Origin of the sequence: Streptomyces sp. NPDC006691 (assembly GCF_042869955.1) — a bacterium.
In the GTDB taxonomy this organism is placed as follows: domain Bacteria; phylum Actinomycetota; class Actinomycetes; order Streptomycetales; family Streptomycetaceae; genus Streptomyces.
The window spans coordinates 57,672-288,357 of sequence record NZ_JBIAGW010000009.1; the positions used below are offsets into that span (position 1 = coordinate 57,672).

170 protein-coding genes, 2 pseudogenes and 1 riboswitch (1 of these 173 running past the window's edge) are annotated in these 230,686 nt (G+C 71.3%); of the genes and pseudogenes, 54 read left to right on the forward strand and 118 right to left on the reverse strand.

From position 1 onward, the window contains the following. Positions 1-158: 158 nt before the first annotated feature. From ACFYNP_RS20960 to ngcE, 5 genes are all read right to left on the reverse strand, one after another. Entirely contained in the window at positions 159-1,274 is a 1,116-nt protein-coding gene (locus ACFYNP_RS20960; protein ID WP_388417622.1) for a sugar ABC transporter substrate-binding protein, read from the reverse strand. Positions 1,275-1,395: 121 nt separating this feature from the next. Beyond that, the gene (locus ACFYNP_RS20965; RefSeq protein ID WP_388787117.1) at positions 1,396-2,595 is read right to left on the reverse strand and encodes an ROK family protein; all 1,200 of its coding nucleotides are present in this window, start codon (positions 2,593-2,595) and stop codon (positions 1,396-1,398) included. 228 nt (positions 2,596-2,823) lie between these two features. Next, positions 2,824-3,738 (reverse strand): carbohydrate ABC transporter permease, encoded by a 915-nt coding sequence (locus ACFYNP_RS20970; RefSeq protein ID WP_388787120.1) that lies wholly within the window; start codon positions 3,736-3,738, stop codon positions 2,824-2,826. 10 nt (positions 3,739-3,748) lie between these two features. Next, positions 3,749-4,675: a carbohydrate ABC transporter permease gene (locus tag ACFYNP_RS20975; RefSeq protein ID WP_388417614.1), complete on the reverse strand. Its 927-nt coding sequence runs from the start codon at positions 4,673-4,675 to the stop codon at positions 3,749-3,751. A 45-nt stretch (positions 4,676-4,720) separates the two neighbouring features. Continuing rightward, entirely contained in the window at positions 4,721-6,145 is a 1,425-nt protein-coding gene (gene ngcE, locus ACFYNP_RS20980; RefSeq protein WP_388417611.1) for an N-acetylglucosamine/diacetylchitobiose ABC transporter substrate-binding protein, read from the reverse strand. Between the two features lie 484 nt (positions 6,146-6,629). Between ngcE and ACFYNP_RS20985 the strand changes: the two genes are divergently transcribed. The 3 genes from ACFYNP_RS20985 (at position 6,630) to ACFYNP_RS20995 (ending at position 12,741) form a co-directional block, all read left to right on the forward strand. After that, positions 6,630-10,457, forward strand: coding sequence for a GH92 family glycosyl hydrolase (locus tag ACFYNP_RS20985; protein WP_388787123.1), 3,828 nt, complete (start codon positions 6,630-6,632; stop codon positions 10,455-10,457). A gap of 160 nt (positions 10,458-10,617) precedes the next feature. Continuing rightward, the gene (locus ACFYNP_RS20990; protein ID WP_388787126.1) at positions 10,618-11,559 is read left to right on the forward strand and encodes an FG-GAP repeat domain-containing protein; all 942 of its coding nucleotides are present in this window, start codon (positions 10,618-10,620) and stop codon (positions 11,557-11,559) included. Positions 11,560-11,811: 252 nt separating this feature from the next. Further along, complete coding sequence (locus ACFYNP_RS20995; protein ID WP_388787129.1) at positions 11,812-12,741, forward strand: FG-GAP repeat domain-containing protein; 930 nt, start codon at positions 11,812-11,814, stop codon at positions 12,739-12,741. Positions 12,742-12,819: 78 nt separating this feature from the next. On the opposite strand, the gene acnA is transcribed toward ACFYNP_RS20995, so the two are convergent. Continuing rightward, the gene (acnA, locus tag ACFYNP_RS21000) at positions 12,820-15,549 is read right to left on the reverse strand and encodes an aconitate hydratase AcnA (RefSeq protein WP_388417600.1); all 2,730 of its coding nucleotides are present in this window, start codon (positions 15,547-15,549) and stop codon (positions 12,820-12,822) included. A gap of 750 nt (positions 15,550-16,299) precedes the next feature. Here acnA and ACFYNP_RS21005 point away from each other — a divergent pair. The 7 genes from ACFYNP_RS21005 (at position 16,300) to ACFYNP_RS21035 (ending at position 24,651) form a co-directional block, all read left to right on the forward strand. Continuing rightward, complete coding sequence (locus ACFYNP_RS21005) at positions 16,300-17,286, forward strand: NAD-dependent epimerase/dehydratase family protein (protein ID WP_388787132.1); 987 nt, start codon at positions 16,300-16,302, stop codon at positions 17,284-17,286. A 276-nt stretch (positions 17,287-17,562) separates the two neighbouring features. Further along, the gene (locus ACFYNP_RS21010) at positions 17,563-19,089 is read left to right on the forward strand and encodes a helix-turn-helix domain-containing protein (protein WP_388787135.1); all 1,527 of its coding nucleotides are present in this window, start codon (positions 17,563-17,565) and stop codon (positions 19,087-19,089) included. A 431-nt stretch (positions 19,090-19,520) separates the two neighbouring features. Next, complete coding sequence (locus ACFYNP_RS21015; protein ID WP_388787138.1) at positions 19,521-20,135, forward strand: DUF2470 domain-containing protein; 615 nt, start codon at positions 19,521-19,523, stop codon at positions 20,133-20,135. 157 nt (positions 20,136-20,292) lie between these two features. Then, the gene (gene argC / locus ACFYNP_RS21020; RefSeq protein ID WP_388787141.1) at positions 20,293-21,333 is read left to right on the forward strand and encodes an N-acetyl-gamma-glutamyl-phosphate reductase; all 1,041 of its coding nucleotides are present in this window, start codon (positions 20,293-20,295) and stop codon (positions 21,331-21,333) included. Continuing rightward, the gene (gene argJ, locus ACFYNP_RS21025; protein WP_388787144.1) at positions 21,330-22,481 is read left to right on the forward strand and encodes a bifunctional glutamate N-acetyltransferase/amino-acid acetyltransferase ArgJ; all 1,152 of its coding nucleotides are present in this window, start codon (positions 21,330-21,332) and stop codon (positions 22,479-22,481) included. Before argC ends, argJ begins: the two co-directional genes overlap by 4 nt. A 98-nt stretch (positions 22,482-22,579) precedes the next feature. Continuing rightward, the gene (gene argB, locus ACFYNP_RS21030; RefSeq protein WP_388787377.1) at positions 22,580-23,452 is read left to right on the forward strand and encodes an acetylglutamate kinase; all 873 of its coding nucleotides are present in this window, start codon (positions 22,580-22,582) and stop codon (positions 23,450-23,452) included. A gap of 44 nt (positions 23,453-23,496) precedes the next feature. Beyond that, entirely contained in the window at positions 23,497-24,651 is a 1,155-nt protein-coding gene (locus ACFYNP_RS21035) for an acetylornithine transaminase (RefSeq protein WP_388787380.1), read from the forward strand. Positions 24,652-24,714: 63 nt separating this feature from the next. Here ACFYNP_RS21035 and ACFYNP_RS21040 read toward each other — a convergent pair whose 3' ends face one another. The 3 genes from ACFYNP_RS21040 to ACFYNP_RS21050 all read right to left on the reverse strand — a co-directional run bounded on the left by ACFYNP_RS21040 (position 24,715) and on the right by ACFYNP_RS21050 (position 26,088). Beyond that, positions 24,715-25,239, reverse strand: a complete 525-nt coding sequence (locus ACFYNP_RS21040) for a GNAT family N-acetyltransferase (RefSeq protein ID WP_388787147.1) — start codon at positions 25,237-25,239, stop codon at positions 24,715-24,717. Positions 25,240-25,523: 284 nt separating this feature from the next. Then, entirely contained in the window at positions 25,524-25,766 is a 243-nt protein-coding gene (locus ACFYNP_RS21045; protein WP_388787149.1) for a hypothetical protein, read from the reverse strand. A 109-nt stretch (positions 25,767-25,875) separates the two neighbouring features. Next, positions 25,876-26,088, reverse strand: a complete 213-nt coding sequence (locus ACFYNP_RS21050) for an MbtH family protein (protein ID WP_388787151.1) — start codon at positions 26,086-26,088, stop codon at positions 25,876-25,878. Between the two features lie 192 nt (positions 26,089-26,280). Here ACFYNP_RS21050 and ACFYNP_RS21055 point away from each other — a divergent pair, with 192 nt between their 5' ends. Then, positions 26,281-27,432, forward strand: a complete 1,152-nt coding sequence (locus ACFYNP_RS21055) for an alpha/beta fold hydrolase (RefSeq protein WP_388787154.1) — start codon at positions 26,281-26,283, stop codon at positions 27,430-27,432. A gap of 82 nt (positions 27,433-27,514) precedes the next feature. On the opposite strand, the gene ACFYNP_RS21060 is transcribed toward ACFYNP_RS21055, so the two are convergent. The 8 genes from ACFYNP_RS21060 to ACFYNP_RS21095 all read right to left on the reverse strand — a co-directional run bounded on the left by ACFYNP_RS21060 (position 27,515) and on the right by ACFYNP_RS21095 (position 47,739). After that, positions 27,515-29,215, reverse strand: a complete 1,701-nt coding sequence (locus ACFYNP_RS21060; RefSeq protein WP_388787157.1) for an ABC transporter ATP-binding protein — start codon at positions 29,213-29,215, stop codon at positions 27,515-27,517. Beyond that, positions 29,202-40,127 (reverse strand): amino acid adenylation domain-containing protein, encoded by a 10,926-nt coding sequence (locus ACFYNP_RS21065; protein ID WP_388787161.1) that lies wholly within the window; start codon positions 40,125-40,127, stop codon positions 29,202-29,204. The genes ACFYNP_RS21060 and ACFYNP_RS21065 overlap by 14 nt, the downstream gene beginning before the upstream one ends. 57 nt (positions 40,128-40,184) lie before the next feature. Then, positions 40,185-41,972, reverse strand: coding sequence for an ABC transporter ATP-binding protein (locus tag ACFYNP_RS21070; protein ID WP_388787164.1), 1,788 nt, complete (start codon positions 41,970-41,972; stop codon positions 40,185-40,187). Further along, positions 41,969-43,030 (reverse strand): iron-siderophore ABC transporter substrate-binding protein, encoded by a 1,062-nt coding sequence (locus ACFYNP_RS21075; protein WP_388417560.1) that lies wholly within the window; start codon positions 43,028-43,030, stop codon positions 41,969-41,971. Before ACFYNP_RS21075 ends, ACFYNP_RS21070 begins: the two co-directional genes overlap by 4 nt. Positions 43,031-43,139: 109 nt before the next feature. After that, a complete protein-coding gene (locus ACFYNP_RS21080) occupies positions 43,140-43,985 on the reverse strand; it encodes an ABC transporter ATP-binding protein (protein WP_388417557.1) in 846 nt (281 codons plus the stop codon). 40 nt (positions 43,986-44,025) lie between these two features. Next, positions 44,026-45,126, reverse strand: a complete 1,101-nt coding sequence (locus ACFYNP_RS21085) for a FecCD family ABC transporter permease (protein WP_388787167.1) — start codon at positions 45,124-45,126, stop codon at positions 44,026-44,028. Further along, positions 45,123-46,181 carry a FecCD family ABC transporter permease gene (locus tag ACFYNP_RS21090; RefSeq protein WP_388787383.1) on the reverse strand — a complete coding sequence of 353 codons (1,059 nt, stop codon included), beginning with the start codon at positions 46,179-46,181 and terminating at the stop codon, positions 45,123-45,125. The genes ACFYNP_RS21085 and ACFYNP_RS21090 overlap by 4 nt, the downstream gene beginning before the upstream one ends. A gap of 193 nt (positions 46,182-46,374) precedes the next feature. Further along, a complete protein-coding gene (locus ACFYNP_RS21095; protein ID WP_388417551.1) occupies positions 46,375-47,739 on the reverse strand; it encodes a lysine N(6)-hydroxylase/L-ornithine N(5)-oxygenase family protein in 1,365 nt (454 codons plus the stop codon). 262 nt (positions 47,740-48,001) lie between these two features. Between ACFYNP_RS21095 and ACFYNP_RS21100 the strand changes: the two genes are divergently transcribed. Beyond that, on the forward strand, positions 48,002-48,949 hold the full coding sequence (locus ACFYNP_RS21100; RefSeq protein WP_388417548.1) for a methionyl-tRNA formyltransferase: 948 nt from the start codon (positions 48,002-48,004) through the stop codon (positions 48,947-48,949). A gap of 24 nt (positions 48,950-48,973) precedes the next feature. Here the strand turns inward: ACFYNP_RS21100 and ACFYNP_RS21105 are convergent, their stop codons facing one another. Further along, a complete protein-coding gene (locus ACFYNP_RS21105; RefSeq protein WP_388787170.1) occupies positions 48,974-49,975 on the reverse strand; it encodes a proline racemase family protein in 1,002 nt (333 codons plus the stop codon). 20 nt (positions 49,976-49,995) lie between these two features. Then, positions 49,996-50,904, reverse strand: a complete 909-nt coding sequence (locus ACFYNP_RS21110; protein WP_388787173.1) for a dihydrodipicolinate synthase family protein — start codon at positions 50,902-50,904, stop codon at positions 49,996-49,998. 241 nt (positions 50,905-51,145) lie between these two features. Here ACFYNP_RS21110 and ACFYNP_RS21115 point away from each other — a divergent pair, with 241 nt between their 5' ends. Next, the gene (locus ACFYNP_RS21115; protein WP_388787176.1) at positions 51,146-52,534 is read left to right on the forward strand and encodes an aminopeptidase P family protein; all 1,389 of its coding nucleotides are present in this window, start codon (positions 51,146-51,148) and stop codon (positions 52,532-52,534) included. Positions 52,535-52,634: 100 nt separating this feature from the next. Here the strand turns inward: ACFYNP_RS21115 and ACFYNP_RS21120 are convergent, their stop codons facing one another. After that, entirely contained in the window at positions 52,635-53,033 is a 399-nt protein-coding gene (locus ACFYNP_RS21120) for a RidA family protein (protein ID WP_388787180.1), read from the reverse strand. After that, entirely contained in the window at positions 53,030-54,139 is a 1,110-nt protein-coding gene (locus ACFYNP_RS21125) for an acyl-CoA dehydrogenase family protein (protein ID WP_388417536.1), read from the reverse strand. The genes ACFYNP_RS21120 and ACFYNP_RS21125 overlap by 4 nt, the downstream gene beginning before the upstream one ends. Before the next feature lie 132 nt (positions 54,140-54,271). On the opposite strand from ACFYNP_RS21125, the gene ACFYNP_RS21130 reads away from it, so the two are divergent. Both ACFYNP_RS21130 and ACFYNP_RS21135 read left to right on the forward strand, forming a co-directional pair. Further along, the gene (locus ACFYNP_RS21130; protein ID WP_388787183.1) at positions 54,272-55,888 is read left to right on the forward strand and encodes an AMP-binding protein; all 1,617 of its coding nucleotides are present in this window, start codon (positions 54,272-54,274) and stop codon (positions 55,886-55,888) included. A 4-nt stretch (positions 55,889-55,892) separates the two neighbouring features. Further along, positions 55,893-56,726, forward strand: coding sequence for a PaaX family transcriptional regulator C-terminal domain-containing protein (locus ACFYNP_RS21135; RefSeq protein WP_388787186.1), 834 nt, complete (start codon positions 55,893-55,895; stop codon positions 56,724-56,726). Between the two features lie 24 nt (positions 56,727-56,750). Here ACFYNP_RS21135 and ACFYNP_RS21140 read toward each other — a convergent pair whose 3' ends face one another. Beyond that, entirely contained in the window at positions 56,751-59,048 is a 2,298-nt protein-coding gene (locus ACFYNP_RS21140; protein ID WP_388787188.1) for a bifunctional salicylyl-CoA 5-hydroxylase/oxidoreductase, read from the reverse strand. Positions 59,049-59,050: 2 nt separating this feature from the next. Continuing rightward, on the reverse strand, positions 59,051-59,878 hold the full coding sequence (locus ACFYNP_RS21145) for an enoyl-CoA hydratase family protein (RefSeq protein ID WP_388417524.1): 828 nt from the start codon (positions 59,876-59,878) through the stop codon (positions 59,051-59,053). A 285-nt stretch (positions 59,879-60,163) separates the two neighbouring features. Between ACFYNP_RS21145 and ACFYNP_RS21150 the strand changes: the two genes are divergently transcribed. Further along, positions 60,164-60,604, forward strand: a complete 441-nt coding sequence (locus ACFYNP_RS21150; RefSeq protein ID WP_388417521.1) for an ATP-binding protein — start codon at positions 60,164-60,166, stop codon at positions 60,602-60,604. A gap of 36 nt (positions 60,605-60,640) precedes the next feature. Here ACFYNP_RS21150 and ACFYNP_RS21155 read toward each other — a convergent pair whose 3' ends face one another. From ACFYNP_RS21155 to ACFYNP_RS21185, 7 genes are all read right to left on the reverse strand, one after another. Then, the gene (locus ACFYNP_RS21155; protein ID WP_388417517.1) at positions 60,641-62,083 is read right to left on the reverse strand and encodes an amino acid permease; all 1,443 of its coding nucleotides are present in this window, start codon (positions 62,081-62,083) and stop codon (positions 60,641-60,643) included. Positions 62,084-62,227: 144 nt separating this feature from the next. Next, positions 62,228-63,247: an ornithine carbamoyltransferase gene (gene argF / locus ACFYNP_RS21160; protein WP_388417514.1), complete on the reverse strand. Its 1,020-nt coding sequence runs from the start codon at positions 63,245-63,247 to the stop codon at positions 62,228-62,230. Between the two features lie 99 nt (positions 63,248-63,346). Next, positions 63,347-64,579, reverse strand: a complete 1,233-nt coding sequence (locus ACFYNP_RS21165; RefSeq protein WP_388417511.1) for an arginine deiminase — start codon at positions 64,577-64,579, stop codon at positions 63,347-63,349. 231 nt (positions 64,580-64,810) lie between these two features. Beyond that, complete coding sequence (locus tag ACFYNP_RS21170; RefSeq protein WP_388787190.1) at positions 64,811-67,438, reverse strand: polynucleotide kinase-phosphatase; 2,628 nt, start codon at positions 67,436-67,438, stop codon at positions 64,811-64,813. Further along, positions 67,435-69,060 (reverse strand): 3' terminal RNA ribose 2'-O-methyltransferase Hen1, encoded by a 1,626-nt coding sequence (locus ACFYNP_RS21175; RefSeq protein WP_388787193.1) that lies wholly within the window; start codon positions 69,058-69,060, stop codon positions 67,435-67,437. The genes ACFYNP_RS21170 and ACFYNP_RS21175 overlap by 4 nt, the downstream gene beginning before the upstream one ends. A gap of 318 nt (positions 69,061-69,378) precedes the next feature. Continuing rightward, complete coding sequence (gene mmuM, locus ACFYNP_RS21180; RefSeq protein WP_388787196.1) at positions 69,379-70,368, reverse strand: homocysteine S-methyltransferase; 990 nt, start codon at positions 70,366-70,368, stop codon at positions 69,379-69,381. Positions 70,369-70,370: 2 nt separating this feature from the next. Continuing rightward, complete coding sequence (locus tag ACFYNP_RS21185) at positions 70,371-71,300, reverse strand: LLM class F420-dependent oxidoreductase (RefSeq protein WP_100575993.1); 930 nt, start codon at positions 71,298-71,300, stop codon at positions 70,371-70,373. Positions 71,301-71,549: 249 nt separating this feature from the next. Between ACFYNP_RS21185 and ACFYNP_RS21190 the strand changes: the two genes are divergently transcribed. Continuing rightward, on the forward strand, positions 71,550-71,855 hold the full coding sequence (locus tag ACFYNP_RS21190; RefSeq protein WP_388417499.1) for a hypothetical protein: 306 nt from the start codon (positions 71,550-71,552) through the stop codon (positions 71,853-71,855). Between the two features lie 221 nt (positions 71,856-72,076). On the opposite strand, the gene ACFYNP_RS21195 is transcribed toward ACFYNP_RS21190, so the two are convergent. The 5 genes from ACFYNP_RS21195 to ACFYNP_RS21215 all read right to left on the reverse strand — a co-directional run bounded on the left by ACFYNP_RS21195 (position 72,077) and on the right by ACFYNP_RS21215 (position 75,300). Next, the gene (locus ACFYNP_RS21195; protein ID WP_388417497.1) at positions 72,077-72,568 is read right to left on the reverse strand and encodes a DUF6099 family protein; all 492 of its coding nucleotides are present in this window, start codon (positions 72,566-72,568) and stop codon (positions 72,077-72,079) included. Positions 72,569-72,693: 125 nt separating this feature from the next. After that, positions 72,694-73,089, reverse strand: coding sequence for a nucleotide pyrophosphohydrolase (locus ACFYNP_RS21200; RefSeq protein WP_388417494.1), 396 nt, complete (start codon positions 73,087-73,089; stop codon positions 72,694-72,696). Next, positions 73,086-74,252: an AAA family ATPase gene (locus ACFYNP_RS21205; RefSeq protein WP_388787199.1), complete on the reverse strand. Its 1,167-nt coding sequence runs from the start codon at positions 74,250-74,252 to the stop codon at positions 73,086-73,088. Before ACFYNP_RS21205 ends, ACFYNP_RS21200 begins: the two co-directional genes overlap by 4 nt. A 111-nt stretch (positions 74,253-74,363) precedes the next feature. Beyond that, positions 74,364-74,753: a cell division protein SepF gene (locus ACFYNP_RS21210; protein WP_100575988.1), complete on the reverse strand. Its 390-nt coding sequence runs from the start codon at positions 74,751-74,753 to the stop codon at positions 74,364-74,366. 94 nt (positions 74,754-74,847) lie between these two features. Beyond that, on the reverse strand, positions 74,848-75,300 hold the full coding sequence (locus tag ACFYNP_RS21215) for a Fur family transcriptional regulator (protein ID WP_388417487.1): 453 nt from the start codon (positions 75,298-75,300) through the stop codon (positions 74,848-74,850). A gap of 623 nt (positions 75,301-75,923) precedes the next feature. On the opposite strand from ACFYNP_RS21215, the gene katG reads away from it, so the two are divergent. Beyond that, positions 75,924-78,155, forward strand: a complete 2,232-nt coding sequence (katG, locus tag ACFYNP_RS21220; protein WP_388787202.1) for a catalase/peroxidase HPI — start codon at positions 75,924-75,926, stop codon at positions 78,153-78,155. Between the two features lie 88 nt (positions 78,156-78,243). Here katG and ACFYNP_RS21225 read toward each other — a convergent pair whose 3' ends face one another. Both ACFYNP_RS21225 and ACFYNP_RS21230 read right to left on the reverse strand, forming a co-directional pair. Then, complete coding sequence (locus ACFYNP_RS21225; protein WP_388787205.1) at positions 78,244-78,858, reverse strand: 4'-phosphopantetheinyl transferase superfamily protein; 615 nt, start codon at positions 78,856-78,858, stop codon at positions 78,244-78,246. Further along, on the reverse strand, positions 78,855-79,700 hold the full coding sequence (locus ACFYNP_RS21230) for a metallophosphoesterase family protein (protein WP_388787208.1): 846 nt from the start codon (positions 79,698-79,700) through the stop codon (positions 78,855-78,857). The genes ACFYNP_RS21225 and ACFYNP_RS21230 overlap by 4 nt, the downstream gene beginning before the upstream one ends. 445 nt (positions 79,701-80,145) lie before the next feature. Here ACFYNP_RS21230 and ACFYNP_RS21235 point away from each other — a divergent pair, with 445 nt between their 5' ends. Continuing rightward, positions 80,146-80,394 (forward strand): hypothetical protein, encoded by a 249-nt coding sequence (locus ACFYNP_RS21235; RefSeq protein WP_388787210.1) that lies wholly within the window; start codon positions 80,146-80,148, stop codon positions 80,392-80,394. Positions 80,395-80,531: 137 nt separating this feature from the next. Here ACFYNP_RS21235 and ACFYNP_RS21240 read toward each other — a convergent pair whose 3' ends face one another. Beyond that, positions 80,532-82,550, reverse strand: a complete 2,019-nt coding sequence (locus tag ACFYNP_RS21240; RefSeq protein ID WP_388787213.1) for a HelD family protein — start codon at positions 82,548-82,550, stop codon at positions 80,532-80,534. Between the two features lie 895 nt (positions 82,551-83,445). After that, positions 83,446-83,874, reverse strand: coding sequence for an Imm7 family immunity protein (locus ACFYNP_RS21245; RefSeq protein ID WP_388787386.1), 429 nt, complete (start codon positions 83,872-83,874; stop codon positions 83,446-83,448). 775 nt (positions 83,875-84,649) lie between these two features. Between ACFYNP_RS21245 and ACFYNP_RS21250 the strand changes: the two genes are divergently transcribed. After that, complete coding sequence (locus ACFYNP_RS21250; RefSeq protein ID WP_388787215.1) at positions 84,650-85,111, forward strand: hypothetical protein; 462 nt, start codon at positions 84,650-84,652, stop codon at positions 85,109-85,111. An 803-nt stretch (positions 85,112-85,914) separates the two neighbouring features. Here ACFYNP_RS21250 and ACFYNP_RS21255 read toward each other — a convergent pair. Together ACFYNP_RS21255 and ACFYNP_RS21260 are read right to left on the reverse strand one after the other, a co-directional pair. Further along, positions 85,915-86,871, reverse strand: a pseudogene (locus tag ACFYNP_RS21255) (DUF6177 family protein). Beyond that, complete coding sequence (locus ACFYNP_RS21260; protein ID WP_388787218.1) at positions 86,868-87,185, reverse strand: hypothetical protein; 318 nt, start codon at positions 87,183-87,185, stop codon at positions 86,868-86,870. The pseudogene ACFYNP_RS21255 and the gene ACFYNP_RS21260 overlap by 4 nt, the downstream one beginning before the upstream one ends. Positions 87,186-88,409: 1,224 nt before the next feature. Here ACFYNP_RS21260 and ACFYNP_RS21265 point away from each other — a divergent pair. Further along, the gene (locus ACFYNP_RS21265) at positions 88,410-92,912 is read left to right on the forward strand and encodes a ricin-type beta-trefoil lectin domain protein (RefSeq protein ID WP_388787220.1); all 4,503 of its coding nucleotides are present in this window, start codon (positions 88,410-88,412) and stop codon (positions 92,910-92,912) included. 94 nt (positions 92,913-93,006) lie between these two features. Then, positions 93,007-93,390, forward strand: coding sequence for a hypothetical protein (locus tag ACFYNP_RS21270; RefSeq protein ID WP_388787223.1), 384 nt, complete (start codon positions 93,007-93,009; stop codon positions 93,388-93,390). 1,566 nt (positions 93,391-94,956) lie between these two features. On the opposite strand, the gene ACFYNP_RS21275 is transcribed toward ACFYNP_RS21270, so the two are convergent. Both ACFYNP_RS21275 and ACFYNP_RS21280 read right to left on the reverse strand, forming a co-directional pair. Continuing rightward, a complete protein-coding gene (locus tag ACFYNP_RS21275) occupies positions 94,957-96,333 on the reverse strand; it encodes a class I SAM-dependent RNA methyltransferase (RefSeq protein WP_388787225.1) in 1,377 nt (458 codons plus the stop codon). Between the two features lie 270 nt (positions 96,334-96,603). Continuing rightward, positions 96,604-98,649 (reverse strand): APC family permease, encoded by a 2,046-nt coding sequence (locus tag ACFYNP_RS21280; RefSeq protein ID WP_388417463.1) that lies wholly within the window; start codon positions 98,647-98,649, stop codon positions 96,604-96,606. A 228-nt stretch (positions 98,650-98,877) separates the two neighbouring features. On the opposite strand from ACFYNP_RS21280, the gene ACFYNP_RS21285 reads away from it, so the two are divergent. Both ACFYNP_RS21285 and ACFYNP_RS21290 read left to right on the forward strand, forming a co-directional pair. Beyond that, entirely contained in the window at positions 98,878-99,546 is a 669-nt protein-coding gene (locus ACFYNP_RS21285) for a potassium channel family protein (RefSeq protein WP_388417460.1), read from the forward strand. Beyond that, a complete protein-coding gene (locus tag ACFYNP_RS21290; RefSeq protein WP_053725471.1) occupies positions 99,546-100,214 on the forward strand; it encodes a TrkA family potassium uptake protein in 669 nt (222 codons plus the stop codon). The genes ACFYNP_RS21285 and ACFYNP_RS21290 overlap by 1 nt, the downstream gene beginning before the upstream one ends. 69 nt (positions 100,215-100,283) lie before the next feature. Here ACFYNP_RS21290 and ACFYNP_RS21295 read toward each other — a convergent pair whose 3' ends face one another. The 7 genes from ACFYNP_RS21295 to ACFYNP_RS21325 all read right to left on the reverse strand — a co-directional run bounded on the left by ACFYNP_RS21295 (position 100,284) and on the right by ACFYNP_RS21325 (position 107,194). Then, entirely contained in the window at positions 100,284-101,030 is a 747-nt protein-coding gene (locus ACFYNP_RS21295; protein WP_388787228.1) for a DUF3159 domain-containing protein, read from the reverse strand. Between the two features lie 3 nt (positions 101,031-101,033). Continuing rightward, positions 101,034-101,432 carry an OB-fold nucleic acid binding domain-containing protein gene (locus tag ACFYNP_RS21300; protein WP_100575930.1) on the reverse strand — a complete coding sequence of 133 codons (399 nt, stop codon included), beginning with the start codon at positions 101,430-101,432 and terminating at the stop codon, positions 101,034-101,036. 108 nt (positions 101,433-101,540) lie between these two features. Then, the gene (locus ACFYNP_RS21305; protein WP_388787231.1) at positions 101,541-102,233 is read right to left on the reverse strand and encodes a response regulator; all 693 of its coding nucleotides are present in this window, start codon (positions 102,231-102,233) and stop codon (positions 101,541-101,543) included. Between the two features lie 88 nt (positions 102,234-102,321). Then, positions 102,322-104,865, reverse strand: a complete 2,544-nt coding sequence (locus ACFYNP_RS21310) for an ATP-binding protein (RefSeq protein WP_388417451.1) — start codon at positions 104,863-104,865, stop codon at positions 102,322-102,324. Between the two features lie 433 nt (positions 104,866-105,298). Next, the gene (locus ACFYNP_RS21315) at positions 105,299-106,078 is read right to left on the reverse strand and encodes a DUF3710 domain-containing protein (protein WP_388417448.1); all 780 of its coding nucleotides are present in this window, start codon (positions 106,076-106,078) and stop codon (positions 105,299-105,301) included. 1 nt (position 106,079) lies between these two features. Then, entirely contained in the window at positions 106,080-106,613 is a 534-nt protein-coding gene (gene dut, locus ACFYNP_RS21320; RefSeq protein ID WP_388417445.1) for a dUTP diphosphatase, read from the reverse strand. Further along, positions 106,610-107,194 carry a PaaI family thioesterase gene (locus tag ACFYNP_RS21325; protein ID WP_388417442.1) on the reverse strand — a complete coding sequence of 195 codons (585 nt, stop codon included), beginning with the start codon at positions 107,192-107,194 and terminating at the stop codon, positions 106,610-106,612. Before ACFYNP_RS21325 ends, dut begins: the two co-directional genes overlap by 4 nt. Before the next feature lie 57 nt (positions 107,195-107,251). On the opposite strand from ACFYNP_RS21325, the gene ACFYNP_RS21330 reads away from it, so the two are divergent. Further along, positions 107,252-107,710: a DUF3093 domain-containing protein gene (locus ACFYNP_RS21330; RefSeq protein ID WP_388417439.1), complete on the forward strand. Its 459-nt coding sequence runs from the start codon at positions 107,252-107,254 to the stop codon at positions 107,708-107,710. Between the two features lie 19 nt (positions 107,711-107,729). On the opposite strand, the gene ACFYNP_RS21335 is transcribed toward ACFYNP_RS21330, so the two are convergent. From ACFYNP_RS21335 to ACFYNP_RS21350, 4 genes are all read right to left on the reverse strand, one after another. Continuing rightward, on the reverse strand, positions 107,730-108,737 hold the full coding sequence (locus ACFYNP_RS21335; RefSeq protein ID WP_388417436.1) for a hypothetical protein: 1,008 nt from the start codon (positions 108,735-108,737) through the stop codon (positions 107,730-107,732). A gap of 11 nt (positions 108,738-108,748) precedes the next feature. Then, on the reverse strand, positions 108,749-109,045 hold the full coding sequence (locus ACFYNP_RS21340) for a DUF4193 domain-containing protein (protein WP_100575921.1): 297 nt from the start codon (positions 109,043-109,045) through the stop codon (positions 108,749-108,751). Positions 109,046-109,439: 394 nt separating this feature from the next. Next, positions 109,440-110,681 carry a sensor histidine kinase gene (locus ACFYNP_RS21345; RefSeq protein ID WP_388417432.1) on the reverse strand — a complete coding sequence of 414 codons (1,242 nt, stop codon included), beginning with the start codon at positions 110,679-110,681 and terminating at the stop codon, positions 109,440-109,442. Positions 110,682-110,686: 5 nt separating this feature from the next. Beyond that, complete coding sequence (locus ACFYNP_RS21350; protein ID WP_100575919.1) at positions 110,687-111,340, reverse strand: response regulator transcription factor; 654 nt, start codon at positions 111,338-111,340, stop codon at positions 110,687-110,689. A 344-nt stretch (positions 111,341-111,684) separates the two neighbouring features. Between ACFYNP_RS21350 and ACFYNP_RS21355 the strand changes: the two genes are divergently transcribed. Further along, positions 111,685-111,855 carry a hypothetical protein gene (locus ACFYNP_RS21355; protein WP_167152800.1) on the forward strand — a complete coding sequence of 57 codons (171 nt, stop codon included), beginning with the start codon at positions 111,685-111,687 and terminating at the stop codon, positions 111,853-111,855. Positions 111,856-111,960: 105 nt separating this feature from the next. On the opposite strand, the gene ACFYNP_RS21360 is transcribed toward ACFYNP_RS21355, so the two are convergent. Continuing rightward, positions 111,961-112,761, reverse strand: a complete 801-nt coding sequence (locus ACFYNP_RS21360; protein ID WP_388787236.1) for an inositol monophosphatase family protein — start codon at positions 112,759-112,761, stop codon at positions 111,961-111,963. A 10-nt stretch (positions 112,762-112,771) separates the two neighbouring features. Continuing rightward, positions 112,772-113,929, reverse strand: coding sequence for a ferrochelatase (locus ACFYNP_RS21365; protein WP_388787239.1), 1,158 nt, complete (start codon positions 113,927-113,929; stop codon positions 112,772-112,774). Between the two features lie 267 nt (positions 113,930-114,196). On the opposite strand from ACFYNP_RS21365, the gene ACFYNP_RS21370 reads away from it, so the two are divergent. Next, positions 114,197-115,435, forward strand: coding sequence for an MFS transporter (locus tag ACFYNP_RS21370; protein ID WP_388787241.1), 1,239 nt, complete (start codon positions 114,197-114,199; stop codon positions 115,433-115,435). Next, a complete protein-coding gene (locus ACFYNP_RS21375) occupies positions 115,404-116,714 on the forward strand; it encodes a D-arabinono-1,4-lactone oxidase (RefSeq protein ID WP_388417417.1) in 1,311 nt (436 codons plus the stop codon). The genes ACFYNP_RS21370 and ACFYNP_RS21375 overlap by 32 nt, the downstream gene beginning before the upstream one ends. A 48-nt stretch (positions 116,715-116,762) precedes the next feature. Here the strand turns inward: ACFYNP_RS21375 and ACFYNP_RS21380 are convergent, their stop codons facing one another. Further along, positions 116,763-117,878, reverse strand: a complete 1,116-nt coding sequence (locus ACFYNP_RS21380) for a hypothetical protein (RefSeq protein WP_388787244.1) — start codon at positions 117,876-117,878, stop codon at positions 116,763-116,765. 498 nt (positions 117,879-118,376) lie between these two features. On the opposite strand from ACFYNP_RS21380, the gene sepH reads away from it, so the two are divergent. Then, on the forward strand, positions 118,377-119,423 hold the full coding sequence (gene sepH / locus ACFYNP_RS21385) for a septation protein SepH (RefSeq protein WP_388417412.1): 1,047 nt from the start codon (positions 118,377-118,379) through the stop codon (positions 119,421-119,423). Between the two features lie 121 nt (positions 119,424-119,544). Here the strand turns inward: sepH and ACFYNP_RS21390 are convergent, their stop codons facing one another. After that, on the reverse strand, positions 119,545-120,393 hold the full coding sequence (locus ACFYNP_RS21390) for a sulfurtransferase (RefSeq protein ID WP_388787247.1): 849 nt from the start codon (positions 120,391-120,393) through the stop codon (positions 119,545-119,547). A gap of 212 nt (positions 120,394-120,605) precedes the next feature. Here ACFYNP_RS21390 and ACFYNP_RS21395 point away from each other — a divergent pair, with 212 nt between their 5' ends. Next, positions 120,606-121,379, forward strand: coding sequence for a VOC family protein (locus tag ACFYNP_RS21395; protein ID WP_388417406.1), 774 nt, complete (start codon positions 120,606-120,608; stop codon positions 121,377-121,379). 121 nt (positions 121,380-121,500) lie between these two features. Here ACFYNP_RS21395 and ACFYNP_RS21400 read toward each other — a convergent pair whose 3' ends face one another. The 4 genes from ACFYNP_RS21400 to ACFYNP_RS21415 all read right to left on the reverse strand — a co-directional run bounded on the left by ACFYNP_RS21400 (position 121,501) and on the right by ACFYNP_RS21415 (position 126,940). Further along, positions 121,501-122,184: a thymidine kinase gene (locus tag ACFYNP_RS21400; protein WP_388417404.1), complete on the reverse strand. Its 684-nt coding sequence runs from the start codon at positions 122,182-122,184 to the stop codon at positions 121,501-121,503. 37 nt (positions 122,185-122,221) lie between these two features. After that, entirely contained in the window at positions 122,222-123,409 is a 1,188-nt protein-coding gene (locus ACFYNP_RS21405; protein ID WP_388417401.1) for an alkaline phosphatase family protein, read from the reverse strand. Further along, on the reverse strand, positions 123,409-123,996 hold the full coding sequence (locus ACFYNP_RS21410; protein WP_100576078.1) for a DUF5998 family protein: 588 nt from the start codon (positions 123,994-123,996) through the stop codon (positions 123,409-123,411). The genes ACFYNP_RS21405 and ACFYNP_RS21410 overlap by 1 nt, the downstream gene beginning before the upstream one ends. Positions 123,997-124,057: 61 nt before the next feature. After that, the gene (locus ACFYNP_RS21415; protein WP_388787249.1) at positions 124,058-126,940 is read right to left on the reverse strand and encodes a GNAT family N-acetyltransferase; all 2,883 of its coding nucleotides are present in this window, start codon (positions 126,938-126,940) and stop codon (positions 124,058-124,060) included. Between the two features lie 152 nt (positions 126,941-127,092). Here ACFYNP_RS21415 and ACFYNP_RS21420 point away from each other — a divergent pair, with 152 nt between their 5' ends. Further along, positions 127,093-127,374, forward strand: a complete 282-nt coding sequence (locus ACFYNP_RS21420) for an HPr family phosphocarrier protein (RefSeq protein ID WP_100575907.1) — start codon at positions 127,093-127,095, stop codon at positions 127,372-127,374. Between the two features lie 265 nt (positions 127,375-127,639). Here the strand turns inward: ACFYNP_RS21420 and ACFYNP_RS21425 are convergent, their stop codons facing one another. The 4 genes from ACFYNP_RS21425 to ACFYNP_RS21440 all read right to left on the reverse strand — a co-directional run bounded on the left by ACFYNP_RS21425 (position 127,640) and on the right by ACFYNP_RS21440 (position 132,382). Beyond that, positions 127,640-128,317: a GntR family transcriptional regulator gene (locus tag ACFYNP_RS21425; protein WP_388417392.1), complete on the reverse strand. Its 678-nt coding sequence runs from the start codon at positions 128,315-128,317 to the stop codon at positions 127,640-127,642. A gap of 182 nt (positions 128,318-128,499) precedes the next feature. Next, the gene (locus ACFYNP_RS21430; RefSeq protein WP_388417389.1) at positions 128,500-129,264 is read right to left on the reverse strand and encodes a M23 family metallopeptidase; all 765 of its coding nucleotides are present in this window, start codon (positions 129,262-129,264) and stop codon (positions 128,500-128,502) included. Between the two features lie 13 nt (positions 129,265-129,277). Further along, a riboswitch (cyclic di-AMP (ydaO/yuaA leader) is annotated at positions 129,278-129,437 on the reverse strand. A 225-nt stretch (positions 129,438-129,662) separates the two neighbouring features. Continuing rightward, complete coding sequence (locus tag ACFYNP_RS21435; RefSeq protein WP_388787389.1) at positions 129,663-131,027, reverse strand: M16 family metallopeptidase; 1,365 nt, start codon at positions 131,025-131,027, stop codon at positions 129,663-129,665. A 17-nt stretch (positions 131,028-131,044) separates the two neighbouring features. Continuing rightward, the gene (locus tag ACFYNP_RS21440) at positions 131,045-132,382 is read right to left on the reverse strand and encodes a M16 family metallopeptidase (protein ID WP_388417758.1); all 1,338 of its coding nucleotides are present in this window, start codon (positions 132,380-132,382) and stop codon (positions 131,045-131,047) included. A gap of 208 nt (positions 132,383-132,590) precedes the next feature. On the opposite strand from ACFYNP_RS21440, the gene ACFYNP_RS21445 reads away from it, so the two are divergent. Beyond that, a complete protein-coding gene (locus tag ACFYNP_RS21445) occupies positions 132,591-135,053 on the forward strand; it encodes a DNA topoisomerase (ATP-hydrolyzing) subunit A (protein WP_388417386.1) in 2,463 nt (820 codons plus the stop codon). Positions 135,054-135,081: 28 nt separating this feature from the next. Here the strand turns inward: ACFYNP_RS21445 and ACFYNP_RS21450 are convergent, their stop codons facing one another. After that, entirely contained in the window at positions 135,082-136,266 is a 1,185-nt protein-coding gene (locus tag ACFYNP_RS21450) for a CobW family GTP-binding protein (RefSeq protein ID WP_388787252.1), read from the reverse strand. 12 nt (positions 136,267-136,278) lie between these two features. After that, positions 136,279-137,436: a citrate synthase/methylcitrate synthase gene (locus tag ACFYNP_RS21455; protein WP_388787255.1), complete on the reverse strand. Its 1,158-nt coding sequence runs from the start codon at positions 137,434-137,436 to the stop codon at positions 136,279-136,281. A gap of 119 nt (positions 137,437-137,555) precedes the next feature. Between ACFYNP_RS21455 and ACFYNP_RS21460 the strand changes: the two genes are divergently transcribed. Beyond that, positions 137,556-138,788 (forward strand): citrate/2-methylcitrate synthase, encoded by a 1,233-nt coding sequence (locus ACFYNP_RS21460; protein ID WP_388787258.1) that lies wholly within the window; start codon positions 137,556-137,558, stop codon positions 138,786-138,788. Positions 138,789-138,881: 93 nt separating this feature from the next. Here the strand turns inward: ACFYNP_RS21460 and ACFYNP_RS21465 are convergent, their stop codons facing one another. From ACFYNP_RS21465 to ACFYNP_RS21495, 7 genes are all read right to left on the reverse strand, one after another. Beyond that, positions 138,882-141,329 (reverse strand): discoidin domain-containing protein, encoded by a 2,448-nt coding sequence (locus tag ACFYNP_RS21465; RefSeq protein ID WP_388787260.1) that lies wholly within the window; start codon positions 141,327-141,329, stop codon positions 138,882-138,884. Between the two features lie 102 nt (positions 141,330-141,431). Next, entirely contained in the window at positions 141,432-143,003 is a 1,572-nt protein-coding gene (locus tag ACFYNP_RS21470) for an alpha-amylase family glycosyl hydrolase (protein ID WP_388787263.1), read from the reverse strand. A gap of 108 nt (positions 143,004-143,111) precedes the next feature. Continuing rightward, positions 143,112-143,987, reverse strand: coding sequence for a carbohydrate ABC transporter permease (locus ACFYNP_RS21475; protein ID WP_388787266.1), 876 nt, complete (start codon positions 143,985-143,987; stop codon positions 143,112-143,114). Between the two features lie 20 nt (positions 143,988-144,007). Next, complete coding sequence (locus ACFYNP_RS21480) at positions 144,008-144,952, reverse strand: carbohydrate ABC transporter permease (RefSeq protein WP_388787268.1); 945 nt, start codon at positions 144,950-144,952, stop codon at positions 144,008-144,010. 66 nt (positions 144,953-145,018) lie between these two features. Beyond that, entirely contained in the window at positions 145,019-146,443 is a 1,425-nt protein-coding gene (locus ACFYNP_RS21485; RefSeq protein ID WP_388787271.1) for an extracellular solute-binding protein, read from the reverse strand. 212 nt (positions 146,444-146,655) lie between these two features. Further along, entirely contained in the window at positions 146,656-147,663 is a 1,008-nt protein-coding gene (locus ACFYNP_RS21490) for a LacI family DNA-binding transcriptional regulator (protein WP_100575894.1), read from the reverse strand. A gap of 135 nt (positions 147,664-147,798) precedes the next feature. Beyond that, positions 147,799-152,073, reverse strand: a complete 4,275-nt coding sequence (locus tag ACFYNP_RS21495; protein ID WP_388787275.1) for a discoidin domain-containing protein — start codon at positions 152,071-152,073, stop codon at positions 147,799-147,801. Between the two features lie 344 nt (positions 152,074-152,417). On the opposite strand from ACFYNP_RS21495, the gene ACFYNP_RS21500 reads away from it, so the two are divergent. Then, positions 152,418-154,223 (forward strand): ATP-binding protein, encoded by a 1,806-nt coding sequence (locus tag ACFYNP_RS21500; RefSeq protein WP_388787278.1) that lies wholly within the window; start codon positions 152,418-152,420, stop codon positions 154,221-154,223. 11 nt (positions 154,224-154,234) lie between these two features. Beyond that, a complete protein-coding gene (locus tag ACFYNP_RS21505; RefSeq protein WP_388417755.1) occupies positions 154,235-154,912 on the forward strand; it encodes a response regulator in 678 nt (225 codons plus the stop codon). Positions 154,913-155,048: 136 nt separating this feature from the next. Here ACFYNP_RS21505 and ACFYNP_RS21510 read toward each other — a convergent pair whose 3' ends face one another. The 3 genes from ACFYNP_RS21510 to ACFYNP_RS21520 all read right to left on the reverse strand — a co-directional run bounded on the left by ACFYNP_RS21510 (position 155,049) and on the right by ACFYNP_RS21520 (position 157,904). Further along, positions 155,049-156,095 (reverse strand): ABC transporter substrate-binding protein, encoded by a 1,047-nt coding sequence (locus ACFYNP_RS21510; protein WP_388787392.1) that lies wholly within the window; start codon positions 156,093-156,095, stop codon positions 155,049-155,051. 143 nt (positions 156,096-156,238) lie between these two features. Further along, complete coding sequence (locus ACFYNP_RS21515) at positions 156,239-157,099, reverse strand: ABC transporter permease (protein WP_388787281.1); 861 nt, start codon at positions 157,097-157,099, stop codon at positions 156,239-156,241. After that, the gene (locus ACFYNP_RS21520) at positions 157,089-157,904 is read right to left on the reverse strand and encodes an ABC transporter ATP-binding protein (RefSeq protein ID WP_388787284.1); all 816 of its coding nucleotides are present in this window, start codon (positions 157,902-157,904) and stop codon (positions 157,089-157,091) included. Before ACFYNP_RS21520 ends, ACFYNP_RS21515 begins: the two co-directional genes overlap by 11 nt. A gap of 164 nt (positions 157,905-158,068) precedes the next feature. Here ACFYNP_RS21520 and ACFYNP_RS21525 point away from each other — a divergent pair, with 164 nt between their 5' ends. Continuing rightward, positions 158,069-158,749 (forward strand): response regulator, encoded by a 681-nt coding sequence (locus ACFYNP_RS21525; RefSeq protein WP_388417345.1) that lies wholly within the window; start codon positions 158,069-158,071, stop codon positions 158,747-158,749. A 1,047-nt stretch (positions 158,750-159,796) separates the two neighbouring features. On the opposite strand, the gene ACFYNP_RS21530 is transcribed toward ACFYNP_RS21525, so the two are convergent. From ACFYNP_RS21530 to ACFYNP_RS21555, 6 genes are all read right to left on the reverse strand, one after another. Beyond that, on the reverse strand, positions 159,797-161,392 hold the full coding sequence (locus tag ACFYNP_RS21530) for a cation acetate symporter (RefSeq protein WP_388787394.1): 1,596 nt from the start codon (positions 161,390-161,392) through the stop codon (positions 159,797-159,799). Further along, positions 161,392-162,102 (reverse strand): DUF485 domain-containing protein, encoded by a 711-nt coding sequence (locus ACFYNP_RS21535; RefSeq protein ID WP_388787286.1) that lies wholly within the window; start codon positions 162,100-162,102, stop codon positions 161,392-161,394. The genes ACFYNP_RS21530 and ACFYNP_RS21535 overlap by 1 nt, the downstream gene beginning before the upstream one ends. A 115-nt stretch (positions 162,103-162,217) precedes the next feature. Further along, positions 162,218-162,922, reverse strand: coding sequence for a response regulator (locus ACFYNP_RS21540; RefSeq protein WP_388787289.1), 705 nt, complete (start codon positions 162,920-162,922; stop codon positions 162,218-162,220). Continuing rightward, positions 162,919-164,109, reverse strand: coding sequence for a sensor histidine kinase (locus ACFYNP_RS21545; protein WP_388787292.1), 1,191 nt, complete (start codon positions 164,107-164,109; stop codon positions 162,919-162,921). Before ACFYNP_RS21545 ends, ACFYNP_RS21540 begins: the two co-directional genes overlap by 4 nt. Continuing rightward, positions 164,106-164,621 carry a DUF1453 domain-containing protein gene (locus ACFYNP_RS21550; RefSeq protein ID WP_388420043.1) on the reverse strand — a complete coding sequence of 172 codons (516 nt, stop codon included), beginning with the start codon at positions 164,619-164,621 and terminating at the stop codon, positions 164,106-164,108. The genes ACFYNP_RS21545 and ACFYNP_RS21550 overlap by 4 nt, the downstream gene beginning before the upstream one ends. Positions 164,622-164,833: 212 nt before the next feature. Further along, positions 164,834-166,951 carry a type IIA DNA topoisomerase subunit B gene (locus ACFYNP_RS21555; protein WP_161257489.1) on the reverse strand — a complete coding sequence of 706 codons (2,118 nt, stop codon included), beginning with the start codon at positions 166,949-166,951 and terminating at the stop codon, positions 164,834-164,836. A 433-nt stretch (positions 166,952-167,384) separates the two neighbouring features. On the opposite strand from ACFYNP_RS21555, the gene ACFYNP_RS21560 reads away from it, so the two are divergent. After that, entirely contained in the window at positions 167,385-167,615 is a 231-nt protein-coding gene (locus ACFYNP_RS21560; protein ID WP_100575885.1) for a hypothetical protein, read from the forward strand. 111 nt (positions 167,616-167,726) lie between these two features. Here ACFYNP_RS21560 and ACFYNP_RS21565 read toward each other — a convergent pair whose 3' ends face one another. The 7 genes from ACFYNP_RS21565 to ACFYNP_RS21595 all read right to left on the reverse strand — a co-directional run bounded on the left by ACFYNP_RS21565 (position 167,727) and on the right by ACFYNP_RS21595 (position 177,358). After that, complete coding sequence (locus ACFYNP_RS21565; protein WP_388787295.1) at positions 167,727-168,539, reverse strand: S1 family peptidase; 813 nt, start codon at positions 168,537-168,539, stop codon at positions 167,727-167,729. 133 nt (positions 168,540-168,672) lie between these two features. Further along, complete coding sequence (locus tag ACFYNP_RS21570; RefSeq protein ID WP_388787297.1) at positions 168,673-170,226, reverse strand: RNA polymerase sigma factor; 1,554 nt, start codon at positions 170,224-170,226, stop codon at positions 168,673-168,675. A gap of 319 nt (positions 170,227-170,545) precedes the next feature. After that, a complete protein-coding gene (locus tag ACFYNP_RS21575; protein ID WP_388420048.1) occupies positions 170,546-171,430 on the reverse strand; it encodes a FadR/GntR family transcriptional regulator in 885 nt (294 codons plus the stop codon). A gap of 160 nt (positions 171,431-171,590) precedes the next feature. Then, positions 171,591-173,315, reverse strand: a complete 1,725-nt coding sequence (locus ACFYNP_RS21580; protein WP_388787300.1) for an ATP-binding cassette domain-containing protein — start codon at positions 173,313-173,315, stop codon at positions 171,591-171,593. A gap of 286 nt (positions 173,316-173,601) precedes the next feature. Next, positions 173,602-174,366: an NUDIX domain-containing protein gene (locus tag ACFYNP_RS21585; RefSeq protein ID WP_345259010.1), complete on the reverse strand. Its 765-nt coding sequence runs from the start codon at positions 174,364-174,366 to the stop codon at positions 173,602-173,604. 95 nt (positions 174,367-174,461) lie between these two features. Then, the gene (locus tag ACFYNP_RS21590; protein WP_388787303.1) at positions 174,462-176,492 is read right to left on the reverse strand and encodes a glycogen debranching N-terminal domain-containing protein; all 2,031 of its coding nucleotides are present in this window, start codon (positions 176,490-176,492) and stop codon (positions 174,462-174,464) included. 191 nt (positions 176,493-176,683) lie between these two features. Further along, positions 176,684-177,358, reverse strand: coding sequence for a DUF4192 family protein (locus ACFYNP_RS21595; RefSeq protein WP_388787306.1), 675 nt, complete (start codon positions 177,356-177,358; stop codon positions 176,684-176,686). Between ACFYNP_RS21595 and ACFYNP_RS21600 the strand changes: the two genes are divergently transcribed. After that, the gene (locus ACFYNP_RS21600; RefSeq protein WP_388787406.1) at positions 177,275-177,748 is read left to right on the forward strand and encodes a hypothetical protein; all 474 of its coding nucleotides are present in this window, start codon (positions 177,275-177,277) and stop codon (positions 177,746-177,748) included. The genes ACFYNP_RS21595 and ACFYNP_RS21600 overlap by 84 nt on opposite strands. Here ACFYNP_RS21600 and ACFYNP_RS21605 read toward each other — a convergent pair. Genes ACFYNP_RS21605 through ACFYNP_RS21615 form a run of 3 tightly spaced genes read right to left on the reverse strand, consistent with a single transcriptional unit; the run spans position 177,735 to position 182,747 of the window. Beyond that, complete coding sequence (locus ACFYNP_RS21605) at positions 177,735-180,164, reverse strand: tyrosine-type recombinase/integrase (RefSeq protein WP_388787308.1); 2,430 nt, start codon at positions 180,162-180,164, stop codon at positions 177,735-177,737. The genes ACFYNP_RS21600 and ACFYNP_RS21605 overlap by 14 nt on opposite strands. A gap of 22 nt (positions 180,165-180,186) precedes the next feature. Further along, positions 180,187-181,368, reverse strand: a complete 1,182-nt coding sequence (locus ACFYNP_RS21610) for a tyrosine-type recombinase/integrase (protein ID WP_388787311.1) — start codon at positions 181,366-181,368, stop codon at positions 180,187-180,189. After that, positions 181,365-182,747 (reverse strand): DUF4192 domain-containing protein, encoded by a 1,383-nt coding sequence (locus ACFYNP_RS21615; protein ID WP_388787313.1) that lies wholly within the window; start codon positions 182,745-182,747, stop codon positions 181,365-181,367. The genes ACFYNP_RS21610 and ACFYNP_RS21615 overlap by 4 nt, the downstream gene beginning before the upstream one ends. Positions 182,748-182,917: 170 nt before the next feature. Between ACFYNP_RS21615 and ACFYNP_RS21620 the strand changes: the two genes are divergently transcribed. Beyond that, positions 182,918-185,089, forward strand: a complete 2,172-nt coding sequence (locus ACFYNP_RS21620; protein WP_388787317.1) for a RecQ family ATP-dependent DNA helicase — start codon at positions 182,918-182,920, stop codon at positions 185,087-185,089. 217 nt (positions 185,090-185,306) lie between these two features. Continuing rightward, positions 185,307-185,948 carry a hypothetical protein gene (locus ACFYNP_RS21625; RefSeq protein WP_388420058.1) on the forward strand — a complete coding sequence of 214 codons (642 nt, stop codon included), beginning with the start codon at positions 185,307-185,309 and terminating at the stop codon, positions 185,946-185,948. 180 nt (positions 185,949-186,128) lie between these two features. Here ACFYNP_RS21625 and ACFYNP_RS21630 read toward each other — a convergent pair whose 3' ends face one another. The 6 genes from ACFYNP_RS21630 to ACFYNP_RS21655 form a co-directional block, all read right to left on the reverse strand. Continuing rightward, the gene (locus ACFYNP_RS21630) at positions 186,129-186,752 is read right to left on the reverse strand and encodes a hypothetical protein (RefSeq protein ID WP_388420060.1); all 624 of its coding nucleotides are present in this window, start codon (positions 186,750-186,752) and stop codon (positions 186,129-186,131) included. Between the two features lie 223 nt (positions 186,753-186,975). Further along, on the reverse strand, positions 186,976-187,686 hold the full coding sequence (locus tag ACFYNP_RS21635; RefSeq protein WP_388420062.1) for a ribonuclease HII: 711 nt from the start codon (positions 187,684-187,686) through the stop codon (positions 186,976-186,978). A 149-nt stretch (positions 187,687-187,835) separates the two neighbouring features. Then, a complete protein-coding gene (locus ACFYNP_RS21640) occupies positions 187,836-188,753 on the reverse strand; it encodes an ADP-ribosylglycohydrolase family protein (RefSeq protein ID WP_388420063.1) in 918 nt (305 codons plus the stop codon). A 12-nt stretch (positions 188,754-188,765) separates the two neighbouring features. Then, positions 188,766-189,425 carry a histidine phosphatase family protein gene (locus ACFYNP_RS21645; RefSeq protein ID WP_388420065.1) on the reverse strand — a complete coding sequence of 220 codons (660 nt, stop codon included), beginning with the start codon at positions 189,423-189,425 and terminating at the stop codon, positions 188,766-188,768. Positions 189,426-189,587: 162 nt separating this feature from the next. Beyond that, complete coding sequence (locus ACFYNP_RS21650) at positions 189,588-190,193, reverse strand: YdbC family protein (RefSeq protein ID WP_388787320.1); 606 nt, start codon at positions 190,191-190,193, stop codon at positions 189,588-189,590. Between the two features lie 163 nt (positions 190,194-190,356). Then, the gene (locus ACFYNP_RS21655) at positions 190,357-190,521 is read right to left on the reverse strand and encodes a hypothetical protein (RefSeq protein WP_388787323.1); all 165 of its coding nucleotides are present in this window, start codon (positions 190,519-190,521) and stop codon (positions 190,357-190,359) included. 181 nt (positions 190,522-190,702) lie between these two features. Between ACFYNP_RS21655 and ACFYNP_RS21660 the strand changes: the two genes are divergently transcribed. Further along, positions 190,703-191,233 carry a TerD family protein gene (locus ACFYNP_RS21660; protein WP_388787326.1) on the forward strand — a complete coding sequence of 177 codons (531 nt, stop codon included), beginning with the start codon at positions 190,703-190,705 and terminating at the stop codon, positions 191,231-191,233. A 158-nt stretch (positions 191,234-191,391) separates the two neighbouring features. Here the strand turns inward: ACFYNP_RS21660 and ACFYNP_RS21665 are convergent, their stop codons facing one another. Then, positions 191,392-194,286 carry a vitamin B12-dependent ribonucleotide reductase gene (locus ACFYNP_RS21665; protein WP_388420071.1) on the reverse strand — a complete coding sequence of 965 codons (2,895 nt, stop codon included), beginning with the start codon at positions 194,284-194,286 and terminating at the stop codon, positions 191,392-191,394. Between the two features lie 153 nt (positions 194,287-194,439). After that, complete coding sequence (gene nrdR, locus ACFYNP_RS21670) at positions 194,440-194,961, reverse strand: transcriptional regulator NrdR (protein ID WP_388420073.1); 522 nt, start codon at positions 194,959-194,961, stop codon at positions 194,440-194,442. Positions 194,962-195,527: 566 nt separating this feature from the next. Here nrdR and lexA point away from each other — a divergent pair. Then, positions 195,528-196,319 (forward strand): transcriptional repressor LexA, encoded by a 792-nt coding sequence (gene lexA / locus ACFYNP_RS21675; RefSeq protein ID WP_100575869.1) that lies wholly within the window; start codon positions 195,528-195,530, stop codon positions 196,317-196,319. A 196-nt stretch (positions 196,320-196,515) separates the two neighbouring features. Here lexA and ACFYNP_RS21680 read toward each other — a convergent pair whose 3' ends face one another. From ACFYNP_RS21680 to ACFYNP_RS21700, 5 genes are all read right to left on the reverse strand, one after another. Further along, positions 196,516-198,486, reverse strand: a complete 1,971-nt coding sequence (locus ACFYNP_RS21680) for an ATP-dependent DNA helicase (protein WP_388787329.1) — start codon at positions 198,484-198,486, stop codon at positions 196,516-196,518. Positions 198,487-198,523: 37 nt separating this feature from the next. After that, positions 198,524-200,530 (reverse strand): IucA/IucC family protein, encoded by a 2,007-nt coding sequence (locus tag ACFYNP_RS21685; protein ID WP_388787331.1) that lies wholly within the window; start codon positions 200,528-200,530, stop codon positions 198,524-198,526. Between the two features lie 60 nt (positions 200,531-200,590). Continuing rightward, on the reverse strand, positions 200,591-201,232 hold the full coding sequence (locus tag ACFYNP_RS21690; RefSeq protein WP_388787333.1) for a GNAT family N-acetyltransferase: 642 nt from the start codon (positions 201,230-201,232) through the stop codon (positions 200,591-200,593). Between the two features lie 477 nt (positions 201,233-201,709). Next, a complete protein-coding gene (locus ACFYNP_RS21695) occupies positions 201,710-203,578 on the reverse strand; it encodes an IucA/IucC family protein (RefSeq protein ID WP_388787335.1) in 1,869 nt (622 codons plus the stop codon). A 77-nt stretch (positions 203,579-203,655) separates the two neighbouring features. Further along, on the reverse strand, positions 203,656-205,062 hold the full coding sequence (locus ACFYNP_RS21700; protein ID WP_388787338.1) for a diaminobutyrate--2-oxoglutarate transaminase family protein: 1,407 nt from the start codon (positions 205,060-205,062) through the stop codon (positions 203,656-203,658). A 443-nt stretch (positions 205,063-205,505) separates the two neighbouring features. Here ACFYNP_RS21700 and ACFYNP_RS21705 point away from each other — a divergent pair, with 443 nt between their 5' ends. Next, positions 205,506-206,729: a trypsin-like serine peptidase gene (locus tag ACFYNP_RS21705; RefSeq protein ID WP_388420084.1), complete on the forward strand. Its 1,224-nt coding sequence runs from the start codon at positions 205,506-205,508 to the stop codon at positions 206,727-206,729. Positions 206,730-206,898: 169 nt separating this feature from the next. Then, positions 206,899-208,068: a trypsin-like serine peptidase gene (locus ACFYNP_RS21710; protein ID WP_388420086.1), complete on the forward strand. Its 1,170-nt coding sequence runs from the start codon at positions 206,899-206,901 to the stop codon at positions 208,066-208,068. A gap of 91 nt (positions 208,069-208,159) precedes the next feature. Here ACFYNP_RS21710 and hflX read toward each other — a convergent pair whose 3' ends face one another. From hflX to miaA, 6 genes are all read right to left on the reverse strand, one after another. Then, entirely contained in the window at positions 208,160-209,662 is a 1,503-nt protein-coding gene (gene hflX / locus ACFYNP_RS21715; protein ID WP_388420088.1) for a GTPase HflX, read from the reverse strand. A gap of 233 nt (positions 209,663-209,895) precedes the next feature. Next, positions 209,896-211,359, reverse strand: coding sequence for a M1 family metallopeptidase (locus tag ACFYNP_RS21720; RefSeq protein ID WP_388787341.1), 1,464 nt, complete (start codon positions 211,357-211,359; stop codon positions 209,896-209,898). Between the two features lie 317 nt (positions 211,360-211,676). Then, complete coding sequence (locus ACFYNP_RS21725) at positions 211,677-213,764, reverse strand: RelA/SpoT family protein (RefSeq protein ID WP_388420092.1); 2,088 nt, start codon at positions 213,762-213,764, stop codon at positions 211,677-211,679. Between the two features lie 206 nt (positions 213,765-213,970). Beyond that, positions 213,971-214,834, reverse strand: a complete 864-nt coding sequence (dapF, locus tag ACFYNP_RS21730; protein ID WP_388420094.1) for a diaminopimelate epimerase — start codon at positions 214,832-214,834, stop codon at positions 213,971-213,973. Positions 214,835-214,897: 63 nt separating this feature from the next. Continuing rightward, entirely contained in the window at positions 214,898-215,476 is a 579-nt protein-coding gene (locus ACFYNP_RS21735) for a hypothetical protein (protein WP_388787397.1), read from the reverse strand. A gap of 107 nt (positions 215,477-215,583) precedes the next feature. Then, complete coding sequence (gene miaA / locus ACFYNP_RS21740; RefSeq protein WP_388420096.1) at positions 215,584-216,522, reverse strand: tRNA (adenosine(37)-N6)-dimethylallyltransferase MiaA; 939 nt, start codon at positions 216,520-216,522, stop codon at positions 215,584-215,586. Between the two features lie 182 nt (positions 216,523-216,704). On the opposite strand from miaA, the gene ACFYNP_RS21745 reads away from it, so the two are divergent. Further along, positions 216,705-216,974, forward strand: a complete 270-nt coding sequence (locus ACFYNP_RS21745) for a hypothetical protein (RefSeq protein ID WP_388420098.1) — start codon at positions 216,705-216,707, stop codon at positions 216,972-216,974. A 136-nt stretch (positions 216,975-217,110) separates the two neighbouring features. Here ACFYNP_RS21745 and ACFYNP_RS21750 read toward each other — a convergent pair whose 3' ends face one another. Then, entirely contained in the window at positions 217,111-217,815 is a 705-nt protein-coding gene (locus tag ACFYNP_RS21750; protein WP_388787344.1) for a class III extradiol dioxygenase subunit B-like domain-containing protein, read from the reverse strand. Between the two features lie 167 nt (positions 217,816-217,982). Then, a complete protein-coding gene (gene miaB / locus ACFYNP_RS21755; protein ID WP_388420157.1) occupies positions 217,983-219,476 on the reverse strand; it encodes a tRNA (N6-isopentenyl adenosine(37)-C2)-methylthiotransferase MiaB in 1,494 nt (497 codons plus the stop codon). Positions 219,477-219,651: 175 nt separating this feature from the next. Between miaB and ACFYNP_RS21760 the strand changes: the two genes are divergently transcribed. Next, a complete protein-coding gene (locus tag ACFYNP_RS21760) occupies positions 219,652-220,647 on the forward strand; it encodes a TAXI family TRAP transporter solute-binding subunit (RefSeq protein WP_388787346.1) in 996 nt (331 codons plus the stop codon). A 118-nt stretch (positions 220,648-220,765) separates the two neighbouring features. Here ACFYNP_RS21760 and ACFYNP_RS21765 read toward each other — a convergent pair whose 3' ends face one another. Both ACFYNP_RS21765 and ACFYNP_RS21770 read right to left on the reverse strand, forming a co-directional pair. Next, positions 220,766-222,169, reverse strand: a complete 1,404-nt coding sequence (locus ACFYNP_RS21765; RefSeq protein ID WP_388420104.1) for a sensor histidine kinase — start codon at positions 222,167-222,169, stop codon at positions 220,766-220,768. A 15-nt stretch (positions 222,170-222,184) separates the two neighbouring features. Further along, the gene (locus ACFYNP_RS21770; RefSeq protein WP_388420106.1) at positions 222,185-222,886 is read right to left on the reverse strand and encodes a response regulator transcription factor; all 702 of its coding nucleotides are present in this window, start codon (positions 222,884-222,886) and stop codon (positions 222,185-222,187) included. Positions 222,887-223,191: 305 nt separating this feature from the next. On the opposite strand from ACFYNP_RS21770, the gene ACFYNP_RS21775 reads away from it, so the two are divergent. The 8 genes from ACFYNP_RS21775 to ACFYNP_RS21810 all read left to right on the forward strand — a co-directional run bounded on the left by ACFYNP_RS21775 (position 223,192) and on the right by ACFYNP_RS21810 (position 230,149). Further along, positions 223,192-223,977 carry an amino acid ABC transporter ATP-binding protein gene (locus ACFYNP_RS21775; protein ID WP_388420108.1) on the forward strand — a complete coding sequence of 262 codons (786 nt, stop codon included), beginning with the start codon at positions 223,192-223,194 and terminating at the stop codon, positions 223,975-223,977. A 316-nt stretch (positions 223,978-224,293) separates the two neighbouring features. After that, a complete protein-coding gene (locus tag ACFYNP_RS21780) occupies positions 224,294-225,214 on the forward strand; it encodes a glutamate ABC transporter substrate-binding protein (protein ID WP_388787348.1) in 921 nt (306 codons plus the stop codon). A gap of 199 nt (positions 225,215-225,413) precedes the next feature. Continuing rightward, positions 225,414-226,061 (forward strand): amino acid ABC transporter permease, encoded by a 648-nt coding sequence (locus tag ACFYNP_RS21785; protein ID WP_388420111.1) that lies wholly within the window; start codon positions 225,414-225,416, stop codon positions 226,059-226,061. Continuing rightward, positions 226,058-226,969 carry an amino acid ABC transporter permease gene (locus tag ACFYNP_RS21790; protein WP_388420113.1) on the forward strand — a complete coding sequence of 304 codons (912 nt, stop codon included), beginning with the start codon at positions 226,058-226,060 and terminating at the stop codon, positions 226,967-226,969. The genes ACFYNP_RS21785 and ACFYNP_RS21790 overlap by 4 nt, the downstream gene beginning before the upstream one ends. Positions 226,970-227,112: 143 nt before the next feature. After that, a complete protein-coding gene (locus tag ACFYNP_RS21795) occupies positions 227,113-228,825 on the forward strand; it encodes an FAD-dependent monooxygenase (protein WP_388787351.1) in 1,713 nt (570 codons plus the stop codon). Positions 228,826-228,983: 158 nt separating this feature from the next. Next, positions 228,984-229,055: a putative leader peptide gene (locus tag ACFYNP_RS21800; protein ID WP_309544753.1), complete on the forward strand. Its 72-nt coding sequence runs from the start codon at positions 228,984-228,986 to the stop codon at positions 229,053-229,055. Positions 229,056-229,199: 144 nt separating this feature from the next. Further along, positions 229,200-229,739, forward strand: a complete 540-nt coding sequence (locus ACFYNP_RS21805; RefSeq protein WP_388420117.1) for a cysteine dioxygenase — start codon at positions 229,200-229,202, stop codon at positions 229,737-229,739. Continuing rightward, positions 229,736-230,149 (forward strand): rhodanese-like domain-containing protein, encoded by a 414-nt coding sequence (locus ACFYNP_RS21810; protein ID WP_388787354.1) that lies wholly within the window; start codon positions 229,736-229,738, stop codon positions 230,147-230,149. Before ACFYNP_RS21805 ends, ACFYNP_RS21810 begins: the two co-directional genes overlap by 4 nt. Before the next feature lie 213 nt (positions 230,150-230,362). Here the strand turns inward: ACFYNP_RS21810 and recX are convergent. Continuing rightward, positions 230,363-230,686 (reverse strand): annotated as a pseudogene (gene recX / locus ACFYNP_RS21815) (recombination regulator RecX) (its annotated part continues 393 nt past the right edge of the window); the annotation flags it as partial.

Here is a 230,686-nt window from a genome sequence, read left to right on the forward strand (position 1 = left end):
GAAGGGGTGGGGGCGCGGAGGTCGAGCAGAAGAGAACAGCAAGAGCCGAAACGTTCCGTCCGGCGCCCCCGCCGCGGCGGGGGCTGAGCGGGCGCGGGGCGCCGGAGGGTTTCGGAGGGCTCAAGTCCCTTGGATGGCAAGGGACTTGGCGAGAAGAACTACTTGAGGCCCGCCGCGTCGCAGGCGGCCTTGTAGTTGGCGGTGCAGATCTCGGCGACCGTGTAGATCTTGTCCTTGATCACGGTGTCGTTGATGTTGTCCTTGGTCAGCGAGACGACCGGGACGATGTTCGACGGGACGGCCTGGGTGGTCGGCGAGTCGATCTTCTTCGGGGCGAGCGAGCCGAGGTCCTGGCCCTTGGCGAGCTTGACCGCCATCTCGGCGGCGATCGCGTCCTCCTGCGGGTAGGACTTGTAGACGCTCATGTACTGCTCACCCGCGAGGATCCGCTGCACGCCCGCGAGTTCGGCGTCCTGGCCGGTGACCGGCGGGAGCTTGGCGAGACCGGCGGCCTTGAGGGCGGTGATGATGCCGCCCGCCATGCCGTCGTTGGCGGAGTAGACGCCGATGACCTTGTCCTTGCCCAGGGCGGAGAGCGCGCCCTCCATGTTGGCGTTGGCGTTCTCGGGCTTCCACTCCTTGGTGTCGTACTCCTTCCCGATGTTCACCTTGCCGTCGAGCTCGGCGTGGGCGCCCTTCTTGAAGAGCGCGGCGTTCGGGTCGGTGACGGCGCCGTTCATCATGACGATGTCGCCGGACTTGGCCTTGTCGCCCAGGGCCTGGAGGAGGGCCTTGCCCTGCACGTGGCCGACTTCCTCGTTGTCGAAGGACACGTAGGAGTCGATGGGGCCCTCGGCGAGGCGGTCGAAGGCGACGACCGGGATGCCGGCCTGCTTGGCCTTCTTGACCGAGGCCGCGATGGCCTTGGAGTCGACCGAGTCCACGATGAGCGCGTCCACCTTGTTGGTGATCATCGTGTCGGCCTGCTGGTTCTGCGTCGTCGCGTCCTGCTTGGCGTTCGCGTAGACGATCTGGCCCTTGCCGTTGGTCAGTTCCTTGACCTTGGCCTCGATCAGCGGCTTGTCGAACTTCTCGTAGCGCGCGGTCTGGTTCTCCGGGAGCAGCAGACCGATCTTGAGGTCGTCGCCCTTCTTGGCGCTGTCGGACGACTTGGTGCCGCCGCCCGACTCCTTGGCGCTGCCACAGGCGGCGAGTGTGACGGCCATCGCGGTGGCGGCAACGGCTACAGCGGCACGACGCATGTTCGTGTTCACTTCAGAAACCTCCCTGACGAGGCCGCGACGTTGCGGCCGAGGTGGCTGGAAGTCAACTCGGCGTTAAGCCCACCGTCAAGGAGTAAATCCTTAACGAGATGACAACGGTGCCATCCGTTATCTAAGTGAAGGCAGGCGCCGAGGCGGGGAGTGCACTGTCCAACAGGGTCGAATCCCCCATTTCACTCAGTACGAGGGCCAGCGCGCCGAGCACTTCGGCACGTCCTCCGAGGGCCCCCGGAAGGACCGACAACTGCCGCGCGGCGCTGGGGATCGCATACCGCGACACGGAGTCCCTGATGGGACCCAGAACCAGCTCCCCGGCCTCCGCCAGATCGCCTCCGAGGACCACCCGGCTGGGGTTGAGGAGGTTGCACAGGTTGGCGACGCCGCTGCCGATGTGGCGTCCGACATCGGCGATCACCCGGCGGCAGCCCGGGTCGCCCTCACGGGCCATCCGGACCACCCGCTCCATCGTCAAGTCTGCCCCGTGGCTGGATTGCAGCAAGGGGAGCACATAGCGGGCGGCGGTGAAGGTCTCCAGGCAGCCGCGGTTGCCGCAGCGGCACACCGGCCCCGACTCGTCCAGGGTGATGTGCCCGATCTCCCCCGCGGTGCCGCCGGGCCCCCGGTAGATCTGCCCGTCGATGACCAGGCCCGCGCCCACACCGCTGGCCACCTTGATGTACGCCAGGTCGCGCACCCCGCGCCCGGCGCCCCAGACCAGCTCGCCGAGCGCGCCCAGGTTGGCGTCGTTGTCGACGTACACCGGCACACCCAGGCGCCCGGCGAGCTCCTCGCTGGGGTTGATGCCGGTCCAGCCCGGCAGGATCGAGGTGGAGCCGAGCGTGCCGGACTCCACGTCGATGGGCCCCGGGACGCCCAGGCCCACCCCGATGACCTTGTCCTGGCCGATGCCGGTGGCCGCGATCAGCCGGTTGACCAGCTCTTCCGCCCGGCCGAAGCCCTGCGCGGAGGAGGCGTCGACGTCGAGCGGCTCGGACTCCTCGGCGAGTACCTGATGGGCCAGGTTGCCGACCGCGACCCGCAGGTGCGTATGGCCGAAATCGACGCCGATGACGATGCCGGCCGAGCCGCTGAGCGAGACGCTGCGGGCCCGCCGGCCGCCGGCCGAGGTGGGGGTGACCTCAACGGTCCCGCCGTCCTTCAGCTCGCGCACGATGTTGGAGACGGTGGCCGCGGACAGGCCCGTCGCTCTGGCGATCTCGGCCTGGGTGAGCGAGCCGGCCATGCGCACGGCCCGTACGACCCGCTCAAGGTTGGCCCGGTGCAATGACGTCTGCGACCCCGGAGTCTCCATCGACTCATCCACTCCCACCGTAGGCGGGCGGCACGACGGCCGCCCCCGCACGGAGCCGCAGCAATGAGGCCCCGTCTTTTCTCCAACATGTGAACCCTAAGCTCAGCCTTCAGGGTGGTCTCCCGTCAAGACCTGAGCAGACGCGGTACCGATCGGGGAACGCACGACCGCCCGTGGGCGCGGGGCCCATGGGCGGTCGGGGGGAAGAAGGCGGCTGCGAAGGGGCGGCTACTTGAGCGCTCCCGCGGTCAGGCCCGCCTGGACCTGCTTCTGGAAGACGATGTACACGGCGAGCACGGGCAGCATCGCGATCGACAGGCCCGCGAAGAGCGCGCCCCAGTCGCCCTGGTAGCCCTGCTGCACGGCGAGGTCGGCGAGGCCCTGGGTGAGCACCCAGTGGCTGGTGTCGCCCTGGTTGAGCACCAGGGGCAGCAGGTACTGGTTCCACTGGCCGAGGACGTTGAAGATGCCGATGCTGATGATGCCGGGCTTGGCCATCGGCAGCATGATCTGGAAGAACGTCCGGGTGTGCGAGGCCCCGTCGATCAGCGCGGCCTCGGCGACGGTGGTCGGCAGCGTACGGAAGAACGCCGTCATGAAGAACACCGTGAACGGCAGCGAGTACGCGATGTAGATGAGCACGAGCCCGGGCAGCGTGTTCAGGATGCCCAGGTTCTTGCTGACGAAGAACAGCGGGACGAGCACCATCACCACGGGGAACGCCATGCCGCCGACGAACAGGAAGTAGATGAACCTGTTGCCGGGGAACTCGAAGCGGGCCAGCACATAGGCCGCCATCGAGCCGAGCAGCATCGTGCCGAAGGTCGAAAGACCCACCACGAAGGCCGTGTTGAGGAAGTACTGCCCGATGTTGGCCTTGCTCCAGGCCCGCGACCAGTTGTCGAAGTGGAACTCCGTGGGCAGCGACCAGGGGTGGGTGAGGATGTCCCCGGAGGTCTTGAACGAGCTCCACAGCGCCCACAGCAGGGGTACGCCCACCATGAGCGCCCAGACCAGGAGGAACACGTGGGAGAAGGCGTTGAGCACGCCTCCCTCGCTGCTGCGCCACTTCCAGCGGGCGGCGCTGGCGGTGGGCGGTACGGCGGCCTTCTCGCCGTCCACCTGCATCGTTTCGGTCGTCATCGCGCCACCCCTAGAACTCGATCCGCTCGCGGCGCGAGAGCCGCATGCTGAGAATGGCGAACACCAGGGTCACGATCAGCATCGCGACACCCATGGCGGCGGCCATTCCGTACTGGCTGTTGTCCCGGAACGCCGTCTTGTAGAGGAGCAGCGGGACCACGTCGGTGGATTCGTCGGGGCCGCCGACGTTCACCGACATCAGCTGCACGTAGATGAACGCGTCCATCGCGATGATGCCCATGTAGACCCAGGCGGTGGCGACGGTGTCCCGCAGCAGCGGCAGGGTGATCCGGAAGAACGTCTTGACCCGGGAGGCGCCGTCCAGCAGGGCCGCCTCGTAGATCTCGCCCGGGATGGAGGCCATGCCGGCGGAGAACAGGACGACGTAGAAGCCGACGTTGGCCCACACCATCACGACCATGATGCAGATCAGCGCGATGCTGGAGTCGCCGAGCCAGGACTGCTGGAGCGAGCTCAGACCGACGCTGGAGAGCAGGGAGTTGAGCATCCCGTTCTCGGGGTCGGGGTTGTAGATCTGCTGCCACAGGATCGCGATGATCGTGATCGAGAGGACCTGCGGGAAGAAGAAGATCACCTTGTAGAGGCCGGAGCCCCGCACGCCGGCGACCCCCGCAGAACCTCTGCGACGGCCGCCGACATTCAGCATGAAGGCAAAGAAGAGACCGAAAGCCAGCGTGACGACCGGCACGCAGAGCAGCAGAAGGACGTTGTGCCACAACGCCTTCCAGAAAAGATCGTTGTGGATCAGCTTCTGATAGTTGTCCAGACCGATGAAGTTCTTCTCGGGGGTCAGTCCGCTCCAGCTCGTCAGCGAAATCTGGAAGTCCTGGAGGAAGGGCGAGATCACGAGGACCCCGTACAGCGCCAGGGGAATTGCCAGGAATCCGATGATGAACCGGTACTTGCCGTGTCGCATGTCGCCGGTCGCTCTCGTCTCAGCCAGTAGTGGTAAGCGACCTCGTCAGAGGTGCTTGAACTTCGGGACGGAGGAATCCTTCTTGGTGTCGTCCGAAGCCTTCTGGGCCTTGTCGATCCATTCGGCCGCCTTGATCTTGCCGGAGAGCAGGTCGAGGGTCAGGTTGCCGATGGTTTCGTTGTTGAGCTTCTTGTACCAGTCCTGGAGCCGGGAGTTGAGGACATTGGGTCCTGCCGCCTTCAACGCGGCGTTCGCCGAGGTCAGGCCCGGCGTCAGGGAGAGGCCGTCGGCGGCGCCCTGGACACAGGTCAGCGACTTGATGGCGTTGGTGAAGTTGGTGGTCTGCTTCTTGCTGAGCATGATGCGCAGCAGTTCCATGCCACCGGTGGGGTTCTTGCCGTCCTTGGCCACGATGAACGGCTCGCCGGCGGCCGCGTACAGGGCGCCGAAGGGCAGCTTGTCGTTCGGCCCGGAGCCGATGAGGGAGCCGACCGCGAGGTCGAAGTCCTTCGGCATGGTGGGCGCGGCCTCGTTCTCCACCCAGGAGCCGTCGGCCACCATCGCGGCGCGGCCCTGCGTCCAGGCGGTCTGCATCTGGATGTGCGTCATGCCCTCGGAGCCCTGGAGGAAGTAGCCCTGGCCCGCCAGCTCCTCGTAGTACGAGATGACTTCCTTGACCGCGTCGGTCTTGAAGGCACCGTCGTCGAGGTTGTCGATCGCGTTGAGCGCTTCCTTGCCGCCGACCTTGCCGATCTGGTGCAGCAGGTCGAAGTGCACGTAGTACGGGTACTTGCCCGGGTACGTGAACGGGGCGATGCCCGCGGCCTTGATCTTCTTGCAGAGCGCCAGCATGTCCGAGAAGGTCTGGGGGTAGGTCCAGCCCTTGTCCTTGAACAGCTTGTTGGAATAGAAGGTGCCGTAGACGGTGAACGCGTAGTTGAACGCGTACAACTCCGGTGATCCGAACTGGCCCTGCTCGATGGTGCCGGCGATCAGGACGTCGCGCACCTTCTTCGAGGGGTCGTCGATGGTCGGCGCGTCCAGGAGGGGGGTGAGGTCCTGGAGCTTGCCGGTCTTGGCGAGGGCCGCGGTGTCGAGGTTGTCGGCGCCGGAGTTGTCCATGAAGTCCGGCGGGGTGCCGCCGGCGAATCGCGGCTGGAGCTTCGGGCCGATGGCCTGCGTACCGGTGTGCTTGATCGTGATGCCGTACTTGGCGTTGTAGTCGGCCTCGGCGGACTTGATGTAGTCGTCGCCGAAGCCGCCCTTGAAGACGAACGCCTCAAGAGCCGTGCCCTTGTTGACACCCAGCGGGTTGTCCGCCGACTTGGTGCCCTGCGAGCTCGGCTTCTTGGTGGTGTCACCGCCGTCGGAACTGGCACATGCGCTCAGCAGCGACGTCGCCGGCACCGCCAGCAGGCCGATTGCCATGGCCCGCTTGAGTGCGTCACGGCGGTTGATCTCGGATCCCATGCTCAAGTCCTCGCCTTCTCCAGGACTCATGCGGTGCAGCGGAATCCGCCGACGCCCGCGAACAGTTGAAGCGTGAGTGATCTCGTACATCCATCGCGGAGGCTGCCCGGTCCCGGGCCGACCGGCCCGCACGCGTTCCCCCCGCCCGCGTTCAGCGGGTTGCCCGGACGCCGACAGGTATAGTCCACTTCCCGTCAACTGAGCAAGATCGAAAGCACGGTTGGCCGACAGTCTTTCCCGAGTTGAGACCTCGCGGATATATCTCTTGGTACGTACCAATGTGGATCAGGCTGTTCCTTTTGACGCGCATTACACACCTTGACGTCCGCATTGCCCCGCCGAATCCGGCCATCCATTCCTTCCCAACGCCCTTGACACCAACCGGCACTTGCCGCGCTACTGGATCCTGCGTTTCCGCTCTGACAACGTTGTCCACCTCGCACCTGCCGGTTGAACCCGGCACGCGCCGAAGGAAAGGGCCCGCATGCTGCCCAGATCCCGGTACCGACGAGCGCCGGCGGCCGCCCTGGCCGCCGCCTCGTTCCTGCTCGTAGTGACGGCCCCCTCGGCCGTCGGAGCGCCGTCCGCGACGGCCCAACCCCCGCTGTCCGGCGGCCGGTTCAGCACCTCGTTCGAAACCGGTCAGCCCCAGCCGGACTGGACCAATACCGTAGATACGGACCGCACGGGGACCAAGCGGGCCTCCGGGGTCGACGGCGCGTTCACCAGTGGGATACCGGGCAATGTGACCGACAGGGTCACCGACGTCCGGGCCAGCGCCGAGAACACCGACGGCGGCGAGGTGAAGGAGAACCTCGTCGACGGTCAGCCCAGCACGAAATGGCTGGCCTTCCAGCCGACGGCCTGGCTCGAATTCGACCTGTCCGAACCGGTGAAGACGCTCACCTATGCGTTGACGTCGGCCAACGACGCCCCCGAGCGCGACCCCAAGGACTGGACCCTGAAGGGCTCGGCGGACGGCAAGGACTGGAAGACCCTGGACAGCCGCTCCGGCGAGAGCTTCAAGGACCGCTTCCAGACCAAGACGTACGACTTCGCCAACACCACGGCCTACGCGCACTACCGCCTGGAGATCACCGCCAACGGCGGCGCCCCCCTCACCCAGCTCGGCGACATCCAGTTCTCCGACGGCGACACCAGCACCCCGGCCCCGCCCGACATGCTGACCGCGCCGGACCGCGGCCCGGGCGGCTCCCCCACCGCCAAGGCGAACGCGGGCTTCACCGGGAAGCGGGCGCTGCGCTACGCCGGTACGCACAAGGCGGAGGGGCGGGCCTACTCGTACAACAAGGTCTTCGACGTCGACCTGCCGGTCACCCGGGACACCGAGCTCGACTACAAGGTCTTCCCGTCGATGACGGAGACCGACCTCAGCTACCCGGCGACCAACGTGTCCGTGGACCTCGCCTTCACCGACGGCACCCGTCTGAGTGATCTGAAGGCCCTCGACTCGCACGGCGGGGTGCTCAGCCCGCAGGGCCAGGGCGCCGCCAAGACGCTCTACGTCAACCAGTGGAACCAGGTCTCCTCGGTGATCGGCACGGTCGCCGCCGGCAAGCGGGTCGACCGGATCCTGGTCGCCTACGACTCCCCCAAGGGCCCGGCCAAGTTCCAGGGCTGGATCGACGACCTCAGCATCGCGCCGAAGAAGCCCGCGAAGCCGCTGGCGCATCTGTCGGACTACGCGCAGACCACCCGCGGCACCAATTCCAGCGGCTCCTTCTCGCGCGGCAACAACTTCCCCGCGACCGCGGTGCCCAACGGGTTCAACTTCTGGACCCCGGTCACCAACGCCGGTTCGCAGGACTGGCTGTACGACTACGCCCGGCGCAACAACGCCGACAACCTGCCCACGCTCCAGGCCTTCAGTGCCAGCCACGAGCCGAGCCCCTGGATGGGCGACCGGCAGACCTTCCAGGTCATGCCCTCGGCGGCGGCCGGCACCCCGGACGCGTCCCGGACCGCCCGCGCGCTGCCCTTCCGGCACGAGAACGAGACCGCGAAGCCGTACTACTACGGCGTCACCTTCGAGAACGGCCTGCGGACGGAGATCACGCCGACCGACCACGCGGCGATGATGCGGTTCACCTATCCCGGTGACGACGCGAGCCTGATCCTCGACAACGTGACCAACCAGGGCGGCCTCACCCTGGATCCGGGGACGCGTTCCTTCACCGGCTTCTCGGACGTCAAGAGCGGTCTGTCCACCGGCGCCGGACGGCTCTTCGTGTACGGGGTCTTCGACACGGCGGTGACCGCGAGCGGCAAGCTGCCCGGCGGCGGAGGCGCCGACGTCACCGGCTACGCGCGGTTCAAGCCCGGCAAGAACCGCACCGTCACGCTGCGCCTCGCGACCTCCCTCATCAGCGTGGACCAGGCGAAGGCGAACCTGGCCGCCGAGATCCCCGCGCGCACCGGCTTCGACACGGTCAAGGACCGGGCCCGTGGGGCCTGGGACAAGATCATGGGCCGCATCGAGGTCGAGGGCGCCTCCCAGGACCAGCTGACCACCCTGTACTCCTCGCTCTACCGGCTGTACCTGTACCCCAACTCCGGCTTCGAGAAGGTCGGTTCGAAGAACCGGTACGCCAGCCCGTTCGCGCCGAAGGCCGGCGAGGACACCCCGACGCACACCGGGTCGAAGGTCGTCGACGGCACGGTCTACGTCAACAACGGGTTCTGGGACACCTACCGCACGACCTGGCCGGCCTACTCGCTGCTCACCCCGAAGAAGGCCGGCGAGATGGTCGACGGCTTCGTGCAGCAGTACAAGGACGGCGGCTGGATCTCGCGCTGGTCCTCGCCCGGCTACGCGGACCTGATGACCGGCACCAGCTCGGACGTGGCCTTCGCGGACGCCTATGTGAAGGGCGTGAAGTTCGACGCCGAGGCCGCCTACGAGGCCGCCCTGAAGAACGCCACGGTCGCCCCGCCCTCCTCCGGCGTCGGCCGCAAGGGCATGACCACCTCCCCCTTCCTCGGCTACGCCCCGACCTCCACCCCCGAGGGCCTGTCCTGGTCGATGGAGGGGTACGTCAACGACTACGGCCTGGCGAAGATGGGCCAGGCGCTGTACGAGAAGACGAAGAAGCCCCGCTACAAGGAGGAGTCGGCGTACTTCCTGGGCCGCGCCCAGAACTACGTGAAGCTCTTCGACTCCAAGGCCGGCTTCTTCCAGGGCAAGGACGCCAGCGGCCAATGGCGCGTGGACAGCGCCAAGTTCGACCCGCGCGTCTGGGGCTACGACTACACCGAGACCAACGGCTGGGGCTACGCCTTCACCGCCCCGCAGGACTCGCGGGGCCTCGCCAACCTGTACGGCGGCCGGTCCGGCCTCGCCCAGAAGCTGGACACCTACTTCTCGACCCCGGAGACGGCCTCGCCGGACTTCGCCGGCTCGTACGGCAGCGTCATCCACGAGATGACCGAGGCACGGGACGTGCGGATGGGCCAGTACGGGCACTCCAACCAGGTCGCGCACCACGTCACGTACATGTACGACGCGGCCGGCCAGCCCTACAAGGCGCAGGAGAAGATCCGCGAGGTGCTGCGGCGCCTCTACAACGGCAGCGAGATCGGGCAGGGCTACCACGGTGACGAGGACAACGGCGAGCAGTCGGCCTGGTACGTGTTCTCGGCGCTCGGCTTCTACCCGCTGGTGATGGGCAGCGGCGAGTACGCGATCGGCTCGCCCCTGTTCACCAAGGCGACCATCCACCTGGAGAACGGCCGCGACCTGGTCGTGAAGGCGCCGAAGAACAGCGCGTCCAACGTGTACGTGCAGTCCCTGAAGGTCGACGGGAGGGCGTGGAACTCCACGGCCCTGCCGCACGACCTGCTGGCGCGGGGCGGCACGCTCGACTTCACCATGGGCCCGCGGCCCTCGTCGTGGGGGACGGGCAAGAACGCGGCGCCGGTCTCCATCACCCGGGACGACAAGGTGCCCGCTCCCCCGAGCGACGCGATCACCGGGTCGGGCCCGCTGTTCGACAACTCCTCCGCCACATCCGGTGAGTTGACCACTGCGGAGCTGCCGGTGGCGGGGCCGACGCGGGCGCTCCAGTACACGCTCACCTCGGCGGACCGCGCCAAGGCGCCGACGTCCTGGACGCTCCAGGCCTCCACCGACGGCACGACGTGGAAGGACGTCGACCGGCGCACCGGCGAGCGGTTCTCCTGGGACCACCAGACCCGGGTCTTCTCGCTGCGCGCTCCCGGTTCGTACGCGCACTACCGGCTGGTGAGCGGCAGCGGGACGGCGACGCTCGCGGAGGTCGAGCTGCTCTCCTGACCGGTTTGGCACGGTATCGACCCGACAGGGTCCATCTCCGCGCCAAGTCATGCCAGTTGACATGTAAAGATGCGGTGGAACTATCACGGCGGGATGCCGGACGGCTCATGAGTCGCCCGGCATCCCGCTCGTGACCTCACCACCACAACAGGAGCACTACGTGGCCAACTTCAGTGGCCGTAAGACCGGCAAGGCGCTCTCCCGCCTCGCCGTGGCGGCGATAGCCGCCGCCCTCGTCGGCGTCAGCGCCGGCGCGGCCTCGGCCGACGGTGTCTACCCGGGCCACACGCCCGCGGCACCGAAGCACGCGCCCAAGGCCAGGAACTTCGCCGCCGCGGCCCCCGCGGCGACGCCCGGCAACGCCGCGAACCCGATCTTCGCGCTGTTCGCCGTCGACAACGCGAACCAGGGCTGGGTCTACGGCCCGAACGGCACCGGCGGCCTGAGCGCGCGCTCGTTCGTCGCCCCCTTCGCGTACCTCGCCAACGACACGTTCGTCGACGACAACGCCGACGGCGAGATCGACGGCGAGTGGCAGTGGAACGGCGCCGGAGACATGCGCTACTTCAGCGAGACCACCCCCGAATCCGGCAAGCCGATCGGTGGCGGCTGGAACATCTACGACAAGGTGCTCTCGCCGGGCAACCTCGCCGGCGCCCAGGGCTACGACATCATCGCGCGCGACAAGGCGGGCGTGCTCTGGCTGTACCTCGGCTACGGCAACGGCACCGTGGCCAGCCGCATCAAGGTCGGCGGCGGCTGGGACGCGTACACCCAGATCGCCGGCAAGGGCGACCTGGACGGTGACGGCAAGGCCGACATCGTGGCCCGCGACAAGGCCGGCGTGCTCTGGTTCTACAAGGGCACCGGCAGCTACAGCGCACCCTTCGCGGGGCGCACCAAGATCGGCGCCGGCTGGAACGCGTACAACACGCTGGTCTCCACCGGCGACGTGGACCTGGACGGGAAGACCGACCTCATCGCCCGCGAGCCCAACGGCAACCTCTGGCTGTACAAGGGCACCGGCAACGCGGCCGCCCCGTACCAGTCGCGCGTCAAGATCGGCTCCGGCTACCAGATCTACCGCCTGATGACGTCCTGACCCATCGGCACGCGGGCGGCAGGGCCGCACTTCCCGGAAGGGGGGTGCGGCCCTGCCGTCGTTCGAGATGCCGGTGCGGCCTCCTCGCGGAGAAAGTCCACTCGTTGGAGGGAGGGAAAATCCCATCTTCCGCCCATAGCTAACGAGTTGACATGTAAAGATGCGGTGGAGCTATCGCGGCGGGATGCCGGACGACTCGTGAGCCGTCCGGCATCCCGCCCGCGCCACTGTCACCGACATCAGGAGCGATACGTGGCCAGAATCAACAGCCGTAAGAGCGGCAAGTCGTTCTCCCGATGCGCCGTGGCGGTGATCGCCTCCGCCCTCGTCGGCGTGAGCGCCGGCGCGGCCTCGGCCGACAGCATCCACTGGCGCCACCTGCCCGCCACCACCAAGCACGCGCCGACCGCCCGGAACCTCACCGCGGCCGCCACGCCCACCAACGCCGCGAACCCGGTCTTCCCGCTGATCGGGGTGGACAGCGCCAACAAGGTCTGGGCGTACGGCCCGAACGGCACCGGCGGCCTGACCCCGCGCGAGGCGACCGAAGGCACCTTCCCGGACCTCTCCGCGGACGCGTTCGTCGACAACGACGCCGACGGCTACCTCGACGGCGAGTGGCAGTGGAGCGCGAACGGCCAGCTGGACTACTACGTCAACTCCGATGTCCCGAAGCCGATCGGCGGCGGCTGGAACATGTACGACAAGGTGCTCTCCCCCGGCAACCTCGGCGGCGCCCAGGGCTACGACATCGTCGCGCGCGACGCGACGGGCGTCCTGTGGCTGTACCTCGGCTACGGCGACGGCACCGTGACCAGCCGCATCAAGGTGGGCGGCGGCTGGGACGCGTATACGCAACTGGCCGGCAAGGGCGACCTGGACGGTGACGGCAAGGCCGACCTGGTGGCCCGTGACACGGCCGGTGTGCTGTGGTTCTACAAGGGCACCGGCAACTACAACGCGCCCTTCGCCCCCCGGACCAGGATCGGTTCGGGCTGGAACATGTTCGACACGCTGGTCTCCAGCGGCGATGTGGACCTGGACGGGAAGACCGACCTCATCGCCCGCGAACCCAACGGCAACCTCTGGCTGTACAAGGGCACCGGCAACGCGGCCGCCCCGTACCAGGCACGGGTGCAGATCGGCTACGGCTACGACGTCTACCGCCTGATGACGTCCTGACGCTCGGCACACGTGCGGCAGGGCCGCACCTCCGTGAGGGAGGTGCGGCCCTGCCGTCGTTCCTGGTGCCGGTGCTGCCTAGTTGCGGATCAGGCTGCGCAGCACGTACTGCATGATGCCGCCGTTGCGGTAGTAGTCCGCCTCGCCGGGGGTGTCGATGCGGACGACCGCGTCGAACTCGACGCCGGTGTCGGTGGTGACCTTCACCGTGCGCGGGGTGCTGCCGTCGTTCAGGACGGTCACGCCGGTGAAGGAGAAGGTCTCCTCGCCGGTGAGGCCGAGCGAGGCGGCGGTGGCGCCCTCCGGGAACTGGAGCGGCAGGACGCCCATGCCGATGAGGTTCGAGCGGTGGATGCGCTCGTACGACTCGGCGATGACGGCCTTGACGCCGAGCAGCGCGGTGCCCTTGGCGGCCCAGTCGCGGGACGAGCCCGAGCCGTACTCCTTGCCGGCCAGGATGACCAGCGGGATGCCGGCGGCCTGGTAGTTCTGCGAGGCGTCGTAGATGAAGGAGACCGGCGCGTCGGCCTGCGTGAAGTCACGCGTGAAGCCGCCCTCGGTGCCCTCCGCGATCTGGTTGCGCAGACGGATGTTGGCGAAGGTGCCGCGGATCATGACCTCGTGGTTGCCACGGCGCGAGCCGTAGGAGTTGAAGTCACGACGCTCGACGCCGTGCTCCGTGAGGTACTTGCCGGCCGGGGTGTCGGCCTTGATCGCGCCGGCCGGGGAGATGTGGTCGGTGGTGACCGAGTCGCCCAGCTTCGCGAGGACGCGGGCGCCCTCGATGTCGGAGACCGGGGTGGTCTCCATCGTCATGCCCTCGAAGTAGGGGGGCTTACGGACGTAGGTGGACTCGGCGTCCCACTCGAAGGTGTTGCCGGTCGGGATCGGCAGCGACTGCCACTGCGCGTCACCCGCGAAGACGTCCTGGTAGGACTTGTTGAACATGTCCTCGCCGATGGCGTTGGCCACGACGTCGTTGACCTCGGCCTCGGTGGGCCAGATGTCCTTGAGGAAGACCGGGTTGCCCTCGGTGTCGGTGCCGATCGCCTCGGTGGTGATGTCGACCTTCATCGAACCGGCGATGGCGTACGCGACGACCAGCGGCGGGGACGCCAGGTAGTTCATCTTGACGTCGGGGTTGATCCGGCCCTCGAAGTTGCGGTTGCCGGAGAGCACCGAGGTGACCGCGAGGTCGTGCTCGTTGATCGCCTTCGAGATCTCCTCGTCCAGCGGACCGGAGTTGCCGATGCAGGTGGTGCAGCCGTACCCGACGAGGTTGAAGCCCATCTTGTCGAGGTACGGGGTGAGACCGGCCTTGTCGAAGTAGTCGGTGACGACCTTCGAGCCCGGGGCGAGGGTGGTCTTGACCCACGGCTTGCGGGTCAGGCCCTTCTCCACGGCCTTCTTCGCGACGAGCGCCGCGGCGACCATCACGTACGGGTTCGAGGTGTTGGTGCACGAGGTGATCGCGGCGACGGTGACGGCGCCGTGGTCGATCTCGAAGGTGGTGCCGTCGGCGAGGGTGACCGGGGTGGGCCGGGTCGGCACGCCGTTGGTGGTGGCCGGGGCGTCGGAGGCCGGGAAGGACTCCTTGCCCGCCTCGTCGTCGTCCTCGACGTAGTTGCGCACGTCCTGGGCGAACCGCTCGGCGGCGTTGGCGAGGACGATGCGGTCCTGCGGGCGCTTGGGGCCGGCGATGGAGGGGACGACCGTGGAGAGGTCGAGCTCCAGCTTCTCGGAGAAGTCGGGCTCGGCGGCCGGGTCGAGCCAGAGGCCCTGCTCCTTGGCGTACGCCTCGACGAGGGCGACCTGCTGGGCGTCGCGGCCGGTCAGACGGAGGTACTTCAGCGTCTCGTCGTCGATCGGGAAGATCGCGGCGGTGGAACCGAACTCCGGCGACATGTTGCCGATGGTGGCGCGGTTGGCGAGGCTCGTGGCCGCCACACCCTCGCCGTAGAACTCGACGAACTTGCCGACGACGCCGTGCTTGCGCAGCATCTCGGTGATCGTGAGGACGAGGTCGGTGGCGGTGGTGCCCGGGTTCAGCTCACCGGTCAGCTTGAAGCCGACGACGCGCGGGATGAGCATCGAGACCGGCTGGCCCAGCATCGCGGCCTCGGCCTCGATGCCGCCGACGCCCCAGCCGAGCACACCGAGTCCGTTGACCATGGTGGTGTGCGAGTCGGTGCCGACCAGGGTGTCCGGGTAGGCCTGGCCGTTGCGGACCATGACCGTGCGGGCCAGGTGCTCGATGTTGACCTGGTGGACGATGCCGGTGCCCGGCGGGACGACCTTGAAGTCGTCGAAGGCGGTCTGGCCCCAGCGCAGGAACTGGTAGCGCTCCTTGTTGCGTCCGTACTCCAGCTCCACGTTCTGCGCGAACGCGTCCTTGGTGCCGAACTTGTCGGCGATGACGGAGTGGTCGATGACCAGCTCGGCCGGGGAGAGCGGGTTGACCTTCGCCGGGTCGCCGCCGAGCTCCTTGACGGCCTCACGCATGGTGGCGAGGTCCACGACGCAGGGCACGCCGGTGAAGTCCTGCATGATCACGCGGGCCGGCGTGAACTGGATCTCCTCGCTGGGCTGGGCCTGGGAGTCCCAGTTGCCGAGCGACCGGATGTGGTCGGCGGTGATGTTCGCGCCGTCCTCGGTGCGGAGCAGGTTCTCCAGGAGAACCTTCAGGCTGTAAGGGAGGCGCGCGGAGCCCTCGACCTTGTCCAGCTTGAAGATCTCGTACGACTCGTCGCCCACGCTCAGCGTGGTGCGGGCGTCGAAGCTGTTCGCCGACACGACAGTCTCCTTCATAAGTGTGCGCGTTCCACCACAATCCTGCCGCCACGACATGTTGTCGATTCGCTGAGGTAAGGCTAAGTTAGGTAACCCTTACCGAGCGTCGGCTGCGGTGCGCCCCGGTAGATATCTCGATGTCGAGATAACTCTAGTACATGGCCGCCGGTGGGTCATGCGCGGGCGCCGGTGATGTCTCGCGTCGGGTTGACGGCCGGCATGGCGTGGCGACGCGTACTCGGCATCCGCTCCGACGCCCGGCCGACCGCCCGAAGCCCGCCGCCCGGGGCGTCGGCGGGGCGGTTGCCGTTGGATCGCGAAGACGTGAGCGCCGCGAGATTCGCGAGGGCCCCGAGGGCCCCGAGGGCCCCGAGGGCCCCGAGGGCCGCGAGATTCGCTGCCGCTCACAGGGCGACCCGGTGATCTTCACGCTGGCACCTGTGCCGAAGAGCCGGCTCCGCAGGTGTTCCGGTTCGGGGCCGTCAACAGGCGCAGCGCCCGCACCGGCGGACGGCCGGCGGCAACTCGCATGCGTCGGCCGTCAAGCGAGCGGGCTCGTTCCGGCAGACGGCGTCGACAAGCGCCTCCCGGGCCCGCTTGGCCAACTTGAGCCGGACAGAGACCAACGATCCGCACCCCGCGTTCGACCGGCTTCTCCGCCGGCGGACGGCCGGTGCGGTGCACCCGCACGCGCATCCTTGGCGGGGGCCGCTCTGCCCACGGCCAAGCAAGCCCGCACAACCCCGCGGACCGTGTTTGGGTGGGCCGATGGAGATCCTGATATTGGGCGGAACGGCATGGGTGGGCCGCGAGTTCTCGCGGCAGGCGCTGGCACGTGGGCACCGGGTGACCTGCCTGGCCCGCGGCGAGAGCGGAGAGGTGGCCGAGGGGGCGGACCTCGTCGTCGCGGACCGGCGCGACCCGGCGGCGTACGACGGTTTGACCGGCCGGGACTGGGACGCGGTGGTCGAGCTGTCGTGGCAGCCCGGCTTCGCCCGGGCCGCACTCGCGGCGCTCGGCGGGCGGGCGGCCCACTGGACGTACGTGTCGTCGGTCAGCGCGTACGCCTCGCACGGGCCGCTCGACGCGGACGAGTCGGCGGAACTGCTCCCGGCGACCCAGCTGGACGAGGTCGGCCCCGCACAGTACGGGGAAGCCAAGGTGGCCTGCGAGGAGGCATCGGCGGCCGCGGTGGACGACCGGCTGCTCGTCGTGCGGCCGGGACTGATCGGCGGCCCCGGCGACCACACGGGCCGCTCGGGGGCCTGGGCCGCCCGCGCTGCCCGCGAGCCCGAGGCTCCGCTGCTCGTGCCGGCCTCCCAGGGCGTGGGGACCCAGTTCGTCGACGTGCGGGACCTCGCGGCCTGGCTGCTCGACTGTGCGGAGAGGCGAACTACCGGCACCTACAACGCGGTCGGCCCGGTCGTCCCGCTCGGGGAATGGATCGCGCTGTCGCGGGAGATCGGGGGCCACACCGGCCCGGTGGTGGAGGCCGACGACGACTGGCTGCTCGACCGGAAGGTGGTCCAGGCCATGGGCCCCGAGTCGCTCGCCCTGTGGGTGGCGGACCCGGACTGGGCCGGCTTCAGCGCCCGCAACGACGCCGCCGCGAGAGCGGCCGGCCTCGGGCACCGGCCCCGGGAGCGGCTCCTCGCGGACACCCTGCGCTGGGAGCGGGAAGAGGGCCTGTCCCGGCCCCGCCGAGCCGGCCTGAGCGGCGAGCGCGAACGCGAACTCCTGGAAGCGCTGGGCTGACGAGCACGCGGGGGAAGGGGGGCAGGGGGGCAGGGGTTGGCCGCCCCAGGAGACCGCCCGCACCGTGCGCGAGGTTCGCGTGCGAAGGCCGGCCGTGCGGCGCGGGCCGCCGTCCAACGCGCGACACGCCCGGCGGCCGGAACATCCCCATCCCCGGATGGACCCCTTCCGTTTGCGGCCCCGGTACGGAAATCGCAGGATCGTAATTGACGGTCCTTCACCCTGTTGGCCCACCCGGGCGCGAGCGTCATCTCATATCTGAGATAACCTGTCCCTATGGCAGACGACTACCTCGTACGCATCGGCAAGCTCATCCGTGACGCCCGGCAGCACCGGGGCTGGACACAGACGCAGTTGGCCGAGGCTCTGGGCACCAGCCAGAGCGCCGTGAACCGCATCGAGCGCGGGAACCAGAACATCAGCCTTGAGATGATCGCGCGCATCGGGGAAGCGCTCGACAGCGAAATCGTCTCGCTCGGGTACTCCGGCCCCATGCACCTGCGGGTCGTGGGCGGCCGCCGCCTCTCCGGCTCGATCGACGTCAAGACGAGCAAGAACGCCTGCGTCGCACTGCTCTGCGGCTCGCTGCTCAACAAGGGCCGCACCGTGCTGCGCCGGGTGGCCCGCATCGAAGAGGTCTACCGCCTCCTCGAAGTCCTCAACTCCATTGGCGTGCGCACCCGTTGGATCAACGAGGGCGTCGACCTGGAGATCGTGCCCCCGGCCGAGCTCGACCTGGACGCCATGGACGCGGCGGCCGCCCGCCGCACCCGCTCCATCATCATGTTCCTCGGCCCGCTGCTGCACCGCATGGACCGCTTCCGGCTGCCGTACGCCGGCGGCTGCGACCTCGGCACCCGCACCATCGAGCCGCACATGATCGCGCTGCGCCGGTTCGGCCTGGACATCACGGCCACCGAGGGGATCTACCACGCCGAGGTGTCCCGCACCGCGCCCGACCGCCCGATCGTGCTGACCGAACGCGGCGACACCGTCACCGAGAACGCGCTGCTCGCCGCCGCCCGCAACGACGGCATCACCGTCATCCGCAACGCCTCCTCCAACTACATGGTCCAGGACCTGTGCTTCTTCCTGGAGGCGCTCGGCGTCAAGGTCGAGGGCATCGGCACGACCACCCTGACCGTCCACGGCATGGCCGACATCGACGTCGACGTCGACTACTCGCCCTCCGAGGACCCGGTCGAGGCGATGAGCCTGCTCGCCGCCGCCGTCGTCACCGAGTCCGAGCTGACGATCCGTCGGGTGCCGGTGGAGTTCCTGGAGATCGAGCTCGCGGTCCTGGAGGAGATGGGCCTGGACCACGACCGCACCGCCGAGTACGCCGCCGACAACGGGCGCACCCGACTGGTCGACCTCACCGTGCGCCCCTCCAAGCTGGAGGCGCCCATCGACAAGATCCACCCGATGCCGTTCCCCGGCCTCAACATCGACAACGTGCCGTTCTTCGCGGCGATCGCGGCGGTCGCACAGGGCCAGACGCTCATCCACGACTGGGTGTACGACAACCGCGCGATCTACCTCACGGACCTCAACCGCCTCGGCGGCCGCCTCCAACTCCTCGACCCGCACCGGGTCCTGGTGGAGGGCCCGACCCGCTGGCGCGCCGCCGAGATGATGTGCCCCCCGGCGCTGCGCCCCGCGGTGGTGGTCCTCCTCGCCATGATGGCCGCCGAGGGCACGTCCGTCCTGCGCAATGTGTACGTCATCAACCGCGGCTACGAGGACCTGGCCGAGCGGCTCAACTCGGTGGGTGCGCAGATCGAGATCTTCCGGGACATCTAAGACACGGTCACGGCCGAACCGCGCCCCTCCCCGAACCGCCGTCAAGCGGAACGGGGAGGGGCGCGGCGGCGTTTCCCGGCCGCGGTGGCACCTCCCGCCCCTGTGGCACCTCCCCCTTCGGTGACGCGTTCCGGCCTCGGCGACCTATCCGGACCCTGTAAGCCCCCCGGGCTCCACCACCCCGGGCGCATCACTCCAGAAAAAGTTAGGTTAGCCTTACCTGAGTCGAGGGGCTTCGGTCCTGTGCCGTGAGGAGTTGCCTTATGAGTGCTGCCGCAGATGCCGGACCGACCGAGCCGACCGGGTCAACCGGGTCAACCGGGTCAACCGGGTCAACCGGGCCTGACGCCGCCGAGCGCGTTCGTTCCGTACTGGCCCAGGCCGCTTCCCTGTCCCTGATCACTCAGGCGCGGAGCTACGACCTGATCGGCATGCACGCGGTCGATTCGCGGGGCCGGATCTCCCTCCACCCCCCGGCGGACAGCCCGTTGGCCGCCCAGATCGCCACCGCGCCGCGCGGCAGTCTCGCGGCGCTGCTCGACTTCACCGATGTCGCCGCGACCGCGGTCCGCGACCGCGTACGGGCCCGGGTGACGGTGTCCGGCTGGCTGACGCCCCAGGAGCCGGGCCGCATCGACGGGCGGCTCCGCCTCGACACCGCGCGCGTCACGCTGCGGACCGCGGCGGGAGCGGCAGAGGTCGGGCTCGACGAGGTCGCCCTCGCCGAACCGGATCCGCTCGCCGTCGAGGAGGCCGCCATGCTGACCCATCTGGCCGACGCCCACGGGGAGTTGATGGCCGAGCTGGCCGTTCGGGCCGGGTCGCGACTGCCGCCGGGCGTCCTGCGCACGGCCCCCTTCGCCCTGGACCGCCGCGGCATCACCCTGCGCTGCGAGTACCGCCGGGGCCACTGCGATCTGCGCTTCCCCTTTCCGTCCGAGGTCCGCGACCCGATGGAGGCCGGCGAGCAGGTCCGGCGGCTCCTCACGGCGCCCCGGTGTGCCCACCCGCACGCGACCGAAGCCCGCAGCCGCGCCGCCAACTGAACCGGCGGCGACCGCCGGAGCAGCCGGCGCCGTTACGGTCGGGCGTCTCACCAAGGTGCCGATAGATTAGGTTAGGCTTGGCTAAGTAAGGCGGGTGGGAGCCGCTCGCCTCAGCGTCCGCGATCCAGAGATCCGCGCATCCAGAGAATGGAAGAACATGACCGTACGGGTCGCGGTGGTCGGCGCCAGCGGCTACGCGGGCGGCGAACTGCTCCGCCTGCTGGCTTCGCACCCCGGGGTGGAGGTCGGCGCGGTGACCGCGCACACCAGCGCGGGACGCCAACTCGGTTCCGTACAACCGCAGTTGACGGGGATGGCCGATCGTACTCTGCTGGCGACCTCCGCCGCGTCGCTGCGCGGGCACGACGTCGTGTTCCTCGCCCTCCCGCACGGTCAATCCGCCGCGCTGGCAGCGGAGTTGGAGCCCGGCGCGGTAGTGGTGGACTGCGGCGCCGACTTCCGGCTGCGCGACCCGGCTGCCTGGGAGCGGTTCTACGGCTCGCCCCACGCCGGCACCTGGCCGTACGGCCTGCCCGAACTTCCGGGCGCACGAGCCGAGTTGCAGAGTGCCACCCGCATCGCGGTGCCGGGCTGCTATCCCACCGCCGTCACCCTCGCCCTGTTCCCCGCCCACGCCGGCGCGCTGGTCGAACCGGAGGCCGTCGTCGTCGCCGCCAGCGGGACCTCCGGCGCCGGGCGCTCGCCCGCGCCCCACCTCCTCGGCTCCGAAGTGATGGGCTCCATGAGCCCGTACGGGGTCGGCGGCGGCCACCGGCACACCCCGGAGCTGGTGCAGAACCTGTCGCGGGCGGCCGGTGAGCACGTGACGGTGTCCTTCACCCCGACCCTGGCGCCCATGCCCCGCGGCATCCTCGCCACCTGCTCGGCCCGGCTGCGCCCGGGGATCGCGGCGGCCGGACGGGACGACGAGGTGCGCGCGGTGTTCGAAGCCGCGTACGCCGACGAGCCGTTCGTGCGGCTGCTGCCGCCGGGCCGGTGGCCGTCCACCGCCGCCGTCCTCGGCTCGAACAGCGCCCAGGTGCAGATCGCCGTGGACGGCGACGCCCGCAGGCTGATCTGCGTGAGCGCCATCGACAACCTGACGAAGGGCACCGCGGGCGGCGCGGTGCAGAGCATGAACATCGCCCTCGGCCTGCCGGAACGGCTCGGCCTGCCCACGAATGGAGTGGCCCCGTGAGTGTGACCGCCGCCCAGGGATTCCTCGCCGGCGCAGTGAGCGCCGGCCTCAAGGAGTCCGGTGACCTCGACCTCGCCCTGGTCGTGAACCGGGGGCCGTCCCGCGCCGCCGCCGGTGTCTTCACCGCCAACCGCGTGCAGGCCGCGCCCGTACGGTGGTCCCGCCGTGTGCTCGGCGACGGGCGGATATCCGCGGTCGTGCTCAACTCCGGTGGCGCCAACGCCTGCACGGGCCCCGGCGGCGCCGAGGACACCCGGCTGACGGCCGAGGAGACGGCACGGGCCGTGGGCACCGCCCCGGACGAGGTCGCGGTGTGCTCGACCGGCCTGATCGGGGTGCGGCTTCCGATGGACCGCGTGACGGCCGGCGTGACCGCCGTCGCCGAGCGGCTCTCGGCCGACGGCGGCGAGGAAGCGGCCGTCGCGATCAAGACGACGGACTCCGTCCACAAGACCGCTGTGGCCACGGCCGACGGCTGGACGGTGGGCGGCATGGCGAAGGGGGCGGGCATGCTCGCCCCCGGTCTGGCCACCATGCTCGTGGTGCTGACCACGGACGCCGAGGCGAGCGCCGAAGTGCTGGACGCGGCGCTGCGCGAGGCGGTGCGCACCACCTTCGACCGGGTGGACTCCGACGGCTGCATGTCCACCAACGACACCGTGCTGCTGCTCGCCTCCGGCTCCTCCGAAGTGGCGCCCGAGCCCGCCGCACTCACCTCGGCCGTGCACAGCGTGTGCCAGGACCTGGCCCGGCAGTTGGTCGCCGACGCGGAGGGCGCGTCCAAGGAGATCGAGGTGGTGGTCGTCGGCGCGGCCTCCGAGGCGGACGCCGTGGAAGTCGGCCGTTCGGTGGCCCGCAACAACCTCCTCAAGTGTGCGCTGCACGGCGAAGACCCCAACTGGGGACGGGTGTTGTCCGCGATCGGCACGACATCGGCCGCCTTCGACCCGGACCGTCTCGATGTGGCCATCAACGGCGTGTGGGTGTGCCGGGACGGCGCCGAGGGCGCGCCCCGCGACCAGGTCGACCTGACGGGCCGTCATATCGTGGTCACCGTGGACCTGCGCTCCGGCGACCGTTCGGCCGTGCTGTGGACCAACGACCTGACGGCCGAGTACGTCCACGAGAACAGCGCGTACAGCTCGTGAGCGGGGCGGGCACGGCCGAACCCAGGACACCGGACGCGGCGCCGGTACCGCACGCGGCGCCGCCGGCGGTCGCGGAGACGACACCGGACGCCCCCGATGTGCCGTGGCCGGAGGGACTTCAGGGGCGCACCGTCGTCGTCAAGTTCGGCGGCAACGCCATGGTGGACCCGGCGCTGCACCGGACGTTCGCCCAGGACGTGGTGGAGCTGTGGCACGCGGGTCTGCGGCCCGTCGTCGTGCACGGCGGCGGGCCGCAGATCAGCGCCCTGCTCGACCGGCTCGGCCTGGAGGTCCGCTTCGAGGCCGGACTGCGGGTGACCACACCCGAGACGATGGACGTCGTCCGCATGGTGCTCACCGGCCGGGTCCAGCGGGAACTGGTCGGGGCCATCAACGCCCACGGGCCGTTCGCCGTGGGCCTGTCGGGCGAGGACGCGCACACGATGACCGCCGTGCGCCGGGCCGCCCTGGTGGACGGCCGGCCGGTGGACATCGGCCTGGTCGGCGACATCGTGGCCGTGGACGCCTCCACGATCAGCGCGCTTCTGGAACGGGGCCGCATCCCCGTGGTCTCGCCCGTAGCGCGCGGCGAAGACGGCCAGATCTACAACGTCAACGCCGACCTCGCGGCCTCGGCCCTCGCCGTGGCCCTCGGCGCGGACCGGCTGATGGTCATGACCGACGTCGAGGGGCTCTACGCGGACTGGCCGCACAGCGGCGACGTCATCGACCGCCTCGACGCCGCCGAACTGGCCGCGATGCTGCCGGAGTTGACGAGCGGCATGCTGCCCAAGATGGAGGGCTGTCTGCGGGCGGTGCGGGGCGGGGTCAGCCGGGCGCAGGTGCTCGACGGCCGGGTGCCGCACGCGCTGCTGCGCGGCCTGTTCGCCGAGGACGCACCCGGCACCACGGTGGTGCCGGACGAGGAGCCCGGGCCCGCGGGACCGGGCGGCAAGGAGGACGGCGCGTGACCGCCGACAGCACGACCGGGCTCAGCGACCGCTGGCGCGCGGTGATGATGGACACCTACGGCACTCCCCCACTGGCCCTGGTCAGGGGCGAGGGCAGCACGGTGTGGGACGAGGCGGGCCGCGCCTACACGGACTTCACCGGCGGGATCGCCGTCAACGCCCTGGGGCACGCGCACCCGGGCCTGGTCGCGGCCGTCGCGGAGCAGGCCGCCCGGCTCGGGCATGTGTCGAACCTGTTCGTCGCGGAGCCCCCCGTCGCGCTGGCGGAGCGCCTGGTGGGGCTCCTCGGCAGGCCGGGCCGGGTCTTCTTCGCGAACTCGGGCGCCGAGGCCGTCGAGGCCGCCTTCAAGATCGCCCGCCGGACGGGGCGCCCGCACCTGGTCGCCGCCGAAGGCGGCTTCCACGGACGCACGATGGGGGCGCTCGCCCTCACCGGCCAGCCGGCCAAACAGACCCCCTTCGCGCCCCTGCCCCCACAGGTCACCCACGTTCCCTACGGCGACACGGACGCACTGCGCGCCGCCGTCACGGAACGCACCGCGGCGGTCGTCCTGGAACCCCTCCAGGGCGAGGCGGGGGTCGTCCCGGCTCCCGCGGGCTATCTGCGGGCCGCCCGCGAGATCACCCGGGCCACCGGCAGCCTGCTCGTGCTCGACGAGGTGCAGACCGGGATCGGCCGCACCGGCCACTGGTTCGCGCATCAGGCGGAGCCCGGCCTGGAACCCGATGTGGTCACCCTCGCGAAGGGCCTCGGCGGCGGTCTGCCGATCGGCGCCACGGTCGCCTTCGGTCGGGCCGCCGAGCTGCTGACCCCCGGTCAGCACGGCTCCACCTTCGGCGGCAACCCGATCGCCTGCGCGGCCGGGCTCGCCGTTCTGGAGGCCGTCGAGAAGGAGGCCCTGCTCTCCCATGTGACGCGGGTGGGCGCGCGCCTGAGCGACGGCATCGAAGAGTTGGCGCACCCGCTGGTCCGCGAAGTGCGGGGCACGGGGCTGCTGTTGGGCATCGTGCTCGGTGCGCCGCTCGCCGCACGGGTCCAACGGGCCGCGCAGGAGGCCGGGTTCCTCGTGAACGCCGCCGGGCCCGGAGTCGTCCGGCTGGCCCCCGCCCTGAACGTGCCCGAGGATCGCGCCGACGCCCTGGTGGCGGCGCTGCCCGCGATCCTCGACGCCGCGTACGGGATTGGCGGCGCGGCCTGAACCCCTGGTGACGCGTGGCTGGTTCAGGGGCGGGTCCCGCACGGGGCCCGCCCCTTCGGCGTTCTACAGCGTGCGGGCCAGTACGCGCGCGTCGCGGGCGGGGTCCAGGGTGCGAGCCCAGGCGGGCGGGGCCAGTTCCGGACCGCTGGGGACGAAGCCGTGGCCGAGGAAGAGCCGGCCGCTGCCGGTCGTCGCGGTGAACAGCATCGTCAGCGCGCGGCCGCGCGCCCGGGCGAGCGCCGCCTGCAGGAGGCGGCCGCCCATGCCCGAACCCTGCCGGTGGGCGGCGACGCAGAAGTTGTAGAGCACGCCGTCCGCGGCGTGTTCACTCAGCCCGAGGCCGCCTTCGAGCGTTCCGTCGAAGGCCTGGGCGACGAGGAAGTCGGACGCCCGGGAGAGGTACGCGGAAAGGGGACGCTCGCGGAGCGCGCCCGCACGGGCGAACGGACGGGAGAGGGCGGCGAGCGCGGGGCCGTCCCCCTCGTGGGCCGGCCGCACCAGGAACCCGGGGGCTCCGCGCCATCGGGCGGCGGGGGCTCGGGGCGGCAGCGCGGCGAGGGCGGCAGGGGGCAGCGTGGCCGTGGTCAAGGCGTTCCTTCCTCGGGTCACCGTTCGCGGGCACGGGGGTCTCCCGGACGGAGCCGGGGGCGGCAAGGCGCCCGGTGACCCCCGCGGAACGGTCCAACTAAGGTTAGCCTTACCTGACTTGCTGGACCAACTCGGCACCCTGGGAGGGTCCACCGGTCCGCTGACTCATGGGCGGACCGCCGGCCCGTGGACCCATGGGCGGACCGCCGGCCCGTGGACTTGATGGCGCGTCGGCCGATGTGCCGCCAGGTGGCGGGCCCCTCACTGGACGGCGGGGCCCGTGACTACCCGCACGGGCGGCCGGGGTAGGCGTCCGTCTCCGGCGCTCCGGCCGCGCGCATCCGGCGTATCACCTCTCCCAGGGTCGCCTCGTCCACATCGAGTTCCACATCGAGCGGCATGTTGGACTCCCGGTCGAAGACGAGGGATTCGGCCCCGCCCCGATGCCAGATCACCCAGCGCGGCGAGGCCGCCGGTTCCTCCCACAGCGGGGCGAGGCGTTCCAGGGCGTCCGTCCGACTGCGCACAGTTTTCCCGTCTCCGTTGCTTCTCGTCCGTCGACGAAGGTGGCAACGACCTCGATGCCGCCGACTCCGTGGAGCCGGCCACCCGGGTCGCCGCGCCGGGCTTTGCCGGTCAGGCGTCCACGGCCGCCGCGAGGGAACGGGGGCGCAGATCGGTCCAGTTCGACTCGATGTACTCCAGGCACGCGTCGCGGGACGACTCCCCCAGCGCGACCGTCCACCCGCCGGGCACCTCCACGAACGACGGCCAGAGCGAGTGCTGGCCTTCGTCGTTCACCAGGACCAGGAAACGGCCGTCGGCGTCGTCGAACGGGTTGGTGCTCATGCGGGGGTTCCTCCTGGCACCCGACGGACCGGCCCATGCGCCCGGACGCGGGAGCGTCACCGGACAGCAGGAGCCGCGCCCGTGGGGGTGGTTGGTCTGGATGGGATCGGCCACGAGGCGAGCCAGGCTTAGGTTAGGCTCACCTAATCATCGAGCTTAACGTTTCCCCTTCGTCCTCACAAGGAGACACCGATGCACGCATCCGGACCACGCCCGGGGAGCACGGACTCGACCGGCGTCCCCGCCGGTTCCCCGTCCGGCCCGGACGGTCCGTTCGGCCCCTTCGGCAGGTTCGGCCTGCCCGGCGCGCCCGGCACCGACGAGTTCTGGGCGGCGGCTCCGGTCAGCGTGCCGTCCGGCGACGGAGGTTGGGCCACCTTGTTCCGTTGGCGGGGCGCCCCGGCGGCCGTCGAGTTCGAGAGCTGGTCGGATCCGGTGCCGCTGGTGCGGTGGCGCGACACGGACTGCTGGTACGCCGAGGTGCGCATGCCCGCGCGACTGCGGGTGACCTACCGGTTCCGCACGGACGACGGGGCGTACGCCGATCCGTACAACCCGGCCGGGGCCGGCGGCGAGCGGTCCATCGCCGCCACCCCGGACGCCCCGCCCCAGCCGCACTGGCCGGCCGTCGCCGCGTCCGACGTACTGCCCCTGCCCCGCGCCCGTATCCGCTGGGCCAGTGAGCGCCTCGGCGGACGACGCACCGTGCGGGTCCATCCGGTGGGCGGCGGCGGGCCGGTGGTGCTGCTGCTCGACGGGGACGACTGGCTCCATCTGCACCCGGCGATGACCGCGTTCGACGCCGCGTTCGCGGCGGGCGAGATGCCCCCGGCCACGCTGGTCTTCGTGCCGGCCAAGGACCGGCTCGGCGAGTTCGGGTGCCGTCCGCAATGGTGGGAGGCGATCCGGGACGAGCTGCTTCCGCTGGTGGCGGGCGGTGAAGTGCCTGCCGATGTCGGCACGTTGGTGGTCGCCGGGCAGAGTCTGGGCGGTCTGAGCGCGCTGTACGCGGCGCTGGAGTTCCCGGAGCTGGTGTCCCGCGTCGCCTGCCAGTCGGGGTCGTTCTGGTGGGAGCCGGGGGCCGAGGACCTCCCCGATCCGCTGGGCGGTCCGGTCGGCGGGGCCATCGCGGCACGGCTGCGGGAGCGCCCCGCGCCGGCCGGGCTGAGGATCGCCTTCGACCTGGGCGAGCACGAGACACGCATGCGGCCGCACTGCGAGACGGTCGAGGCGCTCACCGAGAAGTCCGGCGCGACCGTGCGGATTTCGCGGTCGGCTGCGGGCCACGACCGGGCGGGCTGGCGGCAGGCCCTGCTCAGGGACGTGGCCTGGGCACTGTCCTGACGGGCGGGAGCCGGCCGACGGCAATGGCCCGGGGCCCGGCGCGATCGCGCCGGGCCCCGGGCCATTGCCGTGGTTCATCCGGTCACCTGGTCACGGCCAGGCTGTACGCCGGGTCGGTGGCCAGCAGCTTGCGGTGGGTGCCCTCGGCCGTCACGACTCCGTCGTCCACCACGAGGACCCGGTCGGCCGCGTCGAGCAGGGCCGGACTGCTGGTGATCACCAGGGTGGTGCGGCCCCGGCGCAGCTCGGCGATGTTGCGCGCGATGAGCTGCTCGGTGACGGCGTCCACCGCCGTCGTCGGGTCGCGCAGCACGAGCACGTCCGTGTCGGCGGCCAACGCCCTTGCCAGGGACAGCCGTTGGCGCTGGCCCCCGGACAGGTTCGCGCCCCGGTCGCGCACCTCGTAGTCGAGCCCTTCGCGGTGCAGGGCGACGACATCGGTCAGCAGGGACGCCTCGACCGCCTCGGACAGCGTCCGGCTCGTCCCCGACGGGTCGATGTTCGACCGCAGCGTCCCGGCGAAGATCTCCCCGTCGTACGGGTTCACCAGGAGGTGCTCGCGGACCGAGTCGACCGTGAGCCCGGCGAGCTCACGCCCGCCGACCCGGACCACTCCCCCGTAGGCCTCCGGCGGGACCTGGAGGGCGAGGACGGCGGCGAGTTCGGCCGCCGCACGCGGCTGGTAGGCGGCGATCGCCGTGAACTCCCCCACCGGCACCTGGAACTTCAGCCCCTGAAGGGACCCGTACCGCACGCAGTCGATCTCCAGGTCACCGCCCGGGACCGCACGCTCCGCGCCCGGGGCCGCCACCGGCGGGGCGGAGAGCACCAGGGCCATCCGCTCGGCCGAGGCGCGGGCCGTCATCACGTACTTGGGCATGTCCGAGAACTGCTTGAGCGGCTCCATGATGAACTGCGCGAGGCCCACGGCCATGACGAGCTGACCGATGTTGATCTGCCCGTCGAAGGCCAGCCAGCCGGCCGTCAGGGTGACCGAGACCGCGAGGATCGCGTTGAGGCCCAACGCGGTGCCCGCGTACACACCGTTGATCCGGGCGACGGTGACCGACTGTTCCCTGGCCTGCGTGCTGACCTTCCGGTAGGACCGGAACGCCGCGTGATTGCCGCCGAAGCCGTGCAGCGGGCGCAGGCCGGTGATCAGGTCGGCGACCTTCGCACCCGCCCGCGCCACCCGGGCCTGCTGCTCCTTGGTGCTGCTGCCGATGCGCCGGGACATCACGCTGAGGACCGAGAGGATCGCCACGGTTCCCACCATGACGAGCAGCCCGAGCCGGAGGCTCGCCATGCCGAGGGCGACCGCCGCGATCAGCAGCGAGATCGTCGAGCTGATCAGGATCGGCACCACTTCGACGATGTCGGCCGTCTGGTCGGCGTCCTCGGTGGCGATGGTCAGCACCTCGCCGGACTTCAGGCCCGTCCTGCGGGCCACCGGCTGGAGGCCGCAGGCCGCGACCCGCACCCTCCAGCGGTGGGCCTCGGTCGTGTTGGCCTTCTGCAGGATGCGCATCCCGAACCGCCACGACAGGGACACCGTCGTGATGATCACGGCGAGCGCCGCGACGGCCAGGGCGAGCGATCCGGCGCTGCGCTCCCGCAGCGTGTGCTGCACGATCTGGCCGAGCGCGATGGGGAAGGCGGTCTCACCGGCCTGGTAGAGGCCCATGAGAACGGTGCCCCAGACCATCGCGCCGGCGTTGCGGCGTATCGCCGTGCGAAGGATGTCGGATCCCGGGCGGGATCGCTGGACGTCAGGAGTGCTCATCGATGTGACGGGCCATCGCTTCCGGGGTTCGCAGGGTCAAGAGATCACGGATCGTGATCACCGGGCCGAACTCCCGGCGCAGGAGCCCGACCAGTCGTACGGCCAGCATGGAGTGTCCGCCGAGGGCCATGAAGTCACCCACGGCACTCACCTCGTCGTCGTCCAGGTCCAGGGTCTCCGCGAAGTACTCGCAGACCAGGATCTCGGTCCCGGTTTCCGGGCCGCGCTCACCCGAAGTGGTCAGCGCACCGAGCGGCTTCGGCTCGGGCAGGGCCTTGGTGTCGGCCTTCCCGTTCACCGTGAGCGGGATGCTGTCGACCTGGGCGTAGTGCGTGGGGCGCAGGAAGTCCGGAAGGCGCCGGCCCACCTCGGCGGCGACCGCCGACAGGTCGGCGCCGTCGTCGAGCACGAGGTAGGCGGCCAGCCGGTGGGCGCCGTCGACCTGCGGGTCGGGCTGTGCGACGGCGGCGGTGAAGGCCACCGCCGGGTGCGCGGTGAACGCGGCCTCGACCTCGCCCAGTTCGACCCGGTGACCGCGGATCTTGACCTGCTGGTCGGTGCGGCCGAGGTACATCAGGTTCCCGTCGGGGCGCCGGACCACCAGGTCCCCGGTGCGGTACATCCGCTCGCCGGGCGCGCCGAAGGGGGACGCGACGAACCGGTGCGCGGTCTGGGCCGGCCGGCCGAGGTAGCCCCGGGCGATGCCGACGCCCGCGACGTAGAGCTCGCCGGGGACGCCGTCGGGCAGCGGCCGCAGCCACGGGTCGAGGACGTACACGTCGGTGTTGTCGATGGCCACGCCCACCACCGGATCCTGGCACTCGAAGGTGCCGACGCCCAGGGTGTTGATGGTGTATTCGGTCGGGCCGTACAGGTTGTAGCCCACTGTCCCCTCGGTGTCGGCGAGCCGGCGCCACAGGGCCGGGGTGACCGCCTCGCCGCCGAGCAGCACCAGGGCGGGGCGCCGGCCGGGGTTGTCGAGCAGGCCCTCCGCCACCAGTTGCTGGGCGTACGTCGGGGTCACGTTGACGACGTCGATCCCGTGCTCGCCGCAGTACTCGACCAGGGCGGGCGCGTCCCGGCGCAGTTCCTCGTCGCAGATGTGCACCTCGTGGCCGTCGGCGAGCCACAGGAGCTCCTCCCACGACATGTCGAAGGCGAACGACACGGTGTGGGCGATCTTGAAGATCCGGTGGCCGTGCTCGGCAAGCACCGGCTCGAAGATGCGGCGCTGGTGGTTGATCAGCATGTTGGTGAGGCCGGCGTACTCGGTCACGACGCCCTTGGGCTTCCCGGTCGAGCCGGAGGTGTAGATCGTGTACGCCGGGTGGCGAAGGCGCCGCGGGTCGTCCGGCGCGAACGTCGTGAACGGCTCGGCCCCCGGCAGCGGGCGGTCCAGCTCGATCAGCTCGCCGGTCAGGCGCCGGGAGACGGCACTCACGGTGAGGACCACGTCGGGGCGGGCGTCCTCGACGATCGCGGCGATCCGCTCGTCCGGGTGGTCCAGCTCCAGCGGTACGTACGCGGCTCCGGTGCGCAGCACCGCGAACAGCGCCACGATCGAGTCCAGCGAGCGCGGGATCGCGAGGCCCACGGTCCGCTCGGGGCCGATGCCGCGCGCGGCGAGCACACCCGCCAACCGGCGGCTGCGGAGCTGGAGTTCGGCGAAGGTCATGCTCCGGCCGTGCGCGACGAGCGCGGTCCGCTCCGGGGCCTTGTCGGCCGCCAGGTCGAAGCGGTCGACCACGGTGTCCGTGCCGATGTCGGTGCGCTCGGCGGGCTCCGGCGCGGGAGCGAGGCCGCGCAGCGCTCCCACCGGTCCGGTGGAGCCCGCGAGGTCCGTGAGGACACGCACGTAGTCGTCGAGGAGGCGCTGGGCACCGGCGCTGTCGCCGTGGCGGTGCTCCAGCTTGACCGTGAGGCGGTCGCCGGGGGTGACGACCCAGGTGAAGGGGTAGTGCGTGGAGTCGTCGGACTTCACCGCGGTGATGCCGTGGCGGGCGTTCATCTCGGCGAACGCATCCATGTCCAGGAAGTTCTGGAGCACGAAGAGGTTGTCGAACAGCGCGTCGTGGCCGCCGGCCCGCTGGATCTCGCCGAGTCCGAGGTGCTCGTGCTCCATGGCCTCGACCCGTGCACTCTGCACGGCCGCCAGGTAGTCGCCGACGGTGTCGTCCGGCCGAGCCCTGGTCCACATCGGCACGGTGTTGAGCAGCACGCCGACGACATCGGACAGGCCCTCGCCCTCGCGTCCCGAGACGGTGACGCCGAACACCGCGTCACCGCGGCCCGTGCGGGCGCCGAGCAGCAGCCCGAACGCGGCGGTCAGGACGGAGTTCAGGGTGACGCCGTGGGCCCTGGCCGCCTCCCGCAGCAGGTGCGACCGCTCGTGGGAGAGCGTGTGGACGAGTGCGGGCGGCAGGTCGTCGGAGAGGGCGGGCGCCGGTCCGGCGAGCAGGGTCGGGCCCGGGAGCCCGGTCAGGTGCTCGGCCCAGAACCGCTCGGACGCGGCCTGGTCCTTGGCGGCGATCGCCCGGGCGCAGTCCTCGAACGCGGGGGTCGCCGGGCGGGTGTCGGGCTGTTCGCCCGCGAGGACGGCCTCGTACGCGGTGAACAGGTCGCGCAGCACGATCTCGCGGGACCAGCCGTCCCACAGCAGCAGGTGGTAGCTGAGGAGCAGGCCGTCGCGGCCGTCCGGCAGCCGGATCACGGTGAGCCGGATCAGGGGCGGCTCGGCCGGGTCGAACCCGGTGTTGCGGTCCCGTACGCGCAGGGCCTCGACCTCCGCGTCGGTGGACAGCTCGACCGTGTGGACGTCGATCCGCCGGCCGGCCTTGAGGACCTGGACCGGGTTGCCGTCGTCGTCGGTGGCGAAGCCCGCGCCGACCACCGGGTGCCGGGCGATCACCGAGGCCATGGCCTCGGCCAGCGCGTCGGTGTCCAGGCGCCGGTCGAAGGCGAAGTAGCTCTGCGCGACGTACTGCCCGGCCGAGCCCGCCATCTGTGCCTGGAAGTACAGGCCCCGCTGGAGCGGGGTGACCGGGGCGGTGCGCTCGGCCGTCACGGCCGCGTCCGCGATCCGCTCCAGGGCGCGCAGCCAGTGCCCGGTGATCTCGTCGGGGATCTCCTCGGTGAGGGTGAAGGTGGCGTGCAGACTGCCGGTGGCGGCGTCCGTCCAGGCGTTGACCTCGACGGCGTACGGGCTGCCCTGGTCGCCGCCGGCGATGTGCGGCACCTGGGATTCGCCGCTCCGGCCCAGGTAGTTGAACAGCACCTGCGGGCGGCCCGAAAGCAGCGGCGCCGTCTGCGGGTTGAGGTAGCGCAGTCGCCCGTAGGCGAGGTGTCCGACCTCGTCGGGCTGGCGCTCGGCGAGCTCGCGGGCCGCGGCGACGGGGTCGGTGTGCGCGGTGAGCCGGACGGGCGCGATGGCGGTGAACCAGCCGACCGTGCGGGTGTAGTCGTGGTGTCCGAGCACCGGGAAGCGGCCGTGCCGTTCCAGCTCGACGGCCAGATCGGTGGGCGATTCCTGGACCTCGGTCAGGGCGGTGCGCAGGGCTCCGCACAGCAGCTCCGTCAGCGCGATGCCGAGGGCGGCGGGCGCCGTCCGTGTCACGCGATCGCTGACGTCGGGGCCGAGCACCACCGTGGTCTCGCGCGGCACGCCGCTGAGCGCGGGCAGCAGCGGGGGCGCCTGGAGCGTGTCGATCCAGTGTCCGAGGCCGTCGGCGTCGACGGCGGAGCGCAGGGTCAGCGCCTGGGCGTACTGGGCGTAGGACGTGGTCGCCGGGGCGAGGGCCTCCCCGCGCAGCGCGGCCGCCAGGTCGTCGAGCAGGATCAGCCAGGACACCGCGTCGACCGCGAGGTGGTGCACGGTGAGCACCAGGGTGCGGGTGGAGGCGAGCCAGGAGAACGCGACGACGTTGCCCGACTCCGGGTCGAGCGATCCCGCGGCCTCGTTCGCGGCGGTCTCGGCGTCCGCCGTGTCCGGGCGCAGCAGGACGACCTCGCGGGCGGCTTCGGTCACCAGGGACCACACGCTGTGCTCGGTGGTCAGCCGCATCCGCAGGGCCGGGTGGGCGGCGAGCAGCGCCGAGGCGGCGCGCTCGATGGCGGCGGGCCGGGTGCCCTCGGGCACGTCCAGCGTCCGCGCCTGGGCGAACCGGTCGAGGGAGCCGCCCAGTTCGCGCTGGCGCAGGATGATCGGGGTGGGCGGCAGCGGGCCGTCCTCGCGGGGCGCGGGCCCGGAGGTGGCGGCGGTCGAAGGCGTCTGCGGGGCGCGGGTGGCGAGGAGTGCGGCGAGCGCCCGCGGGGTCTTGTGCAGGAACACGTCGCGGGGCGCGATCGGCAGGCCGAGCGCCCTGGCCCGGTTGACCACGGTGATGGCGACGATGCTGTCGCCGCCGGCACCGAAGAAGTCGGTGTCGGCGTCCGCGTCCGGGTGGCCGAGCGTCTCGGCGAAGACGGCGACGAGCGAGGACAGGGCGGAGTCGGTGACGGCGGCCGGGGCTTCGTCGTGTGCGGCCCGAGCGATCAGGGCCTTGCGGTCGAGCTTTCCGTTGACGGTCAGCGGCAGCGCGTCCACCGGCAGGACCCGGCCCGGCACCATGTGCACGGGCAGCTTGTCCGCGAGGAGGGCGGAGAGCTCGCCGGACACCTCGCCCACGATGTGCGCGACCAGGTGGTCGCCGCTGTCCGCGACGGTGACGGCCACGTCGGTGACGCCCGGCAGGTCACGGACGGCGGACTCGACCTCGCCGAGCTCGATGCGGAAACCCTTGAGCTGGACCTGGTCGTCGGCGCGGCCGGTGAACTCCAGCTCCCCGTCCAGGGTGCGGCGGGCGAGGTCGCCCGTGTGGTACATCCGCGTTCCGTCGTTCGTGAACGGGTTCGCGACGAACCGGCCGGCGGTCAGGCCGGGGCGGCCCAGGTAGCCGAGCGACACCTGGTCCCCGGCCACGTAGATGGCACCCTCGTGGCCCGGCGGCACCGGAGCGAGCCGGTCGTCGAGCAGATGGGTGACCAGGCCAGGCAGGGCGCCGCCGATGGGGCTGACGTCGTCGCCGGGCCCGAAGTCCGCGTCGGTCAGCACCCGGTGGGTCACGTGCACGGTGGTCTCGGTGATCCCGTACATGTTGACCAGCTCGGGCGAGCCGCTGCCGTAGCGCTCGACCCAGCCGTGCAGCCGCCCGAGGTCGAGGGCCTCGCCGCCGAAGACGACGCGGCGCAGGGCGGTGAGGGGTTCGGCCGCGAGCCGGTCGGCCTCGATGAACTGGTAGAAGGCGGAGGGGGTCTGGTTGAGGACGGTCACTCCGCGCTCGTGGACGAGCCGTCGGAAGTCCACCGGGGATCGCGTCAACCCGTAGTCGGGGACGAGGAGTTCACCTCCGTGGACCAGGGCGCCCCACAGCTCCCAGACCGCGAAGTCGAAGGAGTACGAGTGGAACTGCACCCACACGTCGGCCGGGCCGAAGTCCATGTCCGGCCGGGTGTTGGCGAGCAGGGTCACCACACTGGAGTGCGGGACGACGACGCCCTTGGGGCGGCCGGTCGAGCCGGAGGTGTAGATCACGTACGCGGGGTCGTGCCAGGTGACGGGGGGTGCCGGGGTCTCCGTCCCCTCGGTGTCCTGCGCCCGTTCGTCGCCCTGCACGAGGACCCGGGCCGGGACGCCGGCCCTGTCCAGGAGCGCGGTGAAGCGCTCCCGCTGCGCCGGGTCGACGAGGACGGCCTGGGGCGCGGCGTCCGCGAGGACGTAGGCGAGGCGCTCGTCCGGGTACGCCGTGTCGAGCGGTACGTACGCGCCGCCCGCGCTGACGATCGCGACCAGGGCGACGACCTGCTCGATGGTGCGCGGGACCGCGACGGCGACCCGCCGGCCCGGCCGGACTCCGGCCGCGCGCAAGGTGGCGGCCAACTCGTCCTTGGCCGCGGCCAGTTCACCGTAGGTCAGGGACCGGGTGGCGCCGTCGAGGGCGCACTGGGTGACGGCGGTGGCGGCCGGGTCGCGGCGCGCCGCCGCGTCGAACAGGGCGCCGAGGGTGACGGGGGTGACCGGCGCCGGGGTCTTGGCCGCCCCGGGCACCAGGGCGGCGACCGGGGCGTCGGGCCGGCCGAGGAGGGCGGTGAGGGTGTCCGAGAAGCGGCGCAGGATGCCCTGTGCGCTGCTCTCCCGCAGCAGTTCGGCGTCGTAGATCAGGTTGAAGCGGGGCCGCCCGTCGAGGCGGCGCTCCACGACCAGCGTCAGCGGGTAGTGCGGAGCCCCCTCGTTGACGAGTCCGGTGACGGCGAGGGTGTCGCCGGGGCTGCGCAGGGCGGTGACGTCGGTCGCCACGTCGAACACCACGAGGGTGTCGAAGAGGGGGCCGACGCCTGCCTGGCGGCCGATCCGGGCGAGCGAGACGTGCTGGTGCGGCAGGACCGCGCCCTGGTGTTCGCGCACCGAGGCGAGCAGCTCGCGCGCGGTGGTCCCGGCGCCCCAACGGGCGCGCAGGGGAACGGTGTTGATGAACAGGCCCACCATGTCACCGATGCCGGGCACGTCCGCGTCGCGGCCGGAGACGGTGGAGCCGAACACCACGTCCGCGGACTTCAGGAGGTCGCCCAGGGTCAGCGCCCAGGCGCTGTGCACGGCCACGCTCAGCGTCGCACCGGCCGCCCGGGCCGCCGCGTCCAGGTCGTCCGCCGGCTCCACGAGGGTGTCGGCGAAGTGACCGGAGGGGGTGTGATCCCGGGCGACGAGGGAGGGGCCGGCGAGTTTCGCCAGCTCGGCGGCCCACACCCGGTCGCTTTCGTCGGCGTCACGCCCGGCGAGCCAGCCGACGTAGTCCGCGAAGCCGCCGACCGGGTACACGGTCCCCGGCGCGTGGTACTCGGCGAGCAGGGCGCGCAGCATTGGCGGCACCGACCAGCCGTCGGCGATGAGGTGGTGCACGGTCTGCACCAGGACGGCGCGGCCCGATTCCGGGTCACGGAACAGCGTGAACCGCATCAGCGGGCCGGTGGCCAGGTCGAAGCCGGCCCGGCGGTCGCGCTCGGCGTGCTCGTGGATCTCCGCGTCGGTGATGCCGGGGCGCTCGACGGTGGTGAAGGGTGCCTCGACGCCGCCCTCCAGGACGGAGACGACCCGGCCGTCGTCCTGCGCGGTGAACCGCGCGGCCAGGTTCGGGTACAGGGTGAAGAGCCGGGTCGCCGCCGCCTTGAGCCGGTCGGCGTCCACCTCGCCCTCCAGCGTGAGGAGTTGCTGCTCGACGTAGCTGCCCGCGGAATCGTCGTCGAAGACCGAGTGGAAGTACAGGCCCTCCTGGAGCGGGGTCAGCGGCAGGATGTCGCGCAGCCCGGGGCCGTCCAGGGCGTCGACGTCGGCCTGGGTCAGGCGCACCAGGGGGAAGTCGCTGGGTGAGTGGCCGCCCTGGTCGAGCGCGGCGAGTCCGGCGAGGGCGCCGCGGAAGTACGCGCCGAGCGTCTCCACGTCCTCGTCGGTGAACATCCCGTCGGGCCAGGAGACGGTGGTGACGAGTTCGTAGGCGCCACTGGCCGCGGGTTCGGCGATCGCGTTGAACTCCAGGGCGCGCGGCAGCCGCATCCGCGGGTCGCGCTTCTCCCCCAACTGGCCTGTGGTGGAAGCCAGTTGCCAGTCCCCGGCGGCGCCCGCCTCGAAGCGGCCCAGGTAGTTGAAGAGGACCTGGGGTGCGGGGGCGGTGAAGGACGCGCCGGCGAGGTGGCGCAGGGCGCCGTAGGAGACGCCGTTGCTCGGTACGCGGGCGAGGTCCTCCTTGACGGCCTTGAGGGCTCCGGCGAGGTAGTGGGGGTCGGTGAAGTCGTCCGCCGTGCCGGGGTCCACGGTCACCGGGAACAGGGTGGTGAACCAGCCGACGGTACGTGAGAGGTCCGGCTCCACACCGGCGGCGCCCGCCACGTGACGGGCTTCGCGTCCGTGGCCCTCCAGTTCGATGTGCGCGAAGGTCTGGTCCTGGCCCCGGTCGCGGCGCAGACGGGCGAGGGTGACGGCGAGCGCGGTCAGCAGGACGTCGTTGACGCCCGCGTGGAACCTCGCCGGGACCTCACCGAGCAGCGCGGCCGTGAGCTCGGGGCCGACCGTGAAGGTCCGCTGCCGTTCCCGCGCGACGGTGTCGGCCCCGGACAGCGCGCGCCTGCCCAGCGGCGCGTCCGGCCCCGGCAGGGGGCGCTCGTAGTGGGCACGGTCCGCGGCGAAGTCCGTGCTCTCCAGGAGCTGGGTCCAGCGCCGGAACGACGTTCCCACGGGCGGCAGTTCGACCGCTTCGCCCGCGGACGCCTGGCGCCAGGCGGTGGCCAGGTCGTCCATCAGGACGCGCCAGGACACTCCGTCGATCACCACGTGGTGGACGACGACGACGAGTTGGCGGGCCTCGCGGCGCCAGACGGCCCGCAGCATCACGCCGCTGTCCGGGTCGAGCCCCTCGGTGGCGAGGGCCACGCAGGCGTCGAGCGGCAGGTCGGACTGCTGCCAGTCGGCCGTGCCCGGGCCGGCCTCGGGGATGTCGAAGCTCCAGCGGTCCCCGCGCACCAGCCGGGCGCGCAGCATGTCGTGGCGGCCCACGACGGCGGTGAGCACGGCGTCGAGGGTGTCGGCGGTGAGGTCGGCCGGGGTGTTCAGGACGACCGACTGGACGAAGCCGTCGATCGCGTCGGTGTTCTCGCCGAGCCACTGGACGATGGGCGAGCCGGTGACGGCGCCGGTGGCGATGTCGCCGTGGTCCACCCCGATCGTGTCCTCGCGGCTCGCGACCGCCGCCAGCGCGCCGAGCACACTGTTGGCGAAGATCTGGCCCGCGCTGACGTAGAGGCCCGCCTCGCGCAGCGCGCTCAGGAGGGAAATCGCGAGGATGCTGTCCCCGCCGAGCTGGAAGAAGTCCTGGTCGACACCGACTTCGTCGAGGCGCAGGACGGAGGCGACGGCCTGGCACACGGCCCGCTCGTCGTCGGTGGCGGGCCGTACGAAGGAGCCCGTCGCGATCTCGGGCTCGGGCAGCGCGCGCCGGTCCAGCTTGCCGTTGGCGGTGAGCGGGAACTCCCGCATCACGACGACATGCGCGGGCACCATGTACTCCACCAGGTGGCCGGTGGCCCAGTCCTTGACCTCGTCCGCCCGCAGGCCTTCGTGGCCGGCGGCCGGGATCACGTACCCGACGAGGTAGGTGCCGCCCGCGCTGTTCTTCTTGGCGACGACACAGGTGTGCCGCACCTCGGGGTGCTCGGCCAGACCGGCCTCGACGTCTTCGAGTTCGAGCCGCATGCCGCGGATCTTGACCTGGTTGTCGGCCCGGCCCAGGAAGTCGAGCGAGCCGTCGGGGGCGTAGCGGGCCAGGTCGCCGGTGCGGTAGAGCCGCGAACCGTCGTCCGCGAACGGGTTGGCCACGAACCGCGAGGCGGTCAGGCCCGGGGCGCCCGCATAGCCGCGCCCCAACAGGAAGCCGCCCACGTAGAGTTCGCCGCCGACGCCGGTGGGGACCGGGCGCAGCTCGTCGTCCAGGACGTAGAGCTGGGTGTTGGGGTTGGCCCGGCCGATCGAGGTGGACAGACGTTCCGCCTCGCCCCGGTAGATGACGTGGGAGACACCGATGGTCGTCTCGGCCGGGCCGTAGCCGTGGTACATGGGGATGCCGAGCCGGGTGCGGAACCGCTCGTACAGCTCGGGGGTGAGCACCTCGCCGCCGCACCACACGTGCCGCAGGCTGTCCAGGCGGCCGGAGTCGCCCGCGATCTCCAGGAGGACGTCGAGCATGGACGACACGAGATAGGTGAAGGTGACGCGCTGTTCGGCGATCACGCTCAGCATGTGGTGCGGGTCGCGCTCGCCGCCGGGGCGCAGGACCACCAGGCGGGCCCCGCACACCAGCGGCAGGAAGATCTCGTTGATGGATATGTCGAAGGACAGCGGCGCCTTGAAGAGGGAGGCGTCGTCGTGGCCGAAGCGCAGGATCTCGTCGACCTGCCACAGCAGGCGCTCGCTGATCGCCTCGTGCCGGATCATCGCGCCCTTGGGCCGGCCGGTCGAGCCGGACGTGAAGATCACATAGGCCAACGCGTCGCCCCGGAGGTCGACTTGGGGGGCGTCGGCGGGGTGGGCGCCGTACTGCCAGTGGTCGAGGTCGACGGCGACGGCGGCCGGTTCGGCCGGGTCGTGCTCGCCGGAGCCGTTGAGCTGGACCGCGACCCGGGCGTCGTCGATGACGACGGCGCGGCGCGCGGCCGGCCACTGGGGATCGAGCGGCACGAACGCGCAGCCGGACTGGAGCACACCGAGCAGGCCGATCACCATCTCGGCCGAGCGGCCGAGCGAGATGCCGACGACCTGCTCGGCCGAGAGCCCAAGTCCCCTGAGGTGATGGGCCAGTTGGGCCGACTTCTCGGCCGCCTCGCGGTAGGTCAGCGAGCGGTGTTCGTCCACGATGGCGACCGCGTCCGGCCTGAGTCGCGCCTGTTCGCGGAACATCTCCACGATGGTCGGGCGGACCCGGTCGGCCCCGGTGTCGTTCCACGCGGCCAGTGTCGCCAGCCGCTCCGGCGCACCGGAGGGGCCGATGGTGTCCAGGGGCCGGTCCGGGAAGTCGGCCAGATCGTCGAGCGCGCGCTGGGCGTCGGACACCTCGACACCCTCCGGCACGGCGATGCGAATGCCGTCCGCGGCGGCTTCGCCGACCCGCCAACCACCGTGTGCGGTACCGCCGTTGGCGACCCAGCCGAGGACGTCCGCGAACAGGGTGCCGGGAGTCAGATCGATGCCCTCCGGGCTCCGGCCCGACGCCCAGTGGGCGAGGCCGATGGCGGCCGCCTCGGCGACGGTCCGGTCGGAGTGGCCACCCAGGCGCCGGCGGGCATCGGCCAGCCGCGCGGGAGAGAACAGCACGAGACGAGCGCTCGGTTCCATCATCGAAGACTCAACACCCTTCCAAGGCACGAAGGTAACCCTAACCTAAATTAGGGTTACCTAACTACCCTCTCTCCAGGCCCTCCAGAGCCGCGCGTAACGGCCGCCCAGGGCCACCAACTCGTCGTGCGTGCCCTGCTCCACGACCTGTCCCGCGTCCAGGACGGCGATCCGGTCGGCGGCCATCGCCTGGGTCAGACGGTGGGCCACGAACAGCGTGGTGCGGCCGGCGCAGGCGGCCTGAACCGCACGCTCCAGCTCGGCGGCGCCCTCGCTGCCCGCCTCCGCCGTCGACTCGTCGAGCACCACCACCGGCGCCCGGCCCAGCACGAGCCGGGCGAGGGCCACATGGGCGACCTTCATGCCGTCGAGACGCTCACCGCCCTCGCCGACCGTCGTGTAGAGGCCGTCGGGGAGCGCCTCGACCCATCCGTCGGCGCCCACCGTGCGCAGCGCTTCGGTGAGTTCGGCGTCGGTCGCGGCCGGAGCGGCGAGCCTCAGGTCGTCGGCGAGCGGACCGGAGAAGACATGGGTCTCCTGGGTCAGGACGCTCACCAGCGCCCGCGCCCCGACCTCGTCCAGCCCGGCGAGATCGGCCGACCCGATGCGCACCGAGCCGGACTGCGGGGTCTCGATGCCGGCGATGAGCGCGGCCAGCGTCGTCTTGCCCGCGCCCGTCGCCCCCACCAGGGCCAGGGAGCCCCCGGCCGGGATCGTCAACCCGACGTCCCGCAGGACCGGTTCATCGGTGCCGGGGTAGGAGAACGTCAGACCCTCCACCGTCACCGCGTACGAAGTGCCGTGCCGTGGAACGGAGTCGGTCTCCCCCACGAGTCGCTCCGCCGCCGGCTCGGTCAGCACCCCGACGAGCCGGGTCAGGCTCGCGCCCGACTTCTGCGCCTCGTCGAAGGTGAACATGATCGCGCCGAGCGGAGTGAACAGGCGGTGGAACACCAGCGGGGCCGCCGATACGTCACCGAGGCTCGCGGAACCGGTCTCCAGGAGGACGAAGCCCACCACGAGGATCAGCACCAGGCCGATGAACTCGGCCCGGTTCTCCCGGCCGACGAACCGGCCGAAGAAGCGGAACACCTCGATCCCGTAGTCGCGTACCCGCTTCGAGTCGACGGCCACCTTCTCGCGGAACGCGCCCTCCAGGCGGTACGCCCGCACCGTGTCGATGCCGTTCAGACCGCTGATCAGCGCCTGGGCGCGATCGGCCTGGGCGAGCCGCTGTCTGCGGTAGAGCGGGGCGGAGCGCGGCAGGTACCAGCGCAGGGCCAGCGCGTAGGCGGGCAGGGCGCACGCCCCCGCGAGGCCGAGGCGCCAGTCGAGCCCGAACATGCCGAGGGTGGCGACGGCCACCAGGATGCCCGCCGAGAACACCGTGGGGATGGCCGAACGGATGCCCTTGGACAGGACCGCGACATCGTCGCCGACCCGGGACAGGACATCGCCGCGGCCCACCTGTTCGACCCGGGCGATGGGCATCCCGAGGACCGCCCGGACGGCGCCTTCGCGCAGCTGGGCGAGCAGATCGGCGCCGAGCCGTCCGATCAGGCAGGTGGACACGGCGGTGGCCGCCGCGCCGAGGAGCGCGGCGGCCACCATCACCACCCCTGTCGTGACCAGGGCCGAGCGCGGCTGCCCCCCGACCACTCCGTCGACCACCCGGCCGAGCAGGAGCACCGGGAGCATCTGGAGCGCCGCCCCCGCCACCGTACTGAACACGGTGGCGGCCGTCAGCCAGGGCTTGTCGCGGCACTTCGCCACGACCCACCGGGCCGCCTCCCGGCCGCCCGTGGTGCGCAAGGTGGCTGGGGCGGGGCGTGTGTCGGTGGCACTCACGCCTGGCCGACCGACTTGACGAGCTGGTCGATCGCGTACGGCAGGGAAAGCAGGGTGGCCTGCGACATCGCCGCGCCGGCCGCCGGGCCCTCGCTGTCGAGCAGGTAGGAGACCTTGTTGGCCTTGGCGACCTTCAGGTTGGAGAAGAGCTTGTCCTTCTTGAGGGCTTCGGTGTCGGCCTTGTCGTTGATGGCGAAGACGCGGTCGACGTCGACCAGGTCCATGCGCTCCGGCGAGAGCTGCGTGGAGAAGTCGGACCCGGCGATCTTGTCGATCCCGGTCTGGCCCTTGAAGCCCATACCGCTCAGGAGCTGGCCGCGTACGTCCTTGGTGGTGAACGGCGTGACCGCGTTCTTGTACCAGGACAGCGCGACGGCGGTCTGGCCGGCGAACTCGGGGTGCGCCTTCTTGACCCCGGCGAGCTTGTCCTGGATGCCCTGGACCAGCTGCTTGCCCTCGTCGGCCTTGCCGAGCGCCTTCGCGATGTGGAGGGCGTTGTCCTGCCACGGAGCGCTGAACGGCTCCTTCTCGGTCTTCGTGCGGGCGACCGTCGGGGCGATCTTGGAGAGCTTGTCGTAGGCGGTCTTGTCGATCTCGGAGTAGACCGCGACGATCAGGTCGGGCCGCAGGGCCGCGATCTTCTCGAAGTTGGGGCCCGCGTCGCCGTTGTTCATGATGACGTCGGGCTTGGCGCTGCCCCACTTGTCCTTCACCCAGGGCCACTGCGTGTTGATGTCGGGGCTCTGGCCGGCCGGGTTCGGGTACTGGTCGACCATGCCGACGGGCTTGACGCCGAGCGCGAGGACGTCCTGGTCGTCGGTGTAGCCGACGGTCACGACCCGCTTGGGCGCCTTGTCGACCTTGGTGGATCCGAACGCGTGCTCCACGGTGACCGGGAACGCACCCGAGGCGGCGGGGGCGTTGGTGCCGTCGCCCGCGCTCCCGTCCTTCGCGTCGGAACCGCAGCCCGCCAGCACCCCCACGCCGAGAGCCGCGACGGACACGGTCGCCGCCAGCCGCCGCCAGGACTTCATACGGGTCGTTCGGTCGAGGAGCATCCGGAATCCCTTGCTTTCGTACGGTCCACCGCGGCCCCACAGCGGGGCAGGGAGACCTTGACCTGCCTAAGTAAGGCAAGCCTAGCCTAAGTTCCAGAAGGGAGGGGAGTCAGTCGCCCAGACCCGGCACATGGGTGCGGCCGATCGGCACGATCAGCGGCCGGTCGCCCACCGGATCGGCGACCACCCGGGCCCGCAGGCCGAACGCCTCGTGGAGCAGCTCGGGGGTCACCACGTCCCGCGGGTGGCCCTGCGCGAGGACCGAACCCGCCTTCATCACGATGAGGTTGTCGCTGTAGCGCGTGGCCAGGTTCAGATCGTGCAGGACCATGACGACCGTGCAGCCCGACTCGTGCAGGTCGTCCACCAGGTCGAGTACGTCGATGGCGTGCGCCAGGTCCAGATAGGTGGTGGGCTCGTCAAGAAGCAGCAGGTCGGTGCCCTGAGCCAGCGTCATCGAGATCCAGGCGCGCTGGCGCTGGCCCCCGGAGAGCGAGTCGACCGGGCGGTCGGCCAGGTCGGAGACGCCGGTCAGGGCCAGCGCGCGCTCGACGACGGAGACGTCGTCGGAGGACCACTGGCGCAGCCAACTCTGGTGCGGGTGGCGGCCCCTGGCGACCAGGTCGGCCACGGTCAGGCCCTCCGGCGCGACCGGCGACTGCGGCAGCAGCCCGAGCTTCTTGGCCACGTCCCGGGTCCGGAGCCGGGCGATGTCCTCACCGTCCAGGACGACCGACCCCGACGTGGGCTTGAGCAGCCGCGTCAGCGTCCTCAACAGGGTTGACTTTCCACACCCGTTGGGCCCGATGATCGTGGTCACCACGCCCGGCGGGATCGTCACGTCGAGGTCGTCGATGACGGTCCGGTCGCCGTACCCGACCGTGACGCCCCTGGCCGCGAGACGCGGAACGGCGGCAACCCCGGGCTCGATCGCGGTGATGTACTCAACGGCCATGGCTCCCCCTCTAATTAGGCTTGCCTAACCTTTCTACCATCTAACGGCGGTTCGCCCGCACCAGGAGGTGGACGAGGAAGGGGCCGCCGATCGCGGCGGTGACCACGCCGACCGGCAGGGTGATCGGCAGGGCGGTGCGCGCGACGAGGTCCGAGCCGATCAGCAACAGCGCCCCGACCGTTCCCGAGGCCACCACCGGCGGTGTCGGATGCCTCGTCAGACGCATCGCCACCTGGGGGGCCACCATCGCCACGAACGGCACCGGACCCGCCGCGCTCACCGCGAACCCGGCGAGCAGCACCGCGCACAGCAGCAGGACGGCCCGCACCAGGGAGTACCGGACGCCGAGACCCGCGGCCACGTCGTCGCCGAAGTGCAGGGGCTTGAACTGGAAGGCGACGCACGCCACGACGGCCAGCACGGCGAGGGTCCCCCACAGGGCCACCCCCACCTCGTCCCAGGACCGGTTGTCCAGCGAGCCGACCAGCCACGCCTGGGCCCGCGCCACGTCCTTGATGTCGGCGGTGACCAGGAGCCAGGTCGTGACCGCCTGCGCCACGGCGCTCACCGAGATGCCGATGAGGATGAGCCGGAAGCCGTCGACTCCGCGCCGCCACGCCAGGAAGTACACCAGAAGTCCGGTGAGCAGACCGCCCGCGAGTGCCGCCCCGGACAGCCCGAGGGATCCGGTCACCGCGGTCGCGGCCCCGCCCGACACCGTCACCAGGAACACCGCGACCGCGCTCGCGCCGCCGGTGATGCCCAGGATGTCCGGACTGGCCAGCGGGTTGCGGGCGATGGACTGGGTGAGTGCTCCGGACACGCCGAGCGCGATCCCCACGACGAGCCCGGCCAGGGCCCTCGGCATCCGCAGGTCCATGATCACGAACCGGTCGACCTGCTCGCCCCCGCCGAAGAGCGAGGCGACGACCTTGGGCAGCCCGATGGGGAAGTCCCCCACAGCGATGGAGACGCAGAAGACCAGGAACGCCGCCGCCGTCAGGAGCAGCGTGACCAGCGCGACCCGGGGCCGCCAGACGAACGACACCCGGCCGAGCCGCACCCCCGGCGTCACCGCCGGCCGCACCACGGTTGTGTGCTGCACGCGCTGTCGTGTGTTCCTGCGCTGTCGTGTGTTCATGCGCTCTTGAACTTTCCTCGCAGGACCAGGGCCGCGAAGAAGGGGGCGCCCAGGAGGGCGACGAGGACACCGGCGTCCAGCTCGCCCGGGCGCACCACCACGCGTCCCACGATGTCGCAGACCAGCAGGACGACCGCGCCGAGCAGACCCGCGTACGGCACCAGCCAGCGGTAGTCGGGCCCCGCCAGGTACCGGGCCACGTGCGCCACCATGAGCCCGAGGAAGGCGATGGGTCCGCACGCCGCGGTGGCCGCGCCCGCGAGCAGGGTGACGGCGAGGATCCCGACGGTCCGGATGAGCGCGATGTTCACGCCGAGGCCGCGCGCCACGTCGTCGCCCAGGTTGAGCAGGTTCACGGAGGGCAGCACGGCCAGGGCCAGCACGAGACCGACGACGACGAACGCGGTCACCGGCCAGATGACGCGGAACGGGACACCGGCCACCGAGCCGGCGTTCCAGAACCGCAGGGCGTTCAGGGCCGCCTTGTCCGACAGGGCGACCGCGGTCGTCATCGCCGCCAGGAACACGGTGACCCCCTGCCCGGCCAGGGCGAGGGTGAGCGGATTGCCGGCGCCCCGGCCGATGCTGGAGAGCCCGAACACGACGACGCCGGCGAGTGCGGCCCCCAGGAAGGCGAACCAGAGGTACTGGAACGGGTCGGTGAGCCCGAGCAGGGAGATCGCCGTCACGACGGCGAACGAGGCGCCGGTGTTGACCCCCAACAGGCCGGTGTCGGCGATGGGGTTGCGGGTGAACCCCTGGATCAGCGCACCGCCGACGCCCAGTGCGATGCCCGCCACGACGGCGAGCACCGTGCGGGGTACCCGCACGGTCTGCACGATGAGCCGGATGTCGGTGGTCCTCTGGTCGGCGTCCGCTCCCGAGAACAGCCCGTGCCACACCTCGGCCGGGCTCAACGCGCGCGCGCCCACGGCGATGGAGACCACCGCGGCGACCACGAGGACCGCGACGACGACGGCCAGGCCCACGATCCGCCGGCGCCGGGCCCCGGCGATCCCGGCCGGCGACCGCCGTCCGACCGACGCGGAGCTCACGGGAGTTGCGGCCGCACCGGCCGGGACACCGGGCCGGTCGGGCACCTCGTCCCTGCCGGTGGCCGGGCCGGCGGCCCGGCGGCGCGTACGTGGGGGCACGGGCGTTCCTTTCTCATGCGGGGTGCGTACACACCGGTGCCGTGCCCGGCGGTACGGAGCACACCGCGGGCACGGCAACGGTCGGGAGGTCCGGTCAGCGGGCCGGCTGGGGCACACCGCCGGCCGCTCCCGCGACGGGCCGCGCCCCGCCGGCCGCTTCCGTGAGGCCGCGGTCGAGGATCGAGTCCAGGATCTCGCCGACACGTATCGCGGTGTTGGACAGCAGGGACGAGGTGATGCCGTGGGTGTGCTCGGTGCCGCCCTGGAGGTAGATGCCGCAGCGCAGTCCGGGGTCGGTCGCCACCCGGTAGTCGCGCTCGACGCGGACGCGCCCCTGCTCGTCGCGGTGGCACCGATCGGCCACCCCGCCGAGCAGGCCCAGGCCGTCGGCCTGGAGGTACCCGGTGGCGCAGACGACGACGTCGGCGTCCACCACGCTCTGCTCGCCGGTGACCAGGGACGTGACGGTGGCACGGACCCCGTCGGGGGTCTCCTCCACGCCGGTGAGGCGCGAGATGTTCAGGAAGCGCAGCCGCTCGGCCCCGAGGACCTTCTCCTGGTACGCCTGCCGGTACAGGTCGTCGATGAGGTCGATGTCCACCACGGAGTAGTTGGTGTTCCCGTGGTAGCCCATCAGCCGGCGCTTGACGTCCTCCGGCGCCGTGAAGTACTCGTCCACCGCCTGCGGGTCGAAGATGCGGTTGGCGAAGCTGCTGTCGTCCGCCGGGCTGTAGCCGTAGCGCGAGAAGACCGCGCAGATCTCGGCCTCGGGGAAGCGGCGGTGCAGATAGGCCACGTTCTCGGCGGCGCTCTGGCCGGCGCCGACGACGACGAAGCGCCGGGGGTCGGTGCCCTCCAGGGCGTCGATCTTCTTCAGGAGGTCCGAGTTGTGCCAGACGCGGTCGGTCCGCTCGATGCCCTCGGGCATGACCGGGCGCAGTCCGGTGCCGACGATGAGGTTGCGGGCGCGGTGCGTGACGACCTCGTCGCCGGACCGGGCCGTCACGTCGACGTACTCCACCACGCCGTCGCGCAGGACGGGTTCGACGGAGACGACCTGGTGGCCGTAGGAGACCAGGTCGTCGACCTTCGCCGCGGCCCACTCGAAGTAGTCGTGGAACTCGACCCGGAGCGGGAACAGGTTCTTGTGGTTGACGAAGTCGATCAGGCGTCCCCTGCTCTGCAAGTAGCAGAGGAAGCTGTACTCACTGGTCGGGTTCCGCAGCGTCACCAGGTCCTTCATGAAGGACACTTGCATCGTCGCGTCGTCGATGAGCATCCCCCGGTGCCATCCGAAGCCCGGCTGCTGCTCGAAGAAGTGAGCGGTGACCGCCTCCTGCCTCCCGACGCGCGCGTTGTGCTCGCTCAGCGCGATCGCCATGGCCACGTTCGACGGGCCGAAGCCGATGCCGATCAGATCGTGGATCACTGGTGCGTCGCCAGGAAGAGCCTGTGACATGTCACTCCCGTTCGTGCGGGACAGTCGCCGGTGGGGCGTCGTGTCGGAGGTGGGGAAAGGGGGAGTCCAGGCGCACCGGTGACCGGCAGCCGAGTGGAACTTAGGTGAGGCTAACCTGATCCTGGCAAGGCTGTCGACCGGACAAAAGCGACACAGAGCCCACCTCCGGGTCAATCGGCCCCGGAATCGGCCTCGTTGCGATGTTAGGTAAGCCTTGCTTTACTTGGCCCTGATTGTTTCGCTCTTCTGAGGAGGAACCCCGATGCGGGTCGTCATGTTCGGCTATCAGACCTGGGGCCATCGCACCCTGAAGGCGCTCCTGGACTCCGAGCACGACGTCGTGATGGTCGTGACCCACCCCAAGAGCGAGCACGCCTACGAGAAGATCTGGAGCGACTCGGTCGCCGAACTCGCCGAAGAACACGGCGTTCCGGTCGTCATCCGCAACCGCCCCGACGACGAGGAGCTCTTCCAGCTGCTCAAGGAGGCGGACCCGGACATCATCGTCGCCAACAACTGGCGCACCTGGATACCGCCGCGCATCTACACCCTGCCCCCGCACGGCACTCTCAACGTGCACGACTCGCTGCTGCCCAAGTACGCCGGCTTCTCGCCGCTGATCTGGGCGCTCATCAACGGCGAGTCCGAAGTCGGGGTGACGGCCCACCTGATGGACGAGGTGCTCGACGCCGGGGACATCGTGCGGCAGGAGTCGGTCGCCGTCGGCCCGAGGGACACCGCGACCGACCTGTTCCACAAGACGGTCGACCTCATCGCCCCGGTCACCATCGGCGCCCTCGACCTGATCGCCTCCGGCCGGACCGGGTTCACGCAGCAGGACCGGTCGCAGGCCACCTTCTTCCACAAGCGGGCCGAGGAGGACATCCGGATCAACTGGTCCTGGCCCGCCGAGGACTTGGAGCGCCTGGTACGCGCCCAGTCCGCCCCGTACCCGGCGGCCTTCACCTTCCACCGGGGCAAGCGCCTGGAGGTGCTCGCCGCCGTCGTGTCCGAGGGCCGGTACGGCGGCACCCCGGGCCGGATCTTCTACCGCGAGGGCGACGGCGTGGTGATCGTCGCCGGGGCCGACGCCCGCACCGGCCGCAACCACGGCCTGGCCGTCACCCGGGTACGGACCGAGGACGGCCGGGAGCTTCCCGCGGCCGAGTACTTCACCTCGATGGGCGGCTACCTCACCGAACGCCCCTGACCCCGCCCGCGGTTCTCTCCCCGGTCACAGCAGGAAACCGGCCGGGAACGGGTCGGACGGGTCCAGGAAGTACTGGGCCGTGCCCGTGATCCAGGCCCGGCCGGTGACCGTGGGTATCACCGCGGGGAGCCGGCCGACCGACGTTTCGGCGACGAGGCGGCCGGTGAACTCCGTCCCGATGAACGACTCGTTGGTGAAGTCCCGGTGCAGGGGCAGCTCACCGCGCGCGTGCAGCTGGGCCATGCGCGCGGAGGTGCCGGTGCCGCACGGCGAGCGGTCGAACCACCCGGGGTGGATGGCCATGGCGTGCCGCGAACGCGTCGCGTCCGAGCCCGGGGCCGCGAGGTAGACGTGCTTCACCCCGGCGATCTCCGGGTTCTCGGGGTGCACGGGCGGCTCGGCCGCGTTGATGGCGTCCATGATCGCGAGCCCGGCGGCGAGCAGTTCGTCCTTGCGCTCGCGCGCGAGGGGCAGCCCGAGCGCGTCGAGTTCGACGAAGGCGTAGAAGTTGCCGCCGTAGGCCAAGTCGTAGGTGACCGTGCCGAATCGGGGCACGGTCACCTTGCGGTCGAGCGCCGGGCAGAACGCCGGGACGTTGGTCAGGGTGACCGCGCGGGCCTCGCCGTCCTCGACCCGTACGTCCACGCTCACCAGGCCCGCCGGGGTGTCCAGACGCACGGTGGTGACGGGCTCGGTGACCTCGACCATGCCGGTCTCCACCAGCACCGTGGCCACGCCGATCGTGCCGTGCCCGCACATCGGGAGCACACCGGAGACCTCGATGTACAGGACGCCGTAGTCCGCGTCGGGGCGGGTCGGCGGCTGGAGGATCGCGCCGCTCATCGAGGCGTGGCCGCGCGGCTCGTACATCAGGAGGGTACGGACGTGGTCGAGGTGTTCCATGAAGTACCGCCGCCGCTCGGCCATGGTGGCGCCGGGAACGACGCCGAGACCGCCGGTGATGACGCGGGTCGGCATGCCCTCGGTGTGCGAGTCGACCGCGTGGTAGACGTGTCGGGTCCGCATGGACCTTCCTCCCTGGCAGGCTACTTGTGGCCTTCGGCGAGCGCCTTCTCGGTGGCGGCGCGCACCACGGCGTCCTGGTCCGCGGTGAGCGGCTGGCGGGGCGGACGCACGGGCCCGCCGGGGCGGCCCGCCAGGTCCATGGAGAGCTTGATGGCCTGGACGAACTCGGTCTTGGAGTCCCAGCGCAGCAGTGGGTGCAGCGCCCGGTAGAGGGGCCGGGCGGTGGCGAGGTCACCGGCGACGGCCGCGTGGTAGAGCTGGGCACAGGCGACGGGCAGCGCGTTGGGGTAACCGGCGATCCAGCCGGCCGCACCGGCCAGGGCCAGCTCCAGGAGGACATCGTCGGCGCCCGCCAACAGGTCCAGTTCCGGGGCGAGTTCGGCGATCTCGTAGGCCCGCCGGACATCGCCGCTGAACTCCTTGACGGCGACGATGCTGCCGTCGGCGTAGAGCTGGGCGAGCAGCACGGGGGTCAGGTCGACCTTGGTGTCGTACGGGTTGTTGTAGGCGACGACGGGCAGCCCCGCCTTGGCGACCTCGGCGTAGTGGGCGCGCACCGAGCGCTCGTCGGCGCGGTAGGCGTTCGGCGGGAGCAGCAGCACCGAGCCCGCGCCCGCGCCGGCCGCCTGCTCCGCCCAGCGGCGGGACTCCGCGCTGCCGTAGGCCGCGACGCCCGCCATCACGCGGTCGCCGTCGCCCGCCGCCTCGACGGCGGTGTGCACGACGCGGGCCCGCTCCTCGTCGGACAGGGTCTGGTATTCGCCGAGCGAGCCGTTCGGCACGACGCCGTCACAGCCGCTGTCGATCAGCCAACGCACGTGCTGGGCATAGGAGTTGAAGTCGACGGAGAGATCGGAGCGCAGGGGCAGCGCGGTGGCGACGAGCATTCCGTGCCAGGGGCGGATGCGCGGGGGTGCGGTGGACGTCATGGCAGGACTCCCTAGTGTGGTGTGTGACATTTTACTGAGGTGTCGTGCCGCCCCACAAGGGTTGCGACCAGGGCGCCCGCGACGTCAATGACCGTCCCGCCGGGCCCCGTTGGGGATCAGCGACCGCCCGGCGGGCTGGCGGAGCGTGACATAGTAATGTGAAATTGCACTGCCCTAGCCCCGATGCGCCCTCACCCACCCCCACTCGCCCGCCTTCACCGCACCCACCCCGGGAGACCCGATGGCCGAGCGCCCCGCACGACTCAACACCGGCAGTCATGATCTTCCCGTCGGCCCCGAGCTCGCCGCCTTCATGAGCGGCGGCTGGGCCCCGACGCCACGGCCCGAGGGCACCCGGGTGCCCGGGTTCGAGGCCATGGAGGCCCGTCGGGCGCGCCTTTCCGCGTGCTTCCCGGGCGAGCGGCTGATCGTGCCCGCAGGCGGGTTGCGGGTCCGCTCCAACGACTGCGACCACCGCTTCCGCCCGCACAGCGCCTACGCCTGGCTGACCGGCCTCACCGGCGAGGACCAGCCGGGGCACATCCTGGTCCTGGAGCCTTCGGGCTCCGGCCACGAGGCCGTCCTCCACGTACGGGCGCGCTCGCCGCGCGGCGAAGGCGACGAGGCGTTCTACCGCGACCGCCGCTACGGCGAGTTCTGGGTGGGCCGGCGCCCCGGACTCGCCGAGACCGAACGCCTCACGGGCATCCGCTGCGTCCCCCTGGACGAGCCGGCCGCCCTCCCGCCGGGCCGCGACGCCGCCGACGACCCCGAACTGGGCTCCGTGCTCAGCGAGTTGCGGCTCATCAAGGACGCCTGGGAAGTGGCGCAGCTCCAGCTCGCCGTCGACCACACCACGGCGGGCTTCGAGGACGTCGTACGCGCCCTGCCGCGCGCCCTTGCCCATGCGCGGGGCGAGCGGCTGCTCGAAGGCGTCTTCGGGACGCGGGCCCGCGCCGAGGGCAACGGCACCGGGTACGAGACGATCGCCGCGTCCGGGGCCCACGCCTGTGTGCTGCACTGGATCCGCAACGACGGACGACTCGACCCGCGCGAGCTGCTCCTGCTCGACGCGGGCGTGGAGACCGACACCCTCTACACGGCCGACATCACCCGCACCCTCCCGCTGTCCGGCCGCTTCTCCCCCGTCCAGCGCCAGGTGTACGAGCTGGTCCTGGCGGCGCAGGACGCGGGCATCGCGGCACTGCGGCCCGGTGCCGCCTTCCGCGACTTCCACCGGGCCGCGATGGCCGTGATCGCTGAGGGGCTCGCCGAGTGGGGCGTGCTGAAGAGCGCCTCGGGCGAGCTGCACCGGCGCTACACGCTGTGCGGCAGCGGGCACATGCTCGGCCTGGACGTGCACGACTGCGCGAAGGCCCGCGCCGGCACCTACCTCGACGGCGCGCTGGAGGCGGGCCAGGTCCTCACCGTCGAGCCCGGCCTCTACCTCCAGGCGGACGACGAGACCCTGCCGCCCGAACTGCGCGGTCTCGGCGTGCGCATCGAGGACGACCTCGTGATCACGCCGAGCGGGGCCCGGCTGATGTCGGGTGCGCTGCCGAGGTCGGTGGCGGGGATCGAGGAGTGGATGGGAGGCCTGCTGGAGGAGGGCGCGCCGGGGTCCGTGTGAGCGGCGCCCGCCACGGACCGGCACCCCCTCGAAACCGGCACCCCCTCGGAACCGGCACTCCCTCGGAACCGGCTCCCTCCTCCAGGGCCTACTCCAGGGCCTACTCCAGGACCGCGAACCCGTCCAGTTCGACCAGGGCCTCGCTGTCCCACAGGCGCACCGCGCCGATCACCGCCATCGCCGGATAGTCGCGGCCCGCCAACTCCCGCCAGATCGCGCCCAGTTCGCGGGCCCGCTCCCGGTAGTCACCGACATCCGTGGCGTACACGGTGACCCGGGCCAGATCGGCCGGCGTTCCCCCGGCCTCCGCCAGCGCCGCCAGGAGGTTGGTCAGCGCGGTACGGAACTGCTCGGGCAGCGTGGCGCCCACCACCTTGCCGGCCCCGTCCAGCGCGGTCTGTCCGGCGAGGAAGACCAGGCGCGAGCCCGTGGCGACGACGGCGTGGCTGAAGCCGGTCGCCGGGGACAGCCCGGCGGGGTTCACCCGCTCCAGGCTCACCGGTACAGCTCCTTCGCGATGATCGTGCGCTGCACTTCGCTGGCGCCCTCGTAGATGCGGGGCGCCCGGACCTCGCGGTAGAGGTGTTCGAGGAGGTGCCCGCGTCGCAGCGCGCGGGCACCGTGGAGCTGGACGGCCGCGTCCACGACGAACTGCGCCGCCTCGGTGGCGAAGAGCTTCGCCATGGCCGAGCCGCGCGCGATGCCCGCCTCCCCCCGGTCGTACGCCTCGGCCGCCGCGTACACCAGGAGCCGGGCGGCCTCGGTGCGGGTCGCCATGTCGGCGACCTGGTGGGCGACGGCCTGGAGGTCCTTGAGGGGGCCGCCGAACGCGGTGCGGTGCGCGGTGTGGGCGAGGGTGGCGTCGAGCGCCGCCTGCGCCATGCCGACGGCGAACGCCCCGACGCTGGGCCGGAAGAGGTTGAGCGTGTTCATGGCCACCGTGAAGCCCCGGTCCCGCTCCCCCAGGATGTCGTCCGGGCCCACCGGGACGCCGTCAAAGTCGAGGCTGCCGATGGCGTGCGGGGAGAGCAGGTCGAGCGGGGTGCCGCTCAGGCCGGGACGGTCGGCGGGGACCAGGAAGGCGGTGACGCCGCGCGCGCCCGCGTCCGGCGTGGTGCGGGCGAAGACGGTGTAGAAGTCGGCCTCGGGGGCGTTGGAGATCCAGCACTTCTCGCCGGTCAGCCGCCAACTCCCGCCTTCCTGGGCGGCGTTGAGGCTCAGCGCCGCCGCGTCCGAGCCCGCGTCCGGCTCGCTCAGCGCGAACGCGGCGACCGCGCGGCCCGCCGTCACCCCGGGCAGCCAGCGCTCGCGCTGCGCCGGCGTCCCGTACGCGGCGACCGGGTGCGCGCCGAGACCCTGGAGGGCGAGCGCGGTCTCCGCCTCGGTGCACGCGTACGCCAGCGACTCGCGCATCAGGCACAGATCGAGCGCGCCGGACGCGAAGAGCCGGGCGAGCAGCCCGTGCTCGCCGAGCGCCTCGACGAGTGGCCGGTTCACCCGGCCTGGCTCACCCTTGTCCGCAAGGGGGCGCAGCCGCGCCCCCGCGAGCACCCGCAGTTCCCCGCACCACTCCAGCTGGTCCGGCGCCAGCGCGAATCCGGGCATGGCCACCCCTTTCCGACTCGGGTTCCGACTCTCCCACTCGGCCGCGACAACCACCGGGACCGCCCTATCGCGAACTGTTGACTGTCGTCATCCAAACGATACGCTCCAGAGGCGACAAGGGGGCGATCCCGTATGGAGCTGAAGAACTCAGCGCACGCCGACACCTTTCCCCGCGACCACCTGCCGCCCGCCGACCAGTGGCCGCGCCTGGTCCTCGGGCCGCCGGGGCCGCACTACCCCGAGCGGCTCAACTGCGGCGCCGAACTCCTGGACACCACGATCGAGCGCTTCGGCCCCGACCGCCCCGCCTTCCGCACCGGCGCGGGTGAGGTCTGGACGTACCGGGAACTGCGCGACCGGGTCGACCGGATCGCCCACGTCCTGACCGGGGAGCTCGGCGTGGTGCCCGGCAACCGGGTGCTGCTGCGTGGGCCCACCACACCGTGGCTGGCCGCGTGCTGGCTCGCGGTGATGAAGGCGGGCGCGGTCGCCGTCACCGTGCTGGCCCAGCAGCGCGCCCACGAACTGGGCGTCATGTGCTCGATCGCGCGGATCAGCCACGCCTTGTGCGACGCCCGCGTCCTGGCCGACCTGGAGCGGGCCGAGGCACCGGGCCTGAGGATCACGGCGTACGGGGGCGACGGGCCCGGCGACCTCCTGAACCGGGTCAAGGACGCGCCCGCCGCGCGGTTCGCGGCGGTGGACACCTCGGCCGACGACGTCGCGCTGATCGCGTTCACCTCGGGCACCACCGGACGCCCCAAGGGCTGTATGCACTTCCACCGCGATGTCCTCGCCATCGCGGACACCTTCGCGGCACAGGTCCTCAAGTCCACGCCCGACGACCTCTTCGCGGGCAGCCCCCCGCTCGGCTTCACCTTCGGGCTCGGCGGTCTGGTCATCTTTCCCCTGCGGGCCGGCGCTTCGTCCCTGCTGCTCGAACAGGCGGGCCCCAAGCAGCTGTTGCCCGCCCTCGCTGAGCACCGGGTGTCCGTCCTGTTCACCGCGCCGACCGCCTACCGCACGATGCTGGACGAGCTCGACGCGTACGACCTGAGCGCCCTGCGCCGCTGTGTGTCCGCCGGTGAGAACCTCCCGGAGGCGACCTGGCGGGCCTGGGAGGAGCGCACCGGGCTGCGCGTCATCAACGGGATCGGCGCCACGGAACTGCTGCACATCTTCATCTCGGCGGCGGACGACGACATCCGGCCCGGCACCACCGGGCGTCCCGTTCCGGGCTGGCAGGCCCGTGTGGTCGACGCCCAGGGGCAGCCGGTGCCCGACGGCGAGCCCGGGCTGCTCGCCGTGCGCGGCCCGGTCGGCTGCCGCTACCTCGCCGACGAACGCCAGCGGGTCTACGTCCGCGACGGCTGGAACATCACCGGTGACACGTATGTGCGTGACGGCGACGGCTGGTTCCGGTACGTGGCCCGGGCCGACGACATGATCATTTCCGCCGGGTTCAACATCGCGGGCCCCGAGGTCGAGGACGCCCTGCTGCGCCACCCGCTCGTCACGGAGGCCGCCGTGGTCGGGCGCCCCGACGAGCGACGCGGTCAAGTGGCCGTCGCCTACTGCGTGTTGATGCCGGACGCGCCGCGCGACGAGGACACCGGGGAGCTGCTGCGCGACTTCGTCAAGCGGGAACTCGTGCCCTACAAGTGCCCGCGCGAGATCGTCTTCCTGGATGCCCTGCCGCGTACACCCACCGGCAAGCTCCAGCGCTTCCGGCTGCGGGAACTAGAGTGATCGCGTGGCCGAGCAGCACACTCCCCGATCTCTGATCGTGACCCTGTACGGCGCCTACGGGCGCGAGACCTCCGGCTCCCTCGCGGTGGCCGAACTGATCCGGCTGCTCGCGGTGGTCGGCGTCGACGCGCCCTCCGTGCGCTCGTCGGTGTCCCGGCTCAAACGGCGCGGGCTCCTGGAGGCCCGGCCCACCGCGGCGGGCGCGGCCGGCTACGCCCTGTCGGCCGACGCCCGCCAGCTCCTGGACGACGGCGACCGGCGCATCTACGCACGGCCGGCGACGGGGACCGCCGACGGCTGGGTGCTCGCGGTGTTCTCCGTCCCCGAATCCGAGCGCAGCAGGCGGCACGTCCTGCGCTCGCGCCTGGCGGGGCTCGGCTTCGGCACTGCGGCCCCGGGGGTGTGGCTCGCCCCGGCCAGGCTGTACGACGAGACCCGGCACACCCTGGAGCGGCTCCAACTCGCCCCCTACGTCGATCTGTTCAGGGGCGAGCACCTCGGCTTCGCGCCCACCGCCGAGGCCGTCGCCCGCTGGTGGGACCTGCCCGCGATCGCCAAACAGCACGAGGACTTCCTGGGCCGCCACGAACCGGTGCTGCGCACCTGGCAGTCGCGCCCGGCCGCCGGCGCGGCCGATGCCGAGGCCGCCTACCGGGACTACCTGCTCGCCCTCGACTCCTGGCGCCGGCTCCCCTACGCCGACCCGGGCCTGCCCGCCGAACTCCTGCCCCGCGACTGGCCGGGCGCCCGCTCCGCCGAGGTGTTCGGCGCGCTGCACGGGCTGCTGCGCGAGACGGGCGGCGCCTTCGTCCGCGGCGCCCTGCCCGGCCGGGGGTAGCGCGCACGGCCGCCGGCGGGGACGTCAGTTCAGGCTGAGGCGCGGCCGGGGGGCGTCCGTGCGGCCGGTCGGCGGGGTGCGGCTGCCCGCGCGGTAGGGCAGCGGCCAGCTCGCGCCGGGGCCGGTGTAGCCCTGCTCGGCGGCGGCGTGCAGGGTCCAGTGCGGGTCGTAGAGGTGCGGGCGGGCCAGCGCGCACAGGTCGGTCCGGCCCGCCAGGAGCAGGGAGTTGACGTCGTCCCACGACGAGATGGCGCCCACCGCGACGACGGGCACGGACAGCGCGTTGCGGATCCGGTCGGCGTACGGCGTCTGGTAGGAGCGGCCGAACTCGGGGCGCTCCTCGGCGACGACCTGGCCGGTGGAGACGTCGATGGCGTCGGCGCCGTGCGCGGCGAAGGCGCGGGCGATCTCGACGGCGTCCTCGGCGGTGGTACCGCCCTCGGCCCAGTCGGTGGCGGAGAGGCGGACGGTCAGGGGCCGCTCGGCGGGCCAGCTCTCGCGCACCGCGTCGAAGACTTCGAGCGGGAAGCGCAGGCGCGCCGCGAGGGAACCGCCGTACCCGTCCGTCCGTTGGTTGGTCAGGGGGGAGAGGAAACCGGAGAGCAAGTAGCCGTGGGCGCAGTGCAGTTCGAGGAGGTCGAAGCCGCAGTCGGCGGCCCGGCGGGCCGCGGCCGTGAACTGCGCGCGGATCCCGTCGAGTTCCGTGCGGTCGAGGGCGTGCGGGATCTGGCTGACGCCGGGCAGGTACGGGAGGGGCGAGGCGGCGGCGACGGGCCAGTTGCCGGTGTCGAGCGGCTGGTCCATGCCGTCCCACATCAGCCTGGTCGAGCCCTTGCGGCCGGAGTGGCCGAGCTGGACGCCGAAGGCGGTGCCGGGGGCCCGCGTGTGGACGAAGTCCACGATCCGCCGCCAGGAGGCGGCCTGTTCGGGGGTGTACAGGCCGGTGCAGCCCGGTGTGATGCGGCCTTCGGGGCTCACGCACACCATCTCGGTCATGACCAGGCCCGCGCCGCCGAGCGCGCGGGCGCCGAGGTGGACGAGGTGGAAGTCGCCGGGGACGCCGTCCACGGCGGAGTACATGTCCATGGGCGAGACCACGACGCGGTTCTTCAGTTCGAGGCCGCGCAGCCGGAAGGGGGTGAACATGGGCGGGGTGCCCGGCTCGCAGCCGAACTCGCGCTCCACGGCGTCGGTGAAGCCGGGGTCGCGCAGGCGCAGGTTGTCGTGGGTGACCCGGCGGCTGCGGGTGAGCAGGTTGAAGGCGAACTGCCGGGCGGGCTGGTCGAGATAGCGCGCGAGGTCCTCGAACCAGCGCAGGCTGGCGGCGGCCGCGCGCTGCGTGGAGGCGACGACGGGCCGGCGCTCGCTCTCGTACGCGCCGAGGGCCGCGGGCAGATCGGGCTGTTCCTCGATGCAGGCGGCGAGCGCCAGGGCGTCCTCGACGGCGAGCTTGGTGCCGGAACCGATCGAGAAGTGGGCGGTGTGCGCCGCGTCGCCGAGCAGCACCGTATTGCCGTACGACCAGCGCTCGTTGACGACCGTGCGGAAGGCGGTCCACGAGGAGTTGTTGCCGCGCAGGGGCCGTCCGCCGAGGGCGTCGGAGAAGATTTTGGCGCAGCTCTCGGCCGAGGCCCGTTCGTCGAGCGCGGCCAGTCCGGCCGCCTCCCAGACCTCCTCGCGCATCTCGACGATGACCGTGGAGGCGTCGGCGGCGTAGGGGTAGCCGTGCAGCTGCATCACGCCGTGCTCGGTCTCGGAGATCTCGAAGCGGAAGGCGTCGAACGCGAAGTCGGCGGCGAGCCAGATGTAGCGGCAGCGGTGCTGGGTGATCCGCGGTGCGAAGTGCGCGGCGTGCGCCTCGCGGGTCAGGCTGTGCACCCCGTCGGCGGCGATCACCAGGTCGTGGGCGGCGGCGAGTTCGGCGGCGGGCGGCGCCTCGGCGCGAAAGCGCAGATCGACGCCGAGCTCGTGGCAGCGCTCGTGCAGGATCTCCAGGAGCCGGCGCCGGCCGAGGGCGGCGAAGCCGTGCCCGCCGGAGGTGAGGGTGCGGCCCCGGTGCACGATGTCGATGTCGTCCCAGCGGACGAACTCGGCGCGCAGCGCCCGGTAGACGGCGGGGTCGGCGTGCTCGATACCGCCGAGGGTCTCGTCGGAGAGCACGACACCGAAGCCGAAGGTGTCGTCGGGTGCGTTGCGCTCCCACAGCGTGATCTCGCGGGCCGGGTCGAGCCGCTTGAGCAGGGCCGCCGCGTACAGGCCGCCGGGGCCGCCGCCGATCACGGCGATCCTGAGCGGGGCGCGTGTGGCGTCGCCGGCCGGCATCGCTAGCGCCCCTGCCACTTCGGGGGCCGCTTCTCGGTGAAGGCCGCGTGGAATTCCGCGTAGTCCTCGCCGTTCATCAGCAGGGCCTGGGTCGCCGCGTCCAGCTCCACCGAGGCCGCGAGCGGCATGTCCAGTTCGGCGGTGAGCAGCGCCTTGGTCTGGGCGTGGGCGAGGGCCGGGCCGTCCGCCAGGTGGCGGGCGAGTTCGGCGGCGCGCTCGCCGGCGCGGCCCTCGTCCGTCAACTCGCTGAGCAGACCGATCCGTTCGGCCTCGGGGGCGCGTACCGGCTCGCCGAGCATGAGCAGCCGGGTGGCGTGGCCGAGGCCGACGACGCGGGGCAGCAGATAGGCCGCTCCCATGTCGCCGCCCGACAGGCCCACCTTGGTGAACAGGAACGCGAAGCGGGCCGTGGGGTCGGCGATGCGGAAGTCGGCGGCAAGGGCGAGCACCGCGCCGGCGCCCGCGGCCACGCCGTGCAGCGCGGCGATCACGGGGAAGGGGCACTCGCGGATCGCCCGGACGACCTGGCCGGTCATCCGGTTGAAGTCGAGGAGTTCGGCGGTGTTCATCGCCAGGGTGGCGCCGATGATGGCGTCCACGTCGCCGCCCGAGCAGAACCCGCGCCCCTCGCCGCCCAGGACCAGGGCGCGCACCGAACGCTCCCGGGACAGCTCGGCGAGCAGATCGCGCAGGTCGGCATAGGCGCCGAAGGTCAGCGCGTTGAGTTTCTCGGGCCGGGCCAGGGTGACGGTGGCGACTGCGTCGGTCACCGTCAGGCGCAGATGGCGCCAGTTCTCGGTGGGCGACGCGGAGCTGGGAAAGGGGCTCATCCGGGCGGCCTCCTACGGCGGGGCGGCAGGTGCCGCCACTGCTTGCGCTGCCTGCCCGACGAAGGTATCACTCATACGTGACCGTCGTCACGAGTACGCGATAAGCGCTCCGGGCCCACCCGGGCCCTAGGTCCCGCGCACCCGTGGCCCCAGGGCCCGGCCGCCCCGGTCGGGGTCCCCTACTGGCCCGCGAGCCGACTTCGTAAGGTTGAAAGCAGGACGACCCCACGCAACCCGACGCCCTCTCGCGCCCCGAACTCTCGCGCCCCGAACGGAACAGTCCCCTTGCCGAAGCCCTCCGGCCCCGACCGGAAGACCACACCCTCCGTGTGGCGCATCCCGCTCCCCCACACCACGGCGGCGGTGCCCATCGCCCGCGCCCTGGTCCGTACCGCCCTCGCGGACATCGACGCGCCCGCCGACAGCGACACGGCCGAGCTGCTCACCGCCGAGCTGGTCGCCAACGCCGTCGAGCACACCACGGGCCGGGCGCCGATCGAGCTGGTGGTGGAGCTGCTCGCGTCCGGCTGCCAGGTGGAGGTGCACGACCGCTCGCCGCTGCCGCCGGGCGATCTCTCGGCCCCCGGGGCGGGCGGACCGCCCGACCCCTGGCAGGAGCACGGCCGGGGCCTGCTGCTCATCCGCACCCTGAGTTCGGCCTGCGGCCACCGCCCCACCGCCCACGGCAAGGCGGTCTGGTTCACCCTCCCGAGCCGGCCGAGCTGACGCGCTCGGGCCGGCCCGGCCGACGTGCTGTCCGGGTTACGCTCCCGGCGCCGCGGGAGCGGCCAGGCGCGAGCGGCCGCGGCCGTAGCAGGTGTACACCAGCGAGCCGACCAGCAGGAAGGCGGCGAACTGGAGCCAGGTCGCCCAGCCGGTCCCGTACATCAGATACAGGCAGAAGCCGACGCCCAGGATCGGGCTCGCCGGATACAGCGGCACCCGGAACGAGCGCTTCAGATCCGGTTCACCGCGGCGCAGGACGATGACCGCGATGTTGACCACGGCCATGACGGCGAGCGTGCCGATGGTGGTCAGGTTGACCACCGCGTCCAGGGAGGCGAACGCGGCCGGGACCGCGAAGACCAGCGCGACGATCCACGTGTTGGCGGCCGGCGTCGCGGTCTTCGGCGAGACCCGCTCGAAGACGCGGGGAACCAGGCCGTCGCGGGACATCGACATCAGGATCCGGGTCTGCCCGTACATCACGGCGAGCACCACGGACGCGATGGCGACGACCGCGCCGAACGCGATGACACCGCCGCCGACCGTGGAGTGGGTGACCTGGTTGACGATCAGCGAGAGGGCCGCGGGCTTGTCGCCCACCGCGTCCGCGCCGAGCCCGCCGATCGCGGCCACGGCGACCGCGCAGTACAGCAAGGTGACCAGTCCGATGCAGATCATGATCGCTATCGGCACGTTCTTGCGCGGGTCCTTCACTTCCTCGCCGGCCGTGGTGATCGCGTCGAAGCCGATGTACGAGAAGAAGGCCAGCGACGCGCCCGCGGTGACCCCGCCCGCGCCATGGGTCGCGAACGGCGAGAGGTGACCGGCCTCGAACGCCGTGAAGGCGATCGCCAGGAACAGCAGCAGGATCCCGATCTTGAGCACGGCCATCGCGGCGGTGGCCCGCGCGCTCTCCCGCACCCCGCGTACCAGCAGGGTCGCCGCGAGCAGGATGACGACGACGGCCGGCAGGTTCACCACACCGCCGTCGGCCGGTCCCGCCGACAGCGCGTGCGGAAGCTGCCATCCGACGAGGCTGTTCAGGAGCTCGTTGAGGTACTGGCTCCAGCCGACGGCGACCGCGGACACCGAGACGCCGTACTCCAGGAGCAGGCACCAGCCGACCAGGAACGCGGTGCGCTCGCCGAGCGTGGCGTACGCGAAGGAGTACGAGGAGCCGGAGACCGGGATCGCGCCGCCCAGCTCGGCGAAGGAGAACGCGGTGAAGACGCAGGTGACGGCGGCGAGGACGAAGGACAGGACCACGGCGGGCCCGGCCTTGGCGACGCTGTCGGAGAGCCCGACGAAGATGCCGGTGCCCACGATCGCGCCGACGCCGAAGCACACGAGCTGGAAGAGCCCCATGGTGCGGCGCAGGCCATGGCCTTCGAGGTCCGTGCCGGATTCGGCGATCAGCTGCCGCGGCGATTTGATCCGCAGGTGGGGGGCGGGGCGGGAGGCGAGGTGGGGGCGCCGCATGGGGTGGTTCTCATTCCTGCTGGTACCGCGCGGCCGGCAGCGGCCGCGCACAAAGAAAGCGGGGCCCGAGCGTGCGAGCTCGGACCCCACCAAGAAGCGACATAGTAGCCACCTCGCCGTATGTGCACCCAATCGGGCGCATTCCTATCCGGCGACCGCGGCGGCGTCCCCGAGCGTGGCGACCATGACCGCCTTGATCGTGTGCATCCGGTTCTCCGCCTCGTCGAAGACGACCGAGTGCGCCGACTCGAAGACCTCGTCGCTCACCTCCAGCTCGGTCAGGCCGTACCGCTCGTGGATCTCGCGGCCGACCTGGGTGCCCAGGTCGTGGAAGGCGGGCAGGCAGTGCAGGAACTTGACGCCCGGCTTGCCGGTGGCGCGCAGTACGTCCATGGTCACGGCGTACGGGGCGAGCGCCTTGATGCGCTCGGCCCAGATCTCCTGCGGCTCGCCCATCGAGACCCAGACATCGGTGGCGACGAAGTCGGCTCCCGCCACGCCCTCCTCGACGGACTCGGTGAGCGTGATGCGGGCGCCACTCGTCGCGGCCGCCTCGCGCGCCTGCGCCTGGATCTCCACGGACGGCCAGTACGCCCTGGGCGCCACGATCCGGATGTCCATCCCGAGTAGGGCGCCGGTGACCAGGTAGGAGTTGCCCATGTTGAAGCGGGCGTCCCCCAGATAGGCGAAAGAGACCTCGCCCAGCGGCTTGTCGCTGTGCTCGGTGACGGTCAGGACGTCGGCGAGCATCTGGGTGGGGTGCCAGTCGTCGGTCAGCCCGTTGTAGACCGGCACCCCGGCGTGCGCGGCGAGGGTCTCGACCGTCTCTTGGGCGTCGCCCCGGAACTCGATCGCGTCGAACATCCGGCCCAGGACCCGAGCCGTGTCGCGCGCGGACTCCTTCTTGCCGATGTGCGAACCGGCCGGGTCGATGTACGTCGTCGACGCGCCCTGGTCGGCGGCGGCCACCTCGAAGGAGCAGCGGGTGCGGGTCGACGACTTCTCGAAGATCAGCGCGACATTGCGCCCGCGCAGCCGCTGCACCTCGGCACCCGCCTTCTTGGCGGCCTTGAGTTCGGCGGCGAGCGAGACGAGCCCGAGGAACTCCTCGGCCGTGAAATCCAGCTCCTTGACGAAGTGGCGGCCTGCGAGGTCTATCGCCATGGTGGCTGCTCCTGGGGACGGATAGGGGACGGCGGGGACGGCGTCCGATGAGCGACGACGTCCAGTCACTACTGGAAGTCTATACGTATGAGCGCATCACTATACGGCATCGCGTTCCACCGGACAGCTCATGCAGCGCGGGCCTCCCCTCCCCCGGCCCAGCTCACTGCCCCGGATCTCGATCACCTCGATGCCCTCCTTGCGCAGATGTGTGTTGGTCGTGACATTGCGCTCGTAGGCCACCACCACGCCCGGCTCCACCGCCAGCACGTTGCAGCCGTCGTCCCACTGCTCGCGCTGCGCCGAGTGCACGTCCTGGGTCGCGGTCAGCACCCGGATCCGGTCCAGGCCGAGGGCCGCCGCGATCGCCCGGTGCATGTGCTCCGGCGGATGGTCGGTGACCTTGAGCTCCTGCTCTCCCGCGCCCGGCTCGATCGTGTACGAGCGCAGCATGCCGAGGCCCGCGTACTGGGTGAAGGTTTCGCCGTCGACCATCGTCATCACCGTGTCCAGGTGCATGAACGCCCGCCGCTTCGGCATGTCCAGCGCCACGATGGTCTTCGCCGAGCCCGCCGCGAACAGGCCGCGGGCCAGCATCTCCACGGCCTGCGGGGTGGTCCGCTCGCTCATCCCGATCAGCACGGCACCGTTCCCGATCACCAGGACGTCACCGCCCTCGATGGTCGAGGGATAGTCACTCTGCCCGCGCGACCAGATGTTGAACGGGCCCGCCTCCGGCCCCTTGAACAGCGGATGGTGGCGGTAGATCGCCTCGAAGTGCACGGTCTCGCGCTGCCGGGCCGGCCAGCGCATCGCATTGATCGAGACACCGTCGTAGATCCAGGCGGAGGTGTCCCGCGTGAACAGGTGGTTCGGCAGCGGGCCGAGCAGGAAGTCGTCCAGGTCCATCGCGTGGAAGCGCACCGACGTCGGCTCCGGATGGCTCTCCAGGAACTCCCGCTTGGTCATCCCGCCGACCAGCGCCTCCGCCAGCTCGGCGGCGGGCAGCTCCTCGAAGGCCGCCCGCAGATGGTCCGTGGCGAGCGGCCCGTACTCCTTCTCGTCGAAGACCCGGTCGAGCACGAGGGCCCGGGCCTGCGCGATCTCCAGCGACTCACGCAGCAGATCACCGAAGAGGTGCACCTCCACGCCCCGGTCGCGGAGCACGTCCGCGAAGCCGTCGTGCTCCTGTCTGGCCCGGCGCACCCACAGCACGTCGTCGAAGAGCAACGCGTCCTTGTTGCCGGGCGTGAGCCGCTTCAGCTCCAGATCTGGCCGGTGGAGTATGACGCGGCGCAGCCGCCCGGTCTCGGAATCGACATGGAATCCCATGTCCCCATCCTGTCCCGCGACGGCCCCCCTCACCCGGCGAACACAGCAGCCGCGCCGCACGGCGAACCGCCGAGGCGGGCCGCCGTGCCGACTGCCGCGCCGGCTGTCGCGCCGGCTGCCGCGCGGCGCGGGGCCGGGGCACGGGGTGAGCGGGACCAAGGCCGGGACCGAGGCCGGGACCGAGCCACAGGATGAGCGGCACCGAGACCGGGGCTCGGAGCCGAGGCGGACTCAGAGCCGGGGGTCGACCGGCTCCGACTCCAGGGCCAGGACGGCGAACACCGCCTCGTGCACCCGCCACAGCGGCTCCCCGTCGGCGAGCCGGGCGAGCGCCTCCAGGCCGAGCGCGTACTCGCGCAGGGCGAGCGAGCGCTTGTGCCCGAGGAAGCGCTGCCGCAGCCGCTCCAGGTTGTCCGGACGGGTGTACTCGGGACCGTAGATGATCCGCAGGTACTCCCGGCCGCGCACCTTGATACCGGGCTGCACCAGCCGCCCCTTGCCGTCCCGGACCAGCGCCTGGAGCGGCTTGACGACCATGCCCTCGCCACCTGCACCGGTCAGTTCCAGCCACCAGTCGACACCGGCCCGCACCGATGCCGCGTCGCCGGTGTCGACGACGAGGCGCCCGGTCCTTTGGAGCAGCCCCGACGGGTCGTGCTCCACCAGCCGGTCCAGCCAGGCCAGTTGCTCGTCGTGCGGCACGGCGGCCAGACTGCGCCCCTGCGCGGCGAGGATCTGGAACGGCGCGATGCGTACCCCGTCGAGACCGTCGGTCGTCCAGCAGTAGCGCCGGTAGGCCTCGGTGAACGCCGCCGCGTCCGCGGCCCGCTCCCGCTGCCGCTCCGCGAGCTCCGCCACGTCGACACCCCGGCCCGACGCCGCGTCGAGGGCGCGGACGGCGGCCGGAAGCGCGGCCCCGGACGACGCGCCCACCGCGGCGTACTGCGAGCGCAGAAGGCCCGAAGCCTTCACCGACCACGGCAACAGCTCGGCGTCCAACAGCAGCCAGTCCGTCGCGAGTTCGTCCCACAGCCCGGCCGCGGACACCGCCGACCGCAGCCGCCGGAGGACCTCCTCGGTCACCGCGGCATCGTCGAAGAACGGCCGCCCGGTGCGGGTGTGCAGAGCCCCCGTCGCGCCGGGCGCCCCGAACCGCTCCCGCGCCACGTCCGCGTCCCGGCACACCAGGGCCACCGCGCGCGAACCCATGTGCTTCTCCTCGCACACGACCTTCGCGACGCCGTCCTTCGCGTACTGCGCGAACGCCTCCGCCGGGTGCTCCAGATAGCCGTCCGCACCGGAGGCCGCGGTCGGCGACATCGTCGGCGGAAGGTAGGCGAGCAGCCTCGGGTCGACCGCGAACCGGCTCATGACCTCCAGGGCCGCCGCCGCGTTCTCCTCGCGCACCGCGACCTTGCCCATCAACCGGGTCTCGACGACCCGCCGCCCGTGCACATCGGCCAGGTCGAGCGGCCGGCCCTCGTGCCCGCCGGGCGCCTCGGTCGCCAGCGGCTTGACCGGCTCGTACCAGACCCGCTCCGCCGGCACGTCGACAAGCTCGCGCTCCGGCCAGCGCAACGCCGTCATCTTCCCGCCGAACACGGCACCCGTGTCCAGACAGATGGTGTTGTTGATCCACGAGGTGTTCGGCACGGGAGTGTGTCCGTACACGACCGCCGCGCGTCCGCGGTAGTCCTCCGCCCACGGGTAGCGCACCGGCAGGCCGAACGCGTCGGTCTCGCCGGTCGTGTCCCCGTACAGCGCGTGCGAGCGGACCCGGCCCGACGTACGCCCGTGATACTTCTCGGGCAGACCCGCGTGACACACGACGAGATTGCCGCCGTCGAGCACATAGTGGCTGACGAGCCCGTCGATGAACTCCCTGACCTGCCCCCTGAAGCCTTCGTCCTCCTTCTCCAACTGCTCGATGGTCTCCGCGAGACCGTGCGTGTGCTGGACGTTGCGTCCCTTCAGGTAACGCCCGAGCTTGTTCTCGTGGTTCCCCGGCACGCACAGCGCGTTGCCGTCGGCCACCATGCGCATCACCCGGCGCAGCACCCCCGGGCTGTCGGGCCCACGGTCGACGAGGTCTCCCACGAAGACCGCGGTGCGCCCCTCGGAGTGGACGCCGTCGACATACCCCAGCTTCCCGAGCAGCGTGTCCAGTTCGGACCGGCAGCCGTGGACGTCACCGATGATGTCGAAGGGACCCGTGAGGTGGGTGAGGTCGTTGTAGCGCCGCTCGATGGCGATCTCGACGCGCTCCACCTCCTCCACGCTCCGCAGCACGTGCACCTTGCGGAAGCCCTCGCGCTCCAACCCGCGCAATCCGCGCCGCAGTTCACGCCGGTGACGCCCGATCACATGCCGGGGCATACCGGCCCGGTCGGGGCGCCGCGCGTTACGCTCGGCGCAGACGTCCTCCGGCAGGTCCAGGACGATCGCTATCGGCAGCACGTCGTGCTCGCGTGCGAGCCGGACCAGGTGCTTGCGGCTCTCGGGCTGCACGTTCGTGGCGTCGACCACGGTGAGCCGGCCCGCCGCGAGCCGCTTCCCCGCGATGTAGTGGAGCACGTCGAAGGCGTCCCGGGTTGCGCCCTGGTCGTTCTCGTCATCCGCGACGAGGCCCCGGCAGAAGTCCGAGGAGATGACCTCGGTCGCCTTGAAGTGCCGCCGCGCGAAGGTCGACTTGCCCGAACCGGTGGCCCCGACCAGCACGACCAGGGAAAGGTCGGTGACGGCGAGGGTCCGCGAGGGGTGCGGGGGGTTCGGGGTGGGCTGGACCGCCGCGCCGCCGATCCGAGTCTCGGCCTCGCCCTTGGTCTCGGTCTCGGTCTCGGTCTCGGTCTCGGAGCTCATGCTGCGGTCGCCTCCTTCGGCTCGGTCGGGGTGGTCGTGGCGGTCGTGGAGATCGGGTTGGTCGGGGCGGATGCGGCGGGCGAGGTGGATGAGGTGGACGGGGTGGATGAGGTGGACCGTGCGGGTGGCGTGGCCGAGGTCCGGGTCGCCGCGCGGGCGGTGCCCGCTTCCTGGCGGCCCTCACCGATCAGGGTGAACACCGCCATCTGGGTGGGCGGGCCCACCTCCGGGTCATCAGGTCCGACAGGACCGAACTCGACTGCGTAGTCGTGCCGTTCGGCCACGCCACGCGCCCACGCCGCGAACTCGGCACGGCTCCATTCGAACCGGTGGTCCCCATGGCGCACATGCCCGGCGGGCAGCGACTCCCAGCGGACGTTGTACTCGACGTTCGGCGTCGTCACGACCACGGTGCGCGGCCGGGCCGACCCGAACACCGCGTACTCAAGGGCCGGCAGCCTCGGCAGGTCCAGGTGCTCGATCACCTCGCTGAGCACCGCCGCGTCGTACCCCCTGAGCCGCTTGTCCGTGTACGCCAACGAGCCCTGGAACAGGGTGACCCGCTTCGACTGACGCTCCGTCATCCGCTCGATACGGAGCCGTCGCGCGGCAACGGCCAGCGCGCGCATGGAGACGTCGACCCCGACGACCTCGGTGAAGCGCGCGTCCTTGAGGAGCTCCTGCACCAACTGACCCTGGCCGCAGCCGAGGTCGAGCACGCGGCTCGCACCGGCCGCCTCCAGGGCCGCGACGATCGCGGCCCGTCGCTGTACGGCTAGCGGCACCGGCTTCTCGGCCGTGTCGCTGCTCTCGTCGACGGCGTTGTCGACCTCCTCGACGTCCAGACCGTCCGCCTCCGCGAGCCGTACCAGCTCAAGCCGTTCCATCGCCTCACGGGCCAGGCCCCAACGGCGCGACAGGTACCGGCTGGTGATCAGCTTCTGCTCGGGGTGCTCGGCCAGCCAGCCGTCCCCCGCCCGCAACAGCTTGTCCACCTCGTCCGGCGCGACCCAGTAATGCTTGGCGTCGTCGAGCACGGGCAGCAGGACATACAACTGCCGCAGCGCATCGCCCAGTCGGAGCTCGCCTTCGAGTACGAGGCGTACGTAACGCGAGTCGCCCCACTCGGGGAACCGCTCGTCGAGCACGATCGGCTCGGCGCTCACCGAGCCCCAGCCGAGCGGCCCGAACAGCTTGTGCACCAGTTCCGCACCACCCCGGGCGGGCAGCGCGGGCACCTCGACGCGCAGCGGCAGAGGCGCCGCCGCCCGCTCCGGCAGCGCGGCGCACACCCCGCGCAGCGCACTCTTGAAGACGCTGGACAGCGCGACGGACATCAGCGAGGACGCCGCGTACGGGCGGTCGTTGACGTACTGCGCGAGCGCCGCGTCGGGCGCACCGCCCCGGCCCTTGCCCTGACCCCGTCGCACGAGAGCGACGGGATCCACCTCCAGGAGCAGCGCGGCCGTGCAGCGCTCGGCGGTCGCCTCCGGGTAGAAGACGTGCGCCGTGCCGTGAGAGGTGGAGAAGCGCTGCGCGTTGTCGGGATGCTTGTGCAGCAGGAAACCGAGGTCGGTCGCAGGGCTTTCAGGGGTGCCGGTGGTCGTTATTGTCAGGAACACCCCACGAGTATCACGTGGCATCCTCCCCGCTCACCAGCGGTTTTCCCCGAGCCGGACCGAGCGTGGATCTGGTTGAACTCGGGGAAAGGTACGACGCTCGGGCACCTGGCCGGGCTCGGGGAGGGGTGTTGACCTCGGGGCCTGGCCGGGCTCGGGGAAAGGTTTTGGGCTCGGGGCCTGGCCTGGCTCTGGGAGAGGACTTGGGCTCGGGGCCTGGCCTGGCTCGGGGAGAGGACTTGGGCTCGGGGCCTGGCCTGGCTCGGGGGACCGGTCGGACCCGGGGACCCCGGCGGGCTCTTGGTGCCGTACTGCGCAGTTCTACGCCGCCGGCCCGCGCACCTGGGTCGCCAACTGGGCGATCTCCGCAGGCCCCACCCGGCAGCACCCGCCGACGAGCCGCGCACCCGACGCCACCCACTCCCCCACACGCCCCGCATCGAACGTCGACCCGCCCGCCCAGCGCCGCCCCTCCGCATCCCACCGCTCGCCACTGTTCGGATAGACCACCACCGGCTTACCGGTGACCGATGCCGCGAGCGGCACCGCCCGGTCGGCGTCGGCGGGGGTGCAGCAGTTCACGCCGACCGCGATGACCTGATCGAGCCCCGCCACCAGCGCGAACGCCGCCGCCAGATCCTGCCCGGCCCGGGTGCGCCCGCCCTCGATGCTGTACGAGAGCCACACCGGCACCCCGCACCCGTCGATCACCCGCAACAACGCCTCCGCCTCGTCGGCGTCCGGCACCGTCTCCAGCGCCAGCACATCGGGCTCCGCCGCCACCAGCGTCTCGATGCGCGGCCGATGGAACCGCTCCAACTCCCGCACACTCAGCCCGTACCGCCCCCGGTACTCACTGCCGTCGGCGAGGTAGGCGCCGTAGGGGCCGATGGAGGCGGCTACCCAGAACTGGGGGGCTGGGGGGCCTCCCCCCTCCCCCCTCCCCCACCCCACCCCCGCCGCCGCCTCCGCCGCCTCCACCCCCGTCTCCATTCGGCCCAACTGCCCTACCCCGCGCGCCAGTTCAACGCTGCTGGCGAGAAGCCGCGCCGCATCGCCATGGCTCAGCCCTCGTCGGGCGAAGCCCTCGAAGGTGGCCTGGTAGCCGGCCGTGGTCAGGACCTGGGCGCCCGCCCGGACATAGGCCGCGTGCGCGGCCTGGATCTGCGCCGGGTCGTCCGCGAGCAGCCGGGCCGACCACAGCTCGTCACTCAAGTCACAGCCCTGGCTCTCCAGTTGGTTGGAGAGCCCGCCGTCCAGGACGACCGGCCCCTCGGCGAGGGCCGTCGCGAGCGTCCGGGCGGGTCGCACGATCAGGCCCTGGTCAGCTGGGGCAGTACCTGCGAGGAGATCAGTTCCAGCTGGTCCAGATCGTCGAGGTCGAGCAGCTGGAGGTAGATCCGGGACGAGCCGGTCGCCTCGTACTTGCCGATCTTCTCCACGACTTCGGCGGGCGAGCCCGCGAGTCCGTTGGCCTTGAGTTCCTCCACCTCCCGTCCGATGACCGCGGCCCGTCGGGCCACCTCCGCGTCGTTCCTTCCCACGCAGACGACCAGCGCGTTGGAGTACACGAGGTCGTCCGCCCGGCGGCCGGCGGCCTCGGCGGCCGCCCGCACCCTGGTGAACTGCCGTTCGCTGTCCTCGATGGAAGCGAACGGGATGTTGAACTCGTCCGCGTACTGCGCCGCGAGGCGCGGTGTACGGGTCGCCCCGTGTCCGCCGACCAGGACGGGCACCTTGGTCTGCGCGGGCTTGGGAAGCGCGGGCGAGTCGCTGAGCTGGTAGTAGGTACCGTTGAAGTCGAAGGTGTGGCCCACCTCGGTGGCCCAGAGTCCGGTGACGATGGCCAGCTGTTCCTCCAGCCTGGCGAACTTCTCCTTCGGGAAGGGGATGCCGTACGCCTTGTGCTCGTCCTCGAACCACCCTGCTCCCAGGCCGAGTTCGACCCGGCCGCCCGACATCTGGTCGACCTGGGCGACCTGGATGGCGAGCACGCCCGGCAGCCGGAAGGTGCCGGCCGTCATGAGGGTGCCGAGGCGGATCCGCTTGGTCTCGCGGGCGAGGCCGGCCAACGTGATCCACGCGTCGGTCGGGCCCGGGAGCCCGTCGGCGGAGCCCATGCGCAGGTAGTGGTCGGAGCGGAAGAAGGCGTCGAAGCCGAGGTCTTCGGTGGCCTTGGCGACGGTCAGGAGGGTGTCGTAGCCGGCACCCTGCTGGGGCTCGGTGAAGATGCGAAGATCCATGTCTCCATCCTGCACCGTCGGACCGCCGTCAACCCTGTCCGCGCCACCCGCCCAACGAAAGCCCGGTCGGGTGAATATTCGTTGCAATGGACCGCCGCGACCCCTCTGACCAGTGACGTTAGCGCCGAGCGGTCGTTGGCTCGGGCGGAGCCGGACCGCCCGGCCCGCGTGTCGGCGGCCTTGGCCGGTGCGTCGACCGATTCTCCGCCCCGCCCGCCCCGCGGGAGGGCTTGGGCCGAGGAGGCCGCCATGTCCCAGGAAGCCGTGCCCGAACAGTCTGTGCCGCAACAGTCGGCGCCGCAGTCCGCATCGGGGCAGGAGGGTGCGCCGAAGGGGCTGTTGCAGCAGATGGAAGAGCTGATGGCCGCACTGAGCGCCGATCTGACGCAGCTCGACGCGGATCTCCAGTCCACCGCCGACCGCACCGCGTCCGACAGCGGCCCGGCCGAGCCGCCGCAGACAGCAACGCGGGCAGAGGCTCCCACACAGGCCCAGGCGGAGGCTCCCCCACAGGCGCAGGTGCCGGCACCGACGGAGCCACGGCCACAGACGTAAACGCAGACACAGACGCAGACGCAGACGCAGCAGGCGTACAGGAACGACGACCCCGAGCAGTGCGAGAGCGAGAGTCGCTGGCAGAGCCGGGCCCCGGGTGACCCTCGGGCAAGCAGAGGTCCGGCGAGGGGGGTGGCGGATGAGCGGGGTTCGGGCCGGGGAGCCGGTGCTCCTTCGCCACCGCCGCAGGGCGACCCGGCAGCGCGCGCGGCCGCCCCGCGTCATGGTGGTCCCGTGGTCGAGTCGCGCAGCACCTCGGTAGGCCTGTCGCGGTCTCGTAAGGTGAGCCGGCGCAGCATTCCGCGAACCCTGTCGCTCGATTCGTCGGCGGCGTCGATGGCCTCTATGCACTGCCAGTACAGCCCCTCCTCGTCCGTCGCGCAGGCCACCGAGACGAGCGCCATCGCGACGTCTCCGAGCAGGACCCCCAGAGAGGTCAACGTGGCTGCCGCGTCCGTCACTTCGGACAGCTGGGCGGCGCGCATGCCGTCGCGGCGCAGCCCCGGGTGATCGAGGACGGCACAGCCCCGGCTGCCGGCCTCGCCGAGACCGCGGGCCTCACCCCTCAGTTCCGGCGGGCCGGTCGCCGCGAGGTGGCCGCCGATGGCCTGGGCCAGGGCCTGCGCCTGCCAGGCCTCGGCCACGATGTCGAGCACGGCCCGGCTCTGGGCCAGGGCGTGTTGGCTGACTTTCAGGAGCCGTACCGCGTCCATCCGCTTTCCCCGTTCGTCTGTGGGACCCGAGCTTCGCGTCCACTACCTAGCGTGAGCGTGAGCGGCCCGGAAAGCCAGAGGAAATCGGAAATCTGTGCACAGCAAGCCGATTGTGAGTATCTCGGTCACTCAGAAGAGTGACTCTCCGTGTCCGTCGGCGAGTTGTTCGGCGAGCTGTCCGGTGTCTTGGGCGATTTCGCTGCGGGGAACCGGAGTTCATTGCGGTCGATCTTGGCGGAGAGGGCGGCCAGGGCGTCGATGCCGAGCACCTCGCACAGCTGGAGCAGATAGGCCAGGACGTCGGCCACTTCGTCGGTGACGCGGTGGGCCGTGTCCGCGTCGGACATCACCCCGGACGACTGCTCCGGGGTCAGCCACTGGAAGATTTCGAGGAGTTCGGAGGCCTCGACGCTGAGGGCCGCGGCGAGGTTCTTCGGGGTGTGGTACGGCTGCCAGTCGCGGGCGGCGGCGAAGGCCGCGAGTCTGCGTTGCAGGGCCGGTACGTCGAGTTCCTGGTTCACGGCCCCAGGTCTACCACCGTCGTGCCGTCGGTCTTCGGGGCGCTCACGCCGTCACCCACGGCCGCGAGCAGACGGATGTGGCCGCGGGCGCACATCTCGGCGGCCAGCGCGATCAGTTCGCGGCTCTGCCGCGGGTCGAGCGCGCGGTCGAGGCCGTCGGCGACGACGGTCAGGGTCTGCATGGCGGGCGGTACTTCGGCGACGGTGTCGACGGCGAGGACGCCGGGTCCGGTGAGCAGCACGAGCGCGAGGGCGAGGTAGCGCAGTTCGCCCTCGCCGAGCCGGTCGACGGGGGTGCCGTGCCGGGCGGCGCCGCGGGCGAGGACGGCTCGCAGCGTGCCGTCGGCCAGTTCTTCGGTGGTGAGGCCCGTGACGGGGCCGACGCAGCCGGCCCGGGCCGCGGCGACGAGGCGGCCGTGCCGGATGCCGCATTCGATGCGGGTGCGCCGCAGGATTTCGGCGAGGTTGTCGCAGCCGCGCCGCAGCCGGCCGCCGCCGTCGCCCTGGCCGGGGACGACGGGTGCCCGCATCCGCTGCGGCTGGGGATCGCAGGGGAACACCGAGCGCAGGGCCACGACGACTTGTTCGGCGGCGGCCAGGACGCGCCGCTGCCCTTCGGTCTTGCCCGCGACGCGCAGCGGCAGCAGCGCGGTGCCGAGCCGGTCGTCGGGCAGCGGGGCGCGCGTGACGGGGACCGCGCCCGCGGTGTGCCAGGCCGCCTGGACGGTGGAGCGGCCCGGATCGCGCAGTGCGGTGCTGAGCAGGGTCTGGCCTTCGCTCGTCAAACGTTCGCCGACGACACGGAGTTCCGGTTCGGCCTGCACGGCGAGGTCGAGACGTACGGGTCCGGCCGGCCCGTCGACCGTGCAGCCGATCCGGAATCCGCGCCGGCCCTGCGCGTCGGCTTCGGCGCGTTCGGGTACGCAGCCGGCGGGGTCGCGGAAGACCTGGCCGAGGGCCGCGCCGGAGCCGAGTCTGGCGAGGGCCTCGAACGCTTCCAGGACGCTGGACTTGCCGCTGCCGCTGGGCCCGGTGATCAGCGTGAGCGGGCCGAGCGGGATGGCCGCGCCGCGGTGGGTCCGGAACGCGGAGAGCCGTAATTCGGTGACGGTGGGTCGATCGGGGCGGCCGATTCGGTCACTGTTGGTGGTCGCGAGGGTCATGACCGGGACCGTACGCAGCCCGAAATCTGACGAACCGTTCCGCCTCGTTGACCTTCCTACGAATGAGGGACGGCAGGGCGCTGCGGGACGGTCCTGGGCGGGCCGGGTCGGTCAGGGATGCGGGACGGCTGCGGCGGCGATGCCTTCCACTTCGGTGCCGGCCGGGGCGAGCAGGAAGACATTGCGGTCGACTCGGTGCATTCCGCTGCCGAGGCCGAAGACGACACCGGTGCTGAAGTCGAGGATCCGCTTGGCGACTTCGGGGTCGGCCCCGGTCAGGTCGAGCAGGACCGGGATCTGGGCGATGAGGTATTCGGCCACTTCACGGGCGTCCGCGAAGATCTGTACGCGCAGGACGATGAAGCGCCGCTGTTCGACGGTCGCGTAATCGCCGGGGATCGTGGTGTGATCCGCTCTGGACGGCCATTCGTTGCGGCCGCGCAGCGGCACGACCTGGGCGAGCCCCTCCCACTGTTCGTCGGTGACGTCGTACCTGCTCACCGGACCACCTCGCCCACGTGCTGTATCTGCATCCGGCCATGATGACGCCGCTCACCCGTTCAGCCCAACTTCGACACGGCTCGCGAGGTGTCGGCTAGGACTCATTTCCGGACGGGACCTGGCTGCGGGACACGTCCGGGGCGCAGGCCGGGCACAGTCCGCGGTAGGTGACCTCCGCCCGGGCGAGCGTGAAGCCGAAGCGTTCCCCGTCCGGGAGGTCGTCGAGCGGGTCGCCGACGGGGTGGACGTCGCGGATGGTGCCGCAGTGCGAGCAGACCAGGTGCTGGTGGGGGTGGTGGGCGTTGGGGTCGTAGCGCTTGGCCCGGCCGTCGGTGGAGACCTCCAGGACCTCCCCGAGGGAGACCAGTTCACCGAGGGTGTTGTAGACGGTCGCCCGGGAGATCTCGGGGAGCCGCTGGGACGCGCGGACGTGCACCTCGTCGGCGGTCAGGTGCACATGGTCGCCGGCCAGGACCTCCGCGACGACGCGCCGCTGGGACGTCATCCGCCAGCCGCGCCCTCGCAGCCGTTCGAGCAGGTCACTCATATCGGTTCACCTGTCCACGGTTCAGTTCAGGAGTGGATGGGGTCATGGGGTGGGGGTTATCGGGCCACAGGGCCTGTTGATCGGTCATCGGTCATCGGTCATGGAGTTCCCCCGGATCCCTACGAGATTCCCCCCGGCCCCGCGAGGGATTCCGGAGTTTCCTGAGCTTCCGGAGCCCCGAACGGATACGGGTTTGGTGTACTTCTTGACTTGGATTAGGTCCATCGTAGGATCGATGGCGCCGCTAGCCTAGGGATCGGGAGACTCCGGTCCCCTCCGCACCAGGACCCAGCCCACCAGGACCCACCCACCCGGGAGACAGAGACGTCATGGGGGATCGCCGCCGCGAAGACGCCGGGCGTCGGCCCGCGCCCGCGCGCCGGCCCGCCCGCGACCACGGTCACCCGGGTCGACGACCGTCCCGCCGCCATCGTGTCGCCTTCCGGGGCGTGTGATCGCGTGGGCCGTATTGTCCTGCCAAGTCGTCCGCGCGGCCCGCTACTTGACCGCCTCCGGCCCGTGACCGCAACGAGGCCGTGGACGTCCGGCGGGGCCCTCGTTCCGGCCGTTTCACCGCTCGCAGTTCCTCAGCACCGTGATCCACCGAGTCAAGAAGGATTGCCATGTCCGAGAATCCCGATGCAATCGTCACCGACCCCAAGACGGAGGGCACGGGCGGCTGCCCGGTCGCGCACGAGCGCGCGCCGCACCCGACCCAGGGCGGCGGAAACCGCCAGTGGTGGCCGGAGCGGCTGAACCTGAAGATCCTCGCCAAGAACCCGGCCGTGGCGAACCCGCTCGGCGAGGAGTTCGACTACGCCGAGGCGTTCAAGGCCCTCGACCTCCCGGCGGTCAAGCGGGACATCGCGGAGGTGCTCACCACCTCGCAGGACTGGTGGCCGGCCGACTTCGGCAACTACGGCCCGCTGATGATCCGCATGGCGTGGCACAGCGCGGGCACGTACCGCATCAGCGACGGCCGGGGCGGCGCCGGGGCCGGGCAGCAGCGGTTCGCGCCGCTCAACAGCTGGCCGGACAACGTGAGCCTCGACAAGGCCCGCCGGCTGCTGTGGCCGGTCAAGAAGAAGTACGGCCAGAGCATCTCGTGGGCCGACCTCCTGATCCTCACCGGCAATGTCGCCCTGGAGACGATGGGCTTCAAGACGTTCGGCTTCGCCGGCGGCCGCGCCGACGTGTGGGAGCCCGACGAGGACGTGTACTGGGGTCCCGAGACCAACTGGCTCGACGACCAGCGCTACACCGGCGACCGCGAGCTGGAGAACCCGCTCGGCGCGGTCCAGATGGGCCTCATCTACGTCAACCCCGAGGGCCCCAACGGCACCCCGGACCCGCTCGCCGCCGCGCGCGACATCCGTGAGACGTTCCGCCGCATGGCGATGAACGACGAGGAGACCGTCGCCCTGATCGCCGGCGGCCACACCTTCGGCAAGACCCATGGCGCGGGCCCCTCCGAGGCCGTCGGCGACGACCCCGAGGCCGCCGGGCTCGAACAGCAGGGCCTCGGCTGGAAGAACACGCACGGCACCGGCGTGGGCGCCGACGCGATCACCAGTGGCCTGGAAGGCATCTGGACGAACACGCCCACCGCCTGGGACAACAGCTTCTTCGAGATCCTCTTCGGCTACGAGTGGGAACTGTTCAAGAGCCCCGCGGGCGCCCACCAGTGGCGGCCGAAGGACGGGGCGGGCTCGGACACCGTGCCGGACGCGTTCGACGCGTCGAAGAAGCACGCCCCGACGATGCTGACCACCGACCTCTCGCTGCGCGTCGACCCGGCGTACGAGCAGATCTCGCGCCGCTTCCTGGAGAACCCCGAGGCGTTCGCCGACGCGTTCGCCCGCGCCTGGTACAAGCTGACGCACCGTGACATGGGCCCGGTCGTGCGCTACCTCGGCCCGGAGGTCCCGGCCGAGGAACTGCTGTGGCAGGACCCGTTGCCGGCCCGGACGTACGAGCTGGTCGACGCGCAGGACATCGCCTCCCTCAAGGAGCAGATCCTCGCCTCGGGCCTGACCGTCTCCCAGCTGGTGTCCACGGCGTGGGCGTCGGCGTCCTCGTTCCGCGGCAGCGACAAGCGCGGCGGCGCCAACGGCGCTCGCCTGCGTCTCCAGCCGCAGAGCGGCTGGGAAGTCAACGAGCCCGACGAGCTGGCGACGGTCCTGCGCGCGCTGGAGGGCGTGCGCTCGGCGTTCAACTCGGCGCAGTCCGGCGGCAAGCAGGTCTCGCTCGCCGACCTGATCGTGCTGGCCGGCTCGGTGGGCGTGGAGAAGGCCGCCAAGGACGGCGGGGTCGGCGTCGAGGTGCCCTTCACGCCGGGCCGCGTCGACGCCTCGCAGGAGCAGACGGACGTGGAGTCCTTCGCCGCCCTGGAGCCGACGGCCGACGGGTTCCGCAACTACCTGGGCAAGGGCAACCGGCTTCCGGCCGAGTTCCTGCTGCTCGACAAGGCGAACCTGCTGACCCTGAGCGCCCCTGAGCTCACCGTCCTCGTCGGCGGCCTGCGCGTGCTCGGCGCCAACCACCAGCAGTCCGCGCACGGCGTGTTCACGGACCGGCCGGGGACGCTGACCAACGACTTCTTCGTCAACCTGCTCGACCTGGGCACGACGTGGAAGTCGACGTCCGCCGACCAGAACACCTTCGAGGCCCGCGAGGCCGGCTCGTCCGACATCAAGTGGACCGGCACCCGCGCCGACCTGGTCTTCGGCTCCAACTCGGAGCTGCGCGCGATCGCCGAGGTGTACGCGAGCGACGACGCGAAGGAGAAGTTCGTGCGGGACTTCGTGGCGGCGTGGACGAAGGTCATGAACCTGGACCGGTTCGACCTGGTCTGATCCGCCGGTCCCCCGCGCCCGGGCCGGCCGTGCGGCCGGCCCGGGCGAACCCCGCTTCTACTGATGCCCCCTGACGATGCGTCAGGGGTCATCGGCATCTCCTGGGGCGGCGGATCACGGGCGTGGCGAGCACCGCAGAAAAGCGCCGGATGCGGCGGATTCCCCGGACATGGCAGCGCGGGCCGGTTCCCCCGACGCGGTGGATTCCCCCGACGCGGCGGACGCGGTGACCGTGATGGCGCACAACAGAAGGCCGCGCTCCGCCGGCCATCGTCCGTCGAGCGTCGAGCCGGCGGATCGGCGGAAGCGCGGAGTACGTGCGCGAAGGACGGACCTGTGCGGTGAACGTGCCTGCGCCTTCATCCCGTTCGGGCGCGAAGGAGAGTACGGCGTCCGCGAAGTCCAGCCGTTGCCCCGTCCAGGGACACCAGGTCTTGTACACGGCCTCCTTGGCGCTGAACAGCAGCCGGTCCCAGTGGATTTCGGGCGCGACGCGCAACAGCTCGCCCACGTGCCGCAGTTCGCCGGGCACGGTGACCGATTCCAGGACGCCCTCCGGGACCGGCGCGTTCGGTTCGGCGTCGATGATGTCCACGGCGTTCGCGATCAGCGCGGCCTCGGCCGGGTAGAGGTCCCCGGGTTCGGCCCCGTCCTCGAATGTGTCCACCGCGCAGACTCCGGACGGCACCAGCCGCTCGATCACGATCCCTCCTCCGGAAGGATCGTGCGGAGCGCCGGACGGGGGTGGCCGGGTCTGCGCCACTCACGGGGGTAGCCGACCGAGACCTCCTCGAAGCGGACACCGTCGTGCCAGGTCGTCCGGGGAATGTGCAGATGGCCGTACACGACCGCGCGGGCACGGAAGCGGCGGTGCCAGTCCGCGGTCCGTACCGTTCCGCACCACTGCGCGAAGTCGGGATAGCGCAGGATCCGGGTCGGTTCGCGGACCAGCGGATAGTGGTTGACGAGGACCGTCGGCAGCTCCGGATCACAGGCTGCCAGCCGCGCCTCGGTCACCGCGACCCTGGCCTCGCACCATGCCTCCCGGCTGGGGTAGGGATCCGGATGGAGGAAGTACTCGTCCGTACAGACGATGCCGTTCGCCTCGGCGAGGGCGAGGGAACGCTCCTTGGTGGTGGCGCCGGGCACCCGGAACGAGTAGTCGTACAGCACGAAGAGCGGTGCCACGGTGACCGGACCGCCGGGCCCGCGCCACACGGCGTACGGGTCTTCGGGGGTGAGCACGCCGAGGCCTCGGCACAGCGCGACGAGGGACTCGTACCGTTCCTGTCCGCGCAGGCGCAACGGGTCCTGGTTCGTTGTCCACAGCTCGTGGTTGCCCGGCGCCCAGACGACCTGCGCGAAGCGCCGGCTCAGGAGGGACAGCGCCCATTCGATGTCCTCGGACAGCTCGCCGACATCGCCGGCGACGAGCAGCCAGTCGTCGTCGGACAGCGGCCGAAGGCCCTCGACGACCGCCCGGTTGTCCTGGTGCGCGACGTGCAGGTCACTGATGGCCAGCAGCCGGCCCTGTCCTCCACTCATGTCATGCCTTCCGTTCTGCGTGCGTGAACGTTCTGCCGTTCTGGGGCGGTCTGCTGCGACCTGCGAGGCTGGCCGTGCGGCTGGAGCGATGGCGCGGCTGGTGGGGCGGTGCGGCGGTGCGGCGGCGGGGGTGCTGCGGTGACGCGGTGGTCACGAGGGCGGGAAGACCGGGGCCGAGGCCGGGGCCCGGGGCGGGGCGCGGGCGTCACGGTCGAGGCCGGCGCTCGGCCGGCGCGGTATGGCAGAGGGGCGGTGCGGGCCGGAGTTCCTCACCGTGCCCGATTACGGGACAGTCCCTGGCCGTACCGACGGACGGAACTTCGCCGAGGGGCGCCCCTCGCATGACGAACAGCCCCGGCTCCACGGCTCGAAACATGTCGTCATCAACGACCGGCGTCAATCAACGATCGGCGCCGTCCGGTCTGCGCCAGGGACCGTCCAGCCCATGGTGAAGCTCGCCCGCCGGATGCGTGGGGCCGCCGAATACTCGATACGGCCGCTGCATTTCTCACGATTCCCGCTGCCCGGGATCGGCTGCCCCGTCAACCCGTTCTTCGCGCTGCCCAAATCGGCGCGCAATCCCCCCGTCGCCCATAAAACCGATCCCCCGTTGACTCACTTCGAAAGCTCAAACGTTCGATCTTCGGTAGATGAGGATGTCACGCAGCCACGGGAACTGTCCACCCCTAACTAGCCGCTCCAGGCTGGGCTGTTGGCAGACGGGGAATAGGAAGAGCTGCCTGCCGACCTGCGACGGCGGGAACTCCTGAGTTTCCATCCCGTGCGATCGACAAGGCACCTCCGACGTGGAAGTTCCGGCCAGGTCCGGTGTCAGGCGGGCTGGACGGTGATGGTGCAGAGGCGCTTGGTGGCCCGGGTCAGGGCCACGTACAAGTCCCTCTCCCCGCCCGGGCGGGTCGTAATGATTTCCCCGGGGTTCACGACGACGACGCCGTCGAATTCCAGACCGCGTGCTTCGGACGCCGGCACGATGCGTGCCTGGTGCGCGATGCCCTGGGCCGCCAGTTCGCTCACCCGGGTGTCCGCGCAGATCACTCCCAGGAGCTCGCCCGGGTGCGCGGCGCTCTGGGCCCGGAGTTCCTGGGCGACGGAGTTGACCAACTCGACCGCGGGCGTCGTCACGGTGCGAGGGCGCTCACCGTTGCGCAGGGACCGTGTGGGCTTCTGGTCCGGAGCGATCCGTGTGAGCAGGTCCCGGGCGCTCTCCAGGATCTCCTGCGTGGTGCGGTAACTGACGGTCAGAGTGTGCAGTTTGAACCGCGGTCCGACGTGGGGGCTCAGTGCCTCCTTCCAGTCGCGTGCCGTCGCGACCGGGCCTGCCTGGGCGAAGTCACCCACCAGCGTCATCGACCTCGCCGGGCAACGGCGGACGATCATCCGCCACTGCATGGCGGTCAGTTCCTGCGCCTCGTCGACGACGACGTGCCCGTACGTCCGCTCGGGAGGGCCGTCGACCAGGCTCGCCGCCTCGTCCAGCAACGGCCCATCGGCGTCGGTCCACGGAGCGTCCTGGGCGCGCAGCAGAAGGGACCGCTCCTGCGCGGTCAGGCGGGGCAGGTGCTCGGCGAGAGCGTCGGCGTCCGTCAGGAGCGCCGTCACGAGGTCGTCGGGGACCAGCCGCGGCCACAACTCCTCGACCGCCCGGTCGACGCCGGCGTCGTCGAGGAGATCGGCCCGGATGGCGTCCAAGTCCAGCTCGTGGACCGGGCCCGGGTCGGCCGCACCTTCGGCACGGCGCTGGGCGACTCCCGTGAACCGGTCGAAGTTGATGCCCGTCATCCTTTCGGCATCGGCGTCGATCTGCTCAAGGAGGTCGCCCATGTCCCGTCGCAGCGTGTCGGTGACGGCGTCGACCAAGAGCTCTTTGAACGCCTGGCGCGCGGGGTTGTGCCCCTGTACGGCCGCCAGCGCGGCGGCGCGTGCCGTGGCGACTTCCTCGCCGGAGAGGTGGACCGGTTCCTGTCCGACCCGCACGGTGAAGTCACCGGCGGGGGCTTGGTGGACGCGCAGGAGGTCGGCCAGGGCGTCGGCGAGGTCGGAGCGCCCCTTCAGGCGCGCCGTGTCGAACCGGGCCGCTGCCTCGAACGGGGTCGCTGCCTCGAACGGGGTCGCCGCCTCGAACGGGGTCGCCGTGTCCGTGGACAGTCCGGCCAGTTCCCGGCAGGTCGCCAGGTCGACGTCGTTCTCTCCGAGCGAGGGAAGGACCTGGGAAATGTAGTCGAGGAACCGGGCGTTCGGGCCGACCACCAGGACGCCCTCCTCCGCGGCGCGCGGGAACGCGTACAGGACGTAGGCAGCCCGGTGCAGGGCGACCACCGTCTTGCCGGTGCCGGGCCCGCCCTGCACCACGGTCACCCCGCGGTGTGCGGAGCGGACGATCTCGTCCTGCTCGGACTGCAACGTCGCAACGGCCGCGTGCATCCTGCCCGTACGCCGTGCCGAAAGCGCCTCGGTCAACGGGCCGTCCCCCACGACGTCGTCGTCGGTCGGGGCCGTCCCGTCAAGGAGTTCGTCGCTCACCGAGATGACGGTGCGTTCCTCCAGGCGCAGGTGCCGGCGCCGCCGCAGGCCCATCGGGTGGACCGGGGTCGCCTCGTAGAAGGGCCGCGCCGCGTTCGCGCGCCAGTCCACGAGCAGGGGCAGGTCGTCGTCCTCCGTGTGCAGGCCGATCCGCCCGATGCGCAGGGCGGTGCCATCCGTCCAGTCGACGCGCCCGAAGACCAACCCCTTTTCGGCGCCCTCCAGCCGCCGGATTTCCTTGGCCAGACGCTCGGCGGCCACTTCTCTCTCGTACGCCTCACCGGCGCTGTCCGTCGAGGCCTTCAACACACTCGCTCGGTCTGCGCGCGCCTCGGCAATCCGCTCGGTGAGCACTGCATACAACGCGGACACATATTTCCGCTCCGATTCAAGGGCACGCACAGCGAGATCATTCACTTTCGACAACGCGGGGCTCCTTCCGGTTCGAGCCGCACCATACGGTCAAAGGCTCCTGAAAGATAAGCCTTGACTTGCTTGGCGAATCCTGTTCTCTGAAGTCGCGAGCTGCGCCCGACATCAGAGAAGAGCAAGGTGTACGCGCTCGTGAGCCATTGCAGCCCGGTCGCGCTTGCGCCCGGCCCGTGGACCGGATCCGCGAAGGGATTTCAGGAGAATGTCGAGGACGGTGCCGCCCGGCCGAATATAAAGAGCGAGCACACCACAAGGACGGCAAGAATTAACCACTGACGATACTTCAGCAACGACGAAGGAAGCCACGAACACCTATAAATATCCACCAGCACTGGAGCTTGGACGACGAGAAGGGACCATAAGCGAAGTCCACCACGCTGTCAATCACAGATTTCCCCGCAACCACCATTGCGGACCAGCCAACAATATGCCTCTGCCGAATTTGCGGGCCGAATACTTTTGTGCCTCTGATGGATTTCCAAGTCGATGGATCGCAGCCTCGGCGGGGTGAACTGAGGCGGAGCGACCTTGGCCGCACGGGCGGGTCGTCGTGGGCAGCGGCGATCGGTAATGGAGAACATCGCGACGGGGTCCCAGGCGGGACGCGTCCGCTCGCTGACCGCGCGGCGCGGCCGACCAAGCCGGACCAAGCGGGACCAAGCCGGACCAAGCTGAGCCGAACCAGGCCGAGCCGGCAGCCGTTGACGAGGTGGTGACTTCGTACGCCCAGGTCGGCCAGAGCGCGGCGAGTACGGTCGGACCCCGAGGCCGGTCAATCCTCGATGATCAGCCTCACCGGTGACAGAAACGGGTCGAGGCGCGTCGTCACCTCGCCGCGTGCCAGCACCCGCACCCGGAAGGCACCGGGCCCGGGCGGCTCGGGAAGGTCGTCCGAGCGCTCGTACAGAAGACCCCACGCGCCGGGGAAGCGGCGCGCGATGAAGACGACCAGCGCGTCGAGCTCCTCGGCCTCGTCACGCCGCCGGTTGACCAGCCCGTCAGCCCGCACGAACCACTCCCCGTCGTGGGCGCGCAGCACCGCCTCGCCCGTTGACCAGTCGAGCGAGTCGAGCGATTCGACCCAGTACCGACCGCCGTAGTCCTTGAGGTCGTTGATGACCTCGGAGGTCGGTTCACCCTCGAAGTGGAAGCCCGAGGTTCGGAGTTCGGGGTTCGGGGTTCGGGGTTCGGGATCGGGGATCGGCCGGTATCCATCGAGCGTTCAAACGTCGCCTGAGCCTGGTTACGGAAAGGGGCTTCCCGTTCGCATTCCCTCGGGTCCCGCCTGAGCCACGTAATCATCTCTGACCGCCTCGAATTGACGTCCTGACGGATCGTTCTCGAACTTCATCCAGGACTCGCCACCAGTTTCTCGGCGGACAGCACCCGCCGCGTCTTTGCCTACGACTCGATCCATCGCGTCGCGTGTGCAGCGGACGATGTCGCCGAGCGGGCCACGACGTGCAGTGGCACGGCCGAGCAGGTCATACTCGTACGGGGTGGCGCCCCCGTCGAAGCCGCTCTCACTGACCAGACAGCCGGCGGGATCGCAACAGTAACTCCCCCGCAAGCCACGCGGGTTGGTCACCCCGGCAAGCCGCAGCTCGGGGTCGTGGGTCATCGACGCGAGCGTCGCCGTGCACGCGGTTCCCAGCGGATGCGGTCGCGCCGATACAACACTTTGCAGCTGCCCGGATCGCCAACGTATGGCCTCGACTTGATCCTTCATCGGGGGCAGGGCTCTGGGGGTCGCTGTCGCATGTACGGGTGACGGGGAGTCTTACGTGAGCGACGGCGGCGGGGGCGGCAAGGCCCCCGAGATGGATCTGGAGATCAGGACCATGGACATACCGCGGGCATCAAGAGCGCCGCGCCCGTGTTCCCGGAGCAGTCCAAGAACCATCGGCCCCAAGGGGCACCGAGGACATTCCGGTCGACAAGTGGCGGCGGCCTCCCCTCGCCGCGGAAGGATGCAGATGAAGTACGTCTCGGTCATCTGGGACGACGGCGGATTCCTGGTGGATCCGAGGCCCTACCTGACAGAACTCCCGGCGTTCCGGGACCAGTTGCCTGTCCACGCGAAGGAGTTCGCAACCGATCCGGCGCACTACGCCCTGGGGGCAGGCAACACTCGCTGCGCCAAGGATCTGGAGCTTTCCAGAATCCAGGTGGCCACTGACAAGAGTGGAGGGCTGATCCTGGAGTTCACCCCCAATCAGTGGAAACACGATGCCGGTCTACGCATCAGCTATTCAGGGGTGCGGAGCTTCTCCATCGACTACCACCACGCCATCGACTGGATGCCGGTCGACAGCCTGCTCCTCGACGAGATCCTCCCGGACGGGGACGGCGGGTGCACGCATGAGATCGCGCTCACAGATGCCTCGATCGTCGTACGCTGCGAGGATCTGCGGGCCACGTGGGGCGACGCGCATTGAAGCGATCCACCTACCTGATCAACGTGGCCCCCGGGACAAGACGCCGGCCCCGCAAGACCCGAGGAACCCCTACGGCTGCTCCTCTCCCGCCAACCGCTTGAGGTCCGGTCTTCCCTGCGCGGCCCTCCCACTCTGAGCCTTTTGTGGCCAGACGCGCCGATCTGGTGAAAGCGCGATCAGGTCGGCTCGGGCCGGGCGAAGCGCGGTGACCCTCGTGGCGAGGTTGTGGCGGTCCGCAAGCACCTCCACTTCGGGTTGGTCGAGAGGCCCCGGAAACCGTTCGGGAACAGTTCGCAGGCGGCCGAAGCGAGCCGCGACTCACTCACGGCGCAAACGCGGAAGCCGGCGGTGGTGAAGGAATCGGTGACCGCGGCACGCCATCCACTCCAGGACCTGACCTGACTCGCCCGGCAGATGGCCTGACGACCCATCAGAACCAGCTTGCTTCAGATGGTTGCGACGACCCAGGATCCATCAGCTCAGGACGGGCCGCCACGGTAGCGCACGACTCCTTCTCGGGCCGGTCGACGTGGACGCAGCAAGAATCCGGCAAGAACTGCCTATACCGAGCAGTTGGCCGCGGGTTCGAGTCGACGACCCCGACCTGCCCGCACCCGCCCGGTGGCAGTACTTCGCTCCGCCGCTTAGCGATGGGCGAAGCACCAGGGCCCGGAATTGGCCAACGGCGTCCCTGTGGCAGTTGCCGGGCCTTGTCGCGGAGCGTCGCTTCAATAGTGAGCACAGTGAGGATGGGTGACGACACCGTCCACCGGCCTGACGCTCCGAACGACAGCAGCAACGACTCAGGTCACTAGCTCGTAGCTCGTAGGTGCCGCCTGCGGGGCGCCCCTCAAGTGCCGCAGCAGCGTCCCGAAAACGGTCCAGCCCTCTGCCGACTCGCCATGTCCCAGGGGGTAGTAGTAGCCCGGCTTTGCCGCGGCGCCGAGCCGTACCGGGGCGGCCGAGAGCGGCGGACGGGCGGCGACGCCGGGGCCGGCCTGGACGATGTCGGCGGGACCTAGGGCGTAGCCGAACGGCACGGCCGGCCGTTCGGAGCGCGCCGGCACGGTGGTGTCCGCGCGGGCCTCACGCAGGCGTGCGAGGAGGGTGCGCAGACCGTGCCGCGTGGTGAGTTCGGCGGCCAGGTCCCCTACCGCGGACACCGGCGGCTTCTCGCCGGCGCGGAAGCCGAAGACCATGGTGACGTCCTCCTCGACTCCGTCGAGCGTGCGTAGCATGCGCAGGGCGGCGAGAGCGGGCCGGTCGGCCGAGCCTACGACGACGGTCCAGGTCGGCTGGGGCGCGCTTGTACGCCAGGTCGGTGAGGCGACGTCGCGACGTCGGCAGGTTGGCCGGTTCGGCGGTGCCCCAGCCGGTGGGGAGTTCGCCGGCGAGAGCCTGCCATGCGGCCTTCACACCACCGCCGAGTATCAGGTGGGCATCGGGCTGGTGGACCGTTCGAAAGCTGAGGAGGAGCTGACGTCCTCGGTGCGGGTGACGTCCGCGAAGGCCGAGGCGACCGGCGCCGCGCCATCGGCGTCCTTGGCGGCCTCGAACGCGCCGTCCCGCCAGCGCAGGACCGCGCCGGAAAGCCCGTCGTAGTAGCCGCAGTCGGGGTCCTGGACGACCCAGCGTGCCGGCGGGCCGGTGAGCACGGTACTGGTGGGCAGAGATAGCCGGCAGTGCCCCGGCGTGACAATCTGAAGGGCCCGTTCGCTCTCCAGGGTGGCGCGCAGTGCCTCTGAGAACAGGCCGGTCATGCTGATGACGGGACGGCCTGGATCACCACGGCCACCTTGTCGGTGAGCACGTCGACGGCGGCCTGCGCGGCGGCGGGAGTGGGGGCGGCGGTAATGCCAGAGGTGTCGACGGGGCGGCCCGGGTCGTCGACACCCGGCGCGCCGGGCAGCCAGACGGTGCCGCCGAGCAGGGTTGTGAGGCGGGCGGCGAAGGCCCCCGCGAGCCGTTCGGCGCCGGGCACCGCGGTGGAGGCGCGGGCCTCGGTCCACCACTTCTGCTTGCCGTCGGGATTGGTGGCGCCGAGCAGCCGCTGTGCCTCCCCCGGCACCGTCATGGGCGACGGACTCCAGGAGCTCGGAAAGCAGGCCCCGCTTGGCTACGTCCGACGCCGACGAGATCCCCGACGCCATCGTGTGCTGACCATGGACAAAGCCAGCTACGTCAGCGGCACGATCCGCAACGCCTACGGCGGCTGCACCGCCATCCGACCATCGCGCCTCCGGACGGCGGGCACCGTCACGGCCGGCCGGGTTTCGCGAACCCCTCCCCGCGAAGCCCGGCCGAGGGTGAGGGTGTCAGGTCCGGTGCGAGCGTCGTGCAGGGTTCGCGTCCGGGCGATGGCGGCGCGCAGTACGACAGCTCCGAGAGACAACGACTGGGGAGGCGAGGACGGTCCGCAGCGGGCCGCTCCTGGCTCTCGTGGCCCCCGCCGCGCCAGAGCCCGCTTCGAACGCGGCCAACTCGTCAAACGCCCCGAAGCCCACGCAGCCTGAACTACCGCACGATCCAGAGATCTTGACTACTGATCTTGCATCGCTTGAGCATCAGGCTGTCGCGGAGAGGAAACCAGGGCCGTCACAACGTTCGGCGACAGGTCGGTCATCGTATCCAGCACCAACCGGCGATCGGCCCACGAGGCGAACTCCTCCCGCAAACGTTCCACCAACTCCCGCGTCGGCTCAACGAAGGCCTCGATCCCCCGGTGGCGGCTCTCCAACCGGCGGCGGTGTTTTGGAGTGGCCACTGATCGGGTGACGGCGGCGAGGGCGCAACGCACGAGACACCCGTGCCGTTGAGGGAAGTGTTCGACGTCTCAACTCATCAGCGCAGGCGTCTCGTCCGGCCGCCAGTCGTCCCTCGTGGGCGGCGAGATCGCGCCACTTCACGAGACAGCCCCAGCGCACGGGGGCTCTGGGCAACTCGTTCCGTTTCACAGCCGAATCACAGGTACGTCCTGGCGCGTACATGCCCTGACTGATTCCGGAACTCTCCGGCCCCGGCGGCCATGGGCGCAGTTTTTCAGATATTGCCTGCGCCGATGTCAGTCCCTTTGCCTAGGGTTGGCGGTCGCGTGCACGGAATCTTCACCAACTGACGTGCGCGCGGCTCATGGCGGCTGGGGGGCTGCGTTGCCCAGGGGGGCCATTGCGGGCCGTCGCGGCGGCGTTGTGGGAGCTCCGCTGCGCAACCAGCAGCTTGTCCTGGTCGAGTGCGGGTTGAGCCTGCTCTTGGCCGGCTCCCGGTCGTCGTCCTGTGAACGACGAATCAAGGATGTTCTGTGCGCTTAAGTCCACGGTCCCGTGCGGCGGGACCGCGAAGATCACCGGTACTGACTTCGGTCATAACCTCCGTAACCGCCCTGGCTGTTGCTGCTGGGCTGGCGATCCAGCCGGGGTCGCTCGACCTTGGCCAGGATGATGTCCGCCTGGTAGCTGATTCCTACGACGGTTACGACCCTGCCGCGGCCGAGAAACTACGCCAAGACCAGTGCGTGGCGGCATTTGCGCTGCGTAAGGGCGGCAGCAGCATGTTCGCGCTGGCGCAGGGAGCACTCGGCTCGCCGCCCGACCAGCTTCACCTGAAGCTGCGGCGGGATCTCATGGACGACAAAACCCCGTTGCACCAGGCGTGGAACGCGGACAGTGACAGCAGTGCTCGGTGGCTCAAGAAGGTCAGTGACGAGGAGAACGCATGGCCCAACTCCGTCAGCAGCCTCGCCTACTTTCCTGGCGTTTCGTCGGGGGTGGGCAGCATCTTCGACCAGACCGGGCTGCGGCCTTGGCTGTATCAGGCGTATTCGAACTCAGTGGAGGTGTGGTCCCCGTGGGAGGACTCCTCACCTACTGCGGATGACAAGACGAAGGCCGCCGCGCTGACGATCGGTGACCAGCAGTACGTCTCGGGCGGCACGCCGCAGGAACAGCAGGCGTGGGCGCTGTGGAAGAAGAACTCCGGGAAGATCGAACCCAATCAGTATTTCATTCCTCGACTGTTCGCGGATGACGCCCGTATTTTCTTATCTTCCGGAGGTTTCCCCCGTTCCGCACCGGCGCCGGGGACTGCCGAGTTCCGCATCGCGGTCGAGGACTTGAAGGCACGATTCGCTTCCTGTAACTGGCATGACCCCATTGACCCGAACCGGGTGTTGGGCAAGGAAGTGGCTCAAGCTCATGCCGAGTGGCAGCAGGAGATCGCTGGCCAGGCCACGCAGCGCAACCAGATCCTCAACGCGAGCACGGATGCCACGAAAGCTCTGCAGGAGGGCTCGTTCAGCCTGGGCAGGGTCCTCGGGCAGTCATGGATCGCTGACAATGTCACTCGGTGGCAGGACTACTGGGCTCCCGGAGGTGCCGGGTGGGTCGGTGACGCCCCTGCGGTGATCCAAGTGCACGCGGCCCAGGGGAAGTGTCTGGACGTTGAGGGCGGCAGTACGGCCAACGGCGCCGCCGTGCAGCTGTGGACGTGCAACGGATCGTCCGCGCAAAACTGGCAGCTCACCTTCGACGGCTCCCACTATCAGCTCCGCAACTCCAGCGGGCCAGGAACCAACCTCCTCGCCAAATGCCTTGATGTGGCCGGCGGTAAAACGGACGACCGGACGAAGATCCAGGTCTATACGTGCAACAGCACACCGGCCCAGCAGTGGGACTTCAACCTGCGCGCCACCTCGCCGCTCAAGAACGTGGGCGCGGACAAGTGCCTGGACCTGAACACCTTCGACAACGGCAAGGACTCGTGGCTGTGGCGGTGCAACGGCACCACCTCCCAGCAGTTCGACGTCAAGCCCACCGGCCACAACAACAGCGACCAGCCGAAGCAGGCCGAGTTCGACAAGGCCAAGGGTCTCCTTGCCGGGGCACAGGCCACTGCCAAGCAGCAACTGGCCGCGCTCAGGGGCCAGCTCACCACCGCGCAAAAAGCAGCCGCTGCTTCGGATTCCGCCGAGCAGGCCGCCTACACGATCGCCGACACGGCCGGCGCTCCCCGGGGCCGTGGGCTGCTGGTCGGCCAGCAAAAAGATCAGGTGACCAAGGGTACGGTCGCAGCGCTCCAGGCGATGGTGGCGGCTGCCGAGACCGCAGAGGCTGCCACCCGCGCCTCCGCGGCGGACAGCCAGGCGATCACCCAGCGCGCTCTCGCCCAGGCCGCTCAGGTGCAGACCGAGTTCCGGAAGAAGGCCGCGGAGACGGCCGAGGCGCAAGCCAAGGCCGCAGCCGATGCCGCGAAGATTCACCGCGACAACGCCAAGGCGGACAAGGAAACGGCGCAGGCCAAGCTCGCCGACACTCTGAAGGCCGAGGCCAACGCCAAGTCGGCTGCTGCCGACGCGCATGCCAAACGCCTTGCGGCCGAGGCGGAGTCGGCAACGGCGAAGGCAGAGAAGGAGAACGCCCTCGCCAAGCAGGCTGAGGCCGCCCAGCACAGGCAGAATGCGCAGACCGAGGCAGGTAACGCCAAGACTGCCAAGAACAAAGCCGAAGCCTCCGAGGCAACCGCGGTCGACAAGAAGAACGCCGCAGTCAAGGCACGCGATAACGCCAAGGCCAAGCGGGACGACGCGTGGGACGCGCAGCAGAAGGCCGATGCCTCCCGTGCCAAGGCCGACGCGAAGGAGGCGTACGCCCAGGCGCACGAGTCGGATGATCAGGCCAAGGCATCCAGGGCCGCAGCCGATGAGGCCGCCAAGTACGCGGATGACGCGGAAGCTGCCGCAGGCCGGGCCCACGCTGAGGCCGACGCCGCCTCCACGGCCGCTGCGGAAGCGGATGCCGCGGCCACCCGGGCCGAGGCGGCTGCCAAGCGGGCCCGCGCCGACGCAGACGGAGCCCAGGCCGCGAAGGTGAGGGCGGACGCGGCGGTCTCCACAGCGACCAGCGCCGAAGCCGACGCGATCGCGGCGTCCCAGCACGCCGCCTCCGAAGCCAGCATCGCGGTCGAACTCGCCGACGAAGCCGAAGAGAAAGCGAAGACTGCCAAGACCGAAGCAGACGCGGCCAGCAAGGAAGTCCCCAAAGCCTTCGAGGCAGCGGCAAAGTCGGCCGGCTACGCACACATCACCGCCCAAGCAGCCGAGGACGCCAGCAACGCCGCGGTCCAGGTGGTTAAGCCCGCCAACGACGCGATCGAGCTCGGCTCCCCGTACATCACCACGGACTCGGCCGCCGGCTTGGTCGTCCTGGCCGGACAGGGCTCGAAGACCATCGCTGAACAGCAGAAAGCGGTCGCCGAAGCCCACGCCAAGAACGCCCAGGAAGAAGCGGCCACCGCCCAGGCACTCGCCGAACAGGCTCAGGCGGACACCAAGGAGGCGTATCAGCACGCGGCCAACGCCGCCCGCTACGCATCCGACGCCCGCGGCTACGCCACCGAAGCCCTCGGCTACGCCTCCGACGCAGCCAACGCCGCGTCCAAAGCCGCCGATTCGCTGGCACGCGCCATCGAGTACGACCGCCAGGCAACCGCCGACGCAGCCGCAGCCAACACGGCGGCCGGCACCGCCGAGGGTTACGCCAAGGAAGCCCGTACCGCAGCCGACCAGGCAGCACTTGATGCCTCTGCCGCACACGCGGCAGCAGACAAGGCCACACAGGACGCCAAGGACGCCCGCACCGCAGCCGACCGCGCCAACACCGCGGCAACCGAGGCCGAGCAGGCCGCCAAAGACGCCGACAAACTCGCCCAGGACGCACAGACAGCCGCGGACCAGGCAGAGAAGGACAAGAGCAACCTGCAGGTGTCGACCGGGGCAGGCACCGGAATCGGCGGCACCTGGTGGGTTGTCGAAGAAGACAGCATCGAGATCACCGACACCAAACAGCACGACCCGTGCGTCATAAACATCGGCTTCGAAGGCTGCACCACCACGTTCACGGCCACTTTCAGTGCGGTGGTCGACTTCTACATGTGCACGGATCCGGACACTCTGAACACAGCCAGCGGCTGTCCGTCCGAGTCCACGCTGCTCGTCAAGAGCCAGCGCATCTCCGGGCTTCAGAAGGATGTCACCCACTACTTCTCCAAGCTGGAACTCATCCAGCAGACGCTCGCCTACAAGGTCATCAAGGCGGTCCTGGTCCAGGACTTCGTCAACTGCTGGCACGGCAGTGTCAGCGGATGTGCATGGGCCCTGAGCAACTTCATCCCTGGCAAGGCGTTCGAGAAGGTCATCGAAGGTATCCGGGTTCTGGATGCGGCGATGACGACCGGAGTCGGAGTCCGGGACGCGTTCACAGCCCTGAAGTCGCTCGATAACATCGACCCCGCAGCCCTGGCGAAGCTCGAGAAACTCGCCAACGCCTCGGAGGATTTCGCCGCTGCCTGTCTGAAGAAGCCCTCGCTAGCGGTTAGGGCTTCCCTCTCGGTAGCGGTCGCCAGCGGCTGTTGGGCAGACCTGACCGGGCCCGGCGAGTGGAAGGCCGAAAACGAGAGCATGAAGGCGGCCGACCTGGCCTACCAGATGCGGATAACCGGGGCTCCTGCGGGCATGGTCTACAGGCTTACCGCGGACACTCCATCGGGGTGGGTCAAGTTCGACGGGTTCCGGAACGGAAAGCTACTTGACGCAAAGAACGGATACCTGGGGTTCATTGACCCCAAAACTGGAAAATTCAGAACCTGGTTCAAGACCGCAGCAGAAGAAGCACAGAGACAGAATAAGGCATTCCAGAGGCACGGCATACCCATCGTTTGGCACTGTTCCGAGGCAGACGCAGTTGCCGCCTTTAAGGCGATGCTGAAGGACGAGGGAATCACGAGCATCACCGTCGTACACACCCCGTAAAGGGGAAACTCTGGTACAGGGATGGTGTGCGCAACCGCCCATACGGCCGCGCACACCATCCTCGGCTGGGACACAAGAAGAGGAGAATGACTGTATGGGATATGGACTTTCCCTGCACCGGTTTGTAAACGGCGAGGCAGAAACACTGGACGAGCGAGTCATCCACAAAGTACTGGATCCCCATGTGGTGAATCTGGGCCAGAACGTCACGGAGCTATTGGTCCGAGCCGCTGACGGCGGAGAAGCGGAAGTGGACGTGAGCGCAGACGGCATCAGTGTTCACCGCTTTCCCCCCGGTGGAGTCCTGGACATCGTGGCTGAACTGGCCAACTGCCTCGGAGCGGCCATCGCCCTCCCGGACGGTATTTTGCTGGGGGCTGAAGGCCAGCGTGCGAACCTGCCTGACGGGCTGAGGGAGATGGCCGTCGTCATCGAAATGACGGGTGCAGGCATCCAACGGGCTCTCGACAGGGGATGACGTTCCCCAGGAACACTGAGTCATCACAGTCCTGCGTCCGACTGTTCAGCAACCCTGGGCCGGCTCCTTCCAGACACGGCCGTTGCAGGCGATGGTTCGGTCTCAGGATGATCAGCGCACCACCGACTCAGACGTGACAGCCGAGGGGCCATCGCCGTGCCGATGACCCCTCGGCCGCACACTCACCTGTCGACGGTCCGACAGAGAGGCGCGACGCTCACCGTTCCCTGTCTTTACACGAGAGTGTGCATGGTCACTGAGCACAGCACAGGTAGCGGCCTGTGTATCTCCCTGATCAGACTTACTCCGCCGACGGCGAGCCGAACGGCCCGGCCCAGGGGCCTCGAACACGTCAACCCCCAGCGACAGCAAATACCGGGACAGGGCCGCCCCATAATTGCCCGATCCTCCACCCCGGCACGCCGCACAACACCCAACCGGGCTGCCCACTCGATGAGTTGCTCATATCCGACTGCGGTAGCCGGGAAGGTCCGCACCGCAAGAGTCTTCCACAACGCCGAAATCACAGCGGTTAAATGAGTATCCTGGTGCGTGTCGGCACCGAGAATCACTTCCTCAGCACCCTCAGGAAAATTGAGGGGAACAGTGCTCGCCACACTAGTTCGGCCACCGCCTTCAGTAGTGTCGCGCCAGCGTCGTCACTGGCCCGGAGGAGCGCTCATCAGTGAGATGGTGCACATTGCTGTGCAAGGCAGTCCTTTAGACATGCTCCCCCGAAACAGGTCCTGCACGCACTGCCCTGCGCCGGCGATCGACGCAAGATCGTTAGGACACTTCGGCCAGAAATTACAAGAGCCAAATACCGATTTACGGCAGCATCACTGCCATTATTCCCAGTCGCCCAACGCCAAAATACCGCTACCCTCTGCACGGACACTTCCCTGCGAAACACCACCCCGCCCCGCGCAACCCGAGAGCCGCACCGGCGCGCAACTGCGCGCCCACGCAGACGCCCGACCCGGCACGCACCCGCAACCCCGCTCGTCCTGGCGGCCCCTCGGGGCCGTCCACCCGAACACAAAGGCCCCCGTCGTCAGCTCTGCCGGCGGGGGCCTCATTTATCACCAAGTCTCACAAACGACTCACGAACACCGTCGACACACCTGGACTACAAGACCCCGCCCTGAGCAAACGGCTCCAGCCTGGACCACGTGGACGCCAAAAGACGCTCTTGCCCACCTGTGCCCTGTGGGACCAGGAGGAAGCCTCCCCGACGCAAGGGCGACCGGCCAAGATGCGGACCAGGGGCGGACCCAGTCGACTTCGCATCGGGTGATTCCGCCCGTCACCGCAGGTGAAAGGGAAGACAGCGTGTGTACCACCAGCCGACGAAGAACCTGCTGGGCGCTCTGCCCATGTGGCTGAGCATGACTGTTCGACACCAGCAAATCTCCCGGCACCCCTGCCTCGCGGACTTCCCCATCAGGCCAGGTGACCAGCGACGCAACACACCTGACAACCCATCAGAACGCGCGTCGCTCGTGCGTCACGATATCGCCCGTAACGCCCACAACGCACATAGTGCATACTCGGCGAAACCGCAGGTCAGGCGCCCTTTTCGGCAGGCTCAAGGATCGCGACGCATTCAACGTGATGCGTCATCGGGAACAGATCGAACGCCCGCAGCGTCCGCGGCTTGTAGCCCGCTGCCGCGAAGTACGCCAGGTCGCGGGCCAGGGCTGCCGGGTCGCAGGCCACATAGGCGATGCGGCGGGCGCCCAGGGCCGCGAGGTGCTTGACCGTCTGCTTGCCGGCGCCGGCGCGGGGCGGGTCCAGGACGATCAGGTCGGCTTCGGTGATCTTCGTGCGGGGCAGGACCTGCTCGACCTTGCCCTGTTCGACGCGGACGCGGGGCAGGTCGGCCAGGTTGTGGCGGGCGTCCTCGACGGCACGCTTGGAGGACTCGATGCCGAGCACCGCGCCCGTCTCGCCCACCCGCTCCGCGATCGCGCCGGCGAACAGGCCGACGCCGCAGTACAGGTCCAGCGCCATCTCGCCCTTGCGCGGCATCAGGCCCTGCATCACGGCCTTCACCAGGGTGTCGGGGGCCTGCGGGTGGACCTGCCAGAAGCCGCCCATGCCGACGCGGTAGGTACGGCCGTCCGCGCGCTCGCGGACGAAGGCACGGCCGTGCACGCGGTGCACTCCGCCGTCCTTCTCCTCGACTCGCAGCACGGATACCGGCTTGTCGAGTTCCACCAGGGGCAGACGGCCGCCCGGCTTCGGGGTGAGGACGACCTGGCGGTCGTGCGAGCCGGAGGACGCGATCGCCTCGACGGACGCCAGCGAGGGCCACTCCCGCTTCTCGACGCCCAGTTCCGAGACGCCCTCGGACGCGATCATGCAGTGGTCGATGACCTCGACCTCGTGCGAGCGGTGCTTGCGCAGGCCCGCGCGGCCCTCGTCGTCGATCGCGTACTGGACGCGGCTGCGCCACGCCGGAACCTGGCCCGCGGGGAGCTTGTCGCCCTCCGCGGGCATGACCGTGCCGTCCCAGCCGGCCTCTTCGGGGGTCAGGCCCGCGAGCCGCTGGAGCTGCTCGGCGATGACCTCGCCCTTGAGGCGGCGCTGGGCGCCGGGCTTGGCGTGCTGCCAGTCGCAGCCGCCGCACTTGCCGGGGCCCGCGAAGGGACAGGGCGCCTCGACCCGGTCCTTGGACGCCTCCACGATGCGTACCGCGTCCGCGCGCAGGAAGCGCGAGTCCTCCTCGCCCTCGGTGACGCGGGCCACGATCTTCTCGCCGGGCAGGGCGTGGCGTACGAACAGGACGCGGCCCTCGGCGGTGCGGGCGATGCAGTGGCCGCCGTGCGCGACGGGGCCGACCTCGACCTCGTACTCCTCACCGACCAACGACGACAGCGACGGCTCGGGCGCCGACGGCTCGGATGCCGACGCCGACGGCTCGGATGCGTTCTGCTGCATGGGTGGGTGACTCCAGGGTCGGGGGGAGGAAAACGGCGGGCGGCCGGGCGAACAGCCCACCAGTCTACGTGGGGATCGCCCGGCCGCCCGCCACGGGCACGGCGCCGGCACGGCACAGCACGGCTTCGGCACGGACACGGCGTCGCCGCCTTCGCCTTGGACCACAGCGCGCTGCACCACAGTGGCCCACAGCGCACCCGCACCACCGCGACCCGCAGCGCGCCGCACCACAGCGACCCGCAGCCCACCCGCACCGCGCGCCCGCACCGCTCAGCTCTTGTTGCTCGGCTCCTTGGGCCGGGACACGGGTCCGCGGCGCACGGCGCCCGGGGCGTTCCAGTCCGCCCGCCTGCGGGCCCGCTTCTTGGCGGCCTCCGAGGACTCCAGCTGATAGGGGACGGAGGTCACCATCACGCCGGGGGTGAACAGGAGGCGGCCCTTGAGCCGGAGCGCGCTCTGGTTGTGCAGCAGGTGCTCGTACCAGTGGCCCACGACGTACTCGGGGATGAACACGCTGATCGCGTCGCGCGGGCTCTCGCGGCGCAGGCTGCGGACGTACTCGATGATCGGCCGGGTGATCTCGCGGTAGGGCGAGTCGAGGATCTTCAGGGGTACGTTGATGCCGCGCCGCTCCCACTCCTCCTTCAGCGCCTTCGTCTCGACCGGGTCGACCGAGATGGAGAGCGCCTCCAGCTGGTCGGAACGCATCAGCTTGGCGTAGGCGAGGGCGCGCAGGGTGGGGCGGTGGACCTTGGAGACCAGGACGATCGAGTGCACGCGCGAGGGCCGCAGGCTGTCGTCGGTGGGCTCGTCGGGGGCCGCGATCTCGGCGGCGACCCGGTCGTAGTGCTTGCGGATCGCGGTCATCGTTCCGTAGAAGATCACCATGCCGAGCAGCGCGACCCAGGCGCCGTGGGTGAACTTCGTCGCGAGGACGACCACGAGGACCAGGCCGGTGAAGAACGCGCCGAACGCGTTGATCGCGCGCGAGCGGACCATGTGGCGGCGCTTGGCGGGGTCGCGCTCGGTGGCCAGATGGCGGTTCCAGTGGCGGACCATGCCGGTCTGGCTGAGCGTGAACGAGACGAAGACGCCGACGATGTACAGCTGGATCAGCCGGGTCGAGTCCGCGCCGTAGATGACGACGAGCAGCACCGCGGCGCCGGCCAGCAGCACGATGCCGTTGGAGAACGCGAGGCGGTCGCCGCGGGTATGCAGCTGGCGGGGCAGGTAGCGGTCCTGGGCGAGGATCGAACCGAGCAGCGGGAACCCGTTGTAGGCGGTGTTCGCCGCGAGGAACAGGACGAGCGCGGTGGCCGCGGCGAGCACGATGAACAGGAAGCTGCCGTGACCGAAGACTGCCTCGGCGACCTGGGAGATCACCGGGTTCTGTACGTATCCGGAACCGAGCGGGGTGCCGTTGTGCAGCAGGTCCTCGCCGGGCTTCTCGGCCATGCGCACATGGGTCGACATGGCCAGGGCGATGATGCCGCAGAACATGGTGACGGCGAGGCCGCCCATCAGGGCGAGCGTGGTGGCGGCGTTCTTCGACTTCGGCTTGCGGAAGGCGGGGACGCCGTTGCTGATGGCCTCGACGCCCGTGAGCGCCGCACAGCCGGAGGAGAAGGCGCGCAGCAGCAGGAAGACCATGGCGAAGCCCGCGAGGCCCTGGTGCTCGGCCTTGATCGTGTAGTCCGCGGTCGGTGCCTTCATGGTGTCGCCGAGCACGATCCCGCGGAAGGCGCCCCAGGCGATCATGACGAAGACGCCGGCGACGAAGACGTACGTCGGGATCGCGAAGAGCTTGCCCGACTCCTTCATTCCGCGCAGGTTCATCAGCGTCAGCAGGACGATGACGGCGACCGCGCAGAGCACCTTGTGCTCGACGATGAACGGGATCGCGGAGCCGAGGTTCTCGATGCCGGAGGCGATGGAGACGGCCACGGTCAGGACGTAGTCGACGAGCAGGGCGGAGGCGACGGTGAGTCCGGCCTTGGGGCCCAGGTTGGTGGTGGCGACCTCGTAGTCGCCGCCGCCGCTGGGGTAGGCGTGCACGTTCTGCCGGTAGGAGGCGACCACGGTGAACATCAGCACCACGACCGCGAGCGCGATCCAGGGGCTGAAGTGGTACGCCGACACACCCGCCACGGAGAGCACCAGGAGTACTTCTCCGGGTGCGTACGCAACGGACGAGAGCGGGTCGGAGGCAAAGACGGGAAGTGCGATGCGCTTGGGGAGGAGCGTTTCTCCCAGCTTGTCGCTGCGCAGCGCCCGGCCGATCAGGATCCGTTTGGGCACGTCGGTCAGTTTGGACACGCAGAGGATCGTAAGCGCTCTGTCCGAATAAGGCCCACCCGCCTCCCCCCGGCCGTGGTGGTCCCCCGGGGCACTGAGTGAGTGCTTCCCGGGGCGGGCCGCATAAGCTCGTCTCGCGGCAACGTGGATTTCTGTTGCCACGCTGTTGCCCGGCTAGCCGAGAAGGAAGTAGTGAGCAGGGTGTTTGCGCAGGTCATCGGGGCGACCAGGAGTGCGGGGTAAGGGGACGTGCACATCGTCATCATGGGCTGCGGGCGAGTGGGAGCCGCTCTCGCGCAGGCCTTGGAACAGCAAGGGCACACCGTCGCGGTGGTGGACCAGGACCCCACCGCTTTCCGTCGGCTGGGCTCCGGATTCGGCGGACGCCGGGTCACCGGCGTCGGCTTCGACCAGGACACGCTGCGCGAGGCGGGCATCGAGGAGGCCGGCGCGTTCGCGGCGGTCTCCAGCGGTGACAACTCCAACATCATCGCGGCGCGGGTCGCGCGCGAGATGTTCGGCATCGAGAACGTGGCGGCGCGGATCTACGACCCGCGGCGTGCCGAGGTCTACCAGCGCCTGGGCATCCCCACGGTCGCCACGGTGAGCTGGACCGCGGACCAGATGCTGCGGCGGCTGCTGCCGTCCGGCGCCGAGCCGCTGTGGCGCGACCCGAGCGGTGGCGTGCAGCTGGCCGAGGTGCACACCTCGACCTCCTGGATCGGCCACAAGATCAGCAAGTTGCAGGAGGAGACCGGCGTACGCGTCGCGTTCCTCACCCGGCTGGGCGAAGCCGTCCTTCCGACGTCCCAGACGGTCCTGCAAGAAGGCGACCTGGTGCACGTCATGATGCGTACCGACGAGGTCGAAAAGGTCGAGGCGGCGTTCGCCCAGGGTCCCGAGGAGGGCGGTCACTGATGCGCGTGGCGATTGCCGGGGCCGGCGCGGTGGGGCGTTCCATCGCGGGCGAGCTCCTGGAGAACGGGCACGAGGTGCTCCTGGTCGACAAGGCGCCCACCGCCATCTCGGTGGAGCGGGTGCCGCTCGCCGAGTGGCTGCTGGCGGACGCCTGCGAGATCACCTCGCTCGACGAGGCGGCGCTCCAGCGCTGCAACGTGGTCATCGCGGCCACCGGTGACGACAAGGTGAACCTGGTCGTCTCGCTGCTCGCGAAGACCGAGTACGGGGTGCCGCGGGTGGTGGCCCGGGTCAACAACCCGAAGAACGAGTGGCTGTTCAACGAGTCGTGGGGCGTGGACGTCGCCGTCTCGACGCCGCGCCTGATGTCGGCCCTGGTCGAGGAGGCGGTGAGCGTCGGCGATCTCGTCCGGCTGCTGCGCTTCAGCCACGGGGACGCCAACCTGGTCGAGCTGACGCTGCCGCCGGAGTCGGCGCTCGCCGGCACGCAGGTCGGGGATGTGGCGTGGCCCGAGGACACCTCGCTCGTCACGATCATCCGGGGCACACGGGTGCTGACGCCGAGCCAGGAGGAGACCCTGGAGGCGGGCGACGAGCTCCTGTTCGTGGCCGCGCAGGCCCGCGAGGAGCAGCTGGAGGACCTCCTCTCGGTCCGCCGCGAGGGCTGATCCCGCCGCACGCACGAAGGGCCCGGAACCATGACGGTTCCGGGCCCTTCGCCGTGCCGCGTACGGGAGTTACGCTCCGGCTTCGCCGCGCGCTGCGGCCTTGCGGGCCTTCTCGGCCGCTTCCTCCGCCTCCATCTCGGCGAAGACGTCGATCGGGGCCGGGGCCTTCGCGAGGAACACCCAGGTGAGCCAGACCGCGAGCAGGAACGGCGGGATCTTCAGGGCGATCAGGATCCAGCCCAGCTGCGAGGTGTTGGCCCACCAGTACAGCGGGAACAGGATCGCGCACTTGGCGAGCAGGATCAGGCCCCAGGCCCAACTGGCCTTCGCGTACGCCTTCTTGCGGCCCGGGTTGCGGGTGCGCCAGGACAGGTTCTCCTTGAAGACCGGGCCGAGGATCAGGCCGATCAGCGGGACCCCGCACAGCGTGGTGACGATGTAGGCGAGGGCCAGGCCGAGCGTGTAGAGCATGCCCGGCAGGTAGAAGTCCTTGGCGTTGCCCGTCATCATCGCGAAGACCACGCCGAAGGCCACACCGAAGACCCCGCTGAAGGCGTGCTTCATGGTGTCCCTGCGGACCAGGCGGACCACGACGAGCAGCAGCGACACCGCGAGGGCGGCGATCGCCGAGGTGTGCAGGTCCTTGTTGATCGTGAAGATCGTGACGAAGAGCAGTCCCGGCAGGACCGTCTCCACCATGCCGCGCACCCCGCCGAACGCCTCGAAGAGCGCGGCCTCGGTGACGGCCTTCGCGTCGGCGGGCGGCGTGGTGGTGGGGGTGGTGGGGGTGGTGGTCGGCTTGTCGACTGACGTCACCGGCTACTCCTGTCCGAGCGGTCGGAGTTCGTATTTGGGGTTGAACAGGACCCGGCGGCCGTGGCTCAGGGAGATCCGGCCCGAAGCGATGAGCTTGCGGCCCGGCTCGATGCCCACGATCGAGCGCCGTCCCAGCCACACCACGTCCAGTGGGGCGGTGCCGTCGAAGAGCTCGGCCTCAAGCGCCGGCACACCCGCCCGTGGGCGCAGGGTGACGGTCCGCAAGGTACCAGTCACCTTGACTATCTGGCGGTCACTGCACTCGGAGATGCGGGTGCACCCCGTGGCCTGCGTGTCCTCCTGCAGTTCCGCGGAGTGCAGGTCCTCCTGCGAGGTGGACAGCCGGTCGAGCATCCGGCGGAAGCGTCCCGCGGGCTTCTCGGTACGAAGGTCAGCACTCATACAGAAAGCGTACCGGGGTACTCCCCCGCCGGATCAAAGCGTGTGGTCAGCACGTACAAGGCCGGGGTACAGCACGGGCGCGAGCGGGGCCGGCCGGGGCGGATGGGATCAGCGTTCGAAGCGGTAGCCCATGCCCGGCTCGGTGATGAAGTGGCGCGGATGCGAGGGGTCGCCCTCCAGCTTGCGGCGCAGCTGGGCCATGTAGACCCGCAGATAGTTGGTCTCGGTGCCGTACGAGGGCCCCCACACCTCCTGGAGCAGCTGCTTCTGGCTGACCAGACGGCCGGTGTTGCGGACCAGGACCTCAAGGAGGTGCCATTCGGTGGGCGTGAGGCGTACGTCGCGGCCGTCGCGGTTGACCTTCTTGGCGGCGAGGTCGACGGTGAAGCCCTCGGTCTCGACGGTCACCAGGTCGTCGGCGCCGTCCACGGCGCCGACCGGCTCGGCCCGGCGGACCGCGGCGCGCAGCCGGGCGAGCAGCTCGTCCATGCCGAAGGGCTTGGTGACGTAGTCGTCGGCGCCCGCGTCGAGCGCCTCGACCTTCTCGTCGGAGGTGTGGCGGGCGGAGAGCACCAGGATGGGGACCCGGGTCCAGCCGCGCAGGCCCCGGATGACCTCGACGCCGTCCATGTCGGGCAGGCCCAGGTCGAGCACGACCACGTCCGGGTGGCGGGCGGCGGCGAGCTGGAGGGCGGTCGCGCCGTCGGGGGCCGCGTCCACCTCGTACTTCCGTGCCTTGAGGTTGATCACGAGCGCGCGCACGATCTGCGGCTCGTCCTCGACCACGAGCACCCGGGTCATCTGGGATACCTGCCTTCTGCGGGGACCGACCGTGCGGTGGCTGACGGTGCGGTGACGGACGGTGCGGGCACCGGCGGTGCGGTGCGGTTCATGAGGTGACCTGCGCGGAGAGGCCGGCGGGGGCCCGGCCCGGTCCCGGGGCGGCGCGGACGGTGAGCACCATGGTGAGGCCGCCGCCGGGGGTGTCCTCCGCCGCGAGCGTGCCGCCCATGGCCTCGGCGAAGCCGCGGGCGACGGCGAGGCCGAGGCCCACGCCGGCTCCGCGCGGGGCGTCCCCGTAACGCTGGAAGGGCGCGAAGATGCGGTCCTTGGCGGCGTCGGGGACGCCGGGGCCGCGGTCGGTGACGCGTATCTCGACGCGCTCGGCGAGACCGCTCGCGGCGACGGTGACGGGGCTGTCGAGGGGGCTGTACTTGACGGCGTTCTCGACGATGTTGGCGACGGCCCGCTCCAGGAGGCCCGGGTCGACCTCGACCATGGGCAGCGTCTCGGGAATGTCCAGGACGACGCTGTCCTCGGGGACGCCGCCGAGCGCCATGGGGACGACCTCGTCGAGGTCGATCTCGCGGATGAGCGGGGTGACGGTCCCGGTCTGGAGGCGCGACATGTCGAGGAGGTTGCCGACGAGGTGGTCGAGGCGGTCGGCGCCGCCCTCGATGCCTTCGAGCAGCTCGGCGCGGTCCTCCTCGGACCATTCCACGTCGTCGGAGCGCAGCGAGGTGACGGCGGCCTTGATGGAGGCGAGCGGGGTACGCAGGTCGTGGCTGACGGCGGCGAGCAGCGCGGTGCGGATGCGGTTGCCCTCGGCGAGCTTGCGGGCCTCCTCGGCCTCCCCCACCAGGCGCCGGCGGTCCAGGACGACGGCGGCCTGGGCGGCGAAGGCGCCGAGCACCCGGCGGTCCTCGGCGGGCAGCACCCGCCCGGACAGGGCGAGCGCCATGTGGTCGCCGACCGGCATGTCCACATCCGCGTCCTCGGGGCGGGCCACCGGATGCGGTCCGACGCTGCCCGCCCGGGTCCAGGGTTCGACGTCGCCGGCCCGCTCCAGGAGGGCGACCGACTCCATGGCGAAGGTCTCGCGGACCCGCTCCAGGAGAGCGTCCAGGCTGGTCTCGCCGCGCAGGACGCTGCCGGCGAGGAAGGAGAGGATCTCGGACTCGGCGCGCAGCCGGGCGGCCTGGTGGGTGCGGCGGGCGGCGACGTCGACGACGGAGGCGACCGATACGGCGACCAGGACGAAGATGACGATGGCGACGATGTTCTTCGGGTCCGCGATCGTGATCTTGTGGACGGGCGGGGTGAAGTAGTAGTTCAGGAGGAACGAGCCGAACGCGGCCGAGGCGAGTGCCGGGACCAGGCCGCCGAGCAGGGCCGCGGCCACCGTCAGGGTCAGGAAGAGCAGCATGTCGTTGGCGAGCCCGAGGTCCGCCTCGACGTTGGTGAGCAGCACGGTCAGCAGGGCGGGGCCGACCACGCCCGCCGCCCAGCCCCACACGATGCGGGCCCGCCCGAGCCGGGCGCCGCGCGCGACCGGAAGGCCGCGGCCCTTGGCGACCTCGTCGTGGGTGACGATGTGGACGTCGAGGTCGGGTCCGGAGTCGCGGGCCACGGTCTGGCCGACGCCGGGGCCCAGGATGTACTGCCAGGCCTTGCGGCGGCTGGAGCCGAGCACGATCTGGGTGGCGTTGACGCCGCGCGCGAAGGCGAGCAGCGAGGCCGGGATGTCATCGCCTATGACGTGGTGGAAGCTGCCGCCGAGGTCCTCGACGAGGGTGCGCTGGACGGTGAGTTCCTTGGGCGAGGCCGAGGTCAGTCCGTCACTCCTGGCCACGTACACCGCGAGGATCTCGCTGCCGGAGCCCTTGGCGGCCATGCGGGCGGCCCGGCGGATGAGGGTGCGGCCCTCGGGGCCGCCGGTGAGACCGACGACGATGCGCTCGCGGGCCTGCCAGGTCGACTTGATGTCGTGCTCGCCGCGGTACTGCTGGAGGTACTCGTCGACGCGGTCGGCGACCCACAGCAGCGCGAGTTCGCGCAGCGCGGTGAGGTTGCCGGGCCGGAAGTAGTTGGACAGGGCCGCGTCGACCTTGTCGGACTGGTAGATGTTGCCGTGCGCCATGCGGCGGCGCAGTGCCTGGGGCGACATGTCGACGAGCTCGATCTGGTCGGCCCGGCGCACCACCTCGTCGGGCACCGTCTCGCGCTGGCGCACCCCGGTGATGGACTCGACGACGTCGCCGAGGGACTCCAGGTGCTGGATGTTGACGGTGGACACCACGTCGATCCCGGCGGCGAGGAGCTCCTCCACGTCCTGCCAGCGCTTGGTGTTGCGCGAGCCGGGCACATTGGTGTGGGCCAGTTCGTCCACCAGGGCGACTGCGGGGTCGCGCTCCAGGACGGCGTCGACGTCCATCTCGGTGAAGAGGCCGCCGCGGTAGTCGATCTCGCGCCGCTGCACCTGCTCCAGGCCGTGCAGCATGACCTCGGTGCGCGGCCTGCCGTGGTGTTCGACGAACGCCACGACGCAGTCCGTACCGCGCTCCACCCGGCGGTGGGCCTCGGAGAGCATCGCGTACGTCTTGCCGACGCCCGGTGCCGCGCCGAGGTAGATCCGAAGCTTGCCGCGTGCCATGGCCCCATTGTCTTTCAGAAGTCGGCCGCGTACGCAGGCAGCCGTGTACTCTGCGTCGACCTTACGGCCAACAATTGCGGCAAATGGGGTGCGGGTGGGGCGGGGGCCGCGTATTGACGCGATTCTGACGCCCGCCCGTTCGCGCGTGGTCGGCGCCGGCCCTGGCGGGCGCGTGGTCGGCGCCGGCCCTGGCGCTCACCCCCGGTCGGCCGCGCCAGTACGGGTGGATTGCGCAACCGCGGGCAACGGATCCCGGGAGATCTGCCCGCTCTGCCCGGGCGGGCGGGGGTCGCGCGGGCAATCGCGCCCGTCGACGGAACCGTCGCGTGGCCGCGGGGGCGGGCCGCGGGCGTCCGGAACCGACGGCCCCGGATGTGCCGGAGGGCCGCGCCCCGGAAGCGGAACGCGGCCCACCGGGCACGAAGAGGGGAGATCAGCGGATTTCGGTGACCTCGGGGCCGCGCTGGAGCTGGCCCATGCCGCCGGAGAAGCGCGAGCCCTCCTGGTCCTCCTGCTGGACGCCCTCGGGCACCATCTGCGCGTCGTTGGGCAGCTTCAGGACGATCGGGTCGCGGGGCGCCATCGGGCCCTCGCCGCGCACCACGACGGTGTCGCGGAAGATCGTCTCCAGGAGCCCGGCGGCCTGCGGCTGCACCGCGCCCTGGCCGGAGATGACACCGCGCAGGAACCAGCGCGGGCCGTCGACGCCCACGAAGCGCACCAGCTGGACGCCGTTGGTCCCGTCGGGCAGCTGGACCGGAACCTGCGCGCGCAGCTCCCAGCCCAGCGGGCCCTCGACCTCGTCGATGACGCCGCCCTGCTGGGTGATGCCGGAGGCGATCTCCTCGCGGACCTCGCCCCAGATGCCTTCCTTCTTCGGTGCCGCGAAGCCCTGAAGCTGCACCGCGCTGTCGTTGAGGACGACCGTCGCCGCCACGATCGCGTCGCCCGCGACCTCGACCCGCAGTTCCATGCCCTCGACTCCGGGGACGAAGAGTCCGCCGAGGTCGACGCGGCCCTCGCCGGGCTCGGTCACCTCGGAGACGTCCCACGGCCCGTCCGGACGGGGTGCCGGCGGCAGGTTCACCCTGCGCACCCGGGCCTCGTCATCGGCCCCGGCCGCTGCTTCATCGGCCTCGGTGCCTTCGACAACCTGCTCGGCCTCGCCCGCCGAGTCCTCGGCGGTACCGCTCTTCTTGCGACGTCCGAACACGTCACTGTCCTTCCCGGTCGGATACGACCGAAGCGTATCGATTCCCACCCGTAGTGCCGCCAGTGGCGGCCGAACCGTCCACGGCGGCATGACCGCCGGTGGACCCGAAGCCCCCCTCGGCCCGCGCCGAGCCGGGAAGCTCCGCCACCTCGTGGAAGCGCACCTTCTCGACCTGCTGGACGACCAGTTGGGCAATGCGGTCGAAACGCTCGAACCGCACGCTCTCGCGCGGGTCGAGGTTGACCACGATCACCTTGATCTCTCCACGGTACCCGGCATCCACCGTCCCCGGGGCATTCACCAGGGCGACACCGCAGCGGGCGGCGAGCCCGGAACGAGGGTGCACGAAGGCCGCGTAGCCGTCGGGCAGCGCGATCGAGACACCGGTCGGCAGGACCGTCCGCTCGCCCGGCGCGAGCTCGGCGGCCTCGGTGGTCACCAGATCGGCTCCGGCGTCGCCCGGGTGCCCGTACGCCGGGATCGGCACCTCCGGGTCGACTCGCCGGATGAGGACATCTACGGGTTCACGCGTCACGGGTTCACCTCGAAGGCGCGGGCGCGCCTGACCTGGTCGGGGTCGGACATGGCGGCCTGGATCTCGGCCGGACGTCCGTTGTCGATGAAGTGGTCCACCTTCACCTCGATGAAGAGGGCCTGGGCACGGACCGCCACGGGTCCCTCGGGACCGCCGATGCGGCCGGTGGCCCGGGAGTAGATCTTGCGGCCGGCGACCGCCGTGACCTCGGCCGCGAGATGCAGCACCGTGCCGACCGGGACCGGACGGACGAAGTCCGTCTCCAGGCGGCCGGTCACCGCGATCACCCGCAGCAGCCAGTTCAGCGAGCCGAGCGTCTCGTCGAGCGCGGTGGCGAGCACCCCGCCGTGGGCGAGACCCGGGGCGCCCTGGTGGGCCTCCCGCACGGTGAACTCGGCGGTGACGGTCACGCCTTCGCCGGCCCGGGCGGCCAGGTGCAGTCCATGGGGCTGTCCGTCGCCGCAGCCGAAGCAGTGCCCGTAGTGCGCACCGAGCAGCTCGCCGGGCGCGGGCGCCTCGGGGTGCCGCACCGGCGCTATGGCGTCGGCCGGGGGCGTCAGGGACGCAGATGTAGCAGTCACAGGCGCAGACCTTACCCGCGGTCAAGCGGCAGGTCGCGCCGTGCCAAGCTAGCTTCCATGCAGCCCAATGCCCCGCAGTACGCAGAACGCCTCACCGCGCCCCGCTCCTGGTGGTTCATCTCCCTGCTGGTCGGCTTCGCGTGCGCCCTGATGCTGCTGCCGGTGGGCACCCTGCCGATGCTGGCCGGCTTCGTCGGCGGCACGGCGGTGTCGTGGGTGGTGGTGAGCTCGTACGGCTCGGTGCGGATCCGGGTGCTCCCGGACACCCTGGTCGCGGGCGAGGCCCGCATTCCGGTGCGGGCGCTGGGCGAGGCCGAGGTCCTGGACGCCGACGAGGCGCGGGCCTGGCGGCTGCACAAGGCGGACCCGCGGGCGTTCATGCTGCTGCGGGCCTACATCCCGACGGCGGTGAAGGTGGAGATCACGGATCCGGCGGACCCGACTCCGTACGCCTACCTCTCGACCCGTGACCCCGAGGCGCTGAAGGCGGCCCTGAACGCGGTACGCACGGCCTGAGCCCTCGCCCGGAGCGCCGTCAGCGGCCGAGCTCCTTGGGGCCCGGGCCCTGCGGCAGGGGGTTCTCCGGCTGTTCCAGGGCGGGCAGCTCGGGCAGCGCGTCCCAGGGCACCTGGCGCTCGCGCAGGTCCTTGCGGATGTGCCCGGCGAGCTTCTTGGTGTCGCGGCGGTTCATCACGGCACCGACGGCCGCGCCGACCATGAACGGCGTCAGGTTCGGCAGGTTGCGGACCATGCGCTTCATGATCTGCTGGCGCAGTTCGCGCTTCATCTGGCCGCCGAGCGCGAAGTTGAGCGTCGTCGGCTTGGTGACGTCGATGCCGCGTTCCTCGGTCCAGGACGTCAGATACGCCATGGAACGCTCCTTGAGGTTCCCGGGCGGTCGCATCCCGTAGACCTCGTGCAGCTCGGCGATGAGCTTCAGTTCGATGGCGGCGACGCCGGTGATCTCCGCGGCCAGCTCCGCCGGCATCGCGGGCGGGACGGGCATCATCGCGGCCGCGCCGACTCCCGCGCCGACCGTGGAGGTGCCGTTGGCGGCGCCCGCGATCAGCTTGTCGGCGATCTCCTCCGGGCCCAGGCCCGGGAACTGCCTGCGCAAGGTCGCCAGGTCCCGCACGGGAATGCGGGGGGCGACGTCGATGACGCGGTCGGCAAGGTGGCCGAGCGAGGCCTTCATGCCCTCGCCGCTCTTGCGCACGCCCTTCTTGAGCACCGGAACGCTCTTCTTCAGGGCGGGAACGCCCTTCTCCAGAGCGCCCCTGCGCAGGGCGTCAAGGCGCCGGGCCCCGGCCGCGGGCCCCGCCTGTGCCGGCTCCGGTGCCGTGAGCGCTGCTTCGAGCGAGGCCTGGTGGCCCCGCTCGGCGTCACGTGCACCCTCGACCGCGCTCACCGCAGGGAGACGGTCCGGCTCGGCGGGGGCTTCCGCGCCTTCTGCCGGGCCTGTGCCGCCCTGGGGGGCCTCGGTGGAACCCGGGGCACCCTTCCTCCGGAACGGTCGCTTCCGGGACGGTTTCGCGCCTGTCACGGCTTGCCTGCTCAGTCGCAGTCGCGGCAGATCGGCTGGCCGTTCTTCTCCCGGGCCAGCTGGCTGCGGTGGTGCACGAGGAAGCAGCTCATGCAGGTGAACTCGTCGGCCTGCTTGGGCAGGACGCGGACGGCGAGCTCTTCGTTGGACAGGTCCGCGCCGGGCAGTTCCATGCCCTCGGCGGCCTCGAAGTCGTCGACGTCGACGGTCGAGGTGGACTTGTCGTTACGCCGGGCCTTCAGCTCTTCCAGGCTGTCGGAATCGACGTCGTCGTCGGTCTTGCGTGGGGTGTCGTAGTCCGTTGCCATGTCGCTCTCCCCCTCTTGGGTAGTTGCGGTGTCTCAGCGCACGTAACGCGTGAGAGGCCGGACTTGTGCCCGACCTGAGGCGGAGATTTTGCCTCACATCAAGGTCTGTTACTCAATCGACACCCAACCGCACTCCTCAAGAGTGATCGTCTTGGATGGCGATCGGGACCGTACACGGTCCTAATGTCGCACTTCACCAGCGCCACCTCGTGTACTTCCCGTGATCTCACCCCCTGGAAACCCGGACTTTTCCCGGGATTCCAGGGGATTTATCGATCACGGAGAGTAGGTGGCCGGAAGTCTGCCCCTGTGACTGATCACACATGAAAGCCACAGGAACAGTTCCCGAAAATTCCGCGCAAAGCGAACTGCCACAACGGCTTCGAGCAGCGTCTCAGACCGGCAGGGTGACACGCATCACGAGGCCGCCGCCTTCGCGGGGCTCCGCGATGATACGGCCTCCGTGGGCCCGCGCGACCGACCGGGCGATGGACAGACCCAGGCCGACGCCCTTGTCGCTGCCCGTGCGCTCGGTGCGCAGCCGCCGGAACGGCTCGAAGATGTTGTCGATCTCGTACGCCGGGACCACCGGCCCGGTATTGGTCACGAGCAGGGTCGCATGGCCGTCCTTGAGCTCGGTGACCACCTCGACCCAGCCGTCCTCGGCGATGTTGTACCGGACCGCGTTCTGCACCAGGTTCAGCGCGATGCGCTCCAGCAGGACGCCGTTGCCCTGGACGACGGCCGCGGCGCGCTCGCCGCGCAGCTCGACGCCCTTGGCCTCGGCCTCGGCCCGGGCCTGGTCGATGGCGCGGGAGGCGACCTCGGCGAGGTCGACGGGCTTGCGGTCGACGATCTCGTTGTCGCTGCGGGCGAGCAGCAGCAGGCCCTCCACGAGCTGCTCGCTGCGCTCGTTGGTGGCGAGCAGCGTCTTGCCGAGCTGCTGGAGCTCCACCGGGGCGCCCGGGTCGGACAGGTGCACCTCCAGGAGCGTGCGGTTGATCGCCAGCGGGGTGCGCAGCTCGTGCGAGGCGTTGGCGACGAACCGCTGCTGGGCGGTGAAGGCCCGCTCCAGGCGGTCCAGCATCTCGTCGAAGGTGTCGGAGAGCTCCTTGAGCTCGTCGTCGGGCCCGTCCAGCTCGATCCGCCGGGTCAGGTCGGTGCCGGCCACGCGGCGGGCGGTGCGGGTGATCCGGCCGAGCGGCGACAGGACGCGGCCGGCCATCGCGTACCCGAAGGCGAAGGCGATGACGCTGAGGCCGACCAGGGCGAGCAGGGAGCGGCTCAGGAGGTTGTCCAGGGCGTGCTGGCGCTGCTGGGCCATGCAGACGCTGATGGCGTCGTTGAACTCCCCCGACGTGCCCTGGTTCGGAAGCTGGCAGATGCTGCTGGAGACCGTGATGTTCTGGCCCCCCACGATCTTGAAGGGGGCGCTGCCGCCGGTGTGCAGGGCCTGCGCCGCCAGCAGGTAGATGATCGACAGGAGCAGTATCCCGGCGATCATGAACATGCCGCCGTAGAGCAGCGTGAGGCGTATGCGGATGGTGGGCCGCAGCCACGGGAAGGGCGGCTCGGTCGACTTCGGGTCCCAGGTGGGCTTCGGGGGCGCGGACGGTGGCGCCGGGGTGGCGGCCATCCCCGTCAGATCCGGTAACCCGAGCCCGGCACGGTGACGATCACCGGGGGCTCGCCGAGCTTGCGGCGCAGGGTCATGACGGTGACCCGGACGACGTTGGTGAACGGGTCGGTGTTCTCGTCCCAGGCCTTCTCCAAGAGCTGCTCGGCCGAGACCACCGCGCCCTCGCTGCGCATCAGCACTTCGAGGACGGCGAACTCCTTGGGCGCGAGCTGGATCTCCCGGCCGTCGCGGAACACCTCGCGGCGGTTGGGGTCCAGCTTGATGCCGGCCCGCTCCAGGATGGGCGGCAGCGGCACGGTGGTGCGCCGGCCGAGCGCGCGGACGCGGGCGGTCAGCTCGGTGAACGCGAAGGGCTTGGGCAGGTAGTCGTCCGCGCCGATCTCCAGGCCCTCGACCCGGTCGCTCACGTCCCCCGCGGCCGTCAGCATCAGGACCCGGGTGGGCATGCCCAGCTCGACGATCTTGCGGCAGACGTCGTCGCCGTGGACGAGCGGGAGGTCCCGGTCGAGCACGACCACGTCGTAGTCGTTCACACCGATCCGCTCCAGGGCCGCGGCGCCGTCGTACACGACGTCGACGGCCATGGCCTCCCGGCGCAGTCCGGTGGCCACCGCATCGGCGAGCAGTTGCTCGTCCTCGACGACGAGTACGCGCACGGCGCATTTCCTTCCGTAGGGACCCGCGTCGTGCGCGGGCAGATCTGTGCACTGAACCAGTGACCGTGAGCTTCCATCCTGCCCCTTACGGCCATAAACCGGCGGTAAGACGGTGCCGGACCGGGGCCCGCCGCCCACCTGCGGTTTCCGGCCGAGGAGGTCGGCCGGTGCGGGAATGAACAGGATTGGGGCGGCAGTTGAGGTTTCTTTGAGAGTGGGCTTGGGGAGGACGACTGCACACCCCGCGATCACGCCCTGTCTGTGGCATGCCACATCCTCACGTCGTGGTCGCGACCCACCGTCGGCACATCCCGTGCCACCGACCCACGACGAGGGGGCGCACCATGGACGCTTTCACCGCAGGACTTCTGCAGCGCATAAGGACCACGGAAACCGACCTCACACGGGCGCGTGAGACCGGCGACGACTTCCTCGCCGACGTCGAGCAGGCCGAGCTGGACGATCTCCACCGTCTGGCCGCCGAGCACGGCGTAGAGGTAGCCGCAGCCGTCTGAGCCCACCCCACCCACCAGGAAACCCCGGCGCCACGGGACGGCGCCGGGGTTTCGTCCTGCCTGGGACCGGGTTCCGCCACGCCCGGGCGCCGCTCCCCGCAGCCCTCAGTCGTGCCAGGCCCCGTGTTCCTCCAGGAGCGTCTGGAGGGGGCCGAAGAGGGCCGGGGACGCGGCGACGGTCAGGTCGCGCGAAGGGGGCTCGCCGGGGCGGCCGCCGGTGAGCGCGCCGGCTTCGCGGGCGATGAGGTCGCCGGCCGCCAGGTCCCACGGGTTCAGGCCGCGCTCGTAGTACCCGTCGAGCCGCCCGGCCGCCACGTCGCACAGGTCGATCGCGGCCGAGCCGCCGCGGCGGATGTCCCGGAACAGCGGGATCAACCGCTGGGCCACCTCGGCCTGGTGGGCGCGCACCGACTGGACGTAGGCGAAGCCCGTGCCCACCAGGGACTGGGACAGCGGGGCCGGCGGGCGGCAGCGCAGCGGGCGCGCGCCCTCGAAGGCGCCGCCGCCGAGGACCGCGTGATACGTCTCGCCGCGCATCGGGGCGGCGACCACGCCCGCGACCCGCTCGCCGTTCTGCTCGGCGGCGATGGAGACGGCCCAAGTGGGCAGCCCATAAAGGTAGTTGACGGTCCCGTCCAGCGGGTCGATGACCCAGCGGATGCCGCTGGTGCCCTCGCTGGAGGAGCCCTCCTCGCCGAGGAAGCCGTCCTCGGGGCGGTGTTCGGCGAGGTAGCCGGTGATCAGCTTCTCGGCGGCGATGTCCATCTCGGTCACCACGTCGATGGGGCTGGTCTTGGTGGCGGCCACGGCGAGGTCGGCCGGGCGGCCGTCGCGCAGCAGCTCGCCGGCCCGCCGGGCGGCCTCCAGGGCGAGGCCGAGCAGTTCGCGGTGCAGAGGGTCGGTCATCGGTGCTCCCTTACGCGTACGGGCTGTCGGCTCCGGCGGCCGCGGGCTTGGCGGCGCCGCGGGCGGCCGGGCAGCAGCCGACCGCGCAGAGGTCGTGCGAGGGGCCGAGCGAACCGAGGGCGCACCGCTCGACGGGCAGGCCGCGCTCTGCCGCGGCCCGCTCGACGACGAGCTCGCGCACGGCGGCGGCGAAGCGGGGATCGGCGCCGACGGTCGCGGAGCGGGCGACGGGCAGGCCGAGTTCGGCGGCCTTGGCGGTGGCCTCCGTGTCGAGGTCGTACAGGACCTCCATATGGTCCGAGACGAAGCCGATGGGGACCATGACGACGGCCGGGGCGCCCTCGCCGTGCACGGTTTCCAGGTGGTCGCAGATGTCGGGTTCGAGCCAGGGGATGTGCGGGGCGCCGGAGCGGGACTGGTAGACGAGCTTCCAGGGCCGCTCCACGCCGGTCTCGGCCCGGACCGCGTCCGCGACGATCCGCGCCACGTCCAGGTGTTCGCGCACGTAGGCGCCGCCGTCGCCGTGCTCCCCGACGGGGCCCGAGGTGTCGGCCGCCGCCTCGGGGATGGAGTGGGTGGTGAAGGCGAGGTGGGCGCCCGCACGGACGTCCTCGGGCAGCTCGGCGAGCGAGGCGAGGACGCCGTCGATCATGGGGCGCACGAAGCCCGGGTGGTTGAAGTAGTGCCGCAGCTTGTCGACCCTCGGCAGCTCCAGACCCTCGGCCTCCAGGGTGGCGAGCGACTCCGCGAGGTTCTCGCGGTACTGCCGGCAGCCCGAGTACGAGGCGTAGGCGCTGGTGGCGAGGACCGCGATGCGGCGGCGGCCGTCGCGGGCCATCTCGCGCAGGGTGTCGGTCAGATAGGGCGCCCAGTTGCGGTTGCCCCAGTACACCGGCAGGTCCAGGCTGTTCTCGGCGAAGTCCTTGCGCAGCGCGTCGAGCAGCGCGCGGTTCTGCTCGTTGATGGGGCTCACGCCGCCGAACAGGAAGTAGTGCTGCCCCACCTCCTTGAGCCGCTCCTTGGGGATGCCCCGACCGCGCGTCACGTTCTCCAGGAACGGGACCACGTCGTCGGGGCCCTCGGGGCCACCGAAGGAGAGCAGCAGCAGGGCGTCGTACGGGGCGGCGGCCGCGGCCGCTCCGGGAGCTGGATCACGCAGTTCGGACATGACTCGATCCTGCCATCCGCCTCTGACAGACGCGGAACCTGGCCGCCGGAACGTGCGGGAACCGGGCCGGAGGCCCTCCGGTGGGCGAGCCGGAAGCCCACCGGGCCCGAGCCGGAAAGCGAGGTGGGGCCGAGCCGGAAGTCCCCCGGGGCCGGGCCGGAAAAGGCGGTGCGAGGCCCTAGTTCAGCGTCGTAAGCTTTAGGAATTAATTACACGCGTCACGACGGCACCGCCGCGCACGCGTCACGCCGGATCCCGGAGCCCCCGTTGCCCAGTCCCTACCGCGCGATCTTCGCCGCCCCCGGCACCAAGGGGTTCTCCGCCGCCGGCCTGCTCGGCCGGATGCCGCTGTCCATGATGGGCATCGGTGTCGTGACGATGATCTCGCAGCTCACCGGCCGCTACGGCCTGGCCGGGGCGCTGTCGGCGACCCTCGCCATGTCGGCCGCCGTGATCGGCCCCCAGATATCCCGGCTCGTCGACCGGCACGGCCAGCGCCGGGTGCTGCGCCCGGCGACCCTGGTCTCCGTCGCCGCCGTCGCGGGACTGCTCGTCTGCGCCCAGCAGAGCGCACCGGACTGGACGCTGTTCGTCTTCGCGGCGGGCGCCGGCTGCGTGCCCAGCGTCGGCTCGATGGTCCGGGCGCGCTGGGCCGCGATCTACCGCGGCGACGCCCAGAACCTGCACACGGCGTACTCGTGGGAGTCGATCGTCGACGAGCTGTGCTTCATCCTCGGGCCGATCCTGTCGATCGGGCTCTGCACCGCCTGGTTCGCCGAGGCGGGCCCGCTGATCGCCGCCTGCTTCCTGGTGGTCGGAGTCTTCTGGCTGACCGCCCAGCGCGGTACCGAGCCCGTGCCGCACCGGCACGAGCACACCAGTGGCCGCTCCGCCCTGGGTTCGCGCGGGCTCCAGGTCCTGGTGGCCACCTTCGTCGCCACCGGCGCGATCTTCGGCTCGGTCGACGTGGTCACGGTGGCCTTCGCCGACGAGCGCGGCCACAAGGCGCTGGCCAGCCTCGTCCTCGCCGTCTACGCCCTCGGCTCCTGCCTCGCGGGGGCGGTGTTCGGGCTGCTGCGGCTCAAGGGGGCGGCGTCCACCAGGTGGCTGGCGGGTGTCTGCGCGATGGCGGTGAGTATGATCCCGCTCCAACTGGCCGGGAACCTGCCGTTCCTCGCCGTGGCGCTCTTTGTCGCGGGGCTCTTCATCGCACCGACGATGGTGACGACGATGGCCCTCGTCGAACAGCACGTACCGCGCAGCAGGCTCACCGAAGGCATGACCTGGACCAGCACCGGGCTCGCGGTCGGTGTGGCGCTCGGCTCCTCCGCCGCCGGTTGGGTGGTGGACGCGGCGGGCGCGCAGGCGGGGTACCTGGTGGCCGGCGTGTCGGGAACGCTCGCGGCGGCGGTGGCGTTCTCGGGGTACCGCCGGCTTCGCAGGCCGGTGACGCATCGGGAGGGGCTCGAAGCAGATGAGCGGAGCGAACGGCAGCACCTGGCATAACTGGGCGGGGAACGTCACCGCGCGACCGACAAGGGAAGTGTCCCCGGCCTCGGCGGCCGAACTGGCCGAGGCCGTACGCCGCGCCGCCGAGCAGGGCCTGACGGTGAAGGCGGTCGGCACCGGCCACTCGTTCACGGCGACGGCCGCCACCGACGGCGTGCTCATACGTCCCGGCCTGCTGACCGGCATCCGCGAGATCGACCGGGCCGCGATGACCGTCACGGTGGAGGCCGGAACCCCGCTCAAGCGGCTGAACGCGGTGCTCGCGCGGGAAGGCCTGTCGCTCACGAACATGGGCGACATCATGGAGCAGACGGTGGCGGGCGCCATCAGCACGGGCACGCACGGCACCGGCCGCGATTCGGCCTCGATCGCCGCCCAGATCACGGCACTTGAGCTGGTCACGGCCGACGGCTCGCTGCTCACCTGCTCCGAGAAGGAGAACCCCGAGGTCTTCGCGGCGGCCCGGATCGGGCTCGGCGCACTCGGCATCGTCACCGCGATCACCTTCGCCGTGGAGCCGGTCTTCCTGCTCACGGCCCGCGAGGAGCCGATGGCCTTCGACAAGGTCACCGCCGACTTCGACGAACTCGTCACGGAGAACGAGCACTTCGAGTTCTACTGGTTCCCGCACACCGGCAACTGCAACACCAAGCGCAACAACCGCAGCGCGGGCCCGGCCGCGCCCCCGGGAAAGCTCAGGGGCTGGATCGACGACGAGTTCATGTCCAACGGGCTCTTCCAGGTGGTCTGTTCGCTCGGCCGGGCGGTGCCGGCCACCATCCCGGCGGTCGCCAAGGTCTCCAGCCGCGCGCTGTCCGCCCGCACCTACACCGACATCCCGTACAAGGTCTTCACCAGCCCGCGCCGGGTCCGTTTCGTGGAGATGGAGTACGCCCTGCCGCGCGAGGCGGCCATCGGGGCGCTGCGCGAAGTGAAGGCCCTGGTGGAGCGCTCGCCGCTGCGGGTGAGCTTCCCGGTGGAGGTGCGCACCGCGCCCGCCGACGACATCGCGCTCTCCACCGCGTCCGGCCGCGAGACCGCCTACATAGCCGTGCACATGTACCGGGGCACGCCCCACCAGGCGTACTTCACCGCGGTCGAGCGGATCATGACCGCGCACGCGGGGCGCCCGCACTGGGGCAAGCTCCACACGCGTGACGCGGCCCACCTCGCCGAGGTCTACCCCCGCTTCGCCGAGTTCACCGCCCTGCGCGACCGGCTCGACCCGGACCGTCGCTTCGCCAACGCCTATCTGCGGCGGGTGCTCGGCGACTGACCCGGGCGGCCCCGATGGGTCCGGCCCGGGTCAATCCGGCCCGGAGCCCTAAGGGGCCGTGCTCGCGCCGGACTTCGGGTCCGGGGTGCCCGGGTCGCCCGTGCCCTTGTCCGTTCCGGTGCTCTTCGAGCCGGAGGGGGTGGGCGTCGGAGTCGGGGTGGTATCGCCCGAGCCGGAGTCCGAGCCGGAACCGGAACCGGAGCCCGAACCGTGCGACGTGGAGGGGGACGGCGAGGACGAGGGGTCGCTCGTGGCGGAGCCTCCCCCGGTCGTCCCCTTCTCGCCGCTCCTGCTCGGGCTCGGCGTACCCCCGGTGCCGGTACCGGTGCCGGGCGACCTGTCGCCCGAGTCACCCGGGTTCGAGGGCGCCGGCGGCTCCTGCTTCTTGGAGCCGCCGGTGAGCACGGACCCGATGGTGGTCCCGCCGCCGTTGCCGCCGACCTCGCCATCGGTGATCAGCTCGTACGCGGTGATGCCGCCCATCGACACCCCGAAGACGACGGCCGCCGCGAGCAGCGGACGCTTCCAGCCGCGCAGCCGGGAGCCGTGGACGGTCGCCTCGTTGAACTCCTTGGCGGGCGCGGCCCCCGGCGGCAGCGGGCTCCCGCCGGCCGGCTTCAGCAACTGGGTCCGCTCGGCGCCGGCCTGCGGCAGCATCTGCGTGCGGTCCGCGTCGAGACGGCCGAGCAGCTGCGTCCGGTCGGCGTCGGCCCGCCCCAGCGCCTGCGTCCGGTCCGCGTCCGCGTCCGCGTGCGGCAGCATCTGCGTACGGTCGCCCTCCGCCTGCCGAAGCATCTGGGTGCGGTCCGCGTCGAGGCGGCCGAGCAGCTGTGTGCGCTCGGCGTCCGTCCGGGACGGGCCCGGCGCCCCGTGCCGCTTCCCCTTGTACGGGGAGAGCACCGGCACCTGGCGCGCGCCGACCTTGGCCTGGACCGTCACCTCGCGCAACTGCTCGCCGGTCCTTCTGAAGAAGTGCTGGAAGACCGTGCCGCCGCAGGTGGCGACCACGCTCACGACGCCGGCGCCGATGAACGTCCCGTACACGCCCAGAGTGGAGGCGAGCACCGCCGCGGCGACCGCTGCCAGTGCGCTGCCCGCCACTTGGGGCACGCTCAGATCGATGCGCTTCTTCTCGTCCGTCCCGGAGTCCGGCTTCTCACTCATGCCCAGCCCTTGTTCGCCCTTCTGTTCCGTCTTGCACTGAGAAAGGACATTTGAGCGAACGGAATAGTTCCGGTTCCGGGGATTGTGTGAAGCAGGACACGTGGGTGCCTGGGACGGCCGCGCCGGGGCAGGCTCAACTCCCGTACGCCACGAGAACTTCGGCGGCGTGCCGGTCCACCCAGGTGGCCCGAATGGAGTACTGTGGCGAGCCCTGGGCCCCGGGTCCCACACGGGTATCCGGGACTGCGGGAGGGGGCCGAACGCGGCACTCGAACCGGCGGCGCCGCGGCACCGCACGGGGGCCTGCTGCACAGAGTGACCAGCCCGGTCACTCTGCGTTGCGAATAGGTAACCGTGCCATAACGGCGTTCCAGGGCCCATGCCCGACACGCCGGGCAACTCGGCAATGTTGTGGCAGGCTGCACCCGGGCAGGCCACACTCGACTAGCGGAAGCAGCGACGCACGTGACGTCGGCAGGCACCACCCGGGAGGTCCCCATGCCCGAACTGCGTGTCGTGGCCGTCTCCAACGACGGCACACGACTGGTGCTCAAGGCTGCGGACAGCACGGAGTACACGCTTCCGATCGACGAGCGGCTCCGGGCCGCCGTGCGCAACGACCGAGCCCGGCTCGGCCAGATCGAGATCGAGGTGGAGAGCCACCTCCGCCCGCGCGACATCCAGGCGCGCATACGAGCCGGTGCCTCCGCCGAAGAGGTCGCCCAGCTCGCCGGGATCCCGGTCGACCGCGTACGCCGATTCGAAGGCCCCGTCCTCGCCGAGCGCGCCTTCATGGCGGAGCGGGCGCGGAAGACTCCGGTGCGGCGTCCGGGCGAGAACACCGGCCCCCAGCTCGGCGAAGCGGTGCAGGAGCGGCTGCTGCTGCGCGGCGCCGACAAGGACAGCGTGCAGTGGGACTCCTGGCGCCGTGACGACGGCACCTGGGAAGTCCTGCTCGTCTACCTGGTCGCGGGCGAGCCGCACTCCGCGAGCTGGACCTACGACCCGCCGCGCCGGCTCGTCCAGGCCGTCGACGGCGAGGCCCGCTCGCTGATCGGCGAGTCCGACGACACCATCACCACGGTTCCCGAGCCGAGCTTCCCGTTCGTGCCCCGGATCGCCCGGCTGCCCCGGGACCGGCCGCTCGACCGTGCCCTGGACCGGCAGCTGGAGCGCCCGGTGCCCCCGCCGCCCGAGCCGGTGGTGGAGGAGAGCGACTCGCTGACCAGTCTGCTCGAAGCCGTGCCGAGCTTCCGTGGCGACATGGTGGTGCCCGAGCGCCCCTCGGCCCCGCCCGAGCCGCCCGAGACCGAACCGGCCGACGAGCCCGAGATCGCGGAACCGCCCGCGCCGGCCGCTTCCGCGGGGGCGGGCTCGGCGTACGCGGACGTCCTGATGCCCCGTACCGTCGCCGGTCACCGCGACCGGCTCACCGGCACCACCGACCGCCAGGCCGAGGCCGACGGAGTGCGGCCGGGGCGACGGGCCGCGGTGCCGAGCTGGGACGAGATCGTCTTCGGGACCCGGCGCAAGAAGCAGGACTAGCCGCACACCAGCAGGACCGGCAGGACACGGCAGGACACGGCAGGACACGGCAGGACCAGCCGTACACGGCAGACGGGCGTGGGCCCGCACGCAGAACGCGGGCGGGCCCGACGCCCGTGCGCTATCGCGGGTCGGGCCCCGTCGCGACCGGGCGGGACTCGTCCGAGGACCAGTGCGACCACGACCCGGCGTACAGCGCGGCCGGGATCCCCGCGACGGCCAGGGCGAGCACCTCGTGGGCGCCGGAGACACCGGAGCCGCAGTACACGCCGACCGCGGTGCCCGAGACGCCGAGCGCCTCGAAGCGGGCGGCCAGTTCACCGGCGGGCAGCAGCCGGCCGTCCGGGCCCACGTTCTCGGTGGTGGGCGCCGACAGGGCGCCCGGGATGTGCCCGCCGACGCGGTCGATCGGCTCCACGTCGCCCCGGTAGCGCTCCGCCGCACGGGCGTCGAGCAGCACCCCGGTGCGTGCGAGTTCCGCCGCCCCGTCCGCGTCGAGGAGTTCGACCGCGCCCGGCTCGGGCCGGAAGTCGCCCTCGGCCGGCGTGGGGATCTCGGTGGACAGCTCACCCGTCCAGGCGGCCAGGCCGCCGTCGAGGACACGCACGTCGCCGTGGCCCGTCCAGCGGAGCAGCCACCACGCGCGGGCCGCCGCCCAGCCCTGCCCGCCGTCGTACACGACGACGGGGGCACCGGCCGTCACACCGGCCCGGCGCATCACCCGGCCGAATTCGGCCACGTCCGGCAGCGGGTGACGGCCACCGGACCCGGGCGGTCCGGCCAGTTCCGCGTCCAGGTCGACGAAGACGGCTCCGGGCAGATGTCCGGCCTCGTACTCGGCGCGGCCGTCGAACGCGGGCGCGCCGGCCGCCTTCGCCACGCTCAGCTGCCAGCGGATGTCGAGCAGGACCGGCGGCCGGGGACCGGCCGCCTCGGCCGCGAGTTCGGATGCGGTGATGATGGCATTCATGGGGTCATCCTGTCGCAGAGTCCACCGGCAAGGTAACGCGTAGGAAAAGGATGAGAAGCCCCAAAGCGGGCAACCTCCTGCGGGAACGCGCCAAATGCGGCGCGGCCGGGGCGCGCCGCGACGAAGGTGGTGGAAGCATCGGCCCGGGTGCGCAGGTTCCCTGGACCGCATCCGCGAGCAGCAGTATGGCGACGGCCGAGGAGAGAGTGACGATGACCCAGTCGGAGACCCGGCGCACACCTGGCACGCCCTGCTGGGTGAGTCTGATGGTGCACGGTCTGGCCGCGACCCAGGAGTTCTACGGGGCACTGTTCGGCTGGCAGTTCCGGCCGGGCCCGCAGCAGCTCGGCCCCTACGTCCGCGCGCTGCTCGACGGCGAGGAGGTGGCCGGCATCGGCCAGCTGCCGCCCGACCGGCATCTGCCGATCGCCTGGACCACCTATCTGGCGGCCGACGACGCGGACGCGACGGCCGAGACCGTCCGGCACTGCGGCGGCACCGTCGGGGTCGGCCCGCTGGACGCGGGCGAGGCCGGGCGGATGGCGATCGCCTCGGACCCGGTGGGAGCGGTGTTCGGGATCTGGCAGGGCGGCGAACACCTCGGGTCCGCCGTCGCGGGCACGCCCGGCACCCCCGCCTGGAACGAGCTGGTGACGCGCGAGACCTCGTCGGTCGGCAAGTTCTACCAGGCCGTGTTCGGCTACGACCTGGAACCGGTCGTCTCGGCCGACTTCGACTACGTGACGCTGCACCTGGACGGCCGTCCGGTCGCCTCGCTGCACGGCGTGGGCAACGCGCTGCCGCGCGACAAGGGCGCGCACTGGATGACGTACTTCGAGGTGGCCGACGTCGACGAGTCCGCGAGCCGGGTCGCCGAACTCGGCGGCCAGGTGCTCCAGCAGCCCCGCGAAGGGGCGAGCGGACGACAGGCGACGGTCACCGACCCGGAGGGCGCGGTGTTCACCGTCGTACGGTCACTCGTCTGACCCCGCCGCCCCGACTCCGGCGTCCACGGCGGCGGTTGGGGCGGACTGGGCCGGGGCACGCGACCGGTCCACCGCGGCGACGGAACGCGTCCCCGCCCCTGAGCCCGGTGCGGCCGATCCGTCAGGCGCGGACGGCCGGCCTCTGCGCCTCGGCGTCGACCGCGTCGACCGGGAGCACGTCCGGGGAGAGGGCGGCGGCGCGGGCCGCGGCGGCCGTCATGCGGCGGCGGTGGTGGCGCCGGCACAGCACCTCGTAGCCGATCTCGCCGGCGGCCTGGTTGACGTCACCGACGACGACCTGGGCTCCCTCGACGACCATCCGGCCGCCGATGGTGCGGGCGTTGTGGGTGGCTCGGGCGCCGCACCAGCACAGCGCCTCGACCTGGAGCACCTCGACCCGGTCGGCGAGTTCGACCAGGCGCTGCGAGCCGGGGAACAGCTTGGAGCGGAAGTCGGTGGTGATGCCGAAGGCGAAGACGTCGAGTTCGAGGTCGTCGACGACCTTGGCGAGCTGGTCGATCTGCTCGGGCGCGAGGAACTGGGCCTCGTCCGCGATGACGTAGTCGCAGCGGCCGCCCTGGGAGAGATGCGCGACGAGGTGGCCGTAGAAGTCGAAGCCGTCGGCGGCCTCGACCGCGTCGGTCACCAGGCCCAGCCGCGAGGACAGCTTGCCCTCGCCGGCCCGGTCGTCCCGGGTGAAGATCATGCCCTGGAGGCCGCGCGCGGAGCGGTTGTGCTCGATCTGAAGAGCGAGGGTGCTCTTTCCGCAGTCCATCGTTCCGGAGAAGAACACCAGCTCGGGCATGGGAGGGTGACGGCCTTTCAGATCGTGGGGGGGGTGGTTACGAGCGTACTTCGAGGAGCGGTACGAGCTGTTCCACCGGGGTCATCGAGCCGTGGTTGCCGACCATCAGGGACTCGTGGGGCTCGCGCTGGGAGGCGGTGATGACGACGTCGTCCCGGGCGGCGGCGACCACGTCGCCGATCCGGCCGTACACCCGCTCGTCGATCCGGGGGCCGAACCAGCCCGCGGCGATCGCCTCGTCGCGGCCCGCCACCCAGAACTGCTCGCCGAGCACCTCGCGCCAGCAGGTCAGCACGTCGGAGGCGGCGCCCGGCACCGCGTACACATGGCGGGCCCGGCCCTCGCCACCGAGCAGGGCGACGCCGGCGCGCAGCTCCCAGTCCTCGTCGAAGTCGATGCGGGACTGCTCGTCGAAGGGGATGTCGATCATGCCGTGGTCGGCCGTGATGTACAGGGCCGCGCGCGGCGGCAGTTGCTCGGCCAGGCGCTGGGCGAGCCGGTCGACGTACATCAGCTGGCCGCGCCAGGCGTCCGAGTCGACGCCGAAGCGGTGGCCCTTGCCGTCGACGTCGGAGTAGTACGTGTAGACCAACGACCGGTCTCCGGCGGCGAGTTGCTCCGCCGCCAGGTCCATGCGCTCCTCGCCGGAGAGCCGGCCGCGGAAGGTGCCGCCGCTGAGCGCGACCTTGGTGAGCGGGGTGTGCTCGAAGTCCGGCGAGGACACCTGGGCGGTGTGCACGCCCGCCCGGTCGGCGAGCTGGAAGACGGTGGGGTACGGCTGCCAGGTGTGCGGGTCGGTCCACGGCTTCCAGCGCAGCTGGTTCATCAGGGCGCCGCTGTCGGGGTTGCGCACGGTGTAGCCGGGCAGCCCGTGCTCGCCGGGGGCGAGGCCGGTGCCGACCGAGGCGAGCGAGGTCGCGGTGGTGGCGGGGAAACCGGCGGTCATGGGCCGGCCGGTGCCGCCGCGCGAGGTGGCGAGCAGCCCGTGCAGATAGGGCGCCTCGTCGGGGTGCGCCTTGATCTGCTCCCAGCCGAGGCCGTCGATCAGGAAGACGCAGTTGCGGTCGGCGGGGGCGAGCTCGGCGATGCGCGGCTCGAACCCGGGTACGCCCTGGCCCGCCACGAGGGTGGGCAGCAGATCGGCGAGCGATCCGGTGCCGTACTCGGGGACGGGTGCGGTGTCGAGGGCGAGGGGCTCGGGATCCTGCCAGGCGGGCAGCGCCATCAGCGGCCGGCCGCCGCGGTCGCCTCGGACAGCGCCTGCGCGAAGGCCAGGGTCTGGCGGACCGTGTCGGGGCCGTCGCCGGCCTCGCTGACGCGCAGGCTCAGGTCGTCGGCGGTGGAGTTGCCGGTGTAGCCGTGATCGGCGTCGCAGTTGGGGTCGCCGCAGGCGGCGGGCTCCAGGTCGATCCGGGCGACCGCGCCCCAGCCGATGGTCAGGACGACCTCGCGGGGCAGCGTACCGGGCGTGTACGACTCGGGGTTGGCGACGACGCGGCTCATCACGACGGACGAGATCCGGCCGAGCTTCACGGACTCCGTGGAGGTGGTCGCATACGGGGTCGGGGAACTGGTGTCGGCGTTCTGCTCGTCGGTGTGGCTGACGATGAAGCGGTTGTCCGTGAGCACCAGGACCGTCACATGACGGCGTACCTCGTTGGCGTCGAAGGTGGTCTCCTGGTGCACCAGGTACGACGCGATCGGTTCGCCCCCGACCGCGGCCTCCACCGCCTCGGCCACAAGGGCCGGGTAGTAGCCGCTGCGCTCGATCGCCGCGCGGAGCCCCTGGGTCGTCGTACCGGTCTTCGCCATGGGGTCCATCTTAAGCTCCCGCCGGGGGCGCACGGCCCGGGCGGGGCGTGGACAGGGGCTCTCAGTAGCTGGGCAGGCGCCGGGGGCCGAGGTCGGTGCGGGGCGGGGCGGGGGCCAGGCGGACGGTCGCACCGAGCACCGAGAGGCCTCGCGGGGCGACGATGACGGGCTCCAGACCCACCGCGACCACCTCGGGATGGTCGTCCACCAGCCGTGACACCCGCAGCAACAGCTCTTCGAGGGCCGCGGTGTCGACGGGCGCGGACCCACGCCAGCCGAACAGGAGCGGCGCCGTCCGGATGGACCTCAGCAGCTCCCGGGCATCGCGGTCGGTGGCCGGAATCAGCCGGTGCGCGGTGTCGCCGAGCAGCTCGGAGGCGGCGCCGGCCAGGCCGAAGGACAGCACCGCGCCGACCGCGGAGTCGATCGAGGCGCGCACCACGGTGTCCACCCCGCGCGGCACCATGGCCTGCACGACGGGCCCCAGCTCCTCGGGCTTGCCGAGGGCCGCCGTCAATTCGGCATATGCACGGGCGAGTTGGTGCTCGTCCGCGAGGTCGAGGCGTACGCCGCCGAGGTCGGGGCGGTGGCGCAGGTGCGGGGCGGTGGTCTTGAGGGCCACGGGGTAGCCGAGGCGGGCCGCCGCCTCGGCCGCGCGCTCCGGGTCGGGCGCGGGCAGCGTCGGCCGCAGGGGGATCCCGTACCGGCCGAGCAGTTCCCCGGCGTCCTCGGCGGACAGCGTGGTGCCGCGGGCGTCGGGAGCGGGGCCGAGAATGCGGTCGATCAGGGCGGCGGCGCCCGGCTCGTCGATGTCGTCGTACTCCCCCGCCCTGCCGGGCTCGGCGGCCTCGCGCCGCCAGCGGGCGTAGCGGACGGCCTCGGCCAGCGCGCGGACCGCTCGCTCCGCGGCGGGGTAGGCGGGAATGCGGCTCGCCTCACGGGGCGGGGTTGCCTCACGGGGCGGGGGGAGGTCGTCCTGCGGCCGGCCGCCGGTGGGTGTGCCGGGGCTGCGCCCCGGACCGTGCTCCGCCAACGCCGGAGGGGCTGGATTCGCCGGCGTCGGCGGGGCCGGATTCTGCCGGACCGTACGGGTCGCTGCCGCGAGCGCCTCGGCCAGGCCGCCGATCTCCACGTGGACCACCGCGACCGGCTTCGCGGGCGCCGCGGAGGCGGCCTCGCGCAGGGCGTCCGCGAGGACCTGCCCGTCGCCGGACTCCAGCGCTCCGCTCTCGCCGACCCAGGGGATGGCGGTCACCACGACCGCGTCGCAGGCGTCGTCGGCCAGAGCCGCGGCGAGCGCCGCCCGGAAGTCCGCCGGGGTCGCGCCGGTCGTCAGGTCGAGCGGCCGCAGCGGGCGCAGACCCTCGGTCAGGCAGGCGTCGTACGTCAGCAGGCCCAGGGATTCGGAGTTGCCGAGGATCGCCACGCGCGGGCCGGCCGGCAGCGGCTGGCCCGCGAGCAGCAGGCCCGCGTCCACGAGCTCGGTGACGGTGCCGACCAGGATCACGCCCGCCTGGCGCAGCAGCGCCGAGACCGTGGCGTCCGGCACCTTCGTCACCGGGACGGCGTGGCCCGGCGGGGTGGTGCCGCTGTGCCGGCCGCCCTTGACGACCACGACGGGCTTCGCGGCGGCCGTGCGGCGGGCCAGGCGGGTGAACTTGCGCGGATTGCCGATGGACTCCAGGTACAGCAGCACCACATCGGTGTCGGGGTCCTCGTGCCAGTACTGGAGGAAGTCGTTGCCCGACAGGTCCGCGCGGTTGCCGGCGGAGATGAACGTGGACAGGCCCGCGCCGCGCCGGTAGAGGCCCGACAGGAGGGCGATGCCGATGGCGCCGGACTGGGTGAACAGGCCGATGCGTCCGGCCGGCGGCGCCTCGGGGGCGAGCGAGGCGTTGAGGCGCACGCCGGCCGCGGTGTTGATGACGCCGAAGGCGTTGGGGCCGATCAGGCGCATCCCGTAACTGCGGGCCTGGCGGACCAGGGCGCGCTGGCGCTCGCGGCCGCTCTCGCCGCTCTCCGCGTAGTCGGCCGACAGGACGACCAGGCTCTGGACGCCGTGCTCGCCGCAGTCCGCGACGGCCTCGGGGACCCGTTCGGCGGGCACCGCGAGGATCGCCAGATCCACCGGTTCGCCGATCGCGCCGACGGAGGCGTGCGCCGGGACGCCCTCGATCTCGTGCGTCCCGGGGCCGAGCGCCTTGTTCACCGCGTACGTGCGGCCGGTGAACCCGGCGTCCAGGACGTTGCGCAGCACCGCACGGCCGACGCCGCCGGGGGCGCGGCCGGCGCCGACGACCGCGACCGAGCGGGGCGAGAGCAGGCGTTGCACGGAGCGCGCCTCGGCGCGGTGCTCACGGGCGCGCTGCACGGCGAGCGACTCGGCGGTGGGCTCCAGATCGAGGGTGAGATGGACCGAGCCGTCCTCGAAGGACCGCTTCTGCTGATAGCCGGCGTCCGTGAACACCTTGATCATCTTGCTGTTGGCGGGCAGCACCTCGGCCGCGAACCGCCTGATCCCGCGCTCGCGGGCGACCTCCGCGATGTGTTCGAGCAGCGTGGAGGCCACCCCCCGGCCCTGGTGGGCGTCCTGCACCAGGAAGGCGACCTCGGCCTCGTCGGCGGGGGCGGAGGCGGGGCGGCCCTGGGCGTTGATCCGGTCGTAGCGGACGGTCGCGATGAACTCGCCGCCGACGGTGGCCGCGAGACCGACCCGGTCGACGTAGTCGTGATGGGTGAAGCGGTGGACGTCCTTGGCGGAGAGCCGGGGGTAGGGCGCGAAGAAGCGGTAGTACTTCGACTCGTCCGAGACCAGCTCGTAGAACGAGACCAGGCGCTCGGCGTCCTCGGTGGTGATGGGCCTGATGCGCGCGGTGCCGCCGTCGCGGAGCACCACGTCGGCCTCCCAGTGAGCGGGGTACGCGGGGTCGGACGCCGTCGTCATACCGAAAGCGTACGGGTCGCGGGGCCGTACGGGTCGGGGCAAGGTGGGGAGGGCCGATCGGCGGCACACTGGGGCCTAAGGTCGGTACGAGCACCGCACACCCCGTGAGAGACTGGTCTAGACAACCGTCAGAGATTTCGAAGGGCAACACCATGGCTGAGCGCCGCGTCAACGTCGGCTGGGCCGAGGGCCTGCACGCCCGCCCCGCGTCCATCTTCGTCCGTGCCGCCACGGCTGCCGGAGTCCCCATGACGATCGCCAAGGCCGACGGCAACCCGGTCAACGCCGCGTCCATGCTCGCGGTGCTCGGCCTGGGTGCGCAGGGCGGCGAGGAGATCGTGCTGGCCTCCGACGCCGAGGGCGCGGACGCCGCGCTCGACCGGCTGGCCAAGCTGGTCGCCGAGGGCCTTGAGGAACTCCCCGAGACCGTCTGATCCGGTCGGCAGCACGCCGCCGGCAGTACACCGAAGGACCGCGGAACCCGCATGCGGGTTCCGCGGTCCTTTTGTCTTTCCCGTGAATTCCGGCGCGCGCCCATGAGGGCGCATCAACCGTCCCTTCCGGTGCGCGCCCATGCGAAGGAACGCGGGGCCGCCCCTTTCCGGACCGGACAATGCGGCTTTCCGCGCAGGGCAATTCGCTTTCCAGGCAGCGCGATGCGGCGCTTCCCGATCGCTTTCTTTGTATACGGCCCCGCCGTTAAGCGCGGGCACTCGCCGTGTTGACGGGATGTTGCGGAGTTCTCACGGGTGGCGCCGTGCGCAGCCGATGGGCGGAAAAGGACCGCTCGGCGTGCAGGGCCGTGAGCGCGCGGGCGCGTTCGGCGTCGCCGCGGGTCACCGCGTCGGTGATCGCGCCGAGTTCGGCCCACGCCTCGGTGGGACTCGCCGGCGACTCGACCGCGTACATCCAGGCCACCTTGTGCCGCAGCTGCGTGAGCATCGCGATGAGTCCGGGGCTCGCGGAGGCCTGGGCGAGCGTCTCGTGGTACCAGCCGCCGAGCGAGCGCAGATCCTCGCCCTGGCCGCGCCTGGCCCGGTCCTGACCCAGTCTCACCAGGCCGCGCAGCACCTTGAGATGGGCCTCGGTGCGGCGGCGCGCGGCCCGGGCGGCGGCCAACGGCTCCAGCAGGACGCGCAGTTCGAGGAGATCGGCGGCCTCCACGTCCGTCGGCTCGGCCACACAGGCGCCGGCATGTCTGCGGGTGGTCACGAATCCCTCGGACTCCAGGGTCCGCAGCGCCTCGCGGACCGGGACGCGGGAGACGCCGTAACGACGGGCCAGGACCTCCTCGGTGAGCCGGCCGCCGCGCTCGAAGACACCGGTGACGATGTCGTCGCGTATGGCCGTGCATACCGAATGCGCCGGAATGCGCATGGCGAACCTCCGCTTCATTCCCCGCGGAACGCGGTCGACCAAGGCTTTTTCGCGACCCTATTGCAGGCCGTGTTAATTCCGGGTGACGGGCCGGAACCAAGGGATATCTTTTGGCCAATGCCGAAGGCCCCCGGCTCGGTGCCGGGGGCCTTCGGGATGCGCGGGGGTGCGCCGGGGACGGCTCAGACGCCGACGCCGTGCGAGCGCAGATAGGCGATCGGGTCGATGTCCGTGCCGTACTCCGGCCCGGTGCGGGCCTCGAAGTGCAGGTGCGGGCCGGTGGTGTTGCCGGTGTTGCCCGACAGGGCGATCTGCTGGCCCGGTTCGACGGACTGGCCGACGGAGACCTGGATGACCGACAGGTGGCCGTACTGGGTGTACGTGCCGTCGTGCATCCGGATCACGATGTTGTTGCCGTAGGCGCCGCCGTCACCGGCCTCGACGACGGTGCCGAGACCCACCGCGTGGACCGAAGTGCCGATCCCCGCATGGAAGTCGATGCCGGTGTGGCTGCCGGAGGACCAGAGCGATCCGCCGGTCTTGTAGCCGGTGGACACATAGCTGCCGGATATGGGGGCCACGAACGTGTTGAGGCGCTTGCGCTCCGCCTCGCGCGCGGCGCGCTCCTTGGCCTCGCGCGCCTCCTGGGCACGCTGCTCGGCCTTGCGCTGGGCGGCGGCCTCGGCCTCGGCCTGCGCCCGCGCCTTCGCGACGGCCTGCTTCTGCGCGTCGGCCTGGGCACCCAGCTGGTCGGCGATCGAGTCGCCGATGACGATGGCCTGGCTGAGACCGGTGTCGGTGGTGCTGCCCGGGGCGGCGACGGCCGGGGAGGCGAGGGTGCCTACGACTCCGGCGGTGGCCAGGGTGGCGATGCCCGCGATGTTCGCGCTGCGGCGCGTCATGCGGCTGGGCGCGCGGTGCTTCCCGGTGGCACGGGTGAACGCCATGTAGCGGCGGTGTCCTTTCCTTCCATCTCGCCTACCGGGTTAGCTGACGGGTTCGGAGCAGGAAGGTCTCCTACGGGCTCCTCCGCGGGCGGAGGCGTCCGATTCACCCCAGGGACTGAGTGGGTCCCCGGCTCCCCTGGCTCGCGCCATCGGGGACTCGGCGATCACTGTCCGGTGCCGCGGCTGCGACGGGTGGTGACGGACAGCGGGAACGACGCTAAACGGCTCGTCTTTCAATCACCAAACACACACAGGTTTTTGTAGCGCACGCCACATGACAGACAGGCAACCTCCCCAATAAACCGGACATACGGGAGGACCCCGGCGGCGCGTCCGCCTCCGGGGTCCTCCGCGTCCTCATCCGTCCCGCGCCCCGCCCGGCGGGCCGGGGGCCTCAATCAGCCCGTGACGACGGTGACTTCGCCGATGCCGAGCGCCTTGACCGGCTCCGCGATCTGCGCCGCGTCGCCGACCAGGACCGTGACGAGCCGGTCGGCCGGGAAGGCGTTGACGACGGCCGCCGTCGCCTCCACGGTCCCGGTGTCCGCGAGCTGGGCGTACAACTGGGCCTGGTAGTCGTCGGGCAGGAACTGCTCGACCTGGTCGGCCAGCGTCCCGGCGACGGCCGCCGCGGTCTCGTACTTGAGCGGCGCGACCCCCACCAGGTTCTGCACGGCCGTCTCGCGCTCGGCGTCCGTGAGCCCCTCCGCGGCGAGCTTGCGCAGCACCTTCCACAGGTCGTCCAGGGCAGGACCGGTGTTCGGGGTGTCGACCGAGCCGGTGATGGCGAGCATCGAGGCGCCGCCGTCCGGACCCGAGCGCAGCACCTGGCCGAAGGACCGCACGCCGTAGGTGTAGCCCTTCTCCTCGCGCAGCACGCGGTCCAGGCGCGAGGTCAGGGTGCCGCCGAGGCAGTACGTGCCGAGCACCTGGGCCGCCCAGACCCGGTCGTGGCGGTCGGGGCCGATACGGCCGATGAGCAGCTGGGTCTGGACCGCGCCCGGGCGGTCCACGATGACGACCCGGCCCCGGTCGTCGGCGGTGATCGGCGGGACGGGGCGCGGCTCGGCGGTGTTGCCGGTCCAGTCGCCCAGGGTGTCCGCGAGGATCGCGTCGAGGTCGGTGCCCGCGAGGTCGCCCACGACCACGGTGACGGCCGTCGAGGGGCGCACGTACGCCTCGTAGAAGGCACGCACCGCGGCCGCGTCGATGGCGGCGACGGTCTCCTCGGTGCCCTGGCGGGGCCGGGACATGCGCGAGGACGCCGGGAAGAGCTCCTTGGCGAGCTGCTTGGCGGCGCGGCGGGCCGGGTTGGCCTGCTCGTGCGGGATCTCGTCGAGCCGGTTGCGCACCAGGCGCTCGATCTCGGAGCCGGCGAACGCGGGGGCCCGCAGCGCCTCCGCGAGCAGCGAGAGCGCCTTGGGCAGCCGGGAGACCGGCACTTCGAGGGAGACCCGGAGGCCCGGGTGGTCGGCGTGCGCGTCGAGCGTGGCGCCGCAGCGCTCCAGTTCGGCGGCGAACTCCTCGGCCGAGTGCTTGTCGGTGCCCTCGGTCAGGGCGCGCGCCATGATGGTGGCGACGCCGTCCAGGCCCTCGGGCTCGGCGTCGAGCGGGGCCGCGAGGAACACCTCGACGGCGACGACCTGCTGGCCCGGCCGGTGGCAGCGCAGCACGGTCATGCCGTTGGCGAGCGTGCCGCGCTCGGGGGCCGGGAAGGCCCACGGGGTCGCGGGGCCCGCGGTCGGCTGCGGGTGGAACTCCATGGTCACGACAGCGTCCGTCACTGGCCCGCCTCTTCCTCTTCGTTGCCTGCCTCGGGTGCCGCGGTGGGCTCGTACACCAGGACCGCCCGGTTGTCGGGGCGCAGCGTCGCGGCGGCGACCGCCCGGACCTCCTCGGCGGTGATGTCCAGGACGCGGTCCACCGCGGTCAGGGCGAGCTGCGGGTCGCCGAACAGGACGGCGTAGCGGCACAGTTCGTCGGCGCGGCCGGCCACGGTGCCGAGCCGGTCGAGCCATTCGCGCTCCAACTGGGCCTGGGCGCGCTCCATCTCCTCCGCGGTGGGGCCCTCGGCGGCGAACCGCGCGAGCTCCTCGTCGACCGCGCTCTCGATGTCCTCGACCTCGACGCCGCCGGACGTCTTGACGTCGAGCCAGCCGAGCGAGGGCGCGCCGGCCAGGCGCAGCAGGCCGAAGCCCGCGGCCACCGCGGTGCGGTCGCGGCGGACCAGGCGGTTGTGCAGCCGGGAGGACTCGCCGCCGCCGAGGACGGTCAGCGCCAGGTCGGCGGCGTCCGCCTCGCGGGTGCCGTCGTGGGGCAGCCGGTAGGCGGCCATCAGGGCGCGCGCCGGGACGTCCTCCTCGACGACCTCGCGCAGCTGCCCGCCGATGGTGTCGGGCAGGGAGCCGTCGCGCGGCGGCTGCTTGCCGTCGTGGGCGGGGATGGAGCCGAAGTACTTCTCCACCCAGGCCAGCGTCTGCTCCGGGTCGATGTCGCCGACCACGGAGAGCACCGCGTTGTTGGGCGCGTAGTACGTACGGAAGAAGTTCCGCGCGTCCTCCAGGGTGGCCGCGTCCAGGTCCGCCATCGAGCCGATCGGCGTGTGGTGGTAGGGGTGGCCCTCGGGGTAGGCCAGCGCCGTCAGCTTCTCGAAGGCGGTGCCGTAGGGGACGTTGTCGTAGCGCTGGCGGCGCTCGTTCTTGACGACGTCGCGCTGGTTGTCCATCGACTGCTCGTCGAGCGCGGCGAGCAGCGAGCCCATGCGGTCGGCCTCCAGCCAGAGCGCGAGCTCCACCTGGTGGGCGGGCATGGTCTCGAAGTAGTTGGTGCGCTCGAAGCTGGTGGTGCCGTTCAGCGAACCGCCCGCACCCTGCACCAGCTCGAAATGGCCGTTGCCGTGCACCTGGTGGGAGCCCTGGAACATGAGGTGCTCGAAGAGGTGGGCGAGGCCGGTGCGGCCCTTGACCTCGTGGCGCGAGCCGACGTCGTACCAGAGGCACACCGCCGCGACCGGGGTCAGGTGGTCCTCGGAGAGCACCACGCGCAGGCCGTTGGCCAGTCGGTGCTCAGTCGCTGTCAGACCGCCGGAGCCGGCCTGCGCGGTGGCCGTGTGACCCATGGGCATGTACGTCCCTTCGTTCGCGATGTGCAGTACCGCTGTGTGAAGTACTGGCGGGAGAACCCCTACGTAAAGAAGTCCTGCCACTGTATGCAAGCGCGCGGGCACCTGGCGAAGTTCCCGGGTCGCGGTCGGCGTTGTCAGTGGGACGGTCCACAATGGTCGGCGTCAGTGATCCGATCCGGTACGTGAAGGAGCAGCAGCCGCGATGGCCCGCCGCAGCACGAAGACCCCGCCGCCGCCCGACGACTTCGAGGAGCGGATCCTCGACATCGACGTCGTCGACGAGATGCAGGGCTCCTTCCTTGAGTACGCGTACTCCGTGATCTACTCGCGGGCCCTGCCGGACGCGCGGGACGGAATGAAGCCCGTCCAGCGCCGCATCGTCTACCAGATGAACGAGATGGGCCTGCGCCCCGACCGGGGCTATGTGAAGTGCGCCCGTGTCGTCGGCGAGGTGATGGGCAAGCTGCACCCGCACGGCGACGCCTCCATCTACGACGCCCTGGTGCGCATGGCCCAGCCGTTCTCCATGCGGCTTCCGCTGGTCAACGGCCACGGCAACTTCGGCTCGCTCGGCAACGACGACCCGCCGGCCGCCATGCGGTACACCGAGTGCAAGATGGCCGACGCCACCTCGCTGATGACGGAGTCCATCGACGAGGACACGGTCGACTTCGCCTCGAACTACGACGGCCAGGAGCAGGAGCCGGTGGCCCTGCCGGCCGCCTATCCCAACCTGCTGGTGAACGGCTCGTCCGGCATCGCGGTCGGCATGGCCACCAACATGCCGCCGCACAACCTGGGCGAGGTCATCGCCGCGGCCCGCCATCTGATCCGGCACCCGGAGGCGGACCTGGAGGCGCTGATGCGCTTCGTGCCGGGTCCCGACCTGCCGACCGGCGGGCGCATCGTGGGCCTGGGTGGCATCAAGGACGCCTACGAGTCGGGCCGCGGCACCTTCAAGATCCGCGCCACCGCCTCGGTGGAGAACGTGACGGCGCGCCGCAAGGGCCTGGTCGTCACCGAGCTGCCGTTCACGGTCGGCCCGGAGAAGGTGATCTCCAAGATCAAGGACCTGGTCGGTGCGAAGAAGCTCCAGGGCATCGCCGACGTGAAGGACCTGACCGACCGCTCGCACGGCCTGCGTCTGGTCATCGAGATCAAGAACGGCTTCGTCCCGGAGGCCGTCCTGGAGCAGCTCTACAAGCTGACGCCGATGGAGGAGTCCTTCGGCATCAACAACGTGGCCCTGGTGGACGGCCAGCCGCTCACGCTCGGCCTCAAGGAGCTCCTGGAGGTCTATCTCGACCACCGCTTCACCGTGGTGCGCCGGCGCAGCGAGTTCCGCCGCACCAAGCGACGGGACCGGCTGCACCTGGTGGAGGGCCTGCTGGTGGCCCTGGTCGACATCGACGAGGTCATCAGGATCATCCGGTCGAGTGACAACTCCGCGCAGGCGAAGGAGCGGCTCGTCGAGCACTTCTCGCTGAGCGAGATCCAGACGCAGTACATCCTGGACACGCCGCTGCGCCGGCTCACCAGGTTCGACCGGATCGAGCTGGAGAGCGAGCGCGACCGGCTGACCGGCGAGATCGACGAGCTGACCGGGATCCTGGACTCGGACAGCGAGCTGCGCAAGCTGGTCTCGGCCGAACTGGCCGCGGTGGCCAAGAAGTTCAGCACCGACCGGCGCACGGTCCTGCTGGAGTCGGCGGGCGCCCCGATCGCGGCCGTGGCCCTCGAAGTCGCGGACGACCCGTGCCGGGTGCTGCTGTCCTCGACGGGCCTGCTGGCCCGCACCGCGGGCGCCGAGCGGTTCGTGGCGGGCGAGGACGACAAGCGGGTCAAGCACGATGTGGTCGTCTCGGCCGTGCCCGCCACCCAGCGCGGTGACGTGGGCGTGGTGACGTCCACCGGGCGGCTGCTCAGGCTCGCGGTGATCGACCTGCCGCAGCTCCCGGACACGGCGTCCGCGCCCAACCTGTCGGGCGGCGCCCCGATCTCGGAGTTCCTCTCCTCGCTGGAACCGGACGAGACGGTGGTGTGCCTGACCACGCTCGACGAGTCCTCGCCCGGCCTCGCGATCGGCACCGAGCAGGGCGTGGTCAAGCGGGTGGTGCCCGACTACCCGGCGAACAAGGACGAGTTGGAGGTCATCACCCTCAAGGACGGTGACCGGATCGTGGGCGCGGCCGAGCTGCGCACCGGCGAGGAAGACCTGGTCTTCATCACCGACGACGCCCAGCTCCTGCGCTACCAGGCGAGCCAGGTGCGCCCGCAGGGCCGGGCCGCGGGCGGCATGGCCGGCATCAAGCTGACCGACGGCGCGAAGGTGATCTCGTTCACGGCGGTCGACCCGGCCGGGGACGCGGTGGTGTTCTCGGTGGCCGGTTCGGGGGCGACGCTGCTCGGCGACGCCGCGGTGTCGGCGAAGCTGACGCCGTTCGACCAGTATCCGCGCAAGGGCCGGGCCACCGGCGGCGTGCGCTGCCAGCGGTTCCTGAAGGGCGAGGACAAGCTGGTGCTCGCCTGGGCGGGCCCGGCCCCGGCCCGCGCGGCCCAGACCAACGGCGCCCCGGCCCAGCTGCCGGAGATCGACCCGCGCCGCGACGGCTCGGGCACCCCGCTGCCCTCCCCCGTGGCGGTGCTGGCCGGCCCGTCCTCGTGACGCGGGAAGCGGCGCCGCCGGGCGCCGACTAGTCGACGGGGCCGGGGAGTTCGCCGAACTCCCCGGCCTCTTCCCGTCCCCAAGCCCCTTCCGGCCCCCCGGCCTCTTCCCGCGCCTCGGCCCGTTCCGCTTCGTCCGCCCCTTCGGGGTCCCCGGGCTCGGGCACGTAGCGCAGGACGCCCCACATCGCGTGCTCGGCCGGGGTCTCGTCCGGGCGGTCGCTCACACACCCGGCGAGCTGGGCCTCCAGGGCGGGCGCGTCGATGCCGGCGCCGATGAGGACGAGCTCGGTGCGGCGCTCCGGTCCGCACGGCCACGGCTCGGGGTGGAAGCGCAGGAACCGGCCGACCGCGTGCAGGCCGTAGCGGTTGCGGGGGTCGGCCGCGCCGAAGTCGACAAAGCCCTTGATGCGGTAGAGGCCCTCGGGCCGGGTGTCGAGGAAGGCCATCAGGCGGCGCGGGTCCAGGGGCACGTCCGAGGTGAAGGCGACGGATTCGTATCCGGCGTGCAGATGGTCGTGTCCGTGGCAGCCGTGGTGGCCCTCGGCGCACTCCCCCGGTGCCGGGGTGTCGTCCAGGAGGTCGTCGAAGGCGAGCTGGCCGACCCGCTCGGTGACGGGACGGCGGTCGAAGAACAGCTCCGGGTCGACCCGGCCGTACGCGGACTCCACCACCGCGGCCGCCGTCGCGAGCGAGGACCGCAGCCGGGCCAGGTCCGCCGCGTCCACCCGGTCCGTCTTGTTGAGCACCACCAGGTCGGCGACGCCCAGGTGCCGCTCGATCTCGGGGTGCTTGTCGCGGGTGGTGTCGTACTCCGCCGCGTCCACGACCTCCACCAGGCCCCCGTACACGATCCGCGGGTTCTCGCTGGCGAGCAGCATCTTCACCAGCTCCTGCGGTTCGGCGAGGCCGCTCGCCTCGATGACGATGACGTCGAGGCGGGCGGCGGGCCGGGTGAGCCGGTCGAGGTAGACGTCGAGTTCGCCGGCGTCCACGGCGCAGCACAGACAGCCGTTGCCGAGCGAGACGGTGGAGTCGCCGAGCTGTCCGGCCACCGTCATGGCGTCGATCTCGATGGAGCCGAAGTCATTGACGATGGCACCGATCCGGGTGCCCCGGCAGGCCCGGAGCAGATGGTTGAGCAGGGTGGTCTTGCCCGAGCCGAGGAAGCCCGCGAGGACGATGACGGGGATCTGCTTGCTCGGGCTGTTCACCTGGGGCCTTCCTCAGACTGCGGGTACGGGCTGCGGCGGGGGCGGGCCCACATAGCGGGCCGCCGGACGAATGATCTTCGAGTCCGCCGACTGCTCCAGGATATTGGCGCTCCAGCCGACCACCCGGGCGGCGCAGAAGGTGGGCGTGAACATCTCGCGGGGCAGCCCGCACAGCTCCATGACCACCCCGGCGTAGAACTCGACGTTGGTGTGCAGCTCGCGGCCCGGCTTGAGCTCGGCCAGGATCGCCTCGACCTGGCGCTCCACCTCGACGGCGAAGGCCACGAGCGGCCCGCCGAAGCTCTCCGCGATCCCGCGCAGCATGCGGGAGCGGGGGTCCTCGGTGCGGTAGACCGGGTGCCCGAAGCCCATGATCCGGTCGCCGGCCAGGACGCGTTCGCGGATCCAGCCGTCGATGCGGTCCGGGGTGCCGATCGCGTCCAGGGTGTCCAGGGCACGGCTGGGGGCGCCGCCGTGCAGCGGCCCGGAGAGCGCGCCGACCGCGGCCACCAGGCTCGCCGCGACATCGGCGCCGGTGGACGCGACGACCCGGGCGGTGAAGGTGGAGGCGTTGAAGCCGTGGTCGACGGTGGAGATCAGATACTGCTCGACGGCGCGGACCCGTTCGGGCTCCGCCTCGCGACCGGTCAGCATGTACAGGTAGTTGGCGGCGTACGAGAGGTCCTCGCGCGGCTCGACGGGTTCGAGCCCCTGGCCGAGGCGGTGCAGTGCGGTGAGCAGGGTGGGCACGGCGGCGCACGCGGCCAGCGCGTCCTCGGCGCGCCGGGTGGCGTCCAGGTCGTACACGGGCCGGAAGCCCTTGGCCGCGCCGAGCAGGGAGAGCGCGGTGCGCAGCCCGGCGAGCGGGCCGGACGGGGCGCCGGTGCGGGCGATGCCGGGGAGCGCCCGGCGCACGCCTTCGGGCAGGTGGCGCAGCGCGGCGGTGCGGGAGGTGAAGGCGGCACGGGTCTCCGCGTCGGGCAGTGAGCCGTGGAACATCAGGTGCCAGACGTCCTCGAAGCCGCGGCGCTCGGCGAGCTCGACGGCCGAGTACTGGCGGTAGTGGTAGAAGCCCTCGCGCCCGCGGACGTCGCCGAGTTCGGTGTCCGTGACGACGACGCCCGCGAGCCCGCGGGGTACCGCGGCGGGGGCGGTGATGGTGCCGGCCATGTGGCTGCCTCCTTCAGTTCCTCATATTGACTTGACTGTCTATGATTGACTCTGAGCCTGTCAATGTTGATTGAATCAATATGGATCGCGGTGGATGACGTGCTGGATACGGTGACCCCATGACGGATCAGGCACGGCTCACCACCCGCGAGGCGGCGGAGCGGCTCGGCGTGAAGCCCGAGACGGTCTACGCCTATGTCAGCCGCGGCCAGCTGAGCAGTGAGCGCGCCCCGGGCGGCCGGGGCTCGACCTTCGACGCCCGGGAGGTCGACGCCCTCGCCCGGCGCGGCGCCCGCCGGGAACCGGCCGCGGCGGCCCCGGGCGGCGAGCTGTCCTTCCGCACCGCTCTCACCCTCATCGACAAGGACCGCTACTACTTCCGCGGCGTCGACGCGGTCGAGCTCGCCACCGCCCACGGCTTCGAGGAGGTCGCGGGGTGGGTGTGGACCGGGGAGCTCACCCGCGGCCTCCGCTTCACCGCACCCCGGCCGTTCCTGGAGGCGGCCCGCCGCGCCGTCGACGCGCTGCCCGCGCACAGCGGGGCGATGGACCGGCTCAGGGTGGCGGCGGTCGCGGTCTCGGCGGCCGACCCGCTGCGTTTCGACCTGGACCCCGCGGCGGTGCTCGGCTGCGCCCGCTCGCTGATCCCCACCCTGGTCGGCGCCCTGCCGACGGTGGGCCCGGGAGGCGGCAACGAAGGGCGGCTGGCCCGGCAGCTGTGGCCGCGGCTGACTTCCCGCGAGTCCGACGCATCGTCAATCCGCTTGCTGGATACGGCACTTGCCCTGCTGATCGACCACGACCTGGCCGCCTCCACGCTCGCCGCCCGCGTCGCGGCCTCCGCCCGGGCCCATCCCTATGCCGTCGTCTCCGCGGGGCTCGGCGCGCTGGAGGGGCCCCTGCACGGCGCCGCCAGCGGACTGGCCCACCGCACCCTGGCCGAGGTGCTCGAACGCGGCGGCGCCGCCCCCGTCGTCGCGGACCATCTGCGCTCGGGGCGGCGCGTGCCCGGACTCGGGCACCGGCTCTACCCGGGCGAAGACCCGCGCGCCCAGGCCCTGTTCGCCCTCCTGGAGAGGATCCCGGCGGCCACGGACGCCCTGGCCGCCGCGCGCGACGTCGTCGAGACGACGGCCCGGCACACCGCGCTGCACGCCAACGTCGATCTGGCGCTCGCCGTCATGAGCGTCGCGTTCGGCATGCCGGCCGAGGCGGGCGAGACGGTGTTCGCGGTGGCCCGTACGGCCGGCTGGATCGCCCACGCCCTGGAGGAGTACGCGGAGCGCCCGCTCAGGATGCGCCCGAGCGGCCACTACACGGGCCCCCGCCCACCCCGCGCCCTGCCCGCCTGACGGACACGGACCGGGTGCCCCGGCCGACGCCGTGGAGCGCGTCGGCCGGGGCACCCGGTTTGGGATCCTCCCGCCGCGGGACACCGGGCCGGATCAGGGCGCGTACGCCTCGAACTCGCTGAACTGGGCGGCCGGCCAGCCGGTGTTGCCGGTCACCGTGAGCCGCAGATAGCGGGTGCTGGTGCCGGCGGGCAGCGTGACGGCGACCTGGTTGCCGGTGGCCGGGTCGAAGGTGTAGCCGCGGCTCGCGACGAGCTGTCCGTAACTGCCGTTGTCGGCGCTGCCGAGCACGGAGAGCGTCTGGGTGCGGGCGCCCCAGGCGGTCGCGGGCGGCAGTTTCAGGACCAGCTTGCCGACGCCGCGCACCGAGCCGAGGTCGACGGTGATCGACTGCGGGAAGGCGTTGTTGGCGCTCTCCCAGTAGCTGTTGGCGTCGCCGTCGACGGCCTTCGCCGCGTCGTAGACCTGCGTGTGCGAGGTCTCGGTGACCGGGCGGCCCTTGGCGAGGTCGGGGTCGGCGGGCGGGCTGCTCGGCGGCGGCGAGCTCGGCCCGGTGGGCGGCGGGCTGCTCGGGGGTGTGGTGGTGCCGCCGTGGTGGTAGTCGGGCGCCGGCCACGCGCCGCAGTAGGTGGCGGGCAGCTTGCCGTTCCAGCCGGAGTTGCCCGCGCCCTGGGTGAGGGCGAGGTTGCCGCCGAGGCAGCTGTAGACCGGCTCCGAGAACCCGAGGTTCTTCGCGGTGACCCCGGTCATGCTGAGCTGGGCCGGGTCGTTGAACTGGAGGGCGAAGGTGCCGGTGCCGTCAATGTTGACGTTGCTGAAGTTGACGCCCTTGGTGGTGCCGGACACGAAGTGGATGGCCGCGTAGGAGCTGTCCAGGATGTCGGTGTCGGTCACGTTCACCGTCGCCTTGTCCATGGTGCTGTTGCGCGAGTCGAACCACACCGCGCCGATCGGGAACGGCCAGCCGAGGTCCGCGTTGCCGGCCCGGATGGTGGTGTTGCGGGCCAGGGTGATGGTGCCCTGGACGTCGGTGCCGCTGCCCGGGTTGACGCCGTCGAACCGGTTGCCGACGTGCAGGCCGCCGCCGTTGGTGACGGTGTCCGCGACCACGTTGTCGGTCGCCGCGTTGTCCCTGCCGCCGTACAGAGCGATGTTGTTGGCGAGGACGGGCGCCACCACGGTGTTGTTCTTGAACGTGTTGTTGGCGTCGGTCACGGTGTCGGACCACATGGCGAGCCCGTCGTCACCGGTGTTGCGCAGGAACGTGTTCTCCACCGATGAATGGGTCACCCCCCAGTGGAAGTTGACGCCGTCGGCCGTCTGGTCCAGGATCCGGCTGTTCTTGATGTGGAAGTCGTCCATGGGGCCGTCCATCCAGGCCCCGACCTTGGTGTGCTGGAGCCACACATCGTCGACGGTGGAGTTGCTGAGCGCCCCGCCGATGCCGTTGACCTGGTCCTCGTCGACCCGCTCGGTGATCTCGCCGATCAGCGCGAAGTCCTTCAGGACGACGTTGCGGCTGGGCCCGCCCGACTCGTAGGGACGGATGCCGCCCTTGTAGCCGCCGCCGCTCACGTACTTGCCGTAGATCCCGGCGGCCCGGGTGCGGTCGGTGGAGCTGCGGCCGGTGAGCACCGAGTACCAGGGGCCCGCCCCGGCCAGCGTCACCTGGTCGACCACCACGTGGTCGGTGAGCTTGAAGGTGCCGGACGGGATGTAGACCGTCTTTCCCTGCGCCTTGCCCGCGTCGACCGCCTGCTGGAAGGCGGAGGTCGAGTCGACGGCACCGCTCGCGTCCGCCCCGTAGTCCGTCACCGACAGCGAGCCCGCGGGGCGGGCCACCGGGTCGGGGACGAGTTCGAAGTCGGCGAGGTCGACCACGGCCCACGGGGTCGCGCCGGTCGAGGGCAGGGTGACGCGGACCTTGGAGCCAGCGGGCAGGGTCCGTCCCAGCAGGGTGCGGGTCTCGTCGTAGAAGTGGTGCGGCTTGTCGCCCGGCTGGTTCTGGAAGGGATAACTGCCGTAGAACCAGCCGTACTTGGAGGTGAAGGTGAGGTCCTTCAGCTTGGTCCCGCCGGAGCTGAGCTCGACGGGCGCGCTGATGCCGGTGCCGGCCGCGCTGTCCGGGACGCTGTAGCGGATGTCCACGGCGTTGGCGGGCGCGGTGAGGGTGAACTCGACGTACTGCCCGGCCGCGGCCAGCTTCACCGCGCTGCGGCCCGAGGCCTCCGAGGGCAGCGAGGTGTAGGTGCGGTCGGGGCCGATCACCGTGCCGTTGGTGGTGGCGGCCTCCGCCTCCAGCTCGGTGAACGGCACGGTGGCGCCGCGCCCGGCGACCGCCAGCGGGGACAGCGGGGCGGACTCGGCGGCCGACGCGGAGGCGCCGCCGCCCAGCCCGACCGCGCCGAGCGCGACGACACAGGCGAGCGCCGCGACCGCGGCGGCGGCCCGCCCGGCGGACGTGGCGCGCCGGACGGGCGCGGTCGGCGGAGGTGGGGGCTCCTGGGGTGCGGCACCGATCGCGGCTCTGATCATGCCCATGACAGTCCTTCCTTCGTGGGGGTGAGAGCGGGGATTCGTGGGGGTGGCAGCGGGATTCGTCGGGAGCAGAGGGGGCCGGAGCGGACATGGTGCGGACAGCGGTCAGGCGCGCAGCCAGACCGCCGTGTCCTGGGGCAGCAGCCCGTCGGCCAGCGGGCCGCTCGCGAGGAGCAGGGCGCGGTGGGCGGGCAGCGGGACCGGCTTGTCGGCGAGGTTGACCACACAGCACAGACCGTCCTCGCGGGCGAAGGCGAGCACCCCCTGCGGCGCCTCAAGCCACGTCAACGCGCCGTCTCCGAAGCCGGGTTGGGTACGGCGCAGGAGCAGGGCGCGACGGTAGAGGGCGAGCATGGAGGACGGGTCGTCGCCCTGCCGGTCGGCGGCGTAGTGCCCCCAGTCGGCGGGCTGCGGCAGCCAGGACGTGGCCCACGGCTCGGCCGTCCAGGGCAGCGGGACCCGGCAGCCGTCCCGGCCCGGGTCCACCCCGCCGGACCGGAAGTGCATCGGGTCCTGGATGCGGTCGAGCGGGATGTCGGCCTCGGGCAGGCCCAGTTCCTCGCCCTGGTAGAGGTAGACCGAGCCGGGCAGCGCGAGCGAGAGCAGGGCCGCGGCGCGGGCCCGGCGGGTGCCGAGTTCCAGGTCGGTGGGGGTGCCGAAGCGCTTGGTGGCGAAGTCGAACCCGGTGTCGGCGCGGCCGTAGCGGGTGACCGTGCGGGTCACGTCGTGGTTGCACAGGACCCAGGTGGCGGGCGCGCCGACCGGGGCGTGCTCGGCGAGGGTGTCGTCGATGGCGGCGCGCAGCCGCGCCGCGTGCCAAGGACAGGTCAGGAACGTGAAGTTGAAGGCGGTGTGCAGTTCGTCGGGGCGCAGATAGCGGGCGAAGCGCTCGCTGTCGGGCAGCCACACCTCGCCGACGAAGACCGCCCCGTACTCGTCGGCGACGGACCGCCAGGCGCGGTAGATGTCGTGGAGCTCGTCGCGGTCGATGTAGGGGTGGCGGTCGGTGCCCTCGGTGAACTCGGGCAGTTCGGGGTCCTTGGCGAGCAGCGCCGCCGAGTCGATGCGTACGCCCGCCACGCCCCGCTCGAACCAGAACCGCAGCACGTCCTCGTGCTCCCGGCGGACCGCCGGGTGGGCCCAGTTGAGGTCGGGCTGCTGGGGGGTGAACAGGTGCAGGTACCACTCGCCGTCCTCGACCCGGGTCCAGGTCTCGCCCGCGAACTGGGACGGCCAGGTGTTGGGCGGGAGTTCGCCGTGCTCGCCGCGGCCGGGCCGGAAGTGGAAGAGCTCCCGCTCGGGGCTGCCGGGACCGGCGGCGAGCGCCGCCCGGAACCAGGGGTGCTGGTCCGACAGGTGGTTGGGCACGATGTCGACGATGGTGCGGATGCCGAGTTCGCGTGCCTCGACGATCAGCTTCTCGGCCTCGGCCATGGTGCCGAACGCGGGGTCGATGGCCCGGTAGTCGGCCACGTCGTAGCCGCCGTCGGCGAGCGGGGAGAGGTACCAGGGCGTGAACCACAGGGCGTCGACGCCCAGTTCGGCGAGGTAGGGCAGCTTCGCCCGGACGCCCGTGAGATCGCCGGTGCCGTCGCCGTCTCCGTCGGCGAAGCTGCGTACGTAGACCTGGTAGATGGCGGCCGAGCGCCACCAGTCGTCGCTTGCGTGGGCTGCCACGTGACGGTCCTTTCGGGCAGGTGGGGTCCCGCCGCCGGCCCCCCGGCATTCAGCGGGGGCATGGTGGGTGGGGCCGGCGGCGGAGTGCGGGGAGGGCGGCCGCGGGCGTCAGCCCTTGAGGCCGCCCGCGATGAGACCGCTCATGATGTTGCGCTGGAACACGATGAAGATGAGCAGGGTGGGGATCGACGCCATGGCGAGGGCGGCCGTGAGCCAGTTCTCGGGGACGCCTTGGGCGAGCGAGTAGATGCCCACGTTGAGGGTCTGCTTGGTGGGGTCGGGCAGCGTGAGCATCGGCCAGAGGAAGTCCTTCCAGACGCCGACGACCGCGAAGATGGAGACGACGCCCAGGATGGGCCGGGAGATCGGCAGCACCACCGAACGCAGGGTCCGCAGCGGCGAGGCCCCGTCGATGGACGCGGCGTCCAGGAGCTCGCGCGGGATCGAGTCGAAGAACCGCTTCAGCAGGAAGATGTTGAAGGCGTTGGTGACCGACGGCAGCCAGATCGCCCACGGGGTGTTGAGCAGGTTCCGCCGGAAGATCGGCACGTCGAGCACGGTCAGGTACTGCGGTACGACCAGGACGGCGGCCGGGATCATGAGGGTGGCCAGCATCATCGCGAGGATCGCCTTGCCGAACACCGGCCGCAGCTTGGACAGCGAGTAGGCGGCGGCCACGTCGAGGACGAGCTGGAAGGCGAGCGCGCCGAACGCGTACCAGAGCGTGTTGAGCAGCAGCTTGGCGAAGTCCATCACGCGCCAGGCGTTGGTGAAGTTGTCGGTGTGCACGCCGTGCGGTACCAGGGTCGGCGGGATCCGGGTGAACTCTTCCGTCGATTTGAGGCCGTTGACGGCCATCCAGTACAGCGGCCCGACGAAGACGAGCGTGAACAGGAGCATGACGAGACTGAAGACGGTCCAGTAGACGGCCTTGCCCCGGGTGCGGCCGAGGGTGGCCGGTGAGATGAGTGTGCGTGTCGACATGGGTTCCCCACCCTCCGGATCTACTGGTCGCTGTCGCGGCTGAGGCGTACGTACATCGCCGAGAAGCCGGCGAGCAGGACGAGCAGGACGAGGCCGAGGGCAGCGGCGCCGCCGTAGTTGTTGAAGTTGAAGGCGTACTGGTAGATGAGGTAGACCACCGTCGTCGTGGAGCCTTCGGGGCCCGCGCCGTTGGTGAGCAGGAAGGGCTCGGTGAAGACCTGCATCGTCGCGATGATCTGCATCAGGAACATCAGCGAGAGCACGAGCCGGGTCTGCGGCACGGTGACGTGCCAGATCTTGCGCAGCAGCCCGGCCCCGTCGAGTTCGGCCGCCTCGTACAGCTCGCCGGGGATGCCCTGGAGGGCGGCGAGGTAGACGAGGGTGGCGCTGCCCATGTTCATCCAGGTCGCGGCGATCACCACCGAGAGCATCGCGGTGTCGGTGGACTGGAGCCACTGCTGCGCGGGCAGCCCGAACAGCTCGAAGATGCGGTTGAACAGGCCGTACCCGGGGTCGTAGAAGTACTTGAAGAGCAGCACCGAGGCGACCGGCGGGAGCATCACCGGGAGGTAGACGAGGAGCCTCAAGTAGCCCTGGCCGTGCCGGAATTCATTGAGCAGGACGGCGACGAGGAACGGCAGGACGAAGCCGAGGATCAGGGCGAGGCCGGTGAAGAGCAGGGTGTTGCGCCAGGCCTGCCAGAACGCCGGGTCGTGGACGACGTAGGAGAGGTTGGACCAGCCGGCCCAGGTGGTGCGGCCGTCCTTCGTCTTCTGGAAGGCGAGCAGGAACTCCCGCACCATCGGGTACCAGGAGAAGAACGCGAAGCAGAGCACGGCGCCGATCAGGAAGCCGTGCGCGGTGAGGTTGCGCCGCAGCGCCCGGGCGAATCCGCTCTGCCTGGGCAGCTCGGCGCCCGGGTGCGGCCGGGTCGCTTCCCGGGTGGGCAGTGTGGAGGCCGACATCGTCACTCCTGAATCCGGGGCGGGCGGGGCCGGAGGGTGTGGCTCCGGCCCCTGCCGCCGTGCGCGCTACTGGTTCGCCAGGACCTGGTCGACCTGCGTCTGGGCGGTCGAGAGCAGCTTCGCGATGTCGGCGTCCTTGTTGGTGAGCACCGCGGACATCGCGTTGTCGAGGACCTTGTAGACCTCCTGCGCCTTCGGCGGCTCGGCCTTGCCCGGGATCGGGTCGGCGAGGTAGGGCGCGAAGTTGGCGACCGGCATGGTGGCGTTGTCGGTGCGCGACTTGAGGTCGGCGGCCTTGACGTCACCGGTGAAGAAGTTGGGCTGCGGCACCCCGACGGGCAGCTGGTCGGCCTTGGTGCGGGCCCACTCGAACTGGCCCTTGCCGGGGCTGAGGTTCTTGAAGTTGAGCCAGGCGATCGCGGCCTTGATCTTGTCGGGCGAGCTGCCCTGCTTGATCATGTAGCCGTTGCCGCCGGTGAGCGTGGCCTTGCCGCCGGGGATCGGGCCCATGCCGAAGTTCTCGTACTTGGCGCCGAGTTGCTGGACCATGTACGCGATGTCGTCGGGTGCGGCGAGGAACATGCCGAGCTTGTCGGCGGTGATCTGCTTCTGGAGGTCGCCCCACTTCAGGAGCTGGGTCTTGCTCATGCTCTGATCGGTCCAGCGCATGTCGTGCAGCTGCTGGAGGACCTGCTTGCCGGTGGCGTTGTTGAAGGCGGCCTTGCCGTCGCTGCCGACCACGTCCCCGCCGAGGCTGTACATGGCGGCCGTGAAGTGCCAGCCGCCGGTGTTCTCGGCGCTGTACTCGCCGTAGCCGTAGACGCCGTTCCCGAGCTTGGCGATCGCCTGCGAGTCGGTGCGGACCTCGTCCCAGGTGGTGGGCGGCTTGTCGGGGTCGAGCCCGGCCTGCTGGAACAGCTTCCGGTTGATCATGATGCCCATCTGGTAATTGCTGGTGGGCAGGCCGTACATCTTGCCGTCCTTCTTGTACACCCCCATCACGGCCGGGTCGATGCTGTTCAGGGCGGGGACGGACTTGTCGGTGACGTAGGCCGAGATGTCGGCGGCACCGTTGTTGTCCAGGACCTGCTGGAGGTCGGTGAAGTACGAGTAGAAGACGTCGGGTTGGGACTTCGCCTTCAGGGCGGCGGTGAAGCGCGGGGGCTCCTCGCACTGCCCGGGCGTCGACTTACCGATGATCTTGACGTTCGGGTACGTCTTGTTGAACGTCGCGACGTCCTGCTTCCACTCCTTGAGCTCGGCGGCCTTCGCGGCCGGCGGCATGCAGTCGATGGTGAGGTCCACCGTGGTCTTCGGGTCGAGCGGGGCCACGGGGTCACTCGATCCGGTGCCGGGCTTGCTGTCGCCGTTGCCGCTGTCGCTGCTGCTGGTTCCGCAGGCGGCGAGGGCGGTGAGGGCGAGGGCGCCGGCCAGGGCGCCGACGGCGCCGCGGCGTATCTGTCGTGCGGGGCTGAACGAGGTGCGTCTCATCGGAGGACCCCTTCGGGAGGAGCGTGGAAGGCCCGTCGCTGACGGCAGCGGGGCGCGGCACACTCAACCACCGGCGCCACAACAGCGCAATATCTCGCGCCAATTTCGTAAAACTTCGACAGGCCGTTGTACGCAAGGGACGCGCGGGGCGCATGCAACAGCGCGCCCGGCGACATCGCCCGGCGCGCTGGATGACAGTTACCCGCAAACGGTCAGCGCGGCACCTGCGCGGTCGAGCCGCGCACCACCAGTTCGGGCTCGAAGAGGAGCTCGCCGGGGGGCACCACACCGCCCTGGATCTGCGCGGAGAGCAACTCGACGGCGGCCCGGCCCATCGCCTCGATGGGCTGGCGCACGGTGGTCAGCGGGGGCTCGGTGCAGTTCATGAACGCGGAGTCGTCGTAGCCCACCACGGAGACGTCCCGGGGTACGTCGAGACCGCGCCGGCGGGCCGCCCGTACGGCGCCGAGGGCGAGCGGGTCGCTGGCGCAGATGATGCCCGTCACCCCGCGCTCCAGGAGCCGGGAGGTCGCGGCCTGGCCGCCCTCCAGCGAGAACATCGCACGCTCGACGCGGTCCTCCGCGAAGTCGGTTCCCGCCGTCGCGGCGAGCGCGCGGGCCGCGTCCAGCTTGCGGCGCGAGGGGACGTGGTCGGGCGGGCCGAGCACCAGCCCGATGCGCTGGTGGCCGAGGGAGGCGAGGTGGCGCCAGGCCTGTTCCATCGCCACCGCGTCGTCGCAGGCGACGACCGGGAAGTCGAGGTGCTCGATGGCCGCGTTGATGAGCACGACGGGCACCTTGCGGTCGGCGAGCTGCTGATAGTGCCCGTGCGGGGCCTCCATCTGCGCGAAGAGGCCGCCCGCGAAGACGACGCCGGAGACCTGCTGCTGGAGGAGCAGGTCCACGTAATCCGCCTCCGAGACACCGCCCTTGGTCTGGGTGCACAGGACCGGGGTCAGGCCCTGCTGGGCAAGGGCTCCCCCGATGACTTCGGCGAACGCCGGGAAGATGGGGTTCTGGAGCTCGGGCAGGACCAGGCCGACCAGGCGCGCGCGTTCGCCGCGCAGCTGGGTGGGGCGCTCGTAGCCGAGTACGTCGAGCGCCGTGAGCACGGCCTGCCGGGTGGATTCGGAGACTCCCGGTTTGCCGTTGAGTACCCGGCTGACCGTGGCCTCGCTGACTCCAACCTTCTTCGCCACCTGAGCAAGTCGTCGCGTCATGAGCGCAAGACTAGCGCAAGCCATGCAAGCTGTTTGCGTTGATGTCGGACCGATGCGCACCCGGGCGCGGAGCCGTCGGCGGGCAGGCGGCAGGCCGCCCCGGGAGCCCGGGGCGGCCTGCCGTGGCGGCCTCCGTTACGGGTTGGTGTTGATCTTGAAGGTGGATGTGGTGTTCCTGATGTCCTGCGCGTTGCCGCTCAGCTTGAGGTTGTTGAACGTGACCTCGCCGACGGCGGGGCCCTGCCCCGGCTCGGGCAGCTCATTGGCCCAGATGCCGATGCCGGACTTGGCGTCGAAGGCGTCCCCGCTCTTCTTCGCCCCGCTGATGCTGACATTGGTGAGCACGCTGTCCTTGACGGGATACAGCGGCGTGCTGCCGTTGTACTTCGTCTGGAACATGATTCCCGAGTACGTCGGGTCGGTGATGTCCAGGTCGGTGATGCGGATGCCCTGGAACACGTACTCGGCCGAGTACATCCACAGCGCGCCGAACGCCTGCGCGCCCCAGAAGTGGCCGCCGGAGCGCACCAGCGATATGCCCTGGAAGACGGTCGGATCCGTTCCGAAGCCGAGGGCGGGGATGGAGCCGAACTTCAGCGTGCCGATGGTCAGTCCGGGATACGTCAGCATGTCGGCCGCATACAGGTTCCGGAAGGTGTTGGCGGTGCCTCCGTAGACGGCGAAACCGGCGGCCCGCCAGGTGAGCAGGGCGCTGAGGTTCTCGAAGACGTTGCCGGTCTCGTCCGCGTTGTTGATGTCGGTGGCGGGGAAGAGCGCGAAGCTGTCGTCACCGGTGGAGCGGGCCTCGACATTGCTGATGGTGTTGTCGCTGCTGCCGTTGGTGAGGTTGATCCCGTCCGCGTACAGGTCGCGGACCCGGGTGTTCTTGATGGTGATGTGGTCGGTGTTGGTGCCCCAGTACAGGCACATCATGTGCTCGACCCACACGTTGTCGATCGTCATGTTGGCGACGTTGGACCAGTTGAAGACCTTGCCGGGGCCGTCGTTGCGCGAGGTGTAGTTGCCGAAGAAGCCGAACCCGGTGAAGGAGGAGCCGTTGGCGGAGGACTGGACGTCGAAGCCGGCGTCGGTGTTCTCCTGGTCGGGCGGGGTGGCGAAGCGGGTGAACCAGGGGCCGGCGCCGACCAGCTTCACGGCCTTGCCGTAGACCTGGAACTTGTTGCTGGTGGCATAGGTGCCGGGCGGCAGATAGACGCCGACGAGCTTGCCCGTGGTGTCCATCCGCACCTTGTCCAAGGCGCTCTGCACGTCCTGCTGCGCGGTGCCCGCCGGTACCGCATAGGCCGCCGGGTCGGGGTTGGGAACCTGGGTGACCTGCTCCAGGTTGATGAAGTCGATCGCGTACGTGGAGGTGTTGGCGGCGTCCTTCTGGAGGCGGATGGTGCTGCCCGCCTTCACGGTGTCGCCGAGCAGGACGTTGGCCTCGTCGTAGATGTGGCGCGGGCCGCCGGAGCCCGGCGAGTTGTTGGGGCTCGCCTCGGCCCCGTACTGCCACATGTACTTCGAGCTCAGGTCGATGGCCTTGCGGAAGACGCCGTCGACGTAGATGTCCAGGTTGGCGCTGGTGCCGCCGCCGCCCGCCGAGTCGGGGACGGAGAAGCGCGTCACCAGGCTGTTGGCGTCGGCCCTGGTCGTGAACTGCACATAGTTTCCGGTGGAGTTGAGCGTGACGGCCCTGCGGCCCGACGCCTCGCCCGCGAGGTCGCCGATGGTGCGGTTGGGCCCGACGACCTGGGCGCCGCCGCCCGTCACCCCGTCCTCCGCCTCATAGGTGTCGTACGGCATGTTGGCGCCGCGCCCGACGAAGAACGCCTGCTGGCCGGTGTTGTTGGCACGCTTGACCGGCAGTTCGTTGGCGTCGTCCGCGATCACCACCTTGACCGTGTACTTGCCGTTGGCGGCCGTCCAGCTGCCGAGGCTCACCGGGGCGGCGGTGGCCCCGGGCGCCAGCGTCCCGGTGTACGCGCCGGTGAGGGTCTTCACCGTGGCGCCCTTGTCGTCGAGCAGGGTGAGCGTGATGGCGTGGTCGCCGCCGGCCGAGGCGATCGTGCCCTGGTTCTTCAGCGTCACGGAGAAGGTGACGGCCTGGCCGGCCGAGGGGGCGCTCGGTGTCCAGTTGACCCCTGAGGCGATCAGGTCGGAGGAGTCGACCGGCTTGATGACCAGGGGGCTGCCCGTGAAGCTGTTGTTGGTGTCGTTCTGTTCGATGACGGTGTTGTCCGGATCAACGACCGCGCTCAGCGGATAAGTTCCCGCGTCGTGGGTGCCGATCGAGGCGTTCACCGTCTGCGAGGCACCGGCCGCGAGCGCGCCGACGTTCGCGGTGGCCGCCTTGGAGCCGCCGAGCTGGAAGGCGACGGTGGTGGCGGGCGAGGCGCTGGTCCCCTTGTTGTGGACGGTCGCCGACAGCGTCACGGCGTCCGACTCGACCGGCGCGGAGGGAGCCGCCGTCAGCGCGGTGACCTCCAGGTCCGGGTTGGGCGAGGGCACTCCGACGACCTGGAACTCGGCGATCTGTCCGCCCGTCGCCCCGGTGTTGGAGGTGAACTTGAGCTGGACGTCGGCGACGCGCGCCGTGACCGGGATGGCCACCGTGTTCCCGCTCGTCGGGTCGAAGGTGTAGTCCTTGGCCGCGACCAGGGAGGTGTAGCCGGACGCGCTCTGTTCCCGCCCGAGCACCTCGATGTTCTGGGTGCGCCTGCCCCAGCTGCTGTCCGGGTTGAGCTTCAGGACCACCGTGTTGGTGTCCGCGTTGGCGCCGAGCTTGACGGTGAGGGTGCTCGGATAGCCGCCCGCCGCGCTCTCCCAGTACGTCGCCGTGCTGTTGTCGTCGGCGTTCTCGGCGACGAACGTGAAGGTGGACGAGGAGGCCGTGATCGGCTTGCCCACCGCCAGGTTGGACCCGTCACCGCTCGACGTCCCGTTGCGCGTCACGGTGTTGCTGTTCGGCGACTGGTTGCCGGCCGCGTCCTTGGCCCGCACGTAGTAGGAGACGGTCACCGTGACCGGCTGGCTGTCGGTGTACGTGGTGACATCGCCCGCCACGCTCTTGAGCAGCTGGTTGTTGGCGTAGATGTCGTACCCGCTGACCCCCACGTTGTCGCTGGAGGCCGTCCAGGTGAGTTTGATCTGCCCGGCGGCCGGCTCGGCGTAGGCGAGCGAGCCGGGCGCGGTCGGGGCCTGGGTGTCGCCCGAACTCCCCTTGCGGGTCACGGTGTTGCTGTTCGCGGACTGGTTGCCCGCCGCGTCCTTGGCCCGCACGTAGTAGGCGACCGTGGCGCTCGCGGGCTGGCTGTCGGTGTACGTGGTGACGTTGCCGGCCACGCTGGTGCGCAGCTCGCCGTTGACGTAGATGTCGTAGCCGGTGACGGCGGTGTTGTCGGTGGCCGCGTCCCAGGTCAGCTTGATCTGCCCGGTGCCGGGCTCGGTGTAGGCCAGGTTCTTGGGCGCGGCCGGCGGCTGGGTGTCACCGTTCGCGGGCCCGTATATCTCCAGCTCGGAGAGCTGGCCGCCGGGCTGGGCGGTGTTGGCGGTGATCAGGACGCGGACGTAGCGCGTGGTGACCGCGTTGAACGCGATGGGCACGGTGAGGCCGTTGCCGGGATTGAAGTCGTACCCCTGCGAAGCGGTCAGGTCCGTGAAGTCGGTGCCGTTGACGCTGCCCTGGAGCTTGAGGGTCTGGGTGCGCGCGCCCCAGCCGTCCGGCAGCTTGAGCACCGCCTTGTCGACCGGCACGGTCGCGCCGAGGTCGGCCTGGATCCACTGCGGGAAGGCGTTGTTGGTGCTCTCCCAGTAGCTCGCCTTGTTGCCGTCGTTGGCGTTGGCCGCCGTGTAGTTCTGGGTGCTGCTGCTCGCGGTGAGCGTCTTGCCGAGGGCGAGGTTGGTGCTGCCCGACCCGGCGGCCGCGTGCACTTCGAGGGCGGAGAGCTGGGCCGCCTGCCAGCCGGTGTTCGCCGTGATGTCGATGCGCACGAAGCGGGTCTGCGCGGCGGCGAAGCCTATCTTCACCGTGTTCGCCGAGGCCTGCGTGAAGCTGTACGCGGTGGAGCCCACCAGGGTGGCGAAGCTGGTGCCGTCCGCGCTGCCCTGCACGGACAGGGTCTCCTTGCGGTCGCCCCAGCCGGCGGGGAGCTTCAGGACGACCTCGTCGATGCTGTTCGTGCCGCCGAGGTCGGCCTGGACCCACTGCGGGAAGGAACTTCCGGCGCTCTCCCAGTAGGTGGACTGGTCCCCGTCGGTGACGTTCTTGGCGCCATAGGCGCCGTTCGCGCCGGAGGCCGCGGCGGGCTTTCCGGCGGCCAGGTCCGGGCCGCCGGCCGCCGAGGCGGTGAACGCGGGCCAACCGATCATGAACAGGCTGGTGACGAGTGTCCCGGCGAGCACCCTCATCCGGGTTCGCCCTCTCCAACGGTGCGTTCTCATGTGTCCCCGATCTGCACGACTAGGGTTTCTGCATGGAAGAACTCCATAATTTGCGCTGAGCGGTGAGAGAGTTGCAGAGATGTGTTAGCGCGTCCATCCCCGCAACCACCCCGGAATATCCCGGCCCCTGGCCGCTCCGGGAACCGGAACGATCGCTTTCCTCCCTGTCATCGCGCATGCTGCGGTTTTCCCCGCACGACGACAGGCGGCCGCAAGATATCCGCAAACAACGCAAGCGATTTTCGTGGGCCGGGACCGGTGCGCCTCCGGGGATTTCGGGATGCGACCGGGGCCGTCTAACGTGCCTGTCCATGACCGCCCCACCGCCCAGGACCGCCGCGCGCCGGCTGCGCCTCGGCTGGCCCCGGCGGGTGTTCTCACAGGTGCTGCTGATGCAGCTGGCCGTCGCCGCCGGGGTCGCCGTCCTCGCGACCGGGCTGTTCCTCGCCCCGCTCAGCGCCCAGCTCGACGACCAGGCCATGCAGCGCGCCTTCGCCATCGCGGCGGCCACCGCCGCCCAGCCGCAGATCACCGAAGACCTCCTCACCTCACAGCCCTCCCCCACCGGTCCGGTGCAGCGCGAGGCGGAACGCATCCGGTCGGCGACCGACGCCGAGTACGTGGTCGTCATGGACACCCACGGAGTGCGCTGGTCCCACCCCGACCTCGCCGAACTCGGCCGGAAGGTCTCCACCGACCCGGCCGACGTGCTGGCCGGGCGCGATGTGAAGGAGATCGACAGCGGCACCCTGGGCCGCTCGGCCCGCGGCAAGGTCCCGCTGCGCCGGGCCGACGGCACGATCGTGGGCGCCGTCTCGGTGGGCATCGCGTACGACAGCGTCCGGGCCAGGCTCCTGCACGCGATCCCGGGCCTGCTCGCGTACGCGGGCGGCGCGCTCGCGGTGGGCGCCCTCGCCGCCTATCTGATCGCGCGGCGCATCCACAAGCAGACCCGTGACCTGGCGTTCTCCGATATCTCGGGGCTGCTCGCGGAGCGCGAGGCGATGCTGCACTCCATCCGCGAGGGCGTGGTGGCACTCGACCGCGACGGCCGGGTCAGGCTGCTCAACGACGAGGCGATGCGCCTGCTCGGCGTCGGTCCCGAGGCGCGGGGACGGGCCCTGGAGGAGGTGCTCGGGGCGGGCCGCACGACCGATGTGCTGGCGGGCCGGGTCGAGGGCACCGACCTGCTGACCGTGCGCGGCCACCGCGTGCTCGTCGCCAACCGGATGCCGACCGAGGACGGGGGCGCCGTCGCCACTCTGCGCGACCGTACCGAACTGGAGCGCCTGGGACGGGAGTTGGACTCGACGCGCGGCCTCATCGACGCGCTGCGCGCCCAGGACCACGAGCACGCCAACCGGCTGCACACCCTGCTCGGGCTGCTCGAACTGGAGCTGTACGACGAGGCCGTCGAGTTCATCGCCGAGGTCGTCGGGGTGCACCGGGCGACGGCCGAGCAGGTCACCGAGAAGGTCAGGGACCCGCTGCTCGCCGCGGTCCTTGTCGGCAAGGCGACCGTCGCGGCCGAGCGCGGGGTCGCCCTGAGCCTGTCCCCGGCCACCGGTCTGCCCGACCGGCTCGTCGATCCGCGCGGCCTGGTCACGGTCACCGGAAACCTCGTCGACAACGCGCTCGACGCCACGGCGGGGATGCCCGGCGCCGCGGTCGAGGTCGAGCTGAACACACACGGACGCACGGTCGTCCTGCGGGTCCGCGACAACGGCCCCGGCGTTCCCGCGGCCCTGCGCGAGCTGGTCTTCACCGAGGGATGGACGACGAAAGAGCCGCCCGCGCACGGCCGGCGCGGCCTGGGCCTCGCCCTGGTCGGCCGCTTCGCCGAGCGGATGGGCGGCAGCGCCCGGCTCGGGACGAGCCCCGAGGGCGGCGCGGAGTTCACCGTGGTGCTGCCGGACGCGCTGGGCGAGGCGCTGGGCGAGGCGTTGGGCGAGGTGTCGGGCGAGGCTTCGGGCAACCCGCTGGGCGAGGCTTCGGGCGGCGTGGCGGGCGATGGGCCCGGCGGCATGCCGGGCGACGCACCGGGCCGGGACCGGGACCGGGACCGGGACCGGGACCGGGACCGGGACCGGGACACGATCGCCGAGGAGAGCCGTTGACCGAGCACGCGTTGATCGACGTACTGGTCGTGGACGACGACCCCCGCGTCGCCGACATCAATGCCGCGTACACCAGGAAAGTTCCCGGATTCCGGGTGGTCGCCCTGGCGCATTCGGCCGCGGAGGCGCTCGCCCGGATCGCCGAGCACCCGGTGGACCTGGTCCTCCTCGACCACTATCTGCCCGACGAGAACGGCCTGGCCTTCGTACGGGAGCTGCGCAGCCTCGGCCACCAGACCGACGTGATCATGGTGACGGCGGCCCGGGACATCGCCACCGTGCAGGCGGCGATGCGCCAGGGCGCACTCCAGTACCTGGTGAAGCCCTTCAACTTCGCCGGGCTGCGCGCGAAGTTGGAGGCGTACGCGATGCTGCGCCGCACCCTGGACGGCGGCGGCGAGGCCGAACAGGCGGAGGTGGACCGCATCTTCGGCGCCCTGTCCGTGCCCGCCGAACCCGACCTCCCCAAGGGCCACTCCCCCACCACGGCCGGCCTTGTGCGCCGCGTCCTCAAAGAAGCCGAAGGACCGCTCTCGGCGCAGGAGATCGCCGAGCGCGCGGGGGTGAGCCGGCAGACCGCCCAGCGCTATCTGAAACTCCTGGAGCGGGCCGGCCGCGTCCGCCTGGGACTGCGCTACGGCGAGACGGGCCGGCCGGAACACCGCTACGCGTGGGCGGCGTCGCTCTAGAGACGCGCGGGGGTCGTGGGGCTTGCGGGGCCATGGGGCCACTGGGCCGGCAGGGTCCACGATGTCTGCCGGGCCGACGGGGCGGACGGGCGGACGGGCCGGACGGGCGGACGGGCGGACGGGCAGACGGGCGGGCTCAGCCTTGTGGGACCTTCTTCACGAATTCCGTCGTGAAGGTCTTGGACAGATCGACCTTGGCGGACTTGAGGTTGGGATTGAACGCTTTGAGCACCTTCTCGACCGTCTCCGGGCCGTTCTCGGGCATGACGCCGTCCTTCGTGAACATCGGCAGGGTGCTCTTGATCGACTGGGCGTAGAGCTCCTTGCCGCCCTGCGCGTAGTCGGCGGGCATCTCCGCCGCGATCTCCTGCGGAGTGTGCGCGGACATCCAGCGCAACGTCTTGACCAGGGCGTTGACCAACTTCTGGACCGTCTGCTTGTGGCTGTCGACCCAGTCGGCGTTCATGTACAGGCTGGAGGAGGGGTACGGGCCGCCGAGGGCCGCCTGCGAACCCTCGGGTGTCCGCATGTCGATCAGGACCTTGCCCAGCTTCTGGTCCACGAGGGTGGCGACCGTGGGGTCGGTCGTCATGCCGCCCTGGATGGAACCCTGCTTGAGCGCGGCGATGAACGTCTGCCCCGCCCCCACGGCGACCGGGGTGAACTCGCTCGTCTTCACCCCGTCCCGCACGGCGAGGTACTTGGTGAGGAAGTCCGTCGAGGAACCGAGCCCGGTGACCCCGAGTTTCCGGCCCTTGAAGTCCTTGGGCGACGCGATGCTGCCCGCGGCCCGACTGGAGACGACCTCCACCTCGCCGGGGGCGTGCGAGAACTGCACCACCGACTCCACCTTCTTGCCCTTGACCTGGAGATCGAGCGTGTGGTCGTAGAAGCCGACGGCGCCCTGTACGTCGCCCGAGATCAGCGCCGTCTCGGCCTGCACGCCGGCCGGTTCGGTGAGCAGTTCCACGTTCAGGCCCTCGGCCTTGAAGTAGCCGAGCCGCTGGGTCAGCATCGCGGGCAGGTAGATGACTTTGTCGAGGCCGCCGACCATCACCTTGACCGTGGCCTCGCCGGACGCGCTCTTGGCGTCCGACGCGGAGTTGCCGCCGCATCCGGAGAGCGTGATCAGGAGGGCGGCACAGAGCCCGGTGGTCAAGGCGGCCGACGGCGCGTCGCGCAGACGGTGCACGGCTCCGGTTTGTCGTGAACGGGTTCGACGTGCGGGAGAGTTGGCGGCCTGCTGGGGTGTGGCGGAGTTGCTTGCCATGATCATCACGTCCCTGTGATCGTGGGTGGCGTACGGAGAACGGCGATGGGGCCGGGTCAGCGCTCGGCGCCCGGCTCGGCGGGGCGCCAGCGGAACAGCCGCCGTTCGGCGAAGGTGAGCAGCCCCTCGGTGCAGAGCGCGACCACCGCGAGGATGGCCATCGCCGCGTACACCCCGGCCGCGTTGAACGTCCCCTGGGAGGCCGCCACCAGAAGACCCAGGCCCCTGGTCGCACCGATGTACTCGCCGACGATCGCGCCGATCAGCGCGAAGCCGAAGCTGACGTGGAGGCTGGTGAAGATCCAGGAGGTCGCCGACGGGACGACCACCTGGAGCGTGACCCGGCGGTTGCTCGCGCCCAAAACACGGGCGTTGTCCACCAGGTTCCGGTCCACCTCGCGCGCCCCCTGGAAGGCGTTGAAGAAGACCGGGAAGAAGACGAGGACGACGGCGGAGGCGATCTTCGAGGCCGGCCCGAGCCCGAACCAGATCAGGAAGACGGGCGCGAGGACGATCCGCGGAATCGCGTTGAGCACCTTGATGTACGGGCCGAGGACATCGGCCAGGAAACGGATGCGGCCCAGCGTGATGCCGAGGACGACCCCCGCCGTCACTCCCAGGATCCAGCCGAGCAGCGCCTCGTAGAGCGTGTACCAGATCTGTTCCCACAGGGGTCCCTGCGCCGTGCCGTGCACGGCCCACTCCCGGATCTGGTCCCAAATCGCGGACGGCATGGAGAAGTTGAACGGGTCGATGGCCCCGGCGCGGGCCAGGACCTCCCAGAGCGCGACGACCAGGACGAGCAGCAGCACCCGGCTGCCCTGCACGAGATACCGGCGGTTGCGGGCGGCCCGGGCGCGCTCCCGGGTGCGGGTCCCGGCCTTGGCCTCGACGGCGGCGACGGTGTCAGGCGACATCGACGGCACCCCGCTCCCGGGTGATGCGGACCTCTTCGCCGAGGGATTCCCATATCTCCCGGTAGATCTCGATGAACCGGGGCTCCAGGCGGACCGATTCGACCTTGCGCGGGCGCGGCAGGTCGATGTCGAAGATCCGCTTCACGGTGGCGGGCCCCGCCGTCATCACGACGACCCGGTCGGCGAGCGCGATGGACTCCTCCAGGTCGTGCGTGACGAACACGACGGACGCCCCGGTGCCGGACCACAGGTCCAGGAGCTCGTCCGACATCAGGGCCCTGGTCTGCACGTCGAGCGCCGAGAACGGCTCGTCCATCAGCAGGATCCGGGGATCGTTGACGAAGGTCGCGGCGAGGGCGACGCGCTTGCGCTGACCGCCGGAGAGCTGGTGCGGATAGCGGTCCTCGAAGGCCGAGAGGCCGACCCTGGACAGCCAGGCACGCGCCGCCTCCTTAGCCTCGGCCTTCGGTACGCCACGAAAGCGCGGGCCCGCCATGACGTTGGACAGCACCGTGCGCCAGGGGAAGACGGCATCCTGCTGGAAGACGAAACCGACCTTGTCGCCGATGCCCTCGACCGGCTCCCCGGCGACGAGGACCTCGCCCTCGGTGGGCTCCTCCAGGCCGCTCACCAGGGTCAGCGTGGTGGACTTCCCGCAGCCGGTCGGGCCGACGACGGCCACGAACTCGCCCTGCCCGACGGTCAGATCGAGGTTCCGTACAGCGGTGTGCAGCGCCCCGGACGGCGTACGGAACGCCTTGCCCGCGCCCCTCAGCTCGATCGCTGGGCTCGTGTCAATGCTCATGGAGCGGGACCGTAGGTGCGGCCCGCACCGGGGCGTCAGCCTTGTGCGCGCTGGACACACTTCTGCGCACTGACCCCTGTTGTGCTCGTTTTGCGCGCGATACAACTGCGGGGGCCCGCCCGGGAGCAGCCGCCCTCGCCGGCGGGGGGAGTGAGGAGAGCGTCTTGATCGACGTCCTGGTCGTGGACGACGACTTCCGTGTCGCCGAGATCAACGCGGCGTACGTCGGGAAGGTTCCCGGGTTCCGCGTGGTGGCGCGTGCGCACAGCGCCGCCCAGGCACTGGCCGCGCTGGAACGCCACCGGATCGATCTCGTCCTGCTCGACCACTTCCTGCCCGACGAGACGGGGCTCAGTCTGGTCCGCCGGATGCGGGAGCGGGGCCATCGCAGCGACGTGATCATGGTGACATCGGCGAGCGATGTGGCGACCGTCCAGGCCGCGATGCGCCACGGCGCCCTGCACTACCTGGTCAAGCCGTTCACCTTCGCCGGGCTGCGGGCCAAGCTCGACTCGTATGCGACGCTGCGCCGCACGGTGGACCGGGCGGCCGGCATCGGCGACCCGCTCGCGGCCCAGGACCAGGATCAGGTGGACCGGATCTTCGCGGCCCTGCGCACCGGGCTGCCCAGCCGTCACTCGGTGCCGACGGCCGAGCTGATCCGCGAGGTGCTGCACTCCGCGGACCACCCGCTCTCCGCCCACGAGGTGGCCGACCGAACCGGCCTGAGCCGCTCGACGGCCCAGCGCTATCTGCGCCTCCTCGAACAGTCCGGCCGCCTGTCCCTGACCCTGCGCTACGGCGAAACGGGCCGCCCCGAACACCGCTACGCCTGGCCGGCATGATCCCCTGCCCCCCGCCCCCTCCGATTCCCGGCTCGGGCGCGGCCCCAACGCTTGCGGGCTCCGGCTCAGCGTGACCCTTGCGGGCTCCGGCTCCGGCTCGGGGGCGGCCCCATGACCCTGCGGGCTGCGGCTTGGGCGCGGCCGCAACGCTCGTGGGCTACGGCGTGGGCGCGACCCTTGCGGGCCCGCCCCGACTCGGCGGCGGCCCCATGACCCTGCGGGCTGCGGCTTGGGCGCGGCCCTTGCGGGCTCCGGCTTGGGCGCGGCCCCAACCTCCTTTGCTGGTGCGGACCGTGCCCGTTTTTTGCGCGGTTGCCGGCGCCCGTTCAGGCCTTTTCCCCGCCCCACCCCGCCCCTTCCCGCAACCCTCCGGGGGTGTGAAAGTGCTTGGCGGAGTTGCTGGTGCGATTGCTGGGTGGGTTTGCTCGGTGCGATTGCTGGGTGGGGCTACTGGGTGCGATCTCGGCTGCGGGTCGTGCGTGGCTGGTCGCGCAGTTCCCCGCGCCCCTAAAAGGCCCCCGGCCGGCCCCCGGTGCTGGCTCGTATCGGGCACCTTCATCCCGGCTCGCTGATGGGTGCGGGCCCGCCTCGGGGCATCGGCCTCCTCGGCCCGGCCTGGCTGATCGGTGCGGCCCCGCTTCACGGCGTCCTCGGCCCGGCTGGCTCATCGAGTGCGGGTCCGGCACGGGGCGTCCTCGGGCCGGCCGACTCATCAAGTGCGGCCCCGCTTCACGGCGTCCTCGGGCCGGCTGGCTCATCGAGAGCGGACCCCGCACGGGGCATCCACAGCCCGGCTGGCTCATCGAGTGCGGGCCTGGCGCGGGGCATCTTCAGCCCGTCCGGCGTTTGAGGACGAGCGCCGTTCAGGCGCGATACGGGGTCCGGGGCGGAGCCCCGAACCGGGGGTGCAGGGGGCGCAGCCCCTTGCGGGGGTCTGGGGGCGGAGCCCCCAGGGGCCGGAACCAACCAACCCCGAGCAACGGGCGGGCGGGTGGGCAAACCCCCCGGGGTCCGGGGCGGAGCCCAGGGGGTCGAGGGGCAGGGGGCCTAGGCAGCCCCCGCCCCCGTCAGGGCCCGCACCTCCGTCTCCGCATGCCGCGCCTCATCCGGCACCTCCCGAGAGGTCACCGTGCCGAGCCAACCGGCAAGGAAGCCCAGAGGAATGGAGACCAGCCCCGGGTTCTGCAGGGGGAAGAACTGGAAGTCCACGCCGGGGAACAGCGATTCGGGGCTGCCCGAGACGACCGGCGAGACCAGCACCAGAACGAGCGCCGGAACCAGCCCCCCGTACACGGACCACACGGCCCCCCGCGTGGTGAAGTTCCGCCAGAACAACGAGTACAGCAGCACCGGCAGGTTCGCCGAGGCGGCCACCGCGAAGGCCAGGCCCACCAGGAACGCCACATTGAGATCCCGGGCGAGCAGGCCGAGGCAGATGGCCACCGCCCCGATCCCCACCGACGCGACCCGCGCCACCGCCACCTCGCTGCGCTGCTTCGCGTGCCGCCGCCGGAGCGAGGCGTACAGGTCATGGGCGACGGACGCCGAGGACGCCAGGGTGATGCCCGCGACCACGGCGAGGATGGTCGCGAAGGCGACGGCGGCGACCACGGCGAAGAGGACCGTCCCTCCGGTGGACCCCGCACCGCCCCCAAGGTCGTAGGCGAGCAGCGCAACAGCCGTGTTCCCGGCCGGGTTTGACGCCTTGACCTGGGCCGAGCCGACCAGCGCGGCCGCGCCGAAGCCGAGCACGATCGTCATCAGGTAGAAGCCGCCGATGAGTCCGATGGACCAGACGACCGAACGGCGGGCCGCCCGCGCCGTCGGCACGGTGTAGAAGCGCGACAGGATGTGCGGCAGCCCGGCCGTACCCAGAACCAGGGCCAGGCCCAGGCTGATGAAGTCGAACCGCGCCGTCCAGTCCCCGCCGTACTTGAGGCCGGGGGCGAGGAACTCCGCTCCGTGGCCGCTGTGGTCGGCCGCCGAGTCGAGCAGTGCGTTGATGTTGCCGTGGAAGCGCAGCAGCACAAGGACAGTGAGGGTGATCGTGCCGGCCATGAGCAGGACGGCCTTCACGATCTGGATCCAGGTGGTGGCCCGCATCCCGCCGAGCGACACATAGACCACCATCAGGGCGCCGACCCCGATGACCGTCCAGTTCCGCGCGGCGTCGCTGGTGCCGCCGAGCAGCAGGGCGACCAGGCTGCCCGCGCCGACCATCTGCGCCACCAGATAGAGAACGGACACGGTGACCGAGGAAGTTCCCGCCGCGATCCGCACCGGGCGCTCGCTCATCCGGGCCGCGACCACGTCGGCGAGCGTGAACTTGCCGCAGTTGCGGACCAGTTCGGCGACCAGGAACAGCACCACGAGCCAGGCGACGAGGAAGCCGACCGAATACAGCATCCCGTCGTAGCCGAACAGAGCGATCAGCCCGGAGATGCCGAGGAAGGAGGCGGCCGACATGTAGTCGCCCGCGATGGCAAAACCATTCTCCAGGGGGGAGAAGAGTCGGCCGCCGGTGTAGAACTCCTCGGCGGAGCCGTGCCGGTTGCGGCTCACCCAGGTGGTGATGGCGAGCGTGGCCGCCACGAACGCGCTGAACAGCAGCAGCGCCAGAGTCTGATGATCCCCGCCGACGATCACGTGTGGGCTCCCCGGGTCGTTCCCTGTCCGTCGTTCCGCCGGGCCCCGCGCCCTGGTTCGGCCCGTCGGCCGTGCTGGTCGCCCTGGCCCGGCAGGCTGCCGTTGACACCGGGAGTGGGCGGGGCCGTGCGCCCGTTCTCGTTCGCCGGGGGCGGGTCCTGCCGGCTCCGCAGCTGCCGGCTCTGCGCCTGCTGGTTCCCGCTCTGCTGGTGCTGGTGGTTCACGTTCTGCTGGTTCAGGTTCTGCTGGTTCTGCTCGAACACCACCCAGCGCAGCTCCAACGCGGCACGGTCCCGGCGCAGCCGTGCGTGGCGGGCGTACGCCCAGGTCAGCAGGAAGGTGGACAGGAACTGGGCCAGTCCGGCGACCATCGCCACGTTCACCGCACCGGCCACCGGACGGGCCATGAAGCCGGGGGCGCTCACGGCGGTGATCACGTAGGCGAGGTACCAGGCGAAGAAGGCGATGCCCGCCGGGACGACGAAGCGGCGGTAGCGGCGTCGCACCTCCTGGAAGGCCGCGCTGCGGTGCACTTCGAGATAGATCTCCGCCGGGCTGAGGCGTTCGCCCGCGTCGGTGCCCTGTTGGGCGGGCACCGTCGCGGGCGCCGACCCGCCGTCCAGTTCGCCCCAGCCCGAGGCCAGGGCGTCGTACCAGGGGTCGTCGATCCGCGCCGCCGCGGGATCACGCCCCTCCTGCTTCTCCACCGAACAACTCTCCTTGCCCACGGCCGCGTTCGGCCGCGTGCCAAGGATGGGGGGTGCCGGAGGGCTCAGACCCCGCTAGGCCTCCCACGTCACCCCATCAGGTGATGAAGATGCCTCAGGAGTGGGAACCGCCGGGCGGCCGGGAGAGACCCTGCCGATAGGCGTACCGCACGGCCTGGGCCCGGTCGCGCATGCCCGTCTTTCCGAAGATGTTGTTGATGTGCGTCTTCACCGTGGCCGTCGAGATGTGCAGGGCGTGGGAGATCTCGGAGTTGGACATCCCTTCCGCGACGAGCCCGAGCACCTCGCCCTCGCGGGCGGTGAGCCCGTCGGGCAGCTCCGCCGGTGCGACGGGTGCGGGCGGTGGCGCCGTCACCCGTTCCAGGAGGCGGCGCTGGACGGAGGGGGCGAGGCCCGCCTGCCCGGCCAGCACGTCCTGTATCGACTTGACGATCTCGTCTCCCCCGGCGTCCTTGGTCAGATAGCCTCGCGCGCCGGCTTGCAGGGCCGGGAAGAGCGAGTCGTCGTCCGCGTACGTCGTGAGGATCACCACCTCCGTGCCGGGGTACTCGGCGCGGATGCGACGGGTCGCCTCGACGCCGTCGCAGCGCGGCATGCGCAGGTCCATCAGGACGATGTCCGGCGCCAGTCGGCCGGTGAGGGCGATCGCCTCCTCGCCGTCCCGCGCCGAGCCGATGACCTTGATGCCGGGGAGCAGCCCCAGCAGCATCACGATGCCCTCGCGCACCACGGACTGGTCGTCGGCCACGACCACCTTGATCGTCCCCCGCGCCTCCGCACCGGGCCCGTCCCCGCTCATGCGGGCACCCTCAGTCTCACCACGAAGCCCTCCTCCTCCGGCCCGGCCTCCAGGGTGCCGCCGAGCAGTTCGGCACGCTCCCTCATCCCCAGAAGACCGTAGCCGCCGCCACTGACAGCGAGCTCCCCCGCCCGGTTGCGCCCGCCCGAGTCCCGTACTTCCAGGGCGACTTCGTCGGGCAGGTACTGGAGCCGCACGGCGACGGCCGCACCCGGCGCGTGCTTGCGCACATTGGTCAGGGCCTCCTGCGCCACCCGGCGCACGGCCTGGGATGCCTCCGCGGGCAGCGCCCTGCGTTCGCCCGCGACCTCGACGCCGGTGCCCGCAGCGAAGCCGGAGCCGACGCCCGCTCCCTCGATCAGCGTGTGCAGGAAGTCCTCCACCGGGGTCATCTCACCGCGCAGCGCGGACAACGCCTGACGCGTCTCGGCGAGCCCCTCGCGCGCCATGCCCCGGGCGGCGACCACCCGTTCCAGGATCTTCTCCCGGAACTCCCCCGGCGGCTCCCGCTCGATCAGCAGCCGTGCCGCCTCCAGGTGCACCAGCTGGGCCGAGAGGCTGTGGGCCAGTACGTCATGGATCTCGCGGGCGATCCTGGCCCGCTCGTCGAGCGCGGCGGACTCGGCCTCGGCGGCCCGCGCGGCCCGCTCCTGAGCGAGGAGCCGCTGGGCGCTGCCGCGGGCCTCCGCGTCGAGCCGCAGCACGTATCCGGCGAGCCCAAGCCCGGTTACGGTCACCACGGTGGTCAGCCAATTGTCGTTGTTGACAAGGGAGTACGCCGCCAGGGCCACCGCGGTGCAGGGCACGGCCGCTCCCAACGGGAGCCGTTCCAGGGCGAGCACCGCGCAGCCGCAGAAGATGACCAGGGCGAGCACCGGCCAGCCCCCCGCCCTGGCCCCGGCCGCGGCGCCCAGCACCAGCAGCAGCGAGGCCAGGGAGGGCCAGAGCCGGTGGTCGTAGGTGAAGCGGAAGAACGCGCGGCCCAGCAGGGCGCTGCCGAGCACCAGCGCGATGCCGCCCACCCACGCCCAGTCCCCCGGCGCCCGCTCGTTGGTGAGCGTGGACCACAGCAGGGCGGTGAACACCACGGCCCGGATGGCCCGGGCGAGATTGCGTCTGGCACGGGTGAGGCCTTCGCGGGCGAGTGCTTCCCGCGAAGGCCAGCTGCGCCAGGTCTCCAGGGTCACACGCGGTCCTTCCACACCTGCGGGGCGGGGCTTGCGGCAGCAGCACCGTACGACGCGAGGGCCGGCTGGGCCCGCCACATCAGGATGCCTCCGCGGACGAGCAGGGAGGCGGCGAGCGCCAGCAGGATGGCGCCGGTACCCATGTGGATCCCGGCCAGGGCGCCGAGGGCGGCGAGCCCGACGCGCAGGGCTATGCCGAGGACCCAGATCCCGGCGGTGGCCTTGGTGCCGCGGGACCACACCGTGCCGTCGGGCTCGGTCCAGATCCGCGACGTCCAGGCCCAGCCGACGCCCATGAGCACACCGGTCACGAGCTCGGCGCCGAGCAGGGTCACGGATCCGGCCTGGTGCTGGTGGTCGATGAGACCGCCGTCCTTCACGGCGAAGAACGCCAGCAGCGCGGGCACCAGCCACCACTTGCGGCCGGAGCCTCCCAGCTGCTGCGGCTTCACCTGGCGGACCAGGATCAGCGCCACCACCGCGACTGCCACCAGCACGTTGAGCGCGGACATCGAAGCCTCCGGAGGACGAGAAGACGGAGCGGACGAGAAGCCGGGAGCGGCTCCTCCGTACGTCTGAAACGCTACGGAAACGCCTGGTCGGACACATCGAGCCAGGGGTGGAACGCGGGTGGAGATCCGCTCTCCACCCATGGGTGGAGACGACGAACGCCGGCCCGCGGGAAGTGCCGCGGACCGGCGCTCGTCAGGCCCGGCAGACCGTCTCAGGCGTCGATGCGTGAGCGGTCGAGGGTGGCGGCGGAGCTGGTGATGAACTCCTTGCGGGGCGCGACCTCGTTGCCCATGAGGAGGTCGAAGACCTGCTCCGAGGCCTCCAGGTCACCGATGTTGATCCGCCGCAGGGTACGGAAGCGGGGATCCATCGTGGTCTCGGCGAGCTGGTCGGCGTCCATCTCGCCCAGGCCCTTGTACCGCTGGATGGTGTCCTTGTAGCGGACGTTCTTGCGCTGGAACTCCAGCAGCGTGCTGCGCAGCTCGTTGTCCGAGTACGTGTACACGTACTTGTCCTGGCCCTTCTTCGGCTGGACCAGCTCGATCCGGTGCAGCGGCGGCACCGCCGCGAACACCCGGCCCGCCTCCACCATCGGCCGCATGTACCGCTGGAACAGCGTCAGCAGCAGGATCCGGATGTGCGCCCCGTCCACATCGGCGTCCACGAGCAGGACGATCTTGCCGTAGCGGGCCGCGTCGATGTCGAAGGTACGGCCCGACCCGGCTCCTATGACCTGGATGATCGCCCCGCACTCCGCGTTCTTCAGCATGTCGGAGACCGACGCCTTCTGAACGTTGAGGATCTTCCCCCGGATCGGCAGCAACGCCTGGAACTCCGAATTGCGGGCCAGCTTCGCCGTGCCCAGCGCCGAGTCGCCCTCGACGATGAACAGCTCGCTGCGCTCCACGTCGTCACTGCGGCAGTCCGCCAGCTTCGCCGGCAGCGAGGAGGACTCCAGGGCCGTCTTACGGCGCTGCGCCTCCTTGTGCTGACGCGCCGCGATCCGCGTCCGCGCGGCCGCGACGATCTTCTCCATCACGGCCCGCGCCTGCTGCTTGTCGTCCCGCTTCGTGGACGTCAAGAACGCCTTCAGTTCCTTGGCGACCACGTTCGCCACGATCCGGTTGGCGGCCGAGGTGCCCAGCACTTCCTTGGTCTGGCCCTCGAACTGCGGCTCCGCGAGCCGCACGGTGACCACCGCGGTGAGGCCTTCGAGCGCGTCGTCCTTGACCACGTCGTCCTCGGCGACCCGCAGCATCTTCACCGACCGCAGGACCTCGTTCACGGTCTTGGTCACCGACCGCTCGAACCCGGAGACGTGGGTGCCGCCCTTGGGCGTGGCGATGATGTTCACGAACGACTTCAGGTTCGTGTCGTAACCGGTGCCCCAGCGCAGGGCGATGTCCACGCCGAGCTCGCGGGTGACCTCGGTCGGGGTCATGTGACCGCGGTCGTCCAGGACCGGCACGGTCTCCTTGAAGGTCCCCGACCCGGACAGCCGCAGCACGTCGTTGACGGCCTTGTCCTGCGCCAGGTACTCGCAGAACTCACTGATCCCGCCGTCGAACCGGAACGTCTCCTCCGTCTTGCCCTCGCCGTCGAGACCCCGCTCGTCCCGCACCACGATCGTCAGACCGGGCACCAGGAACGCCGTCTGCCGCGCCCGCTGGTACAGCGTGTCCAACGACAGCTTCGCGTCCTTCAGGAAGATCTGGCGGTCGGCCCAGTAGCGGATGCGGGTGCCGGTGCGGCCCTTGGGCACGCGCTTGCCCTTGAGCAGCCCGTTGCCCGGGTCGAAGGGCGCGTCGGGCCCCTGCTCGGTGAAGATGCCGGGGACACCGCGCCGGAAGCTGATCGCATGGGTGGTGCCCCGGTCGACCTCGATGTCCAGGCGGGCCGAGAGCGCGTTCACCACGGAGGCGCCCACGCCGTGCAGGCCACCGGAGGCCGCGTAGGAGCCGCCGCCGAACTTTCCGCCGGCGTGCAGCTTGGTCATGACGACCTCGACGCCCGAGAGCCCGGTCTTGGGCTCGACGTCGACGGGGATGCCCCGGCCGTTGTCCCGCACCTCGACGGAGGCGTCGTCGTGCAGGATCACCTCGATGTGGTCGCAGTGGCCGCCCAGGGCCTCATCGACCGAGTTGTCGATGATTTCCCAGAGGCAGTGCATCAGGCCGCGGCTGTCGGTGGACCCGATGTACATGCCGGGCCGCTTGCGGACGGCTTCGAGGCCTTCGAGTACGAGCAGATGCCGAGCGGTGTAGTTGGAGCCGTCGCGGTCTGCCCCGCTCAGCAGCGCAGTGGACGGAACGGACGTCTCGGCGGTCACGCAGTTCGCTCCTCGCTGAATTTCAATTGCGCCCCGATGGGTAAGGGGCCGGCGTCGGTCGCCGGTCAGAGGGTACCGAGGCCTGGTAGAGCCGTTGTCACGCAACCCTCGCGAATCCTCATGCTAGTCCAGCGTCGCAAACATGTTCGATCCCTCGTTGGGGTGATGCGGATATCACGTTCCCATTCGGGCATGAACCATTTAGGCTCCGGGCACGTCCTCATGAACAACCGGCAACCCCGCCGGGAGGGCCAAACAAGACAAGCAACGCGAAACCCGTAAAGCTCCGCAATACGGCTCATTCGCCGCCAACCGGCAGCAGACAGCCACCTTGACCAAGAACTTTCGAGGAAAAGCCACGAGCGGGAACGTTTTCGGCCTGGTTGGATGTTGACCCTGGTACGACAGCTCGTCGAGCTAGAGAAGAGGCGACGTGACTACTGTTCTGACCCCCGCGAGCCCCCTGACGGCCGCCGACCGTTGCGACCGCTGCGGCGCACAGGCCTACCTTCGCGTAGTCCTGACCAGCGGCGGCGAACTGCTCTTCTGCGCTCATCACGGACGTAAGTTCGAGCCGGAACTGAAGAAGATCGCCGCTGACATACAGGACGAGACGGACCGCCTCACGGCGGTGCCCGAGTCCACAGGCGACGAGGATCGCTGAGACCTCGCATCACGACGAGCCAGGGCCGGTCCCGGACCGGCGACGGGCGGCCACTCCCCGTGCAGGGGGAGTGGCCGCCCGTTCTCGTGTCCGGACGGTCCGGACACCCGTTCAGCCGCCCGAGGGCCGCGCGATGGCCGACACCCGCGTGTAGACCCCGGGGCTGTCGGCCTGCCCGCAGCCGTTGCCCCACGACACCAGGCCGATGAGCCGCCCCTGGGCCACCAGCGGCCCGCCGCTGTCGCCCTGGCAAGCGTCGTGGCCGCCCCTGGGATCGCCTGCGCACACCATGGTGGACGCCTCGTACGTCCCATCCGAGTTCGGCGGGTAGGCGCGCGTACAGGCCGCGTCCGGCAGGACGGACACCGGCGCCGCCCGCAGCGCCGTCGGATAGCTGCCGCCGCCCGAGGTGTCGCCCCAGCCGTAGACCGTGGCGCGGGTGCCGGCCTGGTAGCCCGGGTCGCCCGCCGCGGCCACCGGGATCGCGGAGGCCGCGGGCAGCGGCCGGGACAGGGTCAGGACCGCCAGGTCGCCCGCATTGGTCCCCGGGTTGTAGCCCGGGTTGGTCCAAGTGGCGCTCACGGGGATCTCCTCACCCGCCGTCGAGCGCAGCTCGGTGCGATCGGCGATGACGACGAGGTCCCGCACCTTCGACACGTCCGCACCCAGGACGTCGCTGCGCAGGCAGTGGGCCGCGGTGAGGACGGTGGTGGGCCCCACCACCACTCCCCCGCAGAACTGGCCCGCCCGCGTACCTCCGAACCGGTCACGGCTGGACAGCGCCACGACCCAGGGGCTGTCCGAGATCTTGACGGGCTGCCCACCGATGACGACCTCGTCGGCGGCCGCGGGCAGCGGCGCCCCCAGTGCGATGACCCCAAGGGCGGCAGCCCCTGAGACGGCCCGGGCGATGCAGCGGGGCATACGGTCTCCTGACTCTCGGTGACACAAGCACACCCAGCGTCATTCAGGGCGCCTTCCGCCGCACCTCTGCGACGCACGAGGGCCCGGCCTCCGCAGGGAGACCGGGCCCTCGATGGCGTACCGACGACCGCGACTAGTCGAGGTAGTCGCGCAGCACCTGCGAACGCGACGGGTGACGCAGCTTCGACATGGTCTTGGACTCGATCTGGCGGATCCGCTCGCGGGTCACGCCGTAGACCTTGCCGATCTCGTCCAGCGTCTTCGGCTGGCCGTCGGTGAGGCCGAAGCGCATGGAGACCACGCCCGCCTCACGCTCGGACAGGGTGTCGAGCACGGAGTGCAGCTGCTCCTGGAGGAGCGTGAAGCTGACCGCGTCGGCCGGCACGACCGCCTCGGAGTCCTCGATGAGGTCACCGAACTCGCTGTCGCCGTCCTCACCCAGGGGGGTGTGGAGGGAGATCGGCTCACGGCCGTACTTCTGGACCTCGATGACCTTCTCCGGGGTCATGTCGAGCTCCTTGGCCAGCTCCTCCGGGGTGGGCTCACGGCCCAGGTCCTGGAGCATCTGGCGCTGGACGCGCGCGAGCTTGTTGATGACCTCGACCATGTGCACCGGGATACGGATGGTGCGGGCCTGGTCGGCCATGGCGCGGGTGATCGCCTGACGGATCCACCAGGTGGCGTACGTGGAGAACTTGTAGCCCTTGGTGTAGTCGAACTTCTCGACCGCGCGGATCAGACCGAGGTTGCCCTCCTGGATGAGGTCCAGGAAGAGCATGCCGCGGCCGGTGTAGCGCTTGGCCAGCGAGACCACCAGACGGAGGTTGGCCTCCAGGAGGTGGTTCTTGGCGCGGCGGCCGTCCTCGGCGATGATCTCCAGCTCGCGCTTGAGCTTCGGAGCGAGCTTGTCCGCGTTGGACAGCTTGTCCTCGGCGAACAGGCCGGCCTCGATGCGCTTGGCGAGCTCGACCTCCTGCTCGGCGTTGAGGAGCGGGACCTTGCCGATCTGCTTCAGGTAGTCCTTGACCGGGTCCGCGGTGGCTCCGGCGACGGCGACCTGCTGGGCCGGAGCGTCGTCCTCGTCCTCGTCGGACAGGACGAAGCCCTTGCTCTCGCCCTCGGGCTCCTCGTCGTCACCCTTGCCCGGCGCGGCGTCCTCAAGCAGCTCCTCGCCCTCGACGACTTCCTCGTCGTCGCCCTTCTTGGCGGCGGTCTTCTTCGCCGCGGCCTTCTTGGCCACCGTCTTCTTGGCAGCGGTCTTCTTCACGGCCGCCTTCTTGGCGACGGCCTTCTTGGGGGCGTCGTCGGCCTCGTCGGCCGACACGTCCACACTCTCGGCCGGGGCCGCGGAGGCGGCGACGGCCCTGGTGGTGGTCACGGTCGTCTTGGCCGCGACCGTCTTGGTGGCGGTGCGCTTCGCCGGGCTCTTCGCTGCGACGCTCTTGCGGGTGCGCTTCGGTGATTCCGCGGCACTGACCATCAGCGTCACACCCTCTTCCTCGAGGATCTGGTTGAGGCTGCGCAGAACATTCTTCCACTGGGTCGGCGGAATCTGGTCGGCTTCGAAGGCCCGACGCACGTCATCGCCGGCGATCTGTCCATCAGCCTTTCCCCGCTCGATGAGCGCCATCACAGACTCGGACTCGGCGATCTCCGGCGGGAGCGTACGGGATGTGCTGGCCGACACGAACAACCTCTCGAAACGATGGAAAACGGCTTCCGGCCCCGCCCAGGATCAGGCCGGAGCCGACGACCACCGGCTGGGGATGTGCCGGGGGCGCGGGCTGAACCTCGGAGCTGTACAGCGCCACGCGTGGCCGCTGCATTCCCTCCTCGGCTGTTACCTCTTAAGTCATCGCATGGTTCCGAGGAGTGTTACGCGCAATCTTCGTGGCCCGAGTCACACCCCAAAGGCGACCAAGGGCCCACAAGGGACAGATGCCCCACATTCGAGCCCGCCGGACCCCTCCGGGATCCGGCGGCACGCCTGGTGCGGCGGGCTCCGCTCAGTGCTCGCGCGGGGCGGGGACGACGCGCTCCACCTCGGGGTGCACGGTGAGCAGTTGACGCATGGCCGCCTCGGCCGCCATGGGGTCGCCGTTGGCGAGGGCGTCCACGATCCGCCCGTGGTGCGCGAGGGAGGCGTCCGAGGGGCGGTCACAGCCGGTGATCGGGGAGCCCGAGACCTGGAGCGCGGCCGAGACGATGCCGGAGAGGTGCTCCAGCATCCGGTTGCCGGCGAGCTGGATGAGGAGCGAGTGGAATTCGGCATCGGCTCGCGAGAAGGTGATCGAGTCACCCTGCGCGAGGGCGTGGCCCATGATCTCCACCATGTCCCCGAGGCGCTGCTGGACATCCTCGCGGCCGTGTCCCGCGGCGAGGCGAGCGGCGAGCGGCTCGATGGTCCAGCGCAGCTCGGCCAGCTCGCGGCGCTGGTCCTCGCGCTGGGGGCCGAAGGCGCGCCACTCGATGATGTCGGGGTCCAGCAGGTTCCAGTCGGCGACCGGGCGGACCCGGGTGCCGACGTTGGGCCGGGCACTGACCAGGCCCTTGGCCTCAAGCACGCGCAGGGATTCGCGGACGACCGTGCGGGAGACCTCGAAGCGCTGGCCGATCTCCTCGGGGACGAGCGGACGGTCCGCCCCGAGGTCGCCGGAGACGATCATCTGACCGAGCTGCTGGACGAGTTGCCCGTGCAGGCCACGGCCGCGGCTGCCCGCCGCGCGCCGGCCCACCCGGCCCAGTTCGGTGTCCCCGCCGTCCCAGGAAGGGGCGCCGATCCGGTCGGAGGAGCGCGCCTCCCCGTAGGGGTAGCGGTCGAGTTCGCCCGGGGCCGCGAGGCCGGCGTCGGCGGTGCGGGCGGTCATCATGGTGTGCGCAAGGGTGCTCATGCACCCTTTGTCGGCGGGACTCCCGTGGCCCTTGAGGTCTTTGGTGAAAAGCACACGAAAGGGTGATCACCGCCACCCCCGCAATTGACGCTTTATCGGAAAGAAGCGGGCATTCCCAAGGGAGTTGTGGACAGAACCTCGCTCGATGGCCGTGCGCGGCTCACCAACGGGCCCTGGCCCGCAGGCCGGTGAGGAGATAGGCGCAGACCAGAACGGCCAGCGAGAGCGCGAGCGCGGCTCCGACCGGTTCGGCGACCAGGTGCAGAGCGGCGAGCAGCCAGTGGTCGAGCACGTGGGGCCAGCGCACCCATGCCAGGTCGCGCAGCCGGTCGGGAAGCCCCGCTACCGACCGCACCGAGTGTCCGGCCACGGCCTTCCGCAGGAGCGGTACGACGACGACGGGCACGGCGAGCACGGCGGCCAGGCCCGCGCTGGTGGCCCGGAAGATCCCGGCGGCCAGCAGCCCGGCCCAGGCGCAGCCGACGGCGAGGCCGGCCCAACCCGCTCCCAGGCCGGCCCAATCGCGCGGCGGGCCCATCACGCCGGCGCCGTAGACGAGGCGCAGGGCCTGGTGATCGACGCCGACCGCGAGGGCGGCGAGCAGCAGGGCCGTCGCGGCGGTCACCACCAGCTTGGCGAGGAGCAGGCCGAGCCGGCGCGGGACCGTGCCGCGGTCGGCGGCGAGCGCCGGGTAGCGGTACTCGTCCCCGAAGGCGAGGGCGCCGAACAGGCCGGCGCCGAGCGCGGCGGGCGGCAGCGGCAGCAGGGCGGGCCAGGCGGCGAGGAGCCGGGGCGGCTCGGTCTGCCCGGACCGGGCGAGCAGTACGGCGAGCACCGCCGACGAAGCCAGAACGCCCGCCGCCAGAAGGAACGTTGTGCGCACACCGAGGAGCCTGCGCAACTCGTAGCGCAGGGGGCGCAGCGGGGTGCGGGCGGGGCGCGGGGCGATGGGCAGCGAGGGGGAACTCCCGGGCCGCTCGGGGCGTTCCCGGGGTGGGACGGTGACGCTCGGGCCGGTGTCGCCGACCTCGTCGGCGAGCCGGTGCAGCAGTACGCCGTTGCGGAAGGCCGTCTCCCCGACCTCCGCGCAGCTGCTGCCGTACACGGACAGGTGGCTGCCGTCCTCGGCGACCACCTCGACCGAGCGCTGGGCTGCGCGCGCCTCACGGCTGACCAGGGCCCCGAGGCGGGCGGCGTGCGGGGTGGCGACGGCGACGCGCGGCCGCAGCCGGGTGCGGGCGAACGCCGTGGCGTCCTGGTCGGCGACGAGGCGGCCGCCGTCGATGGTGACCACGCGGTCGGCGACCCGGGCCGCCTCCTTGGGGTCGGCGAAGGTGCACAGGACGGTGCCGCCGTGGTCGGCGTGGCCGCGCAACAGCCCGTGGAGCCAGGCGTTCTCGCGGGGTGAGAGCCCCTCGGCCGGTTCGTCGAGTACGAGGGTGTGCGGGTCGCCGAGCAGGGCGGCCGCGAGGCCGAGGCGGCGGTCCATGCCGAGCGAGAGGGTGCCCAGGCGCTGGTCGGCGACGCCGGAGAGGCCGACGACTTCCAGCATCTCCTCGGCGCGCGAAACCGGGACCCCGGCCACGGCGCACATCAGCTTGAGCTGGCCCCGGGTGGTGCGTACGGGATGGCCGGGCACATCACCGAGCAAGGTGCCCACCTCGCGGGCGGGGTGGGCGAGTTGGTGCAGGGGGCGGCCGCGGAAGTAGGTCACGCCCCGGCCCGGTTCGAGTTCGAGCATCAGGCGCAGGGCCGTGGTCCGGCCCGAGCCCGGGGCACCGAGCAGCGCGGTGAGCTGCCCGGGTCGCGCCTCGAACGTGAGGTCGTCCACGGCGGGCGGTAGGTCTCGGCGGGGGGCGCTGGTGAGTCCGATTGCCTGGAGCATCGCTTCTCTCGCGGTAGTTGAGACCGCTCGGCGGCACGGCGGGTACCGGAGCAAGATAACGCGACATTTCGGACTTTTGGTGCAGGAGCGGGGTGATATGGCCCCGGATGTCGGGCCTTTGGGCGCGCAAGGGTCCGCGCGGCGGCGAGTGCGGGTCCGCTGAGAGCGGCCCGCACACAGGCCCGCGGAAGCGCGGCCACCCTCCGTCCGACGCGTCGGGGGCGGCGGGGGCCGCGGGCGTCGCCGCGTCGGACGGAGGCGCAGGCTGTGCCGTCAGGCCGTGCCGTCAGACCTCGGGGCGCAGCATCGGCGGGTTGAGGAGCGTGGCGCCGCCGGCCCGGAACAGCTGGGCGGGGCGGCCGCCCTGGCGGGTCGTGGTGCCGCCGGCCGGGACCAGGAACCCCGGAGTGCCGGTCACCTTGCGGTGGAAGTTGCGCGGGTCGAGCGCGACGCCCCACACCGCCTCGTACACCCGGCGCAGCTCACCCACCGTGAATTCGGCCGGGCAGAAGGCGGTGGCCAACGAGGAGTACTCGATCTTCGACCGGGCGCGTTCGACGCCGTCCGCCAGGATCCGGGCGTGGTCGAAGGCGAGCGGCGCGGGCTGTTCGCCGTCGCGGCCGAAGCCGCCCTCCTGGCCCAGCAGGTCCTCGACGGGGGCCCAGCGCGCGCTGTGCGCGTCGCCGCCGGCGCGCGGTGCGGGCAGGTCGGGGGCGAGCGCGAGGTGGGCGACGCTGACCACCCGCATCCGGGGGTCGCGCCGGGGGTCGCCGTAGGTGGCGAGCTGTTCGAGGTGGGCGCCGTTGTCGAGCGCGGGGGCCGACGGATCCGAGGCGCACAGACCCGTCTCCTCGCCGAGCTCCCTGGCCGCCGCCATGGAGAGGTCCTCGTCGTCGCGGACGAATCCGCCGGGCAGCGCCCAGCGCCCCTGGAACGGTTGCTCCCCGCGGCGCACCACGAGCGCGCAGAGCGCGTGGCGGCGCACGGTCAGCACGACCAGGTCGACGGTCACGGCGAAGGGCGGATAGGCCGACGGGTCGTAGGGCGACATGCGGCGATCATAGTCGTCTGCTTGACGATAAACACTCCCTTCGACACCGTCCGGCACTTCTTCTCCCGGCGCACCGGTCGGCGCACCCAGCGGGCTCAGCCTCCCAACTGGAGTCCCGCGGCGGCCTGCTCGACCATGCCGACGCCGAGCCTGCTGACACGTACGGTGAACGGCTCCCCCGCGACGCTCAGGCCCGCGAGCCGGACCGCTCCGAGCGGGGCGGAACGCATCGGATCGAGGGCCACCGAACCGGCCGGCGCGTCCGGACGGATCCCGGCCAGGGCGGTGAGCAGCTGGATACCGGCCGCGGCCGCCACCGCCGCGGGACGGCAGGCGGCCGGATGCGGCACCGGCACGCCGCCCGCCGTCCGCTGCTCTCCCGCGTACATCTCGGGCAGCCGGTGCCCGAAGGCCTCCGAGGCGGCCAGGACGCCCCGCAGCAGGGCGGCGGCCTCCTTCTCGTACCCGGCGGCGGCCAGGCCCGCGACGGCGACCGCGCTCTCGTGCACCCGCACCGCGCCGGCCCGGTGTCCGAACGGGTTGTAGCCGGGCTCCTTGGCGGCGAGCCCGCGCAGCCCCCACCCCGAGTCCATCGCGGGGCTCCCGAGCAGCCGCGCCAGCTGCTCGGTCTGCACCTTGTCGAGCAACCCGGGAGCCAGGCGCCCACCGCCGAGCAGGCCGGTGTCCAGCAGATGGGCCGCGCCCGCGCCGAGCAGGGGCACCGGGCGCCCGTCGGCGGTACGGGCGGCGGCGGGCCGCCCGCCCCCCAGGTCCTCCAGCCAGAACTCCGCCCGGAACCGTTCCCTGAGCGCCCCGGCCCGCGCCCGCCAGGCGTCCGCTCCCGGTCTGCCGCACTCGCTCAGCAGCTCCGCGCCGAGCAGCGCGGCCCGGTGGAGGTGCGCCTGGGTCTCGGCCCGCACCAGCCCGGCGGCGACGGGGCCGCTCTCGGCGAGGTACCCGTCCTCGCCCAGGGCGGCTGCCAGCCAGTGCAGACACCGCTCGGCGGCGGGCAGCAGCTCGGCCACCTCCGGCTCGGGCAGCCCCCAGCGCCGCGCCTCCGCGAGGACGACCGGGAAGGCCAGCGTGGCCTCCACCCCGGTGCAGCCCGGCGGCAGATAGGGCCCCGCATCCCTGAACGGTCCCGGAATGCGCCCCAACTCCGGACCCGGGTCGGTGAGTTGGGTTCTGGCCAGGGTGCGCAGGGTGGCGGCGGCGAGCCGCGTGGACAGGGGCAGCGCCATCCTTGCCGCCCAGAGTGCCTCCGCGGGCGCCGGACCGCACCGCCAGGGAACCCCGGCCGCCGCATACAGATCGGAGGGGCGGGCCGGGTCGCGGATCAGCAGGGCCCGCAGGTCGTCGATGCTGCGGTGCAGCAGCGCCGCCACCCGTGGGTCGTCGCCCTCGGCCCGGGTCTCCTGCGGGGTGGGCAGCGGGCCCGCTCCCTGACCGGGCGGTCTCACGGGCCGCCCGTTCCTGATGCTCAGCTGGATCGTGCGGGAACCGCCCGGCGGCAGCTCCACCGCCCAGCGCAGCACCCCGGCGGAGGCCAGCGCGTCGGTCGGCGGCGGCTGCGCGGTCACCGTGCAGTGCGCGGTGCCCGAGGTCCAGCGCATGCCCGAGTCGTGCACGCTGGCGGGCAGTTCGGGCCCGGCGCGACCCGCGGCGACGGCACCGAGGTCGGCCAGGTCGCTGCCGAGCGCGATCTCCACCGGGAGCCGCAGCGGCCGCGCGGACGAGCTGGTCAGGGTGATGCGCTCGGTGCCGTCCGCCTGGCGGATCCGCTCGACGGCGATCTCCGGGTCGGGCCCGCCGTCCGACGCCGTGCGCACCACCGCGAGGAACCGGGCACGGTCGGCCGATATCGGCCTGCCCTGAACGGCGATCGGATCCCGGCCCGCCACTCTCAACTGGCAGCGGGACAGCAGCCGCCGGCCGTGCTGGTAGAAGCCTTCGAGGCCGTGGCCGGTGAGCTGGCCGTGTTCCGGCGACACCGCGAGGCCCGGCAGGGCCACGCAGATCACGGCGGCGTGCACGGCGGGGAGCTCACCGGGCGGCCCGGCGGGCTTCGCCGCGGCCGGCCCCGGCGGGCCCCCGATGGCGGGAGGGGGAGGTGCGGTGGGCGCCATTGCGTACCCTTCTGCGCGATCCGGGCGGCGGAGACGAGGGCGGTCGCCGGGCGCGGAGGCCGCCGTGCGTCGGCGCGATGCGGTGCCCGGTGCCGCGCCGCCCTCCACGTGAACGCCCCGGGCCACGGCCGGGTCACGGACGGGTCGCCCTCCCGGCCCCCGCCCCGGGGCCGACCGGCCGTATCCCGCCCTCACCCCGTCCCCTCCTCCGTCACCGGCTTCCCGCCCCGGCGACGCACCCGGTCCCGCGCCTTCTCCGGCCGGGGGCCGGTGGCGTCGGGCCGGGAGGCATCGGGACGGCCGGCTCCACCAGACCGGCCCGAACTCCCCTTCTGGTGCTGCCTGTTGGGGCCGTGGTGGCGTGAGGTACCGCCGGCCTCGCGACGGGCCTTGGGGCGAGGCCTCGGGCGAGCGCCGGGCTCCGCGGGCGGTGCGGCGGCCTCGGGTGCGGGCTCCGCAGTGGCCTCGGGTGCGGGAGCGGCTTCCGGCGCCGGAAGCACCTCGGCCACGGGAGCGGCACTCCACGCGTGCGCGTCCCCGGGCACTTCGGATGCTCCGGGCGCGGAGACGGCACCCGGCCCGGCGAGCCGTGCGGCGCGTTCCTTCCGTAGGCAGATGCGCAGCTCCTCCGGGTCGAGGCCCTGGTTGCAGGCCTGGTGCAGGAGGTACGCGAACCGGTAGTCGGGGTCGGCCCGCAGCGCGAGGCCGAAGGCGACCCGGGCGTGGGGTTCGTCGCCGGTCGACCTTCTCTGCACCAACGCGGTTGCGGGGGGTGCCCGGTGATGGCGGTCGAGCAGGTCGCGGTTCTCGCGACGTTCGGTGCGGTGTGGGCGGTGCTGTCGGTCGGCCACAACTTGGCGGATCACGTGATCGGTCAAACCGATGTGCAGGCGAACGGCAAAGCAGCGCCCTCGGCGACGGAGGTCGCCGAGGGCGTGAGCCCGAGGCGGGGCTGGGGCGCCTGCCTCGGTCATGTTGCGCAATATCACCTGGTCATGGCCGGTCTGCTGGCCCTGGCCTGGGCGGTCCTCCCGCTCGAACTGAGCGGGACTGGACTCGCGGTCGGGCTGATCGTCTCAGCCGTGACTCACGCGTTCTTCGATCGCCGCTGGCCGGTCCGCTGGCTCCTGGAACACGTCGGGTCGAAGGGCTTCGCGGACCTCAAAGCGGCCGGGATGAACGGCATGTATTTGACCGATCAGGCCCTCCACCAGACCGCGCTTCTGGTGTCCGCCCTGCTAATCACCCGTCTGTGACCTGGTGATTCTGATGAGGAATCGCAGGAATCCCGAGCGAGACGGGGCCGGTCCGCTGGAACCGCCGGGCTTGCTCCCGCTTGCTCCGGAGGAAAGTGAGGGTGAGGTCGAGCCCTTCGACTTCACCCCGCCAACCCTCCTCGGTCGCCCGGCGCCGACGGGCAACAAGGTCCTCCTCCAACTCGTCGAGCCGGGGCAGCATCTTCGGGTTGATGCTCAGCATGGGGCAGCGGACGCACGCATGTTCGTGAGCGCAGGGGGTGCCATAGGGCCGTCCGCAGGAGCCGAGCTCGACCCGGCGCTTGTCGAAGTGGTCCTGGAAGTCGTCCCACTCGGCCGGGCTGGGCTCGCGGTATTCGTCGGTCGGCCGCTCGGCCCGGCGCTGGGCGAGGAACTGCTGGTAGTGGGTGATCACGTCCTCGTCGAAGACCGCGACGTAACCACGGGTGGTCTGGATATTCAGGTGGCCGAGCAAAGCGGCGCCGATGTGGATGGGCAACCCGTTGTTGACGAGCTCAGTGGCAAAGAGCCGGCGGAAGTCCTGGGCGGAGAACTTGATGTCCGCGAACTCCGGATGCGTCGGGGTGAGTTCCTCAGCGGCCCGGCGGATCATGCGCCAGACGCTCGTGGTGGACATGGCCCGCTGGGTGCCGCTGTGAACTGTCTGGAAGAGGAACGGCATCTTCTCGCTCCAGATGCATTCGTGCAGGTCATAGCGTTGACAGACCGGGACGGTGCCGTGCTCGTCGCGATGGCGGCGGATCACCTGGGCCAAGACGTGGAAGAGCTCGGCGGACATGGGGATGACGCGTTCGCGGTCGCTCTTGGAGGGGCTGACCACCAGCAGGGCGACGACTTCGCCGCTGGGCCGCTGGTATTGCCGGATGCTCAGGTGGGTCAGTTCGGTCAGTTCCTCGGCCCGCAGGCCGGCCAGCCGCAGGGTCTCGATGATCGCCCACTGCCAGAACGCGAGGTTCTCCATCCACGAGATCCGCATCAGTTCCCCGGTGGCGCGGTTGACGGCCCTGACCGGTGGGCGGGCGTGCTTCTCCTGGGTGGAGACTCGCAGCCAGGTCGTGCCCTCAAAGACGAATTCCTCGCCTTCCTGGACGCTCTTGGCGGTCTCCATCATGTCGCGGAGGCGGTGCCAGTTGTCGTTGACGTGCTCGGAGAGGATCGGCAGCAGGGGCTGACGGGCCCGGGTGCGGTTCGCCGTACGTTCCTGGATTTTGCGTCTGCGCAGGTGGAACCAGCGCAGGTCAGCGTCCCGGATTGGGTTGGGAGCCACCCAGGGCGCCCAGCGTTCGGGCTCAGCGACCGCCCAGGTGTGAAGGTCGAGGTAGAGGGCCCGGACGGCCAGCATCGGCCCGTCGACATCGAGGCGGGGTTTGCCGTTGGGCAGGACCATCAGCCATTCCTTCCACTGCTGGAAGGTCTCCTCGGACAGGTGCAGGTCGGCCTGGTCGGGGTTGATCTCCTCGATCTGCTTCCACCAGAGTTTGCCCAGGTGGTGGATCAGGCCCCTTCGGGTCGAGTAGTCCATGGTGACGCTGCGGCGGTGGAGATAGTCGACGAGCAGGTCACGGACGGCGTGGTTGCGAAGCCGAAGGCGGTCGACGGCTTCCTCGATCGTGAGCTGTCCGCGGGTGACCGCCCCGCGCAGGGTGCTCGGGACGGACTCGGGGAAGTGCCCCATCTCGTGCAGGATCGGCCAGGCCAGCGTGCCGGAGAAGGTGCCCGAGCGGATGTTCTCGCCCGCCAGACCGTGGGTGCGGCATTCGACGGCGTAGTGCAGCAGCCCCTCCGCCGTCAGATCCCTCAGTTCGATGCCGAACACCGTGAGCGCGCTCGCAATGTCGAGCCTGGCCTTGGCCTGGCGGGGCTTCGAGACCGGAACGTTTTCGGTCCGGCGGCAAAACTCATCGAACAGCGGGTCCGCGGCCAGGCTGCGGAACCAGATGACGTAGCGGGGGAACTTGTAGGACCGCAGAGCCAGCAGGCTTGGTCGGATCACCCGGGCCGCGAAGACCAGGGCGACCCCCGTCAGCAGTTGGTGACGGAACGAGCTCCGATCCCCGGCGATCTCGGTGACCAGGTGATCCCGCTCGTTCAGGCCGGCGGCCTCCCATCGCTCCTGCCAGCTCTTGCCGGGGAAGGTTTCCAGGTGGGCCAGCAGGTGGCGGACCCCGCGGCGCATGTCGCTGGCCCGCGACGGGCCGACGTCCTGGTCGAAGTGCTGGCCGATGGCCTCAACGACGTCCTCGGCTGCCGCGCGGGTCAGGTCTCCGAGGGGGAACGGTGGACGGGGCGGAAGCGGGGGTGGTGCCGGGAGGATCGCGGTCGGCTGGAAAGCCCGCCGTTCCTCGGCGGCCTCGCCGACGTCGTGGCGGCGGACCCGGTTGGTCGTGGGGCCCATCAGCCGCAGGCTGTTCCCGACCTTACTTCCCGGCACCGAACACCGCCTCAAAATCGTCAGCGGCGTACTTCTGCGTCCAGCCGGTCGGCTCCGGCGGGCGGCTGTAGTGCTCGGCGAGCTTGTCGATCAGGTCGTCCAGGCCGACCGTCGTGTAGAGGGCGGTGGTGGTGACGTGCGCGTGTCGCAGGATCGACTGCACTTCCACCAGCGTCAGTTTCGGGTCCCTGGCCATCCGGGTCGCGGCGGTGTGCCGCAGGTCGTGCAGGGTCCAGTTCAGGCCGAGTCTTTCGTCCGCCCGCTGGATGACCCGGCGGGCCGCCCAGTAGGTCAGCGGCCTGGTCTCGCCGCGGCGGGTCCGCCAGATCACCTCGCCGGTCTCCGGGAGTCCGGCCTCTTCGAGGTAGGCGGCGAGGTAGGCCAGGGCCTCCGGGGAGACCGGGACGGGCTGCCGTTCCCGGGTTCCCTTGGAGATCACCCAGAGCTGGCCCTTGGTCCAGTCGATGTCACCGAGCTGGACGCCCAGCAGTTCGGACGCGCGGGCGCCGGAGGCGGTGTAGCAGGACAGCAGAGCGCGGTCCCGGCTGCATCGCATCTGCTCGAAGAGGTCGTTCCACTGCTGGTCAGGGATCGCTTTCGGCTTGCGGACCGGGACCTTCGGCCGCAGCCGGCCGCGGCGGAACTGGGCCCGGACCTCATCCGGTGCCCGGTGGGCCAAGGAGGCCCGACGGGCCCGGTTCTCCGGGACCGGATTGACCGCTGGCCCGCGGCCGAAGTGCATGTGGAAGGCGTAGAAGCCGTGGATCACCGACAGGTTGTGCGCGATCGTCGCGGGCGCGTAGCCCGACCGCAGCGTCTGCTTGCCGGTCTTCGGATTCACCGTCCCCGCCGCGTACCCACCTTGACGCCGCTTGCGCTGCGGATTGCCTGCGGACCGCAGCCAGCCGACCAGCACCGCGGCCTCCGACTCGGTGGCTTGCTCCCAACCGGTGTCCACCGCCCAGAGCACCCGGAACCAGCGCAGGAGGTCGTAGGCGTAACTCCGGCAGGTCAGCGGGCTGACATCACCCAGCATCCGGTCCAGCAGATAGCTGCTGACCGGTGGGATCGGCCGCCCTGCCCCGTCGATCGCCACCCATGGCAGCAACTCTCTATCCCCGGCGACCACCGCCCCGATCTGGGGCAGCCGTACCCGCCCATCTATCACGTCTCTGTGAACCCTGGAGGTCTCATGTGGCAACACGCCGCGATCTTCGACAACCACCACCGCCGAGTCGAGTCGATCACCAACTTGGTGCAGTCAATTGACCAGGACACCCAGCCGGCCAGGGTGAGCAGCGCGGCGGCATGGTCCTCGTACGGTCCGACACAGCGGCGGGCCAGCGCTCGCCACAGGCGCAGGGCGGGCCCCGCGTCGGGTTCCTCCATCCATTCGGCGGCCCAGTCACGGGTCGTACGGTCCTGGAGGCCCAGGATCACGGCCGCCGCCTCGTCGTGGGCGATGAGCCCGTCGTCCAGTTCGTCCGCCGCGTTCCCCCCGAGCAGCAGGCCCCCGGAGCTCCGGCCGGCCGCGCGGACGGCGTCCGTGCCGCGCGGCGGCATCGGCGCGTCCGCGATGCGCCGCATGAGCCGGGCCGCCAGGTCCAGCGTCTCGTCGGCCACGGTCCGCCGGTCGCCGTCGCCCAGGATGCGGGGGAACATCGCCGCGGCCGCCGCGTCCAGCGCGCGTTCCTGTTCGGCCACCGCCACCGGGGACCGCCACGGCGTGAGCCGCTCCTCCATCTCCCGCAAGGAGCCCCGGACTTGGATGCCCGCATAGGTCGCGGCCGCCGCCATCACAGAGGTGCCCGGCAGGGCGAGCACGCTTCCCTCGGCGGGGCAGCAGCGGGTGTCGGGGCAGCAGTACGACCAGTAACGGCCGTCGGAGATGCACAGCGCTTCGCGCACGGGGACGTCGAGGCCGCCGCACGCGGTGCGGAGCCGCTGGGCCAACGGCCTTAGCCGTTCCATCACTTGGCGCCCGGTACCGTCCGCCGCGGGATCCTGGCAGAGGAAGACGACGATGCCGTCCGGCCGGGGGCCGCGCCGTTCGCTTCCGGTCACCAGGCAGTCGGCGAGCTGGTCGGCGATGTCGGGCCACTCCTGCGGCGAGGCGGGCAGCCCGACCCTGACCCGGCCGCCGAACCGCCCGCTCCCGCCGTGCAGCGCGACCAGCACGATCGAGTCGGTCGGGTGGAAGCCCAGCAAGTACGGCAGCGCGTCGGCGAGTTCGGCCGGTCCGCGCAGGGTGATCCGGGGCTCGGCGGGTGAGCCGTGCGCGGCGGGGTCGTGGAACGCGGGGTCGGGAGCCTCGGGCCCGTGGTGCCGAGGACCGCGGACCTCGGCGCCAAGAGGCTCGCGGGTCTCCGCGCGGTGGGGCTCGTGGGCCTCCGCGCCGTGAGCCTCGTGGGCCTCCGCGCGGTGGGGCTCGGGCCCCGGGTGCCCGGAGTCGCGCACCCCGGGCGCTCGCAGCCCGAAGTCGTGGGTCGGAGTGTTCCGGGAGTCGTGGGAGTCGTGGGAGTCGTCGTGCTCGTTCATGTCTCGCATGTCCCGAGGGTCGCGCGGTCCCGGAGCTCCCACCACCCCTGTGGATAACGTTGTCCACAGGACAAAAGCGCTGGTCATACAAGTACCGGCCACCCCGCCCCCGCATGCCCGCGGGCCGCTCGGGAACGCTCCGGTCCGCGATTGTCGGACCCGTCCTGTTGTATGGGGGCATGGAGCACACGAGCAACGCGGAACTGCGTACCGAGGCCGACACCGTCCTCGCCCGTCTGGTCGGGGACGCCACCGGCACCGCGCGGCTGCGCGAGGACCAGTGGCGGGCCATCGAGGCGCTGGTCGCCGACAAGCGGCGGGCGCTCGTGGTGCAGCGCACCGGGTGGGGCAAGTCCGCGGTGTACTTCGTGGCGACCGCGCTGCTGCGGGCCCAGGGGGCCGGCCCCACCGTGATCGTCTCGCCGCTGCTCGCCCTGATGCGCAACCAGGTCGACGCGGCCGCCCGGGCGGGCATCACGGCCCGGACGATCAACTCGGCCAACCCCGAGGAGTGGGACACCGTGCAGGAGGAGGTCGCGGCGGGCGCCGTGGACGTGCTCCTGGTGTCGCCGGAGCGCCTCAACAACCCGGACTTCCGGGACAACGTGCTGCCGAAGCTGTCCGCGGCCACCGGCCTGCTGGTGGTGGACGAGGCGCACTGCATCTCCGACTGGGGTCACGACTTCCGGCCCGACTACCGCAGGCTCCGCACGATGCTCGCCGAACTGCCGCCGGGCGTCCCGGTGTTGGCCACCACCGCGACCGCGAACGCCCGCGTGACGGCGGATGTGGCCGAGCAGCTCGGCACCGGCGGCGGCTCGGACGCGCTGGTGCTGCGGGGCCCCCTGGACCGCGAGAGCCTCAGCCTCAACGTGGTCTCGCTGCCGGACGCCGCGCATCGCCTGGGCTGGCTCGCCGACCACCTCGACGAGCTGCCGGGCTCCGGGATCATCTACACGCTGACCGTCGCGGCGGCCGAGGAGATCACCACGTATCTGCGCCGTCGCGGGCACACCGTCGCCTCGTACACCGGCAAGACGGAGAACGCGGACCGCCAGCAGGCCGAGGACGATCTGCTCGCCAACCGGGTCAAGGCGCTGGTCGCCACCTCCGCGCTCGGCATGGGCTTCGACAAGCCGGACCTGGGCTTCGTGGTCCACCTCGGCTCGCCCTCCTCCCCCATCGCCTACTACCAGCAGGTCGGCCGCGCGGGCCGCGGTGTGGATCACGCGGAGGTGCTGCTGCTGCCCGGCCGCGAGGACGAGGCGATCTGGAAGTACTTCGCGTCGGTGGCCTTCCCGCCCGAGGAGCAGGTGCGGCGCACCCTGGACGTGCTGGCACACAGTGAGCGGCCGATGTCGCTGCCCGCCCTTGAGCCCCTGGTGGAGCTGCGGCGGACCCGTCTGGAGACGATGCTGAAGGTGCTCGACGTGGACGGCGCGGTCCACCGGGTCAAGGGCGGCTGGACGACCACGGGACGGCCCTGGACGTACGACGCCGAGCGGTACGCGTGGGTCGCCCGCCAGCGTTCGGCCGAGCAGCAGGCGATGCGTGACTACGCCTCCACGACGGGCTGCCGGATGGAGTTCCTGCGCCGCCAGCTCGACGACGACCAGGCGGCGCCGTGCGGGCGCTGCGACAACTGCGCGGGGGCCCGCTTCACCGCCGATGTGTCGGGCACGGCGCTGGACGAGGCGCGCGGCGAGCTGACCCGGCCGGGCGTGGAGGTGGAGCCCCGCAAGATGTGGCCCACCGGGCTCGCGGCGATCGGCATCGATCTGAAGGGCCGTATCCCGGCGGGTGAACAGGCCTTCTCCGGAAGGGCGTTGGGGCGTCTTTCGGACATCGGCTGGGGCAACCGGCTGCGCCCGATGCTCGCGCCCGGCGCCCCGGACGGGCCGGTGCCCGACGATGTGGTCCAGGCCGTGGTGAGCGTCCTCGCCGACTGGGCCAGGGGCAGGGGCGGCTGGGCCTCGGGCGGTCCCGACGCGCCGCCCCGGCCGGCCGGTGTCGTGACGCTCCCCTCGCGCACGCGGCCGGCGCTCGTCTCCTCGCTCGGCGCGCGGATCGCGGAGATCGGCCGGATGCCGCTGCTCGGGTCCCTGGAATACGCCGAGGGCCCGGCGGGCGAACGGATCGCGCAGTCCAACAGCGCCCAGCGGGTACGGGCGTTGCACGATGCCTTCGTCGTCCCCGACGCACTGTCCGCCGCCCTGTCCGAAACCGGGGGCCCCGTGCTCCTGGTCGACGATGCGTCCGACACGGGCTGGACGCTGGCGGTCGCCGCCAGGCTGCTGCGCCGCTCCGGAGCCGAGGGGGTGTTCCCGCTGGTCCTCGCGGTCCAGGCGTGAGAGCAGGGGTGGCCGGGGGTGCCGCTGGGCAGGGATATGAGTGCCATACCCGTCGATTCAGGTCAGCGACGTCAATTGCTCGTTGCCGCCCGACCTCGCGGCGGGAAGAATTGGAGCCGCCCCCGCACGGTCCCCCTGTGGTCCTGAAGGGCTGTGCCGCGGTGCGCCCCCACCCGGCGCCGCCCGCACCGTGGGCGCGTATTCGGAAGGGAGGACCGTGACCTTCGGATTCGCTCCGTCCGCCGCCTCGGCAGCAGCGTCCACCCGCGTATCGGCCGACTCCGCGAACCGCTTCGGGCGGATCCTGGAGCCCGCCGAGTGGGCCGCCGCCGGCATTCCGCTGCTGCGCAATCCGCGCGAGGTCGTCAGCGGGCTGCACGCCCGGCACCGGCCGACGCCCACGACCGCCGTCGTCGCGGTCCTCGACCACGAGGAACGGCTCGCCGCCAGCGCGTCGTTCGCCCGTCGCGCGGCTCCGGCCGACGGCTGGGAGTTCCGCAACGCGCTGCTCGCGCAGCTGCGCCGGGTCATCCCGCACGATCTGCGCCGCCGGACCCCGGTGCGTACCGCCGTACTGCTCTACTGCCGTGACGGCGACGAGCGGTGGACGGAGGAGGACGGGGCCTGGATGTGGGGTCTGCGCGATGCCTGCACGCTGCACGGGCTGCGCTGCGGTGCGTACATCACGCTCACACGCGACGGCTGGCAGGTGCTCGGCGAGGGGCGCGGCGGCCGTCGCCCCAGCTCGATCTCGGGGCCCGGCTCCCTGGCGGACGCCGGCAACGAACTGACCGAACCGCTGCCGTTGCGCTCGGGCACCGCCGCGGTGGACATGCTGCGGCGCACCGCCGCACGCTGAACCGTTTCGGCAGCAGGGCCGGGAACCCGGCCTGCCCGGGATCGGGCCCGGCCGGCCTCGCGGCGCGGCCGGTCGTCACCGCTCCATCGGTCGTCATCGCATCACCGATCGCCTCGGGATGGCCGGCCCGCGCGCCCGGTCGGGCGCGCGGGGCCCGGCGATCGGACCGGCCGTGCCGGATCAGACTCCGGCGCCGAGCGCCGCGTTGACGCGCTGCGGGTCGCCGCACACGATGAGCAGCGTCCCGGCGCGGGCCAGGGCGAGCGGCAGTGCGCGGGCCGCCGAGTCCTCGGCCCCGTCGCCGTTGACGGCGACGACGACCACCGGGCGGGCCGAGGCCCGCTCGACCGAGGCCGCGGCGGCGTAGAAGACGTCGTCCCGGGCGTCGTGCTGGGCCCAGTAGGCGTCCTCGCCGAAGGACAGCTCGTGCGCCGCCCACGGGTGCTGCTCACCGGTGGTGAGGACCAGGATGTCGCCCGGCGCTCGGCCGGTGTCGAGCAGCAGGTCCACCGCCTCGCCCGCGGCGTCGAGCGCGCCGTCGGCGGGGGCCGGGATCAGCTGGATCTGCGGACCGGACGGGCTCGGCGGCCCGGACGGCGGGGTCGGCGCGGCGGAGGTGTGCGAGCGCTGCGCGGGGGGCGTGGGCCGGGCCGGGCCGGGGCCCGGACGTCCGGGACGCGGTGCGGCCGCGGTACGCGGGCCGGGTACGGGGCGAGGGGTCTGCGCGGTGCGGCCGGCGGCCGGGGTGACGCGGGGACCCTGGGCACTCTCGTGAATCTGAGGCTCCTCGGGGATGAGAGGCATGAGTGGATGTCTATCAAATGCCGGTGAAGGCGTCACCGGCGGGTGGGCACAAAGGTGCGATCGTGGCGGAGTCTCCCCGCAACTGGGCGGGAAAGTCCAGGGATTTCAGGACGCGAGAGGGGACTTTCGCGCGTCCGGGAAACGGACCGAAAGGCTCCGCGAACGGGGCCGCACCCTGCGGACAACGGACCGCGAACCCAGGGGTCCCCGCCCGTCCTCCGGGTCAGAAGTCGAAGCCGAGCTGTCCCCCGCTTTCGAGTGCGGCCGCCTCAGCGGACAGCCGCGCCTTCTTCAAATGCCGCCACCGGGGCAGCGCGTCCAGATACGACCACGACAGCCGGTGGTAGGGGGTGGGGCCCTGCTCTTCGAGGGCCGCCTTGTGGACGGGCGAGGGGTACCCGGCGTTCTCGGCGAAGCCGAATCCCGCGTACTCCCCCTGGGCGCCCGTCAGTTCGGCCATCATCGCGTCCCGGCGCACCTTGGCGATCACCGAGGCGGCCGAGACCGCGATGCAGGACTGGTCGCCCTTGATCACCGTACGGACCTGCCAGGGCAGGCCGAGATAGTTGTGCTTGCCGTCGAGGATCACCGCGTCCGGCCGCACCGGCAGCCCCTCCAGGGCGCGCACGGCGGCGAGCCGCAGGGCGGCGGTCATCCCGAGCTCGTCGATCTCCTCGGGCGAGGCGTCACCGAGCGCGTATGCGGTGACCCAGCCCTCCAGGACCGCGGCCAGCTCGGTGCGGCGCTTGGGGCTGATCAGCTTGGAGTCGGTGAGCCCGAGCGGCGGGCGGCGCAGTCCGGTGACGGCCGCGCAGACCGTGACGGGACCGGCCCACGCCCCGCGTCCGACTTCGTCGACACCGGCGACGATCTTGGCGCCGGTGGTGGCGCGAATCGAGCGCTCGACGCTGTGGGTGGGTGGTTCGTACGGCATGGCGCCTGCAAGGTTACGCCGCCGGGGGCCGCCCGCGACACCCAGGTCGCCCCGGACCGTCCGCAAGCGGCTCCCAGGCGGCGCTCAGGGCGCTCCCAGGAAGCGCTCGGGCCGAGCCCGGGCCGAGCTCGGCGCGCGCGGGCCGCCCGTCAGCCCGTGCCGGCCGGGACCCAGTCCGGCAGGGCCTCGGTGCGCTCCAGCCAGGTGGCCGGGGGCGCTCCCGCGGGAGCCGCCGCGACGACTCCGCCGACGATCGCGCAGGTCGTGTCGACGTCGCCGCCGACCTGCGCCGTAGTCCAGAACGCCCGCTCGTAGTCGCCGAGTCCGCGCGCCGCCGACCAGAGCGCGAACGGCACGGTGTCGTGCGCGCTGGTGCGCCGGCCGGAGCCGAGCACCGCGGCCACCGTCGCCGCGTCGTCGTAGTCGAGCATGTCGCGCGCCCGCCGCAGCCCCGCGCCCACCGCGCTGCGCGGCACGAGCGCGATCACCGCGTCGAGGAGATCACCCGGCGCGGGAGGACCCGCGGGGGCCGCGGCCAGGGCGGCCGCAGCCGCGACCGCCATCGCTCCGACGACCGCCTCACGGTGCTGGTGGGTGGTGTACGAGGAGATCTCGGCCTGGTGCGTGGCCTGTTCGGGGTCGTCCGCGTACCAGGCGCCGAGCGGCGCGATCCGCATGGCGGAGCCGTTGCCCCAGGAGCCCTGGCCCTTGAACAGGGCGGAGGCCAGGGTCCGCCAGTCGCCGCCCTCGCGGACCAGGCGCAGCATCCGGTTGACCGCCGGGCCGTAGCCGCGGTCGAAGTCGTGGTGGTGGGCGAAGGACAGCGCGAGCGCGTCCTGGTCGATCCGGCCGTGCGAGGCGAGCACGGCGAGCACCGAGCAGGCCATCTCGGTGTCGTCGGTCCACTGCCAGGGGCCTTCGGGCAGTTCCCGGCGCTTGAGGAGGGGGTAGTGGGCGGGGACGAAGAACTGGGAACCCAGTGCGTCCCCGACGGACAGGCCGCGCAGGCTGTCCAGGGCGCGTACGAAGCGCGTGTCGAGTGATTCTGTGGAGGAGTCAGCGGTCATCGCGCAGCCACTCTATCCGGTGATCCCGTACGGCTCGGGGGCACGCCACCGCTGAAACGGCCGGTCGAGCGAGTACCGCCCGTCCGGTCCGAGCAGCAGCGTCCTGGTCTCGGCGTTGCCCGGATTGGACAGCGATTCGAAGTCGGCCACGCTCCAGTGGAACCAGCGCATGCAGAACAGCCTCATGGTGAGCCCGTGGGTCACCAGAAGCACGTTGGGCGGGTGGTCGGGCGCCTCGAAGCTGCGGTAGAGGCTCTCCAGGAACGCCCCGACCCGGTCGTAGACATCGGCGCCCGACTCGCCCTGGGCGAACCGGTAGAAGAAGTGGCCGTACGCGTCCCGGTAGGCCTTCTGCAGCTTGACGTCGTCGCGGTCCTGCCAGTTGCCCCAGTCCTGCTCGCGCAGCCTGGGCTCCTCGCGGACGCGCACCTGGGCGGGGTCTAGGCCGAAGGCGCGGAACGTCTCGTGGGTGCGCCGGTAGGGCGAGACGTAGACGCTGACGCCCTCGTCCCGGAACATCGCCCGCAGCCGCTGCCCCGTCGCCTCGGCCTGGCGCAGCCCGGCGTCGGTGAGCCGCAGCGCATGGTCGGGCTCGCGTTCGTACACGGTGTCGTCGGCATTGCCCTCCGACTCGCCATGCCGGACGAGGACGATGCGCCGTGGTCTTGCCATGACACAAACCCTAGATCGCCCGCGCCGGGATCGAGCACCTGTCCGGCCTCCATCCGGCGTAGACGCCGCCCGAAGCACCCCGGACCGCCCCATTCCGGGCGGCGGGGGGCCGGAGGCAGACCTGCCCCGGGGATCGCGCCGGCCCCGCGGCGGGGCCGGGTGTCAGACCGTCCAGTCCCCGTCGAGCTGCACGACGTCGCCGGTCAGGGCCGCGACGTCCGTCTCGGTCTCCGCGCGCAGGGACAGCCGCTCCACCCGGTCGGCCCGGTACTTGCCGCGCTCGGCGGCCGACCGCCACATGGAGAGCACCAGGAACTCATGGCCCGGCGCCTCGGCGAACACCCCGCGCAGCATGCCCGGAGAGCCCGCCATCGCCGGGTTCCAGACCCGCTGCTGCATCAGCGCGAAGTGCTCGACCCGGTCCTCGTGCACCGTGCAGTGCGCGACCCGCACCACGTCCGCGTCGGTGAAGCGCGGCTCGAAGCCGGTCTTCACGTCGAAGCGGTGGTCGAAGAGCCTGGTCTCGATGTCCTTGAACGTGCCGGACTGGGCGGCGGCGAGCCGGTCGTTCGCCCGCGCCATGAAGGAGTCGTAGAACGCCCGGCTCTCCCAGAAGCCGAAGACATGGGCCACTTCCGGCCGCCGCCGGCTCCAGCCGCCGCCCTGCCCCCGGAAACCGGGCTCGCCGAGCAGCCCCGCCCATTTCCGCTGTCCCCGCTCGAAACCGCGGCGGTCCACCACGGTGCAGCGACTCCACTTGACCAGCACCGCGCCATCGTACGGCGCACCACCGCACCCCCGTCAGGCTCCGGCGGACTATGTCCGCGGGAATATGCCGTGCGCCCCGAACCCCAGTCCACTACCGAACGCCAATACGGCCCGCCCGGTCGTCCAACCCTCCTGTCAACGCCCCCAGTTGTACGAGATCTTCCTAGTCCATCACGATATCGAAGACCACTGACAACACCCCCGCGAGCGCCGCCGCGGCCACCCGGCGGCGCTCTTCGGCGCCGTCCCCACGAACGGTGGTGAGCGCGTCGCGGGCCCGCGCCCGGCGCACCCCGGGCGCGGGCCGCCGCGCCACCACGTGGCCCACGGAGTGGGTGATGGGCGGCAGCGGCTCTTCATGTCCGGCGGCACGGGCCGGCCGGGGCTGCGCGCCGACCCGGCGTGGCGGTCCAACCCCCTTGATGCGGTGGCCACTTCGCCCCGCAGGACGTACGGAGCGTGACAGCATGGAGGGGCGCGGGGGCGACGGACCTGGGGAGGGCGTGGGCATGAGCGGTATCGGCAAGGGGCTCGGCACGGTCGAGGTGGCGCTGCGATGGGACCCGAGCCCGCTCGGCTCCCCGGCCCACGACCTGGATCTGGTGGCGGCGGTCTACACGGCGGCGGCGCCCCACGGGCCGGCCGCCTACTCGGTGTACTTCGACCGGCGCTCCCCCGAGGGCACGATCTCCCTCGACCGGGACAGCCGTACGGGCCAGGGCCTCGGCTACGACGAGGTCATGACCGTGGATCTGGGCCGCATGCCCGAGGGGCACTCGCGCGTCGTGGTCGGCGTGGTCATCCAGCAGGCCGCCGGGCCTCTCGTCTTCGGCGACGTGGCCGATCCCGGCGTCCGCATCCGCGAGGGCTACACCGAGCTGTCCCGGCACGGCTTCGAGGAGCTCGCCGGGGCGCGGGCGGCGACGGTCGCGGAGTTCGTCCGGGGTGCCTCGGGCGCGTGGGAGTTCCATGCGGACGTCCGCGGATTCACCCTTGACCCGGACGCCTACATCGCCGCTATGGGCGCATCACCCGCCTGAGTCCTTGTCCGCAGCACACAGCTGCCGGCCCGCAGCTGACGGCGCACGACGGACAGCACCCGACGGAAACGGACTGGGGGGACCGGCGTGTGCCGGTCCCCCCAGGACGCTGTGCTCAGGTCAGCGCGGTGCGCTCACCCATAGGTGCCGACGCGGTGTCAGCTGCAACCGCTGGTCGAGCCGCAGCCCTCGCAGATGTAGCAGGAGCCGGCCCGCTGCATCTTCGTGCCGCAGGAGAAGCAGAGCGGTGCGTCGGCGCTGACGCCGAGCTGCATCTCCGCCAGTTCGGCCGAGTTGTGCGCGACCTTGGGGGCCGCGGTCTCGACGGCCTTCGGAGCCGCCACGGCCTTCAGCGGTTCGGTCTGGCGCGGGGCGGACTGGGCCAGGCTCTCGACGTCCAGCTCGTCGTCGCCCAGGGCCGGCTCGTAGGAGCCGGTGTCCAGGTGGCGCTGGCGCTCCTCGGCGGAGTGGATGCCGAGCGCCGAGCGGGTCTCGAACGGCAGGAAGTCCAGCGCCAGGCGGCGGAAGATGTAGTCGACGATCGACTGCGCCATCCGGACGTCCGGGTCGTCCGTCATGCCGGCCGGCTCGAAGCGCATGTTGGTGAACTTCGAGACGTACGTCTCCAGCGGCACGCCGTACTGAAGACCCACGGAGACGGCGATGGAGAAGGCGTCCATCATGCCCGCGAGGGTGGAACCCTGCTTGGACATCTTCAGGAAGACCTCGCCCAGACCGTCGTCCGGGTAGGAGTTGGCGGTCATGTAGCCCTCGGCGCCACCGACCGTGAACGAGGTGGTGATCCCCGGGCGGCCCTTGGGCAGGCGCTTGCGGACCGGGCGGTACTCGACGACCTTCTCGACCGCGGTGCGGATGGTGTCCTCGGCCTTGGCGGTGACCGCCTCCTTCTCCTTCTCCTTGGTCTTGGCGGAGAGGGGCTGGCCGACCTTGCAGTTGTCGCGGTAGATGGCGAGCGCCTTGACGCCCATCTTCCACGCCTCGAAGTAGACCTCCTCGACGTCCTCGACGGTCGCCGTCTCCGGCAGGTTGACCGTCTTGGACAGGGCGCCCGAGATCCACGGCTGGATGGCCGCCATCATGCGGACGTGGCCCATGGCGGAGATGGAACGCTCACCCATGGCGCAGTCGAAGACCTCGTAGTGCTCGGTCTTCAGGCCGGGGGCGTCGATGACGTTCCCGTTCTCGGCGATGTGGGCGACGATCGCCTCGATCGCCTCCTCCTGGTAGCCGAGGCGGCGCAGCGCCTGCGGCACCGTGCCGTTGACGATCTGCATCGAGCCGCCGCCGACCAGCTTCTTGAACTTGACCAGCGCGAGGTCGGGCTCCAGGCCGGTGGTGTCGCACGACATGGCGAGACCGATGGTGCCGGTGGGCGCGATGACCGAGGCCTGCGCGTTGCGGAAACCGTTCTTCGCGCCGAGCCGGATCACGTCCTGCCAGGCCTCCGTGGCGGCGGCCCAGATCGGGTTGTCCAGGTCGTCGACGTGCACGGCCGCGGCGTTGGCGTCGGCGTGCTGCTTCATGACGCGCTGGTGCGGCTCGGCGTTGCGGGCGTAACCGTCGTACGCGCCGACGACCGCGGCGAGCTCGGCGGAGCGCTTGTAGGAGGTGCCGGTCATCAGGGAGGTGATGGCACCGGCGAGCGCGCGGCCGCCGTCGGAGTCGTACGCGTGACCCGTGGCCATCAGCAGGGCGCCGAGGTTGGCGTAGCCGATGCCCAGCTGGCGGTAGGCGCGGGTGTTCTCGCCGATCTTCTGCGTCGGGAAGTCCGCGAAGCAGATGGAGATGTCCATCGCGGTGATGACCAGCTCGACGACCTTGGCGAAGCGCTCGACCTCGAAGGACTGGTGGCCCAGGCCGTCGTCCTTGAGGAACTTCATCAGGTTCAGGGACGCGAGGTTGCAGGACGTGTTGTCCAGGTGCATGTACTCGCTGCACGGGTTCGAGCCGTTGATGCGGCCGGACTCCGGGCAGGTGTGCCAGTGGTTGATGGTGTCGTCGTACTGGATGCCGGGGTCGGCGCAGGCCCAGGCCGCCTCGGCCATCTTGCGGAAGAGCGACTTGGCGTCGACCTCCTCGATGACGTCACCGGTCATGCGGGAGGTCAGACCGAACTTCCCGCCCTGCTCGACCGCCTTCATGAAGGTGTCGTTCACACGGACCGAGTTGTTCGCGTTCTGGTACTGGACGGACGTGATGTCGTCGCCGCCCAGGTCCATGTCGAAGCCCGCGTCACGCAGCGCGCGGATCTTCTCCTCTTCCTTCACCTTGGTCTCGATGAAGTTCTCGATGTCGGGGTGGTCGACGTCGAGGATGACCATCTTGGCCGCGCGGCGGGTGGCGCCGCCCGACTTGATGGTGCCGGCCGAGGCGTCGGCGCCGCGCATGAAGGAGACGGGGCCCGAGGCGTTGCCGCCGGAGGACAGCAGTTCCTTGGAGGAGCGGATGCGGGAGAGGTTCAGGCCGGCGCCGGAGCCGCCCTTGAAGATCATGCCCTCTTCCTTGTACCAGTCGAGGATCGACTCCATGGAGTCGTCGACGGCCAGGATGAAGCAGGCCGAGACCTGCTGCGGCTGGGGCGTGCCGACGTTGAACCACACCGGCGAGTTGAAGCTGAAGATCTGGTGCAGGAGGGCGTACGCCAGCTCGTGCTCGAAGATCTCGGCGTCGGCGGGCGAGGCGAAGTACCCGTAGTCCTCGCCGGCCTTCGTGTAGGTCTTGACGATCCGGTCGATGAGCTGCTTGAGACCGGTCTCGCGCTGCGGGGTGCCGACGGCCCCGCGGAAGTACTTGCTGGTGACGATGTTGACCGCGTTCACCGACCAGAAGTCGGGGAACTCGACGCCACGCTGCTCGAAGTTGACCGAGCCGTCGCGCCAGTTGGTCATGACGACGTCACGGCGCTCCCAGGACACCTCGTCGTACGGATGCACGCCGGGGGTGGTGTGGATGCGCTCGATACGCAGACCCTTGGTGGCCTTGGATCCCTTGGCTCGGGAACCTCGTGCCGGGCCGCTCGCCGTCTCTGTCATTGCCGCCTCCCATACGCGGGCAAAAACGCCCAAAAGTGCCTGAATGTTCCCAAGGCACGGTGCTTGTCTGTTGCCACGGGCGCAGCCGAAACGCACCCCTGGCAGGTCCTGGATTGCCGCCGATCGGCGACCGCGGGCCCGCGGGCCCCCCGGTCAGTCGGCAGCGGTGGCGGGCACGGGGACCTCGGGGGTCGCGCCGGCCACGCACTCGTCGGGTTGGTCCCCGGTGGGCTGCCGCTCGCGGAGTTCCACGATGGCCGCCTCGAAGTCGTCGAGGGTGTCGAACGCCCGGTACACGGACGCGAAGCGCAGGTACGCGACGAGGTCGAGCTCCTGCAAGGGGCCGAGTATGGCCAGACCCACGTCATGGGTGGTCAGCTCGGCACTTCCGGTGGCGCGCAGCGCCTCCTCGACCCGCTGGCCGAGCTTGGCGAGGGCGTCCTCGGTGACCGGCCGTCCCTGGCACGCCTTGCGGACGCCGGAGATGACCTTGGTACGACTGAAGGGCTCGGTCACGCCGGAGCGCTTGATGACCATCAGCGAGGCCGTCTCCACCGTCGTGAAGCGACGGGAGCAGTCGGGGCACTGGCGGCGCCGGCGGATCGACGTGCCGTCGTCGGTCGTACGACTGTCGACGACACGGCTGTCGGGGTGCCTGCAGAAGGGGCAGTGCATGGTTCCCAACCCTCCTTCACAGCACGACTGAATAGCCTCACCAGGCCCGGAAATCCGCCCGCGAAGCGACCACCAGCATAGGTGATGACCACGGCCCTGAAGGACCAGGACCACAACTTCTGGGTGGCTGCACCAATCCAACCACTAGATCTAGGGTTTTGCCGCTTATCCGGCCCTACCGCGTGTCGTGCGCCCCGACCTCGGCCACGACCCCGATCCGCCGATTTCCGGCCGTCGAGGACCCTACGGGAAGCGCGTCGCAGTGCCGGATCGCGGGGTGCCGGATGACAGACTGTGCCGCGGCACGCCGTCGTCGCACGCGACACGCGGCGGCCGCCGGAACGGTCCCCTGGAGGCAGGTCGCCAAGCGTCCGCCTCAGCGGTGAAGGGTACCGTAATGGACCGAATTGCCGTTCGACGGGCCCCTCGTCAGGACTCGCACATACACCCACCCCCAGGGCCGCGTAGCGCGTTCTGCGATTTTTCACTCGAACGTGTGTTTGGCGCAACCTTTCGAAAGCTACTACCGTTGTCCAGCTAGGGAGACCAATTCGAGAGGGGCCGACGTGACCACCACCGCAGACAGTGCCACCATCACTGCCCAGGACCGCTCCCAGACCCGACTTGAGCCGGTGCATGCCATGAACGACGCAGTCACGAACCAGGGGGCGGACGCCACAAGGCCCGCCCGCTCCCTGCCAGGCCGGCCCCCAGGAATCAGGGCGGACAGCTCGGGCCTCACCGACCGGCAACGACGGGTCATCGAGGTCATCCGGGACTCCGTGCAGCGCCGTGGCTACCCGCCGTCGATGCGGGAGATCGGTCAGGCGGTCGGCCTCTCCAGCACCTCGTCCGTCGCCCACCAGCTGATGGCCCTGGAGCGCAAGGGCTTCCTGCGCCGCGACCCGCACCGGCCGCGCGCCTACGAGGTCCGCGGCTCCGACCAGCCCAGCAGCCAGCCCACCGACACCGCGGGCAAGCCGGCCGCCTCCTATGTGCCGCTGGTCGGCCGGATCGCCGCCGGTGGCCCGATCCTCGCCGAGGAGTCGGTCGAGGACGTCTTCCCGCTCCCCCGCCAGCTCGTCGGCGACGGCGAACTGTTCGTCCTGAAGGTCGTCGGCGACTCGATGATCGAAGCCGCGATCTGCGACGGCGACTGGGTCACGGTCCGCCGTCAGCCCGTCGCCGAGAACGGCGACATCGTCGCCGCAATGCTCGACGGCGAGGCCACCGTCAAGCGCTTCAAGCGCGAGGACAACCACATCTGGCTGCTCCCGCACAACGCCGCCTACCAGCCGATCCCCGGCGACGAAGCGACCATCCTGGGCAAGGTCGTGGCGGTGCTCCGGCGGGTCTGACCCCTCCGCCGGCTCTGAACCGGGCCCCGGGACCTCCTGCGCCGGTCCCGGGGCCCTGCCATACCTGCCTGCGGTGCTGCCCCGCCACGGGGGCGGGGCAGCACCGCAGGCACTCGGCCCCGCTGGGCGCCGCCCCGCGCGTCACTGCCCGCCCGTCACTGCCCGCCGCCCGTCGCCGCCCCGCGCGGAGCCCCGGCTACTTGCCCTCGGCCTTGGCCGCCGCGTCGATGGCCGCGAGCGAGCGGCGCGCCTGATTGCGGTCCGTGGTGTACCAGAAGTCGGGCAGCGAGGCCCGCAGATAGCTGCCGTAACGGGCGTTGGCCAGGCGCGGATCGAGCACCGCGACCACCCCCCGGTCCCCGGTCGCCCGGACCAGACGGCCGGCTCCCTGGGCCATGAGCAGCGCGGCATGGGTGGCCGCCACCGCCATGAACCCGTTGCCGCCGCCCTCCTCGACCGCCTTCTGGCGGGCACTCATCAAAGGGTCGTCGGGCCGCGGGAACGGAATGCGGTCCATCACCACCAGCTGACAGCTCGGCCCCGGCACATCGACGCCCTGCCACAGCGACAGCGTGCCGAACAGACAGGTCGCCGGATCGGCGGCGAACGACTTGATCAGCTCGCCCAGCGTCTCCTCGCCCTGCAACAGGATGGGCTGGTCGAGGCGGCCCCGCAGCTCCTCGGCGGCGGCCTGGGCGGCCCGCATCGAGGAGAACAGACCCAGCGTGCGGCCACCGGCCGCCTCCACCAGCTCGGCCAGCTCGTCCATCATGTCGCCGCGCGAACCCTCCCGGCCCGGTGTGGCCAGGTGCTTCGCGACGTACAGGATGCCCTGCTTCGGGTAGTCGAACGGCGAGCCGACGTCCAGGCCCTTCCACCGCGGGACGTCCTCACCCTCGGTGCCCTCCGGGGACAGACCGAGGGAGGCGCCCACCCCGTTGAAATCGCCGCCGAGCTTGAGCGTGGCCGAGGTCAGCACGACCGAGCGGTCCGCGAACAGCTTCTCCCTGAGCAGACCCGACACCGACAGCGGGGCGACCCGCAGCGAGGCGCCGAAGCGGTCGTGGCGCTCGTACCAGACGACATCCCACTCGGAGCCGTTGGTGATGCGCTCCGCCACGGAGTGCACCGTCTCCAGCATGGCGAGGGCCTGTTTGCGCACGGCGTCCTCGTCCTGAACGGACTTGTCGCGGGTGCCGCCGAGCGCCGAGACCACCTCGCGGGCGGCGTCACGCAGCGCCATCAGCGCATAGCCGAGGTCCTCCGGGACCTCCTCCAGGCGGCCGGGCAGGGCCAGCTCCATGACCCGCTCGAAGCCCTCGGCAGCCGTCTGGAGCCCATCGGCCACCTTCTCGTTGACGAGCTTGGCGCTGCGCCGCACCGCCCGGTTGACCTGGCCGGGGGTGAGCTCGCCGGTGGCCACGCCGGTGACCCGGGAGACCAGCTCGTGCGCCTCGTCGACGATGAGCACCTCGTGCTGCGGCAGCACCGGGGCGCCCTCGATCGCGTCGATGGCGAGCAGCGCGTGGTTGGTGACGACGACATCGGCGAGCTTGGCGCTCTCTCGGGCCAGCTCCGCGAAGCACTCCGCCCCGTAGGCGCACTTCGTGGCGCCCAGGCACTCGCGCGAGGACACCGAGGCCTGGCTCCACGCCTTGTCCGAGACGCCCGGCGTCAGATCGTCCCGGTCGCCGGTCTCCGTCTCGTCCGCCCAGTCCCGCATCCTGAGGAGGTCCTGGCCCAGCTTGCTGGTGGGCGCGGCCGCCTCGAACTGGTCGAAGAGCCCCTCCTCCTCGTCCTGCGGCGCGCCCTCGTGCAGGCGGTGCAGACACAGGTAGTTGGAGCGGCCCTTCAGCATGGCGAACTGCGGGCGGCGGCGCAGCAGCGGATGCAGCGCGTCCACCGTGCGCGGCAGGTCGCGCTCCACGAGCTGGCGCTGGAGCGCGAGCGTCGCCGTCGCGATCACGACGCGCTCGCCGTGCGCCAGGGCCGGCACCAGGTAGCCGAGGGACTTTCCGGTGCCCGTCCCGGCCTGGACCAGCAGGTGGGAGCTGTCGTCGACCGCGTCGGCGACAGCCGTGGCCATGGTGACCTGGCCAGGCCGCTCCACGCCGCCGACGGCGGTGACGGCGGCGTGCAGGAGCTCGGGGAGTGAAGGCTTCGTCATAGCCGGACCAGCCTAAGGCTCGCCACTGACAATCCGATCACTCCGCAGGTGCGAGGGGGTTCGCCACGGTCCCGTGCACGGTGGCGTGCGGCCGCTCGGGCCGGTCCCGGTAGCCATCGGTGTGCAGCCGGTTCCGGTTCAGACAGAGCCGGTCGATCCGGGGCGTGAGCAGGTCGAACGTCTCGTAGCGCTCCTTCTCGTCGGGGAAGCGGGCCTGATGGCGCAGGATCTCCTCACGCACCAGCGCCCAGAACTCGGCCTCCGGAACACCCAGTTGGTCCTCGCACAGCGGGGCCAGGAACCGGAAGACGCCCACGAAGAGCCCCGAATGAATGAACTGGGTCAGGAAGGCGGGCTCCTCGGTGAGCAGGACCTCGCGGACGTCGTCGGGCATCGAGTCGTGCTCGGGCAGGTGCTCGGCGCTCACGTTGATGTCGTCGACGAAGTCCTTGATCGCCAGGCGTACGGGCACGTCCTGGTCGTCGAAGACGACGATGGCGTTCTCCCCGTGCGGCGAGAAGACCGTCCCGTACCGGTAGAGGAAGCGCAGCAGGGGCGGCAGCAGGGCGCCGAACAGGCGCCGCAGCCACACCGTGGGGGCGAGGCCCGAGCGGGCGACGAGTTCGGCCGTGAAGGAGCGGCCCTCGGGGTCGGTGTGCAGCAGCGCGGCCAGGGTGCGGGCCCGTTCCCCGGGTGCGAGCCGGGGCGGCAGCGGCTCGCGCCAGATCGCCCCCAGCAACTCCTTGTACTGGTAGGGGACTTCGGCCACCCGGTCGTACACCGGATGCTCCACCGCGACCGAGGCGACCTCGCCGAGCAGGATGACCCGGCACTCGTCCCGCAGGAAGGCGTCCCGCTCGCACAGGCCCTGCACCCAGGCCGTGACGGCGGGCGCGGCCACGGTGCGCTCGGTCGGCAAGCCGCGCCAGACCAGGGTGTTGAGGATGGACAACGGCAGTTTCACGGTGTGGCGCTCGGGCCGCGAGAGGTTGAGGAAGGTGCGGATGGACTGCTGCGGCAGGCGTACGTCGCCGTCGCTGGGCAGCGGAACGATCGCGTGGTCGGCGACGGCCGGGGCGAAGAGCGGAAGGATCATCTCCGTCCACTGCCAGGGGTGGATCGGCAGATAGAGGTACGCCGCCGGGTCGAGGCCCCGGGCCCGCAGGGCGGCGGCGAACGCCTCACGGACGGGGGCGTCGAGTTCGCGTGCGTAGAGCCGGTCCGGGGTCGCGAGCGAGGCGACGCCCCGGTAGCCGGCGAGGTCGGTGCGGACGGCGATCCAGGGCAGTGCGGCCGGAGTGCGGGCCTCCGGGCTCCAGCGCGCGGCGTCGTCGGCGGAGAAGCCGAGGCGTCCCTTGTTGAGTACGAGCCAGGGGTGGCCGGTCTGGTGGCCCTCCAGCTCCGCGTACCCGAGGTCCGCGAGGCGGGCCACGGGCAGCGCGGTGGACTGGAGCCGGGTGTCCGCGGCGAGGGTGGCGGTCAGTTCCCGCACGAGGTGGCCGAAGGTGGCGCCGTCGACGCCGAGGGTCCGGCGGGCGAGCGCGAGGAACCGGATGGGGTCCGTGAACGGCTCGGGGGCGGGGGGCGGGGGGTGATGGGCGGCCGCCGGGCCGGGCGCGTCGGCCGCGGTCCCGCCCGGGGCGACCGGCCCGTCCGGTACGGCCCCGTCGGCGCCCTCGGCCCCGCGGGCCCCCTCGGCCTTCTCCGTACGCCGGATCGAATGGGGGTCGACCTGCCAGCCGCCGTAGGCGCCGCGCCGGGCGAGGAAGGTCACGGTACTGCCGTCGTCCAGAGTGAACCCGTACTGACCTGCGCCTTCCCGGGCCGGGCCGGGATTGTCAGTGGCGGGTTCTACCGTGGGACGCACGATCTCCTCGTACGCGAAGGCGCCGATCATCTTCGCGAGGAGGAGGCGTCCCGCGCGGTCCCAGGCCTCGCGGTTCAGCTCGGGCGGGGCCAGCAGCCCGGGCGGGACCGGGGAGTCGGGGAGGCCGCGGGAGTCGGGGAGGCCGCGGGAGTCATGGGGGGAAGCAGGGTTCGGCACGAAGACTCCTCGGGGTGGGACCGATTCGGGGCTGGGGGTGTATGCGGAGCGGCGGGGCGTTCACAGCAGGTTCCTGAGCGCACGGTCGCGGACCATCAGGGCGGCTCGCTTGTCGGGCAGGTCGACTTCCGCGTGGAAGCGGAAGCCGGCGCTGAGGAACGCGGAGACGGAGGGGGTGTTGCGCAGATCGGGTTCGGCGATCACACGGGGGCACTGCGGTCGGTTGTCGAGGACCAGGTCGGCGACGGCCCTGAGCAGGGTGGTGCCGACGCCCCGGCCCCGGTCGGCGATGCCTCCGACGAGCAGATGGACACCGGTGTCGTGCGGGCGGGCCGGATAGTGCCGGGCCAGCGGGTCCAGGTCGGCCCGGTAGATCTCCCAGTAACTCATGGGAGTTCCGTCGAGCACACCGAGACAGGGCACGCTGCGGCCGTCGCCGTCCAGTTGGTCGCGCAGATGGGCGGCGGTGACGGATTCGGGTCCCGCCAGCTCCCAGAAGGCGGCCACGGCGGGGTCGTTCATCCACTGGGCGAGGAGGGCGAGATCACGGTCGAGACATACAGGGAGGAGGCCGAACGAGCCGAGAGAGGTGGCGGCCGGGGCCCAGTCACCCGGTGAGCCGAGCAGGTCCCCCGGCGGGGCGGGGTGGGCCGGCGGAGGGGCGGCGACTGCCAGCCGGGGGGCGGCGCCGGGGAACCCCATGGCCGGTACGGGGCTCGGCCCGGCTTCGGTCGCCGCGCCCGGCGCGAGGCTCGGCCCTCCACATGGCACGGGGCTCGGACCGGTTGCCGATGCGAGGCCCGGGCCGGTGGCCGGCACGGAGCTCGGCCCGCCCTCCGGAACAGGGCCAGGACCGGCTGCCGGTACGGGGTTCGGACCGGCATCAGGTACGGAGCTCGGCCCGGCCTCCGGTACCCCGGGAGGGGGCGCGTCCGGATCACGCGGCTCGCCAGGCCCCGGGTACGCGCGCTGCCCGGAGTGCCCCGAGTGCTCGCCCTGCCCCGGGCGCCCGGAGTGTTCGGAGTTCTCCGGGTCGAGCAGGGCGACCAGTTCGTCGGGCAGCTCCAGGTCCAGGGTGTCGTCGGCCGCCTCCCCCGGTAGGGGGCCGGGGCCTGCGCCGGCGTCGGTGCTCGCATCGGTGGGGGGCACGGCGACGCTCCTCTCAGCAGTGGGTACGGGTCAAGTCCCTTGAGTGTGAAGGGGGTTGGTGATGGTGACGTAGACGGACTGGGTGTCGACCGGGCCGACGAGTTCGTCGAGGCCGTGCAGCCGGGTCAGCAGGTTGGCCTTGCAGCGCAGCGTCGCACTGTCGAGCAGTTGGGCGGGCAGGGGTGAGCCGAGGCCGGTGGTCTTGGTGAGGAACTGGCGCAGGGCGGCGAGCAGGACGCGTTCGTCGGCGAGGTGCTGGGCACCGAAGGCGCCGATGAGGCCGAGGACGTTGTTGATGCCGAGGTAGTAGGCGAAGCGTTCGTCGGTGACGGCGTCGGGCACGAACGTGTCGCTGGCCGCGCCGATGCCGGGGAGGCGGCGCTCCAGGGCGGCGCGGTGCGACTCGCGGAAGTAGTAGCCCTGGTTGTCGCGGTAGCGGCCGCCGACGGGCCAGCCGTCCGGGTCGAGCAGGACGAGGGTGTTCTGCTGGTGCGCCTCCAGGGCGATGCCCGCCGTGCCGTCCAGCCAGAGCAGCGGGCGTACGACCTGGTCGAGGTAGCGCAGGAACCACTCGGCGCTGACGGCGGTGGTGGGGCGGCCGGTGCGGGCGGCGAGGCGGCCCACGACGTCGGCGAGCCGCGAGTGCGTGGCGGCGCGGCCCGGCATGGGGCGCGGCGCGGTGAGGGCGGCGATGCAGACGGCATCGTCACCGGACGCGAAGGGGTTGTGGCGGACCACCACGTCGAGGCCCGGCAGGGGCTCGCCGTCGGGGGTGTCGACGGCGAGCCAGGCGGGGTCGCGGACGATGTCGAAGCAGGGGTGGGCGGCTTGCCACTCCTCGCCGAGGCCGGCCCGGAGCAGCCGGTGGACCTCCACACCCCGGTGGAGTTCCTTGCGGAGGTTCTCGCGGCGGGAGTTGGTGATGCGGACGCCGAGCGACAGCTTGAGCATGGCGTCGGCGCCGGGGCGGTGCACGGTGCGCACGGAGGAGGTGGGGTGCCAGTGCTCGCCGTGCGGCCCCAGGTCGTACAGGAGCCCGGCGTTCAGCAGGGCGGCGACGGCGGGGCGCTGGGTGACGTCGCGGGCCTGCCAGGGGTGCAGCGGCAACGGGACGGTTCCGGGCGGGAGTTGGAGGCCGTCGGCGAACCGGAGGGCCAGCTGCGCGGCACCGATGGTGCGGCCGCCCTCGGTCCAGGCGGAGTCGCAGGCGAGGACGGCGGGGTCGACCGCCAGCCAGTGCAGCGCGAAGGATCCGTACAGCTCGGGCGAGTAACGGCGTACTTCGGTGTCGGACAGGCCCTCGCGGCTCTTCGGGGTGGGGTGCAGGGGGTGGCCGAGCAGGAGGGACTGTTCGGCGGTGAGGAAGAGGTCGGCGCACTCGCGCGGGCCGGGGCGGGTGCGCCGGTCGGCGATGAACTGGGCGGTGCGGCGCACCGAGTCGGCGACGCGCCCCACCAGGTCGGCGCCCCCGCTCGGGCCGGCCTCGCGGCCGAGGAGGGCGGCGACGGTGACGGCGTCGGCGGGCGGGGCGTCGGCCGCGCCGCCGTGCAGGGCGGGCCGGGCGAACCGGTGCCAGCCGGTGGGTGACCAGTACCGCACGGGCACGAGGAGGGCGGTGCCGCTGGCGGGCAGCGCGATGCGCAGGAGCGGGCCGTCGGGTGCGGCCAGGTCGTTCTCGCGCACCCAGCAGCGCAGCAGGTTCTCGACGGCGGCCGCTTCGGCGGCGGCCTCCGGGTCGGCGGCGTCCAGCGGGTCCGGCTCGGACGGGCCGGTCAGTCGTTCGCCGTGGATCCCGGCCTTCTGGCGCGGCACCGTCGTCGACTCGGCGACGAACGGGCCGCGGTGGGCGCCGAGGGGGCCTTCGGCCTCGTGCGCGTCGGGTGCGGGGGTGCGATTCACGGCGGTCTTCCTCGGGTGTTCGTGGGGTGGTCCTGGGAGGTCGTGGGCTGGTCCGGGATCAGTGGGCAGGTCCGGGATCAGTGGGCCGGTCCGGTCCCGGCGCGGTGGTGCGCGCCGGGATCCGCGGCCCCCGGGTGCGGGGTGCGGGCGGCGGCGGCCAGCGCGTCGGCGAGGCGGTCGAGTACGGCCACGGCCTGTTCGTCGGTGAGGGTGAGCGGCGGAAGCAGCCGTACGACGCTGGAGTGCCGGCCGCCGAGTTCGACGATGAGCCCGCGGCGCAGACACTCCTGCTGGACGACGGCGGCGAGGGCGGGTGCGGGCGGCGGCGGGTTGCCGGAGCTGCGGTCCTCGCGCTCGGGGTCGACGAGCTCGACGCCGATCATCAGGCCCCGGCCCCGGACGTCGCCGATGCAGGGGTGGTCGGCGGCGAGGCCCTGCAACTGGCCGAGCATGCGCGCCCCGAGGACGGCCGCCCGCTCGGCGAGCCGGTGCTCACGGACGTACGCGAGCGTGGCCGCGCCCGCCGCCATGGCGAGCTGGTTGCCCCGGAACGTACCGGCGTGCGCGCCCGGCTTCCACACGTCGAGGCTGTCCCGGTACACGATCACGGCGAGCGGCAGCGAGCCGCCGATGGCCTTGGAAAGCACCATCACATCGGGCACGATCCCGCTGTGTTCGACGGCCCAGAAGGTGCCGGTGCGGCCGACGCCCGTCTGCACCTCGTCGGCGATCAGCGGGATGGAGCGGCGCTCGGTGATCTCCCGCATCCGGCGCAGCCACGCGTCGGGCGCCGGGTTCACACCGCCCTCCCCCTGCACCGGCTCGACGATCATCCCGGCCGGTGCGGGGACACCGCCCTTGGGGTCGTCAAGGAGGTTCTCGGTCCAGCGGGCGGCGGTCTCGGCCCCGCGCTCGCCGCCGATCCCGTACGGGCAGCGGTAGTTGTGCGGGTAGGGCAGCCGGGTCACCTGGACGTCGCGGGCGCCGCCGGAGACGGCGAGGGCGCCCGCGGTCATGCCGTGGTAGGCGCCGGTGAAGGCGAGCATGCCGGTGCGTCCGGTGGCGGTGCGCACGAGTTTCAGGGCGGCTTCCACGGCGTCCGTGCCGGCCGGTCCGCAGAACTGGATGCGTCCGTTCTCGGCGAGTTCGCGCGGCAGGGTGGCGAAGAGCTCGGTGGTGAAGGCGTCCTTGACCGGCGTCGCGAGGTCGAGGACGTGCAGCGGCGCCCCCGAATCGAGGACCTTGCGGATCGCTTCGAGCACCACCGGGTGATTGTGGCCGAGCGCCAGCGTTCCCGCGCCCGAGAGGCAGTCGAGATAGCGCCGCCCGTCCGCGCCCTCGATGGTCAGCCCGCGTGCCCGCACGGGCACGATGGGCAGCGACCGCGCATAGGTGCGGGCCGCCGACTCCCGCAGGGACTGCCGGCGCAGGATTCCCTCGTGGGCGCCGGGCGGCGCCGTCATTGCTGGTTCGGTGACGGCCACGACTGCTGGTCCTCCCGCTGTGACGGTTCCGTGTCGCGTCCGTTGCCCGGCTCGTACGCCCGCGCTGAACGCTGTCCTGATGTCCCCCGTACGTACCAACGACGCCGACACCGCCGGATCACGGGCCGCCGGCAAGTTCCTTGCACCGAAGCAAGGTTCGCCTTACCGGAACGGCCGGGCGGTTCGCACGCCGCACGGCAGGGCCGCGGGCACGGAACCGCGGCCCTGCCGACGGCCGTCCCCACCGGCACCGGCATAGTGGGGGCGCATCGCGGCACCGGGCCCCGGTGCCGCGCTCGACGTGCTCGACGAGTGCGACGAGCCCTACGGGTGCGACGAGTGCGACGAGTGCGACGAGTGCGACGAGTGCGACGAGTGCGACGAGTGCGACGAGTTCAGAAGACAAAGACGCTGTGAAGACGAAGTTCCAGGGGGAATTCGACATGCGACCCAAACGCCCGTTGAGTGCCGAGCACCCGGGGAAGGGAACGCGCCGGAGGGTCTCGCCGGCCCTCGCCGCCCTCGGCCTGACGGCCGCGCTCGCGCTGACCGCCACCGCCTGCGGGCCCGGCGGCTCGACGGCCGACAGCAAGCCGTCGGCCTCGGCGACCGCGAGCGGCACCGGCCAGGTCCAGATCCCCAGCGATGTGCTGGACCAACTGAAGAAGCACGGGATCGACCTGGACAAGTGGAAGAACGGCGAGTGGCGGAACTGGGACCGGGCCACGTGGCTGCGTGAGGCCAAGGACTATGTGAACCCGATCATCCAGGGCCTGTGGGACCCGGACCGGATGCGCAAGGCGGACAAGCCCCCGGAGAAGACCGTCCCCAATGACATCTCCGGCGACAAGGGCATCACGGACCCGGCGCCCGCGCCCGTGAAGGCCGCCGCGGTGAAGGCCCCGTACCACCAGAACCTGCCGGAGCTGGGCAAGCTGTTCTTCGACAGCCCCGAGGGTTCGATGGTGTGCTCCGCGACGGTCGTCGAGGACCCGGCGCACCCCGGCAAGTCCAACATGGTGTGGACCGCGGGCCACTGCGTGCACGCGGGGGCCAAGGGCGGCTGGTACCGCAACATCGCCTTCGTGCCCTCGTACAACAACGCCGCCCTGCCCACGGCCCAGTTGCAGAAGGCCACCCGGCAGCAGATCGCCCCCTACGGCGTGTACTGGGCGGACTGGGCGCAGACCTCGCAGCAGTGGATCGAGGGCGGCGGCCCGACCGGCGGGCAGGGCGCGCCCTACGACTTCGCGGTGCTGCACGTGACGCCGGAGAAGGGCTCGAACGGCAAGTCCCTGGAGGAGACGGTCGGCGGGGCGCTCCCGGTCGACTTCAACGCCCCGGCCGTGCCGAAGATCAGCGCGATGTCGGCCAACGGCTTCCCGGCGGCGCCTCCCTACGACGGCCAGAAGCTGTTCCAGTGCAAGGACAAGCCGGGCCGGCTCTCGCTCGCCGCGAGCCTGCCCACGATGTACCGCATCGGCTGCACCATGACCGGCGGCTCCTCCGGCGGCGGCTGGATCGCCACGGGTTCGGACGGCAAGCCCTCGCTCGTCTCCAACACCTCGATCGGCCCGGTCACCGCGGGCTGGCTGGCCGGCCCGCGCCTGGGCAAGGAGGCCAAGGGCGTCTACGACTCGGTGAGCACCAAGTACGCCGGGCGTTAGCGCTGTGCGGGGGTCCTGTTAACGCCGGGGCCCCCGTTCGTCCCGTCCCCGCCGAGCAGGCATAGTAGGGCCCGCGGTGGGCGGCCCGGGAACCGGTCCGCCCACCGCCATGACAAGTACATGGCAACACCTGCCCGTAGGGGCAGGCACATCAGGGGGAATCGTTCTCATGCGATCCATACGTCCGCTGCTCGCCGCCTCCGGCCTGGCCGCGGCCCTCGCACTGACCGCCACCGCGTGCGGCCCGGGCGGCGACGGCGCGGACAGCAAACCGTCCGCCTCCGGCTCCGCCCGGGCGGGCGGCGAATCCACGAGCCCGTCCAACCTCGCCGACGCCCTCAAGAAGCACGGCGTCGACCTGGACAAGTACAAGAACGGCGGCTGGCGGAACTGGGACAGGAGCACCTGGCTGCGCGACGCCAAGGACTTCGTCAACCCGGTCATCGACGGCCTGTGGAAGCCCGACCGGATGAAGTCCGCCAAGGACCCGCAGAAGACCATGGCCGCCGGTGACGCGAGCGGCGGCACCGGCATCTCCGACCCGGAGCCCGCGCCCGTCCGGGCCGTCCAGGAGAAGCTGCCCTACCACAACTACGCGGCCCCGGTCGGCAAGGTCTTCTTCGACTCCCCCCAGGGCCCCATGGTCTGCTCGGGCACCGTCGTCAAGGACCCCGCCCACCCCGGCAGGTCCAACCTGGTATGGACCGCCGGCCACTGCGTCCACCAGGGCGGCTCCGGTGGCTGGTACCGCAACATCGCCTTCGTGCCCTCCTACAACGACCAGGGCAGGTCGGCGGCGGCGCTCAACAACGCCCAGCCCCAGCAGATCGCGCCCTACGGCGTCTTCTGGGCCGACTGGGCCTCCACCTCCGGCGAGTGGATCAAGGACGGCGGTCCGACCGGCGGCACCGGCGCACCCTACGACTACGCGGTCCTCCACGTGAAGGCGGAGAACGGCGCCAAGTCCCTGGAGGAGACCGTCGGCAACGCCCTGACCGTCAACTTCTCCGCCCCCAGGGCGCACTCCGTCGCCTCCATGGGCGCCTGGGGCTACCCGGCCGCGCCCCCGTACGACGGCCTCCAGATGTTCAAGTGCGTCGACCGCCCCGGCCAGCTCTCCCTCAGCCCCGGCACGCCCGCGATGTACCGCATCGGCTGCACCATGACCGGCGGCTCCTCCGGCGGCGGCTGGTTCATGAACGGCCCCGACGGCAAGGCCCAGCTGGTCTCCAACACCTCGATCGGCCCGGTCACTTCGGGCTGGCTGGCCGGCCCCCAGCTCGGCGCCGGCGCGAAGGCCCTCTTCGACTCGATGAGCGCGAAGTACGGCGGCCGGTAACCCCCACCGCGGGCAACCGCACACGGCACGAGGCCCGCCCCTCATCAGAAAGGGGCGGGCCTCGTGTCCCGCACTACCGCCTTGCCTGCGCTCAGTGCGCGGCCGGCACATAGGGGGCGAGCTCCGCGGCGAGCACCTCGTGCACCCGCGCCTTGAGCACGGTGCCCTCCGCGACGTGCTCCTCGGAGATCACCTCGCCCTCGGCGTGCGCCCGGGCGACCAACTGCCCGTGCGTATAGGGCACCAGCGCCTCGATCTCGATCTGCGGACGCGGCAGTTCGGCGTCGATGAGCGCCAGCAGCTCCTCGATGCCCTCCCCGGTACGCGCCGAGACCGCGATCGAATGCCGCTCGATCCGCAGCAGCCGCTGAAGGACCAACGGGTCCGCCGCGTCCGCCTTGTTGATCACGACGATCTCCGGCACGTCCACCGCGCCCACGTCACGGATCACCTCGCGCACGGCCGCCAGCTGCTCCTCCGGGTCGGGATGCGCGCCGTCCACCACGTGCAGGATCAGGTCGGAGTCGCCGACCTCCTCCATCGTGGAGCGGAACGCCTCGACCAGGTGGTGCGGCAGGTGCCGGACGAACCCGACCGTGTCCGCCAGCGTGTACAGCCGCCCGCCGGGCGTCTCGGCCCGGCGCACGGTCGGGTCGAGGGTGGCGAACAGAGCGTTCTCCACCAGCACACCCGCACCCGTCAGCCGGTTGAGCAGCGAGGACTTGCCGGCGTTCGTGTACCCCGCGATCGCCACCGAGGGCACCTTGTTGCGACGCCGCTCCTGGCGCTTGATCTCGCGGCCCGTCTTCATCTCCGCGATCTCCCGGCGCATCTTCGCCATCTTCTCGCGGATCCGCCGCCGGTCCGTCTCGATCTTGGTTTCACCGGGACCACGCGTCGCCATGCCACCGCCGCCGCTGGACCCGCCGCCGCCCATCTGACGCGACAGCGACTGACCCCAGCCACGCAGCCGCGGCAGCATGTACTGCATCTGCGCCAGGGACACCTGCGCCTTGCCCTCGCGGGACTTGGCGTGCTGGGCGAAGATGTCGAGGATCAGCGCGGTCCGGTCGACCACCTTCACCTTGACGACGTCTTCCAGGTGGATCAGCTGCCCGGGACTCAGCTCACCGTCGCACACCACCGTGTCCGCGCCGGTCTCAAGAACGATGTCCCGCAGCTCCTGCGCCTTGCCGGAGCCGATGTAGGTGGCCGGGTCGGGCTTGTCACGGCGCTGGTAGACGCCGTCGAGCACCAGGGCACCCGCCGTCTCGGCGAGGGCCGCGAGCTCCGCGAGCGAGTTCTCCGCGTCCTTGAGCGTCCCCGTGGTCCAGACGCCGACCAGCACCACGCGCTCCAGGCGCAGCTGCCGGTACTCGACCTCGGTGACGTCTTCGAGCTCGGTGGAGAGGCCCGCCACGCGCCGCAGGGCGGCACGCTCGGAGCGGTCCAGCTGTTCGCCGTCCCGCGCTCCGTCGATCTCGTGGCTCCAGGCGACGTCCTCTTCCATCAGGGCATCGGCCCGAAGGCTCTCGGTGCGGTGCGTGTCCGCGAAGCTCTGCTCGTCCTGGGAAGGGGATGAAGAGGAGGTCATTGGATCCTTTACGTCGTTGGAATTCCGGACCGGAGCCCCCAAGGGAATTCCGGCTGTGTCGGTCACAACGCGTAATGAGCCCCGATGATTCCCGGACGGAATCGGCCCCGGCAGCGCCGCCGACGACAACGATGGTCGCACGGTGCCTCCGGGGCCGTCATCCCGGTTTTCCGGCCCTCCGGGCCTTTCCCTGCCGGTACGGCCCCCCGTGACCGGCCGGCCCCCGTGACCGGTCAGGCGCGCCGAGGCGCCCGGCTGTGCCAGTCGGGGTGCCCAGGCATCGCCGGCGTCTTCTCCCCGTACAGCCACGCCCGGAAGAAGCCGGCCAGATCACGGCCCGCGACCTGCGAGGCCAGCGCGGAGAAGTCGGCCGTGGAAGCCGTCGAGTCGCGGTGGTCGCGCACCCAGCGCCGCTCAAGACGGTCGAACGCCCTCGGCCCGATCTCCTCCCGCAGCGCGTACAGGACCAGCGCACTGCCGTCGTAGACGATCGGCCGGAAGATGCCGATCTTCTGGCCCGGCGCCGCCGCCCTCGGCGCCGCCGGCGGGCCGCCCGCCGCCCGCCAGCCGTCCGACAGGGCGTAGGCGTTCTTCATCCGCTGCTCCACGGGGTGCTTGCCGAACTCCTCGGCGTACCGCGCCTCGTACCAGGTGGCGTGCCCCTCGTTCAGCCACAGGTCCGACCACGAGCGGGGCGTGACACTGTCCCCGAACCAGTGGTGGGCCAGCTCGTGCACCATCACCGAGTCGACGTACCAGGCGGGGAACTCGGGCCGTACGAACAGCGACCGCTCGAACAGCGACAGGGTCTGCGTCTCCAGCTCGAACCCGGTCTCGGCGCCCGCGATGAGCACCCCGTACGTCTCGAACGGGTACGGCCCGACCTGCCGCTCCATCCACGCGATGTGCCCGGGCGTCTTCCTCAGCCACGGCTCCAGACGGTCCCGGTCCACGGCCGGGACCACATCGCGGACCGGCAGCCCGTGCGGCCCCTCGCGGTGCAGCACCGCCGAGCGCCCGATCGACACCTGCGCCAGCTCCGTCGCCATGGGGTGGCTGCTGCGGTACGTCGACACGATCCGCCCGCCGTGGCGCTCCCGCGCGGCCGGCACCCCGTTGGCAACGACCGTCACGTCCGCGGGCGCGGACACGTGGAAGGTGAAGTACGCCTTGTCGGAGGGGTGGTCGTTGCAGGGGAACACCCGGTGGGCGGCGTCGGCCTGGTTGGCCATCACCAGACCGTCGGTGGTGCGCACCCAGCCGCCGTCCGTGGCCGCCTTCGGGTCGCTGGTGTGCCGCACGGTGATCCGCAGCCGCTCGCCGGCGCGGACGGGCTCCTGCGGAGTGATCACGAGGTCCTCGTCGGCGCTCGCGAACTCGGCGGCCCGGCCGTTGACCTCGACACCGTGCACCGTGCCCCGCGCGAAGTCGAGGTTGATCCGCTCCAGGCCGTCGGTCGCGACGGCGTCGATGGTGGTGACCGCCTCCAGGGGGGTGCTGTTGTTCCCCGGATAGGACAGCCCGATGTCGTACGCGAGGACGTCGTAGCCGGGGTTGCCCAGGTGCGGGAACAGCGGGTCCCCGATGCCCAGCGGCACCGGGGCGGGCAGCGCCGCGGCGACGACGGACGCCGCGGCGGCGGCAAGCAGCACGGCACGCAGACGGCGGGAACGGGGGCGGCGGGGGGTGAGCGGCATGGACTACCGCTACCAGCGGCAGGGACCCCCGCAGGGCCGACTCGCATGAGGGCCACCCGAACGGGGGGTTCCGGGGGGCGGGGCGGCGACGGGGGCGCGTATGGCGGCGCGGTGCCGGCGGGAGACGGCGGGAGACGGCGGGAGACGGCGGGAGACGGCGGACAGGGCTGAGGGATGGGGGCCGCGGGACGCGGAATGTCAGATGGTGCCGGGCAGATGTCAGATGGTGTGCGCCCGAATCTCAGACCGCGCCGGGCGGACGTCAGCGGATGTCAGATGATGAAAGCTGTCATCCCTCAACTGCCCGCCAATGATCGTCAGCCCGCCGCCGCCGGATGCTGCGCCCGGCTCACGTCGTACACCCCGGCCACGTCCCGCATGGCCCGCATGAGCGCGGGAAGGCCTGCCGCGTCGGGGAGTTGGAGGGTGTAGGTGTGGCGGACCCGTTGTTCGCTGGGGGGTTCCACGGTGGCCGATACGACGGCCACGTCGGCGGCGGCGATGGCCTCCGTGAGGTCGGCGAGCAGCCGCGGGCGGCCGAAGGCCTCGGCGACCAGGGTGACCCGGCATGCGGCGGCCTCTCCCCAGCGCACTTCCACGGGCGCCCGCCCCACCGCCTTCATCCGGGCGACGGCCGGACACTCCTGGCGGTGGACGGTGACGGCGGCGCCGCGGACCGAGAACCCGGTGACGGTGTCCGGCGGCACGGGGGTGCAGCAGCCGGCGAGACGGACCGTCACATCGGGCAGGTCGGTCACCGCGTTCCCGGCCGAGCGCCGGTCGGCGGGGACGTTGACCTGGGGCCGGGGGGCCGCGGCCGGGATCTTGACGCCTTCCGGGTTGACCGCGAGCCAGCCGCTGATCGCGATCCGCGCGGCCGGGGTCCTCGCGTGGTCGAGCCAGTCGGCGGAGGGCCCGGACGTGGGGTCCTGGGCGAGCAGGAGCTGCACCGTGTCCCCGTCGCGCAGGACCGTACTGAGCGTCGCCAGGCGGCCGTTGACGCGGGCGCCGATGCAGCCGTGGGCGACCGCCCCGTACTGTGCGTACGCCGCGTCCACACAGCTCGCGCCGGCCGGCAGGACGAGGGTGTGGCCGTCGGCGCAGAACACCGTGATCTCGCTGTCGCCGGCGAGCTCCTCGCGCAGCGAGGACCAGAAGGTGTCGGGGTCGGGGGCGTTCTGCTGCCAGTCCAGGAGGCGGGAGAGCCAGCCCGGCCGGGTCGGGTCCTGCCGCTCGTCGCCGTTCGGCTGCGCGCCGTCGCCGAGGCCGCCCGCGTAGGGGTTGCCGAGCGCGATGACGCCGGCCTCGGCGACCTTGTGCATCTGGTGCGTGCGGATGAGGACTTCGGCGACCTCGCCGCCCGGCCCGACGACCGCGGTGTGCAGCGACTGGTACAGGTTGAACTTGGGTGCGGCGATGAAGTCCTTGAACTCGGAGACGACCGGCGTGAAGCAGGTGTGCAGTTCGCCGAGGACCGCGTAGCAGTCGGCGTCCTCGCCGACCAGGACGAGCAGCCGGCCGAAGTCGCTGCCGCGCAGTTCGCCGCGCTTGAGCTGTACCCGGTGCACGGAGACGAAGTGCCGTGGCCGGATGAGGACTTCGGCGTTGATCCCGGCCTCGCGGAGCACCGCTCGCACCCCGTCGGCGATGCCGGTGAGGGGGTCGAGGGTGCCGGAGTTGGCCGCGATCAGCAGCCGGGTGCGTTCGTACTCGTCGGGGTGCAGGATCGCGAAGACGAGGTCCTCAAGTTCGGACTTGAGGGCCTGCACGCCCAGGCGTTCGGCGAGCGGGATCAGGACGTCCCGGGTCACCTTGGCGATCCGGGCCTGCTTCTCGGGCCGCATCACGCCGAGGGTGCGCATGTTGTGCAGCCGGTCGGCGAGTTTGATCGACATCACGCGTACGTCGTCGCCGGTGGCGACCAGCATCTTGCGGAAGGTCTCGGGTTCGGCGGCGGCCCCGTAGTCGACCTTCTCCAGTTTGGTGACGCCGTCGACGAGATAGGCGACCTCCTCGCCGAACTCGGCCCGTACCTGATCGAGCGTCACCTCGGTGTCCTCGACGGTGTCGTGGAGCAGCGAGGCGGTCAACGTCGTTGTCTCCGCGCCCAGTTCGGCGAGGATCAGGGTCACGGCGAGGGGGTGGGTGATGTAGGGCTCGCCGCTCTTGCGGAACTGGCCGCGGTGGGACGTTTCCGCGAGGACGTACGCCCGGTGCAGCACGGCCAGGTCGGCGTCGGGGTGGTGGGCCCGGTGGGCGTCGGCCACGTGCCCGATGGCGTCGGGCAGCCGGTCGCGGGAGACGGGGCCGAGCAGGGCGGCTCGGCCGAGGCGGCGGAGGTCGATCCGGGGGCGGCCGCGGCGGCGGCCGGGAGCACCAGGATGTGGGGCCTCTGCTGCACTCATGGGGGCACCTCCGGCGGCATCGACCGGTGGTGAGGGACCGGCGTGCCCCTTCGGACCGGTGCTTGATGCTACCGACCCCACCACGTGGCGCAGTCCCGCTCTCGCCGAGCGTGAACCGGATCACCCATTCGAGCGAAGGTTTCGGCCATCGCCGTTTCGAATCCGACCGGTCCGGTCAGGGCGGGGCGCCTGCCCCGCCCGGCCGGTCAGCGTGCCAGGAGCGAGGGGTCGATGACGCCCTCGGCGACGATCGCCGCGGCGCCGGTCATCTCGATCTCGCCGTCCGGGTGCTCGGTGATGACGAGCGTTCCGCCCGGAAGGTCGACGGTGTAGGTCACCGGGGTGCCGGTGAGCGCCGGGTCCGTGCCGTCCCGGCGGGCGGCGGCGACGGCGACCGCGCAGGCGCCGGTGCCGCACGACAGGGTCTCGCCCGCGCCGCGCTCGTGGACCCGCATCGCCACGTGGCGCGGGCCGCGGTCCACGACGAACTCGACGTTCACCCCGTCCGGGTAGACGCCCGCGGGGCTGAAGGGGGGCGCCGAGCGCAGGTCGCCGGCGTGGGCGAGCGCGTCCACGAACGCCACCGCGTGCGGGTTGCCCATGTTCACGTTGCGGGCGGGCCAGCTGCGGCCGTCCACGGTGACCGTGACACCGGCCTCGGGGAGCAGGGCGCGGCCCATGGAGACGGTGACGTCGCCTCCCTTGGCGACGTGTGCCTGCTTGACGCCGCCGCGCGTGGCGATGGCCAGGTCGCCCGCTTCGACGAGCCCGGCGCGCACCAGGTACCAGGCGAAGACGCGGACGCCGTTGCCGCACATTTCGGCGATCGAGCCGTCGCCGTTGCGGTAGTCCATGAACCATTCGGCCTGGTCGGCCAGGGCCTTCGCCTCGGGGTGGGCGGCGCTGCGCACCACGTGGAGCAGCCCGTCGCCGCCGATTCCGGCCCGGCGGTCGCAGAGCCGGGCGACCGCGTCGGCGGGCAGGTCGAGCGTGTTGTCCGCGTCGGGGACGATCACGAAGTCGTTCTGGGTGCCGTGGCCCTTGAGGAAGGCGATGGGTGCGGTGTTCACGCGTCAATCGTACGGGGGTGCGCCGTCGGTCGGCCGGTTCGGCCGCCCGCACCGGCTGCCGGGTCAGCGCAGCCGTGCCACGCGCCAGACGGCGAGCGTGACGAGAACCGCGGCGAGGCCCACGTACAGGGCGAGGACCCGCCAGTTGGGGCGCTCGCGCGAGCCCCGGCCGGGCAGTCCGGGCCAGGTGTGGCCGACGCGGCGGGCGGCCATCATGCCCCAGCCGGCGGCGCAGCAGCTGATGAGCAGTCCGAGCATGGCCACGACCGGTCCGCCGTCGCCGAATTCGAAGGCGAGGGGGAAGGCGAACATGAGCGAGCCGAGGGCGGCGAGCATGACGATGGGGGCGAGCTGCCAGATTCTCAGGCGGCGCTGGGGGCGCAGTTCGACCTCGACCTCGCCGCCGTCGGGGACCGCTCCGACGGAGCCGTCCTCCGGGCCGTCCGGGCTCAGGCCCGAGGCGCCGAGCACCGCGGAACCCAGGGTCGGTGGCGCGCTCCCCGGAGCCCGCCCGCCGTCGGCGGCGTCATCGGCGGATTCCGCTTGTGCGGGGTGCGGCACCGGCGCATCGGGGCCCGTCGAGCCGGGGCGCGCGGTGTCCTGCCGCGATCCCTGCTCTCTGTCGCGAGGGCCGGCCTCCATCGCCACGCGCCCTCCCAACTCGGACTCCACTGGTCGATCGACGTTTGATGATGGCACGGGCAACAGCGCCGCGATGACCGGCGGGGCGTCCCGATGCCATCACGTGATCAGGCTGTGACCGCTCGTTCGACCAACGCCAGCGCCCGGCGCGGGAGTTCCGCCCGGTCCGCCATCGCTCCGCTGAGCCAGTGGACGCGCGGATCGCGCCGGAACCAGGAGTTCTGACGGCGGGCGAAGCGCTTGGTGGCGCGGACCGTTTCGGCGCGCGCCGCCTCCTCGGTGCACTCGCCGGCGAGCGCGTCGAGCACCTGCTGGTAGCCGAGGGCCCGCGACGCGGTGCGTCCCGCGCGCAGCCCGCGCTCCTCCAGGGCGCGCACCTCGTCGACGAGCCCGGCCTCCCACATCCGGTCGACGCGCAGGGCGATGCGTTCGTCGAGTTCCGGGCGGCCGACGTCCACGCCGATCTGCACGGTGTCGTAGACCGATTCGTGGGTGGGCAGGTTGGCCGTGAAGGGGCGGCCGGTGATCTCGATCACTTCGAGTGCGCGGACGATCCTGCGGCCGTTGCCGGGGAGGATCGCGCGGGCCGCTTCCGGGTCGGCGGCGGCGAGGCGGGCGTGCAGGGCGCCGGGGCCCCGCTCCGCCAGTTCGCCCTCCAGGCGGGCGCGTACGTCGGGGTCGGTGCCGGGGAATTCGAGCACGTCGATCGCGCCGCGTACGTAGAGTCCGGATCCGCCGACGAGGACGGGGGTGCGGCCCGCGGCGAGCAGCCGGTCGATCTCGGCGCGGGCGAGCTTCTGGTAGGTGGCCACGTTGGCCGGTTCCGTCACGTCCCAGATGTCGAGGAGGTGGTGCGGGATGCCGCCGCGCTCGTCGAGCGTCAGCTTGGCCGTACCGATGTCCATCCCCCGGTAGAGCTGCATGGAGTCGGCGTTGACGACCTCGCCGCCCAGTTGCTGGGCGAGGTGGACGCCCAGATCGGACTTACCGGCCGCTGTCGGGCCGACGACGGCGATGACCCGCGGTGCGGGAGCTGCGCTTCTCACCGACACAGTCTCGCAAACCTCACGGCCTCTCCCCGAACGAGCTACGTGACGGCACACGGCCGGGTTCGTTGCCTGTTGCGAGGTTCCGAACGCCGGTTTGCCGACCGGTGCCGCCGGGCGACGCAATGAGGCGCTCCGGTCGGCGCGGGATTTCGCCCACACGAGTACGTTTTGGAGTAGATATGGGCGTTTTTTCAAGGTTTCGCCGTAAGGCCGCCGAGGCTTCGACCGAGGAGGCCGCGGGGTCGACGCCGACGGCCGGGCCGGAGGCCGGGGCAGGCTCCGACGCCGCCGAAGCGCCGGCGGCCGAGGCCCGTGAGGTGTCCGAGGGCGCCGAGGAGTCCGGCGTGGCGGAGCCCGCCGGGACCGCCGCCGAGGGCGTCGAGATCCCCAAGCAGCAGTCGGCGGAGGCGGCGGCGGACAACGAGGCCGGCGAGGGCGTCCGCAAGTAGTCACCCCGCGTTCCGTTCCGCACGGAGTCACCCCGCGTCCTTCACGCACGCGCGCCGGAGGGCCGTGGAGCTGCCCGCTCCACGGCCCTCCGGCGTGTCCACGGCGGGCAGGGGCCTCACCCGGGGGGCGGGGGTGTCAGGACCAGACGCCGACGAAGTAGCCGACTCCGTAGGGCGCGTCCTCGTAGAGGAGCCGTCCGGCGAGGCCGGCATCGCGGCCCGCACCGGCCAGTACCTGCCAGGGCGCGCGTCCGGCCGCCTTCAGCTCACGCGCGAGGCCCTCGTCGAGGCCCATCAGGGTGGTGGTGTCGGCGGTGCCGAGCGCGGTCGCCGCGCTCCCGTCGAAACCGGCGGCCCGCGCGTCGAGATAGCCGGGCGCCTTGAGCGTGCGGCAGGCACTGCCGTCGCCCATGACGAGCAGGGCGACCCGGTCGGCCCGGGCCGCGAGTTCCTCCCCGGCGCCGGCGCAGGCCTCGGCTGCGAGGTCCTCGGCGACGGCGAGGGCCTCGACCGGCGCGTCCGTCCAGCCCGCGCGCTCCAGGAGCCAGGCACCCACCGCGAGCGACACCGGCAGCCGCCCGGCACCGGCCGGCCCGCCGCGGCCCAGGCGCACGGAGACGTCCACGCCGTACCCGGCGAACGAACCCTGCGCCCCCTGCCGGAACGCGCCCCCCTGCTCGGCCGGTCCGACCACGACGAGGAGGTCGGGCCGGGACGCGGCAAGGAGGCCCACGGCATCCGCGCAGGCGTCGCGGGCCGCGTCGAGTTCCGGCGCGGCACCGGCGGCCACCTCGGGGACCAGGAGAGGCGGACAGGGGCAGACAGCGGCGGCTACGAGCATGATCCGCAGCCTAGCCCCGCTCCGGCGCAGCGGCCCGGCCACCGTCACGCGTATCCGGCCCAACGACCGGTCCGGAGACGGCGATCCGGCTACGCGAATGCGGCGGACGGCGGGAATCCGGCTACGGGAACGCGGCCGGGCGACGGGCGCCCGGCCACGGGATGCGGCTACAGGACCGAGCAGCCGCCGCCCGTGGGCTCCGGCAGCGGGGCCGGAGCGCCGATCGACGGCAGACCGAGCATCACACCGGCCGGCTTCGCCGCGGGCTCCGCGTTGCGCTTCTCCCAGGCGTCCCCCGCACGGGTGCGGCGCACGCCGGTCGTCGGGCCCTCGGCGAGCAGGTGGTGCGGGGCCGCGTAGGTGATCTCGACGGTCACCACATCGCCCGGGCGCACCTCCTGGTCCGGCTTGGTGAAGTGGACCAGACGGTTGTCGGGGGCCCGTCCGGACAGCCGCTGCGTCGAACCGTCCTTGCGGCCCTCGCCCTCGGCGACCATGACCTCAAGCACCCGGCCGACCTGCTTCTTGTTCTCCTCCCAGGAGATCTCCTCCTGAAGGGCCGACAGACGCATGTAGCGGTCCTGCACGACCTCCTTGGGGATCTGCCCGTCCATCGTCGCCGCCGGCGTACCGGGGCGCTTGGAGTACTGGAAGGTGAACGCGTTCGCGAAGCGGGCCTCGCGGACCGTGTGCATGGTCTGCTCGAAGTCCTCCTCGGTCTCGCCGGGGAAGCCCACGATGATGTCGGTGGAGATCGCGGCGTGCGGAATCGCGGCCCGCACCTTCTCGATGATCCCGAGGAAACGCTCCTGCCGGTAGGAGCGGCGCATCGCCTTGAGCACCGTGTCCGAGCCCGACTGCAGCGGCATGTGCAGCTGCGGCATCACGTTCGGGGTCTCGGCCATCGCCGCGATCACGTCGTCCGTGAAGTCCCGCGGATGCGGCGAGGTGAAGCGGACCCGCTCCAGACCCTCGATGGTCCCGCAGGCGCGCAGCAGCTTGCTGAACGCCTCACGGTCACCGATGTCCGAGCCGTACGCGTTCACGTTCTGCCCCAGCAGCGTGATCTCGGAGACGCCCTCGGCGACCAGCGCCTCGATCTCGGCCAGGATGTCGCCGGGCCGGCGGTCCTTCTCCTTGCCGCGCAGCGCCGGGACGATGCAGAACGTGCACGTGTTGTTGCAGCCCACCGAGATGGACACCCAGGCCGCGTACGCGGACTCGCGCCGGGTCGGCAGCGTGGAGGGGAACGCCTCCAGGGACTCGGCGATCTCGACCTGCGCCTCCTCCTGGATGCGGGCCCGCTCCAGGAGCACCGGCAGCTTGCCGATGTTGTGCGTACCGAAGACGACGTCGACCCACGGGGCCCGCCGCACGATCGTGTCCCGGTCCTTCTGCGCCAGGCAGCCGCCCACGGCGATCTGCATGCCGGGGCGCTTCGTCTTCATCGGGGCGAGCCGGCCGAGGTTGCCGTACAGCTTGTTGTCCGCGTTCTCCCGCACCGCGCACGTGTTGAAGACGACGACATCGGCGTCGCCGTCGGCGCCCTCGGGCGCACGGACATAGCCGGCCCCTTCGAGGAGGCCGGACAGCCGCTCGGAGTCGTGGACGTTCATCTGGCACCCGTAGGTGCGCACCTCGTACGTTTTGAAACCGTCCACCGCTCCGCCTGCCACGTCGATACCGCTCACCCGTCCAGGGTAAGCGCTCCGATCAAGCGGCAAGCGCGGCGGCGACCGCGTGCGGAAGCCGCGCCGGGCACCGACCGGGTGCCCACCGGTGTTCACGGCCCGCCACCCCTGGTCCTCGCGGGCGGGGAACTGGCAGGATCCAGCCATGCTCCCCGCCCCGCCCCGGCTCAACCACCGCCGCGTCCTGACCGCGGCCGCGGCCATCGCGGCCGTTCTCGGGCTGCTCCTGTGGTGGCTGCTGCCGCTCGGCGGACGCTCCCCCGCCGGGAAGATCGACTTCAGTACGGGGGTACGCACCGGGGTCTACCAGCGCTACGGCGAACTGCTGCAACAAGCACTGGCCTCCGATCTCCCCAAGGTCCAGGTCAACCTCCGCACCAGCCAGGGCTCCCAGGAGAACCTGGCACGCCTGGCCGACGGCACCTCCGACTTCACCATCGCCACCGCCGACTCGGTCGACAAGTTCCGCAAGGACAACAAGCCCGGCGCGGACCTGCTGCGCGGCTGCGCCCGCCTGTACGACGACTACGTGCAGCTGGTGGTGCCCCAGGACTCCCCCGTACGGTCGGTGGCCGACCTGCGCGGCAAGCGGGTCGCCGTCGGGCAGGCGGGCTCCGGCGTACGGCTGCTCGCCGACCGGCTGCTGCCCGCCGCCGGACTGGACCCGGACCACGACATCACCCCCGTCCCCGCCGGGATCGACACCATGCCCGACCTGCTGCGACAGCACCGGATCGACGCGTTCTTCTGGTCCGGGGGCCTGCCGACCACGGCCGTCCTCAGACTCTCCGAGACGTACCCGATCCGGCTCGTGCCGCTCGCCGAACTGGTGTCGGCCCTGCACAAGGCGGACGGCAGCACCGGCTACTACCGGGCGGCGACGATGCCCGCCGACGCGTACCCCAAGGCCCAGCGGGGCGTTCCCGTGCCGACGATCGCCGTGGCGAACCTTCTGGTCACCACGGATCGCACGAACGCGGCACTCACCGAGGGGTTCACCCGTACCGTGATAAACAGCCGCGACCGGATCGGACGGGAAGTGCACGCGGCCCAGTTGGTGGACCTGCGCACAGCGATCTACACGGCGCCGCTGCCCCTGCACGACGGGGCACGGGACTACTACCGGTCGGTCAAGCCGTGATGGTGGTCGTGGGCCGGGTCCGGCCGACGACCGGGTAGGGACCGACGACATCTGAAATCTGTCAGTCACCGTCCCCTCTCCGCCGCTCCTCTTCCACCCCTCACTCACCCCTCACCCCTCACCCCTCCGGCTGCGTACGCGGCACCGTGACCGTCACGCTCAGGCCGTTCGGCTCGTGGTGGGCGTAGGCGATCGTTCCGCCGCCCGCCGCGAGCAGGGTGCGGGCGATGGAGAGGCCGAGGCCGGAGCCCTTGACGTTCTGGTGGCGGCCCGCGCGCCAGAAACGGTCGCCGACGCGGCCCAGTTCCTCGTCGGTGAGGCCGGGCCCGCGGTCGGTCACCGTCACGCTGACCCGAGGGCCCCCCACCCCTACGGCGACCTTGACGTCCTCGCCCTCGGGTGTGAACTTGAGCGCGTTGTCGATCACCGCGTCGAGGGCGCTGGACAGCGCCACCGGGTCCGCCCAGCCGGTCGCGGCGGCCGCGCCGTCCGCGAGCAGCCGTACGCCCTTGTCCTCGGCGAGTGGCCGCCAGGCGGCGACCCGCTCCCCCGCCAGCGCCCCGATGTCGATGAGCCGGAGGTCGGCTGCCGCGTGCTCCGCGAGGGCGAGCCCCAGCAGGTCGTCGAGTACCTGGGCCAGGCGCTTGCCCTCGGTGCGCACCGAGGCGATCTCCTCGTTGCCCTCGGGGAGTTCGAGGGCGAGGAGCTCGATGCGGAGCAGCAGCGCGGACAGCGGGTTGCGCAATTGGTGGGAGGCGTCGGCGACGAACGCGCGCTGCTGCTCCAGGACTTCCTCGACGTTGTCGGCCATCTCGTTGAACGAGTGCGCCAGTCTGCGGAGTTCGGGAGGGCCGCCGGCGGCGGCGACGCGGGAGTTCATGCGTCCGGTGGCGATGTCGTGGGTGACGGCGTCGAGGACGCGTACGGGCCTGAGCACCCAGCCGGTGAGGCGGACCGCCGCGCCGAAGGCCAGCAGCATCGCCGCCAACTCGCCCGCCCCGATGAGCAGCCAGCCGCGCAGGGTGTTGGAGCGCATGCTTCCGGTGGGCGAGTCGGTGACCACGACCGCGATGACGTCACCCTCCCGCACCACCGGCGAGGCCACGACGAGGCGGCCGCTCTGCCACGGCCAGACCTGGGCCGGGTCGTGGCTGCGACGGCCGGCGAGTGCCTCGTGGAAGGCGAGGTATCCCTGGCCCTTGGCCGGTGCCTGCCAGCCCTGGGGGGCGCTCGCCATGGCGCTGCCGTTGCGGAAGAAGACGCCGGCCTTGATCCCGTACAGGGTCGAGTAGCGCGACAGTTCCTCCTCCAGGGTGGTCAGCCGTTCCGCGCTGTTGGTGTCGTTGCCGTCGGGGGCGGTGACGAACTGGGCGAGGGCGGCGAAGCGCGCGGTGTCGTCGATGCGGTCGATGACCACCGCCTGCTGTTGTGCGTGGGCCACGCTCAGGGCGAGCGGAAAGCCGAAGGCGACCAGGACGAGGGCGAGCAGGAAGATGAGGAGCGGGAGAAGTCGGGTGCGCACCGGGCTTCTCGGGGCTCAGAGGGCGGCCGGCTCGACGAGCCGGTAGCCGACGCCGCGCACCGTCTCGATCAGTGCGGGCATGTGCAGTTTGGAGCGCAGGGACGCGACGTGCACTTCGAGGGTGCGGCCGGTCCCCTCCCAACTGGTGCGCCACACCTCGCTGATGATCTGTTCCCGGCGGAAGACGACGCCGGGGCGCTGGGCGAGGAGGGCGAGCAGGTCGAACTCCTTGCGGGTCAGCTGGACGCCCTCGCCGTCGACACTGACGCGGCGGGTGGGCAGTTCGATCTGGACGCGGCCGAAGCGCAGTGCGGTGTCGGCCGCCTCGGGCCGGGCGCCGGGCGGGGGGCGCCGGATGACGGCGTGGATGCGGGCGATGAGTTCGCCGGTGTCGTAGGGCTTGACCACGTAGTCGTCTGCGCCGAGGTTCAGCCCGTGGATACGGGAGCGGACGTCGGCGCGCGCGGTCACCATGATCACCGGGATGGAGGTGCGCTTGCGGATCTTGCCGCAGACCTCGTAGCCGTCCTGGTCGGGCAGTCCGAGGTCGAGCAGGACCACGCCGAAGGGAGGTTTGGCGCAGTGCTCGTCAGGAAGGAGCGCCTGGAGCGCCTCTTCGCCGTTGCGGGCGTGCTTCACCTCGAAGCCGTGCTTGGCGAGGACGGCGGACAGGGCGGCGGCGACGTGGTCGTCGTCCTCGACGAGCAGCAGTCTCATGGCCCCCCTCCCTGGCTGCGCCGCGGCCCGTCGCGGCCCGCGCACGAAATGTTCATCGGCATGTTCATCGGCCGCATCGCGGCACGTACCCCCGAATCCATGCCCATGGTCGCCACTTCGGTCAAGGGGGCGCCCGCCCCTTCGCATCATCCGTTACGCAGCCGGTATTCGCCGGAGGGTGCGCTCACCCAGAGTGCTGCCGCGCAACCAGATCGTTATCCTCAAGTTCCGCTCAGATGTAATGACGCTGGTCACAACTCACCACTACGGTCCTCCCCAACCGAGTGGGACGGAGCAAGAAGCCGATGAGCGGAGTATCAGTGGCCGAGGGGACCGAGGACGCGGTACCCGCGTCGGGTGACCTGGTCGTGCTGAACAACGTCAACAAGCACTTCGGCGCGCTGCATGTGCTCCAGGACATCGACCTGACCATCGCCCGGGGCGAGGTCGTCGTCGTCATCGGGCCCTCCGGGTCCGGGAAGTCCACGCTGTGCCGCACCATCAACCGCCTGGAGACGATCGACTCCGGGGCGATCTCGATCGACGGCAGGCCGCTGCCCCAGGAGGGCCGGGAACTGGCGCGGCTGCGGGCCGATGTCGGCATGGTCTTCCAGTCGTTCAACCTGTTCGCGCACAAGACGGTCCTTGAGAACGTCATGCTGGGCCAGGTGAAGGTGCGCAAGGCCGACAAGCGGAGCGCCGAGCAGAAGGCGCGGACGCTGCTCGACCGGGTCGGCGTCGGGACGCAGGCCGACAAGTACCCGGCGCAGCTGTCGGGCGGTCAGCAGCAACGCGTGGCGATCGCACGGGCGTTGGCGATGGACCCGAAGGTGATGCTCTTCGACGAGCCCACCTCGGCGCTGGACCCGGAGATGATCAACGAGGTCCTTGAGGTCATGCAGCAGTTGGCGCGGGACGGGATGACGATGGTCGTGGTCACGCACGAGATGGGCTTCGCCCGCTCCGCGGCCAACCGGGTCGTCTTCATGGCCGACGGCAAGATCGTCGAGGAGGCCACGCCCGACCAGTTCTTCAGCAACCCGCGCAGCGACCGGGCGAAGGACTTCCTCTCGAAGATCCTGCACCACTGACGCCTGACGCCTGATGCCTGACGAGTACTGACTGACGAGTACTGACTACTGATCGCTGACTACTGACCGCCGGCTACCGACGGCCGGTCCTCGTCAGCCGTCGGCCGACGACTGGGGCCGACGGCCCTCGGGCGGCAGTCGGGAGTCGGCAGCCGACGGGTGGCAGCCGACAGATGACGGATGACAGATGACGGAAGCTTAACGTCAACTGACTCTCGATACGGGGCAGTTACGGGGCAGTCGCGGAACGGCCGACCCGACCGGCCGCCGGCCCACCGATGACGACCAACGACCAACTACACAAGGAATGTTCGCCATGATGCTCCGCAAGTCCGCCGCCGTCGCGGCGATCGCCGTGTTCGCCCTGACCGCGACCGCCTGTGGCGGCAAGTCCGGCTCCGCCGGTGACAAGCAGTCCGCCCAGCCCGGTTCCAGCGGCGCCCCGCAGCTGCCGACGTACACCGTCGCCTCGAACGTCACGCTCGACTCGTCCACCCTCAAGGCGGCCAAGGCGCGCGGCAAGCTCGTCATCGGCTCCAAGGCCGACCAGCCCTACCTCGGCTTCGAGGACCAGTCGACCAAGGAGCGTTCCGGCTTCGACGTCGAGATCGCCAAGATGATCGCCGCCGATCTGGGCTTCAAGGCCGACCAGATCGAGTGGAAGACCGTCGACTCCGGTGTGCGTGAGACGGCGATCTCCAAGGGCCAGGTCGACTACTACGTCGGCACGTACACGATCAACGACAAGCGTAAGCAGCAGGTCGGGTTCGCGGGGCCGTACTACAAGGCCGGCGCCGACCTTCTGGTGCGCCAGGGCGACACCTCGATCACCGGCAAGGACGCGGTGAAGGGCAAGAAGGTCTGCTCGATCGTCGGCTCCACGCCGCTCCAGGAGATCAAGAAGCCCGAGTACGGCGCGTCCGTGGTCGAGCTGTCGAAGTACTCGGACTGCGTGCAGCAGCTCCTGTCCAAGCAGGTCGACGCGGTCACCACGGACGACGCGATCCTGAAGGGCTACGCCGCGAAGAACTCCGGCAAGCTGCACGTCGTCGGCAAGCCGTTCACCGAGGAGCCGTACGGCATCGGCATGAACAAGGACGACAAGGCGCTGCGCGACTTCATCGACAGCGCGCTGGAGAAGCACGAGAAGGACGGCACGTACAAGAAGATCTACGACGCCACGCTCGGCCTGTCGGGTTCGACGTACCAGGCTCCGCCGGCCGTCGCCCGCTACTGAGTGACGCGGCCCGCAGCGCCCCGTACCGCGGTACGGGGCGCCGGGCCCCGTCGCGCGCCCCGCTGAACCGGATGCACCCGCTGTACCCGCCGTACCCGCCGTACCCGCCGTACCCGCTGAATCCGTTGCACGCGTCGCACGCGTCGCACCCGTTGTCCCGATCGATGCCCCAGCCGCTGCCCGCCGACGCGGAGACCTCATGAACGTACTGCTCGACCATTTCGCGGAGTTCCGCGACGGCTTCATAGGCACCGTGGAGATCACCGCCGTCAGTTCGGTCATCGCCCTGGTCCTTGGCCTGCTGCTCGCCGGTTTCCGGGTGTCGCCCGTGCCGCCGCTGCGGTTCTTCGGCACGGCCTGGGTGACGTTGCTGCGCAACACGCCGCTGACGCTGCTCTTCCTGGTCTTCTTCTTCGTCGTGCCGGAGATCTGCTTTCCGGGTATGAGCCCGTTCCTGCTGGGTTCGCTGGCGCTGGGTTTCTACACGGCGTCGTTCGTGTGCGAGGCGGTGCGGTCCGGCATCAGTACGGTGCCGCTGGGGCAGGCGGAGGCGGCTCGTTCGATCGGGATGAGTTTCACGCAGACCTTGAGTGTGATCGTGCTGCCGCAGGCCACCCGGACGGTCATCCCGCCCCTGAGTTCGATCTTCATCGCGCTGACGAAGAACTCGGCGATCGCGGGGGCGTTCAGCGTGACCGAGCTGTTCGGCTGGCAGAAGCTGATGAGTGATCAGGGCTACGACATCGTGCCGGTCTTCCTGTGGGTGGCTCTGGGCTATCTGATCGTCACCTTCGCGATGAGCGGTCTCTTCCGTCTTCTGGAGCGCCGCATGGAGGTCGCCCGATGAGTGCCAGCGTTCTGTACGACGCCCCCGGCCCGAAGGCCGTCATCCGCAACCGCGTGTACGCGGTGGTGGGTTCGCTCGCTCTGCTGGCGCTGGTCGTGGTGGCCGTGGTGCGGCTCTCGGCGAAGGGCGATCTCGCCTACGGCATGTGGGACATCTTCAACTACGCGGGGATCCGGCAGAACATCGCCGAGGCGGTGCTCGCCACGTTGAAGGCGTTCGGTCTGGCGGCGGTCGGTTCGCTGGTGCTGGGGGTGGTGCTGGCGGTGGGCCGGCTCTCGGACCACAAGCCGGTGCGGTGGGTGGCGACGGCGTTCATCGAGCTGTTCCGTTCGATCCCGCTTTTGATCACGATCTACGCGGTGTGGATCGGTTTCCTCACCGACTACTCGATGTGGGCGCTGGCGCTCGGCCTGTCGATCTACAACGGCTGTGTGCAGGCGGAGGTGCTGCGTGCGGGGGTGAACTCGGTTCCCCGGGGGCAGCGTGAGGCGGCGTACGCGCTGGGGATGAGCAAGACGCAGGTCATGGTCAGTGTGCTGATGCCGCAGGCGGTGCGTGCGATGCTGCCGACGATCATCAGCCAGCTGGTGGTGACCCTGAAGGACACGTCGCTGGGCTTCATCATCCTGTATCCGGAGCTGTTGCAGACGGCTCGTCTGATCGCGAGCAACACGCAGGTCAACGGCCAGTATCCGTATGTGTCGACGATCGTGGTGATCGGCACGATCTATGTGGCGATGTGTCTGCTGCTTTCGGCGCTGGCCACGTGGATCGAGAAGCGGGGCCGTCGGGCGAAGACGGGTATCGCGATGGCGGCCGCGGCTCCGGTCACCGGGGACGGGTCCGGTCCGGCTCTGGCCGGTGACGGGGCCGATGGGCCGGATGTGGCGCCTGCCGCGACGAACTGACGGCATATGAGGCAGTGGCGTTCGCGTCGCTGCCTCCGTCACTTGACGCAAGCACGCGCAGTGGGTTGCATACGTTCTGTGATCGTGCACCGGGTTCCCCGCGCCACCTGCAAGCCGTCCCGCCGTGTCCTGGGAGTCGCGCCGTGGACCCGGTGATCGTCGTCGGGGCGGGTCCGGTGGGGCTGGCGCTCGCTCTGTCGCTGGCCGCGCAGGGCGTGCCGTCCGTCGTGCTTGACGAGGGGCCGGGCAAGGAGGAGCCCCGTGGGGTGCGGACGGTCGTGCTGCGGCCGGACATCGCGTCGTTCGTGGCGGGTCTGGGGTGCGCGGCGGTGCGGGACGAGGGGGCCCGCTGGGTGGCCTGGCGGTCGATGCGGCGTGGTCGGTTGCTGCGTCATGTGGAGTTCGGTGAGGGGCGGGCCGGGGGGCCGTCGCCGGTGCATGTGCCGCAGCATGCGTTGACCCGGGGGTTGCGGGACGCGGTGACGGCGTCGGGTCTGGTGCGGATCGTCACGCACAGCCGTCTGGACGCGTTGGAGCAGGACGCGGAGGGGGTGTCGGCGCATACGTCGGGGCCGGGCGGGACGTGGTGGCGGGGGAGTTTCGCGGTCGGCTGTGACGGTGCGCGCTCGACGGTGCGCAAGCTGCTGGATGTGCGGTTCACGGGACGGACGGCGGTGGAGCGTCAGGCGGTCGTGGCGCTGCGTACGGAACTCCCGTGGCCGGGTGAGGCGTTGTCCCATCGGTTGCCGCCGTGGCGGGCGGGGGGTGACGAGGTGACGGCGCGGCCGCTGCTCAATGGTGTGTGGCGGTTGGACTGGTTGCTTCCGCCGCGTGCGGAGCTGGTCACGCCGGATGCGTTGGTGGGCCGGATCCGGGACACGCTGGCGGGCTGGTGCGGTGAGACGGGGCCGTACGAGTTGTTGGACACGGGTGTTCACACGGTGCATCACCGGCTGGCGCGGCGTTGGCGGGTGCGGCGGGCGTTCTTGGCGGGGGATGCGGCGCATCTGCTGGGTGCGCTGGGCACGCAGGCTCTGGACGAGGGTCTGCGGGACGTGCAGAACCTGGCGTGGAAGCTGGCCCGGGTGTGGCATCACGGGGCGGCGGAGGGGCTCCTGGACAGCTATCAGGCGGAGCGGCGTTCGGCGGTCGCGGCCCGGTTGCGTGCGGCGGACCAGTCGTTGCCGATTCTTCGGGGCGGGGCGGGGTTGCGGGGCTGGGTGCCGGGGACGGCGCGGGGGCATGACGCGCTGGTGACGGACGGCCATCTGGGGCGTGGGCCGTTGGGCGCTCCGCCGGCCTATCCGGATTCGCCGCTGGCGCCGGGGCCGGCCGAGTCGCATCTTGTGGTGGGTACGGAGTCGGGTGGGCCGGTGGCTGATGTGCCGGTGATGGCGCCCGACGGGGCGACGGGGCCGCTGCGGGACCGGTTGGGCCGGGGCAGGCTGCTGGTGGTGCTGGTGGCGCCGGGTACGGGTGTGTGGGATCGCCGTCACTGGTTGACGGCGGGGGTGATGCCGGCGCTGGACGCCGCGGTGGGTGCTCTTCCGCTGGATGCGGAGCTGCTGGTGGCGGAGGACTATCCGGGGGCTCCGGCCCACGCCGTGCTCCTGGTGCGGCCCGACGGTCATCTGGTCGCGGCGTTCAACGGGGTGCAGCCCGAGGAGTTGTTCGCGGCGGCGGATGCGGTACGGGGTGGGGCTGGGCGCGGTGCGCGTACGGGTTCGGGTTCGGGTTCTGCCGGGGGTGCTGGGGCCGGTGCCGGTGGTGCCGGTGATGGTGTGGGCGGGGCTGGGGCTGGGGTGGCCGGGGTGTCGGGGGTGGGAGAGGCGGGGCGGACGGCGGACGTCAAGTGACAGTTGTCGTTTGTTGTCAACGGTGATCTGTTGTCGCTGAGCTGTCATCGGTGAACGGTCATCGGTAAGCCGCGTCCGGGCTCTGCCATCCGCCATCCGAACACTGATTGACCGACGCAGGCGTCCATGGTCTACTCCGAAACGTGACCGACACCGATGTGCGCCTGTGGCGGAGGGTCCATATGGACCTCGTCCGCTATGCGGGCTGCGTGTGTCGTCCGTCCTGCTGAGTCGCCTTTCCCTTCGCGCCGTTCCGCCGAGCCCCCGTGGTGCCGTCGGCCGTACGCGCGCATTCGCGAACTTCCCCAGGACGGTCCTTCGTGTCGCTCTCCGTCAACACCCCTGTCCGTACGCCCGTGCCCGCCCCCTCCCCCGTGGCGGCGCCCGATCCGGGTTCTGATGCCCCCGACGGTTCCGGTTCCGCGCCGAGTGCGGCGGAGTTGCTCGACTTCGCCCGCCGTACCGCGGCGGATGCCGCTCTGATCGCCTCGCTGCCCCTCGATGAGCAGGGCCGGACGTGGGTTCGGCTCGATGGGCCGGGTGGCAGTGAGGCGTGGCTGATCGGCTGGCCGCCGGGTACCGGGACGGGCTGGCACGATCATGGCGGTTCCCATGGGGCGTTCGCCACGGCGGCCGGTGCTCTGCGTGAGGATTCGCTCGCGGCGCGGTTGCCCACCGAGGGCTGGAAGACGTTGGAGCTGGCCGAAGGGGTGGACCGCTCAAGGGAGTTGGGGGCGGGCGGGGGCCGGGCTTTCGGGCCGCATCATGTGCATGAGGTGCGCAACGAGTCGCGGACCGAGCATGCGATTTCGGTGCACGCCTATTTTCCGCCGCTGCCGCTGATCCGGCGGTACAGCCGTACGGGTGCGGTGCTGCGGGTCGAGCAGGTCGAGCGTCCGGAGGACTGGAGTTGAGCGCGCGGCGTCCGGAACCGGTGGGGATCGACGCTCTGCTGGAGCGGGTCAGGGCGGACCTGGACCGGGTGACGGCGCGGGAGGCGTTCGCGGAGGCGGCCGGCGGGGCGCTGCTGGTGGACATCCGGTATGCGGCGCTGCGGGAGAGGGACGGGCTGATTCCGGGGGCGCTGGTCGTGGAGCGCAATGAGCTGGAGTGGCGGCTCGATCCGCAGGGCAGCCACCGTGCGGCGGAGGCGACGGGGCACGATCTGCGGGTGGTGGTGGTCTGCAACGAGGGGTATGCGTCGTCTCTCGCGGCGGTGTCGCTGCGGCAGTTGGGGCTGTACCGGGCGACGGATCTGATCGGCGGTTTCCAGGCGTGGCGCGCGGCGGGCCTGCCGCTCACTCCCCCGTCGGGCGGCGTCTAGCCGCGCGGGCGGGCCGCTGCCCGCGGGCCGAGGGAGGCCGGCCCGGCACGCGGCGTGCGGCCGGGTCCGGGTCGGCGGCCGGCTGGCTCGGGGGCCGGGACGGGCGGGCGGGCGGCTTGCCCGAGGCCGGCTCGTGGGCGGCTTGCCCGAGGCCGGCTTGCCCGGGTCGTGGCCCGTACGCGTCGGGCCCCCGTGGCTCGGGTCGCGTACGCGTCACGGCTCGTACAGGTCGTCCGCGTCGTCGCCCTCTTCTTGGAGTGCCTGGCGGACCACCCTGAGGGCCATGCCTTCGGGGTAGCCCTTGCGGGCGAGCATTCCGGCGAGGCGGCGCAGGCGACGGTCGCGGTCGAGGCCTCGGGTGGAGCGGAGTTTGCGCGCCACCAGGTCGCGGGCCCTGTCCTCTTCCTGGTCGGAGTCGAGCCGGGCCACGGCTTCGTCGATGACGGTGGTGTCGACGCCCTTGGTGCGCAGTTCGCGGGCGAGGGCGCGGCGGGCGAGGCCGCGCCCGTGGTGGCGGGATTCCACCCAGGCGTCGGC

What these genes read in the sequence shown, in the direction of transcription:
- ACFYNP_RS20985 (WP_388787123.1), top strand. Translation starts at nt 6,630, where the DNA reads ATGCTGCCCAGATCCCGGTACCGACGAGCGCCGGCGGCCGCCCTGGCC.
- ACFYNP_RS21055 (WP_388787154.1), top strand. Translation starts at nt 26,281, where the DNA reads ATGCACGCATCCGGACCACGCCCGGGGAGCACGGACTCGACCGGCGTC.
- ACFYNP_RS21705 (WP_388420084.1), top strand. Translation starts at nt 205,506, where the DNA reads ATGCGACCCAAACGCCCGTTGAGTGCCGAGCACCCGGGGAAGGGAACG.
- ACFYNP_RS21050 (WP_388787151.1), bottom strand. Translation starts at nt 26,088, where the DNA reads ATGAGCACCAACCCGTTCGACGACGCCGACGGCCGTTTCCTGGTCCTG.
- ACFYNP_RS21590 (WP_388787303.1), bottom strand. Translation starts at nt 176,492, where the DNA reads ATGGCGCCCACCGCACCTCCCCCTCCCGCCATCGGGGGCCCGCCGGGG.
- sepH (WP_388417412.1), top strand. Translation starts at nt 118,377, where the DNA reads ATGCCCGAACTGCGTGTCGTGGCCGTCTCCAACGACGGCACACGACTG.
- ACFYNP_RS21710 (WP_388420086.1), top strand. Translation starts at nt 206,899, where the DNA reads ATGCGATCCATACGTCCGCTGCTCGCCGCCTCCGGCCTGGCCGCGGCC.
- acnA (WP_388417600.1), bottom strand. Translation starts at nt 15,549, where the DNA reads ATGAAGGAGACTGTCGTGTCGGCGAACAGCTTCGACGCCCGCACCACG.
- ACFYNP_RS21235 (WP_388787210.1), top strand. Translation starts at nt 80,146, where the DNA reads ATGGTGAAGCTCGCCCGCCGGATGCGTGGGGCCGCCGAATACTCGATA.
- ACFYNP_RS21480 (WP_388787268.1), bottom strand. Translation starts at nt 144,952, where the DNA reads ATGTCGGCCTCCACACTGCCCACCCGGGAAGCGACCCGGCCGCACCCG.
- ACFYNP_RS21035 (WP_388787380.1), top strand. Translation starts at nt 23,497, where the DNA reads ATGATGGACACCTACGGCACTCCCCCACTGGCCCTGGTCAGGGGCGAG.
- ACFYNP_RS21600 (WP_388787406.1), top strand. Translation starts at nt 177,275, where the DNA reads ATGGCGGTCGAGCAGGTCGCGGTTCTCGCGACGTTCGGTGCGGTGTGG.
- ACFYNP_RS21380 (WP_388787244.1), bottom strand. Translation starts at nt 117,878, where the DNA reads ATGAGTGAGAAGCCGGACTCCGGGACGGACGAGAAGAAGCGCATCGAT.
- ACFYNP_RS21310 (WP_388417451.1), bottom strand. Translation starts at nt 104,865, where the DNA reads ATGGCACGCGGCAAGCTTCGGATCTACCTCGGCGCGGCACCGGGCGTC.
- ACFYNP_RS21770 (WP_388420106.1), bottom strand. Translation starts at nt 222,886, where the DNA reads ATGAGACTGCTGCTCGTCGAGGACGACGACCACGTCGCCGCCGCCCTG.
- ACFYNP_RS21465 (WP_388787260.1), bottom strand. Translation starts at nt 141,329, where the DNA reads ATGGGCATGATCAGAGCCGCGATCGGTGCCGCACCCCAGGAGCCCCCA.
- ACFYNP_RS21185 (WP_100575993.1), bottom strand. Translation starts at nt 71,300, where the DNA reads ATGGATCTTCGCATCTTCACCGAGCCCCAGCAGGGTGCCGGCTACGAC.
- ACFYNP_RS21475 (WP_388787266.1), bottom strand. Translation starts at nt 143,987, where the DNA reads ATGTCGACACGCACACTCATCTCACCGGCCACCCTCGGCCGCACCCGG.
- ACFYNP_RS21585 (WP_345259010.1), bottom strand. Translation starts at nt 174,366, where the DNA reads ATGTCGCCCTACGACCCGTCGGCCTATCCGCCCTTCGCCGTGACCGTC.
- ACFYNP_RS21405 (WP_388417401.1), bottom strand. Translation starts at nt 123,409, where the DNA reads ATGGCGCTGCCCGCCTGGCAGGATCCCGAGCCCCTCGCCCTCGACACC.
- ACFYNP_RS21735 (WP_388787397.1), bottom strand. Translation starts at nt 215,476, where the DNA reads ATGGAGGCCGGCCCTCGCGACAGAGAGCAGGGATCGCGGCAGGACACC.
- ACFYNP_RS21060 (WP_388787157.1), bottom strand. Translation starts at nt 29,215, where the DNA reads ATGAGCACTCCTGACGTCCAGCGATCCCGCCCGGGATCCGACATCCTT.
- ACFYNP_RS21540 (WP_388787289.1), bottom strand. Translation starts at nt 162,922, where the DNA reads ATGAGCGGGGACGGGCCCGGTGCGGAGGCGCGGGGGACGATCAAGGTG.
- argC (WP_388787141.1), top strand. Translation starts at nt 20,293, where the DNA reads ATGACCGTACGGGTCGCGGTGGTCGGCGCCAGCGGCTACGCGGGCGGC.
- ACFYNP_RS21495 (WP_388787275.1), bottom strand. Translation starts at nt 152,073, where the DNA reads ATGAGGGTGCTCGCCGGGACACTCGTCACCAGCCTGTTCATGATCGGT.
- ACFYNP_RS21270 (WP_388787223.1), top strand. Translation starts at nt 93,007, where the DNA reads ATGGGATATGGACTTTCCCTGCACCGGTTTGTAAACGGCGAGGCAGAA.
- ACFYNP_RS21720 (WP_388787341.1), bottom strand. Translation starts at nt 211,359, where the DNA reads ATGCCGCTCACCCCCCGCCGCCCCCGTTCCCGCCGTCTGCGTGCCGTG.
- ACFYNP_RS21410 (WP_100576078.1), bottom strand. Translation starts at nt 123,996, where the DNA reads ATGGCGAAGACCGGTACGACGACCCAGGGGCTCCGCGCGGCGATCGAG.
- ACFYNP_RS21300 (WP_100575930.1), bottom strand. Translation starts at nt 101,432, where the DNA reads ATGAGTGCTGACCTTCGTACCGAGAAGCCCGCGGGACGCTTCCGCCGG.
- ACFYNP_RS21355 (WP_167152800.1), top strand. Translation starts at nt 111,685, where the DNA reads ATGGACGCTTTCACCGCAGGACTTCTGCAGCGCATAAGGACCACGGAA.
- ACFYNP_RS21575 (WP_388420048.1), bottom strand. Translation starts at nt 171,430, where the DNA reads ATGAGCACCCTTGCGCACACCATGATGACCGCCCGCACCGCCGACGCC.
- ACFYNP_RS21260 (WP_388787218.1), bottom strand. Translation starts at nt 87,185, where the DNA reads ATGACGGTGCCGGGGGAGGCACAGCGGCTGCTCGGCGCCACCAATCCC.
- ACFYNP_RS21440 (WP_388417758.1), bottom strand. Translation starts at nt 132,382, where the DNA reads ATGGGTCACACGGCCACCGCGCAGGCCGGCTCCGGCGGTCTGACAGCG.
- ngcE (WP_388417611.1), bottom strand. Translation starts at nt 6,145, where the DNA reads ATGGGATCCGAGATCAACCGCCGTGACGCACTCAAGCGGGCCATGGCA.
- ACFYNP_RS21170 (WP_388787190.1), bottom strand. Translation starts at nt 67,438, where the DNA reads ATGAGCTCCGAGACCGAGACCGAGACCGAGACCGAGACCAAGGGCGAG.
- ACFYNP_RS21665 (WP_388420071.1), bottom strand. Translation starts at nt 194,286, where the DNA reads ATGACAGAGACGGCGAGCGGCCCGGCACGAGGTTCCCGAGCCAAGGGA.
- ACFYNP_RS21075 (WP_388417560.1), bottom strand. Translation starts at nt 43,030, where the DNA reads ATGCTCCTCGACCGAACGACCCGTATGAAGTCCTGGCGGCGGCTGGCG.
- ACFYNP_RS20970 (WP_388787120.1), bottom strand. Translation starts at nt 3,738, where the DNA reads ATGACGACCGAAACGATGCAGGTGGACGGCGAGAAGGCCGCCGTACCG.
- ACFYNP_RS21460 (WP_388787258.1), top strand. Translation starts at nt 137,556, where the DNA reads ATGACGGATCAGGCACGGCTCACCACCCGCGAGGCGGCGGAGCGGCTC.
- ACFYNP_RS20975 (WP_388417614.1), bottom strand. Translation starts at nt 4,675, where the DNA reads ATGCGACACGGCAAGTACCGGTTCATCATCGGATTCCTGGCAATTCCC.
- ACFYNP_RS21190 (WP_388417499.1), top strand. Translation starts at nt 71,550, where the DNA reads ATGTCCCAGGAAGCCGTGCCCGAACAGTCTGTGCCGCAACAGTCGGCG.
- ACFYNP_RS21130 (WP_388787183.1), top strand. Translation starts at nt 54,272, where the DNA reads ATGGAGCTGAAGAACTCAGCGCACGCCGACACCTTTCCCCGCGACCAC.
- ACFYNP_RS21640 (WP_388420063.1), bottom strand. Translation starts at nt 188,753, where the DNA reads ATGACCGCTGACTCCTCCACAGAATCACTCGACACGCGCTTCGTACGC.
- ACFYNP_RS21400 (WP_388417404.1), bottom strand. Translation starts at nt 122,184, where the DNA reads ATGCCCGAGCTGGTGTTCTTCTCCGGAACGATGGACTGCGGAAAGAGC.
- ACFYNP_RS21330 (WP_388417439.1), top strand. Translation starts at nt 107,252, where the DNA reads ATGCAGCCCAATGCCCCGCAGTACGCAGAACGCCTCACCGCGCCCCGC.
- ACFYNP_RS21205 (WP_388787199.1), bottom strand. Translation starts at nt 74,252, where the DNA reads ATGACCCTCGCGACCACCAACAGTGACCGAATCGGCCGCCCCGATCGA.
- ACFYNP_RS21345 (WP_388417432.1), bottom strand. Translation starts at nt 110,681, where the DNA reads ATGGCCGCCACCCCGGCGCCACCGTCCGCGCCCCCGAAGCCCACCTGG.
- ACFYNP_RS21365 (WP_388787239.1), bottom strand. Translation starts at nt 113,929, where the DNA reads ATGTCCGAACTGCGTGATCCAGCTCCCGGAGCGGCCGCGGCCGCCGCC.
- ACFYNP_RS21620 (WP_388787317.1), top strand. Translation starts at nt 182,918, where the DNA reads ATGGAGCACACGAGCAACGCGGAACTGCGTACCGAGGCCGACACCGTC.
- ACFYNP_RS21520 (WP_388787284.1), bottom strand. Translation starts at nt 157,904, where the DNA reads ATGAGCATTGACACGAGCCCAGCGATCGAGCTGAGGGGCGCGGGCAAG.
- ACFYNP_RS21015 (WP_388787138.1), top strand. Translation starts at nt 19,521, where the DNA reads ATGCACGCGGTCGATTCGCGGGGCCGGATCTCCCTCCACCCCCCGGCG.
- ACFYNP_RS21775 (WP_388420108.1), top strand. Translation starts at nt 223,192, where the DNA reads ATGAGCGGAGTATCAGTGGCCGAGGGGACCGAGGACGCGGTACCCGCG.
- ACFYNP_RS21515 (WP_388787281.1), bottom strand. Translation starts at nt 157,099, where the DNA reads ATGTCGCCTGACACCGTCGCCGCCGTCGAGGCCAAGGCCGGGACCCGC.
- ACFYNP_RS21500 (WP_388787278.1), top strand. Translation starts at nt 152,418, where the DNA reads ATGACCGCCCCACCGCCCAGGACCGCCGCGCGCCGGCTGCGCCTCGGC.
- ACFYNP_RS21680 (WP_388787329.1), bottom strand. Translation starts at nt 198,486, where the DNA reads ATGACGAAGCCTTCACTCCCCGAGCTCCTGCACGCCGCCGTCACCGCC.
- ACFYNP_RS21630 (WP_388420060.1), bottom strand. Translation starts at nt 186,752, where the DNA reads ATGCCTCTCATCCCCGAGGAGCCTCAGATTCACGAGAGTGCCCAGGGT.
- ACFYNP_RS21080 (WP_388417557.1), bottom strand. Translation starts at nt 43,985, where the DNA reads ATGGCCGTTGAGTACATCACCGCGATCGAGCCCGGGGTTGCCGCCGTT.
- ACFYNP_RS21780 (WP_388787348.1), top strand. Translation starts at nt 224,294, where the DNA reads ATGATGCTCCGCAAGTCCGCCGCCGTCGCGGCGATCGCCGTGTTCGCC.
- ACFYNP_RS21550 (WP_388420043.1), bottom strand. Translation starts at nt 164,621, where the DNA reads ATGTCCGCGCTCAACGTGCTGGTGGCAGTCGCGGTGGTGGCGCTGATC.
- ACFYNP_RS21430 (WP_388417389.1), bottom strand. Translation starts at nt 129,264, where the DNA reads ATGGCGTTCACCCGTGCCACCGGGAAGCACCGCGCGCCCAGCCGCATG.
- ACFYNP_RS21790 (WP_388420113.1), top strand. Translation starts at nt 226,058, where the DNA reads ATGAGTGCCAGCGTTCTGTACGACGCCCCCGGCCCGAAGGCCGTCATC.
- ACFYNP_RS21250 (WP_388787215.1), top strand. Translation starts at nt 84,650, where the DNA reads ATGAAGTACGTCTCGGTCATCTGGGACGACGGCGGATTCCTGGTGGAT.
- ACFYNP_RS21105 (WP_388787170.1), bottom strand. Translation starts at nt 49,975, where the DNA reads ATGCGGACCCGACACGTCTACCACGCGGTCGACTCGCACACCGAGGGC.
- ACFYNP_RS21165 (WP_388417511.1), bottom strand. Translation starts at nt 64,579, where the DNA reads ATGGGATTCCATGTCGATTCCGAGACCGGGCGGCTGCGCCGCGTCATA.
- ACFYNP_RS21010 (WP_388787135.1), top strand. Translation starts at nt 17,563, where the DNA reads ATGGCAGACGACTACCTCGTACGCATCGGCAAGCTCATCCGTGACGCC.
- ACFYNP_RS21435 (WP_388787389.1), bottom strand. Translation starts at nt 131,027, where the DNA reads ATGGAGTTCCACCCGCAGCCGACCGCGGGCCCCGCGACCCCGTGGGCC.
- ACFYNP_RS21455 (WP_388787255.1), bottom strand. Translation starts at nt 137,436, where the DNA reads ATGGCCGGCACCATCACCGCCCCCGCCGCGGTACCCCGCGGGCTCGCG.
- ACFYNP_RS21490 (WP_100575894.1), bottom strand. Translation starts at nt 147,663, where the DNA reads ATGACGCGACGACTTGCTCAGGTGGCGAAGAAGGTTGGAGTCAGCGAG.
- ACFYNP_RS21125 (WP_388417536.1), bottom strand. Translation starts at nt 54,139, where the DNA reads ATGCCCGGATTCGCGCTGGCGCCGGACCAGCTGGAGTGGTGCGGGGAA.
- ACFYNP_RS21115 (WP_388787176.1), top strand. Translation starts at nt 51,146, where the DNA reads ATGGCCGAGCGCCCCGCACGACTCAACACCGGCAGTCATGATCTTCCC.
- ACFYNP_RS21290 (WP_053725471.1), top strand. Translation starts at nt 99,546, where the DNA reads ATGCGCGTGGCGATTGCCGGGGCCGGCGCGGTGGGGCGTTCCATCGCG.
- ACFYNP_RS21155 (WP_388417517.1), bottom strand. Translation starts at nt 62,083, where the DNA reads ATGCGGCGCCCCCACCTCGCCTCCCGCCCCGCCCCCCACCTGCGGATC.
- ACFYNP_RS21660 (WP_388787326.1), top strand. Translation starts at nt 190,703, where the DNA reads ATGAGCGGTATCGGCAAGGGGCTCGGCACGGTCGAGGTGGCGCTGCGA.
- ACFYNP_RS21340 (WP_100575921.1), bottom strand. Translation starts at nt 109,045, where the DNA reads ATGGCAACGGACTACGACACCCCACGCAAGACCGACGACGACGTCGAT.
- argF (WP_388417514.1), bottom strand. Translation starts at nt 63,247, where the DNA reads ATGGCGATAGACCTCGCAGGCCGCCACTTCGTCAAGGAGCTGGATTTC.
- ACFYNP_RS21195 (WP_388417497.1), bottom strand. Translation starts at nt 72,568, where the DNA reads ATGGACGCGGTACGGCTCCTGAAAGTCAGCCAACACGCCCTGGCCCAG.
- ACFYNP_RS21140 (WP_388787188.1), bottom strand. Translation starts at nt 59,048, where the DNA reads ATGCCGGCCGGCGACGCCACACGCGCCCCGCTCAGGATCGCCGTGATC.
- ACFYNP_RS21230 (WP_388787208.1), bottom strand. Translation starts at nt 79,700, where the DNA reads ATGAGTGGAGGACAGGGCCGGCTGCTGGCCATCAGTGACCTGCACGTC.
- ACFYNP_RS21275 (WP_388787225.1), bottom strand. Translation starts at nt 96,333, where the DNA reads ATGCAGCAGAACGCATCCGAGCCGTCGGCGTCGGCATCCGAGCCGTCG.
- ACFYNP_RS21065 (WP_388787161.1), bottom strand. Translation starts at nt 40,127, where the DNA reads ATGATGGAACCGAGCGCTCGTCTCGTGCTGTTCTCTCCCGCGCGGCTG.
- katG (WP_388787202.1), top strand. Translation starts at nt 75,924, where the DNA reads ATGTCCGAGAATCCCGATGCAATCGTCACCGACCCCAAGACGGAGGGC.
- ACFYNP_RS21360 (WP_388787236.1), bottom strand. Translation starts at nt 112,761, where the DNA reads ATGACCGACCCTCTGCACCGCGAACTGCTCGGCCTCGCCCTGGAGGCC.
- ACFYNP_RS21745 (WP_388420098.1), top strand. Translation starts at nt 216,705, where the DNA reads ATGGGCGTTTTTTCAAGGTTTCGCCGTAAGGCCGCCGAGGCTTCGACC.
- ACFYNP_RS21580 (WP_388787300.1), bottom strand. Translation starts at nt 173,315, where the DNA reads ATGCTCCAGGCAATCGGACTCACCAGCGCCCCCCGCCGAGACCTACCG.
- nrdR (WP_388420073.1), bottom strand. Translation starts at nt 194,961, where the DNA reads ATGCACTGCCCCTTCTGCAGGCACCCCGACAGCCGTGTCGTCGACAGT.
- ACFYNP_RS21100 (WP_388417548.1), top strand. Translation starts at nt 48,002, where the DNA reads ATGCGGGTCGTCATGTTCGGCTATCAGACCTGGGGCCATCGCACCCTG.
- ACFYNP_RS20965 (WP_388787117.1), bottom strand. Translation starts at nt 2,595, where the DNA reads ATGGAGACTCCGGGGTCGCAGACGTCATTGCACCGGGCCAACCTTGAG.
- ACFYNP_RS21415 (WP_388787249.1), bottom strand. Translation starts at nt 126,940, where the DNA reads ATGACGACGGCGTCCGACCCCGCGTACCCCGCTCACTGGGAGGCCGAC.
- ACFYNP_RS21445 (WP_388417386.1), top strand. Translation starts at nt 132,591, where the DNA reads ATGGCCCGCCGCAGCACGAAGACCCCGCCGCCGCCCGACGACTTCGAG.
- ACFYNP_RS21085 (WP_388787167.1), bottom strand. Translation starts at nt 45,126, where the DNA reads ATGAACACACGACAGCGCAGGAACACACGACAGCGCGTGCAGCACACA.
- ACFYNP_RS21565 (WP_388787295.1), bottom strand. Translation starts at nt 168,539, where the DNA reads ATGCCCCGCTGCATCGCCCGGGCCGTCTCAGGGGCTGCCGCCCTTGGG.
- ACFYNP_RS21485 (WP_388787271.1), bottom strand. Translation starts at nt 146,443, where the DNA reads ATGAGACGCACCTCGTTCAGCCCCGCACGACAGATACGCCGCGGCGCC.
- ACFYNP_RS21110 (WP_388787173.1), bottom strand. Translation starts at nt 50,904, where the DNA reads ATGACGTCCACCGCACCCCCGCGCATCCGCCCCTGGCACGGAATGCTC.
- ACFYNP_RS21145 (WP_388417524.1), bottom strand. Translation starts at nt 59,878, where the DNA reads ATGAGCCCCTTTCCCAGCTCCGCGTCGCCCACCGAGAACTGGCGCCAT.
- ACFYNP_RS21645 (WP_388420065.1), bottom strand. Translation starts at nt 189,425, where the DNA reads ATGGCAAGACCACGGCGCATCGTCCTCGTCCGGCATGGCGAGTCGGAG.
- ACFYNP_RS21005 (WP_388787132.1), top strand. Translation starts at nt 16,300, where the DNA reads ATGGAGATCCTGATATTGGGCGGAACGGCATGGGTGGGCCGCGAGTTC.
- ACFYNP_RS21615 (WP_388787313.1), bottom strand. Translation starts at nt 182,747, where the DNA reads ATGCGAGACATGAACGAGCACGACGACTCCCACGACTCCCACGACTCC.
- ACFYNP_RS21725 (WP_388420092.1), bottom strand. Translation starts at nt 213,764, where the DNA reads ATGAGTGCAGCAGAGGCCCCACATCCTGGTGCTCCCGGCCGCCGCCGC.
- ACFYNP_RS21095 (WP_388417551.1), bottom strand. Translation starts at nt 47,739, where the DNA reads ATGTCACAGGCTCTTCCTGGCGACGCACCAGTGATCCACGATCTGATC.
- ACFYNP_RS21690 (WP_388787333.1), bottom strand. Translation starts at nt 201,232, where the DNA reads ATGGGGTTCCCCGGCGCCGCCCCCCGGCTGGCAGTCGCCGCCCCTCCG.
- ACFYNP_RS21305 (WP_388787231.1), bottom strand. Translation starts at nt 102,233, where the DNA reads ATGACCCGGGTGCTCGTGGTCGAGGACGAGCCGCAGATCGTGCGCGCG.
- ACFYNP_RS21375 (WP_388417417.1), top strand. Translation starts at nt 115,404, where the DNA reads ATGAGCGGAGCGAACGGCAGCACCTGGCATAACTGGGCGGGGAACGTC.
- ACFYNP_RS21635 (WP_388420062.1), bottom strand. Translation starts at nt 187,686, where the DNA reads ATGCCGTACGAACCACCCACCCACAGCGTCGAGCGCTCGATTCGCGCC.
- ACFYNP_RS21760 (WP_388787346.1), top strand. Translation starts at nt 219,652, where the DNA reads ATGCTCCCCGCCCCGCCCCGGCTCAACCACCGCCGCGTCCTGACCGCG.
- ACFYNP_RS21425 (WP_388417392.1), bottom strand. Translation starts at nt 128,317, where the DNA reads ATGCGCATTCCGGCGCATTCGGTATGCACGGCCATACGCGACGACATC.
- ACFYNP_RS21750 (WP_388787344.1), bottom strand. Translation starts at nt 217,815, where the DNA reads ATGCTCGTAGCCGCCGCTGTCTGCCCCTGTCCGCCTCTCCTGGTCCCC.
- ACFYNP_RS21215 (WP_388417487.1), bottom strand. Translation starts at nt 75,300, where the DNA reads ATGAGTGACCTGCTCGAACGGCTGCGAGGGCGCGGCTGGCGGATGACG.
- hflX (WP_388420088.1), bottom strand. Translation starts at nt 209,662, where the DNA reads ATGACCTCCTCTTCATCCCCTTCCCAGGACGAGCAGAGCTTCGCGGAC.
- ACFYNP_RS21785 (WP_388420111.1), top strand. Translation starts at nt 225,414, where the DNA reads ATGAACGTACTGCTCGACCATTTCGCGGAGTTCCGCGACGGCTTCATA.
- ACFYNP_RS21605 (WP_388787308.1), bottom strand. Translation starts at nt 180,164, where the DNA reads ATGGGCCCCACGACCAACCGGGTCCGCCGCCACGACGTCGGCGAGGCC.
- ACFYNP_RS21395 (WP_388417406.1), top strand. Translation starts at nt 120,606, where the DNA reads ATGACCCAGTCGGAGACCCGGCGCACACCTGGCACGCCCTGCTGGGTG.
- ACFYNP_RS21420 (WP_100575907.1), top strand. Translation starts at nt 127,093, where the DNA reads ATGGCTGAGCGCCGCGTCAACGTCGGCTGGGCCGAGGGCCTGCACGCC.
- ACFYNP_RS21390 (WP_388787247.1), bottom strand. Translation starts at nt 120,393, where the DNA reads ATGAATGCCATCATCACCGCATCCGAACTCGCGGCCGAGGCGGCCGGT.